Consider the following 230,686-nt stretch of genomic DNA (forward strand, 5'->3'; position numbering starts at 1 on the left):
AGCAGTCTGTGCTTTCGCGTTTGGCGCCACGGCTTTGCTGCCCGCCGACCTCTCGCCGATTGGTTCGGTTTATGCCGGGGGCAATGGTGGCGGTGGCGGTGGCGGTGGCGGTGGCGGTAATGGTGGTGGCGGCGGCAGCGGTGGTGGTCACGGCGGAGGCAGCGGCAGTGGCGGCAATGGTGGTGGTCACGGCGGCAGCGGCAGTGGCGGCAACAGTGGCAGTGGCGGCGGTGGCAACAGTGGCCACAGCGGCAGTGACCACGGCTCGGGCCACTCCGGCAACACGGCGTCATCCGGTCGCAGCGGCACGCATTCTGAACCCGGCGACGACCACGGTGTGCATCGGTCCGGAGAGGTCGGCGATGACCACGGTGTACATCGCTCTGGTGAAATCGGTGACGACCATGGCGTACATCGTGCCGGCGAAATCGGTGATGACCGAGGCCTGCATGCCGCGGGCGAACCCGGTGATGATCGCGGTGTTCACGTCGGCGGCGAGCCTGGCGATGACAAGCGCGCCAACTGACCCGAACTGAAAGCACCGCAATCCCTGTGGGAGCTGGCTTGCCAGCGATGAGGCCTGGTCAGTTAAAGCATTACTAACTGACCCACCGCTATCGCGGGCAAGCCCGACTCCCACAGGGCTCATCGGCGCCCACCAGTTCACCGCAAAACCTAGAGAGCGACATGATTCTGATCCAGCCGCTCCCGCAAAAACTCGATCAACGCCTGCACCGGCCGCGATGCCTGACGATGCTGCGGATACACCGCCGACAGCGTCAGCGGTTCCGGCCGAAACTCGTCCAGCACCGGCACCAGCCGCCCATCCTTCAGCGCCGCGCCGACAATGAACGTCGGCAGATAGGTAATCCCCATCCCCGCCACCGCCGCATCCCGCAGCAATTCACCGTTGTTGACGCGCATCCGCCCGGTGACATTCACCAGCAGCGGCTTGCCCTGCCCCGCGTTGAATCGCCACTGCACCGAACGCCCATGGCCGTAAGGCAGGCAGTCGTGGCCGAGCAAGTCTTCCGGTTTGGCCGGCGCACCGCGCTCGGCCAGATAAGCAGGACTGGCGCAGTACACCCGTTCGATTGACGCGATGCGTCGGGCGATCAGGGTCGAGTCCTCCAATACGCCAATGCGCAGCGCCAGGTCGTAACCCTCGCCCAGCAGATCCACCGGCCGGTCGCTCAGGTCCACTTCCACCGTGACCTCGCGATAACGCTGCAGAAACGGCGGCAGCAAGCAGCCCAGATGCGCCAGCGCGAACGACAGCGGCGCACTCACGCGAATCGCCCCGCGCGGCTCGGCAGTCTGCCCGGCGATGCCCTGCTCCACCGATTCCACTTCGCCGAGCAAACGCAGCGCCGACTCGTAATAGCTCTGGCCCAGCGGCGTCACGTCCAGGCGCCGGGTTGAACGGTTGAGCAATCGCACGCCGAGGCGCTCCTCCAGTTGCATCAACCGACGGCTGACGAACTGCTTGGACAGGCCCAACTGATCGGCCGCCGCCGTGAAGCTGCCGGAGTCCATCACCTGGCAAAAAATACGCATGTCTTCGAACGGGTTCATTGTCACTCTCTGGTTGACAGTTAAACGCTTTATAACCGCTTTTTCACTTTCCGGCACCTCATTAATCTGTGCTCACGGTGTTGCTGAGGCCTGAAGCCCAGCGCCACAGCAGCCCGATCCCAAGGCATAAAAACTCAAACGACTTAAAAAGGATTTGCACATGAACATCAAGAAAACCCTCGCCGCTTCCCTCCTCGCCCTGTCCATCGGCAACGCATTCGCCGCCGAAAGCACTGGGGTCGAACACAACACTCAGGCCTTCCTCGACGCCCTCGCCGCCGGCGGTGGAAAACCCCTTGAGCAACTGAGCCCGAAAGACGCCCGTGCGGTGCTGACCGGTGCCCAGGCTTCGGTGAAGGTTGATCTGTCCGGCGTTGAAGTCAGCGACAAGGCGATCAAGGTCGACGGCCAGACGATCAATCTGAAAGTGGTGCGTCCGGCCAAGATCAAGGGCGAGCTGCCGGTGTTCATGTTCTTCCACGGTGGCGGCTGGGTGCTGGGTGACTTCCCGACGCACCAACGCCTGATTCGTGATCTGGTGGTGGGTTCTGGCGCGGTCGCGGTGTACGTCGACTACACGCCGTCGCCGGAAGCGCAGTACCCGACCGCGATCAATCAGGCCTACGCCGCGACCAAATGGGTGGCCGAGCACGGCAAGGACATCGGGGTCGACGGCAAGCGCCTGGCGGTGGCCGGTAACAGCGTCGGTGGCAACATGGCAGCGGTTGTGGCGTTGATGGCCAAGGAACAGAAAACCCCGGCCCTGCGCTTCCAGTTGCTGATGTGGCCGGTGACCAACGCCGGGTTCGATAACGGCTCGTACCAGCAATTCGCCGAGGGCCATTTCCTGACCAAGGGCATGATGCAGTGGTTCTGGGACAACTACACCACCAACCCGGCCGAGCGTGCGCAGATCCATGCCTCGCCGCTCAACGCCAGCGCCGAACAGCTCAAGGGCCTGCCCGCCGCGCTGGTGCAGACCGCCGAGTTCGACGTGCTGCGTGACGAAGGCGAAGGCTACGCCCGCCACCTCGACGCGGCCGGTGTGCCGGTGACCTCGGTGCGCTACAACGGGATGATTCACGACTTCGGCCTGCTCAACCCGCTGAATGGAATCCCTGAGGTGAAGGCCGCCGTGCGCCAGGCCGCAGCGGAACTCAAGACCCATCTGAACTGAGTGCAACCCCTCGCCACACCTTCGGGTGTGGCGTTTTCTTTTGTGCCCGCCGGAGTTCACCTCATGAGCCTTTTTTCTGCCCACCTGCTGTCCTGGAGCGCCCTGCTGCTGGTGCTCGACACCCTGCTCTGGCATCTCGTGCCGTTCAAGCATCGCGCGCAACGGGTCGCTGTGCGACTGGTGCTGTTTCTGGGCTTCAACGCACTGGCCATCAACGCCGGTGTCAGCCCGTTGCAGGCGCCGTTGTTCGCCGATGACCCGGTGGCGCAACTCGGGGCGACGGCACTGGGGATTCTCTGGTGGCTGTACGCCGCGCGGGTGCTGACCGAAGTCATCGGCCTGATCCTGATGCGCCGCATCGGTCACAGCGGCCGGTTGTTGCAGGACGTGATCGGGGCGCTGGTGTTTCTGGCGGCCATCGTCGCGGCGGCCGGTTATGTGCTGGATCTGCCGGTCAAAGGCCTGCTCGCGACTTCCGGCGTGGTGGCGATCGTCATCGGTCTGGCGCTGCAAAGCACCTTGGCCGACGTATTTTCCGGCATCGTGCTTAACACCACCAAGCCGTATCAGGTGGATGATCTGGTGGTCATCGACGGCGTCGAAGGCAAGGTGCTCGACATCAACTGGCGTGCCACGCACCTGCTGTCCAGCACCGGCACTCTGGCCGTGGTGCCGAACTCGGTGGCGGCCAAGGCCAAGATCGTCAACCTCAGCCGCCCGAACAACCTGCACGGCGTGTCGATCAGCATCAAGGTGCCGAACCACATTCGCCCGCGCCGGGTGCTCGACGCCCTCGAGCGCACGCTGCAAGGCAGCAGCAGTCTGTTGCTGACGCCCGCGCCGAAAGCGGTGCTGAAAGAGGCCGGCGACGAAATGTCGGAATACGTGGCCAGCGGGTTCATCGCCGAACTGGGCAAGAAAAGCGAGGTGCGCAATCAACTGTTCGACCTCGCCCACCGCCATCTCGAAGCGGCTGGCATTTCGCGGCACCCGGACGGCGTGATCGAACCTTCGACCCGCGCCCGCGCCTTGCTCGATGAAGTGAAAATCTTCCGCTCGCTGAGCCATGAGGAACGCGATCGCCTCGCCGAATCGATGGTCGCGCAGCAGTACAGCGCCGGGCAGGTAGTGCTCAATCTGGAGGAAGTCCCGGACAGCCTGTTCGTGATCGCCACCGGCGTGGTCAGCGCCAGCGTACCGGACGGCAACGGCTTCACCGAGGCCGGGCGCATGGGGCCGAGTGAGGTCATGGGCGAACAGAGCATCCTCGCGGATACGCCTTCGCAGGCGACGTTCACGGCGCTGACGTCGTCGATCATTTATCGCCTCGACAAGAACCTGACCCGCCAGTGCATGGAACAGCGCAGTGAAGTGGGTCGGGCGTTGAACAAGTTGCAGGCAGTGCGGCAGCAGAACAGTCGGCTGGCGTTGATGGCCAAGCCTGTGCCGGTTCGCAAAGGTGGATTTTTGGGATGGTTGCAGACGCGATAATTCACCGGGCTTTCAATCTTCTTTAACTTCAAAATCCAACCCCCTCATCGGAACGCCGCCCGCCCAGCCCTCTCCCCCAGGGGGGCGAGGGGGAAAGGGAGCCGATCTCGGTGCTTTTCAAAACCTGAGTTCGACTCGATTTTTCAGGTCGATGTACCTCGAAAGAACAACTCGGTCAGCTCCCTCTCCCTCCGGGAGAGGGCTGGGGTGAGGGCTCGTTTTCGAAGTGAAAATACACACTCACCAACACCGCAAAAAAAATGCCCGCTCTTCAGCGGGCATTTTGTTCAGCCAATTACTGGGCCGTGAACTTGGTATAGCTGTTGATCAGGTTGCGGTAGTTAGGCAGACGCTGCGACAGCAGATTCGCCAGGCCTTCCATATCGTTGCGCCAGTCGACTTGCAGCTCGCAGGCCACAGCAAACCAGTTCAACAGGTGCGCGCCGGCAGCCGACATCCGCGCCCAGGCAGCCTGCTGCACGGTGGTGTTGAAAGTGCCGGAAGCGTCAGTCACCACGAACACTTCAAAACCTTCAGCGATGGCCGACAGGGTCGGGAACGCTACGCACACGTCAGTCACCACACCGGCGATGATCAGTTGCTTGCGGCCGGTGGCCTTGATGGCCTTGACGAAATCTTCGTTGTCCCAGGCGTTGATCTGGCCAGGGCGGGCAATGAACGGTGCGTCCGGGAATTGCTCTTTCAGCTCAGGCACGATCGGGCCGTTCGGGCCGGAATCGAAGCTGGTGGTGAGGATGGTCGGCAGGTTGAAGAACTTGGCGATGTCGCCCAGCGCCAGCACGTTGTTCTTGAACTCGTTCGGCGAGAAATCCTGTACCAGCGAGATCAGACCGGTCTGGTGGTCGACCAACAGTACAACGGCATCGTCTTTGTTCAGGCGGCTGTAAGGAACGTTGCTCATGTGAAACTCCTCGATGGATGGTTGTTGCGGGGAGCGCCGCTCACACAGAGCGGCGCTTTTCAAAAGGATCAGAACGCGAAGCAGGAGCAACCGAACGCGCCCCAGAAACCGGCGAAGTCGCTGACCGGCGCATTCGACATCCGCGCTTTTTCATGGCTGTGGGTATGCACCGCGCACGGGCCGCTGCACTGGTGCACCTGGGCCTGCAAGGGCGAATTCGGGCGCCAGTGGCCCGGGACTTTCACCACCGGCGACCAGTCCGGCAGCACCGGCAATGCACGTGGGCCTAGGTCTTCGAAGTCTCCGGCGGAATAAACGATTTTGCCGCCGACCACGGTCAGCACCGACTCGATCCACTTGATCGCTTCTTCCTCGACATGGAAGAAGTCCGCGCTCAGCGCTGCCAGGTCCGCCAGTTGCCCGACCTTGATCTGGCCCTTCTTGCCCTGCTCGGACGAGAACCAGGCGCTGCCATGGGTGAACAGCTCCAGCGCGGTGGTACGTGGCAAACCTTCTTCGTACAGCGCCAGACCGCCGACGGTGCGACCGCTGACCATCCAGTACAGCGAGGTCCACGGGTTGTAGCTGGACACCCGCGTGGCATCGGTGCCCGCGCCGACCGGCACGCCTTCGGCGAGCATGCGCTTGATCGGTGGCGTGGCTTCGGCGGCTTGCTTGCCGTAGCGGTCGACGAAGTATTCACCCTGGAACGCCATGCGATCCTGAATCGCGATGCCGCCGCCCAGCGCTTTCACCCGCTCGATGTTCTGCGGGGTGATGGTTTCGGCGTGGTCGAAGAACCACGGCAAACCGTTGAACGGAATGTCGCGGTTGACCTTCTCGAACACATCCAGCATGCGGCTGATCGATTCGTTGTAGGTGGCGTGCAGACGGAACGGCCAGCGCTGTTCGACCAGGTGACGCACCACCGGCTCCAGTTCCTGTTCCATGGTCTGCGGCAGGTCCGGGCGCGGTTCGAGGAAGTCTTCGAAATCCGCTGCCGAGAACACCAGCATCTCGCCGGCGCCGTTGTGACGCAGGAAGTCATCGCCCTGATGCAACTTGACGCTGCCGGTCCAGTTCTGGAAATCGGTCAGCTCTTCTTTGGGCTTCTGGGTGAACAGGTTGTAGGCGATGCGCACGGTCAACTGGTCGTCTTTGGCCAGTTGTTCGATCACCTGATAATCGTCCGGATAGTTCTGGAAACCGCCACCGGCATCGATGGCGCTGGTCAGGCCGAGGCGGTTGAGTTCGCGCATGAACTGGCGGGTCGAGTTGACCTGATATTCCAGCGGCAGCTTCGGCCCCTTGGCCAGCGTCGAGTACAGAATCATCGCGTTTGGCCGCGCCACCAGCATGCCGGTCGGGTTGCCGTTGGCATCGCGCACGATCTCGCCGCCAGGCGGGTTCGGCGTGTCGCGGGTGTAGCCGGCAACGCGCAACGCAGCGCGGTTGAGCAACGCACGGTCGTACAGGTGCAGGATGAATACCGGGGTGTCCGGTGCCGCCTGGTTGATCTCTTCGAGGGTCGGCATGCGTTTTTCGGCGAACTGGAATTCGTTCCAGCCACCGACCACGCGCACCCATTGCGGGGTCGGTGTGCGGTCGGCCTGATCCTTGAGCATGCGCAGCGCATCGGCCAGCGACGGTACACCTTCCCAGCGCAGTTCGAGGTTGTAGTTCAAGCCGCCACGGATCAGGTGCAAGTGCGAGTCGTTGAGGCCGGGAATCACGCAGCGGCCCTTGAGGTCGACCACTTGCGTACCGGCGCCGCGCAGGGCCATGGCTTGCGTATCGTTACCGACGACGACAAAGCGGCCGTCCTTGATCGCCACGGCACTGGCGAGGGGTTTTTCGCGGTCTACCGTATGAAATTGGCCATTGAACAGAATCAGATCGGCGTTCATCGCAGTTCCTTCGAGATAAGTGAGACGGAGCCCGGACCCACCGCTTCAGCGTGGCGAGTTGGCATTGGATTCGAGGTGTTTGTGTGACTGACCGGCTTCCAGCCACGGCGCGAACAGACGGGTCACCGGCGGCATGAACACGTAAACCACCGACACCACGATGGTCAGGGTGATCAGGAACGTGGCGACCACGTAGTTGGACAGAAAGGCATTGAGCTGCAGCAACGGCCCCCAGATCAGCGGCACCAGCAAGGTGTGCGGCAGGATCACCAGCAGCGTCACTACAGCCTGCTTCCAGCGTGGCGGCGGCGATCCGGCCTCGGCCGTCGGCGTGAACCAGAATTCGTTGGCTGCGTTGACTTCGGTCTGGTCGCCGTCGGCTAGCATCGGCGCCGCTTCATCGATCAGCTTCTGACGCTGCGGCGAATCGAGCCAGCGCTGCATCGCCTCGGTCGAGCAATAACGCAGCACGCAGGTGAACAGTGCGAGCCCGCCCTGCTGGCTGCGCATCACGTCCACGCCCAGATGCCCTTCTTCGCGCCCCGCCACGCTGACGATATTGCGCAGCCAGGCTTCGTAAGGCGCTTCAAAACCGGCCTTGACCCGGTGTTTGACGATCAGCGTCACGGTTTCTTCGGGTCCCGGTTTTTTCAGGGTCTGGGCATCAGGCATAACGGAGTACTCCGGGCAAACGAACATTGAGCGCCAGCCGTCCCGGCCCGGCGATCAGAACAGTGGTGAAGAGGATCAACAGCAACCAGCCGAATTGCCCTTCGGCCACACTCCATTGCGGATGCACGAGCAGCAACGCCACCAGCAGCACAAAGAGAATAGGCAAGCACGCCAGACGCGCCAGCACCCCGGCGACGATCAGCAGCGGGCAGAGGACTTCGGCGAAGATCGCCAGAATCAAAGTGAGGTGGGCACCGAGGTGGAACGGGTCTTCGATCAGTTGCAGTTGCGCGGTGAAGTCCAGCAGCTTGGGCAAGCCGTGGACGAACAGCAGAAACAACCCGCCGGTCACCCGCAGGAACAGCAGGCCGAGATCTTGCGCCTGGTCATTGCGTTGTACAGCGTTCATGGGCCCACCCTTGATCAATCATTGCAGGGAATAGTGCAATGATTGATCGGGGGGGAAATTGGATGGGTGTGCTCTCTTTGCTCTTGATCGCCCGCTCTATCGAATCGTGTACTGACGCAGGACAAAAGCCTGAGCCGTTGACGAATTCGCGACGGTGTCCAGATTGACCCTGAAACGCAGAGTCAACGTGCTGCCGGGGCGCAGATCCTTCAAGTAACTGAACAAAACAATGACGCTGTAACCGTTATTGAAGACCCAGCTCTGGTTGACGGTAACGTTGCCCGTCCACATCGCGAGATTATGGGGGGCACCGTTGATGTCTTCGCCCTCCAGATCCAGCCAGAGTGACTGCAATCTCGCAATATGCGGCCATACACCAAAGCGCAAGGTTGCGCCGCCCTGCACGCTGGCCAAGAACAGGTCCGACGTACCATTGGCCTCGAGAAAAACGGGAGGAATGAACCGGTCCGCCGGGATCATCCCCACATTCAGATGAATAGGCCCCAAAGGCACGGGCTGAGCCGTGCCGCGATCATATTCGGCGCTGACCGTGACCCGCTTGCCCAGGCTGAACGCCACGAGCGTAAGCGGCAAAGGGATTCTCCTGGGACGCGTGGGGCCGGCTGTGAGGGTATTGGTGGTGTGTGAGCCCGCCGCCGGAGTCCCCGGCGCAGCAGTCCAGCGGACTCTGATCCGGTCGTTGGGCTGCATGTCGTAATTCACGACAGCCGTCAGATTCATCTCTACCGCCAACGGATCAACATTGCCATTATCGGGCGCCTCGGCAATCGTCACCTCGAGGTTCTGAATGACGACCTTGATTCGCCTCGGACTGGACGTTCCCCCGCTGCCATCTGCCAAACGAACCGTGAACGAATGCAGGCCTCCGGTCAGTGCCTTTGCCAAATAGGTCCAGATACCGCCCACTGCGTTGACGGTGTCCAGAAAAGTTTGACCATCAAAGACGTCTATCGCGCCGAAACCACTACCGCTCAGGGTAACGCTGGTGTAGCGGGTGTCTGCGCCATCGGGGACTTCACCCTCGGCATCGGTGACCGACGATATGCCGGGCGTATTGGTTGCAACTGTATTGACGGTGTAGTTCCGATGGGCAAATGCCTGGGCCTCGGAAAGCTCCGGACTGTTTTGCAGCCCGGCCCAGAATCTCATCGTCAGCACGCTGCCATTTTGCAGACCTTGCAGCGGTGCAGCAGGGACTCTTTCCTCTTTATATCCCAGACTGAATCCATTACCGACGACATTCTCCGGTGCTTTCCAATACCAGGCCTCCCAGACACTGCCGTCGGGCTTCACACCTGTAAGCCGGAGCCAGAAGAACTGCTCGCGCCTGCTCAGCAGCCATGACCTGATACGCAATGTAACCTCAGCCAGTTCGCTCACATCCAGGTGAGTGCCCTCACCTTCGTCGCTTGCCTCCTTGATCACCGGCAGGGGCAGATCAAGTTGGTTGATGAGCGGTATGTAAAGCGGCAAAGTTTGTGATTCCACAGACGGTTCAGTGCCACGGTGAAGCGTGTAAAAGGCGCTGACAGTTAGCCCGAGATTAAATGCTATCAATGTGGTGTCAATGTGGGTCGTAAAAGGGCGTTTGAATCCGCCGATCGGGATTCGCGGCGACGTATAGGAACCGGGACCTGGAGTTCCTGCCACCTTGATCGTAATAAAGTCCCCTGGCAACCAAGGGAAGTCGATTGTTACCGTCAGGTTGTACCGGGCGGCCGCTGGCACCAGGAAACCCTTCGAACTTTCTTCAATTGCCAGTGGTGGCAGATCGTCACGGGTGAGCGCAGGAATCGGCGTGTCCATATTCACTTCCCTTGATAGCTGGCCGCTTCGGCATTGGCCCATCAAACACGGGAAGACGAGCACGCACCACTGTCAGAACTAACAGGTTGCGGGTTGATTCAGACGAACGGCACGCTTAAACCACCGGAATATCCAGCGTCACCGACATGAACTGACTGATCCGCGACCGCAGCCATTTCTCCGCCGGGTCGTTGTCATGCACCCCGCTCCACGCCATCGACAGTTGCGCCGCATCGATGGGAAACGGCGGATCTTCAGCCCGCAACGCACAGCCTTCGACCAACGCACACGCCGCGTAATCCGGCACGGTCGCGATCATCTCGGTGCCCGCCAGCAGCGCGCGCAAGCCACTGAATTGCGGAACGCCAAGCACCACCCGGCGGCTGCGACCGACCTTGGCCAGGTCCACGTCGATGTTGCCGCTCAGATCGCCGGAGAACGACACCATCGCATGGGGTCGCTCGCAGTATTCGTCGAGGGTCAGCGGGCCTGGCCGGTTGTCGCCGCGCAAGACCTTGCAGGGAATGTCGCGCAGTTTCTTGCGCTTGGCGTTGGCCGGCAGATCGGTGGTGTAACTCACGCCGACGGAGATTTCCCCGGAGGCCAGCAACGTCGGCATCAGCAGGTAGTTGGCGCGGCGCACCACGACCACGATCCCCGGCGCCTCTTCCTGCAACTGGCGCAATAGCGGCGGGAACAGGCCGAACTCCGCGTCATCCGACAGACCGATGCGGAACACGTCGCAACTGGTCGCCGGATCGAATTCCTTGGCCCGGCTGACCGCGCCGGAAATCACGTCCATCGCCGGTTGCAGTTCCCGAAGAATCGCCAGCGCCCGCGCCGTCGGTTCCATGCCCCGGCCATTGCGCAGCAACAACGGATCGTCGAACAGATCGCGCAAGCGGCCCAGCGCCGCGCTCACCGCCGGTTGGCCCATGAACAGTTTTTCGGCGACGCGGGTCAGGTTCTTTTCGAACATCAGTGCCTCGAAAATCACCAGCAGGTTCATGTCGACGCGGCGCAGATCGTTTCGGTTCATGGAGCACGTTTTCCTTGTTTGAGCCTGACGTGAAAGATGGGCACTTTACTCGATGAGCGGTACTTTGGCCGCGCGTTTGTAGGGACCGTATTCGACCGGCACCCACTGGAAGTGTTTGTCGACCGCGGTGATATGGCCGATGCCCGGGAACGGCAAGTGCGCAGCCGTGACCCAGGTCTTGCTGGCCGCCGCTGCACTGAACACAGCGTTACGACTCTTGATCGCCTGCTGACCGTTGACGTCGAAGCGGATCGACACCTCCGGATGATCGAACTGCACCGCCAGGTTGTGCACCAGGTCGCCCATGAACACGATGCTCTGGTTCTGCGAAGTGAAACGGTAGGTGGTGCTGCCCGGCGTGTGCCCGGCTTCCAGTGTCGCTTCGACCACACCCGGCAAAGGCGACTGGCCCTCTGCGAATGTCTTGAAGCGCCCGGCCGCCACGTAAGGCGCAGTGGAATCCTGGGCGATCTTGAAAAACTCCCGGGCACCAGCTGGCGCCTTGGCCTCGGCCTGCGGATCGAGCCAGTAATCGGCTTCGGCCTTGGCGGCGTAAACCGTGGCATTGGCAAAGATCGGCCGTTGCTGGCCGTCGACCAGTCCACAGACGTGATCCAGGTGCAGGTGCGTCAGCAGAATCGCGTCGACCTGCTCAGGCTTGTAACCCGCTGCCTGCATGTTCGCCGAGAGCTGGCCGGCAGTGGCGCCGATGCACTGGCCCGCGCCGGTATCCACCAGAATCAGTTGTTTGCCGGTGTTGACCAGGAACGCATTGAACGCGGTCTGCACGCCCGGCGTTTCAATCGAGCGACGGGCCAGCAGCGCGCGAATCTGGCTCTGGCTCATGCCCTGCAGCAGCTTCGGCGACAAATCGTTGTAGCCGTCGAACAGCGCCGTCACCTCGTAATCGCCCAGCGCCAGCCGGAAATAACCCGGCGCCTGCGTGCCAACCTGCGGTGCCTGCGCCATGGCGCTAGACATCACACCGACCAACGCCACGCCGATTGCGCCGTTGAACAAACCTTTCATATGCATCCTCTCGCCCGAGCCCGATTCTGCGGCCCCTTATGGCCCGCCCCCAATCGTCGCCATCCTGCCCGCTTCCCGTCATGGGGACTTGCAGCGGTGTGCTGAGTTGCAGCCGACGGTGGAATTAACAACGTTTAACTCGTCAGCCTTCGCCCCTCGTCAAACAATGAATCCCTCTGCGCAGCGTTGTTTTATTGACCTGAGGGAAAGCGCTGACCGTGCGTTCCCCACCGACACGGACCTTGGCCATGGCTCACTTACAGCAAACCGTCGCCCGCGCCCCTGCCAGCGAACCCCGCAAGACCAGCACCGGCGGCCTCAGCCCGCAGCGCGAGCGGCTGGTGAAACAACTGATCCTCGAACGCCTCGGCGACAGCCTTGAAGTCACCGAGCTGGCCAACGCCTGCTCACTGTCACGCAGCCATTTTTCCCGGGCGTTCAAGTGCAGCACCGGGTACTCGCCGCAAGACTGGATCCGCACCCAGCGCATTGCCCGGGCCAAGCTGTTGATCCAGCAGACGAACCACAGCCTCACGCAAATCAGCCTGGAATGCGGCTTCTGCGATCAAGCGCACTTCTGCCACATCTTCACCCGCAGCGAAGGCATCAATCCGTTTGCGTGGCGTTGTCAGGTCATGAAAAACCGCTGAGGCGGTTTCACTCCCCAGCCATCCGCTGAGCCAGTCGCGCCACCCGCTCGCCCAGATGCGCGGCGGTTTGTTGGTCTTCCAGAGGAGGTGCCTGTTCGGGCGGTTGCTCGACGCAGGATTGAGACATCGCGCCGAGGGAGCTGCCGAGGCGATTCAACTGGCCGTCGAACACACCTCCGCACGCACGCGCCGGCAGCAGATCGAGCCCGACCCAGATCATCGAATGCTGGGCCGCGAACACCGCCATTTGCAGCAAGGTATTGAGCTTGTCGCCGCACAGGCTGCCGGAATTGGTGAAGCCCGCCGCGAGTTTGTCGCGCCACGGCCGGGCGAGGTAGAACGAGGCCGTGGCCTCCATGAATTGCTTGAACGCCGCCGAGGCGCTGCCCATGTAGGTCGGTGCACCGAAGATGATGGCGTCGGCGCGGTGCAGGTCATCCCAGTGGGCCTCGACGTCTTCGACCGCCAGCAACAGGCAGGTGCTGCCCAAATGGCGTTCCACACCTTGGGCCACTGCCTGCGCAATGACGCGGGTGTGCCCGTAGCCACTGTGATAGACCACCACTACCTTGCTCATCGCAGCGTCCTCCGGACGTATGCATTCCATTGCCCCGGAGTTTTGGCTTTGAAGCGGGCGCGGACGAGTTAATCGTTGTTAATTTTTCCCGGCTGTCGGGTGAGCCGGCACAGGTTCCGGCCTTTAAATACAGTGGTGACGGCACTGGATGCCGAGCGATGCCGGGGCGCGTGCGTTGCGCGCACGTTGCACTGGCGACAAATCCTGAGGAATATGCCCGGATACTGCGGATTAGACGGCTTGCGTGACCCTCAAGTCGCTCCCCGCCCTGCCCGTCACGGATTCTTCACCGAGGCGGACCAGGATCATAAAAAACGTCGAAGGAGTGAGCGGTTGAGTCTTTCCCCGAATCAGGCCATCGGTTTCGGCCCCTATCGGATCCACCCCGGCCAGCGGTTGGTGCTTGAGGGCGACCAGCCTTTGCGCCTGGGCCGCCGCGCCATGGACATTCTGCTGATCCTGTTGGCCCACGCCGGCGAGGTGGTGAGCAAGCAGCAGCTGATCGCCGGGGTCTGGCCGGACAGCGTGGTGGAAGACATCAATTTGCGGGTACACATGGCCGCGCTGCGCAAGGCCCTCGGCGACGGTCAGGCCGGGCAACGCTACATCGTCACCGTGGCGCAGCGCGGTTACAGTTTCGTCGCGCCGGTCGTGCTGCAATCCATCGAACAACGCCCCGCCGCCGCCAACCTCGGCCGGCATAACCTGCCATTGCGGCGCACGCGGATGATCGGTCGCCAGTCGGTGGTCGACAGCCTGATGACGCAACTGCCGCGCCAGCGCTGCATCACCCTGGTCGGCCCCGGCGGCATCGGCAAGACCACCGTGGCCCTGCGCGTCGCCGAACAACTGATTGGCCGCTATCGTGACGGAATTCGTCTGCTGGATCTGACACCGCTCAACGATCCCGGCTCAATCTGCTCGCACCTCGCCGGCCTGCTGGATCTTTCGCTGCATGACAGCGAGCCGATGGCTTGCCTGATCAACAGCCTGCGCGAGCGGCAGATGCTGCTGGTGATCGATAACTGCGAGCACTTGATCGACGCCGTGGCATTGCTGAGTGAAAGCATTCTGCGTGGCGCGCCGCAGGTGCATATTCTGGCCACCAGCCGCGAAAGCCTGCGCGCCGAGGGCGAGTACGTTCAGCGTCTGGAATCCCTCGATTGCCCGCCGCCGATTGCAGTACTCGACCGCGATCAGGCGATGGGATTTTCTGCGCTGCAACTGTTCGTCGAACGGGCAATGGCGGCCCACGAACACTTTGAGCCGGACAATGCTGATCTGCCCTTGATCATCGACATCTGTCGACGGCTCGATGGCATCCCACTGGCGCTTGAACTGGCCGCCGCGCAGGTGGCGGGCCTCGGGCTGGACGGTTTGCTGAGTCAGCTTCAGGGGCGTTTGCCGACGGGCAATCAGACTCGCCTCGGCCGGCATGAAACCCTGCGCGCTACGCTGGACTGGAGTTTCAATCTGCTCAACGCCTGCGAACAGACCGGTCTGCGTCGACTGGGTGTGTTTCGTGGCGCATTCACGCTGGAATCGGCGGCGGCGGTTATCGTCGGTCAGCACATCGAGTCGAACGAAGTGTTTGCCTCGATCACGCAACTGGTCGCCAAGTCGCTGCTCAACGTCGAGGTCGGCGATGAAGAGGTGTTCTATCGCCTGCTCGACACTACCCGCCGCTATGCATTGGAAAAACTCGACCAGGCCGCCGAGCTCGGCGAAACCCGCGAACGCCATGCCGAACGCAGCCTGGCGCTGATGCATCAGGCCCAGGCCGATTGGGAAAATACGGCGACCGAAGTCTGGATCGAGCGCTACGCCCGTGGCCTCGAAGACCTGCGGGCGGCGCTTGAGTGGACGCTGAACGATGAAGGCTCGCGCGCGCTCGGCGTTCGACTGACGGCGACGTCGGCGCCGTTGTGGCAGGAGTTGTCCCTGCTCAAGGAGTACGGCGTGCATGTGCGTCGGGCACTCGCATTGCTGGCGTCATCCGACGCGCCCTGCCCGCGACTGGAAATCGCCTTGAAACTGGCCCTCGGCAGCGCCTGCTACCACACCTGGGGTGGCACACCGGAAACCATTGAAGCCTTTGCCAGCGCCCGCCTGTTGGCGCAACAGCACGACGACAAGGCCGGACAATTGCGCGCAGTGTCGGGACACATGGCGGTCAACCTCAGTTGCGGGCATTACCAGATGGCGCTCGATCAGAGCGAGCAATTCGAAAGCCTCGGTGTGCACGGCGATGCGCAGTTGTCCCTGAGTACCCATCGTTTGCGGGTACTCGCGCTGCATTACGCCGGCGATCAGCATCAGGCGCGAATCCACGCCGAACAGGTCATTCAGCGCATGGCCCACAGCGGCCACCTCAACCGCTTCACTCACGGTTTCGGCGTGCAATACGATCAGAGCGTCGCCTCGCTGACCGTGCTCGCCCGAGTGCTGTGGTTGCAAGGTTTTCCCGAGCAGGCCTGGCGCACGGCACGGCAGGCGCTGGACATCGCGGTACAGATCAACCACGGCACCTCGATTTGCTACACCCTGGCACTCGCCTCGTGCCTGATCGCCCATTACAACGGCGACGTACAAAACGCCCGCGCGCTGCTGCAACTGTTGCTCGAACAGGCGCAGAAGCATTCGGTGCTGCTGTTCTATACGTGGGCGCGGCACTACGCGCAAGTGATCGACGTCGACAAGGCCCCCGCCATCCCGCCCGCCGACAGCGGTCTGGTCAGGGAAATCATGGTCACGCTGGATCCGGTTTTCGTTGATGATGCGTTGCTCGAACGAGCACAAAGTGGCGCAGCCGGCTGGAGCACGGCAGAGATCTTGCGGGCCCGGGCCGAGCGATTGCTGGCGGCTGATTCGCCCTGCCATCACACGGTCGAAAGCGCCTTGCAGCAATCGCTCGAGATTGCACGGACGCAAGGCGCGCTGGCCTGGGAACTGCGCAGCGCGATGTCGCTGGCGCAGTTGTGGCAGCGTCAGTCGCGCTACCGTGAGGCACTCGAATTGCTGACACCGATCTACCAGCGCTTCACCGAAGGCTATGCCACCCCGGATTTGCGCAAAGTGCGTTTACTGCTCGACGAACTGCGCGGTCAGTCGGCCGCTTGAAGCTGGCCGGGTGCGACCCAGGTAGCGCGCGTGCCGACGCTCGACATCACTCAGTTCGCCGCCCTGCTCCAGCTGTTCGCGGGCGTAGCGGCGCGTGGTGTTGAACATTCGATAGCGCAGCGTCCCGCTGGACCGATCTGTGGTCAGCAACGACTTGGCCGCCAGCTGCTCGACCACTGCCACCAGTGTCGAGGGTGGCAATTGCGCGCAACTGATCACGCCGATGGCGGCATCCAGGGTGAATGCCATCTTGAACACCGACAAGCGTTGCAGCACGCGTTGTTCCTGCTCGCTCAAGCGCTGATAGCTCCAGTCCAGCGCAGCCTTCATCGACTGGTGGCGTGGCACGGCGGTGCGGCGACCGTGACTCAGAACTTGCAGGCCTTGATCCAGTTGGGTCTGAAGGCCGACCAGCGCCAGCGCATCGATCTGCGCCGCCGCGAGTTCGATCGCCAATGGCAGACCGTCGAGCCGCCGACAGATATCGCGCACCGTTTCCAGATCCTGCTCACGCAGACTGAAGCCGTGTTGACGCGCACGGGCACGACTGACAAACAGCTGCACCGCCGAATAGCCCATGACCTCGGCGACACTGTTGAGGGCCGAGGCTTTGGGAAGGGTCAGGGGCGGCAGCGGCTGGAGGACTTCCAGACCGAGACGCAACGGTTCGCGGCTGGTGGCCAGGATCGACAGACGAGGCGCGGCGTCGAGCAGTTTTTGCAGCAGGTGCCGACAGGCTTCGTGCAGATGCTCGCAGTTGTCCAGCACCAACAAGGCGTGGCGCGCGGCCAGGGTGGGGAAGTCGATATCGAGGGTTTTCAGCAGGTGATCGAGGAGCGAAGTGTCTTCGTCGGTCTGCGACAGATCCACCTGCCACACGCCGTCACGAAAATGCTGCAGCAGCAGTTCCGCTGCACGCAATGCCACGGTGCTCTTACCGACACCGGCAGGTCCCGTCACCGTCAGGAGCCGGGTCAACGGCAGTTGCCGGACCAGACCACCGACCAGTGAATCACGACCGGTGACCGGCGTCAGCCGTGCGGGCAAGTTGTGTTGGGGTGCTTGCAGGCTTTCGAACACCACTTGGGCGACGCTGTCGCCCTGCACCGGTGCCACGAAGCTGTACCCGCATTGCGGCACATTGACGATGTAGCGCTGACCGTTTTCACCATCACCGAGAGCCCGGCGCAACGCGGCGATGTGCACTCGCAGGTTGATCTCCTCGACCACCGACGTCGGCCACACCAGCGAAATCAGTTGCTCTTTACTGACCACCCGTCCGGCGCGCTCGACCAGCACTTGCAGAATGTCCAGCGCACGACCGCCCATGCGCAATTGCCGATCCCCTTCGAGGATCAGCCGTTGGCGCAAATGGAACGTGTATGGCCCGAAACGCAGGACCGACGCCGAGTTCAATTCGTTGAGGCTGTTCATGTCCGTTATCTTCGCAGGCCTCGATGACGGTACAACCACCACGCGGGGTCCAGCACGGACATCCGGATGCCCGTAACGGACAGAACCGCTCTAGCTGAACTGTTCGCGATATTGCGTCGGGGTCAGCCCAAGCTTTTCGCCGAACAGAAAACGCATGTGCCGCACGCTGCCGAAACCGCTTTTGTAGGCCACGGTTTTCAGCGGCAGATCGCTGGTTTCCAGCAGATTGCGCGCGCAATCGATGCGCGCACTTTGCAGGAATTCCATGGGTGTCATGTTGACCTCGCGGGCGAATACCCGAGCGAAGTGTCGTGCACTCATGTTCGCAAGACTTGCCATGCGCTCGACGGTGAAGGCTTCCTCAAGATGCTCCAGCACATGGTTCTGCACCCGGGTGATCGGCGTTTCCTGGGGGGCCACCGCGGCCATCAGCGGACTGAACTGCGCTTGCCCGCCCTGACGTTTCATCACCACTAGCAGCACTTTGGCCACGTCCTGGGCAATCTTTTTGCCATGATCGCGGGCGACCACCGCCAACGCCATATCGATCCCGGCCGTGACGCCCCCGGAGGTGATCAGGTTGCGATCCTCAATAAAAATCTGGTCGGTCGCGACGTTTGCCTTCGGAAAGCCCTTGATCAGGCGTTCGGTGTAATTCCAGTGGGTGGTCACACGATAGCCGTCGAGCAATCCGGCGTGACCCAGCACGAAGGCGCCGGTACAGATCGAGCCGTATTGCCCCGCACGTGTCACCGCGCCTTGCAGCCAGGCGAGCAACGGCGGGTGTTTTTCGTTGTAGGCGCCAGGGCCGCCCGGCACCAGCAGCAAGTCGTAGCGCTCATCGGCTTCGTCGATGTGCCGATCGGTGTGCACGAGCACGCCATTGGACGCACGCAACGGCCCGCGCTCGGTGCCCAGGGTGGTCAGGTGATAGTGGTCTTGCGGTTTCAGGTAGCGGTTGGCAACCGAAAAGACTTCCAGCGGCCCAGCCATGTCGAGCAGCAGAAAATCCGGAAACAGCACCATTGCCACGGTCTTCATGGGGGTATCACCAAAATCCATGTGGAATCATAAGTCTGCGCATTATGGCCAGATACGGTGGAAACGTTGGAAAAGAATGCGTGATCCAGTACTCACAACTGTCAACTCATACGGGACAGTATTTCAATTTTCATCTACTTATTGCATCGCGGGGTAACCAGTAACCTTCTCCTCACTCGGACGAATCCACGTCCTGAAAGGAGATTTCATCATGCTGACCCTTCGTAAAGCTTCCGACCGTGGTCTGGCCAATCATGGCTGGTTGAAGTCGTTCCACACCTTTTCTTTCGCCAGCTACCGTGACCCGCGTGAACAGGGTTTCTCCGACCTGCTGGTAATCAACGATGACCGCGTTGCCGCCGGCAAGGGCTTCGGCCAGCACCCGCACCGTGACATGGAGATTTTCTCCTATGTGCTCGAAGGTGCGCTGGAACACAAGGACACCCTCGGCACCGGTTCGGTAATCCGCCCCGGCGATGTGCAACTGATGAGCGCCGGCAGCGGCGTGGCCCACAGTGAGTTCAACCATTCGGCGACCAAGCCTGTGCACTTCCTGCAGATCTGGATCGTACCGGACGTCAGCGGCGCGAAACCGCGTTACCAGCAAGAGCACTTCAGCGAACAGAAAAAACGCGGTCGCCTGCAACTGATCATTTCGCCCGAAGGCAGCCACGGCTCGCTGAAAGTGCGCCAGGATGCACGGGTGTATGCCGGGCTGTTCGATGGCGAGGAAAGCGCCACCCTCAAGCTGCCTGCCAACCGCTATGCCTATGTGCACGTCGCTCGCGGTAGTGTTGAACTGAACGGCGTGCAGTTGAAGGAAGGCGACGGCGTGCGGGTTCGTGAAGAACAGGCACTGACCCTGAGCAATGGTCAGGATGCCGAAGTCCTGGTGTTTGACCTGCGCCCGCAGGAACTGCCGGAAATGCCATAAGCCCGTGGTTTTCATCGCTCGAAAAAACGGCCTTCGTTGAAGGCCGTTTTTCATTCTGCTGGCAAGCTCATCAGCACTGCCGGCGCAGGGTTTCCAGCCTCTTTCACCGATTGAATCATGGCCAGGGTGGTCTGCATCGTGACGAGCACGTTTGCCTGATTGGCGTAGTAAGAACCCGCGAGTATGGCAACCATTCCGAGAAAATGTACGGCCGTTGCCGCCCAGTAATTCGCCTTGATCGTCGAGACCTGCCTGACGGCTTCGTCAATTCGCTCCAGAGACCTGTCAATGCGAGCCGAGACGATCGCGTAACGCTGGTCGCGCTCCAGATGAGCCTTTTCTTGTTCCAGTCTGACCTTTTCGTAGACTTTCTCTCGCTCGACCCGGGCGGTCTCCCGCTCCTGTCGGGCCGTCTCCAAGACCTTTTCATGCCCCAGCCGAGCCTTCAAGCGCTCCTGCCGCAGGTTTTCGAGATTCTTCTCGTGCGCCAGCTGGATTCTTTCCTGAGCCTGCTCCCGCTCAAGGCGCACTTTCTCCTGGGCCTCTTCCCGCTCAAGGCGCGACTTTTCCTGAGACTTCTCCCACTCCCGCCGTGCTGCCTCCTGCTCTCGTTTCTGCTCCAGACGCGCCGCGTCTTGGGACCGCTCACGCTCCACCCGAGCCGCCTCCTGAGATCGCTCCCACTCGAACCGTGCCTCCTCCATAGAGCGTTTTTGCTCCAGCCGGCCCTGCTCCTGACTTTTTTCGAGCTCCAACCGTGCCTGATCCCGCTCAGCCTGTTGGGTCAGAAAGCCATCGATCTTGGCGGACATGGACTCGATCCGTGCATCGATTCTAGTCTCGATGACTTCGATCCTGGCGCTGAATTCGTCTCGCGTTATGTAGTTCATACACTCACTACTATCCGTTTGCCCGGCCATGTCGCTTGCTTGAAATTGGCTGAATTCCCTTGCAATCAATTCCGCACCTCTGACGTTTATCAACACTTCCCTGGATTGATCCCTCGGAGCGTTTCACCTGCTCACTCCGGGTGTGAGAAACGATAGGGCCCGGCCAAAAAACTCACAAGCCAGCGGATTCTGGCGCTGTTGTAGGCAAGATCGTCAGCTGATGTAGCCGTCCTACACGGCATCAAGGACTACTCATTCTCCAGTAGAAACGCTTCGACTATGTGTTCGATCACCGCCCTGACCCGCGCGGTATGGCGCAAATCCGCATGGGTCACCAGCCACACTTCATAAGGCAACGGCCGCGTACGCTCCGGCCACAGCCTGACCAGACCGTCGCGCTCGCCCATGTAGACCGGGATTTCTCCTACACCCAGACCGGCGGCAATCGAGCGGCGTACCAGCAGGCTGGAGCTCAGACCGGCGACGATCCGCCCGCGAGTCACGGGTTCAGTCACCAGGGTCAGGTCCTTGTTGCCTTGCAGATACGGCTGGTACACCACCAGATCATGGCCCTCGAACGTACTGCCCGGCGTCGGCACGCCATGGCTGTCGACGTAGGCCTGCGAGGCAAACAGCCCCACCGGCCAACGCGCGATGCGCCGGGCGATCAGGTCCGGATTGTCCGGGCGGGTGTTGCGCACGGCGATGTCCGCTTCACGCTTGGCCAGGCTGAGGATCTGCGTGGAGGCGTCCAGTTGCACGCGCACGTCCGGATGCCGTTCGTGCAACTGCGCAATGGCCGGGATCAGGAAATCGATGGCCAGCGAATCGGTGGTGCTGACCCGCACACTGCCGGTCAGGCGATCGTCCAGGCCTTGGATACGCCGTTCCAGCTCCAGCGCCGAATGCTCCATTTTTTCTACCGACTTGAGCGCCGCTTCGCCGACGGCCGTCAGTGCATAGCCCTCGGAGGTGCGCAGAAACAAGGTCGCGCCCAGCGACTTTTCCAGCGCCGTGATGCGTCGCCCTACTGTCGCCTGATCCACGCCCAGCACGCGCGCGGCACCGCGCAATGTCGACTCGCGACAGACCGCAAGAAACACCCGTGCATCATCCCAGTTCATATCGTTCTCCATTGATGCATAAACGCATCACTATCACGCAAAATCGCTGCATTAACGCAGCAACGATAGCCGATATGCTGGGCGCCATAAACCTTTCAAAGGATTGCCGTCATGCACACTTCAACTGCTTCGCCCGAACGTCCGGACACAAGTGTCTGGCTGGCGATCTTCGCCGGACTTTGCGCCAGCCTGGTCAGCATCGGTCTGGCGCGTTTCGCCTACACGCCGCTGATCCCTTCGCTGATTCAGGCGCAATGGTTTTCCGCCCATGATGTGGTCTATCTGGGTGCGGCCAACCTGGTCGGTTACCTGATCGGCGCCCTCCTTGGCCGACCGCTGGCACGCCGGCTCACCCAGAGAAATGCCTTGCGACTGATGATGCTGGCGGTGACCGTGGCGTTCTTTGCCTGTGCGTATCCCGTGTCGGTGAGCTGGTATTTCGGCTGGCGCCTGCTGTCCGGGATCGCGGGCGGCGCGATCATGGTGCTGGTGGCCGCGACCGTGCTGCCCCATGTACCGGCCGCGCGCAAGGGCCTGGCCAGCGGCGCGATTTTCCTCGGCATCGGTCTGGGCATCGCCGGATCGGGCACGATTGTTCCGCTGCTGTTGAGCCTTGGCCTGCAAGCGACGTGGCTGGGATTGGGCGTTTTGTCACTGGCACTGACGGCATTGAGCTGGTTCGGCTGGCCTTCGGAGCTGCCCCATGCAATCACCACCACCGCTGAAGTGGAACCGGTCGCTCCGACACCGCCTGCTGTTTATCTGTTGTTTGCCCAGTACGCATTCATGGCCGCCGGGCTGGTACCGGCCATGGTCTTCCTGGTGGATTACGTCGCCCGGGGGCTGGGCGCCGGGTCGCACGTCGGCGCTCTGATCTGGGTCATGTACGGTCTGGGCGCCATCGTCGGCCCGGTGAGTTATGGCTTCCTCGCCGATCATCTTGGCGCGCGCACCGGCATTCGTCTGGTGCTGGTGGTGCAGGCGATCACCCTGGGTTTGCTGGCGGTTTCGCATTCGTTCCTGGCGTTGGCGCTGCTGGCGGTGGTCCTTGGTTCATTTCCGCCGGGTATTGTGCCGCTGGCATTGGCCCGGGTGCATGAGCTGGTGCCGGATCATCATCGCCAACAGGTGGCGTGGAGCCGGGCCACGGTGTCGTTCGCCACGTTTCAGGCGCTGGCGGGCTTCGCCTATTCGGCGCTGTTCAACGCCACGGGCGGACAACATGCGCTGCTCTTCGTGATTGCCGGCGGTGCCATCGTGATCGCGCTGATACTTGAGCACGCCATGAAACTGCTGCCCTCCTCCGTCGAACAACGCTGCTGCGCCGAATGACGGGAATCATTGCGCCCTGACTGCGTTCCCATCTACTGATCACTTTTTCAAGAGGAATCGAAAATGACGTTGCCCAATGAAATGACCCGAATCGAAATCACCGAACCGGGCGGGCCCGAGGTTCTGCAATCCCGGCGCGTCCCGCTGCCGGTCGTCGCGGAAGGCGAAGTACTGATCCGCGTGCATGCCGCCGGCGTCAATCGTCCAGACGCCCTGCAACGCGCCGGCAAATACCCGATGAAGCCCGGCATGAACCCGATCCCGGGCCTTGAAGTGGCGGGTGAAGTCGTGGCGGTCGGCAATGGCGTCAGCACATTCGCGGTGGGTGACCGGGTGTGTGCGCTGACCAATGGCGGCGGTTACGCCGAATATTGCGCGGTTCCGGCGGGCCAGGTCTTGCCGATTCCCGATGGGCTGGACTGGATCCAGGCAGCGGCCATTCCGGAAACCTTTTTCACCGTATGGGCCAACCTGTTCGGCCTCGGCGGCGCCAGCCGTGGCCAGCGCGCCTTGATCCACGGCGGCACCAGCGGCATCGGCACCACCGCGTTGATGCTGTGCCGCGAGTTTGGCATCGAGGCCTTTGCCACCGCCGGAAGCGCCGATAAATGCGCAGCGATCCACAATCTGGGCGGCGAAGCGATCAACTACCGGGAACAGGATTTCGCCGCTGTCATCGCTGAAAAAACCGCCGGCCAGGGCGTCAATGTGATCCTCGACATCATGGGCGGCTCGTACCTCAACGGGAACATCAGCGCCTTGGGAATGGATGGGCGGTTGGTAATGATCGGATTCCTCGGTGGCGCGCGGGCCAATGACATCGATCTGCTGGCGATCCTCGGCAAACGTGCGGTGGTCACCGGTTCCCTGCTTCGCGCACGTACCTCGGCGGAAAAGGCCGCCATCGCCGATCAATTGCGCGAACACGTCTGGCCGGCGCTGGCCGCCGGACGCTGCCTGCCGATCATCGACAAGGTCTACCCGCTCGCCGACGCAGCCAAGGCCCATGCGCACATGGAAGCGGGCGACCACATCGGCAAGATCGTGCTGAAGATCGACTGAGTCGTTGCAGCATTTTGTAATCGTTGCGGGTGGGCGGCGGTCGAAAATGTCACGCGCGGGTCCAGGCTTCTGGTAAAAAGCGTTCTTTGTCCACGCAGTGGTGAAACGTTTAATGTTCCTGGCCTTCATGACCCGAGTTCGACGCCGCCGTCTGGCGTTCGCCTGCATGGCCGCCCTGATCGTCGGCGTGCCGGCGAGTTGTGCCGTGCTGGAACACACAGAGCGCAAGCTTCTGTTTCGCATCGAACCGGGCACCGCCGGCTGGTATCACGGTTTGCCCGGCAGCGTGCAGGAACTCGACCTGCAACCGAAAAGCTTTAAGGCCGGGCAAAACATTCACGCCTGGTGGTGGCCGGCAGAGCGCGCCGATGCACCGGCCATTCTTTATTTGCATGGCGTACGCTGGAATCTGACAGGGCAACTGTTTCGTATCGAACAATTGCGCGCGGCAGGTTATTCGGTATTGGCCATCGACTATCGCGGTTTCGGCCAGAGCCACGGCGATCTGCCGTCGGAAAGCACGGTGTACGAAGATGCCAGGGTAGCCTGGGAACGCTTCCAGCTGTTGCAACCCGATCCGAACAAACGCCTGATCTACGGGCACTCGCTGGGCGGCGCGGTCGCCATCGATCTGGCTGCCGAACTCGGTCGCGATGCCGCCAGAAATCACACCCCACTGCCGGTGCGCGGGCTGGTCATCGAATCCACATTCACCTCGTTGGCAGATGTTGCGGCTGCCGTGGCCAACACCTCTCTTCCGGTGCGTTGGTTGCTGTCGCAGAAATTCGACTCCATCGACAAGATCGCCGAGATCCACATGCCCTTGCTGGTGGTGCACGGCTTGGCCGACGCCTTCGTGCCGTCGCGCTTCAGCGAGCAACTGTTCGCCGCCGCCCGGCAACCGAAACGCCTGCTGCTGGTGCCCGGCGCAACGCACAACAACAGCATGGCGCTGGGCGGACAGAACTATCGCAAGGCGATCGATGCGCTGATGCAAACCCGACCTGCCGCCCGAGTGGCGGGCGCTGCGGTACAGAAGAACCCGCGCGATTCCTGACGCCCCTTCCCCGCAGACCATCGGTCACCCCGAAAGGAAACTCTTGCAGCATCGGTTGGCAATCCGGCGTTCTAACGCTTTGCTGGATGGAGTCAATCCATGACGCTGCTTCGGCACACCCGGCCGCGCTGCGTTCCACTGCCTATTCGGGAGCACCCCCATGAAAATCAACCCGTACCTGATCTTCAACGGCGACTGCCGCGAAGCCTTCACGTTTTACGAGCAATGCCTGCAAGGCAAACTCGAAGCGATGATGACCTTCGGCGAAACGCCAGCCGCAGAACATGTACCGAAAGAGCACCACAACCTGATCATCCACACCTGCCTGAAAGTCGGGGATCAGATGCTCATGGCTTCGGACACCACACCCGACCGCCCCACCCAAGGCATGAGCGGTTGCTCGATTTCCCTGAATGTCGACAGCATTGCCGAGGCCGAACGGGTGTTCAATGCCCTGGCCAAGGATGGTCGCGTCGACATGCCGCTGGAAGCCACCTTCTGGGCCGCGCGTTTCGGCATGCTGGTAGATCGTTTTGGCGTGTCGTGGATGGTCAATTGCGAAAGTGACAAGTGACGCTGTCATTGCACCGGACATGAACAAGCCCGACCTATTCAGGTCGGGCTTTTGCGTTCAACGCTGTGCAAGCTCATGCCGAACGCACTGTTCGTAGTAGGTCTGCTTGACGGCCGCCGGCTTCAGCCGCGACGCGCTGTCGTAGGTCTGCTCAGTGATGCCCATGGCGGTCATGCGCATCCACGGTTGCTGGAACTTGCGCGCCTGCAGGCGCTTGCGCGCGCCATACAGGGAAATCCCTGACAGCTTCGACTGTTGCGCACCGGCGGCGATGTCCGAACCCCAGGTACACGCAAAACGATGGCTCTTGCTCAGTTCCCTGGCCTGGGCCTCCACCGCGAGCAGAGCGAGGGAAAGCGTTGCTACAGTGATGACAATCGTCCGCATATAGCCCACCTAACCTTTTGAAAAAAGGCGAGTTTGCCGGGACTTGAAACATTCGGGGGCCAGCAATTTGCCGCCTTTTTTTCAGCCAAGCTCGGCCGAAGGATGGCCATAAAGATGCGCAGCTCCACCGCCACCCGTCTCCCACCTCTCCCGCCCGTCAGCCGCCCGGCACTTCGCTTCGCCTCTGATTTTCCAAGATACATCCACCCGACGCGGAAGCCCGACGATGAACAGAACCATTGCAGCCCTCATGCTTGGAAGTCTTTTATCCGCCACCGCACCGCTGGCGATGGCGGGAAGCAGCGTCCCCCCTACCGGCATTCCCGGAGTCAATCAGGGAGGCACCGAATCCAAAGAAGACAAGGCCGACAAAAAGGGTGAAGAAGCCTCGGGGTCGAACTCCGGTGCAGAGTCCCACGAGACAGAGAAGGATGCGCAAACATCCAGTGGCTCAAAGGATGGGATGGAAGAAAAGAAACCCTGAACCACTCAGCCAGTTTTCGCAGGCATAAAAAAGCCGATCTCTCCGATCGGCTTTTGTATATGACGCTGATCCCGCCTTGGCAGGCCAGGACGATTAATTTCAGCGCTTGAGCTTGCGCTTGTTGCGGTACTGGTCGATCACCACCGCGACCACGATGATTAGTCCTTTGATGATGTCCTGTATGTAAGCATCGACCCCGACAAACGTGAACCCGCTTGCCATCACCCCAAGGATCAAAGCGCCAATTACCGTGCCGGTGATGCGCCCCACTCCACCCGCCAGACTGGTACCACCGATAACTGCCGCGGCAATCGCGTCCAGCTCATAGGACATGCCCATCCCGGCCTGCCCGGTAGCGGCGCGGGCCGAAGCCACTACGCCGGCCAGCCCCGCCAGCAGTCCGGCGATGCTGTAGACGATGACCAGATGGCGTTTGACGTTGATGCCTGAGGTGCGCGCCGCCTGCATGTTGCCGCCGATGGCGTAGGTGTATTTGCCGTACTTGGTGTAGCGCAGCGCGATGTGGAAGATCGCCGCCACCACCAGAAAAATGATCACCGGCATCGCGCCGTGGCCGATGGCCGTGTAGGAGTCCGAGAGCATGCTCACTGGCTGGCCTTCGGTGTAGTAACGCGCCAGGCCACGGGCCGAAACCATCATGCCCAGTGTGGCAATGAACGGCGGAATCCCGGTGATGGCGATGATGCTGCCGTTGATCGCCCCCGCCAGCAGCCCGACACCGAGCCCGGCAATCACCGGAATCCAGACCGGCAAATCGGTCAGTGACGGGAACACCGCCCGGGCGAAATCCGAGGTCTGCGCCAGACTGGCCGCGATCATCGCCGACAACGCGAGCACCGAGCCCGACGACAGGTCGATACCGGTGGTGATGATCACCTGGGTCACGCCAATCGCCAGCAGGCCGATGATCGACACTTGCAGGATCATCAACACCAGCCGCTGGGAGTTCATCAGGAAGCTCTGGTCGCGCACGATCCAGCCGAACAGTTCGAACACCAGGCCGATGCCGATCAGCACCAGGAAAATGCTCAGCTCCGTCGGAAAGCGCCGGCGACTCTTGACCGGTGCCGTGGCCGGTTTGTTTTCCAGTATCGCGTTCATAACCACTCACCTTTCTATCGCATCATCGACGGCGGCCTCGGCCACCAGCGGTATCCATTAATGAACCGAGGACAGGCCCGAGGCCAGTTGCATCACCCGCTCCTGAGTCGCCTCGCTGCGGTCGAGGGTGCCCATCAGGTCGCCCTCGTGCATGACCATCACCCGGTCACTCATGCCGAGCACTTCCGGCAGTTCCGAAGAAATCATGATCACCGCCATGCCTTCGCTGGCGAGGTAGGCGATGAGCCGGTAAATCTCGGCCTTGGCACCTACATCGATGCCACGGGTCGGCTCGTCGAGAATCAGGATGCGCGGATTGGTCATCAGCCAGCGGGCCAGCAAGGCCTTCTGCTGATTGCCACCCGACAGTGTGTCGATGCATTGCTCCAGCGACGGGGTTTTCACCCGCAGCTTCTTGCACATGTCTTCGCACAAGGCGCGCAAGGCTTTTTGCTGGATGAACCCGTGGCCGGCGTAGTGCGGCAGGACGGCCATTTCCATGTTTTCCAGCACCGAGAGGCACGGGAACAGACCGCTGAGTTTGCGATCCTCGGTCAACAGCGCGAAGCCCTTCTCGATCGCCATGTGCGGATCGCTGATGCGCACCACTTCGCCATCGAGACGGATCTCGCCACCGTCGCTGGGCGTGATGCCGAAGATCGCTTCGGCCACGTTGGTCCGGCCGGAGCCCATCAAACCGGCGATGCCGAGGATTTCCCCGGCATGCAGGTCGAAGGAGACGCCCTTGAAAATGCCATCAAGCTTGAGGTCGCGCACCGACAGCAACAGATCGCCGATCGGCTTTTCGCGCACCGGAAACAACTGGCTCAATTCGCGACCGACCATCATCGAAATCAGGCTGTCGCTGTCCATGGAATCGGCCCGCTGCAGGCCGATGTAGGCGCCGTCGCGGAACACCGCCACTTCATCGGCAATCGCGAACACTTCGTTCATTTTGTGGGTGATGTAGATGATGCCTTTGCCCTGGTTTTTCAGGTCGGCAATGATCGAGAACAGATGGGCGACTTCCTTGTCAGTGATGGCCGATGTCGGTTCGTCCATGATCAGGATGTCGGAGTCGTAGGACACGGCTTTGGCGATCTCGACCATCTGCCTTTCGGCGATACTCAGGTTGCCGACCAGCTCTTCGGGATCAAGGTTGATCCGCAGGCGCTCCAGCAGTTTCGCCGTGCAGCGGTGCATTTCCCGATGGTCGATCATGTGAAAGCCGTTGAGCTGCTCGCGACCGATCCAGATGTTTTCGGCGATGCTCATGTGCGGCATCAGGTTGAGTTCCTGGTGGATCATCGCGATCCCGGCCTGAAGCGCTGCCAGTGGCGTTTCGAACACCACCGGTTTGCCCCGCAGGCGCAGCTCGCCGGCGTCTGGCTGGTAGATGCCGGCGATGATTTTCATCAGGGTGGATTTGCCCGCGCCATTCTCGCCCATGAGCGCCAGCACGGAACCGGGGCGTACCCGCAGTTGCACATCGGACAACGCCACCACACCGGGGAAACCCTTGCTGACGTTGAGGATCTCCAGCAGGTACGGCTCTTCGACAGGTATTGCAGTGGGCGGGCTCCCCGTCAAAGGGGTGCTCGAAGCAGTCGCTGAAGCGAACATGATCAGGTACTCCATCAGCAAGGTCGCGATCGCCACCTTGCGGGCTTATTGTTGTTATTGAACGGACGGACTATTTGAACTGGTCAACGTTTTGCGGCGTGATCAGGCGGAATGGCACCCAGACCGCCGGCTCGACCGGCTCATTCTTCGCCATTCTCACCGCGGTATCGATGGAGCCGTCGGCCTGACCCTTGGCGTCCTGGAACACGGAAGCGGCCAGCGAACCCTTCTTCACGGCGTTCAAGCCGTCCGGCGTACCGTCGACTCCCGCAATCAGCACGCTGCCTTTGGCGACGCCGGCCTGTTGCAGGGCCATGGCGGCACCGATGGCCATTTCGTCATTGTTGGAGACCACCGCGTCGAACTTGCGGCCCTGGGTCAGCCAGTCGTTGACCAGGGTCATGCCCTTGTCCCGTAGCCATACGCCGCTCTGCTCCTGCTCGACCTTGATGTCCGGGTATTTGGCCAGCACCTCTTTAACGCCCTTGGTGCGGTTGGTGGTGGAGTTGTTCGCCAGGTCCCCCAGCAGAATCACGATATCGCCCTTGCCGCCCATCTTGTCGGCCAGGTACTGCATCTGCATCTCGCCGGCCTCCAGGTCGTTGGAAGCAACGGTTACCACGCCTTTGGGCAGGTTCAGGTCATCGGGGCGGCGGTTGACGTAGACCAGCGGAATGCCGGCCTTCACTGCCGCTTCAGTAATCTTTTTGGTGGCGGCGGTATCCACCGGATTGACCACGATGGCGTCGACTTTCTGGCTGATGAAGCTCTCGACCTGGCTCAGTTGCTTGACCACATCGCTGCGGGCGTCTTCGAACTGCAGCTTGACGCCGTCGGGATAGGACTTGGCTTTCTTGTCCATGGATTCGCGCAGGTAGGTCAGCCAGGTGTCATCGAACTGGGACATGCTGACGCCGATCTTCATATCGGCCAGCGCAGCGCCGCTGGCGAACATCAGGGACAAGGCCAGTGAGGCAAAACGGGTCTTGGTCTTCATGAAAAGTCTTTCTCCACATTCTTGTTGGTTTTATGGATGAGGCATGACGATTTCAGTAAGCGGACAAGCAGTCGAAGCGTTGGAACGTATCCCGAGACAGTGAATCTGGAATCGACTTTATTGGAAAATATTTTCCATATCAACCTGTTTTAGAATTTTATTATGATTTTATTCCATGGCTTGCAAACTCACTCAGTTCCACTACCTGACGACGTTTGAAACTCAGGCGCGCAGCGTCTAGCACGCGGGTTGTCGCCAGTGCATCACGGGCGTCCACGGGCAGTGGGCCACCGTTTTGCAACGCGATTTGTAGCTGCAAATAGAACTGACTCCAGCAGCCGCGCTCAGACGGAACCCGCTCACGCTCGTCTCCGTGTTCGAACCAGCCCCAACGGCGGTGCTCTTCGACGCCCCAGCGCTCGCCTTCGGTTTTCGGCGAGAGCCCGGCCAGTGCCTGGGCCTCTTGCCCGTCCAGACCCTCGACGCTGTAACAGCCCAGCGTGCCGCTCACCCGAAAGCGCGGGCCAGGGCTGTTTTGCAGGCAACTGCCACCCAGATGCGAGGTCACGCCGTTGACGTGGGTCAGGGACATGAAGAAGCCGTGATCGAAGGCCTGGTCTTTTTCCAGGTAGTCCAGTTCGGCGTAGACCCGTGTCACCGGACCGAACAGCAACAGCGCCTGATCGACCAGATGACTGCCAAGGTCGCGCAGGAAACCACCGCCGCTGCCGTTGTGAACCGACGACGGCGAGTAACGCTCGATCCGCGACTCGAACCGGCTGACCTGGCCCAACGCGCCGGATTCGATGAGTTTGCGCACGGTTAAAAAGTCCGAATCCCAGCGCCGGTTCTGATAGACGCTGAGCGGTACATTTTGGCGCTCGGCCATGGTGATCAGGGTTTGCGCCTGCTGCCAGTCGGCGGCGAACGGCTTGTCGCTGACCACCGCCACGCCGTGTTCGATGCCGTCGAGCACCAGTGCCGGCCGGCCCTTGAGGGGCGTCGATACCACCAGCACATCAATCCCGGCTTCCACCAACTGGCCGATGCTGTCGAAGGCCGGCACACCCGGATGCTCCGCCGCCAGCAACTGTCGGCGCTCCGCTGAACGGGTGACCACGCCGACGAACGTCGCCGCCGGCAGACTGCTGATCAGCGGAGCATGAAAAAACCGGCCGCCATGGCCGTAACCGACAAGTCCGATGCGCATACAAGTATTTCCCTGAATAAAACGCGGACCCTGTGGGAGCGGGCTTGCCCGCGATGGCGGCGGCACATTCCACATTGATGTGCCCTGACAGACCGCAATCGCGAGCAAGCTCGGTCCCACAGGGATTTGCGTCAGCTGTAGAAATGGGGACGGTCCGGCAGTGCAACGTTGACGATCGCGCCGCTGTTCTGCGCTTCGATGCACGCGTCGGCAGCAACAGCGGCGGCGAAGCCATCCCACGCCGACGGTCCACCCACCTGCCCCGCCCGCACGCCATCGATGAACGCCTGCAACTCGACGTCATAGGCCGCGATGAAGCGATCCTTCCAGTCCATCAGAATCGCGTTGGACAGCTTGGCACCGCTGCGCAATTGAACCTGGGACGGCTCCGGCAATTTGGCGATGCCGGTCTCCCCCACCACTTCGCACTGGATGTCGTAGCCGTACTGGCAATTGACGAAAACTTCCACGTCGATGCGTGTGCCCTTGGCGGTTTCCAGCAGCACGATCTGCGGATCTTTCAAATGCGCGAGGGCTTTGCTGCTCTTGCGCGGGAACACCACCTGCACCGAGACGTAATCGTCATCGAGCAACCAGCGCAGTACGTCCAGCTCATGGATCAACGTGTCGGTGATCGCCATGTCGGTCTTGTAGTTTTCACCCACGCTCGGGTTGCGGTGCGCGCAATGCAGCATCAACGGTTCGCCGATCTGGCCGCTGTCGATCACCGACTTCAACGCGCGATAACCTTCATCGTACGGACGCATGAAACCGACCTGCACCAGCCGTTTGCCGTGGGCGACTTCGGCCTCGACGATCTTGCGGCAGCCTTCGGCGGTGACCGCCAGTGGTTTCTCGCAGAACACCGGTTTGCCCGCCGCAATCGCGGCCAGCACGAACTCTTCGTGGCTCGGGCCCCAGGAGGTGACGAGGATCGCCTCGACGTCCGGCGCCTGGATCAGCGCATGGCCGTCGGGATAAACCTCGGCGGTCAGCTTCAGGTCAGCGACGACCTTGGCCGCCTGCTGCAGATTGATGTCGGTGACCGCCACGACCTGGCTGTTGAGCAAGGTCTGGCTGCAACGACGGATGTGGTCCTGGCCGATGGCCCCGGTGCCGATGACGCCTAGCCGCAACGCTTGGGAAAGCAATGACATGAAAGGATTCCTTGTGGTTGTTCGATTCAGGGCAATCAGTACTGACGGGCCTTGGCCAGTCGTTCGTTCAGGGTTTTGGCTACCGCGTCGGTGCGGGCGCTGGTGGAGACTTGCGCCACGCCGACCCGCCACCACGACAGATAACCGTGAATCATGGTCTTGGGCAGAACCTTGATGTCGATCAGGGTCGAGACCGTCTGCAAGCGCGCATCGGCCAGCGCCGCCTGCAGTTCTTCAACGGTATTCACCTTGTAGGTCTTGCAGCCGTAGGCCGCCGCGCTCATGGCGAAATCCACCGGCACGAGAGCACCGTCGAGCTTGCCGCTCTGCGGGTTGCGGTAACGGAACTCGGTGGCAAAGCTGTCCATGCCGTTGCCCATCTGCAGGTTGTTGATGCAACCGAAGGTCATGTTGTCGAACAGCACCACGTTGATCTTGCGCCGCTCCTGGATCGAGGTGGCGAGCTCCGAGTGCAGCATCATGTAGGAGCCGTCGCCCACCAGCGCATAAACCTCGCGCTCAGGCTCGGCGAGCTTCACGCCCAGCGCCGCGTTCACCTCATAGCCCATGCACGAATATCCGTATTCGACGTGATAGGTGTTAACGCCCTTGCTGCGCCAGCTGCGCTGCAAGTCACCGGGCAGGCTGCCGGCGGCGGCGACGATCACTGCGTCATCAGCGAGGGTTTCATTGAGCACGCCTAGCACGCGGCTCTGGGTCAGGCAGGAACCGGTCAGCTCGATGAATTCGCGCAACACCGCCGGATCGAGGTGGTCGTTGATTTCCGGGATGAAATCCCGCGCCTGATAGTCAATCTGATGCAGGCGATCCACTTCCTCATCCAGTTGCGCCCGGGCCTGACGGGGTTGATCGCCCCAAGCGGAACGGTAGTCGCCCAGCGCTTCGGCCAGCGTCGACAACCCCGTCCGGGCATCCGCCAACAGTTGCACACCGTCGAGTTTCAGCGCGTCGCACGGGCTGATATTGAGGTTGAGAAATTGCACGTCAGGGTGCTGGAACAAGGATTTCGACGCGGTGGTGAAATCGCTGTAGCGGGTGCCGACCCCGATGATCAGATCCGCTTCCCTGGCCAGCAGGTTTGCCGCCAGGCAACCGGTTTCGCCAATGCCACCGACGTTCAGCGGATGGTTGGACACCAGCGCGCTCTTGCCGGCCTGGGTTTCGGCGAAAGGAATATCGAAGCGCTCGGTAAACGCCTGCAACGCCGCGTTGGCGCCCGAGTATTTGACGCCGCCACCACAAATGATCAGCGGTTTGCGCTTGCCTTTGAACAGTGCCACGGCATCGCCGAGCATCGCTTCTGTGGCCGGACGACGCTCGATGCGGTGCACGCGTTTTTGCAGGAAGTAATCGGGATAGTCGTACGCCTCGGCCTGCACGTCCTGCGGCAAGGCCAGGGTCACGGCGCCCGTTTCGGCGGGGTCGGTGAGCACGCGCATGGCGTGGATCGCTGCGGTCATCAATTGTTCGGGACGGTTGATGCGATCCCAGTATTTGCTCACGGCCTTGAACGCATCGTTGGTGCTGATGCTCAGGTCGTGGAACTGCTCGATCTGTTGCAACACCGGGTCCGGTTGACGGCAGGCATAGACATCACCCGGCAACAGCAGCAAGGGAATCCGGTTGGCAGTCGCGGTCGCGGCAGCGGTCAGCATGTTCGCCGCGCCCGGCCCCACGGACGAGGTGCAGGCGTAGATCTTGCGCCGCAGATGCTGCTTGGCGAAACCGATTGCCGCATGGGCCATGCCTTGTTCGTTGCGGCCCTGATGGACGATCAGGTCACCGCTGTCCTGCTCCAGTGCCTGCCCCAGACCCAGCACGTTGCCGTGGCCGAAAATGGTAAAGATCCCGGCGACGAACTTGCTCTGAACGCCATCGACCTCGATGTACTGGTTGTCGAGGAATTTCACCAGGGCCTGGGCCATGGTCAGTTTTGTTGTGGTCATAACCGCACCTTTCAAATTCAGATCCGATCCCTGCGAGGGGCACTTTCAACCCAGGGATTTGCTCAGGTGTTCCATGCTCGCGCCGATCGCCGTCTGGATATCCGCCAGGCCATGGACGCTGTCTGCAAACGGTTCAAACGACAGGTAGCCGCTGTAGCCGCCAGCAAGCAGGCTGTTGATTTGTGCCGCGTTACCGAGAATGTCGTCCGCGCCCACCAGCACCCGGTGACCATCGCCAAGGGTCGCCAGCGGCGCCTCGGTTTCCTCGACACCGGAGATGTGCACCAGCCCGGTCAGCTCAGGGAAAAACTCCTGCTCACCGGCCAAATGGTGATGAAAGGTGTCGTGAACCAGACGGAACACATCCAGCCCGCCGACTGACTTGATCGCCTCCACCGCCGTGCGTTTGCGGCGCAGCGAGCAGGCTTTGAAACCCAGCGGCTCGATGTATCCCAGCAGGCCGTGATCGCGCAGGATCGGCGCCAGCTCACTCAACGCGGTGCGCAGGCCCGACGCTCGTTCGGCGACGCTGCGCGGATCGGCGCGGTCGTTCAACGGGCACATCACCAGCCCCCGCGCACCGCAATCGCGGGCATAGGCCGCCAGTTTCAAGGCCTGCGCGCGGCGCTCGTCATTCCACACGTCAAACGGATACAACGCGTTGATCGACAGCACGCTGATGCCATGTGCCGTGCACAACTCACGCACGTGTCCGGGCGCGGTGCCGTCCTCGATCTCGATGCCTTTGAGGTCGTTGCGGATCTCGATGGCGTCGGCCTTGAGGGTCACCGCCAATTCGATGAACGCCGGCAGGGACAAGCGAGGAGCGACCATTCGGTTCAGGGCAAAACGCAGTGGAGTACTCATTCTTGTTGTTCTCCGCGCAGATGAATTATTTGGCCGTCGGCATGCTGAATTCAGGGCCCTTGGCAATGCTGTCGGGCCAGCGCTGCATCACGCTTTTGTAGCGACTGTAGAAACGAATGCCTTCTTCTCCGTAGGCGTGGTGATCGCCGAACAGCGAGCGCTTCCAGCCACCGAACGAATGCCAGGCCATGGGCACCGGAATCGGCACGTTGATGCCGACCATTCCGACCTTGATGCTGCGGGCGAAGGCGCGGGCGATCCCGCCATCGCTGGTGAAACACGACACGCCATTGCCGAATTCGTGGGCGTTGATCAGCGCCACGGCACTGGCGAAATCCGGCACGCGCACGACGCCCAGCACCGGGCCGAAGATTTCCTGCTGATAAATGCTCATGTCGGTGGTGACGTGATCGAACAGCGTCGCGCCGACGAAAAAGCCCGCCTCGGCGCCCGGCACCTTGAAGTGGCGGCCGTCGACAATCAGCTGCGCACCCTGAGCCACGCCCTGATCGATAAAACCCTCCACCCTGGCCTTGTGTTCGGCGGTGACCAGCGGGCCCATGTCGTTGTCGCCTTGCAGACCGTTGCCGACTTTCAACTGATCGATCCGCGGCAGCAGTTTGGCGATCAGTTGATCGCCGACTTCGCCGACCGCGACCGCAATCGAAATCGCCATGCAGCGCTCACCGGCCGATCCGTAAGCGGCGCCGATCAAGGCATCCGCGGCTTGATCCAGATCCGCGTCGGGCATGACGATCATGTGATTCTTCGCGCCGCCCAGCGCCTGCACCCGCTTGCCGCGCGCGGTGGCCTGCTGGTGGATGTACTCGGCAATCGGCGTCGATCCGACAAACGAAATCGCCTCGATGTCCGGGTGCTGCAGCAAGGCGTCGACCGCCGTCTTGTCGCCCTGAACCACATTGAACACGCCGTCCGGCAGACCGGCTTCGGTCAACAGGCGAGCCATCAGCAAACTGGCGGACGGATCGCGCTCGGACGGTTTGAGGATGAAGCAGTTGCCGGTGACCAGCGCCAGCGGAATCATCCACAGCGGCACCATCACCGGGAAGTTGAACGGCGTGACCCCGGCGCAGACGCCGAGTGGCTGACGCAGGTTCCAGTTGTCGATGCCGCCGCCGATGTTGTCGCTGAACTCGGTCTTCAACAGACTCGGCGCACCGCAGGCGTACTCGACGATTTCAATGCCTCGGGTGACTTCGCCCCTGGCGTCGGAAAACACCTTGCCGTGTTCGCGGCTGATGATTTCGGCCAGTTCGTCGTGATGACGATCGAGCAACTCCTTGAACTTGAACATCACCCGCGAACGACGCAGGGACGATTGCTCGGACCAGGCCGGGAATGCCTTGAGCGCCGAAGCGACAGCAGCGTCCACGGTCTTCTGACTGGCCAGCCCGACTCGCGCCTGAACGGCACCGGTGGCCGGATTGAAGACATCGCTGAATCGTTCGCTACCGCTGTCCTGCACCTGACCATCGATGTAGTGGCCTATGACCGGGGCGTCGCCCATTGTTCTTGTTCTCCGTGCGAAAGTTGGAATTCAGAGATCCAGCAGCCAGCTGTGCTGAGGGTCGTTATGGAACTGCCAGACGCGTTTCGGTCCGGCCATCACGTTCAGGTAGTAGGACTCGTAGCCATACGGCACGCTGACCGGGTGATAGCCCTTGGGCACGACCACGAGGTCGCTGTTTTCCACGGCCATGGCCTGATCGATGCTGCGGTCGTCGGTGTAGACCCGCTGGAACACGAAGCCCTGGGGCGGGTTGATCTGGTGGTAATAGGTTTCTTCGAGAAAGCTCTGGTGCGGCAGGTCGTCGGTGTCGTGCTTGTGCGGCGGATAGCTCGACGAGTGTCCCGACGGCGTGCGCACTTCCACCACCAGCAGCGAATGGGCCGGCTCGCTGTCCGGCAGGATGTCGCAGACATAGCGAGTATTGGCGCCCTTGCCGCGCACGCTGCGCTTCATGGTTTCAGGCCTGATCAGGCGCGGGCCGAGGCCCGTGGTGGTCGAACCGGGAGCGGCGCAAACCGCCACTTGCGCATCACTCAATGCCACCACCTGCGCCTGACTGCCGAGTGGCAGGTACGCGGCGAACGGGGATTTGTCTTCGAACACCGACTGGCGATCACCGAGGTTGTCCCAGTTGAAGGCGCCCTGCCCCGGCGCTTCGCCGTGGATGCCGACCCGGCCGCTGAGCAGCACCAGGCACAGCTCCTTGTCGCCCGCTGCGACAGGCAAGGTTTCACCCAGGCTCAAGCGATACGCGGCGAAACCGACGTATTGCAGCTCACCTTCAGCCAGCTCGACCATGGTCCGGCCACGGGCATTGCTTTTGACCAGCAGGCTCATCGTGCAGTCCTCGCGTCGAGCAACGCACGCAAGGTGTCGAAGCCTTTTTTCGCGTAGACATAACTCGGCGCCACTGCCGGATCCTGCTCGGCCTCGACCACCAGCCAACCGTGGTAATCGGCCGCCAGCAGCACGTCCAGCAACTCGGCGAAGTCGATGTCACCATCCCCTGGCACGGTGAAGGTGCCGTTGATGATGCAGTCGGGGAAGCTCCACAGGTTGTTGCGCGCCAGTTGTACCACCGGTTTGCGCACGTCCTTGAAATGCACGTGGCAGATGCGCGACAGGTGTTTGCGCAGCACCTGCAAGGGTTCACCACCGCCCATGTAGCAATGGCCCGAATCGAACAGCAGCCCGACTTCATTACCGGTCAACGCCATCAGGGTGTCGATGTCCGACGGCGATTCGACGTAGGCACCCATATGGTGGTGATACGCCAGACGCACGCCCTGGGACAGGGTGAAGCGCGCCAGCTCGGTCAGCTTGTCGGCGTATTGTTGCCACGCCTGTTCGGTGTGAAAACGCGGGCGCTCGACCAGCGGAATTCGCTGGCCCTGAATGGAGTCGGCGACTTCACCGTAAACCAGCACGTTCGCGCCGTTCTTCGCCAGCAGCTCGACATGGCTGGCAATCGCGTCGATTTCCTCGGCCACCGAACGCCGCGCCAGACGACTGGAATACCAGCCGGACACCAGCGCCAGGTCATACGGACGCAGCACGTCGCCAACACCTTTGGCGTCCTTGGGAAACTTGCCGTTGAGTTCGAAGCCTTCATAACCGATGGCCTTGCCTTCGCTGAGGGCGGTGCTCAGCGGCGTTTCACCGCCGAGGGACGGCAGGTCGTCGTTGCTCCAGGAAATCGGGTTGATGCCAATTCGGATAGCGGGCATGGCTGCACCTTTTATTGTTATTTCTAGAATGTTCAACCGCGGCTCAGGCCCGGGCCGTACGCCAGGCATCGATCAGCTCGACGAAGGTGCCCTGTACCTGACGGATCAGCGTCTCGTCGTCGATTTCGCCGGCCAGCCAGGCGCGGCTCGGTTCCTGGAAAATCGTCCGGCCCACGGCGAACCCGCGGCAGGTCTGGCTCTGACTGGCCTGCTGGAAGCCTTCGGCCAATGCGGATGCCGGGGCATTCAGGCCCAGCAGCACCACGCCTCGGCAATAGGGATCGCGCGCCTGGATCAGTTCGTCGAGCTGTTGCCATTCCTTGGCGCTTTGCGCTTCGATCTTCCACCACGCCGGGTAAATGCCGAGGTTGTAGAGACGTTTGAGCGCGCGATACAACACGTCGGGATGCGGTGAGGGGTGATCCTTGGGCGGGATGATTTCCAGCAGCAGTTCGTGACCGCTGACTTGCGATGCCTGATACAACGCCTTGATTTGCGCTTCCTGCTCCAGCCGCAGCATCGGTTCGTCATCCGGGTGGAATTGCACCAGGCATTTGATGATTTGTTCCTGCGGCCAGGCGATCAGGTTGCTGCCGATCGAGCGCCCGTGCTCGAAGGCCAACGGCCGCGAGCCCTGCACCTCGACAGGCCGCGCCACCCACCAGCCTCGACCGGTGGCGGCGTTCAGCGAGTCCTGACCGAAACGCTGATCCGCCAGCAGCCCGACATCGGCTTCGATGCTCTGCTCGCGCAAATCGTTTTCGACCCGCTCCACGGCCTTGATAAACAGTTGCTTGAGTTCGCCGATGGCGCCGAGGTCGCGTCCGCCCTTCTGGGCCAGTTCCACCAGTTGTCCGCGATGGTCGAAGGCAAAGATGAACAGTTGCTTCCACTGCTTGCGCGGCACACTGACCTGATGCAGGCGTTGCAGGGTGACGTCCTGATCCGGCCGGGTAATCGGTACCGGGCTGCTGAACAGGTAATCGAGTTCGGCACGGGTCGGCATCGCCGGCGCGCAGGCATGGCGCGACACCACCAGACCACCGCAGGCGTTGGCCAACTGGCAGCAACGCTCGTCGCTGGCATCCTCCAGCCAACCGCTGAGGAAACCCGACATGAACGCATCGCCGGCGCCCAGTACGTTCAGCACCTCGACCCGCACGCCGGGATAAATCGCGCCGTCTTCAAGACGTTGTGGAATCTCCCCGTGGATCACCGTGCAACCTTGCGGACCGAGCTTGACCACCAAGGTCGCTGCGCTCAAGCGCCGGACATTGCGCAGGGCGGTGAGCAAATCCTCGGAACCGCCGGCCAGCAGAAACTCTTCTTCCGTCCCGACCACAAGGTCGAAGCGCGGGAGGATTTGTTGCACATGTTGAGTGACGTTCTGATCGGCAACGAAACGGGTTTCGCCGTCCGCCTTGCCGGCGAGTCCCCACAGGACCGGGCGGTAGTCGATGTCCAGCACCCGTTTGACGTTGTGCTTTTCGGCGTAGTCCAGCGCCTGGGTGCTCGCCTTGTAGACGCCATCGGTGGAGAAATGAGTGCCGGTGATCAGTAAGGCTTTGCTGGAGGCGATAAAGGCTTCGCTGATGTCTTCGGCCCGCAGCGCCATGTCGGCGCAATTCTCACGGTAGAAGACCAGGGGAAAGGTTTCCCGATCCTTGAGACCCAGCAGCACCATGGCGGTCAGTCGCTCCGGATCGACCTTGATGCCGCTGACATCGCAGCCTTCACGGGCCAGCGACTCGATCAGGAAACGCCCCATATGATCGTCGCCGGTCCGGCTCAGCATCGCCGACCTGAGCCCCAGCCGGGCGGTGCCGAACGCGATGTTGGCGGACGAGCCGCCGAGGTATTTGGCGAAGCTGCTCACATCCTCCAGCCGTGCCCCGACTTGCTGCGCATAGAGGTCGACGCCGAGGCGTCCGAGGCAAATCAGATCCAATTGACGTCCACTGGCAAAACGAGTCTGGCCCATGCTGGCTCCTGTTATTTTTATCAGCCTGTGCCCAACGCGGTGACCGCGCCGGACACTCTTGGTGGATGCAGACTAAAACGAGCCGGATCGAACAATCAATAAATATTCCAATTATTTTTCACGTGGAATATTTTTTCCAATAAGCTTCAGTGCGGGCGCTCCAGACGCAGTGCATCGTTTCAGCAGGCATCCCGCTGGCGCAAGCCCAAGATTTTGTCCGGGCCGAGCCTGTAGACTGCGCACAGCCAAACTATTGTCAGGGGACGAGACGTAACCGTCCCTATAAGAACAAGCCAAAAGGATTATTTATGTCCAGCACCGATCAGCCGGCTACCGCCGAGAGCACGCCCGAGAGCGATCTTGCCAGCCCCCCGATCAATGCCGAGCGTCTGCTGCAGCTCATCACCACTGAATACGAAAGCCTTCCGCGCCAGCTCAAACGCATCGCCAGTTACATGAGCCAGCAAAGCGACCGGATCATGGTCGACCGCATCAGCGACATCGCCCGCGAGTGCGAAGTGCACCCGTCGGCCATCGTGCGGTTTTCCCAGCGTTTCGGTTTCAGCGGATTCAGTGAAATGCAGGCGCTGTTCCGCGAGGCGTATACCCACAAAGCCACGCCGGTACAGAACTACCAGCAGCGCATTCGCAGCATGATCGCCAACAAGTCGCAGAAAGCCAGCGGCGGCGACCTGGCCCGCGAGTGCATCGACGCCACCCTTTCGGGCATCGAACGCCTGGGCCAGGAACTGGATGACCAAGCCTTTGAAAAGGCCGTGGATCTTGTGGTCAATGCCGACAATATCTACGTGGTCGGGGTACGCCGCTCGTTCGCCGTGGCCGACTATCTGGTCTACAACCTGCAACACACCAACAAGCGCATTCACCTGGTCTCGGGCCTCGGCGGCAGCTATCGCGAGCAGATGCGCAGCGTGCGCGCCAATGACCTGGTGATCGCCATCAGCTTTACGCCGTATGGTAAGGAAACCCAGCACTGCCTGCGCATCGCCCAGCACCATCAGGCGAAAACCCTGATCATCACTGACAGCAATCTCTCGCCCCTGGCCAAGCGCGCCAATACCCTGCTGCTGGTCAATGAAGGTAGCTCGTTTGCGTTCCGATCCTTGAGTGCGACTTTGTGCCTTTGCCAGGCGCTGTTTATCGCCGTGGCCTATCGACTGGAGTTGAAGGTGGACGAGATTCACGAGCAGGTCGGGTTCGAGGACTGATCGGAGCACCGTCATCTCAACGAATATGGCAGTTCAAAATATTTATTCCATTATTTGAACGCAAGGAATATTTATTCTATAAACAGGATCTCTGAAAACAAAAACTCAAAGGATCCTGTCATGCGTGAACTCGGAATCGGCCTGATCGGCACGGGCTTCATGGGGCGCGCCCACGCCCTGGCCTTTCGCAACGTCAGCGGGGCATTCGAACTGCCCTTCACCCTTCGCCTGGCCGCCCTGGCTGACGCCGATCCCGCACGCGCACAAGCCTGCGCAACCGCCTGGGGCTTCGATCAAGCCCATGGCGACTGGCAGCGATTGATCGACGACCCCAAGGTCAACCTGATCGCCATCACCACTCCCAATCACCTGCACTACCCGATGGCCATGGCCGCCCTCGCCGCCGGTAAGCCGGTTTACTGCGAAAAGCCGCTGGCGGTGAATCTTGAGCAAGCTCATGCCATGCGCGTGGCGGCGAAGCATGCCGGCGTCGTCACCCGGGTCGGCTACAACTATCAGCACAACCCGATCATCGGCCTGGCGAGAGAGCTGATCCTGAGTGGCGAACTCGGCAAGATCATCAGCTTTCAAGGTGAATTCAGCGAAGATTTCATGGCCGATCCGGCCTCCCCCTGGTCGTGGCGCTGCGAACCGGAACATGCTGGTGGAGCATTGGCGGATCTGGGCAGCCACCTGCTCGCCATGGCGCGCTACCTGCTGGGCGATGTCGAAGCGGTGTGCGCCGACTCCCAGACAGTCCATGGCCAACGCCCGACCACAACCGGCAGCCAGGAACGACGTCGCATTGCGGTCGACGATCAAGCCCATGCCTTGCTGCGTTTCGCCAGTGGCGCGCGGGGTACCTTCAGCAGCAGCTGGCTCAAGCATGGCTACAAGAATCATCTGAGCTTCGAAATCAGCGGCACCCGAGGCACCCTGGCGTTTGATCAGGAGCGCTTGAACGAGATACGCCTGTGTCGCGCCGGCGAAGGTGGCTTCCAGCGTTTACTCGCCGGACCGGACTTGCCCGGCTACGCCGCGTTCAGCCCGGCGCCGGGGCATCAGCTGGGCTACAACGAGCTGAAGACACTGGAAGTGCATGAGCTGATCATGGCGTTGGCCGGGAGCGGGCAGACCGGGACTGATTTTGAAGAAGCATTTGAAGTTGAGAGGCTGGCGACGGCGATTCGGGTCGCGGCTGAGGAACGACGCTGGGTGTCTGTCAGTGAAATCACTGGGTAGTTTTGTGCGGGCACAAAAAAGCCGATCTAGGTGATCGGCTTGAGTGTCGGACTTTGATGAGGAAGTAAACTGGATCCCCTGTAAAAGTCCCTGCGCATGAAAAAGCCCAACTCGCTAAAGTTGGGCTAAGTCATTGAATTATATGGTCGGGACGGAGTGATTCGAACACTCGACCCCTAGCACCCCATGCTAGTGCGCTACCGGACTGCGCTACGCCCCGACTAGGTTTGAAACTCGTTCTCCATCTCGAAGAACGCTCAAGAATATATCGCAAGCTTTTGAAAACTGGAAGTATTTAAAAGCACGAAATTATTTCTTGAGAACCACCAGAACATCTTCGAGCTCGGCGATCATCTGGCGGATCATTTGCTTGTATTGGGTGGTGTCGTCTTTGGCTTCATCGCCGGACAGACGCAGTCGCGCGCCGCCGATGGTAAACCCCTGATCGTAAAGGAGCGCGCGGATCTGCCGGATCATCAGCACGTCCTGGCGCTGATAATACCGGCGGTTTCCGCGGCGTTTGACGGGGTTGAGCTGAGGAAACTCCTGCTCCCAGTAGCGCAGCACGTGCGGTTTTACCGCACACAGCTCGCTGACTTCACCGATGGTGAAGTAGCGTTTGCCCGGGATGACGGGGAGTTCGTCGTTATGACTTGGTTCCAGCATAAGCCTCAACTCGGGCCTTCAACTTCTGCCCTGGACGAAAGGTGACCACACGGCGAGCCGTGATCGGGATTTCTTCCCCCGTTTTCGGGTTGCGGCCAGGCCGCTGGCGTTTGTCCCGAAGGTCGAAATTGCCGAAACCCGACAATTTGACCTGCTCGTTGTCTTCAAGAGCGTGCCTGATTTCCTCGAAAAACAGTTCAACCAATTCCTTGGCTTCCCGCTTGTTCAGGCCCAGCTCTTCATACAGACGTTCCGCCATCTCAGCTTTCGTCAAAGCCCCCATACGTCACTTCCTTAACGTGGCGTTCAACCTTTGTTCGAGCGAGGTGAGGATATTTTGCGTCGTCGAATTCACCTCATCGTCATTAAGAGTGCGCGATGGATGCTGCCAGGTCAAGCCGACTGCGAGGCTTTTTCTATCAGGATCAATGCCTTTACCCTGATACACGTCAAATAGCCTGAGGTCTGTCAGCCATTCGCCTGCATTTTCACGGATTACGTCCAGTACAGCCGAGGCTGCAACGTCTTTGTGCGCAATCAGTGCCAGGTCACGACGCACTTCAGGAAAGCGCGACAACTCGTGGAATTTCGGCATTTTACCCAGAGCGACTTCAGCCAGAACCAGCTCGAAGACAAAGACCGGACGGTCGAGACCCAGGGACTTCGACAGTTCAGGGTGAATCGCGCCGATAAAGCCGACTTCACGCCCTTCCCGCTCGATGCGTGCGGTCTGGCCCGGATGCAGCGCAGGGTGTTTGCCCGGTGCAAAAGTGAACTGATCCAGCGCACCGGCAAAGCCCAGCACTGCTTCTACGTCAGCCTTGACGTCGAAGAAGTCCACGGTATCGCGACCTTGCGCCCAGCCTTCCGGCAGACGGCTGCCGCATACCACACCGGCGATCATCGACTCTTGCTTCAGACCTTCCAGCTGACCGACAAAGCGCAGACCGCTCTCGAACAGACGAACACGATCCTGCTGGCGGTTGAGGTTGTGCTGCAACGCCTTGACCAGACCCGGCCACAGCGACGAACGCATGGCGGCCATGTCATTGGAGATCGGGTTCGCCAACAGCAGCGGCTCCACGCCCGGGTTGAACAGCTCGAACTGCTTCGGATCGATGAAGCTGTAGGTGATCGCTTCCTGGTAGCCACGGGCGACCAGCAGACGACGCAGCTCCGGCAGATCGCTGCGCGCTTCGGCCTTGGCCTGTGGCGCCAGACGAGCTTGCGGGTAACGAACCGGCAGGCGGTTGTAACCGTACAGACGTGCCAGCTCTTCGATCAGATCGACTTCCAGGCTGATGTCGAAGCGATGGCTTGGCACTTCTACGCGCCACTGCCCTGCTCCGTCGGCGGAAACCTTCAGACCCAAAGCATTGAGCAGACGCTCGACTTCGGCCGAATCCATTTCCATGCCCAGCATCTGGGTGATGCGCTGAGCCCGCAGGGTGATCGGCGCGATCGACGGCAAGTGCTGCTCGCTGACGGTCTCGATGATCGGGCCGGCTTCGCCACCGGTGATTTCCAGCAGCAGGCCGGTGGCGCGCTCCATGGCTTCACGGGCCAGTTGCCAGTCCACACCGCGCTCATAGCGGTGCGAAGCGTCAGTGTGCAGACCATACGAACGAGCCTTGCCCGCGACAGCGATCTGGTCGAAGAACGCACTTTCAAGGAACACGTCGCGAGTGGTCGCGGAAACGCCACTGTGCTCGCCACCCATCACGCCGGCAATCGCCAGAGCGCGAGTGTGGTCGGCGATCACCAGCGTATCGCTGCGCAGGCTGACTTCCTGACCGTCGAGCAGAACGAGCTTCTCGCCCTCTTCCGCCATGCGCACACGGATGCCGCCATTGATTTCGGCGAGATCGAAGGCGTGCAGAGGCTGGCCCAGCTCGAGCATCACGTAGTTAGTGATGTCGACGGCGGCGTCGATGCTGCGGACTTCGGCGCGACGCAGACGCTCAACCATCCACAGCGGCGTCGGCCTGGACAGGTCAACGTTACGGATGACACGGCCCAGGTAACGCGGGCAGGCCGCAGGTGCCAAAACTTCTACCGAGCGCACTTCGTCGTGCACCGCCGGAACGGTCATCACCACCGGGCGAGTGACCGGAGCGTCGTACAGCGCGCCGACTTCACGGGCCAGACCGGCCAGGGACAGGCAGTCGCCACGGTTCGGAGTCAGATCGACTTCGATGCTGGCGTCTTCCAGGTCCAGATAAACACGGAAATCTTCGCCCACCGGCGCATCGGCTGGCAGCTCCATCAGACCGTCATTGCCTTCACCGACCTGCAGCTCGGATTGCGAGCACAGCATGCCGTTGGACTCGACACCGCGCAGCTTGGCCTTCTTGATCTTGAAGTCGCCCGGCAGCTCGGCACCGATCATCGCGAACGGAATCTTCAGGCCTGGACGCACGTTTGGCGCACCGCACACGACCTGGAAAGTTTCCGCGCCATTGCTGACCTGGCACACGCGCAATTTGTCGGCATCGGGGTGCTGCTCGGTGCTCAGCACCTCACCCACCACCACGCCACTGAAAACACCGGCGGCCGGCGTAACGCTATCGACCTCAAGACCGGCCATCGACAGACGGGCAACCAGCGCGTCGCGATCTACCTGCGGGCTGACCCAGCCACGCAGCCATTGTTCACTGAATTTCATCCTGCTCTCCTAAGAATTCGTTACGACTAGCGAAATTGCGCGAGGAACCGCAAGTCGTTGTCGAAGAACAGACGCAAGTCGTTCACGCCGTAACGCAGCATGGCCAGACGCTCAACGCCCATGCCGAAGGCAAAGCCCGAGAACTCTTCCGGATCGATCCCGGACATGCGCAACACGTTCGGGTGAACCATGCCGCAGCCCATCACTTCCAGCCAGCCAGTCTGTTTGCAAACGCGGCAGCCTTTACCGCTGCACATCACGCATTCCATGTCGACTTCGGCGGAAGGCTCGGTGAACGGGAAGTACGAAGGACGGAAACGCACCGCCAGCTCTTTCTCGAAGAACACCCGCAAGAACTCTTCGATCGTGCCTTTGAGGTCGGCGAAGTTGATATCGCGATCGACCAGCAGGCCTTCGACCTGGTGGAACATCGGCGAATGGGTGATATCGGAGTCGCTGCGGTACACACGGCCTGGGCAGACAATGCGGATCGGCGGCTTTTTCGATTCCATGGTGCGGACCTGTACCGGCGAGGTATGGGTGCGCAGCAACATGTTGGCGTTGAAATAGAAGGTGTCATGCATCGACCGGGCCGGGTGGTGGCCTGGGATGTTGAGCGCCTCGAAGTTGTGATAGTCGTCTTCAACCTCAGGGCCTTCGGCAATGCCGTAGCCGATATGGGTGAAGAACTGTTCGATACGTTCCAGAGTCCGGGTTACCGGATGCAGACCACCGGAGGTCTGACCGCGGCCCGGCAGGGTCACGTCAATCGATTCGGCAGACAGTTTGGCAGCCAGTTCGGCTTCTTCAAACAGAGCCATGCGCGCATTGAGAACGCCTGTAACACGTTCCTTGGCAACGTTGATCAGGGCGCCGACCTGCGGACGCTCTTCTGCCGGCAAATTCCCCAGGGTCTTCATCACCTGAGTCAATTCACCCTTTTTGCCAAGGTATTGAACCCGGATTTGCTCCAGGGCATTGATATCTTCAGCGCTTTGCACAGCCTCTAGTGCTTGAGAGACCAGCGCATCCAGGTTTTCCATGTACAGACTCCAGATACAAAATAGGGGAAGAGCTTGAAGGCTCTTCCCCTATTTATGACGTTTAACACCTGGCCCCACAGAGGTGTGGCCAGGTGACTGTCGGGGGTACTTAAGCCAAGGTGGCTTTAGCTTTCTCGACAATCGCAGCAAACGCCGCTTTTTCGTTCACTGCCAGATCAGCCAGAACCTTACGGTCGATCTCGATGGACGCTTTTTTCAGGCCAGCGATGAAACGGCTGTAGGACAGACCGTTAACACGAGCACCAGCGTTGATACGAGCGATCCACAGAGCGCGGAACTGACGTTTTTTCTGACGACGGTCACGGTAGGCGTATTGGCCTGCCTTGATTACCGCTTGCTTGGCAACACGGAATACGCGGGAGCGTGCGCCGTAGTAGCCTTTAGCAAGTTTCAGAATTTTTTTGTGACGTTTACGGGCAATGACGCCACGCTTTACACGAGCCATGAGTTACTTCCTCTATTCTTGATCCAAAAATTAACGAAGGCGCAGCATGCGCTCGACTTTTGCCACGTCAGACGGATGCAGCAAGCTGCTACCGCGCAGTTGACGCTTACGCTTGGTCGACATTTTGGTCAGGATGTGGCTCTTGAAAGCGTGCTTGTGCTTGATACCGTTAGCAGTTTTCAGAAACCGCTTAGCAGCACCACTTTTGGTTTTCATCTTTGGCATGTTCGGATACTCCGCATTCAGTTGATAAACATAATCAGAAGGCCTGCCGTGCCCTGTTGATTACTTCTTCTTTTTCGGGGCGATGACCATGATCAGCTGGCGTCCTTCCATCTTAGGATGCTGTTCGACCGAACCGTACTCGAGCAGGTCTTGTTCAACCCGCTTGAGGAGTTCCATCCCCAGCTCCTGGTGGGCCATCTCACGGCCGCGGAATCGCAAGGATACCTTGGCCCTGTCCCCGTCACTCAGGAAACGTACCAGGTTGCGCAGTTTTACCTGGTAATCCCCTTCCTCCGTCCCTGGACGAAACTTGATTTCTTTTACCTGAATCTGCTTCTGGTTCTTCTTCGCCGCAGCAATCTGCTTCTTCTTTTCGAAGATCGATTTGCCGTAGTCCATCACCCGGCAAACCGGCGGGACTGCGTCGGCAGAGATTTCTACCAGATCAAGCTTTGCTTCTTCAGCAATACGAAGCGCTTCATCAATCGAGACGATGCCAATCTGCTCGCCATCAGCGCCAATTAACCGAACCTCGCGTGCCGAGATATTCTCGTTGATCGGGGCTTTCGGTGCAGCTCGTTTATCTTGTCTCATTTCACGCTTAATAATAATTACTCCGAATCTGGGCGACCACGCCGGGAAACCGCTTGCGCGAGAAACTCAGCGAACTGGGCGACGGGCATCGAGCCCAGGTCAGCACCTTCACGAGTACGCACAGCGACAGTCTGCATCTCGACTTCCTTATCCCCAATAACCAAGAGATATGGAACCTTGAGCAAAGTATGCTCGCGGATTTTAAAGCCGATCTTTTCATTTCTCAAGTCGGACTTGGCACGAAACCCGCTTTCGTTGAGAGTTTTTTCGACCTGAGCGACGAAATCTGCCTGTTTATCAGTGATATTCATGATCACTGCCTGGGTTGGCGCCAGCCACGCAGGGAATGCACCTTCGTAGTGCTCGATCAGAATGCCGACGAAACGCTCGAACGAACCGAGGATCGCACGGTGCAACATCACCGGATGCTTGCGGCTGTTGTCTTCGGAGACGTATTCGGCTCCCAGACGCACCGGCAGGTTGAAATCGAGCTGCAAGGTACCACACTGCCACACGCGACCGAGGCAATCTTTCAGCGAGAATTCAATCTTCGGACCGTAGAAAGCGCCCTCACCCGGCTGCAGATCGTACGGCAGACCAGCGCTATCAAGCGCTGCAGCCAGGGCCGCTTCGGCGCGATCCCACAGCTCGTCGGAACCGACGCGTTTTTCCGGACGAGTGGACAGCTTCATCTCGATGTCTTTAAAGCCGAAGTCGGCATAAACATCCATGGTCAGCTTGATGAACGCTGCGGATTCAGCCTGCATCTGTTCTTCGGTGCAGAAGATGTGGGCGTCGTCCTGAGTGAACGCACGCACACGCATGATGCCGTGCAGCGCACCCGACGGCTCGTTGCGATGGCAGGCACCGAACTCGGCCAAGCGCATCGGCAGCTCGCGGTAGCTCTTCAGACCCTGGTTGAACACCTGCACGTGGCAAGGGCAGTTCATCGGCTTGATGGCGTAGTCGCGGCTTTCCGACTCGGTGGTGAACATGTTGTCGGCGTAGTTGGCCCAGTGCCCGGATTTCTCCCACAGGCTGCGGTCAACGACTTGCGGCGTCTTGATCTCGAGATAGCCGTTGTCGCGCTGCACTTTGCGCATGTACTGCTCGAGAACCTGGTAAAGCGTCCAGCCATTCGGGTGCCAGAACACCATGCCCGGCGCTTCTTCCTGGGTGTGGAACAGGCCCAGGCGCTTGCCGATCTTGCGGTGATCGCGCTTTTCAGCTTCTTCGATACGCTGGATGTAAGCAGCCAGTTGCTTCTTGTCAGCCCACGCGGTGCCGTAAACGCGCTGCAATTGCTCGTTCTTGGCATCACCGCGCCAGTAGGCGCCGGACAGCTTGGTCAGCTTGAAGGATTTCAGGAAGCGAGTGTTCGGCACGTGCGGACCGCGGCACATGTCGACGTATTCTTCGTGATAGTACAGGCCCATGGCCTGCTCGTTCGGCATGTCCTCGACCAGACGCAGCTTGTAATCTTCGCCACGAGCCTTGAACACTTCGATCACTTCGGCACGCGGAGTGACTTTCTTGATGACGTCGTATTCAGTGTCGATCAGCTGTTGCATGCGCTGTTCGATGGCCGCCATGTCGTCCGGCGTAAAAGGACGCTCGAAGGCGATGTCGTAATAGAAGCCTTCATCAATGACCGGACCGATGACCATTTTGGCCGTCGGGTACAACTGCTTGACCGCGTGGCCAACCAGGTGGGCGCAAGAGTGGCGAATGATCTCCAGCCCCTCTTCATCCTTTGGCGTGATGATTTGCAGCGTTGCGTCGCTGTCGATGATGTCGCTGGCGTCAACCAGCTTGCCGTTCACCTTGCCGGCCAGGGTGGCCTTGGCCAGGCCTGCACCGATGGATGCGGCGACCTCGGCTACGGAAACCGGGTGATCGAATGAACGTTGACTGCCGTCGGGAAGAGTAATAGTTGGCATGGCGCCTCCTCTCCTAGTGGTGACCCCTACCAAAGGTCACGTGGGTTGGGATGAGCCAGTACAAGATCCGATCCAGGCCATTCAATGACGAACGCCTGCCTTACAGCGGCAGGAGCCTTGCGGCCAACCGGAAAACCGAACCAGAGTGACTGGGATTCAAATCAGAAAATTCGTACGCTGCCGCTGCCAGGACTGAAGGTCATCCGGAGCTTGCGAACGCCCGAGCCAGGCATGCTAGCACAGATGAACGGTCACCGATGCACTCTGGTTTTACCGGGAGGCAAATCGTCCGTTTTATGCCAGAGTGCTGAACTTGATCGGCCTTAGGCCCCTCAGATAACAAGACATTGACCCACAAGGAGCATCCTCGCATGCGTCTTAACACCCTGCTTGCTGCAGTCGCCCCCCTCGTTTTGCTGCTGCCGTTGAGCGCCCATGCCGACTGGCCGAAGGGCGAGCGTGAGAAATACATGGCTCAGTGCACCCAGGCGGCCACTCCGCAAATCGGTGCCGCTGCCGCAAAGTCCCACTGCGCGTGCGGTGCCGATGCGATCAAGTCCTACCCGGCCAGCGACATTCAGGCACTGATGGACAACAAGGCCAGCCAGGAACTGCAGCAGAAAGCCCTGGGGCAAATTGCCAAATGCAAGGCCAATACACCGGCGAAAAAATGATGAAACAGGCCTTTTCACTGCCCCCAGCACCGCTGAAAAGCATCTGATTCAGGCCTTTTCGTACGATTTATGCAGGTTTTACAGGTTTTTTTATTGTCTTTATTTTTCGCCAGAAGCCTTTTAAACCGGGGCCTCCAGCCGAAACAGGCAGTAAAGAAAACACGACTGATTGGCAAACAGCACGTCCGGGGGGCTACCAAAGCGAACATTTCGACTATGATATCCCAGTGTGCCCAGTTGGCCTGAGCAGCACAGTACTACTGAAAATATATGTTTCTTGGAGATACACCATGTCTAATCGCCAAACCGGCACCGTTAAATGGTTCAACGATGAAAAAGGCTTCGGCTTCATCACTCCTCAAGGTGGCGGTGACGACCTGTTCGTACACTTCAAAGCTATCGAATCCGACGGTTTCAAAAGCCTGAAAGAAGGCCAGACCGTTTCCTTCGTGGCTGAGAAAGGCCAAAAGGGTATGCAAGCTGCACAAGTTCGCCCAGAGTAATTTCCCGGCGCACTAAAAAAACCCCGTCCATGTGACGGGGTTTTTTATGGGTGAAACAAACGCCCGAAAGGCTCAGCCGCAGTTGACGCGGGTGACTACCAGGTTCTGATCGGTATTCAGGTTGAGGCGATCGGAGCGGTACTCCAAAGTGATCATGTCATTCGGCTTGAGGAATCGGGCGTTCTGCGCACCGGCTTTCTTGCGCGCTTGCTCCAATAGTTCCGGCGAAGCTTTCTTGCCGAGAGCGAACTCCGCAGCCGATGCTTCACAACGACCATGTCCGGCCTCAGTCGCCACGGGATCCTTCTGCGACTCGCTGGAGGTCGTAGAGCAACCAGCCAACAGAGCAACGGCCATCAGTGCACCCAGTGACGCGAACTTCCAAGGCATTGAAGCCTCCTTATTTCAATTTTGAGCAGAGATCGTGCGACCGCCAATACGGCGTTTGGTTTCACGGTGAGTGCTATCACCCCGCCCCACAATCGGAAAAACACTGAGTGTGCCTGAGCAACGTCTGAAGCTTCACCCCGTAAAACGTCACTGAATATTAATGACGCTCAGTAGACATCTATGTAATCGAAGGGAGGATTTGGCCAGTTGTCCTTGAGCGCGTTGAAGATCTGCATGGCCCAGACTTCGTCGTTGGCCGCGACATTTCCCACGTATCCCGAGCCTTTTGCCCAAGTCTCCAGACGAAACAGCAGGCCATCGATGTCCTGGCCGCCAGTGACACCCGAAGAGATATAGGCAATGCCACCCTTGGTCACGCGCAGTTGAGTGTGTTCGTCATCACTGGCTGACGCCAGCATCCGGCGGACAGCATCAAGGGTCAGGCCGTCGGGGCTATTCAAATCGATCTGCACAGCGCAATCCTTGTTTTTTTGCGGAAACGACCAAGTGTCGCATAGCCCTGCGCTCATGCCTAAGTCGCAGTGCCAAACGCTCGGCAAAGTGGTTAACTCAAAACTCCGATCCCGCGACCGAGCCTTGCCATGACCACCGTAAGCATTACCGCCGACATCAAGGCCGCCTGGCCGCAAGGGCACAGTTCTTACAGTCCGGGCAGTCCGGAGGAATTGGCATTGATCAGCATTGACTTGCTGGTGAAGACGCTGGGAACGCAAGGCGCGCAGTCGTTCATCGCCCAGCTGTTCGAAAAGTATCCCGATGACTTCAAAGGCACATCGGACACCGAGAGGGAGTAAAAGCCCGCAAGCTGGCACCTGCGGGCGTATCGCTTACTTCAGACGTTTCAGACGCTCGGTCAGCAGATCGAAGAAGCCTTGGGCGTCGCCGTTCTCCACCCAGAAGGCGTTCTTCGGCGCCTTGAGGCCGTCATACCAGTCGACAATAGTCTGGCCGAAGGTCGGGCCTTCACGGCTGTCGACCACCACATTCACCGACCGGCCAGTGAACAGCTCAGGCTTGAGCAGATAAGCCACGACGGTGGCGTCATGCACAGGACCACCCGGAATGCCGTAGTGCTCCATATCGCCTTTGATGTACTCGTTGAGGATGTCGCCGACAATCTTGCTCGCATTGTTGTTCAGCGCCGCGATCTGCTTCAGGCGCGCATCGCTGGTCAGGATCTTGTGGGTCACATCCAGTGGCAGGTAAGTCAGTTTCACCCCGCTTTTAAGCACCACTTCCGCTGCTTGCGGGTCGGCGTACAGGTTGAACTCGGCCACCGGCGTGATGTTGCCGCCATTGAAGTGGGCGCCACCCATGATCACCACTTCCTTGATCCCCTGAACAATCTCCGGCTCCTGGATCAGCGCCAGGGCCAGGTTGGTCTGCGGGCCGAGCATCGCGATGGTGATGCTGTGCGGCTTGGCTTTTTTCAGGGTGTCGATCAGGTAGTTGACCGCATTGCCTTCGGCCAGGCCCTTTTTCGGCTCGTGCACGGTGACACCCGACAGGCCTTCCTTGCCATGGATGTTTTCGGCGTAGATCGGAGTGCGCATCAGCGGCTTCGGCGCGCCGGCGTACACCGGAATCTCTTCCCGCCCTGCCCACTCACGGGCCAACCGGGCATTGCGCGAAGTCTTGTCCAGACGCACGTTGCCGGCCACGGTGGTGAACGCGCGAATGTTCAGCTCCTCCGGTGAGGCCATGGCTAACAACAGGGCGACCACGTCATCGGCGCCCGGATCGGTGTCGATGATCAGGTCGATCTTTTCCGCCGCCTGGGCGCCGGTCGCGGTTATCACGGACAAAAGCAGCAGACTCCGAATCAATTGATGCATTTTTTGAGCATAGCGGTGCATGGCGCATTCCTTGTGCAGATGAAATCAAAAGGGGCGAACCCTGTTTAGAACGTAACTCCAGACACCAGCACGATGTTGCAGTACGGCTGGCATTCGCCCGTACGAACGATCGCTCGTGCCTGTCGGCTGAGTACTTTGAATTGCTCGTGACTGAGCAGGTCACGCCGCCCCAGCGAGCCTTCGTCATTCAGCTCGTCCAGCGTGGACAGCGCGGTCGGTTGCTTGTCGAAAATCTCCTTGGCCAGCGCGTGGCTTTCCACCTGCATCTCGCTGAGTACGACTTTCAGGGTGCTGACGAAATCCGGCACGCCATGCGTCAACGCCAGGTCGATCAGTTCGACACCCGGCGGCACTGGCAGGCCGGCATCGCCGATCACGACCATGTCGCCGTGGCCGAGGGAAGCAATCAGCCGCGACAGGGCGACATTGAGCAAAGGAGTCTTTTTCATGCGGGTTTGAATGCCTGTACGTCGGAGGTGGTGGGAATGGACGGCTGGGCACCTGCCCGGGTAACCGACAGGGCCGCAGCGACCTGCCCGAAACGAATGGCCTCGTCCTCGGTTTTGCCGGCCGCCAGTGCCGCCGAAAATCCGCCGACAAACGTATCCCCGGCGGCGGTGGTATCGACAGCCTTCACTTTGGGTGCAGGAAAATGCTGGTAACCCGTGCCGTTGGCGAACAATGAGCCTTGAGCCCCCAGCGTGATGATGACCTTGCCGGCGCCCAGTGACATCAGGTGCGCCGCAGCTTTTTCAGCGGTCGCCAGCGAGTCCACCGGCAAACCGCTGAGGGCGGCAGCCTCGCTCTCGTTGGGAATCAGATAATCGATGGCGGCAAACCAGTCTGCCGGCAGCGGTCGACTGGCCGGCGCAGGGTTGAGGATGACCGTCTTGCCCAGTTCACGTCCACGTTTCAGCGCATGGCCTACCGTGGCGTCGGGGATTTCTAATTGGCAGATGATCACGTCGGCCGCTTGCAGCACGGCGTCGAACCGGTCGATGACCGCCGGGGTCATCGAACCATTGGCGCCGGCCACGATGACAATCGCGTTCTGACTGTTGTCATCGACCACGATCAGCGCCACGCCACTGGAATCCTCCACCACGCTGACCGCCTGACAATCGATCTGCTCGGCCAGCAACGCGTCGCGCAATTGCACGCCATAGTCATCGTTGCCGACACAGCCGACCATCGACACCTGCGCACCCAGCCGTGCAGCGGCTACCGCCTGATTGGCGCCCTTGCCGCCGGACACAGTCGCGAAAGAATGGCCGATCAGCGTCTCACCGCCCAGGGGCAAGCGCGGCGCCCGAGTGACCAGGTCCATGTTCAGGCTGCCTATTACCACTACATTTGCGGACATACATCATTACTCATCAATTCGGTTTCAGCGGTATTCGGTGAACACCCCGGACAGCGGTGCAGTCGATTCGCGCAGGACAATACTCGGGGTCACGATCCGCTGATCCGTCGCCAGAGCCGGGGTGGCAATTCTTCGCAACAAGACTTCCGCGGCCATCTCGCCCAATTGCAGGATCGACTGGCCCACGGTCGTCAGCGCTGGATACACGTAACGACTCATCTGGATATCGTCGAAGCCGATCACCGACAGCTCGGCGGGCACGCGCACGTTACGTTCTGCCGCCGCTCGCAACACGCCAATGCCGATCATGTCGTTACCGGCAAAAATCGCGCTCGGCGGGTTGTGCTCAAGCAGAACCGAAGCCGCGTTGTAACCGCCGGTGCTGGTGAAGTCGCTTTCCAGCATGCGCGACGGGGCCACTTCAACACCCGCCTCTTTCAGCGCTCGAGCAAAACCGGCCTGACGCATTTGCGCGACGCTGGTACTCGTCGGACCACCGATCGTGGCGATATCGCGATGACCGAGCTCAAGCAAATGCCGCGTCGCGAGGTACGCGCCATATTCGTGATCGATGCGCACCAGGTCGGCGTCCACGCCTTCGAGTCCACGGTCGACGATCACCATCGGCGTCTTTACGCCCGCCAGTCCTTGCGCCAGACCACTGTCGCCACCTGCCGAGGCGACGATCAATCCGTCGATGCGCTTTTCCAGCAGGACCCGCAGGTAGCTGCGCTGCTTGTCCGGGTTGTCGTCGGAGTTGCAGAGAATCACGCAGTAGCCGTTACGCTCGCAGTAATCCTCGATCCCGCGCGCCAGTTCGGCGAAGTACGGGTTGAGGCTGTTGGGCACCAGCAAGCCAATAGTGGCGGTGGTTTTCGCTTTCAGCGAACGGGCCACGGCGCTCGGCACATAGTCGAGACTCTTGATGGCCGCCTCGACCTTGAGCCGCACCTCTTCGCTCACCGGTCGGGTCTTGTTTACTACGTGGGACACAGTCGTGTAGGAAATTCCTGCAAGTGCTGCCACATCCTTGATCGTTGCCATTTATCAGCCCCGTCGGCTTGCGCGTTGACTGCGATAGGTGTCGAGCACCACGGCGATCACGATCACCGCACCGGTGATGATGCGCTTGGTCGGTTCGGTCGCGCCAATCTGCGCCAGGCCGGCCGCCAGCACGGAGATGATCAACACGCCGAAAAAGGTGCTGATCACCGAACCACGTCCGCCCATCAGGCTGGTGCCGCCGATCACCACGGCAGCGATCACTTGCAGCTCAAGGCCGGAACCAGCGTTCGGGTCGGCCGCTTCCAGCCGGGAAATCTGGAACAGCGCCGCAATGCCGGCGAGCAGCCCCATCAGGCTGAACACCAGAATTTTGTAGGGCTTGGGATTGATCCCCGCCAGACGCACCGCTTCTTCGTTGGTACCGATGCCGATCAGGTAGCGACCGAACACGGTACGGGTCAGAACGGCCTGGGCAACGAAAATGACCAGCAAGGCAATGATGAACGACGGCGAAATGCCGAAGGCAATCGGGTTCGACAGCCAGGCGAAGGAATCACCGATGTAGGCCGTGCGCGAACCGGTCATCTGATAGGCCAGGCCACGGGCCATCTCCAGCACACCGAGCGACACGATGAACGACGGAATTCGCCACGCCACGGTAATCGAGCCGGTCACCGTGCCGGCCAACGCCGCAACGGCCATACCCAACAAGGCGGCCGGCAATACGCTCCAGCCCCAGCCAAGAATCGCCACGCTGACAGTGGAGGCCGCGAGTGCCAGTACCGAGCCTACCGACAGGTCGATCCCGCCGATGATCAGGACGAACGTCATGCCCACCGCCAGAACCATCAGGTCGGGAATCTGGTTGGCCAGGGTGCTGAAGGTGTTATACGACAGGAAATGGCTGCTCATGACCGAGAACAGCGCAATCATTGCCAGCAACGCGCCGGCCAGGCCCAGGTAAGTGCCGAGGCCGTAGAAATTGCCACTGGATTTGCCGGCGGAAGATGCAGTTTTCATGGGAGATCCCTAGGCGCTGCTTCGTTGAGCAACGCATCACGTTTCTGGTAGCCGGCGAACGCGGCGGCAAGCAAGTCATCCTGGGTCCAGCTGTCGCGCTCGAACGTGTCGATCAGGCGCCCTGCCGACAACACACCGATGCGGTCGCAGATCAGCATCAGCTCGCGCAAATCGCTGGACACCACGACCAGCGCTTTGCCCTGCCGAGTCAGTTCGCCGAGCAAGGCATAAATATCGAACTTGGCGCCGACATCGATACCACGAGTCGGCTCGTCGAACAGCAGCACCGAACAGTCGCGCTCGAGCCAGCGACCGATCACCACCTTTTGCTGGTTGCCGCCGGACAGCTCGGACACCAGCTGCGTCGGGCTGGAACTGCGGATGCGCATGGCGTCGATCTGCCGTTGCGCGAGCTTAGTTTCATCGCCGTTGTTGACGAACCCGCCGCTGGAAATTTCCGGCATGTTGCCCAAGGCAATGTTGGCGCTGATCGACTGACTCAGCAGCAGGCCTTCGCCCTTGCGATCCTCGGTGATCAAGGCGATACCGTTGCGCACTGCATCGACTGGCGAGCGAATGCTCACCGTTTTTGCCGGCGAACCGAGTGCCACCGTGCCGCTGTCCGCGACATCGGCGCCGAAGATCAGCCGCAAAAGCTCGGTGCGCCCTGCTCCGATCAGCCCCGAAATGCCGAAAATCTCACCGGCGCGAACCTCAAAGGACACGTCACGCACCTTGTCGGAGCGGGTCAGACCTTTGACCGTCAGGGCCGGCGCGCCGATGTTGCGAGCCCCCAGATCGATATGCTCGCCCAGCTCCCGACCAACCATCAGGGTGACCAGTTGCTCGCTGTTGTAATTGGCCATTGGCTCGACACAGACCAGGTTGCCGTCGCGCAACACGGCAATGCGCTGTGCTACCCGGGCCAGCTCTTCGAGGCGATGCGAGATGTAGATGATCGAGACGCCGCGCGCCTGCAACCGGGTGATCTGCTCGAAAAGCATTTCAACTTCGCGAGCGGTGAGCATTGCGGTCGGTTCGTCGAGGATCAGCACATGGCAATCGCCGATCAGGTTGCGAGCGATCTCGACCATTTGCTGGTGACCGATGCCCAATTCGCCGACCAGTGTGTCCGGGTCGATGGCATCGAGGCCGACTTGAGCCATGGCTTCGATGGCGGCCTTGCGCAGCTGCTTGCGACTGATCCAGCCACCGTTACTTGGCAGGTTGTCGAGGAACAGGTTCTCCGCCACCGAAAGCGTCGGCAGCAGATTGAGCTCTTGCATGACCATGCGCACACCCAGCTCTTCAGCCTGCGTGCGACTGCCGGGGCGATAGTCCTTGCCCTGGAACTGCATCTGGCCGGTGGTAGGTGTGACCAGCCCGCCGATGATCTTCGACAGGGTGCTTTTGCCGGCACCGTTCTCACCGGTCAGCGCCAGCACTTCACCGCGCATCAACGTCAGGTCGATGCCGGTCAGAACCGGTTGCGCATAGGTCTTGCCGATACCGCTGACCGAGAGGACAGCGTTCGGAGCGGAAACTGACATAAAAATCTCCATGCGCTCGCCCGGACGGACGAGCGCCGTTGTGTCGCCAGAGGACTTATTTGGTGACCAGCTCGACTGGTGTCTCAATCACACCATTCGCACCACTGTCGACTTTCTCGCCCTTGATGATTTTCAGCGCAGTCTCGATGCCAAATACCGCTTGCTTCGCGGCGTACTGGTCGGCAGTCGCCAGAACGCGGCCGTCCTTCAGCATGGGCTTGATGGCATTGATGTTGTCGTAACCGACAACCTGCACCTGACCGGCCTTGCCGGCAGCGCGCACGGCGGAAACGGCACCCACGGCCATGCTGTCGTTACCGGCCAGCAGCGCCTTGACGTCCGGGTACTCGCTGAGAATCGAAGCGGCCACCTTGTTGCCCTTGTCGATTTCCCAATCGCCGGACTGCAGGGAAACAACCTTGATCTGCGCAGCCTCCATCGCATCCTTGAAGCCAGCGGTACGCTGCTGGGCGTTGGTCGTCGTGGAGACGCCTTCAATGATGCCGACTTCGTCACCGGCCTTCAGTTGCTTGGCCAGGTACTCGCCCACCAGACGCGCGCCTTTGCGGTTGTCCGGGCCTACGAACGGAACGCTGATGTTCTTGCTTTTGATCACAGCCGGATCGAGCTGGTTGTCGATGTTGATCACAGTGATACCGGCATCGACGGCTTTCTTGATCACCGGCACCATCGCCTTGGAATCAGACGGTGCGATGACCAGCGCGTTGACCTTTGCCAGAATCATCTGCTCGACGATGCGCGTCTGCCCCGCCGTGTCGGTTTCGTCCTTGATGCCGTTGGAGATCAGGTCGAAATCGGCGGAGTGTTCTTTCTGGTAGGCCTTGGCGCCGTCTTCCATGGTCAGGAAGAATTCGTTGGCCAGGGATTTCATGACCAGGGCGACTTTGGGTTTTTCAGGGGATTCGGCGAAAGCCGAAGAGACAGGCAGTGCGGCGGATGCGGCAGCCAGCATGGCGACAGCAAGAAGACGTCCAGCGAATGGCAGCTTCATGGGTTCACTCCGATCTTATGATTATTGTGAGCAACGCTTGCGCTGGCGTAAGCTCGCTGCACCCCACGACAATTCAATCCATCGCGAAGGCCGCGCAAACGTTTGCGTAGACCGAACTATGCGAATCACGCCGACATTTGTCAACAATCAGAAATCGGTATCTCATCGCAGGGCGAATCCACGGATTCGCCCTTGAGTGTTCAAGCCGTAGTGTTGACCACATTACCGGCAGAAGAACCCTTCGACATTTCCTTGACCAGTGCAGCCGAGACTTCCAGCAGGGCACCGCTGGTTTGAGCGATCTGCCCCTGGATGGACATCACCGCTTGCGACTTGGCTTCGGGGGTTGGATAACTCGCAGCCTGCGCGGCGGCCAGTTGTTGCTGCTGCTCCTGAAGCTGCTTCTGCAGTTCCTGCATCCGTTTGAGCAGCGTCTTGATAGTGATGCTCAGATTGTCACCGCCTTGAGCCTCGCTCGCGCTTGCTTCCTGGGCAGGACCACCGGTTCTGACCTGATTGGTTTCAACCTTCTCGGTACCCAGTGCCTCGGCTGACGCATCGGCTTCAGCTTCACTCATTGCATTGATCGTCGCAGCAGTTTTACCGCCGATCGTGACCGAACCGGGATTTGAAAAACCGATAGTCAATGACATTTGAACTCCTGAAAAATTGAATCCCTGTCAAGGCGCATCGGCCAGCGCGCCGTTTTCTTTAGCAGAGATCTGGAAAGCAGCCAGTTCAGTCTGAGGACGAGGCTCGTAGTCCTTTTCGGTGAGCCGAACGAGAAAACATCCCGCGTTCGGAAACCCGGATGAGCTAGGCAAGCTCACAACCACTCTTCAAATAAATCTTGATTCAAATCATAAGGTTAAACATTTCTCTCAAGCACAGTACGACTGGTACAGATCCTGCTCCCTCCCTGCACCCCTGGCATTCAGATCGGCCCGGGGCGCATCTAGATGAACCTGCATCAGCACCGTCTCACTACTAGAGAGAAAAATAATGACATCTGCTTTGAAGAGTTTCGTTCCGGGCGCTTTGGCCCTCCTCCTGCTCCTGCCAACTGCCCTCCAGGCAAAAGAAGCTGAAACCCAGGCCAAGCTGGCCAATGTAGTGGTCTTGGCCACCGGCGGCACCATTGCCGGCGCGGGCGCCAGCGCTGCCAACAGCGCGACTTATCAGGCCGCGAAAGTGGGCATCGAACAATTGATCGCCGGCATTCCCGAACTGAGCACGCTGGCCAATGTGCGTGGCGAACAGGTCATGCAAATCGCCTCGGAAAGCATCACCAACGAAAACCTCCTGCAACTGGGACGTCGCGTTTCCGAACTGGCCGACAGCAAAGACGTCGATGGCATCGTCATCACCCACGGCACCGATACCCTGGAAGAGACCGCGTACTTCCTGAACCTGGTGGAAAAAACCGACAAGCCGATCATCGTCGTCGGCTCCATGCGCCCGGGCACCGCCATGTCGGCGGACGGCATGCTAAACCTGTACAACGCCGTGGCCGTCGCCAGCAGCAAAGAAGCGCGCGGCAAAGGCGTACTGGTGACCCTGAACGATGAAATCCAGTCAGGTCGCGATGTCAGTAAGATGATCAACATCAAAACCGAAGCGTTCAAAAGCGCCTGGGGTCCGCTCGGCATGGTGGTAGAAGGCAAATCCTACTGGTTCCGCCTGCCAGCCAAGCGCCACACCATGGATTCGGAATTCGACATCAAAAACATCAAGAGCCTTCCTGATGTAGAAATCGCCTATTCCTACGGCAATGTCAGCGACACAGCCTACAAGGCCCTCGCCCAGTCCGGCGCCAAGGCGATCATCCATGCCGGTACCGGCAACGGCTCGGTTTCCTCGCGCGTGGTTCCGACCCTGCAGGCGCTGCGCAAGGACGGCGTGCAGATCATTCGCTCGTCTCACGTCAATGCCGGTGGTTTCGTCCTGCGCAACGCCGAACAGCCTGACGACAAATACGACTGGGTGGTTGCTCACGACCTGAACCCACAGAAAGCCCGCATCCTGGCCATGGTCGCGCTGACCAAGACCAACGACAGCAAAGAGCTGCAACGGATGTTCTGGGAATACTGATTCATCCTCGCCTGATCCTTTCCTGATCGGGCACTGACTTCACCCTTCGTCAACTTGACGGAGGGTGAAGCTTGCGCCTCCTCCAAAGATAAATTTCACCTGAGTGACATCAAACCCGGAAAACCGCTGTCAGAGGATTTTCTTGAATTTTAAGCAGTTGCGAAAATGCCTACAGTTAAATACTGTATGCACGTACAGCTTAATAAGGATAACCTCGTGGCCACTTCCCCTGATGCTCCTGACGCTTACGAACGCATGGGCATGCGCGTTCAAAAAATCATCAATTCCCCCACCGCACAAAAAGCCAAAGCCGCACTGATCTTCCGCCTTCCGGACGAGCCGGTGGATGACTGGGAGCGCTTGCTGGAAGAGATCGACGAGAACGACAACGTCACCCTCGCCTACCGCGACGATGGCGGTGTACAGATTTTCTGGGTTGTGCCGAAGGAAGATTGATTCAATGATTCTGCGTTTTGCTGCTGTGCTGTTGCTGTTCATTTCCCTGGGTGCGCAAGCTGGCGCGCCGCGTACGTTCACCGAAGCCAAGAAGGTCGCCTGGAAGCTGTACGCACCACAATCCACCGAGTTCTATTGCGGGTGCAAATACACCGGCAACAAGGTCGATCTTGCCGCCTGCGGCTACGTCCCGCGCAAGAACGCCAAGCGAGCGTCCCGTATTGAATGGGAGCACATCGTTCCCGCGTGGCAGTTCGGTCATCAGCGTCAATGCTGGCAGGAAGGCGGCCGCAAGAATTGCACCCGCTACGACCCGAGCTATCAGAAAGCCGAAGCCGACCTGCACAACCTGGTGCCGAGCATCGGCGAGGTGAATGGCGACCGCAGCAATTTCAGCTACGGCTGGCTGCCGGTCGAAAAAGGTCAGTACGGCTCCTGCCTGACTCAGGTCGACTTCAAGGCGAAGAAGGTCATGCCCCGCCCTTCGATCCGCGGCATGATCGCCCGCACCTACTTTTACATGAGCAAACAATACGGCTTGCGCTTGTCGAAGCAGGATCGACAACTGTACGAAGCCTGGGACAAGACTTACCCGGTGCAAGACTGGGAGCGCCAGCGTAATCAGAGCGTGGCGTGTGTGATGGGGCGCGGCAACGAATTTGTCGGCCCGGTGAACCTGAAAGCCTGCGGTTGATTGTCTGATCAAAAGAAAAGGCCTTGAGCGATAAACTCAAGGCCTTTTTTGTGCTCAACCGCCGGATTTGTTGTGACGCCAGTAGCCCATCAGATTGAGTGACTCGCGCGGAATGCCGCGCTCCTTGATGAGGTATTTGCGCAGGCTCATGACCGCAGCGGATTCTCCGGCGATCCAACCATAGAAACACTCGCTGGCCGTATCGGCGATCTCCCACAGAATCTCTTCTTCGATGTCGACATCCGCCAGCTCGACCGCTTGCCCAACCGGCGATGCATCGACAGGCAACGTCGCCTGCTGCACGGCTTCCACCATCAACGTGCCGGCAGTTGCGTGATCGCGGATCAGCCATTGCACCGAAAGTCCGGGCCAGTCAGGAACCGCCAACATATCCTCACGACTGTCGACTTCAAAAAACGCCTGGGCCTGCGGCGGTTCAGTAAGTGTCGCCAGTTCTTCCAGGATCCCCATGGCGGCCGGCAACGCTGTGGCGTCGGCGACCAACAGAAGTTGCTTGAGCGTTTGCGGTGGCTTCCATTCAAATCCCCCCGCCTCTTGTGCCGAGAATCGGCTGTCGGGCGCCAGAATCTGCATCGACTCGCCAGGTTGCGCTCGCAACGCCCAACGGGAGGCCGGGCCGGTTTCGCCGTGCAGGACGAAATCGATATCGACTTCACCCGACTCGGCACGCAAATGACGGATGGTGTAAGTGCGCATCGCCGGGCGACGATCAACCAGCATCGAGCGGAAACGGGCGTACCACCCTTCGCCCTGAGAAAGCTTGGCGGGTGAACCGTCGGCTGCCGGGAAAAACAGCTTCACTCGCTGATCCGGCGCCCAGGTCGCCATCTCGGTGACCGTGGGGCTTGCGAGCGTGATCCGCATGAGATGCGGGCTCAATTGCTGCTTGTGACGCAAAACGACGTCGAACAACTTGTAAGGATTGGCGGAGGCCATGCGGAGCTCCTTCTGGGTATCTTCAGTGACTCCTTGAAAAACGAATCACGGGGGACACCCTTTAGTCAGCTCCGTCGAAAGGCCCCTTATTGCGTCGCCGTGCGCTCGATCACCAGCGTTTCGATGTTCTGCTTCTTCGCCTTGATCAATGCGGCGTTCACATCTGCCTGGCGCGCCTCGGCGTCAGCCTTCGAATTGAAAGGGCCGAGCAGGATCCGGGTCTTGCCGCTGGCGTCCTTGATGACACTGGCCACAAAGCCATGCTCTATCAGCCAGCCGCTGAGGTCGCTGACGGCTTGAGGAGTTTCACCGCGCACCTCCAGATCCCACTGAGGGCCCACCGCAGCTGGCGCCGTTACCACCACCGGTTTCGGCTTTTGCGCATCCACACTCTTGCCTTCGCCACATCCTGCCAATGCCAGTGCCGCGACTACCCAGACCAATTTGCGCACAACACTTCCCTCTGAATTCTCAAAGCGGCGATCTTAACATTCGAGAATACTTTCCGAGCCCCGCAAATTGCGGCATAAAACTACGAGATTGATGCCGACGGCCCCTGTATAGTTACGCGCTGGGAATTAATGCCGCTGCTGCGCGTCAGAAAGAGGCACCCAAACTGTAAGACTTCGCACTAATCTATACGTACCACCGACCTCTGCACTGTCTGAATCAGGTGCCCTACAAAGCAATCAAGGAGAAGACCATGCTGATACTCACCCGCAAAGTCGGTGAAAGCATAAACATTGGTGATGACATCACGATCACCATTCTCGGCGTCAGCGGCCAGCAAGTTCGAATCGGCATCAATGCTCCGAAGAACGTTGCAGTGCACCGGGAAGAGATCTACCAGCGCATCCAGGCTGGCCTGACCGCACCGGACAAGCCACAAACGCCCTGAGCCCTACGCAGTCAGTAGCCAGTTCGTTTGCCTGCGCGCAATGACTGGCTAAAGATTCAAGCGCCGTATTGCCATCCCCCACCTCCCTGGTGACGGCGCGTGCCACGCCACTTCCTGCCTCAACCCTTCTCGCAACCGATACTAACCGTCATTCAACGAGCTGGCTGTCGGACATTTCCGAATAGCGGCTGGGAATCTCGCCCGACTAGCCGAATGTAACGCCACGCGCCATTCCGGTGGCCGCCACGACCATCAATACCAACAGAAGCGCTTCGGCATGACTGATCCGCGCGAACATCTTTGCACGCCCCGTGTCAGGGACAGCGCCGCGCGCCTTGGACACGCGCCATTTGATCAGGGTGATCATCGGCATGAGCTCCAGAAGCAGAATCAGCACGAACAGCGTCATCTTCAGATGAAACAGTGGCTGATGCAGGTAATAGTCGGTTCCCTTCTCATAACCTGCGAAGGCGCGCATGCCGCCGGTGATGAGCAACACCAACGCCGAAAGCCCCCCAAAGATTGTCGGCTAGCAACACTCGCCCGACATCACCGGAGCCGGACGCCAAACGACTGAAGGCCGTCCCACGCGTCAACACCGCCCAGAAGCCCATGGCAAAAGCCAGTAAATGAATCGCTGCAAGAAACCAATGAACCAGCATCGATGAACTCCTGTCCGGCAGAGCTGAAATCAGCCTGACAGTAGTAGTCGAAAAAATATGGACTTGCCTGTCACCGCTCCCGGAAAACAGGAACGGGCGAGACGAGAGGCTGGGCAGAGGTGCGGGAAAGGCAAATCGCGGGCAAAAAAAATCCCAAGCAGCTGATGGAAGCTTGGGATTTAAAAATGCATAAACCGTGGTGGTGAACGCGGGGCGGATATTACTGATTTTTCCAGTATGTAACAACGTATTTTTGATAACCGGATGGTTAATAAAATCCGTAACCCCTTAAATATCCACACTATTTAAAAGGTCGCTCGCGACGGTCGGCGACGAATGGATCAAAATCAATCACGATCAATACGCGCTTGGCTCAAGAATTTTACAAAAATGAGCTCGGGATCCCCCGGATCCAGATTCTCTACCATTCCGCTGTGCTGATATTCAAGATTTGTAAGCAGCTGTCGCATCGGCGAGTTGGACGTATTGGTCGACGTGAAGATCTTTTCTGCACAAGCATGCTGCTCCAGACCGCTCACGATCTGCCGCCCCACGCCGGAACGCCTGTTCGCACTGGAGACGATCACGAGAGGTATGAACCACTCTCCAAGAAAGCTTCGATCCAGACATCCGTAGCCGACGGGAGCGCCAGGATCGTCCGCCTCGCAGACAACCCAGCACTCCTGCGCCCGTACAGCCCTCGCGATGTACTCGCGACGGCAGCTATCTTTTTCAGCGACAGGATCAATCTTCAACAGGCTTTCGATATCGCCTGGACCGGCGCGCCTGAATTGGCGACTCATGAATACACCTCTGCAAATGTGCCGGAGTGTAGCTGCGGTCGACCAAACCGAAATTTTGCAAAGGTTCTGAAATCGCAGACAACAAAAAAGGGCCCACCTTTCGGTGAGCCCTTCCAGACCGCCCAGCAGAGCGGATTTTGTTTGGTAGGCGCGATTGGACTCGAACCAACGACCCCCACCATGTCAAGGTCTGCTAGGAGCAAGCTCCAAGCCCTGCTGCTCTTGGATTTCTCAGAACGCCCATTCACATCATGAGGCGTCAAAAATGGCTAATTTCCGCTTACTTCCGTCCGGCAACTGGAATGTTCAGGTACGGGTTAAAGGTAAAGCCGCCCAATCGAAAACCTTCAGCACTAAGTCAGAAGCAGAGTCATGGGCGAAACAGATCGAAGCTGTGACGATGAATCGCAAGCATCACACTATATATACGCTGGGCATGACCTACTGCGAAACCATGCTCAAGGGGAAAGGCAGCTACAACCATGCACTGAAAATTGTTGAGCATCTAGGAAAGCACTTCACACAGCCCATTCATGAAATCACGCCGCAAATGATCAATGACTTCAAGATCATGCGATTGAAGACGGTGAAGCCATCCACTTGCAGGACGCAGCTTGCGTTCATGTCTAGGTTCTACAGGTTTGCCAAGCGGGGCTTGCTGATCGACATCCACAACCCTGTCAGTGACATCGCCCTTCCAAAGCCTGACCGTTCTTCTGACAAGGTGATCCGCGCAAGCGAGCTTGAGCGACTGCTCGCGAAGCTCTCACCAACCATGAAGCTCATTGTTGAACTGGCATACGAGACCGCCATGCGACGATCCGAAATCCTGAAGCTGACGAAAGACTGCCTGCACCTCAATGAGCGTATTGCCGACGTGATCGACGGGAAGAACGGAACGAGGTCTGTCCCCCTCACCCATCGCGCTGTTGAAATTCTTCAGCTCGCCGAACTCTGGGCCACCGTAAAACGCCATCCATATGGTTTGATCTTCACTGTAACACCCCACGCCGTCTCTCAGGCTGTGCGTCTGGCACGTGTAAAGGCTGGACTTGAGAGCAGCGTCAGGTTGCATCAGCTCAGGCACACCAGAATCACCAATGTGGCGAAGAAAGGATTCAACAATGCCCAGATCATGATCGTCTCAGGACACAGAGATACGCGCTCCGTAGCGCGCTACTCCCATCTGAATGTCAGGGATGTACTACATCTGATTGACTGACCTTCCCAGTGTGGCGCTGCCTTGCTCTATAAGAGGCAGCTCCAAAAATCAAACGACCGCTTGAAATAATAAAAAGCAAATATCGTGCCATCTATTGACTTTTACAGGAAATATGGTATACTTAGCATAGAAAAGACAATATTTTTCCGCTTCCCTTCACTCCCCGCAACATCCTCAATCTCCCAGAATCACCTACACCGCACCTGTGTTGCCATAGAGTTCGGTGATGTCGTGTAGGCCAAGGCTTTGAGCTGCCTTAGACGTCGTTATCAGGACGATGGCTGTTTCCTGTAGAGGGCGATTCCTCCGCCCTCGAACCACATTCGTACTAAATGAAAACTTTTGGGAATGCTCCTTCATCCCCTTTTAGGCTGAGTCCTTGAAACGCTCAGCCTTTCTTTTGCGTTTCATCTGGTTCCGTTTCACTCACCGTTAATTCAACAAACAACTTCGCCCATAGGAGATTCCATGGCACGTACCGTTATGCGTGCATGTCGCAACCCGGCCTGCACTAAAGGGGAGTTCCCCAGTTCCACCGCAAGAGCGGCTTACTGTTCATCAGCTTGCCGATTGATCCACCACAGACAACAAAAGAAAGAACAACAATCCCAAACCCAAGAGGAAACCGCAATGGCTACACCGTCTCAATTGTTCCAGCCAGATGCAGCGCATCTAAAGCGTCTACAAGACTTCGAGGTAGGGCAATACAAAACCCGTACCCAATGTAATATCCAAGGCCGAGAACAACTCGGCATTATGGAAGACTTTGAAGTGCAAGGATTGCAACAAGCACTCGACCTGTATGCCGAATTGACTACCGTGCAAGGCTATCAAGCGACCGGAGAAATTGCTCATCTGCCCAAGCTGATCGCAGGGCCAACAGTAGATTGGGTAGTTCTCTCGCTTCGTAAGCCAAAATCACAAGTCGAACAAGAGATTGCTCAAATCGAGGCCCGCGTTGAGCAGGAATATTTGCAGCGCTTGGCAGATGACAAGGCGGCATGTGTGGCTAAAGAAGTTGAATCGCTATTGGCTGGCGAGAAACGCAGAAAGCAACAGGCCGAGTTAGATGCTAAGGCAGCACAGGAAGCCGAGGAATATGCTCGCGTTGAAGCCGAAGTGTTGGCAGCTCTTGGAGGTAAACAATGACCAATAAAATTGATCCGAGCACTCTATCGGGTACGGAGCTTTTGCTCAGACTTAAATATGCGAAAGATACCCTCGCTACAAGCTCGCCAGAGGCTCTGCAAGACGCTGCATTAGATGGGGCGCTACCAGTGTATAAAGATGTGATTAAAGCCTTTCAAAACGAAGCAGAGAGCGATGCAGAGATTCTGTTACTACAAGAGCGTGCTCGTAAGTTAGTGGAATCCGTTAAACAAGCCCATAAGAACAAAGGAAAGCAATGACAGAAAATGCTACACCGAAACAAGAGCTGAAAAAATCTCCGCAACACCACAGCATCACCCACATGACAAGTCCTAAGATTCGCCTCTTCGCCTGTGCAATGGGTCAATGGCTTCGTAAATGTCACGGATTCGACATCGATTACTCTTACCGTTGGGTTAAAACTCAGGATGGATCTATCTACTTCGCCTTGTCAGGTTCTCGCAGTGTGCAAACTGTCTTCGCCGATTATCTAGAGAATAATCGAGGCGATTACTACAGCAGTGCGACCGTAACTCAATACGGAAACAACTCAGTTGCATTCAATCGTGCATTCGACAAGCTTTTGGAGCTGAAACGTGGTGTCGGTGCTTACGGTGAAACGAAATGAGTTCACATCAAGATGTAATCGCTCAACTGATCGGCGTCCTAAAGTTCAACGTTGATCCAAGTGGCTTGCAGCGCTTCACTGCGATGATGCGAACTGCCGAACGTCAAATGACCCAACTTGGGAAACAGGCGGACGCACTTCAGAAGAAGCTCGGCACCAAAATGGGCATCAAGGTCGATAGCGCCGGACAAGAAAAGCTAGCCAAGACCGTAAGAGCCAACCTCGACAGAGAGTTGAAGCTTGAAAACGCTGTGCAGCGTACACGCCGCGCCACGTTCACCGCTGAGCTGGCAGGGCAGAAACTCATCAACCTTCGCCAGAAAGAAGGGGCTGCGATCCAGTCCCAGGCTCTCCGCGACAAGATCGCTCAGGCCGTTCTAGATGCCAAGTCAGCCAAGGCCGAAGGCGAGCGTCTGAAGGTGTCGGGTGCAGCACTCAAACAGGCTCAATCCATTGAGCAGCACAAGGCCCGCCAAGCTCGCTGGGAGGCATTGCTAACCCAGCAGCAACAGAAGACCGCCATCTTGCAACAGAAGCAATTCCAAGCAATGACGGCCACCCAGAGAGCCGAGTTTGCATTGCAGCAGGCGAGAATCCGAGGCCATAGGGCAGCAGAGAAATTCGCTGCGTCACAAAAGGCTGCAAAGCTTCGTGCTCAGCGTCTCGATGTAAGCCATGCCCAGAAAGCCGAGCGCTTCCAATGGGCGCAAACAAGACAGGCAGCGTGGGCCGCTAAGCAGGCTGAACCTAAGCCATCTACGGGCTTCATGGGGCTTGGAACAGGTGCGTTGGCCCTAGGTGGTGTCACCGCTGGCCTTGCTGCAATCGTTGGCGCTGTGAGCGCTCTTGGTGACCGTCTCGCTGCAACACAGGCCCGAGTGTCAGAGAGTCAGCAGTTCTCGAACATCTTGGAGCAGGCAGCAGGTAGAAACCCTGCGAACAAGGATTTCGCAAAGTCCGAATTCCTTCGAATCAGCCAGAAGTACGGCACCGCCGTAGACAATGATTCAGCCAAGGACTACCGCACCTACTTGCTCGCTCAGATGGCCCGAGGCAAATCACTCAGTGCCGCTACTGCCGACTTTGAAACAACGATGTCAGCATACAGAGGGGCGGGTTTGACACGTGACGAGCAGCGTCGAACTTCCCTGCAATATCAACAAGTTAGGTCGAAGACGGTCGCTGATCGCGAAGATCTGAATACGTTCAGCGAAGCCGCACCATTGCTCGTTGAGCCAATCCGCCGTGCTTGGGCAGAGAGAAATAAGCACGCACTAGATGCAAATCTGGAGAAGGATTTCAGAGCATCCACCAAGACAGGAAATCTGAAGGCTATCGACTTTGAAAATGGGTTCAAGCTCTTCGTGAAGGAAAACGCCGCTGCGATTGAGCGTCAGAACGGGAGTATCGAGGCAAACGCCACTCGGTTGGCTTCTCAGAAATTCCTGCAACAACAGGGACTTGACCAGAACCCCGAGTTAATCGGTGCAATCAATGATCGCATCAAGAGCGAGATGGAGTTGACCGAGGCAATGAGGCCCCTTAAGGAAGCAGCAGTACAGGCTGATATCGCTCTTAACAAAATGGCGGCTTCATTCTTTCGGTTTACTTTCGGCAAAGACGAAACGCCAGAACAAGCCGCGAAGAAGGTTGATTTGTTTTCCCCAGAGCAACCAGCTATCGATGTTAGTGCATTGAGTTCACCCCAGCCGTCTACCGGGTCGAAACCTAAAGATCCGATCAGTGTTTTGTATCGCTGGCTTACTAACACTCCTGATTACGATGAGGGGCCAGCTAGCAAAGTTAAGACGCTGGAAATGAATACGCTAGGCATGCAATTTTCGAAGCTGGACATGTCCAAGTTTGGGATTGGCCCTCCTGACGAAACAGGGCAAATGAAACAGTTCAGAATGCCTCCTGCATATACAGCAGAAGACATCATAGAAGGTGCAAAAGAGCAGCAGCGTTTGAAGGAGCCAGTCCAACCAAATTGGCTTGGCCCCGGTGATTTGAATGGCGAAGTAATCAATAAACCGTCAGGCAGCGTGGATAATTCAACTCACAATGATGTGAAAGTGGAGTTGAACATTGATGCTCGCGGTATGGATGCCGACGAAGTGAAGAAGATTTCGGCTGAGAGCTTCCATGATGAATTCGATAAGGTATTGCGTACAGTTCGTGCTGACCAGACGGAAATAGAATGATGAAATCCATTATTCAAACCATAATCTTCGCCTGTGTCTTACAGATCTTGGCGGGCGGTGTGTTCACCACTTACATGTTGGATCGTGCAAGTGTTCTATCCCGTGACTACACCGATAATGCATTGCGACTGCAATACAATCAGTTGCAACTCCAGTTCTCGGATGAACGCAGTTCAATGAAGGAATACGTGGAGAAAATCGTTGCTCTCCGTATCGACCAATCACAAGGCGCCAAACAATGAAACAACTCTACACAAGTGCAACGGGGGGCGGCGAAAACCGCTCACTACTTCTCCCGCCTTCTACGGCGCCCTGTAATGCGCTATATGGCGCTTAACAAATATGGGGCGCCACTCTGGGTGGCCTCTTTGGATAGCGATCCCCATAACGCACTAAAGGAAGCCTGAACTATGCTTTGGGAGCTAGCCCAACTACCTGCACCAAAAACAACTTGACAAAATAGGGTAAAGAGGCGTATAAATACGCTCTTTCCAGCAGTCCGCACCGAACGTTCTCGACACACCCCAGAGTGATGTCAGGCGTCGGTTTTCTGCTGTCTGGAATTTGACCCTATCCAATCTTAACGAGGCATTTGCCTATGACATGAACTGAACACAGGAGATACACAAATGAGTAATCAAACACCGCTTTCGCAACAATGTCATACCAGAAACATCAATGGATTCCGAGTCGATCAAGAAACTGGTGAAATCTACGGCGAATACATCGTTAACCAGTACACAGCAGCAACGGATGCGCTGAAGCCAGAGCTTGGTAAATGCCGAAGCGTTGATGATCTACACGCCTTTCTCAAGCACGTAGACCTCCGCACACTACCTCCCTTTTCCAAGTTTCCACTTGTTGATGCACAAGATCACGCTCATGGCCAATGGAAAAGAACCGGGGTAGATTGTCGCATCACCCTTCCGATGATGAACACGCTTTACACTCTTCATGGACTTGTGAGGTACGCTAACATCATCATTATGGCCAAGGTGGACTTGGCGAAAGCACTGGGTGTCGCCGAATCCAACTTGACCAAGAAACTTGCTCCTCTGGTCAAAGCGAAGCTTTTAAAGACATATACCTCCCGCGATGGCATTCGAAAGGGTGAAACCAAATTGCTCGTAAACCCTCGCCTAATTTTCCGTGGCTTCGACACTGTCCGCGAAGTATACGTAGAGAGATGGTACTTGGATGAGGCCAGAGAAAGTTGCCTGCTCCATGATCTAGACTCTCTTGCAGCTGCTGCGTAAAAATCTTTAAAAAATTACGCAAAAAACGGGCTGTAAGCCTTTGTATTGAAGGGATGGTCAAAAGTCCTCTTATATATAAAAAATTTGCCTAGTGCGGAGCACTACGGTGATAACTCGTGACGGACAAAAGTCGCATCGTCCCGATTCAGGATCAGCCCACCGTCCAATACACCAATATCAACACACATCAAAGCTCTTCGCTTTTGATCTGCTACACCGAAGGTGACGTGCAATGACTATCAGCGTCGGCTGATGGCTTATTACTGAATGCATCCGCATTCGCTTATGCACCGAAGCAAAAGGCAAGATCAAAGGCAAGAGCCGGATTTTTGTTTATTTGTATTTGTGTCGAAGTACACCCGAAGGGTAGTCGGCGGTCACGCCGTAGCTGAATCTACGTGAAAGCTAAACGCTTTCGGTGCGACCACCAACACAGATCAGTCTTCGACGCTATCGATTGCGAAGTTGATGAAGGCTGAGCAACAGATAAGCATAAACCTAGCATCTGCTTTAGTTAGCTGGGACTCGTTGTCCATTAGAGAATGACGGATACCATCGGCATCATTGGTGTAACCGTAAAGTGCGGAAAAGGCTGTCTTTAGACTTGGGTGGAGGTTGTGCTTCTTTTCTAGCACCCTGAGCGCTTGACCTAGAGTAGCCTTGTCGTCACCAACAAGTTTCTTCGCAAGAGACTCAACAGAACTAATGCTTTCCTTGATTGAATTTCGATAGTCAGGATTCTGTCTGTCGGTGAGAAATCCTAGAGAAGTAGAAAGGTGAGCTTTAACGCCTCCATACTTATCTGAATTGAGAATCGCTTGTTCAATCTCATTGATTTCTTCTGACGAGGTGATAGGGGTAATTTGCTCGGCAACAAATCGATATGCAGAATTTTCCCGCTCAAATATATCGTTACAAGCTTCGAGAAATTTCTTTTTATTTGTGTCTGGGCCGTTTTGTACTACGAACTCTATAAAATCATAGACAGCATTCCATTGCGCCTTGAAAAAGGTCACTCTGATTCTTTGAAGAAAATATTCCCAGTATTCATCAATGGTATCAATTGGCTGTTTGTAGTGAAACATGTAAATGGATATTGCAAGCTGGTGGAGATTTGACCCTCTCACAAAGTCTTCCCTTCCAACAGTCCGGCGAGGAGGACTCCTATAAAGATTCCAGTAGAATGCTATCAGCGCATTCCACAATGAATTTCTCAGATCAATATCCATTGACTCCGATTGAATGACCTTGGTGCTAGGCGTTATCCCCATCCGTTTCGAAAAGCTCATTGCAACCTCGACACTGTATTTTCAGGCGATACTACATCACTACTTATGAACACTGGTAACCTCCTCAATATCTCAAAATAACTAGGGAAAATCCGCACTAAAACCCTGCATAAATTAAGCTCTATCAGGGCGTATTGTTTGATGGTTAATGACTATGAGCCAGCATTTCCGGGGTTCTCCGCTTTCCAGAGATAAGCTCAATCCGGTGAGAACGCTTCAATCCGAGGTTTCTACGCCAAAACGGCAGTTTTGAGCCGGAATCACCATTTTCTGCAAAATCACACTTCCTCCTAGGCCTCCTTGCACAAAGACCTTCATCGACTAGCTTTGATGGTGTCGCTAACGTGGCGATAGGCTATCAAGGAGTTGGATATGGTCAACAAACGTGGTCGAGACTCTGGGAACGGGCAGTTCATCCCTATTGATAAGGCCAAGAAAAATCCGGGAACATCGACGGTGGAAACAATCCCGCCGCCGAAGAAGCCGACCAAACCTAAGAAGTAGAAAGAGTTACGGTGAGGGTGTCGCTAGGCTCCCTCACACCACCCCTCAAGGACGACACCCCATGACCTCCCAGAATCAGGCTGTGGCAACGGCCGACGCGTTAACCCTGCTGCTCCACCAGCAACACGGCATTGCTGCTGCTGTTGAAGAACTCGCCAAATGGGTTGCGAGCCAAGGGGGCGGCATTGCTGCCGAAAACGCATTATCTGCGCTTGCTGATTTGGATTTGCACGGTCAGGCGCTGATCAATGCGATCAACGATGTTCGCCGGTTGTAGGTAGGAGATCGAATAGCTAATTTACAAATCTAGGATCACCGACCAAGAAACGTAGACCCACCTATCCAAGAAATGTAAACTGGCCCTACACACAAATGGAGGGCTGGACGATGAAGAGCATAAAGATAGTTTCCTACTTGCGAGTATCGACATCGGGCCAAGGTGATAGTGGTCTGGGTCTTGAAGCTCAGCGCCAGTACATCCAACAGGCTGCTCTCCAGAATGGCTGGACAATCATCGGTGAGTTCATCGATACAGTGTCCGGTAGCATCGCCATTGAAGACCGCCCGGAAGGCGCCAAGGCCATTCAGATGTGTAAGGCTTCATCAGCTCAACTGTGTGCGGCGAAGCTCGACCGTATCAGCCGTTCGGTTGCCCACATCAGCGCCTTGATGGAGCGGGTAGAGTTCAAGGTTGCCACCATGCCCAGTGCTGACGCCTTCCAATTGCACATCTACGCAGCTCTGGCAGAGCAGGAAAGGAAGTTCATCGGCCAGCGTACAAGGGAGGCCCTAGCATCGCTCAAGGCTCGTGCTGAGTCTGGTGATGTAGTGTCGATTCAGAAGATAGCCAACCGCACACAGGCCCTCACACATGGCCGCACACAGGCCAACCGTGCCAAAGCTGCAAAGGCAGTAGCTGATCGCGTATCCGCGTTCGATACGGCTATCAGTGCCGAGATTGAAGCGTGTCTGTACAGGGGCTTACGCACTTTGGTAAGGGTCGCTGAATGCTTGAACAAGAAGGGTGTAACCACTGCCAAGGGTGGCGAGTGGTCTGCCACTCAAGTGAGCCGTGTCATGAGCCGTCTTGGCCTGACGTTCGAGGTCGCAAACATCTGAGGGTGCATATCCTTATTTTGCGATTTTAGCGACTTGGAGTGGTGCCCGAGCTGTCCTGCTTAACACTCCGGGCGAACCTCTGGAAATCACGCAAGCCTTATTTTCTGGCGACGAATTCCGTGCTATCAACTGAGTAGTAGAAATTTTTCGGCGAAAAATGGCCGGGTTAGAAAATCTCAGGGGAAGCTAGTGATACGCCGTCTTGACTCGAAGCAACTCAGCTATCTTTTTCAGTGCCTCATGGTTCTTGCGAACCGCTAAAGCACTGGGAGGATTGGGCGCGAAATTGACGCCGGGTCGCTTATCCATCGTCTCGTGGCCTATTCCGTTCAGCTCTCTCGCTGCATCCACCACATTGCGCCTCGATGGTAGCCGGAACAAAAGAGCCGCAGCCCGATAACAGACAATAACTTCAGCCTTCGACACCAGTTCGGCAGCATGGTCGTAAATCTTTGCGGATAGCTCCGCATCTTCCATACCATTTGTAATCTTCGCTTGATGCCGAAGCAGCGTGTGAGCGGTAAAGCCAATGGCAGCCCTGAGCTGCTGCACTGGTTCGATAATCAATTTCAGCACGGTCTGACTGATGATGAAAATTGCTATCCCGGCGAAGATGGTGAACACGGGGGTGAACCATTGAAATGCGATACTTGACGGCATGATGCATGCCTCCATAATTTGTTTATGTTGCAAATAGCCTAGAGGAATACTTACTCACAAAGACCTATGCAAATTCGCCGCCATGCGTGCAGACAACTTCTTGAATAAATATATTTTGTCAAAGTACAACAAAAGCATTTCCTGCACCAAAAAATAAACGAAAAAAAACCAAGGCAGTCCAAAAAACAATAGAAATCCTAAATTTATATCCCCCACCACAACCAGCATAAGCAGCACCAGAAGAAAAAAAGTATAAACCTCGTTAATCGCTTTTTTGAACTGGAGCCCCCCCTCCGCCTCTACAGCATTTTTTCTAGCAAGATCCAAACAAGACACCAATTCACGTTCCGATACGCCATCAACCTTGGCATCAATCTTAACCATTAGACGTTCAGTTCGTTTTATTTCCCTCCCTACTACAAAGAGTGCTGTCTTATTGGCTATGAGAGGCGCAATGTAAAACGCTAATAAGACGAAGAAGAAAAACTGATAAAAGGGCAACCCCGAAAGTGAAGCGATAAACCCCGCCCCAGCATCACCCGCGCCGCCACTCCAGAAATCCAATTCAAAAAACTTAAGCACCGCACCAGAAACCACAGCCCACGCTAGCGCAAAGGAGCCTCCGCGCCATTTCGTAAAATAGCGTGAAGCTTGCTCGTATACTGAATCGAATAACTTCTCGATAATCATGACGGATCTGCAAAGTCGACAAAAACAATATCACCACGAACAGGATCGAAGGAGCCTAGCAAGGAAACTGGAGACGCCCATATAACAATATCTCGATTACTCAAATTATGTGGATGAATACGAAGAGCGTCATCATAATCATCTACGAGCAGCTTGCTTTCCTGCCCAGTAGTCCGACTTAAGAATTTTGCCGCAAACTGAAAACGCCCACTAGCTCGCTGCCTCTCTAACCCGGTAATACGACCTACATACATTGCTGGCTCTGCCAGTCGCTGCGTGCCAACAATACGTCCAAATCGCGAAGCTCGCTGCTGATCAAACTCAAAATCATGAAATCCGTCATCAGCGTTTACGCCCACACTTATGATTGCCCCGGGAGTCGTGCGAGCAACGGAAAGAGCTTGACTCATATCTTTCAAGACTGCAGCTTGTGCATAAGCCACTTTTCGGTCGCCCTCGGCAGCAATTAGCTCTTCTTGAGTAACAGTCTCAACATTATCAAGCTGCACATTCAGTTTTCTATTTTCAAGATCGGCGGCCAATGCATTACTAGGTATGATCGTTTCGAACGTAGACTGCTCATACGGCTGGGACATAAAATCAGCGTACAACTTCGGAACACCAGCAAGCAGATCACTAATAAAAGGGATTCTGAGTGAACCAGCCTCTAAATGATCAATATATAGATCAGCCAACCCATGAAGATCTGCTGGTAAAGAAGTAAACTTACGTATTTCACCGAGCTGGCTGAAGTATACAGTCTTATCAATGGCACGCTGGAAATGCGGAATTGTATAAGACAATGTACGCAACGACACACTGTTTTGCGGAGCGAGGGTACCATCAAAGGTTAAAATAATCTGACTGCGAGGTGCCACTGCCATTTCTCTATTCCATTAGGGAGCATTAGACGTGAGAAATGATCATAACAGCGCAAAAGCATTCCCGCGATCCTGCTCTGATCACGAGCCATCCTGCCCACCCAAGATACGCGAGCACACCTAGCCCGAAAGCTCCCATACCGGCGTTCACATTGCCCAGTGTGAACGAACCCGATATTTTGTGAACGTTCTGCAAGAATTCAAGACAACAAAAAAGGGCCCACCTTTCGGTGAGCCCTTCTAGACCGCCCAGCAGAGCGGATTTTGTTTGGTAGGCGCGATTGGACTCGAACCAACGACCCCCACCATGTCAAGGTGGTGCTCTAACCAACTGAGCTACGTGCCTGCTGTGAGGCGGCATTCTACGGAATTCCGAAGGGGTGTCAACACCTTTTTTTCACCTAACCCTATGAATATGCAAAATATTTAATTTCGACCCGCCGCAAGAAGATTTCCCGGTGGCTGGCGGAGGTTTTTCAACTGGGGTAGGATCGCTGCAGTCGTAAAATATATTAAACAGAGGCTGCAGGATGGCAAACACCCCTTACCCAGAGTCTTATTACGCTGCGTCGGCCAACGCCGTGCCACCACGCCCTGCCCTGCAGGATGACGTGGAGACGGATGTCTGTGTGATCGGCGCTGGTTATACGGGACTTTCCTCGGCCCTGTTCCTGCTGGAGAACGGGTTTCGCGTGACCGTGCTGGAAGCCGCCAGGGTCGGCTTCGGCGCTTCGGGGCGCAATGGCGGACAAATCGTCAACAGCTACAGCCGTGACATCGATGTGATCGAACGCAGCGTCGGCCCGAAACAGGCACAACTGCTCGGGCAGATGGCGTTCGAGGGCGGCCGGATCATTCGTGAACGCGTCAGCAAGTACAACATCCAGTGCGACCTGAAAGACGGTGGCGTATTCGCCGCCCTCACCGCCAAGCAAATGGGCCACCTCGAATCGCAGAAGCGCCTGTGGGAACGCTTCGGCCATACCCGACTGGAACTGCTCGATCAGCGCCGCATCCGTGAAGTGGTCGCCTGCGATCAATACGTCGGCGGCATGCTCGACATGAGCGGTGGCCATATCCACCCGCTTAACCTGGCATTGGGCGAAGCTGCTGCCGTGGAATCCCTGGGTGGCACCATCTATGAACAGTCGCCGGCCGTGCGCATCGAACGCGGCGCCAATCCGGTTGTGCACACGCCGCAGGGCAAGGTCAGATCCAAATTCATCATCGTTGCCGGCAACGCCTACCTCGGCAATCTGGTGCCGGAACTGGCGGCCAAATCGATGCCGTGCGGCACTCAGGTCATCACCACCGAGCCATTGGGCGATGAGCTGGCGAAATCCCTTCTGCCGCAGGACTACTGCGTCGAAGACTGCAACTACCTGCTCGACTACTACCGCCTCACCGGCGACAAACGTCTGATCTTCGGCGGCGGTGTGGTGTATGGCGCGCGGGATCCGGCAAACATCGAGGCGATCATCCGCCCGAAAATGCTCAAGGCCTTCCCGCAACTCAAGGACGTGAAGATCGACTACGCCTGGACCGGAAACTTCCTGCTGACCCTGTCGCGTCTGCCTCAGGTTGGGCGCCTGGGCGATAACATCTATTACTCCCAGGGCTGCAGCGGCCACGGCGTGACCTACACGCATCTGGCCGGCAAGGTATTGTCCGAGGCGCTGCGCGGGCAAGCCGAGCGCTTCGATGCGTTTGCCGACTTGCCGCACTACCCGTTCCCCGGCGGGCAACTGCTGCGCACACCGTTTGCCGCGCTGGGCGCGTGGTACTACGGACTGCGCGACAAGCTCGGTTTCTGACGAGCCAAAAAAAGGGCCGCTGAATAGCGGCCCTTTTTACATTCAGCTCAAATCACAACTGATCCCGCGCAATCCCGCTGCGAATCCGCAGGATATCCGCGAGCACCGCCAAAGCGATTTCCGACGGCGTCTTGCTGCCCAGGTTAAGACCGATCGGCGCATGAATCCGCGCCAGCTCGCTCTCCCCCAGACCGCCAATCCGGCGCAATCGCTCGAAGCGCTTCTGCGACGTCTGCTGCGAACCCATTACGCCAATGTAGAACGCTTCGGTACGCACCGCTTCCATCATCGCCAGATCGTCGATACGCGGATCGTGGGTCAACGCCACCACCGCCGTATCACGGTGACAACCACCATCGGCGATAAACACCGATGGCAATTGCCGGCGGATCTCCACGCCATTGAGCACCACGCCTTCCAGCACCTCATCACGCGGGTCGCAGAGAATCACTTCGAAGCCAAGACCCACCGCGAACTCCGCACACGCCTGCGCCACGCTGGAATACCCCGCCAGCAACAAACGCTGAGCGGCGCCGATGCGGATCCGCACCCGGTCGATTTCACGCTCGATCCGCGCACCTTGTTCGCGATCGGCAAACAGGCTACGCGCGCCTGTGGCCAGATCGACCTCGCGAATCAACCGGCGCTGCCCCAGCAACGCCGATTCGAGTTCACGCAGGTGCGCCTGCACATCGCAGCTCGCGTCAAATTTCTCTACCAGCACATCGAGAATGCCGCCGCACGGCAGGCTGACCCGCGAACGTGGATCGTCACCTTCGCCATAACGGACGACATTGATCGCATCGAGAAACGCACCTTCGGCGACGCGCTCGAGAAAGTCTTCCTCGACGCAACCACCGGACAGCGACCCGATCCACTGCCCGCCATCGTTCACCGCCAGCAGTGAACCCGGCGCGCGCGGCGCCGAACCGTAGGTGGTCAGCACGGTGCAGAGCCAGATGCGCTGCCCCGCCGTCGACCACTCCAGCGCCTGACGCACAACCTGCAGATCGAGATGCTGCATGATCAGTGCGCCTTGTGCTCGATGGACGGGGCGTCAGCCTGAAGCTTCTGCACATCGCTGACCGCCAGCTCGGCCGACTGACCACCCCAACCCTGACGCAGGTAGTTCAGCAGATCGGTCAGTTGCTCAGCACTCAGCTTGTCGGCGAAACCCGGCATCGGCTGCATGTGTTCGAATCCGGCGAATTTTTGCTCGCCGATACCATCCTCGATCACTCGCAACAGGTTGCGCGGGTCTTCCAGACGCAGCGTGGTGTTGCCGCGCATGGCCACCGCGATGTGCGGCTTACCCTCGCCACCGGCCGCGTGACAGCCGGCGCAGACGTTCAAGTATTCCTGACGACCGCGTTGAGCGCTGGCACTGAGTTTTTCCAACGGCACGTCGGTCAGCTCTTTCGCCGCCGGAGGCTTGTCGCCCAGCAGGAACGTCGCCATCGCCGCCAGATCCGGATCATTCAGGCCCTGAGTGCTGTTGTGGAACACCGGGAACATCTCGTTGAACATCGTGCCCTGGGCGCTCATGCCGTGCTTGAGGAACGTGCTCAGGTCCTGATGGTTCCAGCCGCGGGCCGCCAGATCAGTGGCCAGCAGGCTCGGTGCCAGATAGCCGTTGAGGATGCCGCCGGTCAGGCGCTTGTCCAGTTGCATCGCGCCCGGCAGGCCGCGTGGCGTATGGCATTCGCCGCAATGGCCGAGCACTTCGACCATGTACTGGCCGCGTTTCCAGGCGTCGCTTTTGCCTTCGGCAGATTCGAGCTTCAAGGCTTTGCCGTACATCATGTTCCAGCCGATCAAGCCCGGACGCACGTTGAACGGAAAGCTCAGACTCGTCACCGGCGCTGCACGCTCGATTGGCTCGATGGTTTTCAGATACGCGTGAATCGCATCCGAATCCGCACGCGGCATCAAGTGATACGAGGTGTACGGCATCGCCGGATATAGGTTCGCGCCGTCACGGCGCTTGCCTTCAGTCAGCGCAGCGAAAAACTCGTCGTCGTTGTACAAACCGATACCGTGCTCTTTGCTCGGGGTGATGTTGGTGCCGTAGATCGTGCCGAACGGCGACACGATCGGCAGGCCGCCGGCAAACGGCGCGCCGCCGGGCGCCGTGTGGCACGCCATGCAGTCGGCCGCGCGGGCGAGGTATTCGCCGCGCTTGACCTGATCATCCGCATGCGCCGCCAACACAGGCGCAGCCAGCCCGACCGCCAGGGTCAGGCGGGTCAGTAATTGCTTCATGCTTAACCCTCCTTGACCAGGCCGAGATCGGTCAGCACGTTGCGGGTGGCGTTGTAGTAACGCACGTACCCGGTGCAACGGCAGACGTGATGACCGAGGCTGTCCTCGATGACTTGTTCCAGTTTGCTTTTGACGATCGGCTGGCGTTGCAGCTTTTCCACCAGCACGGTCGCGGCGTTGACGAAGCCCGGCGCGCAGTAGCTGCACTGGAAGGCGAATTCATCGACGAAGCGCTGCTGGATCGGGTTCAGCTCGGTAACCTGGCCTTGCTCGTCACGCTTGGCGTGGCCTTCGATGGTGCGGACTTTTTTGCCCTCGAAGTAATGCGCGCCAGTGATGCAGGTGCGCACTTCTTCGCTGGTGCCGTCCGGGTTGTCGACGATCACCACACAGGCGTGGCAGATGCCCTGGCCGCAGCCCAGGCGCGAACCGGTGAGGTTTTTGTATTCGTGCAGGTAATCGATCATCGGCAGGTCATCAGGGATGTCCACCGGGCCGACGGATTGACCGTTGAGGGTCAGTTGAAGCGGACGGTTAGCCATTGAGGGCCTCCTTGATGCGCGCAGCAGTGATTGGCAGATCGCGAACACGTTTACCGATGGCGTGGGCCACGGCGTTACCGATGGCACCGACCACCGGGATCATCACCACTTCGGCGATGCCTTTGGACGGGTCGCTTGGCGACAGCGGCGGCAGGATTTCCGACGTCTGTTTCCAAACAGCCACGTGGCGCGCCATCGGCAGGCGATAACGGTTGAAGTTCCAGTCACCCTCCCCCGGCCCGCCTTCGTACAGCGGCATCTCTTCCATCAAGGCGTGACCGATGCCCATGGCGATTCCGCCTTCGAGCTGGCCACGAACCAGTTCTTCGACCAGCACCCGGCCGCATTCCAGCCACGAGTGATGGTTGAGCACTTCGACTTCTGCCGAACCTTTGTTGACCTTCAACTCGACCAGCGTTGCGACTGGGCTGTAGTAGGTCACGGCGGCGTTGTTCAACTGAACCACCGGGTAGGCGATGTTCTGCCGATCCAGCAGGTGGAAACCTGCGCTGGTCATCTGCGCTTTCTTCGCCTTAGGAGCGCCGTCGCCGTACTTCACCGCCAGACCATCGAGCGGCAGACGCTCGCGCACGCCGTCGATGCTGTATTCGGCTTCGGCCCAGCTCCAGCGGTTAAAACCGTGAACCGTGGCGCCGGTGACCAGACCGCGCTCGTGAGCACGCTTGGCCAGCTCTTCGAAGGTCAGCGGCTGCATGCCGTTGGCGGTCAGCTTGCCGTCGACCCAATGCGCATCTTCGCGACGCACCACGTAAGGGTTGGCCTGGCCGCCGTAAGGGCCCTGACGCCAGATCTCCAGCGCCGCCGGCCACAGACCGTGGTTGAACAACACGCGCGCCGCTTCACGGGTGGCGTGGCTGAAGTAGTAGGCGGAGTTGGTCGCGGACGAAGCCGATGCCAGCTTGCCGACCCAGCGCGGATTGCGCAGGAAGTTGTCCTGCTCGGCCTGACTCATGATGTAAGGGTTGCCGGCGGTGACCAACTGCATTTCATCCCACTCGGTTTCACCGGTCTTCACATCGTGAGCCGCGCTGCCGAGGAAATCAGCCACCACCAACGCTTGCGAGGTGGACATGCCGGTGCCGATCTCGATGCCGATGTGACGCAGGGAAATGCGCCCGTCAGCGGTGAACTCGATGCTGGCCATCGGCGCTTCGGAACCGGTGCCGAAGTCTTTCTGGCAAATGGCGAAACCTACGCCGTACCAGTTGTCCGGGTCTGCCGCTTCGCGCTGCTTTTTGATCGCGTCGCGGTTTTTCCAGACTTCGTGCAGCGAAGCCTTGTCGAGAATCTCGTGCAGGCGCAACGCACCGGCCGGGATCGCGCCCTGAGTGTTTTTCATTCCCGAGCGCAGCGCGTTCTTGCGGCGCAGATCAATGGCATCGACACCAAGGCGATCGGCGATTTCGTCGACCATCATTTCGGTGGAGGCCATGCTCTGCAGCGTGCCGTAGCCGCGCATCGAACCCGCTTCAACGGCGCGGGAATGGTAAGCGGTGACCTGCAGGTCGTTCTGCGGCATGTAGTAGATCGACTGTGCCGCAGTAGCGCCAACGGCGGCCACCGACGGGCTGTAGTTGATCCGGCCACCACCGTCGACACTCATCTCGGCACGGAAAATCTTGAAGCTGTGATCGGTCTTGTCCACTGCCAATTGGTAGCGGATGTCGAACGGGTGACGCTTGATGCCGCTCTGGAACTGCTCGTAGCGGTCGTTGGCCAGGCGAATCGGCACACCTGCGCCGTACAACGCCGCCAGGGCCGCGTAGTAGACGAAAATATTGTGGTCTTTGGAGCCGTAACCGACGGTGTAGCCCGGGTGCATGTTCAGGTTCGCCAGGCCGAAACGCGACGGCCCGATCATCTTCGCGGTCTCGGTGGCGGTTTCCAGCGGACATTGGGTAGCGACGACGAAATGCAGGGTCTTGGTCGCCGAGTCGTACCAGCCGTTGCCGTTGTCCGGCTCCATCGCGGCCGGTTCGATCGACGGGGTTTTGTAGCGTTCGTCGAACACCAGCCAGTTGTCCGGCGGGGTGTCGATCTCTTTTTTCATGCGATCGGCGTAGAACAGGCCGCGCTCGGTCAGGTTGCCGTGCAGGTTCGGCTGGGAATTCCACACCGGACGACGGTTTTTCAGCATCGGGAACAGGATCGAGTCCTTGAGGCTGGCGAACTCGTCTTCGTCCGCCGACGTCGGGCCACCGACGCGCACGTAGCGAAAACTGCCATAGGGATCGCCTTCGTAGAACGGTACTTGCGCACCGTAACGAATCGCTTTGTCATTGAATTTGAGTTTGTTCTTGGCCTGGCGGAAACGCTCGAAGTCGTTCCAGATCAGGATCGCAACCGGGTGGCCGATGAACATCGGCACTTTGCCTTCCGGCAGCAGCGGATCCGGTGCGTGCTCTTCAGGGAACACGATGCCGTCCTTGTCCAGGTCGGCGGCGGTAACGATACGATCAGGCTGCAGATCGGCGCCGAGCCACGACAGGTCGTAACCGTCGTAGATGCGGTCGGCCTTGATGGTTTTCAGCAACATGGCGTGGCCTTGCTGCTGGGGCCAGCCCGGCATGTCCTTGGAACGGATGTCGCGGGCAAACACTTTGCTGCCGCAGACCTTGGACAAGGCATCGTTACGCTGGCGCGCCTTGCCGTTGTTGCCGAGCCACTGCTCGGACGGCACGGTCACGCTGTTTTCCATCAAGGCAGCCAGCGCCTGACTGCTGAGCGGTGTGAACGTAACGCTCACACCCGCCACCAGCCCGCCCTGAAGGAACGAGCGCCGGGATATTTCACGGTTGGACATGGATCATCCTCTGGGCGGTTATGGATCCGCCCTTCTGGTTATCTACTGGGAATCTCGAGTCTTGCAGAAGCCCTTTTTGGCTAAACAAAGGGCGTGATGACAGTGCAAAGCTGACCGAAAGGTTAACTTTAAAGGTTTCTGCGCTCGCAGCAAACAACCAGTTACAAAAATTTGACCAAAGAATCAAAAATCAATGCGGCATCGCATCGCAGCGACCCATGGACGCAGGCGCAGATTGCGCGACAGCATCGAACGAGCCACGGCTTGCGTTCGTCGCCGGCTACAAAGGAGGAATTGGGGAAAGGTCAAATTTCAGACACAAAAAACCCCGGTCTTTCGACCAGGGTCTTTGCTATCGATGCCGAATCAACCCGAGGTTGCTTTCGGTGTTTCAAGGCGTTCAGTGGTCCTTGAAACAGATATGGCGCAGCGGACGGGACTCGAACCCGCGACCCCCGGCGTGACAGGCCGGTATTCTAACCGACTGAACTACCGCTGCGTATCGCTTTGAGCTGACGCTCAAGTAACTCGTTTGACTGAAAGCTTCGGTGCTTTTCAATCGCGAACCAGACAGTGTCTGACTCGTTAAATATGGCGCAGCGGACGGGACTCGAACCCGCGACCCCCGGCGTGACAGGCCGGTATTCTAACCGACTGAACTACCGCTGCGCGTCGGTGCAGGCACTTTCAGCCTACGCGCTTGCTTACGCAAGTATCTCGGGAGTGGTGGGTGATGACGGGATCGAACCGCCGACATTCTGCTTGTAAGGCAGACGCTCTCCCAGCTGAGCTAATCACCCGTTTGCATCTCCGAGGCCGCGAAATTTACGCAGGTAGCGAACCTAAGTCAATAGCAGGATTGAAGTTTTTCTAAAAAAGACGAAATTGCTTCATTCCTTATAAATCATCTTCTTGGTCATGCCGCCATCGACCACGAATTCCTGCCCCGTCACAAACCCTGCATTCTTCGACAGCAACCACGCCACCATCGCCGCCACATCCTCGACCGTCCCTACCCTGCCCGCCGGATGCTGGGCATGATCGGTATCGGTCAACGGCTCCGCGCGTCGGGCGGAAGGGTCCCGCGCATCGATCCATCCAGGACTGACCGCGTTGACGCGAATCTCCGGCCCGAGACTGATCGCCAGTGCGTGAGTCAGCGCCAGCAAACCGCCCTTGCTCGCCGCATAGGCCTCCGTATCAGGCTCCGACTGCGCCGCTCGGGTCGAGGCCAGATTGACGATCGCCCCGTTGTGCGCACGCAGATATGGCGCACAGTGCTTTGCCAGCAACATCGGCCCACCGAGGTTCACCGCCAACACCCGATTCCAGTAAGCCAGATCGAGACTTTCCAGCGTGATGTTGTGGGGGTCCGCCACGGCAGCATTGCACACCAACGCATCCAGACGACCAAACTGCCCCAGCACCTCAGCGACACCCAACGCCACCTGGCTTTCGTCCGCGACGTCCATGGCGATGAACCAGGCGTTCTCACCCAACACCTTCGCCACTTTCGAACCCCGTGTACGATCCAGGTCCGTCAACACCACCTGCCAGCCTTCGCTGATCAGCCACGCGGCGATGCCCAGACCGATACCGCGCGCGGCACCCGTGACCAATGCAACGCGGCCATGGGTGCCGATCTTTGGCGTAGACAACTCGATCACAACGCCGCCAGACCGCGCGACAGGTCGGCTTGCAGGTCAGCGACATCTTCCAGACCGACCGCGATACGGATCAGGCTGTCACGAATGCCGGCTGCCTCACGCTCCTGCGGCGCCAGACGGCCGTGGGACGTGGTGCTCGGGTGGGTGATGGTGGTTTTGCTGTCACCCAGGTTGGCCGTGATCGAAATCAAACGGGTCGCATCGATGAAGCGCCAGGCGCCCTCTTTGCCGCCCTTGACCTCAAAGCTCACCACCGCACCAAAACCCTTCTGCTGACGCTGGGCCAGCTCGTGCTGCGGATGGCTCTTGAGTCCGGCGTAATGCACCTTCTCGATACCTTCCTGCTGCTCCAGCCATTCGGCCAATTGCTGGGCGTTGGCGCAGTGCGCCTTCATCCGCAGGTTCAGGGTTTCCAGACCTTTGAGGAAGATCCAGGCATTGAACGGGCTCAGGGTCGGCCCAGCGGTACGCAGGAAACCGACGATTTCTTTCATCTGCTCGCTGCGACCGGCAACCACGCCGCCCATGCAACGGCCCTGGCCATCGATGAACTTGGTGGCCGAGTGCACAACGATGTCTGCGCCCAACTTCAGCGGCTGCTGCAAGGCAGGCGTGCAGAAGCAGTTGTCGACCACCAGCATCGCACCCTTGGCGTGCGCGATTTCCGACAGCGCGGTGATATCCACCAGCTCAGCCAACGGATTGGACGGCGACTCGACGAACAGCAATTTGGTGTTGGACTTGATCGCTGCGTCCCAGGCCGACAGATCGGCCAGCGGCACGTAATCAACTTCCACGCCGAAGCGCTTGAAGTACTTTTCGAACAGGCTGATGGTCGAACCGAACACGCTGCGCGACACCAGCACATGGTCGCCGGCGCTGCACAGGCTCATCACCACCGCCATGATCGCAGCCATGCCCGTGGCGGTAGCAACCGCTTGCTCGGCGCTTTCCAGCGCGGCAATACGCTCTTCGAACGCGCGAACGGTCGGGTTGGTGTAACGCGAGTAAACGTTGCCCGGCACTTCCCCGGCAAACCGTGCGGCCGCATCGGCGGCGGTACGGAACACGTAGCTGGAAGTGAAGAACATCGGATCACCGTGCTCGCCTTCCGGCGTACGGTGCTGACCGGCACGTACGGCCAGGGTATCGAACGCTACGCCTTCGAGGTCGCTGTCCAGCCGACCGGCATCCCATTCCTGACTCATGCTGTCACTCCTTGCCCTGTTCTCGATAAATAAAAGTCTTTTGCCAGATACAAAACCGGCCCCTAAGGGCCGGTTGAAACTCAGTTGTTGTACAGATCGATGATCGCACTGACCGCCTGGGTCTTGACCTTCGAGGCATCGTTGCGTGCCTGTTCGATCTTGTTCAGGTAAGCCTCGTCGACGTCGCCGGTGACGTACTTGCCGTCAAACACTGCGCAATCGAAGTTTTCGATCTTGATCTTGCCGCCGCCGACCGCTTCGATCAAGTCAGGCAGGTCCTGATAGATCAGCCAGTCGGCGCCGATCAGATCAGCGACATCCTGAGTCGAACGGTTGTGGGCGATCAGCTCGTGAGCGCTCGGCATGTCGATGCCGTACACGTTCGGGAAGCGTACAGCCGGAGCGGCCGAGCAGAAGTAGACGTTTTTCGCGCCGGCTTCGCGGGCCATCTGGATGATCTGCTTGCAGGTGGTGCCGCGAACGATCGAGTCGTCCACCAGCATCACGTTCTTGCCGCGAAATTCCAGCTCGATGGCGTTGAGCTTCTGACGTACCGATTTCTTGCGCGCGGCCTGGCCGGGCATGATGAAGGTACGGCCGATGTAACGGTTCTTGACGAAGCCTTCGCGGAATTTCACACCCAGGTGGTTGGCCAGCTCCAGTGCCGCAGTGCGGCTGGTGTCCGGAATCGGGATGACCACGTCGATGTCGTGCTCTGGACGCTCGCGCAGGATCTTCTCGGCCAGCTTTTCACCCATGCGCAGACGGGCCTTGTAGACCGAAACACCGTCGATGATCGAATCCGGACGCGCCAGGTAGACGTGTTCGAAGATGCACGGAGTCAGGGACGGGTTGGTCGCGCACTGACGGGTGTGCAGCTTGCCGTCTTCTGTGATGTAGACCGCTTCGCCCGGCGCCAGGTCGCGAATCAGGGTGAAGCCGAGCACGTCCAGCGAAACACTTTCGGACGCGATCATGTACTCGACGCCTTCGTCGGTGTGACGCTGGCCGAACACGATCGGACGGATGCCGTGCGGGTCACGGAAGCCGACGATACCGTAACCGGTCACCATCGCCACGACAGCGTAGCCGCCGACACAACGGTTGTGCACGTCGGTCACGGCGGCAAACACGTCTTCTTCAGTCGGTTGCAGCTTGCCGCGCTGGGCCAGCTCGTGAGCAAACACGTTCAGCAGCACTTCCGAGTCGGAACTGGTGTTGACGTGACGCAGATCGGATTCGTAGATCTCTTTGGCCAACTGCTCAACGTTGGTCAGGTTGCCGTTGTGCGCCAGGGTGATGCCGTACGGCGAGTTGACGTAGAACGGCTGAGCCTCGGCCGACGTCGAGCTGCCGGCAGTCGGGTAACGGACGTGACCGATACCCATGTGGCCGACCAGACGCTGCATGTGACGCTGCTGGAACACGTCACGCACCAGGCCATTGTCCTTGCGCAAGAACAACCGGCCATCATGGCTGGTCACGATACCGGCAGCGTCCTGGCCGCGGTGCTGGAGCACGGTTAGCGCGTCATACAGCGCCTGATTGACGTTCGACTTACCGACGATACCGACGATGCCACACATGCGACGCAACCCCTACTTAATGGATCTGAACTGAACAACACTCACTGAGGCGTTTTGGCCGACGGCAAGAGTTGCTCCTTGAACGGAATATCAGCGGGTACGCTGATTCCGCTGGCAAGCCACTGACTGCTCCACCCGAGAATCAGGTTCTTGGACCAGTCGGCGACCAATAGAAACTTTGGCACGAGCTGTGACTCTTTCCACCACCCGTCCTGCTGTACCGGCCCCAGGCTCAACAGCCCGACCGCCACGACCACCAGCAACACGCCACGCGCAGCGCCGAAGGCCATGCCGAGGAATCGATCGGTCCCGGACAACCCGGTGACGCGAACCAACTCGCCGATAAGATAATTGATCATTGCGCCCACGATCAGTGTGGCGACAAACATGATGGCACAGCCCGTGATCACACGAGCCGACGGTGTTTGAATGTATCCGGCGAGGTACTCGGACAGTGAGCCACCAAACATCCAGGCAACGGCTCCTGCGATGATCCAGGTCACCAGCGACAATGCTTCTTTGACGAAGCCGCGGCTCAAACTGATCAAAGCGGAGATGGCGATGATTGCAACGATCGCCCAGTCAACCCAGGTAAATGGCACAGTGCAGCCTACAGACGGATAAGGCGGCGCATTTTAGCAGAGCGCATGGCTGTCGGTAAGCTGCGATTTTCAGTGCATTTCTATCGAAGTGATAGATATCAGCCGCGTTCGGGCTGGAAGCGCACCACAAACCCCTTGAGGTTCTGCTGGCGGCTCAACAGATCGCGCAGACGATCGGCTTCGGCACGCTCGATCAGCGGGCCGACGAACACCCGGTTCTTGCCATCGGCGGAACGGATGTAAGCGTTATAGCCCTGGCTGCGCAGGGTTTTCTGCAGGCTTTCGGCGCTGGCGCGGCTCGACAGACTGGCCAGTTGCACCGACCAGCTCACCGACAGGCCATTGGCATCGACGCGGCTTTGAGTGGTATCCGGTTTGGCAGACAGCGCAGCGATCGGCTGGGCCGGGGCTGTGGTTGGCTTGACCACAGGAGCGGGAGCGGGAGCCGGTGCAACCGGTTTGGCTACCGGCGCCGGAGCCGGAGCCGGAGCTGGCGCGGCGGAAGCAATCGGCGCCGCTGGCGCCGCTTGCTCGGCGACCTCGTCATCGCTCGGCACTGGCTCTTGCGGCAGAACCTGCGGCTCGGGCACGGCCACGGTTTCCATCTGGATCTGCGCCACGGCAGGCGCTTGCGGTGCGGCCGGCGCATCGACGGTCACCTGACGCTGCTCATCCTGACGGGAAAACAGCATCGGCAGGAAAATCACCGCCAGCGCCACCAGCACCAGGGCACCGACCATGCGCTGTTTGTACGCTTTATCCAGCAAAGCCATTTGCCGCTTCCTCCGTGGAGCGCCGAGACAGCCATTCGAGGGCCTCGGCGACACAATAAAATGATCCGAACAGCAAGATCTCGTCGTCGCTGGTGGCCACTGCACACTGCCCTTCCAGCGCAGCCGCCACACTGTCATAAGACGTGACCGATGCGCCAAGGTTCTGCAGTGCAACATTCAATTCAGCCACCGGCCGCGCACGCGGCGAATCCAGCGGCGCCACCGCCCAATGCTGGACGCTGGCATTCAGTTCACCGATGACACCGTCCAGATCCTTGTCCGCCAACAGGCCGAACACCGCCAGACGCTTGCCGACCGGTGGACGAGCAGCCAGACGCCGCGCCAGGTACTCCGCCGCATGCGGGTTATGGCCAACGTCCAGCAGCAGGTTCAAGCGCTTGCCGTTCCATTCGAACGAACGACGATCCAGGCGACCGACCACGCGAGTCGCCTGCAATGCCGCAACAATCTGTTTGGCATCCCATGGCAAGCCGAGCAGCAGATAAGCCTGCAACGCCAGCGCGGCGTTCTCCATCGGCAGATCGAGCAGCGGTAAATCGCGCAGCTCGACGACCTGACCGTCAGCATCGGTACCGCGCCACTGCCAGAATTGATCCGTGATACCCAGATCGAAATCGCGCCCGCGCAGGAAGAACGGGCAAGCAAGCTCACGCGCCTTGTCCAGCAGGGGTTGTGGAGGATTCAGATCGCCGCACAGCGCAGGCTTGCCCTGACGGAAAATCCCGGCCTTCTCGAAGGCCACGGATTCGCGGGTATTGCCCAGGTAATCGGCATGGTCGACACCGATGCTGGTGACCAGCGCGATATCGGCATCGACCACGTTGACCGTATCCAGACGCCCGCCCAGCCCGACTTCCAGCACCACCGCGTCGAGCCCGGCCTGTTGAAACAGCCAGAACGCCGCCAGAGTGCCCATTTCGAAGTAAGTCAGGGAAGTCTCGCCGCGCCCCGCTTCGACCGCCGCGAAGGCTTCGCACAGCTGCGCGTCAGTGGCTTCGACGCCATTGAGCTGCACCCGCTCGTTGTAACGCAGCAGGTGCGGAGAATTGTAGACACCGACGTTCAGGCCCTGCGCCCGCAGCAATGAAGCCACGAAAGCGCAGGTCGAACCCTTGCCGTTGGTGCCGGTGACCGTAATCACCCGTGGCGCCGGCTGGCCCAGTCCCATGCGGGACGCTACCTGTTGCGAACGCTCCAGCCCCATGTCGATGGCCGATGGATGCAACTGTTCAAGGTAGGCGAGCCACTCGCCAAGGGTGCGCTCGGTCATACGTTGGCAGGCACCGGCGGAACGACGATCGGCTCGATCGGCGCAGCAACGAATTTAGGCGTCGGCTTGCCGGTCAGTTGCGCCAGCAGGTTGCCCAGACGCGGACGCAATTCGCGACGGTCGATGATCAGGTCGATGGCGCCGTGCTCCAGCAGGAACTCGCTGCGCTGGAAGCCTTCCGGCAGTTTTTCGCGCACGGTCTGCTCGATCACGCGTGGACCGGCGAAGCCGATCAGGGCTTTAGGCTCGCCGACGATCACGTCGCCCAGCATCGCCAGACTGGCGGAAACGCCGCCGTAGACCGGGTCGGTCAGCACGGAGATGAACGGAATGCCTTCTTCACGCAGACGCGCCAGCACGGCCGAGGTCTTGGCCATCTGCATCAGCGAGATCAGGGCTTCCTGCATCCGCGCGCCACCGGAGGCGGAGAAGCAGACCATCGGGCAACGGTTTTCCAGCGCGTAGTTGGCGGCGCGTACGAAGCGCTCACCGACGATGGCGCCCATGGAACCGCCCATGAAGCTGAATTCGAACGCCGAAACCACAACCGGCATGCCCAGCAGAGTGCCGCTCATGGAAACCAGTGCGTCTTTCTCGCCGGTCTGCTTCTGGGCGGCGACCAGACGGTCCTTGTACTTCTTGCCGTCGCGGAATTTCAGACGGTCAACCGGCTCCAGATCGGCGCCCAGTTCAGCACGGCCTTCGGCGTCCAGGAAGATGTCGATGCGCGCACGTGCGCCGATGCGCATGTGGTGGTTGCACTTAGGGCAAACGTCCAGGGTCTTTTCCAGCTCCGGACGATACAGCACAGCCTCGCAGGACGGGCATTTGTGCCACAGACCTTCAGGGACCGAGCTCTTCTTGACCTCGGAACGCATGATCGAAGGGATCAGCTTGTCTACCAACCAGTTGCTCATGCTTTCTTTCTCCAGTACCGGCGGCCCGAACGCTCTGGTTCGCGGCCCCGCGTATGCCCTTCAGCTAAATTCATGTGTGGCGATGATCGTCCGGACTGCCGGGTCAGCGGAACTGACCTGCGTACACCCCGAAAAGACCCTCAGCCTCTTTTCTACAGAGCTGTGGACGGCGGCAGTCTGCCAGCCGTCACATCAGCGTACGGCGTTGATGAATGCACGAATCCTTGCGTGATCCTTGATGCCCTTGCTCGCCTCTACCCCGCCGCTGACATCCACGGCATACGGCCGCACCCGGGCGATCGCATCGGCGACGTTTTCCGGCGTCAGGCCGCCGGCCAGAATCAAAGGCTTGCTCAAACCCTGCGGAATCAGTGACCAGTCGAACGCCTCGCCGGTTCCGCCGGGCACGCCTTCGACATAAGTGTCGAGCAGCACGCCGCTGGCGCTCGGGTAGGCATCGCAGGCAGCGGCAATGTCATCGCCCGCCTTGACCCGCAAAGCCTTGATGTACGGCCGGTGCCAGCCTTCACACTCGGCGGCGGTTTCGTCGCCGTGGAACTGCAGCAGATCCAGCGGCACGGCATCGAGGATTTCCCCGAGTTCGCAGCGGCTGGCATTGACGAACAACCCGACCGTGGTCACGAACGGCGGCAAGGCGGCGATGATCGCCCGCGCCTGCTGCACGGTCACGGCCCGGGGACTTTTAGCGTAGAACACAAAACCGATGGCATCGGCCCCGGCCTCGACGGCTGCCAACGCATCTTCCATGCGGGTAATCCCGCAAATCTTGCTGCGAACGGCTGACATGTCGATAAAAACCCCAAGGCAAATCCGAGAAAGTCCCGGATGGTAACAAATGCGTTCGAGGGCGTCAGCCGTCAAGTTCCGAGAAACCCGTAAGGAAATGTGGCCCGATGAAACGCTCGGGCAACGGGAACTCGTCGTGGTACTCGACCTGTACCAGATACAGGCCGAACGGATGCGCCGTGACCCCGCCGGAACGCCGCTCGCGGCTCTCCAGCACTTCTTTCATCCACTCCACGGGCCGCTCGCCGGCGCCAATAGTCATCAGCACCCCGGCAATGTTGCGCACCATGTGGTGCAGGAACGCATTGGCGCGGATGTCCAGAACGATCATTTTGCCGTGACGGGTCACGCGCAGATGATGCATCTTTTTGATCGGCGACTTGGCCTGGCACTGGCCGGCACGGAACGCGCTGAAATCATGGGTACCGATCAGGTACTGCGCGGCTTCGGCCATGCGCTCGACGTCCAGCGGACGGTGATTCCAGGTGATTTCTTCGTTGAGATGCGCCGGGCGGATCTGATCGTTGTAGATCACGTAGCGATAGCGCCGGGCAATCGCCTTGAATCGCGCATGGAAATGCGCCGGCATGACCTTCGCCCAACTGACGCTGATGTCGTGGGGCAGATTGATGTTGGCGCCCATGACCCAGGCTTTCAGCGAACGGTCGACCTGGGTATCGAAATGCACCACTTGCCCGCAGGCATGCACACCGGCGTCGGTGCGCCCGGCACATTGCAGCGAGATCGGCGAGTCGGCGACCTTCGACAGGGCTTTTTCCAGGGTTTCCTGCACGGTGAGCACACCGGTGGACTGGCGCTGCCAGCCGCTGTAGCGCGAGCCCTTGTATTCAACGCCCAGCGCGACGCGGAAAAAGCCTTCGGGTGCCATTTCGGCGGCCGGGTTATCTATGTTTGCCAAGTCGGGACAGCCTGCTGATCTACAAAGGCGGGCATTATAAGGCGACGGGACGGGGAAACCAGACCCAAACAAAAACGGCAGCCTCATGGGCTGCCGCTTTGTTTACCGCTGAATGCCGACTCAGGCCAGATGCGAAAGCATTTCGCTCGCTTCGCTCTTCTGTTTGTCGTTGCCCTCGCTGATGACTTCATTGAGGATATCGCGCGCGCCGTCGTTGTCGCCCATGTCGATGTAGGCCTGAGCCAGATCGAGCTTGGTCGCGGCTTCGTCGGTACCGGACAGGAAGTCGAAGTCATCCTCACCTAGATCGTCGCCCAACGCGGCATCAGCTTCGGTGAAGCTTGGCTCATTGATGCTGCTCGACAGACGATCCAGCTCGGCGTTGACGTCGTCCAGTTCGGCGGCGAACGCATCCGGCTCGGCAGGCGCCGCGTCCATTTCGTCAGCCAGTGACAGGTCGAAATCGGCTGGCAGCTCCAGATCGTCCTGCGGCACGTCGGCCACGGTTGGGGTGTCGACCAGCGGCAGATCCTTTACGCCCTCGTCCAGATCCAGCAGGAAATCATCGTCTGCCAGCTCGACCGGCGCAGGCGCAGGATCGGCACCGAGGTCCAGATCCAGGTCGAAGTCCGACAGGTCGTCGAGGTTTTCCTTGATATCGGTCTGCTGCTGCAGCACCGATTCGAAGCTCAGATCGTCGTCAGTCGGGAATGCGTCGAGTTCGACCGGCGCTTCCGGCTCGACAGCCGCCCCAGGTTCAACCGGCGTGATGTTGTCGAGATCGTCGAGGCTCAGATCGAAAGCGCTGTCCAGTTCGGCATCTGCCGCAGCAGGCGCTTCAGGCTCGTCGAGCAACAGCTCCTTGACGTAATCCTCGTCCAGCTCGGCAGCCATGGCCGCAGCCGCCAGACCGCTGGCCGCGACGACCGCCATGGCCGGGAAGCGGCTTTTCAGCTCTTCGACCTTGGCGAAGTTGTCGCCATTGGCAACCAGTTGGCGCTCCTGACCGACGAAGGCATCGCGATCACCTTGGCGACCGTAAACTTCCATCAATTTCAGACGCAGATCGCTGCGCTGCGGCTCCAGACTCACGCCCTCCTCCAGCAGCGCGGCCGCTTGATTCAGGCGACCGCCGTCGATGTGCGACTGCGCCTTGTCCAGCACGTCGTCGGAACGCTCGGCGGCAGGTGCCACCAACGGCGCGGCGATCGGCTCGGCCATCACGACTGGAGCAACTACAGCAGCAGCGGCTGGGGCTGGGGCTGGGTTCAGCTTGACGCTGGCGGCTGGCACTTCCAGACCTTCGAAGCTGCTTTCCGGCAGATCGAGGTCCTGGGAAAACGATTGCTCCTCCAGCGCACGGGCCATGCGCAGGTGTTTTTCGGCTTCCTGCTGCGCCTTGCGGCGGCGGGCCAGCAGCAACAGCAGGAGCAGCAGAACCACCGCACCGCCACCGACCAGACCCAGCAGGATCGGATTGGTCAGCAGTTCGTTGAAGGTTTTCTCGTCATTGGCGGCGGGCGTGGTTTCAACCACAGGCTCGACAACCGGCTCGACCGGTGCCGGAGCAGCAGCCTCAGGCGCAGGTGCGGCCGGAGCAGCCTCTGCCGGAGTAGCCGGCGGCGTGGCCGCCAGCTCCGCGGTGATCGCCGGCACCACTGGCGCAGTGGCGGCGGTCGCGGGAGCAGCGCCCGAGCCTTCGGCCTGCATTTTCGCCAGTTGATTGTTCTTCAGCTCGATCAGGCGTTGCAGCTTGTCCAGCTGGCTTTGCAGATCGGCCATGCGGCTTTTCAGTTCTTCGTTGTCACGACGGGTGGTGTCGAGACTTTCCTGGGTCACCGCCAGTTTGTTGCTCAGGGCCTTGGCGTCGCCGGCCGGACCCTTGCCACGCACCTTGGCGCTTTCGGCGGACACCAGGCTCAGGTTGTCCTTGGCGTTTTGCGCAGCACCGGTATTGGCGCGACCACGATTGGTCGCATCGAGCTGCTGCTGACCGGTGCCCGGTTTGGCCACATAACGACGGCCCTGACGCCAGGCTTCGTTCTGCGCAGCCACTTCAGCAATCGCTTTGGACTGAGGCAGCGCGGTGCTTTGCACCTGATCCGGCAGACGCAGCACCTGTCCGGTTTTCAGGCGGTTGATGTTGCCGCCGATGAACGCGTCCGGGTTCAAGGCCTGGATCGCCAGCATGGTCTGCTGCACCGAACCACCGGTGCGCGCCTTGGCGGCGATTTCCCACAGGGTGTCGCGTGGCGTGGTGGTGTGGGTCGAATGCGTGGCGCCGGTGGTCGGTGCGGTGATGGTTTGTGCCGGCGCTGGTTGAGCGGCGGCATCAGCGGTCTGCGGCGAGAACTTCGACGGATCCAGCAGCACGCTGTAATCACGTAGCAGACGGCCGTTCGGCCACATCACCTGCACGAGGAATTTCACCATCGGTTCCGACAGCGGCTTGCTCGACGTTACGCGCAGCACGCTTTTGCCGCTGGCGTTGAGCACCGGGGTGAAGGTCAGATCATTGAGGAAGGCCTGGCGATCGACGCCGGCCTTGGCGAAATCTTCCGGCGAGGCCAGGCTCGGCACCACTTCGGCAGCGGTCAGATCCTTGACATCGAGCAGCTCGATTTCCGCCACCAGCGGCTGGTTCAGGGTCGACTTCAGGGTCAGCTCCCCGAGCCCGAGGGCATGCGCCATACCGGAGGACAGCGCCGAGGCGGCCGCTATTGCTAACACCAGTTTGCGAACTTGAACCATAGCCTCTTCCTTTGTTTGAACGTTCCTCGGCCAGCGAGAAGATGTTGATTGTCGCTGCCGTAAGGCATTGCGCGCGACGACGACAGCATGCCGCGCGCGATCATTTCTTTGATGCCCCGGAAAGTCCCGGAGGGTGACACGTCATCGAGTGCTCCGGCCAAGCATAGCGCTCGCCTAGAATCAGTCGACAAATTGTTGCCAAGTATCTTTTACAGCAGGTCTTTTATCAACAACTCGGCGACCTGCACGGCGTTGAGGGCCGCACCTTTGCGTACGTTATCTGACGTCAGCCACAGATTAAGTTCCGACGGCTCGTCGACACCGGCACGCACCCGCCCGACATAGACCACGTCCTGCCCGACCGCGTCACCGACGGCGGTCGGATAATCGCCGGCCTCGACCAGCTCGATGCCCTCGGCCTCTTCAAGCGCGGCGTTGACCTTTTCCAGGTCGACCGCGGCCGCTGACTGCAAGGTCACGCTAAAGCTATCGCCAAAAAACACCGGGGCTTGAACGCAAGTTGCGGAAATCTTTAATAAAGGCTTGGCCAGCACCTGACGCAGCTCGCGCACCAGACGTTTTTCCAGCAACGTATGGCCTTGCGCGTCGGGCGTGCCGACCTGAGCCAGCAGGTTGAAAGCCATCTGCCGATCGAAGAATGTCGGCTCCAGCGGACGCATGTTCAACAACTCGGCGGTCTGGCGCGCCAGCTCGGTCACGGCTTCGCGGCCCTGGGCGGAAACCGCCAGATTGGCGGTGACATGCACGTATTGCAGCTCGATCAGATCGAGCAGCGGCGCCAGCACCACGGCCAATGTGGTGGCCGACGGGCTCGGACTGCTGACCTGGAACGGTACTTTCAAACTGGCCAGCACAGCGGCATTGGCTTCCGGCACCACTTGCGGCGCCTGATCCGCCGGCAAGGCGCCGGACAAGTCGACCAGCGAGCAACCCGCCGCGTGAGCGCGGGCGGCGTAGCTCAGAGTAATGGCCGGACCGGCGGCGAAGAACGCCAGCTTGACCTTGCTGAAATCGAACTCGTCGACTTCACGCACGCGCACGTTCTTGTTGCGAAACAGCACCGAGCTGCCGGCGGATTCGCTGCTGGCCAGCAGGTGCAACGTGCCCACCGGGAAGTCGCGCTCTTCGAGAATCTGCACGAGGGTTTCGCCGACAGTACCGGTGGCGCCGATCACGGCAATATCAAGGGTCTGGGTCATGTTGCTACCTCTGGCGAAACGGGGGGAGCGGCACTTTACCGGGTGGCCGCCACGCAGGCAAAAAAAACCCGCGCCTCTTGCGAGGCGCGGGTTCTCTCATTGCATCAAGCGATCAACGCTCAAGCAGGATCCGCAGCATGCGACGCAGCGGTTCGGCCGCGCCCCACAGCAGTTGGTCGCCGACGGTGAAAGCACCGACGAACTGCGAACCCATGTTCAGCTTGCGCAGACGACCAACCGGTACGTTCAGGGTGCCGGTGACTTTCGTCGGGCTCAGCTCCTGCATGCTGATATCGCGGTTGTTCGGCACCAGTTTGACCCAAGGGTTGTGCTGGCTGATCAGCCCTTCGATGTCGGCGATCGGCACGTCTTTGTTCAGCTTGATGGTCAGCGCCTGGCTGTGGCAACGCATGGCGCCGATGCGCACGCAGATGCCGTCGACCGGGATCGGGCTCTTGAAGCGACCGAGGATCTTGTTGGTCTCGGCCTGGGCCTTCCACTCTTCGCGGCTCTGGCCGTTCGGCAGTTCCTTGTCGATCCACGGGATCAGGCTGCCGGCCAGCGGTACGCCGAAGTTTTCGGTCGGGTACGCGTCGCTGCGCATGGCTTCGGCCACACGACGGTCGATGTCGAGGATCGCACTGGCAGGATCGGCCAGTTGATCGGCGACAGCGGCGTGGGTCGCGCCCATCTGCTTGATCAGTTCACGCATGTTCTGCGCGCCGGCACCGGAGGCCGCCTGATAGGTCATGGCACTCATCCACTCGACCAGACCGGCCTCGAACAGACCGCCCAGGCCCATCAGCATCAGGCTGACGGTGCAGTTGCCGCCGATGTAGTTCTTGGTGCCCGCGTCGAGCTGCTGGTCGATGACCTTGCGGTTGACCGGATCGAGGATGATGACGGCGTCGTCGTTCATCCGCAGGCTCGAGGCCGCGTCGATCCAGTAACCCTGCCAGCCGGCTTCGCGCAGCTTCGGGAATACTTCGCTGGTGTAGTCGCCGCCCTGGCAGGTCAGGATCACGTCGAGGGTCTTCAGCTCTTCAATGCTGTAAGCGTCCTTGAGCGGAGCAATGTCCTTGCCCACGGACGGGCCTTGGCCACCGACATTGGAAGTGGTGAAAAACACCGGCTCGATAAGATCGAAATCCTGCTCTTCCAGCATCCGCTGCATGAGCACGGAACCGACCATGCCGCGCCAACCGATCAGACCTACACGTTTCATCGCAACTACACCTTCTTGAAAAGTGGGCCGCTGCTTTGTATTGAATTTCGCAGCGGGCCCGAGAGATTACAGATTCCGCAGCGCGGCGACTACTGCGTCACCCATTTCCTGCGTACCGACTTTAGTGCAACCGGTCGAAAAGATGTCGCCGGTGCGCAGACCCTGATCCAGCACCACGCTGACCGCTTTCTCGATGGCATCCGCCGCTTCGTGCAGATTGAAGCTGTAACGCAGCATCATCGATACCGACAGAATGGTCGCCAGCGGGTTGGCGATGCCTTTGCCCGCGATGTCCGGCGCCGAACCGTGGCAAGGCTCGTACATGCCCTTGTTGTTGGCATCCAGCGAGGCCGACGGCAGCATGCCGATGGAGCCGGTGAGCATCGACGCTTCGTCGGACAGGATGTCGCCGAACATGTTGTCGGTGACGATCACGTCGAACTGCTTCGGTGCACGCACCAGTTGCATCGCGGCGTTGTCGACATACATGTGGCTCAGCTCAACGTCCGGGTAATCCTTGGCGACCTGCTCGACCACTTCACGCCACAGTTGGCTGGACGCCAGTACGTTGGCCTTGTCCACCGAGCACAGTTTCTTGCCACGCACGCGGGCCATGTCGAAACCGACACGGGCGATACGGCGGATTTCGCTTTCGCTGTACGGCAGCGTGTCGTAAGACTGGCGCTCGCCGTTTTCCAGAGTACGGGTACCGCGCGGCGCGCCGAAGTAGATGCCGCCGGTCAGCTCACGGACGATCAGGATGTCCAGGCCGGCAACGATTTCCGGCTTCAGGCTCGAAGCGTCGGCCAGTTGCGGGTACAGGATCGCCGGACGCAGGTTGCCGAACAGGCCCAGTTGCGCGCGGATTTTCAGCAGGCCGCGTTCAGGGCGGATGTCACGTTCGATGGTGTCCCATTTCGGGCCACCCACGGCGCCCAGCAAAACGGCATCGGCAGCGCGAGCGCGGTCGAGGGTTTCGTCGGCCAGCGGCACGCCGTGCTTGTCGATGGCGGCACCACCGATCACGTCATGGCTCAGCTCGAAGCCCAGGCTGTACTTGTCGTTGGCCAGCTCCAGCACCTTGACCGCTTCGGCCATGATTTCCGGACCAATACCGTCGCCTGGGAGAATCAGAATCTGCTTGCTCATGCTTTCCTCGTGTCTTCAGTCGGTGCGCCATCGACGGGCGCGCCCGGAAAAATACTTATCGTTTCAGGATTACTTTTCAGCCCAGAGCACCAGTACATCTGTACTGAACGAACCATCGGCCTCAATCTCAAAATATTCGCGCACTTCGTTGCCCATCGATTGCTGCAACTGGCGGATCGCGGCGCGCATCACTTCGGGTGTGCGCATGCGCTCGACCCAGCTGTTGTACTCCAGACGCAGGCGCTGACGCGTGGTGCTGCGGGTGTGCAGACCAGCCTCGCTGACCTGGCGCAACCACTCACCGGCCGAATAATCGCGCACATGACTGGTATCGCGCAGCACTTCGACGCTCTGCAAATAGGTGTCGAACAGCGGACTGCCCGGCGACAGTACATCGATGAACGCCGCCACGCCGCCCGGTTTCAGCACCCGGCGCACTTCGCGCAAGGCCACGCCGAGATCGCTCCAATGGTGCGCCGAATAACGGCTGAACACGAAGTCGAACTCGCCATCGGCGAACGGCAGGCGCTCGGCGGCGCCGTTGACCGTGGACACGTTGCTCAAGCCGCGATCAACGGCAGCGGCGGCGACCACGTCGAGCATCTGCTGCGACAGGTCGTACGCCACCACTTCTTTCACCAACGGGGCGACGTGAAAACTCACGTGCCCGGCGCCGCAACCCAGGTCCAGCACCCGAGCCTCGCCCTGCCCCGTCAGTTCAGCCTGCAGCAGCGCAAATTCAGTGCCTTGAGCGTGAACGGCGCTGCTCAGGTAGGCGGCGGCCTGTTCACCGAATTGCTTTTGTACAACCTGACTGTGGGCGGTGCTGGTCATGGGTACGTCCTTTTCTGGGTTTCAACCTTTCAGATTCACGCGTCGCGGAACAACCACGGCTGGCTCGCGCGATGCTTGGCTTCAAACGCGGCAATCGCATCGCCGTCCTGCAGGGTCAGGCCGATGTCGTCCAGGCCGTTGAGCAGGCAGTGTTTGCGGAAGGCGTCGATCTCGAAGCGGTAGACCTTGCCGTTCGGGCTGGTGACGGTCTGCTCGTGCAGATCGATCTGCAACTGATAGCCCGGCGCGGCTTCGACCTGCTTGAACAGCTCGTCGACTTCGGCGTCGCTCAGGATGATCGGCAGCAAGCCGTTCTTGAAGCTGTTGTTGAAGAAGATGTCGGCATAGCTCGGCGCGATGATGCTGCGGAAACCGTACTCTTCCAGCGCCCACGGCGCGTGTTCACGGCTGGAGCCGCAACCGAAGTTCTCGCGGGCCAGCAACACGCTGGCGCCTTGATAACGCTCGGCGTTGAGCACGAATTCCTTGTTCAGTGGACGTTTGGAGTTGTCCTGATACGGCTGACCCACATCGAGGTAACGCCACTCGTCGAACAGGTTCGGGCCGAAACCGGTGCGCTTGATCGACTTCAGAAACTGTTTCGGAATGATCTGGTCGGTGTCGACGTTGGCACGATCCAGAGGCGCGACGAGACCAGTGTGCTGGGTAAAAGCTTTCATGCTGCGCTCCTTTAGATCAATTCACGAACGTCGATGAAACGACCGTTCACCGCCGCCGCAGCGGCCATGGCCGGGCTGACGAGGTGGGTACGGCCACCGGCGCCCTGACGGCCTTCGAAGTTACGGTTGGAGGTCGAGGCGCAATGTTCGCCGGACTCCAAACGGTCCGGGTTCATCGCCAGACACATCGAGCAACCCGGCTCGCGCCATTCGAAACCGGCTTCGAGGAAGATCTTGTCCAGACCTTCGGCCTCGGCCTGCGCCTTTACCAGACCCGAGCCCGGCACGACGATGGCCTGCTTGATGGTCGACGCAACCTTGCGGCCCTTGGCAATCACCGCCGCAGCGCGCAAGTCTTCGATCCGCGAGTTGGTGCAGGAACCGATGAATACGCGGTCGAGCTGAATGTCGGTGATCGCCTGATTGGCGGTCAAACCCATGTATTTCAAGGCGCGGACGATCGAGTCGCGCTTGACCAGATCCATCTCTTTAGCCGGGTCCGGCACGTTCTGATCAACGGCCAACACCATTTCCGGCGAAGTGCCCCAGCTGACCTGCGGCTTGATCTGCGTGGCGTCGAGCTCGACCACGGTGTCGAAATGCGCGTCGGCGTCGGACACCAGGTCTTTCCAGGATTCGACCGCCAGATCCCACTCGGCACCTTTCGGTGCGAAAGGACGACCCTTGACGTAATCCACGGTCTTCTGGTCCGCCGCTACCAGGCCCACGCGGGCGCCGGCTTCGATGGACATGTTGCAGATGGTCATGCGGCCTTCGATGGACAGGTCGCGGATCGCGCTGCCGGCGAATTCGATGGCATGGCCGTTACCGCCGGCGGTGCCGATCTTGCCGATCACCGCGAGGACGATGTCCTTGGCGGTCACGCCGAACGGCAACTGGCCTTCGACGCGCACCAGCATGTTCTTCATTTTCTTGGCGACCAGGCACTGAGTGGCGAGCACGTGCTCGACCTCGGAGGTGCCGATCCCGTGAGCCAAGGCGCCGAACGCGCCGTGGGTCGAGGTGTGCGAGTCGCCGCAGACCACGGTCATGCCCGGCAAGGTCGCGCCCTGCTCCGGGCTGATCACGTGAACGATGCCCTGGCGCACGTCGTTCATCTTGAATTCGACGATGCCGTATTCATCGCAGTTGTCGTCGAGGGTCTGAACCTGCAAACGCGAGACCTGGTCGGCAATGGCTTCGATGCCGCCCTTGCGCTCCGGGGTGGTCGGTACGTTGTGGTCCGGGGTGGCGATGTTGGCATCGATGCGCCACGGCTTGCGCCCGGCCAGACGCAGGCCTTCGAAGGCTTGCGGCGAGGTCACTTCGTGGATGATGTGACGATCGATATAGATCAGCGCCGAGCCATCGTCGCGCTGCTTGACCAAATGCGAATCCCAGAGCTTGTCGTAGAGCGTTTTGCCGGCCATCAGACGGTTCCTCATCAGCTTGTTTCTATGCCCTGGGCTTATCAATAACCCTTTGGCTTGTGAGGCCGATCCTATGGGGTTAGATTAAATAACTCAAATTCATATTTTTTATGCTTTGGATAACCAACTGGAATACGAACATGGACCTGGCCAACCTCAATGCTTTTATCGCGATTGCCGAGACCGGAAGCTTCTCCGGCGCCGGTGAACGGCTGCACCTGACACAACCGGCGATCAGCAAACGCATCGCCGGGCTGGAGCAGCAATTGAATGTGCGGCTGTTCGACCGGCTCGGTCGTGAAGTGGGCCTGACCGAGGCCGGCCGGGCCCTGCTGCCAAGGGCTTATCAGATTCTCAACGTACTGGACGACACGCGCCGTGCTCTGACCAACCTGACCGGAGAAGTTACGGGTCGCCTGACTTTGGCCACCAGTCACCACATCGGCCTGCACCGCTTGCCACCGCTGTTGAGGGAATACACTCGCCGCTACCCACAGGTGGCGCTGGATATTCAGTTCCTCGATTCGGAAGTGGCCTACGAAGAAATCCTCCACGGCCGCGCAGAGCTGGCGGTCATCACCCTGGCGCCGGAGCCACATACGCTGGTCAAGGCCACGCCAGTCTGGGATGACCCGCTGGATTTCGTGGTCGCCCCGGAGCATTCATTGATCAGCAACGGCGCCGTCACATTGGCGGACATTGCCGGCCATCCGGCGGTTTTCCCCGGCGGCAACACCTTTACCCACCATATTGTCCAACGGCTGTTCGAGGCTCAGGGGCTGACGCCGAACATCGCCATGAGCACCAACTACCTGGAAACCATCAAGATGATGGTGTCGATCGGCCTGGCCTGGAGCGTTTTGCCGCGCACGATGCTCGATGAACAGGTGACGCGCATACCTTTACCGGGCATACAGCTCAGTCGCCAGCTAGGCTATATCCTGCACACTGAAAGGACGCTGTCGAATGCTGCACGGGCGTTTATGGCCCTGCTGGACGCTCAAATCGATCTGCCAGGGACTCTCGGCTAACTTGTGCTACTCCTATAGAGCTGCCGTCCCTGTGCCTAACGCCCAAATCAGCTCAAGGCCCCTTAACAATGCCGAAATCTGTTGACCGTATTCCGCCGATGCCGCGTATTCAGGCCATTGATCCACGGCGATCCGAGCAGAGCTGGGAGAGCGCGCCGCAATTGCTCGCGGCGCTCAACGGTGCCCGCCTCGGCGCCTGGTACTGGGACATCGAGCGCGGGCAGATCAGTTGGTCGCGCGGCACTCAGGCCTTGTTCGGCTTCGATCCGCGGCAACCGCTGCCCGAAGACCTGGAATACCTTGACCTGCTGCCGCCGGAAGACCGGGCGAAAACCATCCGCGCCTTCCACGCGGTGATTGCCGGTGCGCCGCTGGAACAGGCGATGCACCACCGCATCCGCTGGCCCGACGGCAGCCTGCACTGGCTGGAGATCAACGGAAGCCTGTTGCCGGACAAACACGGTCGCCCCCGAATGATCGGGGTGATCCGCGAAATCACCCACCAGCGGCAACGGGAACAGGCGCTCAGCAGTTCGGAGAAACGTTTTGCGACACTGTTTCACCTGTGCCCGAACATGGTACTGCTGACCCGTCAGGAAGACGGCCTGATCAGCGAGGCCAACCAGTATTTCGAAAGCCTGTTCGGCTGGCCGGTGCAGAGCGCCATCGGTCGCACCACCCTGGAACTGGGCCTGTGGGTGCATCCCGAGCAACGGGCCGAGCTGGTCAAGAAGACCAAGGCCAAGGGCGAACTGATCAGCATGGAGGTGCAGTTTCGCGCCAGCAACGGCCAGATCCACGACGGCATCCTTAGCGCGCAAAAGGTCGAACTCGAAGGCCAGCCGTACCTGCTCAGTACCTTCCTCGACACCACTGAACGCAAAGCCGCCGAACATGCCCTGAAAGACAGCCAGGAACGCCTCGACCTGGCGCTGGATTCGGCGCAGCTCGGCACCTGGGACTGGCACATTCCCAGCGGCATGCTCTATGGCTCGGCCCGCGCTGCGCAATTACACGGTCTGGAGCCAAAACCGTTCCATGAGTCGTTCGAAGAGTTCTTCGAGGGCGTCCCCGGCGAAGAGCGCGACAGCATGCGCGACGCCTATCGCAGCCTGCGCGAAGGCCCGGCCGGCAATTACCAGCTGACTTACCGCGTACAACTGCCCGACGGCAGCTCGCGTTATCTGGAAAGCCGCGCCCGCCTCTATCGCGACGACAACGGCGTACCGTTGCGGATGGCCGGCACCCTGCTGGACATCACCGATCAGGTTGAACGCGAGCAACGGCTGGTGGCTTCGGAAGAGAAATTCGCCACGCTGTTCCAGGTCAGTCCCGACCCGATCTGCGTCACGCGTCAGGAAACCGGGGAATTCATCGAGATCAACTCCAGTTTCTCCCAAACCTTCGGCTGGAGCGCCAGCGATGTGATCGGCCACACCGCCGAAGAAATCGGCCTGTGGGACGCCTCGGCGAAAAGCCTGCAACGCATCGAACGGGTGATCCGCGAACAGGGCCTGAGCAATGTTGCGATCATCGTCCAGCACAAGGACGGCCAGTCGCTGACCTGCGTGATTTCCAGCCGTCAGATCAGCGTCGGCAACCAGCCGTGCATCGTTACCACGCTGCGCGACATCACCCAGCAACAGCGCTCGGAAGCGGCGCTCAAGGCCAGCGAAGAGAAATTCGCCAAGGCGTTCCACTCCAGCCCCGACGCCATCACCATCACCGAGCGCGACACCGGACGTTATCTTGAGGTCAACGACGGTTTCTGCCGCCTCACCGGCTACCGCGCCGACGAAGTGGTGGGCAAAACCGTGTATCAGGTCGGTATCTGGGCCGAGGAAAAACAACGCTCGGCACTGCTCGCCGAGCTGCAGATCAAGGGCCGCGTGCACCATCAGGAAATGCTCGGGCGCAACAAGCGCGGCGAGATCCTGACGGTGGAAGTCTCGGTCGAACCGATCACTCTCAACGAAACCGCCTGCCTGCTGCTCACCGCCCGGGACGTCAGCCTGCTGAAGAACGCCGAGGCGCAGATTCGCCACCTGGCCTATCACGATCCGCTGACCAACCTGCCCAACCGCGCACTGCTGATGGATCGCCTGAGCCAGCAGATCGCCCTGCTCAAGCGCCACAACCTGCGCGGGGCGCTGCTGTTTCTCGATCTGGATCACTTCAAGCACATTAATGACTCGCTGGGGCACCCGGTCGGCGACACGGTGCTGAAAATCATCACCGCGCGGCTTGAAGCCAGCGTGCGCATGGAAGACACAGTGGCGCGGCTCGGTGGCGATGAATTCGTGGTGTTGCTCAGTGGGTTGGAAGGCACGCGCAACGAAGTCAGCGCCCAGGTACGCGAGCTGGCCGACACCATTCGCGAACTGCTGTCAGAGCCGATGTTCCTCGACGGCCAGCGCCTGCAAGTGACGCCGAGCATCGGCGTGGCGCTGATTCCCGATCACGGCTCGACACCGACCGACCTGCTCAAACGCGCCGATATTGCGCTGTACCGGGCCAAGGATTCGGGGCGCAACACCACGCAGATGTACCACAACACCATGCAAAAGGCGGCCAGCGAACGGCTGCGCATGGAGACCGACCTGCGCCTGGCGCTGTCCCGGGGCGAGTTCGACGTGCACTACCAACCGCAAATCGACGCCCGGGACAACCGCATCATCGGCGCCGAAGCCCTGGTGCGCTGGAATCACCCGGAACTCGGCGCGCAATCGCCCACCGAATTCATCAAGGTGCTGGAGGACAGCGGGCTGATTCTGGAAGTCGGCACCTGGATCCTCGATGAGGCGTGCGAAGCCTTCAAGCAATTGATCGCCGAAAAACTGATCGACCCTCTGGCCTTCAGCCTGTGCGTGAACATCAGCCCCCGGCAGTTCCGCCAGAACGACTTCGTCGAGCGCATCGAGCGCAGCATGAGCAGCCACGGCCTGCCCTGCTCCTTGCTGAAACTGGAAATCACCGAAGGCATCGTCATTCAGAATCTGGAAGACACCATCAGCAAAATGCGTCGACTGAAAAAACTCGGCGTGAGTTTCGCTATGGACGATTTCGGCACCGGCTATTCATCGCTGACCTACCTGAAACGATTGCCGGTGGACACGCTGAAGATCGATCAGTCGTTCATCCGCGACGCCACCACCGACCCCAACGACGCCGAAATCATCCGCGCCATCGTCGCCATGGCCCGCAGCCTGGAACTGGAAGTGATTGCTGAAGGCGTGGAAACCCCGGAACAGCTGGCCTTCCTGCAAGGGTTGGGCTGCCATTTGTATCAGGGTTATCTGCACAGCCGGCCGTTGCCGCTGGAAGGGTTGAAGGGATTGCTGAAATGACCCGACACCTGCGATTGCTTGTCGCAAGTATTGACCCAGGCCGGTAATTGCCAGGGTTGGCGGCAACCTGTAGGGTCGCGTTTTTTCGCGCTGTTTCGAGATCGATCATGCAGGATGCAACCCTCCCCCGCCCGGCCCTGCTGGGCATTGACCTTGGCACCACCAACAGTTTGATCGCCGTCTGGCTGGACGGTCAGGCCCGATTGATCCCCAACGCCCTCGGCGAGGTACTGACCCCTTCGGTGGTCAGTCTCGATGAAGACGAGACCATTCTGGTCGGCAAAGCCGCACGCGCACGCCTGACGACCCACCCGGAACGCACGGCCGCCGCGTTCAAGCGATTCATGGGCAGCGACCGGCAGATCGAACTCGGCACCAAAACCTTCAGCCCCGAAGAGTTATCGGCACTGGTGCTGGGCTCACTCAAGCAGGACGCCGAAGCCTTTCTCGGTCATCCGGTTTCTGAAGCAGTGATTTCCGTACCGGCGTATTTCAGTGACGAGCAACGCAAACGCACCCTGTTCGCCGCCGAACTGGCGGGCCTGAAGGTCTCCCGACTGATCAACGAGCCAACCGCCGCTGCAATGGCGTATGGCCTGCACGAGCAAAAATTCGAACGCACGCTGATCTTCGATCTGGGCGGCGGGACGTTCGATGTCACGGTGCTGGAATATGCGTTGCCGCTGATTGAAGTGCATGCGTCCACCGGTGACAACTTTTTGGGTGGTGAGGACTTTACCGCTGCACTGCTGAATGCCTGTCTGAAAAGCTGGCAACTGACCCCGTCGATGATTGATCCGCAAGGCATGGCCAGCCTGGGCGATGCCCTGGAACAACTCAAATGCAAACTCGGCGAAGGACCTCAATCGCTGAACTGGCGCCATGCCGACGAACTGTACGAATGGTCGCTGGATGAAGCCGCTGCCGTGAAGATCTGGGAACCGTTGCTGGCACGATTGCGCGCGCCGATCGAACAGGCCCTGCGCGATGCGCGCCTGAAACCACGGGATCTCGACAGTCTGGTGCTGGTCGGTGGGGCAACGCGGATGCCTGCGGTACAACAGTTGGTCGCCACACTGTTCGGACGCCTGCCCTACCGACATCTTGATCCCGACACCCTCGTTGCACTGGGTGCGGCCACGCAAGCGGCCTGCAAGGCGCGCGATGGTGCGATCGAAGAACTGATTCTGACCGATGTCTGCCCGTATACGCTGGGCATCGCAACCATGCGTGGCAAAGGCATCGACGGCGCCTTTTCACCGATCATCGAACGCAACACCATCATCCCGACGTCACGGGTCGAGCGCTACCACACAACCCATCCCCGGCAGGAGCTGCTGCGCATTGCCGTTTATCAGGGTGAGCGGCCGTGGGTACGTGACAACATCCTCATTGACGCTTTCGATGTCACCTTGACGCCCACCGATAACATTCAGGAGTTGGACGTACGCTTCAGTTACGACATCAACGGTTTACTCGAGGTCGACGTCACGCTGCTCCAGACCGGCGAACGCCACAGCCACAGCATCGACCGCAGTCCCACCGGGCTGAATGAACAAGCACGCAGAGACAGCCATAACCGTCTGTCGACGCTGAAGGTCCATCCACGCGACGCATTGCCCAACCGCACACTGCTGGCCCGTCTGGAGCGGGCATGGATGCAAAGTCTGGGCACGCAGCGCGAACACATTGCCGAGTGGCTGCACAACTTCACCACGGTACTCGGCGGACAGCAGCCGGCCGAGATCGCCAGCCACCGCTCAGAGCTCAACAAGGCGCTGGATCAACTGCGCCTCTAACCGTTAAGTAGCCGCAGAGCAGCCTGCAGACCACCGGACAGCATCTCGCCACCGCCGCTGTCCGGTGGCACCCCGTACCGGTTGGGCAACTTGTCACCGGGAAAGCCGAACAGCAGCAGCGGCAGAAACGGCAAGACCGGCAACAAGGCCATGAATATCAGCAATGTGGGCAGGCCTCGTCCCATATCATGCAAACGGCGCAGAGTGGCACCGAATAACAGCAGAACACCCAGTAACAGGATCAGAATGCCAAAGAATGTGGTACCGCTGATCAATCCTGCCACCGGCGTAATCACCACCCCCCCCAGGACCTGGGCGATAAAAGCCTTGCGCCCCAGCCGCGACCCCAGGCGCCAGATCGCCCCTGCTGGCACCGGCTGAATATCACTTTTGGCCAACATCAAACGCTCCGACCAGGACAGCAAGGCACACAGCGCCAGGCGCAAGCCGATACTGTTCTTCACGTCATCCTTGCCCTGCTGCAATTGGCGCAGCACTCGCGTTTTCGGCACTCCGGCAGCGCCATAGCGAACCATGGCCTTGAGCGAATCGAGGGCTTCGTATGCCAACAGTTTGTCGACCCCAAAATCCGTCAACACCTTGCGCGGCGGCCACACCGGCTCGCCCTTGATCAAGCCGTCACGAAACCCTTCGAACCAGTCATCCTCGCAACTGACTGCCGCGATGGACTGCAGCAAGGCACGATGCTGCTCGGCGCTCAGGCTCGGGTCGTGATAGAGCACGCCCCAGAACATCAACAGCCCCAACAGATCGTCGCCACACGCAGCGCGGTCGCTCTCGATGCAGGTGTAAAGCAGGGTATTGGCAGGCAATCGGGCGCTGTCGAGTGCCTGCTGCACGCTGAACAATTGCTGCACCAACAAGCCGTGCACCGGATCATTGCCTTGCAGCCAGCCCAGTAAACCGTCGCAATTGCCTTGCTCGCGTTGCAACCGCCGCAACAGTGGCTGCAGTCGACTCAAAGGATGAGCCGGACTGAACGGCAGACGCTCCAGGCACTGCCCATCGATCATTGGCAGCCAGCGCTCCGGCTGATCCAGCAACGCCAGCAAAAACACGGTTTGAGCGTGCCACTCCCAGGCAGCCTCGCCCAGCCCCACCGGCGGCAACCCTATCCCGCGACGGCTCAACTGAAGGAGCAGATCGAGCTCGGACAAGTCACAGTCGTCTTTGACGGCGCCCAATTTGAACGCTTCTGCGATGCGCTCCAGGGCGGTGTCACTGTAGGGCCGCAAGCGACGCAGCCACAGACGACAGACCTTGTGCAGCTCGCCTGTTGTCAGTGCCTGCGGCAATTGCTGCGATATTGAATCCGCTTCGCTGAATACGCTCATAGCCTGCGCAATCGGCGCATTCTCCAACCAGCGCAGATGTTGTCCGGCCTGAACTTTGAACCCGCTCAACACCAGGCATTCAAGCGCATCGACCGGGAGCGGCTGATCCAGAATCCGCTGCAGCAAGACCGCATCACCGCGATGCAGCGCCCAGGCATGCCGGTACAGTTGCAGCAGCCTGCTGTCGGCATTCTCACCCAGCAGTTGGGCAAGCAACGGGAGTTCATCGCCTGTCATGCGCCAATCGACAAAACTTTGCGCCAGGCTATCGAGCTTCAACCGTCCAACACCCAACCAACGGTTCAGCGTCTCGGGGCGTTGTGACGGACTGCCGTATACCTGCGCGTCATCCCCGAGATCCGCAGGCCACTCGGAGAAATCGCCCAGACAATCGAACGCCTGAATCAGCAGAGGCAGAAAAGTCGGTTGCCGCTTGGCGCACAATTCCAGCAGACGACTTTCGGCCATAGGATGGCGGAACTCGTTCCACAGTCGGATCCAGCAAGGCAATGCCTGATCGTCCCGCCCCAGCAGACTGCTCTGACACGCCAACAGGTAAAGCCAGTCCACGTCATCAGGTGCCTCCAGCTGCTTTTCGACGCAGCACTGCAAAAATGTCGATGCACCGATGCCCGCCTGAGTGAACTGCACCAGCAAACGCTTGATGAACGCAGCATCATCCGGCAACGGCAGACAGGTGTGCTGACCGGCGAAGTCGGCAAACTCATGGAGTGGACGCTTGGCGAAAATGAAGTCAAGGCTGCGTGCGTACCAGAGTGTTTCGGTCTGCGCAGCCTCTGACCAAGCGCTCATCAGATCGGTATCGAACGGGTCAGGCGTTTCAATTCGTTGCAGAAAGGCTTCAACCCGCTGTGCGTCTTCGAATTCCAGATCCAGCAACTGCTGATCCCAGGCCATTCGCCTGGCCAACAAATTCGCGCAGCGGTAAGACAGCGGACCGGCGTCGGCCAGCCGGTGGTAGAGCCCCCAACTGAGTTCATCAAGCTGTTCCAGCGACAGCTCATCAAGCGCCCGGACAAATGCCTGCCATGCCCCGACATTGAACCGCCGCGCGGGATCGTCAAGTAATTCGCAGAAATCCACGAACGCCTGCGGGACCTCGACAACCTCCTGCCCTGACTCTTCAGTTTCTTCCTCGGGCGCTTCTTCCTCGCCTTCCCGCGCCAGACGCAACGCGTTTTCGTAGGCCATACGCAGCGCCTGAAAACCTTCCGGATCGGTTTCCGGATGATGCGACGGCAAACGTGCGCGGTAGGCATCACGAATCCGGGTTTCGTCGGAGGTGGGCTCGATGCCCAGGCGAATCCAGCAACTCATGACCAGTCGAACTCCTTGAGCGATGCCGGACGGGGTAACGAATCAATTTCCATGTGCCAGGGCAGGTCGGCGAGAAAGTGCGGGATGTTCTGGGCGAGGCCGCGGGTGATCCGCAGGTTATGAGCACTGTCCCCCTGCCGCTCCAACTCCCAGGCTAACTCGTCGTCGCTTGTGTTCAGGCAGCACCAAAAGCTGCGACCCACAACAAAGCCATTGAAGTAGGACATCCAGTTACCGTAGTGAAACTGCGCCCTGACGGCCAAACGACTGTGCAACCAGTTGCTTTCGGCCAGATCAATCCACTGATTGCGCACTGCGCAACGCAAGAGAAACCCCATCCGCCCGTAATCCCAGGACAAGATCCCTCCTGGACCACAACCGCCAAAAGTGCGACTGGCAAACTCATGCAGAACACGCTCGCGAGGGCTCAGCTCTTCGAGCAGGCGTTGCCATTCATTCGGCAGACAACGTTGCCACGCCGAATAGGCGCCACTCAGGTGCTTGGCATGTCCGTCGTCCGTCATCCATTGAAGCATGTCGAACAATTGTCGCCGGTCATCGATTCCCCAGCTGCCTTTCAGATCGATATAGCGGTCGTCGCAGAAGGCAGGGTCGTCATACCCGGCGCCGGTATTGAGCGCTGCCATTGGCGCAGAAAGGGCGCACAGCCAGCGCTGTTGAATATCGTCCATGAAAAAAGGCTCCAGGCCGACCGCTAAGGATGGGGTCGGCTAAACTGCGGCGGATTGTAGAGAAACCGCCGCTGGCGGCAAAGTCGAACAGCCATTTTCCTGCGCCCACAAAAAAGGCCCCGACGTATCGGGGCCTTCATTCAGCGGCTTATCGCCCGTTCAGACGATTTGTTTCTGCAAGTGACTCAGTGTTGCAGAGCCGGCTGCGCTCCGTTGATCGGGATGCGCTTGGCTTTCGCCTCTTCCGGGATCACGCGCAACAGGTCGATGCTCAACAGACCGTTGCTCAGGCCGGCGGCCTTGATCTCGATGTGATCGGCCAGACGGAAGGACAACTTGAATGCACGCTGGGCAATGCCCTGGTGCAGGAACGTGACGCCTTCGTTGGCATCACGCTTGCCGCCACTGATGGTCAGCACGCCTTTCTCGACTTGCAGTTCCAGGTCTTCTTCCTGGAAACCGGCCGCCGCCACGACGATGCGGTATTGATCGTCACCGTGTTTTTCCACGTTGTAAGGCGGATAGGTGCTGCCTGGCTCGTTGCGCAGAGCGGTTTCGAACAGGTCGTTGAAACGGTCGAAACCCACCGAAGAACGGAACAGTGGAGCGAGGGAAAATGCAGTACTCATGATTCAAATCTCCTGAAAACAATCAGCAAGTTTTTTTGTCTCCGCGACCCGAATTCGGCATCGCGTAACCCTTAGATAGGGACCTGCGTTTTGTTTTCAAGAGATCGTTTGAAGATTTTTTTCAGGCGGCTTCGGCGACCGGCAAACCCAGCAAACGCGAGACCTGATCCGGCTCGGTCTCCCGGCGCAGCACGGTAAAAAGCTCAACGGCTTCGGGATAATTGCGGGTCAACATGGCCAACCACTGCTTCAAACGGCCCGGCGATTGGCGCGCGGTCATTTGTGCTTTGGCTTGCAGCCAGAAGTCCTGGATCAGCGGCATCAGTTCGGTCCAGGTCATCTCGACGACGTCCTCGCCGGCACGGGCGGCGGCGATCTGCCTGGCCAGATCCGGACGCGACACCAGACCACGACCGAGCATGATGTCTTCGACGCCGCTGATTTCCCGGCAGCGGCGCCAGTCTTCGACGCTCCAGATGTCGCCATTGGCAAACACCGGCACCTTGACCACGTCCTGCACGCGCGGGATCCATTCCCAATGCGCTGGCGGCTTGTAGCCGTCGACCTTGGTCCGGGCGTGAACCACGATGTGCTCGGCACCGCCCTCGGCCAGCGCCGTGGCGCAGACCAGCGAGCCGTCCGGACTGTCGAAACCCAGGCGCATCTTGGCGGTAACCGGAATGTGTGCAGGAACGGCGCGACGCACGTGCTCGACGATCCGGTTGAGCAGTTCCGGCTCCTTGAGCAGCACCGCACCGCCACGGGATTTGTTGACCGTTTTTGCCGGACAACCGAAGTTCAGGTCGATCACTTCAGAACCGAGCTCGCAGGCCAGCGCCGCGTTTTCTGCCAGGCACACCGGATCGGAACCCAGCAATTGCACGCGCAGCGGCACGCCGGAAGCGGTGCGCGCACCGTTGAGCAGTTCAGGGCCGAACTTGTGGAAATAGGCCGGGGTCAGCAACTGATCGTTGACCCGAATGAACTCGGTCACGCACCAGTCAATACCGCCGACACGGGTCAGGACATCGCGCAGGATGTCGTCGACCAACCCTTCCATCGGCGCCAGAGCAATTTGCATGGGAAACACACACTCAAGGAAAAACGTGCGGCAGTTTACTGGGTTTCGCGGGTTAAACCCATGTCCGCTGTCCGGATGGCCGGGCCGTAGCCGTCGATGAACTCGGCGGGCATGCGCTTGGGCCTGCCGGTGGACAGCTCGATGCAAACGAAGGTGGTCTGGGCGCGCAGCAGCGTGGTGTTGTCGCTGGGGCGAATCAACTGGAAGTGACGGGTCATTTTCAGGCGCTGATCCCAATCGACGATCCAGGTCGCCAGTTGCAGCTCGTCGCCTTCATAGGCGGCGGCCAGGTAATCGATTTCGTGGCGCACAACGGCCATCGCCCGATCCAGACGCCGGTACTCGACCAGATCCAGACCCAGACGCTGCGAGTGGCGCCAGGCGCAGCGCTCGAGCCAGGTCACGTAGACCGCGTTGTTGGCGTGGCCCAGCCCGTCGATGTCCTCGGCGCCCACTTGCAGATCAATGGTAAACGGCGTTGCCCGATCCCAGCCCATGCCCTACTCCCGGTCAAATGATTCAACCGGGGCAGTGTAACGGATGACTAGGCCGATTGCCGCGCCTGAAGGCTGCGCCCGGCCAGCAGTGATAACACGCCATCAATCACCCGAGGGTCGGCCAGTACGCGCTGATGGCCGCCGGCTTCCAGACGCAGCAAGCGACTGTCGAACCAGGATTCGTGGATCAGTTGGGATTCCTTGACCGAAACGAAAGTGTCGTCTTCGGCATGCACGATCAGGCCCGGTATATCCAGTTGATAGTGGGCGACATCGAGGGTGGCGGCGCGCATGCCGACGTCCTGTTCAACCTCGCGAATGAACGCGGAACGAGCTCTGGGTGGCATGCCGACGTAGCGGGCAAATCCGCGCAAAACACCAAGAATTCGCGCCGGAGCGGCAATGCTCACCAAGGTCTCGGTACGCAACCCCAGTTGCACAGCGAGCATGGCACTGGCACCGCCCATGGAGTGGCCGATGACCGCTTGCAACGGCGGCAATTCGGCCGCGGCTTCAAGCATCGCTCGAGCGAACAGCACCACGTTGGCTTCGCGCCCCGGCGAGCGACCGTGGGCCGGACCATCCAGCGCGACAACCGTGTAGCCCGCGTCGACCAGCGCCGTGATCAACGCGGCAAACTGGGTGGGTCGCCCTTCCCAGCCGTGCATCAGCAGGACCGTCGGGCCTTGTCCCCAGCGCAGAGCCGAGAGACCGAAACGCAAGGTAATGCGCTCGGATTTGGCCAGCAGCGGCAATTCCCAGTCCCGCGGTGCATTCGCGCGCGGCGTCATGAACGCCAGCCGCATTTTGCTCGCCACCAGTTTCGGTGCGAACCAGCCCAAGGTGCCATTAACGCCGCGAACCCACTTCAACGTGCTCATCGCTCTCTCCTCGGGCTTGTAGCCTTCAGGTCAACGCACCGCCGACTTGGCAGCACGCAGCAATCGATCGGATAAATCCCCAGGGCCCAACGCCCTTGAGAGCGCCAGACCACCTACCATCAAGGCCACGTCGGCCAACGCTTTATCGATGTCTTCAGGGCTTGAAGCCAACTGCGCAATCATCAGTTCCAGGTGCTCGTTCAGCGCTATGCGGAATTCTTCCGGCAGCCGCCCAAGCTCGCCGATGGAGGCCGGAATCGGGCAGGCCGAATCGCTGGAATCGCGATGCTTGCGCGACAGGTAGAACGCCGCCACCAGGGCGCGGCGCTCTTCACCGGTCAGCTCGCTGTCCATGTCGGCAATGAGGTCGCGACGGCGACCGAGCAATTGCTTGAACGCCTCAAGCATCATTGCGTCCTTACTTTCGAAGTGGGCGTAGAAGCCACCGACGGTCAGGCCGGCTGCACCCATCACTTCGCCCACGCTCGGTTCAGCCGGGCCGCGCTGGATCAGTGCAGCGCTGGCGGCCTTGAGAATGCGTTCGCGGGTTTGAGCTTTCTTGTCGTTCATCGTCGCCTCCGAATATTACGATAGCAATATTATTCTCATAATAATATTCCGCAAGTCACAAGCGTGACCGCTGGTCTGAAGCACAGTGTTAAGGAAAAAGAGGATTTGGCCAAACGCCAGACAAACAAAAGGGCCATTCAATAATTGAATGACCCTTATAAAATCCCGCAGAGCGGGTAATCGTGGCGTCCCCTAGGGGACTCGAACCCCTGTTACCGCCGTGAAAGGGCGGTGTCCTAGGCCACTAGACGAAGGGGACACAAACCTTCTATACAACTGATCAGCGCTGAGTACTGATCGATTCAAGGCCGGTGTGGCCAGACCTTGAACTGTAAATTGGTGGAGCTAAGCGGGATCGAACCGCTGACCTCCTGCATGCCATGCAGGCGCTCTCCCAGCTGAGCTATAGCCCCGGATTTTTCGCCTCTCGGCGGAGCGACATCTTGCAACATCGCTTCTGTAAAACTGGCGTCCCCTAGGGGACTCGAACCCCTGTTACCGCCGTGAAAGGGCGGTGTCCTAGGCCACTAGACGAAGGGGACGCAAACCCTTCTATACAACTGATCAACGCTGAGTGTTGATCGCTTCGAAGCCGGTGTGGCCAGGCTTCGAAGTGTAAATTGGTGGAGCTAGACGGGATCGAACCGTCGACCTCTTGCATGCCATGCAAGCGCTCTCCCAGCTGAGCTATAGCCCCTCATCGTTGATGTCATCGCTGAGGACGGGGCGAATCTTAAGGGCGTATCGAAAGGCTGTCAAACTTATTTTTGAAAAAAATCAAAATTTTTTGTCGGCATTACAATCACTTACCGCCCTCCCCCCGTAAATTCGGGGGAAAACACCGAAGGACAGGATCAAAAGATCCTGGCCTTCGGCGCGTCCTGCAGAGTCAAACGCAATCAGGCGATGGCGCCCAACAGCTTTTCCCACTCTTTGTTTTCTTTCTTCGACACGCCGCCCAGCAGGTCAATCGCCTGGCGCAGACGGAAACGGGTCAGGTCCGGCCCGAGGATTTCCATCGCATCGAGCACCGACACCGAACTCGCCTGCCCGGTGATCGCGGCAAACATCAGCGGCATTGCATCACGCAGCTTCAGCTCGAGGGATTCGACCACCGCCTGAATCGTCGCGGTGATGCTGTCTTTCTCCCACTGACGCAGGCTCTCAAGCTTCCACAGGATCAACTGCATCAGTTGACGAACCTGATCGCCCGACAGCTTTTTCGATTCGAACAGCTTGGCATCCGGATTCACGCCACCGGCAAAGAAGAACCCGGCCAGCGGTGCAACCTGGCTGAAGGTTTCGACACGGCCCTGAACGTGCGGCGCGATCTTCATCATGTATTCGGAATTGAACGCCCACTTCTGAACGCGAGCGGCGAACTCTTCCACCGGCAGATCACGCAGCCACTGGCCGTTGAGCCACGACAGTTTCTCGATGTCGAAAATCGGCCCGCCCAGCGACACGCGCTTGAGGTCAAAGTTGTCGACCATTTCCTGCAGCGAGAACTTCTCGCGCTCGTCCGGCATCGACCAGCCCATGCGGCCCAGATAGTTGAGCATCGCCTCAGGCATGAAACCCATGCGCTCGTAGAACGTCACCGAAGTCGGGTTTTTGCGTTTGGACAGTTTGCTCTTGTCAGGGTTGCGCAGCAGCGGCATGTAGCACAGCTCCGGTTGTTCCCAGCCGAAGTACTCGTAGAGCAGGATCAGTTTAGGCGCCGACGGCAGCCATTCTTCACCGCGCAGCACGTGGGTTATACCCATCAGGTGATCGTCAACCACGTTGGCCAGGAAGTACGTCGGCAGACCGTCGGTCTTCATCAGCACTTGCATGTCCATGCGATCCCACGGGATCTCGACGTCGCCACGCAGCATGTCCGGAACCACGCAGACGCCTTCGCTCGGCACCTTCATGCGGATCACGTGCGGCTCGCCGGCAGCCAGGCGACGGGCGACTTCTTCCTTGGACAGCAACAGCGCACGGCCGTCGTAACGCGGGGTTTCGCCGCGTGCCATTTGCTCGGCGCGCATCTGGTCCAGCTCTTCGGCGGTGCAGAAGCACGGGAAGGCGTGGCCCATGTCGACCAGTTGCTGGCAATACTTCTGGTAGATATCGCCGCGCTCGCTCTGACGGTACGGGCCGTGCGGGCCGCCAACGTCCGGGCCTTCGCTCCAGTCGATGCCCAGCCAGCGCAGGGCGTCGAAGATCTGCTGTTCGGACTCGCGGGTCGAACGCAACTGATCGGTGTCTTCGATCCGCAGGATGAACTCACCGCCGTGCTGCTTGGCAAAGCAGTAGTTGAACAGTGCGATGTAAGCGGTACCTACGTGGGGATCCCCGGTAGGCGATGGCGCGATGCGAGTGCGGACGGTGGTCATGGCATGTCTCGAAAAGAATGAAAAGCAAAGAACGATCAAGCGGCGAATGGTAACAGGCGACACCCGCCCCGCTCCAGCGGGCAGGGCATTTAAGCCAAGGTTGCGTCTGGAACGCCCGTTGGCCGTGGTGAATGGCCGAATATCAACAGACAGCATTTACCGTTCATCGGCTGTATGCCAGATTCGCCTGCTGATAACTTTCCTTACAATTCCTCGACTACAGTTTGCCCATGCCTGCCCAACTCAAGCGTCGCCTGTTCATTTTCCTGTTGCTGGTCCTGTTGATTGCCGGGGGCTTTTTCGCTCATTGGTTTTTCAAGGGACGCTTTTATGAAAGCACCGACAACGCCTATGTCCAGGGTGAAATCACCCGCGTGTCGAGCCAGTTGAGCGCACGCATCGACGAAGTCCTGGTGCAGGACAATCAACACGTGGAAAAAGGCCAGTTGCTGATCCGTCTCGAAGGCGATGACTTCCGCCTCGCCGTCGATCGCGCCAACGCCGCCCTCGCCACCCGCGAGGCCGAACGCCTGCAAGCTCAGAGCAAACTGACCCAGCAAGCCAGCCTGATCGCCGCCAGCGACGCGCAAGTAGCCACGACCCAGGCGACGCTCGGCCGTTCGCAGGTGGATTTGTCGCGGGCAGAAACCCTGCGCAAACCCGGCTACGTTTCCGAGGAGCGGGTCACCACCCTCTCCGCCGACGCCCACATCGCTCGCTCGCAAGTGGCCAAGGCCCAGGCCGATGCCCAGAGCCAGCGCCAGCAGGTCAACGCACTGACCGCCGAAATCAAACGCCTCGACGCGCAGATCGCCAACGCCCGCGCCGACCTCGCCCAGGCCGAACTGAACCTGACCCGCAGCGAAATCCACGCGCCGATCAGCGGCCTGATCGGCCAGCGTGCCGCGCGCAATGGTCAAGTGGTACAGGCCGGCGCGTATCTTTTGTCGATCGTTCCGGACGAGGACATCTGGGTGCAGGCCAACTTCAAGGAAACCCAGATCGGCCACATGCAGCCGGGTCAGAAGGCCGAACTGCTCTTCGACGCCTATGGCGATACGCCGATTGAGGCCCGGGTCGACAGCCTGTTCGCCGCCTCCGGCGCACAGTTCAGCCTGTTGCCGCCGGACAACGCCACCGGCAACTTCACCAAGGTCGTGCAGCGGATTCCGGTCAAGCTGACCTTCAAGGCCGATAACCCGCTGCACGGCAAGATCCGTCCGGGCATGTCCGTCACCGCCACCGTGAACATCAAAGACGCCCCTGACAATGGCCGGTGATTCACTGATCCGCCCGGTCGGCGAACCGACCCGGCGGGACTGGATCGCGGTGATGAGCGTGATGCTCGGCGCCTTCATGGCGGTGCTCGACATCCAGATCACCAACTCCTCGCTCAAGGACATTCAGGGCGCCCTGTCGGCGACGCTGGAAGAAGGCTCGTGGATCTCGACGTCTTATCTGGTGGCGGAAATCATCATGATTCCGCTGACCGCCTGGCTGGTGCAGTTGTTGTCGGCCCGTCGGCTGGCGGTGTGGGTGTCGCTGGGATTTCTGATTTCGTCGCTGTTGTGCTCGATGGCCTGGAGCCTGGAGAGCATGATCGTGTTTCGCGCCATGCAGGGTTTCACCGGCGGCGCGCTGATCCCGCTGGCGTTCACCCTGACCCTGATCAAACTCCCCGAACATCACCGCGCCAAAGGCATGGCGATGTTTGCCATGACCGCCACCTTCGCCCCGTCCATCGGCCCGACCCTCGGCGGCTGGCTCACGGAAAACTGGGGCTGGGAGTACATCTTCTATATCAACATCCCGCCGGGGCTGATCATGATCGCCGGGCTGATGTATGGACTGGAGAAGAAAGAAGCGCATTGGGAACTGCTGAAAAGTACTGACTACACCGGCATTCTCACGCTGGGCATCGGCCTCGGTTGCCTGCAGGTTTTTCTTGAGGAAGGCCATCGCAAGGACTGGCTGGAATCGAGCCTGATCGTGACGCTGGGCAGCATCGCCCTGCTGAGTTTGATCACCTTTGTGATCGTGCAGATTTCCAAGCCCAATCCGCTGATCAACCTCGGCATTCTGCGCAATCGCAATTTTGGGCTGTCGAGTATTTCCAGCCTGGGCATGGGCGTCGGGCTGTACGGTTCGATCTATCTGCTGCCGCTGTATCTGGCGCAGATCCAGAACTACAACGCCTTGCAGATCGGCGAAGTGATCATGTGGATGGGCGTGCCGCAGCTGTTTCTGATTCCACTGGTGCCGAAGCTGATGAAGTTCGTCTCGCCGAAATGGCTGTGTACGATCGGTTTCGGCCTGTTCGGGCTGGCGAGTTTTTCATCCGGGGTGCTCAACCCTGATTTCGCCGGGCCGCAGTTCAACCAGATCCAGATTATCCGCGCCTTGGGTCAGCCGCTGATCATGGTGACCATTTCGCTGATCGCCACGGCGTACATCCTGCCGCAGGACGCGGGTTCGGCGTCGAGCCTGTTCAACATTTTGCGCAACCTCGGCGGCGCCATCGGCATCGCCCTGCTCGCAACGCTGCTGGACGCGCGCACCAAGACCTACTTCGATTACCTGCGCGAAGCGGTGGTGCCGACCAATCCGCAGGTGGCCGAACGCCTGGCGTCGATGACTGATCGGTTCGGCAGTGACACGGCGGCGTTGGGCAAGTTGAGCGAGATCGTGCATCAGCAGGCGCTGATCATGGCCTACAACGATGCGTTTCATTTTGTCGGGATTGCGCTGGGGATCAGCATGCTGGCGATTTTGCTGACCAAGAAACTGCCCGCCGGACTGAAGGCCGGCGAGGCACATTAACCTTGAGCGGACGCAGAGCGTCCAGGGCTGCATTCCCACGCAGAGCGTGGGAACGATCAGTCAGACAGCCAACAGCCGCTCACGCAGCTTGGCAATTTCGTCGCGCATCTGCGCTGCCGCTTCGAATTCCAGGTCGCGGGCCAGCTGGTACATCTTCTCTTCCAGTTGGCGAATGCGTTTGGTGATCTCGCTCGGCGAGCGCAATTCGGCTTCGTACTTGGCGTTCTCTTCGGCGGCCTTGGCCATGCCCTTGCGCTTCTTGCTGCGCGAACCGGGCACGGTGGCGCCTTCCATGATGTCGGCGACGTCCTTGAACACGCCCTTCGGCGTGATGCCGTTGGCCAGGTTGAAGGCGATCTGCTTGTCGCGACGACGCTCGGTTTCACCAATAGCCCTCTCCATCGAACCAGTAATGCGGTCCGCGTAGAGAATCGCCCGGCCATTGAGGTTCCGCGCCGCGCGGCCGATGGTCTGGATCAGCGAACGCTCGGAACGCAGGAAACCCTCCTTGTCCGCGTCGAGAATCGCCACCAGCGATACTTCCGGCATGTCCAGACCTTCACGCAGCAGGTTGATCCCCACCAACACATCGAACGTGCCCAAACGCAGGTCGCGGATGATTTCGACTCGCTCGACGGTGTCGATGTCCGAGTGCAGATAACGCACGCGCACGCCGTGATCGGCCAGGTAATCGGTCAAGTCTTCGGCCATGCGTTTGGTCAGCGTGGTGACCAGCACCCGCTCCTCCACCGCCACGCGCTTGGTGATTTCCGACAATAGATCGTCGACCTGGGTCAGCGCCGGGCGCACTTCAACCTGCGGGTCGACCAGACCGGTCGGGCGCACAACCTGTTCGATCACCCGTCCGGCGTGCTCGGCTTCGTAGTTGCCGGGCGTGGCCGAGACGAAAATCGTCTGCGGGCTCACTCCTTCCCACTCGTCGAAGCGCATCGGCCGGTTGTCCAGTGCCGATGGCAGGCGGAAGCCGTATTCAACCAGGGTTTCCTTACGCGAACGGTCGCCCTTATACATCGCGCCGACTTGCGGCACGCTGACGTGGGATTCGTCGATCACCAGCAAGGCGTCGGCCGGCAGGTAATCGTAGAGCGTCGGCGGCGCAGCGCCGGCCGGACGACCCGAGAGGTAGCGCGAGTAGTTTTCGATGCCGTTGCAGTAGCCGAGTTCGAGGATCATCTCCAGGTCGAACCGGGTGCGCTGCTCAAGACGCTGGGCTTCCACCAGTTTGTTGTTGTTGCGCAGGTATTCCAGGCGCTCCTGCAACTCGACCTTGATCCCCTCAATGGCGTCGAGCAGGGTTTCCCGGGGCGTCACGTAGTGGCTCTTCGGATAGAAGGTGAAGCGCGGCAGCTTGCGGATGACTTCGCCGGTCAGCGGGTCGAACGCGGAAATGCTCTCCACCTCGTCATCGAACAACTCGATGCGGATCGCTTCCAGGTCGGATTCCGCCGGGTAGATGTCGATCACATCGCCGCGCACCCGGAAGGTCGCACGGGCGAAATCCATGTCGTTTCGGGTGTATTGCAGGTCGGCCAGGCGCCGCACCAGCGCACGCTGGTCGAGCTTGTCGCCGCGATCCACGTGCAGGACCATTTTCAAATAGGTTTCCGGGCTGCCCAGACCGTAGATGCACGACACCGTGGTGACGATGATCGCGTCCTTGCGCTCGAGCAATGCCTTGGTCGCTGACAGACGCATCTGCTCGATGTGGTCGTTGATCGACGCATCCTTCTCGATGAAGGTGTCGGACGACGGCACATAGGCTTCGGGCTGGTAGTAGTCGTAATAGGAAACGAAGTACTCGACAGCGTTGTTCGGGAAGAACGACTTGAACTCGCCGTACAACTGCGCGGCCAGGGTCTTGTTCGGCGCCAGCACCAGCGTCGGACGCTGCACCTGGGCGATCACGTTGGCGATGCTGAAGGTCTTGCCCGACCCGGTCACCCCGAGTAGCGTCTGGTGCGACAGCCCGGCTTCGATGCCTTCGACCATCAGGCGAATGGCTTCGGGTTGATCGCCGGCGGGGTCGAAACGGGTGACGAGCTGGAATTCAGACATAAACACCTCTGGAATCGCGATGCGGCGGGCAACCGCAGCACCACGAGAAAGACCGCAAACGACCGATGTCGCGCAAGGAAAAACGAAGATTGTGCTGAATGTGGAGCCGATTGCCTCGCCTTTCAAGGCAAACGTCCTACATCCGGTAAAGTCTCCGACAGATCCATTCGACTAACGGTCGAAAAATAATCGGAAAAACTTACCTTAAAAGCCGAATCGCCTGTCGCCATTGATCGATGATGGCCTCTATACTAGCTCCCCGTTTGTGCACCGCTCTAGTGCATTCGGCTGGAGCGCCACACGTCCCTCCACTCTCCAATAGAGCTGCCGTAAAAATGAGCCTGTTCTCCGCTGTCGAAATGGCACCCCGCGATCCAATCCTGGGCCTCAACGAAGCATTCAACGCCGATACCCGGACCAATAAGGTCAACCTCGGGGTAGGTGTGTACTGCAACGAAGAGGGGCGAATTCCACTCCTGCGCGCCGTCATCGAAGCCGAAACCATTCGCGCCGCTCAGCACGCCTCGCGCGGCTACCTGCCAATCGACGGCATCGCGGCCTACGACCAGGCCGTGCAAAAGCTGCTGTTCGGCAATGATTCGCCACTGCTTGCAGCTGGCCGCGTTGTCACCACTCAGGCCGTCGGCGGGACCGGCGCACTGAAAATCGGTGCCGACTTCCTCAAGCAATTGCTGCCGAATGCCGTTGTAGCGATCAGCGACCCGAGCTGGGAAAACCACCGCGCCCTGTTCGAAACCGCCGGTTTCCCGGTGCAGAACTACCGCTACTACGACGCCGCCACCCACGACGTGAACCGTGCCGGCCTGCTGGAAGACCTCAACGCCCTGCCGAACGGCTCGATCGTCGTGCTGCACGCCTGCTGCCACAACCCGACCGGCGTCGACCTGAGCCCGGCGGACTGGAACAATGTGCTGGAAGCGGTCAAGGCCAAAGGTCACGTGCCGTTCCTCGACATGGCTTACCAGGGTTTCGGTGACGGCATCGCCGAAGACGCCGCTGCCGTGCGTCTGTTCGCTGAATCGGGCCTGACCTTCTTCGTATCGAGCTCGTTCTCCAAGTCGTTCTCGCTGTATGGCGAGCGTGTCGGTGCACTGTCGATCATCAGCGAATCGAAAGAAGAAAGCGCCCGCGTCCTGTCGCAAGTCAAACGCGTGATCCGCACCAACTACTCCAACCCGCCGACCCACGGTGCAAGCATCGTCGCCGCCGTGCTGAACAGCCCGGAACTGCGCGCTCAGTGGGAAGCCGAACTGGCTGAAATGCGCCTGCGCATTCGCGGTATGCGCGAGCAGATGGTTGCTCTGCTGGCCAAGAAAGCCCCGCAGCGTGACTTCAGCTTCGTCGGTCGTCAGCGCGGCATGTTCTCCTACTCCGGCCTGACCACCGAACAGGTTCACCGCCTGCGCAACGAGTTCGGCATCTACGCCCTGGACACCGGCCGCATTTGCGTCGCTGCGCTGAACCAGAGCAACATCGAAGCCGTGACAGACGCCATCGTTCAGGTCATCTGACCCGACGCGGCACTAAAAACGGGAAGCTTTCGGGCTTCCCGTTTTTTATTTGTCTAAAGAAAAACCGATACACCCTCTAGACTGCACCCAAACGATATTTCAGAGAGACGACATGAAAAACGATGACCTGCGCGCCGACCGCGACGATCTGGATGACTTCATCCCCCGCGCCCCGGCCAAACGCGGCAACAACCTGGTGCTGCAAGTCGCGGCCGGGGTGTTTCTCGGCGGGCTGGCGCTGTGGCTGGTGCAACTGGGCGCAACGATGCTGTACGCCAAACTGATGCTCGGCACCTTCACGTTCGGCGGTTAAGCCAGTTCCGCTGCACGCTGAGTCGCCGCATCGTCATAAACGACGTAGAGCGATTCGGCGATCTGGCTCTTGATGGCCTTGGTGCTTTCCAGACCGAGGACAAAACCTTCGGCTTTGCCGCCTGCACGGTTCAGCTCTTCAGCCGTGGCGGCCTGAGTGATCGCGTCGAAAAGCTTTTCGGCGTGTGGACCAACGCCTTTGGGCAGGCTGATTTGTGCGGTGCTCATGCGAACACCTCGACAGGACGATGGGTGAGGATGGGGCTATTCATGGCGCGTACCTTTTCGGCGAATGGCCGGCAGCGTGTGACCACTTCCGGGCGGCCATGGTAGACCTCTGCTACGGTTCTGGTAACCGCCAATCGCCGATAAACCGCCGCCCGTCCTGACCTTTCCAACAAATTTACATCTCGCGCTTGACTAGTCTTTTTAAATCAGTAACATACGCACCAATTCCGCAATAGCTCAGTTGGTAGAGCAAGTGACTGTTAATCACTGGGTCCCTGGTTCGAGTCCAGGTTGTGGAGCCAAATACAGAGCCCCTGAATCGAAAGATTCAGGGGCTTTTTTGTGGGCATTGAAAAAGTCAGCGCCATAAAAAGGGCCGATCAGTTTCGCAACTGATCGGCCCTTTTCATTCAACTACAACGGTCAGACGTGCTCGCTGCTCTTGGCATGTACCTTCGGCACGCCGTGACCGTGATCCGCATCCGGATCGATCACCGGCACTTCATTGCCGTCGCAGTCATGCAGTTTGCCGTCGCTGAAGTAGTCGCCTTCACGCAACGCTGCCAGATCGCGATAACGCAGGGTCCGCTCTTCTGCCGCCGCAAACACCGACTGCTGATCCGAGTTACCCGCCGTGAAGTGGTTGAATGCCAGGTTCAGCAGGATCGCCATGATTGCCGACGAGCTGATGCCCGAATGGAAAATGGTCGCGAACCAGCTCGGGAAGTGATCATAGAAGTTCGGTGCGGCAATCGGGATCATGCCGAAGCCGATCGAGGTGGCGACGATGATCAGGTTGACGTTGTTGCGGTAATCGACCTTGGACAGCGTGCGGATACCGCTCGCCGCCACGGTGCCGAACAGCACGATACCGGCACCACCGAGTACCGAGGTCGGCACCGCTGCGATGACCCGGCCCATGAACGGCAGCAGGCCGAGAATCACCAGGAAGATACCGCCGGTCGCCACCACATAGCGGCTCTTGATCCCGGTCACCGCCACCAGCCCGACGTTCTGGGCGAAGGCGCTTTGGGTGAACGAGCCGAAGATCGGTGCAAACATGCTCGACAGCATGTCCGCCCGCAGGCCGTTGCCCAGGCGTTTGGAGTCGACCTTGGTGCCGATGATTTCACCGACCGCCAGAATGTCCGCCGAGGTTTCCACCAGGGTCACCATGACCACGATGCACATCGACAGGATCGCGGCGAAGTGGAAGGTCGGCATGCCGAAATGGAACGGCGTCGGGAAGCCGAACATCGGGCCCTGGGTGACGTTGGAGAAATCCGCCATGCCGAGGAACACCGCCAGCACCGTGCCGATCACCATGGCCAACAGGATCGACAGACGCGAGATGGTGGAACTGCCGACCTTGCTCAGCAGCAACACCAGCACCAGCGTGACCGCCGCCAGACCGATGTTCTGCATGCTGCCGAAGTCAGGCGCGTGGCTGTTACCGCCCATGGCCCAGCGTGCGGCCACCGGCATCAGCGTCAGGCCGATGGTAGTGATCACGATGCCGGTAACAAGCGGAGGAAAGAACTTGGTGATTCGCGAAAAAACCGGCGTGATCAGCAAGCCGATCAGCGACGCCGCAATCACCGCGCCAAGCACCGACTGGAAGCCGCCCTCCCCGCCACTGCTGACAATCGCCACCATGGTGGCAACGCCGGAGAACGACACGCCCTGCACCAGCGGCAACTGACAGCCGAAAAACGGTAAACCCAGGGTTTGCAGCAACGTGGCCAGCCCCCCCGCAAACAATGAAGCAGCAATCAACAGACCGATGTCCGCCGGCGAAAGCCCGGCGGCCTGACCGATGATCAGTGGCACCGCGACGATACCGCCATACATGGTCAGAACGTGTTGCAGGCCGTAAGCCATATTCGCGCCGACCCCGAGATTCTCGTCCTCGGGCCGTTGGTGTGAAACATGGGGCGTTTTCATGGTGGGGGAGTTCCCTGGTTTTTGTTATGCGCACACTGTATGCAAGAGTCAGGACAAATGTCCATAGACTTGTATACAACTTATCAGTCACATAATGGTTAGCTAGCCACCCAACCTTCTAACCCGCTGCTTTCATCCCACAAATTCGGCAACACATCCCCAATCGAGTCCACGCTTTATCCGTCCAAGCTGAAGTGTTCATGGCGACCGACGGCGCGGTCGCGTTCTTTTTATACATATAAAGTATGCATAATGAAGTCATTCAAGATTCAGTTCGATAAAAGCAAGAATACTGCCAACGCATTCGAGCCCAGCGAGCGATGGCAACTTTGTGCAGAGGTGATCAATGAAAGATGAATACAATTTCAGCGACGGTAAACGCGGCGCCATTGCTCCCACCAAGGGTAAAACGCGCATCACCATCATGCTCGATGACGCGGTGATCGAAGCCGCGCGCGAGGTCGCTGAAAGCGAGGGGTTTGGCTATCAGACGGTCATCAACAACACCCTGCGCCACGCATTGCTTAACAGCCGTGGCGCTACCGAGGAACTCGAACATTCCAGCGGGCCATTCAAGCAAGGCATCACCGCCACCGACCTCAAGAGCCTTGAGAAAAAACTGTCGGCGGCCGTGAACGAGATCCGGCGGGTGCTGGAACCGGACGTCAAACCGTAGCGTTCAAACTGGCTGAATCAAGCGCGCCAGAGCCTCTCGTGCACCGGGCTGGTGCGGCAAGTGCAGGCCGAACTCCCGTTCCAGCAATTCGATCAGTTCATCGACATCCGTCACTTCACGCCGCTCGCTCTCGGCGCCCATGCGATGGATCGCGAAACTGCCGTTGTTCAGTGTGCGCCGCCAGCCGTCGCCGGTACGCGCAACCATCAGGCGCTGAGCAAATGGCGAGTCCGGGTGGGTCGAGACGTACCAGTTGCCGAGGGTGTAATCGATGTCTTCCTGGCGTTGCAGGTCGAACAGATACATCGGCCGCCATTCGCCAGCAACCTTGGCTCGCAGCATGTAACCATCCGCCTGCACTTCGATGCGATACGGTTCGTGCGGCGTGGATTGCTCGGCGTCGGTATCGAGCACCAGCGGCGCGGTCGGCACCATGCCGCCGAAGCCGACGTCGGTGATGTAGCGCACGTCGTCAATGGTCACCAGGCTCAGGCGGTGGGTGCGCGCCGTCCAGCTGCCCTCGGGCTGATTCATGACCACTCGCCCGCTGATCCCCCGCGCATCGAACCCCAGCTCCAACAGCAACGCCAGAAACAGATTGTTCAGCTCGTAGCAGTAACCGCCCCGGGCGTCATTCAAAACTTTTCGCTCGATGGACGGCAGATCGATCAGGACGGGCTCGCCACTGAGCGTCGACAGGTTTTCGAATGGAAAGGCGCCGGTATGGCGCAGTTGCAACAGACGCAGGGTTTCAAGGGTCGGTGCCGGGGGCGCATCGAATCCCAGGCGTTGCAGGTACTGTTTCAGATTCGTCAGGCGTGGCTCGCTCATTGCTGGGTCCTTTTGCATAGAGGCGCGGATCGTTCCGCCGATGGTCGCCATGTATACGGGATCCGGGCATCGAATCGACAATTGAATTAACCAATCACCTGCTAGCGCCTTTTACGCGAATCGATGCGAATCCACGTCGGCGCGTGGTCGCTGGCATGCGGTTCGTTGCGCACCCAGGCATCCACACCGGCCTCGTGCAGATAAGGGCTCAGCTTTGGATTGAGCAGCAGATGGTCGATCCGCAGCCCGGAGTTCTTCTGCCAGTGCTGACGGAAATAATCCCAGAAGGTATACAGCCGATCTTCGGGATACAGATGCCGCAAAGAGTCCGTCCAACCCTGATCCAGCAGGCGCTGATAGCACTCGCGGCTCTCCGGTTGCAACAACGCATCCTTGAGCCACGAACGGGTGTTGTAGATATCCAGATCGGTAGGCACCACGTTGTAATCGCCGGCCAGTACCACCGGATGATCGCTGCTTTGCAAATCCCGGGCGTATTTGATCAGGCGTTCGAACCAGGCCAGTTTGTAGTCGAACTTCGGCCCCGGTTGCGGGTTGCCATTGGGCAGGTACAGGCACCCCACCAGCACTCCATGCACCGCCGCTTCGAGGTAGCGGCTGTGTTTATCGTCGGGATCGCCGGGCAGGCCGCGCCGGCTCTCCAGCGGTTGCGCATCGCGGGCAAGAATCGCCACGCCGTTCCATGACGCCTGTCCGTGCCAGATGGCGCCATAACCGGCGGCCTCCAGATCGGCGGCAGGAAACGCGCTGTCCACCAGTTTCAGCTCCTGCAAGCAGGCGATGTCCGGCTGCTCGCGCCTGAGCCATTCCAGCAGGTTCGGCAGTCGGGCCCGCAGGCCGTTGACGTTGAACGTGGCAATGCGCATTTTTTTCATCGTCCGGATTCCTGCCATTGACCGATAAAAACTGTGACATCCACCCACCGCGACGGTTGCGTCGGATCCTTCCCGTACGGCGTAATAACCCCTCGCCCGATCGCCGAGAATCCCCACATGCAAACCACGCTGCAAGGTCAGGGCATCATCCTGCGCCCGCTTCAATACACCGACGCCGATGCCCTGCTCCGCGCTGCCGCCGACGGTGAACTGTGGAATCTCACGGTCACCGTGGTGCCGTCAGCCTCTACCGTCGACGCTTACCTGAAGAAAGCCCTCGACGGCCGTGAGGCTGGGACGGTCATGCCGTTCGTCATCGTGCTGAAGGAAACCGGCGAAGTGATCGGCTCGACCCGGTTCTGGAAGATCGACCCGCTCAACCGCAAGCTGGAGATCGGCAGCAGCTGGATCTCGGCACGCTTTCAGAAGACCTTCGTCAACACCGAGGCCAAGTACCTGATGCTGCGCCACGCCTTCGAGGTGCTCGATTGCGTGCGCGTGCAGTTCACCACCGACGAAAACAACCAGAAATCGCGTAACGCGATCCTGCGGCTCGGCGCGCAACAGGAAGGCATCGTCCGCCACGAACGCATCATGCCGGACGGCCGCAAGCGCAACTCGGTGCGCTTCAGCATCATCGATGACGAATGGCCGCAAGTACGCCTGAACCTGGAACGCAAACTGGCGGACTACGGACTGCGCTGACGGTCAGACGCGATTGCGCAGCCATTGCAGGAAGCCTTTCTTCGGCGCCGCTACCGGCGTTTCTTCGGTCAGGGATTGCGCCTTGTGCAGACGGAAATCGAGCAACGCCTGCATCGCGTCGTTGATGTCGTGACGGGCGTCCAGGCACGGCTTGAGATAAGACTTCTCGATGCGGTACAGCGCGCAGAAGGTCTTGGCGGAGAAGTCGGCCGGCAATGATGTATCGGACAGAATCCCCGCCTCGCCGATCACTTCGCCCGGGCCCATCCGCCCAGACTCGAACGGTGTGCCGTGGCGTTTGAGCGTCACCGAGACCACGCCGGATTCGATGATGAACAGGTGATCGCTGACCTCGCCGCCCGCGAGGATCATCTCGCCGGCACGGAAAGTCTGCAGGGTCATGTTCTGGCTGAAGGTTTCTTTCTCCTCCTGACGCAGGGTGGAGAAAATCGGCGAGCTGTCGAGCAACGCCCGTGGCCTTGAGAGATTGCTCGGCACGCCAGGCTCATCGCTCGACAGCAGATTGACCCCGGACGCTTGCAGGTGTCGGTACGCCAGGTCGAACAGCTGATTGCGCACCACACGTTTTTCACTCATCGAGGCGACAAACCCGCTGATTTCATATTCGGTGCCGGCACTGCTGGAGTTCTTCAGCGCAACGCTCGGCGCGGGGCTCTCCAGCAATTGGCGGCAACCCTGCATCGCCCGCTCCAGGGCATCAATCACCGAGCTGGGCCGAGCATGGGGACTGACCTGCACGCTGACGGCAACCCCGAACATATTGCTCGGCCGGCTGAAGTTGATGATCTTGGCCTTGGCCGCCAGCGAGTTGGGAATCACCGCCATGCTGCCCTGACTGGTTTGCAGCCGCGTGGCGCGCCAGTCGATGTCGGTGACCCGGCCTTCGGTGCCGTCGATGGAGATCCAGTCATCCAGTTGATAAGGCTTGGTGGTGTTGAGCACGATCCCGGAAAACACGTCACTCAAGGTGCTCTGCAACGCCAGACCGACGATGATCGCCAGCGCCCCGGAGGTTGCCAGCACGCCTTTGACCGGCAGGTCCAGCACGTAGGCAAGCGCCGCGATGATTGCGATCAGGAAAATCACCGCACCGAGCAGATCCTGCAACAACCGCCCGGTGTGCCCGACCCGCTGCATCATCACCGCGCCGATCAACACCGTCAGGGTCCGCGCGCCGAACAGCCACCAGCCAATCTGCAACCCGGTCGCCGCCAGGTGCAACGGCACGTTGTCGGCCCACGGCGCCGGCTCCATCGGATTGAGCCCTTCGTTGAACAGCAAAATGCTGAACAGGGCAAAAATCAGCACCCGCACCAACAGTTTCCACGAACTGCCGTGGGAGCTGATCAGACGCCACAGACCGAGATCGATCAGGATCAGGATCAAGGCGCAAAACAACGGATGATCGGTGAGCAGAGACAGCATCAAACAACTCCGACAGGGGCCAGTCGCGAGAAGATCGCACAGATTGGGCTCAGTGTAGGAGTAATTGATTTGGCGGGATGAGCGCCACCGAACGCGCTCGAAAAAAACCGGCAGGCGCACGTGGCACCTGCCGGGATTTTCAGCCGTGCATCTGGCCGAAACGGCCGGACTGGAAGTCGGCGAAAGCCTGATGGATTTCCTGCTCGGTGTTCATCACGAACGGGCCGTGGCCGACGATCGGCTCGTCGATCGGCTCGCCGCTAAGCAGCAGCACCACTGCGTCCTGGCTGGCTTCGAGGGTGATGCGATCGCCATCACGCTCGAACAGCGCCAACTGACCTTCACGCATCGACTCCCCACCGTTGATCTGTACCGAACCCTTTAACACCACCAGTGCGGTGTTGCGGCCTTCGTGCAGATCGAGCGAGAGCAACTTGCCGGTGTTCAGCCGCAGATCCCACACATCGATAGGCGTGAACGTGCGGGATGGGCCCTTGTGACCGTCGAACTCACCGGCGATCAGACGCAGGCTGCCGGCGCCATCCTTGAGCGCGATATTCGGAATCTCACTGTCCAGAATGGTCTGGTAACCCGGCGCGGCCATTTTGTCCTTGGCCGGCAGATTCACCCACAGCTGCACCATTTCCAGGTTGCCGCCGGTTCGAGCGAAGTTTTCCGAATGGAATTCCTCATGCAGGATTCCGGAAGCCGCCGTCATCCATTGCACATCGCCCGGGCCGATGGTGCCGCCACTGCCGGTGGAGTCGCGGTGCTGCACTTCGCCTTCGTAAACGATGGTCACGGTTTCGAAGCCACGGTGCGGATGCTGGCCCACGCCACGGCGTTCGGTGGTCGGGGTGAATTGCGCGGGGCCGGCGTGGTCCAGCAGCAGGAACGGGCTGACGTGCTTGCCCAGGTTGTCGTAGGAAAACAGGGTACGCACCGGAAACCCATCGCCGACCCAGTGGCCGCGAGGGCTGGTGTAGATACCGATAAGGTTTTTCATGGTGGACTCCGTCATCAGGTTGATCATGGAGCGATCATAAATTCGCCACGTATTTAGTACTAGTCAGCCAAAACCGTCCTCATCGTTCTATTGGTGGAACGATACCGATTGCGGTGATTCGTGACTTTCAGTCAACAGTACTTTGCCCCGACAGCGGTTTTTTCCGAGGAATCAGACGCGGATACTCCTGCCCATTCCCACTGCAACCCTGGAGTCCTGCATGTCTCTTCCCGCTTTCGGTCTTGGTACGTTTCGCCTGCAAGGTCAGGTGGTCATCGATTCGGTGAGCACTGCCCTTGAGCTCGGTTACCGGGTCATCGACACCGCTCAGATCTACGAAAACGAAGCCGACGTTGGCGAGGCCATCGCTGCCAGCGGCATCGCCCGCCAAGAGCTGTTCATCACCAGCAAGATCTGGATCGCCAACTTCGCCAAGGATCGTCTGATCGAAAGCCTCAAGGAGAGCCTGCAAAAGCTGCAGACCGATTACCTCGACCTGACGCTGATCCACTGGCCATCGCCGGAAGATCAAGTGCCGGTCGAAGAGTTCATGGGCGCGCTGATGGAAGCCAAACGCCTGGGCCTGACCCGACAGATCGGCGTGTCCAACTTCACCATCGACCTGATGAAACAGGCGATTGCTGCGGTCGGCGCGGAAAATATCGCTACCAATCAGATCGAATTGCACCCGTACCTGCAAAACCGCAAGGTCGTGGAATTCGCCCAGAGTCAGGGCATCCAGATCACGTCGTACATGACCCTGGCCTATGGCGAAGTGTTGAAGGATCCGCTGATCGTGCAGATCGCCGAGCGTCTGCAAGCCACCCCGGCGCAGGTCACCCTGGCGTGGGCGATGCAATCGGGTTACGCGGTGATTCCGTCGTCGACCAAGCGCGCCAACCTGCAAGGCAACCTCGGCGCCACGGCGCTGATCCTGAGCGACGCCGACATGGCGCGGATCGCCACACTGGATCGCGGCCATCGCCTGACCAGCCCCAAAGGCATCGCGCCGCAGTGGGATTGACCGATCAGGCCTGAAGCTGCTGCGCGAGGTCGTGCATGGCCACGCGCAGCAATTCGATGGCGGTCGTCAATGCCGCTTCGGGCTCATCGTCACGGCAAGCCTGTTCGAGCACCCGACACGCCGAAACCACGCGTTCGGCACCGATCATGTGCGCCCCGCCTGTGACGTGATGCGCCAGATCACGTAAATCTGCGCGATCACTTTTACGGCCCGAATCATCCAGACGCTTCAGGTCGATGCGCAGACTATTCAGTACTTCCTCACGCAATTGCCCGATCAGCGGGTTGTCCGCACCCGCCAGTTGCAACAGCGCACTCAGATCGAATTCGGCCACTGCCGGATCGTCTACGCTCTCGACTGGCGCTCCCCCGGATGCGGCGGCCATCAGCGCCTGGCTCAATTCACGCAGCAGCACCGGCTTGAACAGGCAATCGTCCATCCCGGCCGCCCGGCATCGCTGCTTCTCTTCCATCTGCGCATTGGCGGTAAATCCGAGGATCAGACAAGGCGCCCTGCCCGTCGCGGCCTCTTCCTGACGCACCGCTCGCGTCAGCTCGTAACCGTTGAGCCCCGGCATGTTGCAGTCGGTGATCAGTGCATCGAAGGCGTGCCCGCGCCAAAGCGCCAGCCCCTCCTCACCGCCACCGGCGTCAACGGCACGGTGCCCGAGTTCACTCAACTGCCGGCACAACAACAGGCGATTCACCGGATGGTCATCCACCACCAGCACGTTCAGCGAGTTAACCATCGTCGCCGCTGGCGCCGGTGCGGCCTCTTGCACAAGCGCCGCCAGCACCGGCAGTTCCATTCGCAGCATGACCTGAGTGCCCCTTCCCGGTTCGCTGGTCATCCACAAATCACCGCCCATCATCCGGCACAGGTTGCGGCTGATCACCAGCCCCAGACCAGAACCTCCATGCGCCACAGACTGATGATCGCCGACCTGCACAAACGGGCGGAACAACCGCTGCTGATCCTCGGCGCTGATCCCTCGGCCACTGTCTTCGATGATCACGCCCGCTTCAATCAGCCCGTCCTGTTCGCCGAACACGCGCAGGCGCAGGCTCACCTCGCCGTCCTCGGTGAACTTGATTGCATTGCTCAGCAGGTTCGACAGCACTTGTTTGAACCGCAGGGGATCGAGCATCACCACGACGTTGCTGCGCTCATCCATTTCTACATGCCACAACAATTGTTTCTGCCGGGCCAGGCCTTCGAAAATCCGACACACCGACGCCACCACTTCATGCAGATTGACGCGCTCGGGGGCCAGCGACAGATGCCCGGACTCGATGCGTGCGATGTCGAGGATATCGCCGATCAATGCCAGCAGTTGCTGCCCGGCGCTGGACGCCACCTCGATCGCCTGGCGATCGGTCACGCCTTCATCGGCACGCTTGAGGGCCAGTTCGAGCATGCCGATCAGGGCGTTCATCGGTGTGCGGATTTCATGGCTCATGGTCGCCAGAAACGTGCTCTTGGCGCGATTGGCTTCATCGGCCGCGTCCTTGGCCTCCTGCAATTGCCGTAGCCATTGCTGGCGCTGGCGGATCTGCCGACGCTGAAAGCCGATCCAGCCCAACGCCAACAGCAACAGCCCCGCCGCCACTGCAAACCCGCGCAGTATTTGCGTTTGATGACGCTGCCAATAGCTGTCTTGCAGCACCACGTTACGACTCCAACGCGCGACCAGACCGTCGATTTCCTGGGGTGCGATGCTCAGCAGTGCCTTGTTCAGAATCGATTGCAGCTGCGGGGCCTCAAGCGACGTCGCCATGGCAACCCGCGCCGGCAAATCACCCAGCGTGGAGACAATCCGCAAACGATCGCGGTACTGGTGATCGATCTGGTAGCGCGCCACCAGCAACGAACTCAATGTCGCGTCAGCCTTGCCGTCGAGCAGCGCCTGCGTGCCGTCGGCCGGACTTGGCAACTCGATCAGGCGGATCTGCGGCACGTTCTCCAGCAGATAATCGTGCAACGGACTACGGCGATAAAGCGCCAGACGTTTACCCGCCATGTCGTCCAGACTGCGCGGAGCCTGCGCCTTCGAGTCGGTAATGAGCACAAAGGGGCTGTTCACGTACGACCGAGTGAACAGCATTGCAGTTTCGCGCTCGCGGCTCGGTGTCATCACCGGCAACAGGTCCAGCTCACCGCTTTTGAGCTGCTCGACCTGATGATCCAGAGTTTGACCGCGCACCACCTCGAAGGTCAGGCCGCTGCGCTGACTGATCAGGTTGAGCAATTGAGCGGCCAGACCACTGAAACGGCCATCGGCGTCAAAGTATGTCAGCGGGGCAAAATCATCGACAGCGCCGACCCGTATCACCGGATGCTGATCCAGCCATTGTTGCTCGCTGTCGCTCAGGCTCACCCGCAACTGCGCCGCCATGTCGGCGCGACCGGCGCTCCAGCGCAGCTCCATGGCCAGGCGCTGCTCCATGGGAATGGCCAGCAGGGCCTTGTCGACCAGACGTTTCAAACGCGGGTTGCTGCGGGCCAGGGCAAAGCCGAAAGGGTTGGCATCAAGGCCCGAAGGCCCGGCCAGTTGCAAGTCGTTGTGAAAATGGGTGTTGATCAGGTAACTGGCGCTGATGAAGTCGCCCAGGTACAGATCATCCCGACCGAACGCGACAGCGCCGAGGGCATCGAGAATCGATCGATAACGCTGCAGGGAAGCTTGCGGGTAAGCCTCTTCGATGGTCGAGGCTGGCAGGTAGTCGTCCACCATGGCAATGCGCTTGCCAGCCAGATCGCCAGGCAACGGATTGTCGATCCGAGTGACCCACATCGGCTGATCTTCAGCGTAGGCACGGGACAGCATCAGGCGAGGATTAGCGTCTTCAAACTTGTTCGACGTGCCCAGAAGGTGCACTTTACCAGCCACGAGCGCAGCCATGGCGCTTGCGCGGTCGGGATAGCACCAGACTTCGACGCCGATGTTCAAAATCTGTGCAATCGCGTCGGCGTAATCGGCCGTAAGACCTTCCAGTTCATGGCGTTTGCGGGTCAACTCAAACGGCGGGTAATCCGGCCAGGAGGCGCCGATGCGCAATACCGGGTTGGCGCTCAGCCACTGTTTATCCTGCTCATCAAGGCGGACCTGCACGCCTTCCAGACGGGTGCGGGAGACTATTTCCAGCCTTTGCGCGCTAGTCGCCGCCTGCGCTGTGCCCGCAAGCAGCATCAGCAGCAGGACGCATCGCAAAAGGCTCATCATGGGGATCCTCTCAGAGCAAATGGTTGCGAATGGCAAACTCTCGCAGTACCACCGACGACTTGATCCCGAGCTTGAGCATCAAGCGGGTCTTGTAGGTGCTGATGGTTTTGTGACTTCGGTTCATATCCTCGGCAATCTGCTTGTTCGATATACCTCGCGCCAGCTCTATCAGGATTTGCAACTCGCGATCGGACAGCGACGCGATCAGCTTGCCTTCATCACTGTGCAACTCAGTCTGCCCTGCGGTGACGTTCGGCAAGTCCAGGAAATAGCTATAGCCCGCGCGGACAGCCTTGATCGCACTCTGCAGCTGCTGCAATTCGGCGGATTTGGTGACGAAGGCCATCGCACCGGCTCGCCGGCAACGCATCAGAAATTGATCGGGATTGGCAGTGGAAAAAACCACGACTTTACAGGACAGTCCGACTTTCTTTAGGTGCTCCAGCGTTTCCAGGCCACCCGGGCCTGGTAAGTTCAGATCGAGCACCATGAGATCCGGCTCGTATAAACGGACCAACGACACCACCTCACTACTGTCCGAGGTGACATAAACCGGCTTGTAGCCGAGCGACTCCAGAACCAGGCGAACGGCACTGACCACAACGGGATGATCATCGACGATCAATGCTGAACCCATGAACACTCCCGGGGCGAATACATCACATGACGCCACCGATCTTGCATGAACGGGACTATTGGTAGCTGCGCCACAACTGTTACACGCTGTGCACGTTGCTTCACCTGTCAGATCTGACAGTTGTGCGCCAGACCGATCTGTGATCGAACACGCGAAGAGCGCCCAAGCGATGCCTCGACTGAGGTCATCAACTGCTCGATGGCTCGGATGGATGGCAACGGCGCAGGACTGGTGATGATCTTTGCCCCGAATTGCCGGGGAACACCTGAAGAATCCGCCGGCTCACCATAGACCAGCGCCCGCCGGATTTGCGGATGGTCAAACAGGAAACCGCGAAGATCCGCGATCCCGACCGCCAGTTCGGCGTTGATCACCAGGACATCGAACGGCTGACAGCCGTAGTCGACCAGCGTCAGCAGTTCGGCAAGGTTTTGCACCGGTGCAATACGGTAGTAATCGAGGCCGTTGAACATTCGTTCGATCTTCATCCGCTGAAAATGCTGCAAGTCGGCGATCAGGATACGCAGGGTTTTGTCGGTCAACGTGGAGGTCCGGGTAGTCGCTTCAAGTGGCGGCAAGACTACCCAAGCGCCGAGGCGCACTCTGTAGGACTTTTCCGAAAAACACCGTCATTCATCCGCATTGAACGCTTTATTCCGTAGTGCTCGGACTCCAGAAAGCCTGCACCACCAGGCTTGAAGTGGAAATCCGCTTCACCAGTGCATCCAGCTCATCGCCGTCCACCGAAGTGGTCGCCAGCGTCGCTTCGATCTCGATTTCATCGGCCCCGAAGGCGTGCACATCGACGTCACTGGCCGGGTAGTTGCTGCGTTCGAGCTCGGCTTCAAGCAAGGCGAACACGGCCGTTTGCTGCGAACGCCGGGCGATGACGTAGACGATGTTGGTGACTTCCGCCGAGACCACATCGAGCGGCTGACGGTTGATGTTGTTGACGATCGGCCGCAGCAAGGTATTGGCGGCGAGCACGAACAAGGTGCCCAGCACCGCTTCGGCCAGCAGGTCGGCACCAGCGCAGGCGCCGACGGCCGCCGAGGTCCAGAGCGTGGCGGCGGTGTTGAGGCCGCGCACGTTGCCCTCTTCGCGCATGATCACCCCGGCACCGAGAAAGCCGATGCCGGAGACCACATACGCGACCACCCGGACCGCGCCTTCGGCACCGGCGAGACGGTTGGCCATGTCGACGAAAATCGCCGCGCCGACCGCCACCAGCACATTGGTGCGCAAGCCCGCCGTGCGTTGCCGGTACTGGCGCTCGAAGCCGATCAGGCCGCCGAGGATGAACGCCGCGCTGAGGCTGACCAAAGTGTCGAGCAATGAGGTGAGGTTGAGATTGTTGATCGCTTGCATGTCGAACTCCTTGAAACCGCCCCCCTTGCTCCCACAAGGGGGGAATCTTGCCTGTTACTGCCAGCCGAAGCGGCGGATGTAGAAGCCTTTGACGGCCTGGGTCAGTGCCATGTACGCCAGCAGGATCACCGGCAGGAACACGAAGTACATCGACGGCAGCGCCTGCAATTTGAAGTAGTGCGCCAGCGGCCCCATCGGCAGGAAGATGCCCACGGCCATGATGATTCCGGTCATCACCAGCAACGGCATGGCCGCGCGGCTTTGCAGGAACGGAATCTTCGGCGTGCGGATCATGTGCACGATCAGCGTCTGGGTCAGCAGCCCCACCACGAACCAGCCGGACTGGAACAGGGTCTGGTGATCCGGGGTGTTGGCATCGAACACGTACCACATCAAGGCGAACGTTGTGATGTCGAAGATCGAACTGATCGGACCGAAGAACAGCATGAAGCGCCCGACATCGCCCGGCTGCCAGCGTTGTGGCTGTTTCAGCATCTCGTCGTCGACGTTGTCGAACGGGATCGCAATCTGCGAAATGTCATACAGCAGGTTCTGCACCAGCAGGTGCATCGGCAGCATAGGCAGGAACGGAATGAACGCGCTGGCCACCAGCACCGAGAACACGTTGCCGAAGTTCGAGCTGGCGGTCATCTTGATGTACTTGAGCATGTTGGCGAAGGTCCGGCGCCCTTCCAGCACGCCCTCCTCCAGCACCATCAGGCTCTTCTCCAGCAGGATGATGTCGGCCGCTTCCTTGGCGATGTCCACTGCGCTGTCCACGGAAATCCCGATATCTGCGGTGCGCAGCGCCGGGGCGTCGTTGATGCCGTCGCCCATGAACCCGACCACGTGACCATTACCCTTGAGGATGCGCACGATGCGCTCCTTGTGCGAAGGCGTCAGCTTGGCGAACACGTTAGTGGTTTCCACCGCCACGGCCAGTTCAGCGTCGCTCATGCGCTCGATGTCGTTGCCCATCAGCAGGCCTTGCTGGGCCAGGCCGACTTCGCGGCAGATCTTGGCGGTCACCAGCTCGTTGTCGCCGGTCAGCACTTTCACCGCCACGCCGTGTTCGGCTAGGGCCTTGAGTGCCGGGGCGGTGCTTTCCTTCGGTGGATCGAGAAACGCCACGTAACCGATCAGCGTCAGTTCCTGCTCGTCGCCCAGGCTGTAAGTGTCACGCCCCTCCGGCATCGACCGTGCTGCCACTGCTACCACGCGCAAGCCTTCAGCGTTGAATGCTGCGGTGACCTGACGGATTTTCGCCAGCAATTCATCGCTCAAGGCTTCGTCGACTTCACCGTGACGCACCCGGCTGCACACCGACAGAACCTCCTCCACCGCGCCCTTGCAGATCAGTTGATGCGGCTGGCCGCGCCCTTCCACCACCACCGACATGCGCCGGCGGTTGAAGTCGAACGGGATCTCGTCGACCTTGCGAAACGCCGTGCCAACCTTCAGCTCACGGTGGATTTCCACATGTTCCAGCACCGCCACGTCGAGCAGGTTTTTCAGGCCGGTCTGGTAATAGCTGTTGAGGTAGGCCATTTCCAGCACGTCATCGGAGTCTTCGCCCCAGACGTCGACATTGCGCGCCAGGAAGATCTTGTCCTGGGTCAGGGTGCCGGTCTTGTCGGTGCACAGCACGTCCATGGCGCCGAAGTTCTGGATTGCATCCAGTCGTTTGACGATGACTTTCTTGCGCGACAGGAACACCGCGCCTTTGGCCAGCGTCGAGGTGACGATCATCGGCAGCATTTCCGGGGTCAGGCCCACGGCAATCGACAGCGCGAATAGCAGCGCTTCGGTCCAGTCGCCCTTGGTGAAACCGTTGATGAACAACACCAGCGGCGCCATGACAAACATGAAACGGATCAATAGCCAGCTGACTTTGTTCACGCCTTGCTGGAACGAAGTAACCGCGCGATCAGTCGCCCCGACCCGCTGTGCCAGCGCACCGAAATAGGTGCTGTTGCCGGTGGTGAGAATCACCGCCACCGCCGTCCCTGACACCACGTTGGTGCCCATGAACAGGATGTTGTCGAGTTCCAGCGGATTGCGCGTGTCGCGATCGGCCTGACGCGGGAATTTTTCCACCGGCATCGATTCGCCGGTCATCGCCGCCTGGCTGACGAACAGATCCTTGGCGCTGAGCACCCGGCAATCGGCAGGAATCATGTCGCCGGCCGAGAGCACGATCAGATCGCCGGGCACCAGTTGCTTGATCGGCAGTTCAGCACGCGGCGCATCCCGGCGCAGCACGGTGGCGGTGTTGCTGACCATCGCCTTGAGCGCGTCGGCGGCCTGGTTGGATTTGCTTTCCTGCCAGAAGCGCAGCAGCGTCGACAGCACCACCATCGAGAAAATCACGATGGCGGCCTTGAGGTCTTCGGTCAGCCACGAGATCACCGCCAACAGGGTCAGCAGCAGGTTGAACGGGTTTTTGTAGCAGTGCCACAGATGGGTCCACCATGGCAGCGGTTGCTCGTGTTCGACTTCGTTGAGGCCATGCTGCGCGCGCAGCACATCGACTTCGAAATCGGTCAGACCGTCGGTGTGGGTGCAGAGGTTCGACAGCAGCACGCCGCTGTCGCAATGGGCGGCGTCCACCAGTGTATTGGCGAGAGTCGGCGGCACTTCACGGCTGACCGTGGTGTCGTTGAGGGTTTCCAGCAAAGCCAGGCGACGGAAGTGCCGGGCGATGTGGCGGGTCCGCAGGAAGCCTGCGAAAAATTCCTTGAGCGTAAGTTTCATGGCTGTTGCCCCTATGGTCAGCCGGGAAACCGTCGAGCAGGTACGTCCTCGTCTCGGGCACCGGAAAACCGGCACGGCAAGACGTGGCGCGCCGGTCAGAAAAGACAGGCGTGTCGATAGGGCTGCAATGACGACGATGAAGTCGACTTCACAGGCTTTTCAGTGTCGATGAGAAGGACGTCGGGACATGACCGGGACCGGTCATGATCGGGATGCCGCTGCTCGCTGTTCGGCGAGACAACGGCACAAAGGAATGCGCGTTATCTTGCCGAGAATCCGCCGGTTACAAGGACCGGCCGACAACTGTCACTCGAACAAGTACCCACTGTGGGTCTCCGCTATTGATGAAAACGCGCGAAGCTTACGCCCCGATGTCTGGAGAGTAAACCCGCAAAAGGAAGTGTGTCGGGGAATGTGGCGGGTGTTCAGGAAGGGTTCAGGATTGCCCCCGAGATCGCCGAAATCGTTCCCACGCTCTGCGTGGGAATGCAGCCGGGGACGCTCTGCGCCCCATTGGAACGCGGAGCGTCCCTTGAGGCATTCCCACGCAGAGCGTGGGAACGATCAGTGTGGAGGCTGAAAGGATACTTAGCTGGCAGTCGCCAGCAACAAGTCCATCACCGAACGGCTGTGCCCGCGGTTCTTGCCATGCTCATACAGCGAGCCGGCAATCTCGTCCGCGCGGATCGGCAGGATCGACAGCAGCGTATCGCTCAGACCGTGGCTGGCCTGGCAGAAGCCCTGCATGTACAGACCGGCCTTGCAGCGCTCATCGGTGATCAGCCGGTAATTGCGGTCGACCTCGAAATCGCCCAGGTATTCCTCCAGCGGCGCCAGCAGTTTGCGATGCATCTGACGCTCGTAACCGGTGGCCAGAACGACCGCGTCGTAGGCACGCACGGTGACTTCGCCGGTGGCGTTGTTGCGCACGGTCAGTTCGATACCGCGCTCGGTGGCGGTGGCTTTCTCGACCGTGGTCAGAGTGCGGAACGCATGGCGCGCAACACCGGAAACCTTCTGGCGATAGAAGATGCCGTAGATGCGCTCGATCAGGTCGATGTCGACCACCGAGTAGTTGGTGTTGTGGTACTCGTTGACCAGACGCTCACGCTCGCTGCTCTTCTGCTGGAAGATCAGGTCGGTGAATTCCGGCGAGAACACTTCGTTGACGAACGGGCTGTCGTCCGCCGGTTTCAGGGCCGAGCCGCGCAGGATCATGTCGACCTGTACCGACGGGAACGAATCGTTCAAGTCGATGAAGGCTTCCGCCGCGCTCTGGCCGCCACCGATGATCGCGATGCTCATCGGCTGGTTGTTGTTGCACGGCTGCTTGGCCATCTCGGCCAGGTATTGCGAGTGATGGAACACCCGACCGTCGCCCTTCAGTGCCTTGAACGCCTCGGGAATGCGCGGCGTACCACCGGCGCTGACCACCACCGAACGCGCGGTGCGCACGAATTGCTGGCCTTCGGTATCACGGGAAATCACCCGCAGCGCTTCGACCTGATGGTTGTGCAGCACCGGCTCGATGGTCAGCACTTCTTCACCGTAGCGGCTCTGCTCGGTGAACTGCGCGGCGACCCAGCGCAGGTAGTCGTTGTACTCCATGCGGCAGGGGTAGAAGGTGCCGAGGTTGATGAAGTCCACCAGACGGCCGTGGTGCTTGAGGTAGTTGACGAACGAGTACGGGCTGGTCGGATTGCGCAGGGTCACCAGATCCTTGAGGAAGGAAATCTGCAACTCGCTCTGGGTCGACAGGGTGTTGCCGTGCCAGCTGTAGTTGGGTTGTTTGTCGAGAAACAGAACATCCAGTTCCCCCTGGGTCGGGCCGCGCTCCTGCAGAGCGATGGCCAGCGCCAGGTTCGAAGGGCCGAAACCGACGCCGATCAGGTCGTGAACGATGGGCGATGCAATTGCCTGTGTCATTTCCAGTGTCCTCTGGACGAAAAGCCTGAGTGACCTGACCGGCCTTGAGCAGGACAGCAGATCGTCTGTTGAGTAGGAACGAGGACAGTGAAATAAAATTTAACGACGACGGCTCAATGGGCGTCCCATTGTTTGATGCGCAGGCGGCAATGCTTCATGGCGTTGACGATGTGCTTTTCCACCAGAGCCTTGGAAATCCCTAGGTGTTCGGCAATCTCGGGGTGCGACAGACCTTCGATCTTGCGCAGCAGAAAACTTTCGCGGCACAGCGGCGAAAGTTCTGCCAGGGCACGCTGAAGCATCTCCAGGCGCTGACTGTGGTCGAAGGTACTGTGAGGGGACGGAGTGAAATAGCGTTCTTCGCTGTCGAGCACATCCAGTGATTCAACCTGACGCAGGGCATTGCGCCGATGGTCGTCGATTACCAGATTGAGCGCGGTGCGGTAGAGGAAAGCCCGGGGTTGCTCGATCGGCGTGTCGCTGGAGCGCTCCAGCACCCGCACATAAGCGTCATGCACCACATCTTCGGCGACCTGGCGGTTGCCGAGCTTGGCGTTCAGGAAACACACCAATTCGCGATAGTAGTTTTCCAACATGACTCCCGGCCGCGTGGGGTGCGGTTTCTGTCCTTGAGCCCGATCCTGACCGCCCAGTGGGCAGTAGCAAGATAGTGGCAACTTGAGGGGCGTAATTTATAGTAATTCTCATATAGATTTAAAGTAGTGATTCTCTTCACCAGACAAATAGTCCTGCCGGGCAACCTGTAACTTCGTGTGTGAGCACTTAAATTCCCTTGCGCATTCATCGTTTACAGGACAGCTCCCCGTGTCTGTCGTGCCTTGCGACAGCGTTCAGCGACCCACCGAACCTGTTCACCTGCTGAACGACGGGCCGAATTCCACTGGCCGGAACCCTGCATGAAACGTCCCCGCCCCGCCCGACGCGCCCTGTTCGTTGCCCTTTGCCTGATCCCTGTCATCGCTGTTGCTGCATGGCAGGTGTTGCCGCCGGGCCGCGAGACCCTCGCCACCGTTCAAGTGACACGCGGCGATATCGAAAACAGCGTGACTGCACTCGGCACCCTGCAACCGAGGCGCTATGTGGATGTCGGTGCCCAGGCGTCCGGGCAGATCCAGAAAATTCATGTCGAGGCCGGCGATGTGGTCAAGGAAGGCCAGTTGCTGGTGGAAATCGACCCGTCCACGCAAAAGGCCAAGCTCGACGCAGGCCGGTTCTCCATCGAGAACCTCAAGGCGCAGTTGCAGGAGCAACGCGCCCAGCATGAGCTGGCGCAGCAAAAGTACCAGCGCCAGCAAAAACTCGCCGCCGGCGGCGCCACCCGCGAGGAAGACGTCCAGACCGCCCGGGCCGAAGTGCGCGCCACGCAGGCGCGCATTGACATGTTCCAGGCGCAGATCCGCCAGGCGCAAGCCAGTCTGCGCAGCGACGAAGCCGAGCTCGGCTACACGCGCATCTATGCGCCGATGTCCGGCACGGTGGTGGCGGTAGGCGCCCGGGAGGGCCAGACGCTCAACGCGCAACAGCAGACCCCGCTGATTCTGCGGATCGCGCGGCTCTCCCCGATGACCGTGTGGGCCGAAGTCTCCGAGGCCGACATCGGTCACGTCAAACCGGGCATGACCGCTTACTTCACCACCCTCAGCGGCGGCAGCCGTCGCTGGAGCAGTACCGTACGGCAGATTCTGCCGGTGCCGCCGCGCCCGCTCGAACAGAGCCAGGGCGCCAGCCCCACCAGCGGTCGCAGTGGCAGCGAACGAGTGGTGCTTTACACGGTATTGCTGGATGTCGATAACGCCGATAACACCCTGATGACCGACATGACCGCCCAGGTGTTCTTTGTTTCGCAGCAGGCACAGAACACCCTGACCGTGCCCACCGCCGCCCTGCAACACAGCGCTCGCGCGGACTGGCAACTGGCGCAGGTGGTCGCTGCCAATGGCGACGTCCAGTCCCGGGAAGTGCGCACCGGCATCCGCGACCGCTTGCGCACGCAGATCCTCGAAGGACTTGTCGAAGGCGATCATGTCCTGAGCAGCCCGGCCACTGGCAACGGAGGCTGAATGCAAACGCCCCTGATTGACCTGCGGCAGATCCGCAAAGCCTACGGCGGCGGCGACAGTCCGCGGGTGGAAGTGCTGCGCGGCATAGATCTGTCGATTCATGCCGGCGAATTCGTGGCGATCGTCGGCGCGTCCGGTTCCGGCAAATCGACACTGATGAACCTCCTCGGCTGCCTCGACCGACCGACCAGCGGCGAATACCTGTTTGCCGGTGAAGAGGTCGCGCGGCTGGACACCGACGCTCTGGCCTGGCTGCGACGCGAGGCGTTCGGCTTCGTGTTTCAGGGCTATCACCTGATTCCGTCAGGCTCGGCCCAGGAAAACGTCGAAATGCCGGCCATCTATGCAGGCACACCGGCCGCCGAACGCCACGCCCGGGCCCACGCGTTGCTGACTCGCCTGGGCCTTGCCGGGCGCACCGCCAACCGCCCGCACCAACTCTCCGGCGGACAGCAGCAGCGGGTATCGATTGCCCGTGCGCTGATGAATGGCGGTCATATCATTCTCGCCGACGAACCCACCGGTGCACTCGACAGCCACAGCGGCGCCGAAGTCATGACCCTGCTCGATGAACTGGCGGATCAGGGCCATGTGGTGATTCTCATCACCCACGACCGCGAAGTTGCGCAACGCGCCAAGCGCATCATTGAGATCCGCGACGGCCTGATCATCAGCGACACCGCCGATCCGTCATCGCCCCCCTCGCCCGCCGTCGGTTCCGGCGCATTGCAGGCCGTGGATCTGCGCGAGCGTCTGAACACCGGCAGCACCCAGACCGGCGCCTGGAAAGGCGAATTGGTAGACGCCGTGCAAGCGGCGTGGCGAGTGATGTGGGTCAACCGATTCCGCACCGCGCTGACCCTGCTGGGCATCGTCATCGGCGTCGCGTCCGTGGTGGTGATGCTGGCGGTGGGCGAAGGCAGCAAGCGCCAGGTAATGGCGCAAATGGGCGCCTTCGGCTCCAACATCATTTACCTCAGCGGCGCCGCCCCAAACCCGCGCACGCCACCGGGCATCATCACCCTCGATGACGTTGCCGAACTGGCCGCCCTGCCCCAGGTGGAGCGCATCATGCCGGTCAACGGCTCGACCGCCGGCGTGCGCTTCGGCAATGCCGACCACACCAGTTACGTGGGCGGCAATGACACCAATTTCCCGACCATTTTCAATTGGCCGGTGGTCCAGGGCAGCTACTTCACGCAAGCCGACGAGGACAGCGCCGCTGCCGTGGCGGTGATCGGCACCAAGGTTCGCGACAAACTGCTCAAGGATGTCGCCGATCCCGTCGGTCAATACATCCTGATCGAAAACGTACCGTTCCAGGTGCTCGGAGTCCTCGCTGAAAAAGGCTCCAGCTCCGGCGACTCGGACAGTGACAACCGGATCGCCGTGCCCTACTCCGCCGCCAGCATGCGCCTGTTCGGCAGCCGCAATCCCGAGTATGTGGTCATCGCCGCGCGGGACGCCCGCAAGGTCAAAGAGGCTGAGCAAGCCATCGAGCAATCGATGCTGCGCCGGCACAACGGCAAAAAGGATTTCGAGCTGACCAACAACGCCGCCATGATTCAGGCCGAGGCGCGAACCCAGGGCACGCTGTCGCTGATGCTCGGCGCGATCGCCGCCATTTCCCTGCTGGTGGGCGGCATCGGCGTGATGAACATCATGCTCATGACCGTGCGCGAGCGCACCCGGGAAATCGGCATCCGCATGGCCACCGGCGCCCGCCAGCGCGACATCCTGCGCCAGTTCCTGACCGAGGCAGTGATGCTCTCGGTGGTCGGCGGCGTTGCCGGGATCAGCCTGGCGATGCTGGTCGGTGGTGTGCTGCAACTCAGCGGCGTCGCCATGGCGTTCCAGTGGATCGCGGTGTTCGGCGCCTTCGGTTGCGCGCTGGCCACCGGCGTCATCTTCGGTTTCATGCCTGCCCGCAAGGCCGCCCGGCTCGATCCGGTCAAGGCCCTCACCAGTGAATGATCGACCTATGAAAGCCCACCTGACACTTCTCGCCGCCAGTGTTTTGCTGGCGGCGTGCGGCAGCCCCGCGCCACGCCCCGACAGCGGCCTGCAACCACCGCCCGCCTGGCAATCGCCCGAACATCCCGGCGCCAGCCAAAGCGATCGACAATGGTGGACGCATTTCGGCAGCACTGAACTCGATCATCTGATCGAACAGGCCCGACTGGGCAGCCATGACCTGGCCGCCGCCGTCGCCCGAGTGAGGCAGGCGCAGGCCAGCGCGACAATCGCCGGTGCGCCGCTGCTGCCCGAGGTCAAGGCCGGGCTGAATGCCAATCGCCAGAAACTCCTGCACGGCAAAGGCTACAGCCAGCTCGACGTGAACCCCGACAACCGCTCGCTGGATTACTACGACGCCGAGTTGAGCGCCAGTTACGAAATCGATTTCTGGGGCGGCAAACGCGCCGCCCGGGACAGCGCGGTGTTCGGCTTGCAGGCCAGCGAGTTCGATCGCTCGACGGTGGAACTGACCCTGCAAAGTGCCGTCGCCAACAGCTACACCCAGGCCCTGGCGCTGCGCGAACAGGCGCGGATCGCCGAACTCAATCTGACCAATGCGCAAAGCGTTCTGCATCTGGTGCAGACCCGCTACGACGCCGGCAGCGCCACCTCGCTGGAACTGGCCCAGCAGAAAAGCCTGGTCGCCGAACAACAGCGCAAACTGCCGCTGGTACAACAACAGGCCCGCGAGGCACTGATCACCCTGGCCGCGCTGCTCGGCCGACCGGTGCAGGAGTTGCCGACACCCCGACAGGCATTCGCCCAACTGCAATGGCCGGACATCGCCAGCGGCGTGCCCAGCGACCTGCTGCAACGGCGCCCGGACATCGCCAGCGCCGAGGCCAGACTGGCCGCCGCCCAGGCCGATGTGACCGTCGCCCGCGCCGCCATGCTGCCCAAGGTCACGCTGACCGCCAGCCTCGGCACCGGCGCGGACCTCGCATCGGATCTGCTGCGCACGACCTTCTACAACCTGTCGTCAGGTCTGGTGGCACCGATCTTCAACAATGGCCGCCTGCGTGCCGAACGCGACAAGGCCACGGCGCGCCAGGAAGAATTGCTGGAGACCTATCGCGGCGCAATCATCAATGGTTTCGCGGACGTGGAAAAAGCCCTGACGAGCATTCGCGGCCTCGATGAACAGCGTCAATGGCAAGGCGAGGAACTGCGCCAGGCACAGACCGCGTTCGATATCGCCCAGAGCCGCTATCAGGCCGGCGCCGAGGATCTGCTGACGGTGTTGCAGACTCAACGCACGCTGTATGCCGCCCAGGACATGAACGTGCAGCTGCGGCTGTCACGCCTGCAGGCCAGCATTGCGCTGTACAAGGCGCTGGGCGGGGGTTGGCAAGTCATCTGAACAGCGCCTTGTTCAAGGCAAAAAAAATCGCAGCCCGACGCTGCGATTTTTTTGCCTTCAGAGCTGCCGCCCCTTGACCTTCAGGTGCCTGGCGTACCACGGCCGCTGCGGCACTTTGCGGAACAGGTCGGCCATGTTGTCTTCATCGCCGAACGTGATGCGCAATGCCAGCTTCATGGTTTCCGGGTCCATCTCCACCGAGCGTCCTGCCTGAAGGCCGGGAACGGTGCTGCAACCATGGGTGTCGGGGCCGAGCCACGGATCATCGACCTCGACCCAGCGCCCCGGTGCAAACCATTGGACGCCATTGACTTGCAGGCGGCTCACTTCACCTGGATGAAAGCGTTCGTGAGCGCGATACCAGTCTTCGATGCGGTCGTCGATCCAGCCATGGAAACGCCAGAACACCGGGTTCACATGGGAGGAAAACGGATCGCCGAGAAAATCGTTTTCCGGGGCATACCAGCGCGCCGCGAAGTCAGCCTGATCCCGGGCCATCGGCACCGGAATATCGTTGGACGGATCACGGGCCACCGATGCCCAGCGCATGTGCAGCCAGTCGTGCAGGCCCAGCTCGACTTCCGAGCCGAACTGGCCGAGCGTCAGCTTCGAGAGATAGCGCGGATCGGTGTACTGCGATTCCCAGACCTGGAAGTTGCTGTGGTAGGTCTCGGCCGTCTTGATGTCGCTGACCCACTGTGTGTATTCGTCATCGCCTTCCGTCAGCCAGGTCGGCGGCAAGGCATCGCCGTCGTGGTTGTCGAAGTAGCGGGCGAACCCCAGACGATCACGCTCGAGCTCCGGTTGCGGCGCGGGGAATTTCAACCAGGACGGCAAGTCCTGCATTGAGCGGGCGGTGCCCAGCATATGCCGGTGCATGAAGAAAAAGTCGATGCCCGAGCCGTTGCGATCCTTGCGCGGACCGCGCGCATCACGCTCCTTGTAACGCGGGCCGGGTTGCCAGCCGATGCCGCGCAACGCATCGCGTTTTTTCTCGGACAGTTTGTGCCACTTGTCCCGCGAGGCATGCCAGAGCTGGTGAAACAGGCGATGCTCAGGCGATACCAGCCACGCCAGCAAGGTCGGGTTCAGACCGGTTCGCTCACGCGCCTCGGGGAAACGGCGTTTGATGGCGATGAAACGGTTATCGAGCTCCGGCAGACCCAGCGGCCGATCCAGGCGCAGCACCTGCCCGGTGAACGTGCCGCTGCCGGCATTGCCGAAGGCCGCCCAGACTTCGTCCAGTTTGACATCGAGCTCGTAGACCGCCGGCGCCTGTGGCTGGTCCGTGCGCATCAGACGCCAGTACAACTGCGCGCCATTACCCGAGACCAGATCGCCAATGACGTCATAGCGGGGCAAACCGTCGCCCCGCAACCGCGCGCCGGTGTCGAGACAGCCGCGCAAGCCGCGCCCGCGCTGGGCAATATCGAGAAACAATTCCAGGCCTTCACGGGGCAGGCCGTCGAGTCCGGCATCGGCGCCCGTGAAACGGATGTCCCAGACACCGCGCAGGTTGTCGGCCAACTGCTGGCCGGCAGTGTCCGCCAGATCCACCGTGGCCTCGCCCGGCGTGATCGGCTCCTCCTCGCGGGTCAGCTCACGATGTGCATAAAAAGCGGCAGGCAGCGCAGCGCCCGTGAGTGCCATGCCCGCCATGAACCAGCGTCGAGAGATCGTCATTGCCCTACCTGTGTCAGCCATGAAGCAGGCTTTATCCAAGCTAGAACGTTTGCTGGTGCGACAAATTTATCGCCTGCCCGAAAAGATCTCCGAACGCCCGGACCGCGTTCGCGCGTTCTTTTGCCGCCTCGCTAAATTCTTTGCCTCCCCAGTCGTTCCTCCCAGATAGCAAAGGCCCCTGCGCCTGTACCTCGACGGCGAACCTGAATGAGATGGCAATGACAAAACCGCGTTCGAAAAAGGCTCTATACATCGGCCTGCCGCTGGCCTTGGCGATCAGCGCCGGCGCAGGCTTTCTGGTCTGGGATTACTGGTTCAGGGACAATCCCGGCTACCCGGTCAAGGTGATGAAACAGGCCACCGAACTGCAGGAGCGGATCCTGTCGTTCGACAGCCACATCACCGTGCCCTTGAGTTTCGGCGCCCATGGCAATGAAGCCGACAAGGACGGCTCCGGGCAGTTCGACCTGATCAAGGCCAACCGTGGACGGCTGTCCGGCGCGGCGCTGACGGTGTTCGGCTGGCCGGAGATGTGGAACGGCCCGAACGCGCCGCACCGGCCTACCGACGGTTTCGTCGAAGAGGCCCGCAATCAACAGGAAGTGCGCTACAAGATCATCTCGGGCCTGGTGCGCGACTTCCCCAATCAGGTCGGCATCGCCTATACCCCTGACGATTTCCGCCGCCTGCACGGCGAAGGCAAGTTTGCGATTTTCATCAGCATGCTCAACGCCTACCCGCTGGGTAACGACCTGAGCAAACTGGACCTGTGGGCCGGTCGTGGCATGCGCATGTTCGGCTTCAGCTATATCGGCAACAACAGCTGGGCAGACTCCTCGCGCCCGTTGCCGTTTTTCAATGATTCCCCGGATGCGCTGGACGGCCTCTCGGACATCGGCAAACAGGCCGTGCACCGCCTCAATGACCTGGGCGTGATCATCGACGTCTCGCAGATGTCGACCAAGGGCCTGGAGCAGGTTGCGCAACTGAGCCGTACACCGCTGGTGGCTTCGCACTCCGCGCCGAGAGCGGCGGTGGACATTCCGCGTAACCTAAGCGACAAGGAACTGCAGCTGATCAAGAACAGCGGCGGCGTGGTGCAGGTGGTCGGTTTCTCGCAGTACCTCAAACCGCTGACCCAGGGCACCCAGGACAAACTCAACGCCCTGCGCGCCCGCTTCGATCTGCCGCCTCTGCCGAACCTGGCCATGGCGCTGATGCCGGGCGACCCGATCATCACCGCCTGGTCGGAACAGAAACTCGGTCAGTACGCCAGCGGCCTGTACGGAATTCTCGAAGAAGAACCGAAAGCCACTCTCAAGGACTTCGGCGACGCCATCGACTACACCGTGCGCAAGATCGGCATCGACCACGTCGGCATCTCTTCGGACTTCAATGACGGCGGCGGAATCAAGGGCTGGGAAAACGTCGGCGAGATCCGCAACGTCACCGCCGAACTGATCCAGCGCGGTTACTCCGAAGCCGACATCGCCAAGCTGTGGGGCGGCAACTTCCTGCGGGTCTGGGATCAGGTGCAGAAAGCCGCCAAACCTGCCCTGATCTCCCGTCAGGACACGACCCGACCATGACTGACCGCCGCACTTTTCTGAAGCAGGCCGGCGTACTGGCCGCCGCCCTGCCTCTGGGCGTCAGCCTGGCTGAGCCGGCCCGCGCCGCCGCTTCGCCGCAGGACAAATGGTTGGCCTTGCGCGGGATGTTCGAACAGGATCCGGACGCGATCCACTTCGCCAACTTCCTGGTGACATCGCACCCAAGGCCAGTGCGCGAGGCTATCGCTCGCCATCGTGAGGACATCGACCGCAATCCGGGCCTGGCGATGGACTGGGATCTGGGCGTCACCGAACAGCGCGAAGAGAACGTGCGGGTCTGGGCCGGCCAGTACTTGCAGGCCAGGCCGAGCCAGATCGCCCTCACCGGCAGCACCACCGAAGGTCTGGCGATGATCTACGGCAGTGTGCACGTACGCCCGGACCAGGAAATCCTGACCACGGTTCACGAGCATTACTCCACCCGCAACATACTCGACTTCCGCACCGCCCGCGACGGCACCCGGGTGCGCAAGCTCACGCTGTTCGAGAACCCGCAAAGCGTTTCGACGGATCAGGTGCTCGACACCATCAATCGCAACATCCGCCCCGAAACCCGCGTTCTCGGCATGACCTGGGTGCACTCGGGCAGCGGTGTGAAACTGCCGATTGGCGATATCGCCCGCCTCGTCGACGAACACAACCGAAACCGCGACGACAAGGACCGGATCATTTACGTGGTCGACGGCGTGCACGGTTTTGGTGTCGAAGACCTGAGCTTCCCGCAGATGAACTGCGATTTCTTCATCGCCGGCACGCACAAATGGATGTTCGGCCCGCGCGGCACCGGCATCGTCTGCAGTCGCAGCGACGAGGTGAAATACGTCAGCCCCAGCGTGCCGACCTTCTCCGAAGCCACGACCTTCGCCAAGACCATGACGCCCGGCGGCTATCACGCCTTCGAACATCGCTGGGCGGTGGACGAGGCGTTCAAGCTTCACCTGCAACTGGGCAAGGCCGACGTGCAGGCGCGCATCCATCAGCTCAACAGCTATTTGAAGCAGCGCTTGCTGGAACAGCCGAATGTCGAACTGGTGACCCCGGTCGATCCGGAGTTCTCTGCCGGTTTCAGCTTCTTCCGGGTCAAGGGCCGTGACAGCGATGACATCGCCGCCCGCCTGATGAAACACCGCGTGGTCTGTGATGCCGTCAGCCGCGACGTCGGCCCGGTGATCCGGACCGCGCCCGGTCTGCTCAACACTGAAGCCGAAGTGGACCGTTTCCTCGATTTGCTGGGCAAGACGCTGCGCGCCTGACCCCTGCGCCCCGGTTTCCTTTAAACAGAGACGACTCATGAAAAAGCCTCACGCCTCAATCACCTTCAAGGCATTGCCCGCCCTGGCCCTGACCGCCCTGTGCGCGGGCCTTCTGCCGGGCGCCGCCGTGGCAGCCACCCCGCCGGCCCCCGGCAAAGTGTTCAAGGACTGCAAGGACTGTCCGGAAATGGTGGTGTTGCCAACCGGCAGTTACACCATGGGCACACCGGACGACGAAGTCGGCCGCGAGCCCGACGAAGGCCCGCGCCACGAAGTGACCTTCACCCGACCGTTCGCCATCAGCCGCTTTCAGGTGCTGGTCGGCGAGTGGGATGCGTATGTCCGCGAGACCGGCGCCAAGCCCTATGACTTCGATGATCGCCCGGGCCGCCGCTGCACCGCCGGCAAGCCCGAGTTCAAACAGACCAAACGCGACCCGGCCGTCTGCATGAACGTGGCCGAAGCCCAGGGCTACATCGACTGGCTGTCGAAAAAGACCGGCCACCGCTATCGCCTGCCGAGCGAGTCGATCCGCGAATACGCGGCCCGTGGCGGCAGCACCGGTTCGTTCCCCTTCCCGTTCGACGAAGGCAGCGACTACCAGATTTCCAAACACGCCAACACCTACGGCGCCGCCGACGGTTACAACTTCACGTCCCCGGCCGGCACCTTCCCGGCCAACGCCTTTGGCGTGTACGACGCCCACGGCAACGTCTACGAATGGACGGCCGACTGTTATCACAAGGATTACTCCGGCGTACCCAACGACGGCCGCCCATGGGTACAGGAAAACTGCGAACGCCAGGTCATGCGCGGCAACGACTGGGGCGAAGCACCGGTGTTTTCCCGTTCCGGCAACCGCAACAGCAGCTGGCCGACCAGCAAGGGCGACTGGCTGGGCTTTCGCGTAGTGCGCGACCTCTGAACCCGACTGTCAGCGACCGCAGCCCGTCTGCGGTCGTTTAAAGAAACCCCGTGACCATTCGTTTTCCTTACATACCGGCACTCCCTCCGCACCGAAGCAGGAATCCTCCATGACCAAGCCAACGCGTGGGGCGATCAACGAATTGTTCGCCCTGCTCAAGCCCTTCCGCCTGATTGTCTGCGTGTCCATCGTGCTCGGCATGATCGGCGGCCTGAGCGTCACCGTGCTGCTGGCGACCATCAACAACGCCTTGCACTCGGCCGACGGACTGACCCGCACCGTGGTCATGATTTTCGCCGGGCTGTGCGCCCTGGCCTTGCTGACCACGATCCTGTCCGACATCGGCACCAACTACGTCGGCCAACACATCATTGCCCGCCTGCGCAAAGAGCTGGGGGAGAAAGTGCTGTCGGCACCGATCGACCAGATCGAACGCTATCGCAGCCACCGCCTGATTCCGGTGCTGACCCACGACGTGGACACCATCAGCGACTTCGCTTTCGCGTTTGCACCGCTGGCCATTTCCATGACCGTGACCCTGGGTTGCCTCGGCTACCTGGCGATGCTGTCCTGGCCGATGTTCCTGATGATGCTGGTGGCAATCGCCATTGGCACCACCATCCAGGCGATTGCCCGGGCCAAGGGCATGCGCGGGTTTTACGCTGCGCGCGACTCCGAAGACGAACTGCAAAAGCACTACAACGCGATCGCCGAAGGTGCCAAGGAGTTGCGCATCCATCGCCCGCGCCGCCAGCGCATGTTTGTGTCGGGTATCCAGAAGACCGCCGAAAAGATCTGCGACACCCAGATCAAATCCATCAACACGTTCGTGATCGCCAAGTCCTTCGGATCGATGCTGTTCTTCGTGGTGATCGGCATGGCCCTGGCCCTGCAATCGTTTTGGCCGAGCGGTGACAAGGCCGTGATGAGCGGCTTCGTGCTGGTGCTGCTGTACATGAAGGGCCCGCTGGAACATCTGGTCAGCACACTGCCGATCATCAGCCGCGCGCAGATTGCCTTCCGCCGGATTGCCGAACTGAGCGAGCAGTTCTCCTCGCCCGAGCCGCACCTGCTGCTGGAAGACCAGGGCAAGAAGCCCGGTGCCGTCAACCGTCTGGAATTGAACAATGTGCGTTATGCCTTTCCGCCGGTTGCAGGCAGCGAACCGTTCCGCCTCGGACCGGTCAACCTGCGCATCGAGCAAGGCGACATCGTGTTTATCGTCGGTGAAAACGGCTGCGGCAAAACCACCCTGATCAAATTGCTGCTGGGCCTGTATGCGCCGACCGAAGGCGAAATCCGGGTCAACGGCCAGCCAATCACCGCGTTGAACCGTGACGACTACCGCCAGAACTTCACCACGATCTTTGCCGACTACTACCTGTTCGACGACCTGATCCAGGGTGACCGCGAAGTGCCGCAGGACGCTACCCGCTACCTCGAACGCCTGGAGATCGCGCACAAGGTCAGCGTACGCGATGGCGCCTTCACCACCACCGATCTGTCCACCGGCCAGCGCAAGCGTCTGGCACTGGTCAACGCCTGGCTCGAAGAGCGCCCGGTGCTGGTGTTCGACGAATGGGCCGCCGATCAGGACCCGACATTCCGGCGGATTTTCTACACCGAACTCCTGCCCGACCTGAAACGGCTGGGCAAGACCATCATCGTGATCTCCCACGATGACCGTTACTTCGACGTTGCCGATCAACTGGTGCGCATGGAGGCCGGAAAGGTCAAAAGCGAACTGCAAACCGCTTGATCGACGAAGCCGCGGCCAGACCGGAAAAATATTTTCCGGTTTACCGCGGCTTTCTCGTCTTAATGAGATGAATAAGAACCATTAACAACTATACCTGCCAAGGTCTTAACCTCATGTCCGCATCCCGCTTCATGCTTCGCCCACTGACCCGAGCCCTGCTCATGCACGGTGCTACCCGCTCCCGTCTGGCCACCACCGGCCTGGGACTGGCAATGACGCTGGCCGTCGCCCCGTATGTCCAGGCCCAGGAATGGAACCTGAACATCCCGGCGCAACCTTTGGCCCAGGCCCTGCAATCGCTCGGTCAGCAGACCAGCCTGCAAATCATCTACAGCCCGGAAAGCCTGCAAGGCCTGCGCTCCACCGCCCTCAACGGCCGGTACGCGGACGACAGCGCCATCGCGGCCATCCTCAAGGGCACCGGCATCCGTCATCAGCGTGAGGGCAATACCGTGACCCTGCTGGCCCCCGCCACCGGCAGCGCGATGGAACTGGCACCGACCAACATCGACGGGCAACGACTGACGGCCACTACCGAAGGCAGCAACTCCTACACCACCGGTGGCGTGACCATCGGCAAGGGCGTGCACTCGCTGAAGGAAACCCCGCAGTCGGTCACGGTCATGACCCGCAAGATGCTGGACGACCAGAACCTCAACACCATCGAACAAGTGATGGAAAAGACTCCGGGCATCACCGTTTACGACTCGCCCATGGGCGGCAAGTATTTCTACTCGCGCGGTTTTCGCATGACCGGCCAGTACCAGTACGACGGCGTGCCGCTGGACATCGGCAGCAGCTACGTACAGGCAGACAGCTTCAACAGCGACATGGCCATTTATGACCGCGTCGAAGTGCTGCGCGGTGCTGCCGGCATGATGAAAGGCGCAGGCGGTACGGCCGGTGGCGTCAACTTCGTGCGCAAGCGCGGCCAGGACACCCCGCACACCCAACTGTCGCTGTCGGCAGGCTCGTGGGACAACTATCGCGGTCAGGTCGACACCGGCGGCCCGCTGAACGACGCCGGCACCCTCCGTGGCCGCGCCGTGGTCACCCAGCAGACCCGTCAGTACTTCTATGACGTGGCCAGCCGCAAGGACCAGATCTACTACGGTGCCCTGGACTTCGACCTCAGCCCCGACACCACCCTGGGCCTGGGCATGGCCTATGAAGACGTCGACGCCACGCCTTGCTGGGGCGGTCTGCCGCGCTATGCCGATGGCTCCGACCTGCACCTCAAGCGCTCCACCTGCCTGAACACCTCGTGGAACAACCAGCGCAGCAAACGCGCCACCTACTTCGGCGACGTGAAACACCAGTTCAACGACGACTGGTCCCTGAAAGTGGCCGGGGTCTTCTCGCGCAACACCCAGGACATGGAATACGCGTTCCCGAGCGGCGCGGTGCCGGTAGGCGCCACCAGCTCCAACACGCTGATGCTGGGGAGCATCTACGACTACGAGCAGACCGACTACGGCTTCGATGCCTACGTGGACGGCAAATTCGACGCGTTCGGCCAGCAGCACGAACTCACCGTCGGCGCCAACGCCAGCCGTTCCCACAAGGATGACTTCTACGCCGTGGCGGCCTTGCCACAGCGCCAGAACGTACTGAACCCGAACCATCACCTGCCCCAGCCTGACGAAAGCTACTACCTGGCCAATGCCTCCCGGGGCGGTCCGGTAGATATGCACATCAAGCAATACGGTGTTTACTCCACCGCCCGCCTGAAGCTGGCAGATCCACTGACCTTCGTGCTGGGCAGCCGTGTCAGCTGGTACAAGTCCGACACCGACTCCGTGCAGTACTTCCGCGGCGAAGGCACCCCGGTCAACACCAAGTCCACCGAAACCGGACAGGTCACCCCGTTTGCCGGGCTGTTGTTCGATCTCAACGACAACCTGACCGCGTACGCCAGCTACACCGATATCTTCACCCCGCAAGGCGGCTACAAGACCATCGACGGCGGCACCCTCAAACCCCTGATCGGCCAGAGCTACGAGCTGGGGATCAAGGGCGAGTGGTTCGACGGTCGCCTGAACAGCTCCTTCAACCTGTTCCGCACCATTCAGAAAGATGCGGCCCAGGATGACCCGCGCTGTGAAGACAGTTCCTGCTCGCTGAACTCCGGCAAGGTCCGCGCCCAGGGCTTCGAAGCGGAAGTCAGCGGTGAAGTGATCGATCGCCTGCAACTGCTGGCCGGCTACACCTACACCCAGACCAAAGTGCTGGAAGATGCCGACGCCACTCAGGACGGCGTGGTCTACAACTCCTACGTACCACGTCACCTGCTGCGCGTCTGGGGTGATTACAGCCTGAGCGGCCCTCTGGATCGCGTCACCATCGGTGCCGGCGTCAACGCCCAGAGCGGCAACTACCGCACCTCGCCACTGGGCGGTGACAACATCACCCAGTCGGGTTACGCGGTCTGGAACGGTCGCATCGGCTACCGCATCGATGACACCTGGTCCGTCGCCCTCAATGGCAACAACCTGTTCGACAAACGCTACTACGCCACTGTGGGCACCGAAGGTTTCGGTAACTTCTATGGCGACCCGCGCAATTTCGTGATGTCGGTCAAAGCTGACTTCTGATTACAGCGACCATGAAAAAACCCCGCATTGCGGGGTTTTTTCTGGTCTGCGAATTTGTCTGGGGTTCAGCTCAACGCGCGATGCAGCGCCCGGCTCAGGGTTTCGTGTACCTGCAGGACATCGGGCATCACCGACGCCAGCCTGAGCAAGTCGTGGGTCAGCCCCGGGCAGTGCTCGAGCTCGACGCTCACACCGTGCTCACGCAACTTGTCGACATACGCCTGGCCCTCATCGAGCAGCGGATCGAACCCGGCCAGCACGACAATGGCCGGGGCGACGCCACGCAGATCTTCGGCCAGCAACGGCGAGAAACGCCAGTCCAGATAATCTTCCGGGGTGCGCGCGTAATGCCCATAAAACCAGTCCAGTGTCTCGTCTTCCAGCAGATAGCCTTCGCTGAACAGGGCCCGCGAATCATGGGCACGGGAGGCGTCGGTGACTGGATAGCACAACAACTGAACCTTGGGTGCGATGGCCACGGTGTGCGGCTGAACCACCGCTTGCACCGCCAGTACGGTGGCCAGCGTGGCCCCGGCGCTGTCACCGCCGAAGGCGACCCGGCCCGAGTCCAGGCCCAACGAAGCCGCGTGTTCGGCCAGCCACGACAAGGCGTCCTCACCGTCTTCCAGTGCCGTCGGGAAACGGTGCTCCGGCGCCAGTCGATAGCCCACGGAGAGCACCGCGCATGGCGTGCGCCGGCAGAACTCGCGACACACGCCGTCATGGGAATCGAGGCTTCCGACCACAAACCCGCCACCGTGGAAATACACCAGCACCGGCATTGGCGCTGACACACCGTGCGGGCGATAAAGTCGCAGTGCCAGCGGCGCACCGTCCCGGGCGGTCGCGCTGATGGCCTGCACGTCCAGGTCTTCGGGCGCCATCCAGCGCAACTGCGCAGTGGTCTGTTCGAAGGTGTCCCGGGCCTGGGCCGGAGTCATTTGGTGCAGCGCCGGCAGACCGGCATCCTGGCTGTCTTGAGCCAGGTCGAGAAAGGCTTCCAGATCAGGGTGTAACGACATCGCGAAGATCCTTGTATCAGCAAAAAAGGGGCGCGCCTCGGCAACGCCCCCCAAAATTGATCCAGCGTGCAGCGATCAGCCCACACGCGCCATGCAATGCTCGATCAGCGCTTCAAGTTCACGCTGGTAATCCTGCATCAGTGCGTCCATGGTGCCGACGCGATAACGCTGGCTGCTGTAGATGCAACGCAACGCCAACTGGCCGTCATACACCTGGCCGACAATTTCCAGCCAGTTGCCCAGGTTCGCCTTCAGGCTGTAGTTGTCGCCGGTTTCTTCCAGCGCCGGCACCAGCAGAGCCTGCTCGTCGAAACTCTGGTCGAACTGCCCCAGGTAGTTGAACGTCACCCGCGCCTGCGGCAGATCCGCCAGTTGCCGGGACACCTCGGCGCCCGCCAGATGACGAAGCACGCCATACCCGATGCCCTTCTGCGGCACCGCCGCCAGCTGCGCCTGTACGTCGATGATCGAACGTCCGATATCGTCGCTGTCCGGACGCAACCGCACCGGGAACATGCTGGTGAACCAGCCAAGGCTTCGGCTCAGGTCGATGGATTCGAACAGATCCTCGCGGCCGTGCCCTTCCAGCAGAATCAGCGCCGATGGCTGACCGCTCCAGCGGCACAGTGCCCGACCGAGTGCCGACAGCAGCAGGTCGTTGATTTGCGTGCGATAGACCGCCGGCGCCTGCTTGAGCAATTGTTCGGTGTGCTCGCGGGACAACTTGAGCCGCGCCTGCGCCTGCTGGCGCACCTGATTCTTGCCACGGTAGTTGTCGCACGGCAGATCGACGCCCGGTTGATCGAGCTGCTCCAGCCAGTACGCCAGCTCCTGTTCGGCAATCGCCGGGGCCTGTGCCTGCAAGGCCTCGGCAAACGAACGATAGCTGCTGGTACGAATCGGCAGTTGCGGCGCCAGCCCTTGCACACACGCTTCATAAGCGGTTTTCAGGTCATCGAGCAGGATCCGCCAGGACACGGTGTCGACCACCAGGTGATGAATCACCACCAGCAGTCGCGCCTGACCGTCCGGCAGGGCGACATGCATCACCCGCCAGACCGGCCCGTCGTCCAGCTTGAGGCTGCGCTGGGCAAGGTTGGCCAGCGCTTCGACCTGTTCGCTGTTCTCGGCTTCACGGCGCCAGAGCACCGCCTCGCCCTGTTCGTTGGCGGTGCAGTAGCGTTGCAGCCAGCGCCCGCTCTCCCGAGTGAAGCGCAGGCGCAGCGAGTCATGGTGTTGCTCGATCCAGCCCAGGGCCTGCTCGAGCGCATCCAGATCCAGTGGCTGGCGCGCACTCAACAGCAGTGACTGGTTGTAGTGATGGGCTTCGGACATGCCCTCGGCGAAGAACCACTCCTGAATCGGCAACAGATTGAACAACCCCTCGCCCGCCACCTGCGTGACGTCCACCAGTGGCTGTCCGGCGCCTTCCTTCGTCACGTTCTGTTCGACGATGCCAGCGATGGTCTGATAGCGCATCAGATCGCGCAGCTTCAGATCCATCTGCAACGTCGGGTGGTTCCTGACCCGGGAAATGACCTGCAGGCTGAGAATCGAGTCGCCGCCCAGTTCGAAGAAGTTATCCGTGATGCCCACCTGCTCGACTTGCAGCACCTGGGCCCAGATCTCGGCCAGCAGTGTTTCCTGCTCGTTGCGCGGGGCGACATATTCCTCGCTCTTGAAGTCCGGCTCCGGCAGCGCCTTGCGGTCGAGTTTGCCGTTGGGCGTGACCGGGAAAGCACTCAGGCAGACAATCTGCGCCGGCACCATGTACTCCGGCAGCGAGGCGCGCAGCCCGGCCTTGAGTTCATCGCCCACGTCTTCGCCCGTCGGCGTCACCACATAACCGATCAGTTGCTTGCCGGACGCATTGTCCCGGGCGATCACCAGCGCATCGGTCACACCCTCCAGTTGGCGCAGGCTGGCCTCGACTTCACCCAGCTCGATGCGGAAACCGCGTACCTTGACCTGATGGTCGATGCGCCCGACGTAATCGACCACGCCGTCCTGACGCAAACGCACCAGGTCGCCGCTGCGATACAGGCGCTCGCCGACCGCGAACGGATTGGGTACGAAGCGCTCGCAGGTCAGATCCGCACGGCCGTGGTAACCACGGGCAACCCCGTAACCGCCGATGTACAGCTCACCGGCAAAACCTGGCGGCAGCGGATTCAGATCCTCGTCCAGCACGTACAGCGAACGTGCGCCGACGGCACGACCGATCGGAGCATAGGCCGCTTCACAATGCTGGCTGACCGGCACCTTCCAGAGCATCGGCGTGACCACGGTTTCCGTCGGGCCATAACCGTTGGTGAAGTACTCGGGGCGCAGGGCCGCCTTCACCTGTTCGAAGGTCTGGTCCGGCACGGCATCGCCGCCGAAGCAGTAGATGCGCACCGGTGGCGGCGCGATGCCGCTGGCCGCCGCGTACTCGGCCAACTGCTTGAGGTAGGCCGGCGGGAAGCAGGCGATGGTGACACCATACTCATGCAGGGCAGCGTAGGTCTGCTCCGGCGTCCACAGGCAACCGTCGCGAATCACCAGACGGCCACCGCTGTAGAGCGTGCTCAACCAGCGTTCATGGGCACCGTCGAAGGCGAACGACATGAAGTGCAGCTCGCAGCTGCTGGCGTCCATTTCATACAGCTCGGCGATGGCCTGACAGTGCATGCTCAACGGCCCTTGCGTGACCGCAACGCCCTTCGGCCGACCGGTGGAACCGGAGGTATAGACCAGATACGCCAGCCCTTGCTCCTGCACACGGGAAACCGGCGCGTGATCGGGGTAGCGGGACTCGTCGAGATGATCGATTTCCAGACGCAGCAGCCCTTCAGGCGCCGGCAAGGTGGCGCGCAGGCTGCTCTGGGTCAGCAACAGGGCCATGCCCGAATCCTCGATCATGTACGCCAGTCGCTCAGGCGGATAATCGATGTCCAGCGGCACGTACGCCGCACCGCTCTTGAGCACGGCGAGGAAGCTGACGACCATTTCCAGCGAGCGCGGCAGCGCCACGCCGATCACCACTTCCGGGCCCGCACCGTGTTCGGTCAGGCAGTGGGCCAGACGATTGGCCCGCTGTTCGAGTTCGGCATAGCTCAGGCTCAATCCGGCGCACTGCAGGGCGATAGCCTCTGGCTGCTGCTGCGCATGCCGGCTGATCAGTTGCGGCAACAGCACCGGTTCGTGGCTGGAGACCGGTTCGGCGCTCCAGGCCTGGATCGCCTGCCACTGCTCGTTCGACAGGCGCTGCAGATTGCCCAGTCGCTCGTAAGGCGCACGCATCATCGCTTCGAGGGTGTTTTCCAGCGTCAGGCGAATGCCTTCCACGGCCTCGGCGCTGAAGTGGCTGCGCAGGTACAGGTACTCGATCGACAGCTCGTCACCCAGCATTACCGCGAGGTCCATCGGTACGTTGGTCACGCCGTGGCCGATGGATTTGCCGAAGGTCAGGTCGGTGTCGTTTTCTTCTTGCAGGCGATCATCGATCGGGAAGTTCTCGAACACGATGATGCTGTCGAACAGTGCCTGGCCACCGAGGTTGGACCAGCGCTGCACATCGGCCAGCGGCGCCTGGGAATAGTCACGAATGTCCAGGTTGTAGGCCTGCACTTCGCCCAGCCAGTCCGCCAGGCGCTGATCGGCCTGCGGCGTCTGGATGATCGGCAAGGTGTTGATGAACAGACCCAGCATGTTGCCGACATTCGCCAGCCCTTCGGGACGCCCCGAAACGGTGGCACCGAACGTGACCGTGCGCTGCCCGGTGTAGCGCTGCAACAGCAGCAGCCAGGCACCCTGAATCAACGTGTTGGGGGTGATGCGCAGGTCGCGACAGAACTGCAGCAGGCGTGCGGTTTGCGCCTGATCCCAGTTCGAGTAGATCGCATCGTGGCCGCAGACATCGGCCGAATGGCGCGGATGGATCGCCTGGCTCAACGCCGTCGGCTCGTTGACCGCCGCCAGACGCGCTTTCCAGAACAGCTCCTGCGCGTCCTGATCCTGTGCCTGCAACCAGGCGATGAAGTCGCGGTAACGACCGTTCTCACCGCTGACCTTGCCCTTGGAGTAGTACTGCAAGACTTCGCCGAACAGGCGCGAGCTGCTCCAGCCGTCCATCAAAATGTGGTGGCTGGTCCAGATCATCTGATAACGGTCATCGCTCAGGCGCAACAGCGTCACCCGCTGCAGACGTGCCTGGGACAAGTCGAAGCCGAGGGCACGATCATCGCTGGCGAACCCGGCGATCAACTCATCGCTGACCTCACGTTCGCGCCAGTCGAGCACCTGCATTTGCAGCGGGGCCTGGCGATGGACCACTTGCAACGGCTTGGCCAGCCCGTCCTGCCAGTGGAAACTGGTCCGCAGGATCGCCTGGCGATCAATGACAAATTCCCATGCGCTCCGGAAGCGCTCCACATCCAGACCCTGGATCGGCAAGCTGACCTGGTTGACGTACAGGCTGCTGCCATTGTCCGAGAGCGTGTGGAACAGCATGCCCTCCTGCATCGGCGACAGCGGATAAACGTCCTCGATCAGATCCGCCGGCACCGGCAACGCATCGAGCTGCGCCTGCTCCAGACGCGCCAGCGGGTAGTTTTCCGGCGTGCCGTCGGCCTGCTGCGCGGACTCCACCGACGCCACCGACGCCAGTTTCTGCACGGTCTGTTGCTGGAACAGATCCTTGGGGGTAAAGCGAATGCCCTGCTGACGCGCACGGCTGACCAGCTGGATGGAGATGATCGAATCACCGCCCAGGCTGAAGAAGTTATCGGTCACACCGACCCGGTCAATCTTCAGGATGTCCTGCCAGACCACGACCAGCTGTTGCTCAAGCTCCGTTGACGGGGCGACATAGTCCCGGGCCGACTGATTGACGTCCGGTGCCGGCAAGGCTTTGCGGTCCAGCTTGCCGTTGGGGGTCAGCGGCAGCGCCTCGAGGTACAGCCACTGCGCAGGCAGCATGTAATCCGGCAGGTGCGCCTTGAGGGCGGATTGCAGCGATTCGCTCAGCTCATCCTGCTCCTGAAGGCTGAGGCCGGATTGGGCCGGCACCACATACGCCACCAGTTGTTGACCGCTGAGGCCGTCCACCGCCAGCACCACGCCTTCGTGCACGCGGTCATGGGCCAGCAGGCGCGCTTCGATTTCACCCAGTTCGATGCGGAAACCGCGCACCTTGACCTGATGGTCGATGCGGCCCACGTATTCGATCCGACCGTCGTCACCCAGGCGCGTCAGGTCGCCGGTGCGGTACATCCGTTCGCCGCTGGTCGAGGCCGGGTTCGGCACAAAACGCTCGGCGGTCAGGCCCGGACGGAACAGGTAACCGCGGGTGATGCCGTCACCGGCCAGATACAGCTCGGCCGCCACCCCGATCGGCGACGCTTGCAGTTGCCCGTCCAGCAGGTACGCGGTGGTGTTGACCAGCGGCCGGCCGATGTTCGCCTGGCCGCCGGCTTCGCGGCGGGTCCAGGTCGAATAGGTGGTGTCTTCCGACGGCCCGTACAGGTCATAGACGTGCTCGACCGACGTCTCGCGGTACAGGCTGTCGACCACACTTTGCTTGAGCGGCTCGCCGGCCAGATTGATGATCCGCACGCCATTCGGAATATGCCCGGCACGGTGCAAGGCAGCGATGGCCGACGGCACGGTGTTGATCAGACGCACCTGATCGCGCTCCGGCAGGTCCGGCAGTTCCAGGGCATTGCGCGCCATGACGATCGAACCGCCACGCGCGAGGGTGACGAAAATCTCCCACACCGACAGGTCGAAGCAGACCGACGTCGAGGCGAGCACGCCTTGCAGGTCAGCCTCGCTGTAGACGTCGGCGGACCAGTGGATCAGTGCCTGGACGTTACGATGGGCAATCGCTACGCCTTTGGGTTTGCCGGTGGAGCCAGAGGTGTAAATGACGTAGGCCAGGTTCGCCGAATCGCCACGCACGTCGAGGTTATCGGCAGCCGCATCGGCAAAGGCATCGCCGCCCGCCTCCACCAGCACCACCTGTGCATCGGTCTGCGGCAGTTGCGCCAGCAACGATTGTTGCGTCAGCAGGACCTTCGCCTGACTGTCTTCCAGCATGTACGCCACGCGGTCGGCCGGGTAGTCCGGGTCCAGCGGCACGTAGGTGCCACCGGCCTTGAGCACCGCCATCAAGGCAATCACCAGTTCCGCCGAGCGCGGCATCGCCACGCCCACCCGAACCTCGGCGCCGACACCCAGCGACACCAGATAACGCGCCAGTTGGTTGGCCCGGCGATTGAGTTCGGCGTAACTCAGGGCCACACCGCCATGGCTCAGGGCCACAGCGTGCGGACGGGCCTGGACCTGCGCCTCGAAGCTTTGATGAATCAGACGCTCGGCCGGATACCCGGCGTGGTTGTCGTTCCATTGCGCCAGCGTGTTGTGCTCGGCACCCGACAGCAGCCCGACTTCACCCAACAGGCGTTGCGGCGACTCAAGGAACTGTTGCAACACCACTTCCAGGTGCGTGGCCAACCCGACTACGCCGCGCTCGGAAAACTGCTCGGTCAGGTAGTTGAAGTCCAGGCTCAGAACCTCGCCGGCACCGGCGATCAGGGTCAGGCCGTAGTTGGTCTGCTCGCGGTGTTCCAGACCACCGAAGCGCAGGCCGCCCGGATTGGCCTCCAGCGTCTCCGACACCGGGTAGTTTTCAAACACCAGCAAGGTGTCGAACAACGCTTCGCCGTTGAGTTCGGCCAGACGCTGGATGTCTTGCAGCGGCGTCTGTTCGAAGTCGCGCAACTGCAGGTTCTTGTCCTGCACGCTGCGCACCCAGTCGCGCACGCTGACGCCCGGTTGCGGGCTGGCGATCACCGGCAAGGTGTTGATGAACAGCCCCAGTTGCTGCTCGATGCCCGGCAAATCCACCGGACGCCCGGACACCGTGGCGCCGAACGCGACCGTGGGCTGGCCGGTGTAGCGTTGCAGAATCAACAGCCATGCTGCCTGCACCAGACTGTTCAGAGTGACCTGCTGCTGGCGCGAGAAACTGTTCAGGCGACGCGTGAACGCTGCATCGAACGTCAGGCGATGCACGCCCTTGCCCGCCCCCGGCTGCACCTTGCCCGGGCACGCCGAGGCCAGACGGGTCGGCTCGTGCAGCTCCGCCAGTTGCCCGCGCCAGAAAGCCTGCGCGGCCTGTTTGTCCTGGCCTTGCAGCCAGGCCAGGAAGTCCCGGTAACGGCCCTGCGCACCCGGCACCGGATGGCCGGCGTAATCCTGCAGCACCTCACCGAACATCCGCGAGTTGCTCCAGCCATCCATCAGGATGTGGTGGCAGGTAAAGATCAGACGATGGCGATCATCGGCCGTGCGCAACAGGCACAGACGCAGCAGCGGCGGGTTCTGCAAATCGAAACCGCGCTCCAGATCAGCCCGTGCCCGCGCTTCCATGGCCACGGCCAGGTCCGGCTCGTGGCGCATGTCCACTTCCGGCATTTCCAGGGTCAGCTGGCGATGAATGACTTGCAGTGGCGTGTCGAGACCGTCGCGACCCCAGATGAAACCGGCGCGCAGCACTTCATGGCGATCCACCACTCGCTGCCAGGCCTGCTGGAAGCGCGCGACGTCCAGACCTTCGATGTCCAGCAGCATCTGATAGACATAAGCGCTGGCATCGGCGTCATAGAGACTGTGGAACAGAATGCCCTGCTGCATCGGCGCCAGCGGATAGATGTCTTCGATCCGCTGGGCAACGATCGGCAGGTTGTCCAGATGGGTCTGGGACAACCCGGCCAGCGGCACGTCGGACGGTGTCAGACCACCGCTCGCGTGATTAAGGCAATGGTCGATCAACTCGGCCAGCGCGCCTTCATAGGCACGTGCCAGCGCATGGATGGTCGCGTCTTCGAACACATCGCCGCTGTAGGTCCAGGTCAGGCTCAACTGCCCCTGATAGACCCGGCCATCGATGGTCAGCGTGTTGGCCATCGGCGCGCGCTCGTCCTGCCCGGCGCCCTTGTCTTCGGTGGCCGGCACCCACAACGCGCCTTCATCGAAGTTGTTGTCGAACTGGCCGAGGTAGTTGAACGTCACCTTCGGCTGCGCCGCGCCGCTCAGGGCAGCCTGTGCCTCGGCGCTGCCCAGATATCGCAACAGGCCGTAGCCAATGCCTTTGTTGGGGATCGCCCGCAGCTGTTCCTTGATGCCCTTGATCGAGGTTTCGAAACCGGCGCCGGGGGTAAGACGCACCGGGAACATGCTGGTGAACCAGCCCACCGTGCGGCTCAGGTCGACATCGTCGAACAGGTCTTCACGACCATGACCCTCGAGCTGCACCAGCGCGCTCTCGGCACCGGTCCATTCGCACAGCACCTTGGCCAGCGCAGTCAGCAACAGGTCGTTGACCTGGGTGCGGTAGACCGCCGGGGCCTGTTGCAGCAACTGCCGGGTGCGCTCGGCATCCAGACGCGTATCGACGCTACGCTCGAAACGGTTGCTCAACTGACCTCGCGGGTTGTCCAGCGGCAGCTCGATGCCCGCGCCGCTCAACTGCCCGCGCCAGTAATCCAGCTCGGCTTCCAGCACGGCACTGCGCGCATGCCCTTGCAGGCGCGCGCCCCAGTCCTTGAACGCGGTGGTCTTGGCCGGCAGGCGCACAACCTGCCCCGCCGTCAGCTGTTGATAAACGGTTTGCAGGTCTTCCAGCACGATCCGCCAGGACACCCCGTCGACCACCAGGTGATGGATCACCAGCAACAGGCGCTGGCTGGCGTCCGGCAAGTCCACCAGCACCGCGCGGATCAGCGGGCCGTTGTCCAGATCGAGGCTGCGTTGCAGTTCCTGGCACAGCGTCGGCAAGGCCGCGCTGTCCTGCAAGGTCACGGTGCGCAGCAGCTCCAGATTGTGTTCGACCGGCGCGTGGGTCTGTTGCCAGCCACCCTCGAGGTCGCGGTAACGCAGACGCAAGGCGTCATGGTGCCGTTGCAGGTGCTGCAACGCCTGCTCCAGTGCAGTCGCCGCCAGCGGTGCGGTCGGGGTCAGCAGGATCGACTGGTTCCAGTGATGACGCGCCGGGATATCGCTGTGGAAAAAATACTGCTGGATCGGCGTCAGCACCGCCTCGCCGAGCACATCGCCCTGGGTCGCGAGTACCACGTCGCTCTGCTGCGCGACCGTGGCCAGGCGTTGCACCGTCTGATGCTGGAAGATGTCCTTGGGCGTGAAACGGATGCCCGCCTGACGGGCGCGGCTGACCACCTGAATCGAAATGATCGAGTCGCCGCCCAGCTCGAAGAAATTGTCGTTGAGGCCGACACGCTCGACCTTCAACACGTCCTGCCAGATGGCGGCCAGTTGCTGTTCCAGCTCACTGCGCGGCGCGGCATACGCTTCCTGCACCTGAGCGACCTGCGGCTGCGGCAGTTGCTTGCGATCGAGTTTGCCGTTGGCGGTCAACGGCAGGCGTTCGAGGAATGCCCAGCTGACCGGCACCATGTAGTCCGGCAAGGCTTCGCGCAGTTGCGCCTTGATCGAGTCGCGCAGCGTCGCCTCGGTATCGGCTTGCAGTGCCTCGTTCGGCACGATCCAGGTCGCCAGTTGCTGACCGCTCGGGCCTTCGACCGCCAGCACCACTGCCTCGCGCACCGCCGGGTGCTTGAGCAGCCGGGTTTCGATTTCCCCCAGCTCGATACGGAAACCGCGGATCTTCACTTGATGGTCGATACGACCGATGTACTCGATCACCCCGTCGCCGCGCAGGCGCGCCAGGTCGCCGGTGCGATACAGGCGCTCGCCGGCCTGCGGGTTGAACGGGTCGGGCACAAAACGCGTAGCGCTCATGCCCGGTTGATTCAGGTAACCCCGGGCCAGACCGGCACCGGCGATGTACAGCTCGCCGATGCAACCTTGCGGCACCAGGTTCAGCGCGCTGTCGAGCAGGTACCACGACAGGTCGACGATCGGCTCGCCGATCGGGCTGCTGTGACTTTGCTCAAGGTCGGCCATCGACAATGGACGGTACGTCACGTGCACGGTGGTTTCAGTGATGCCATACATGTTCACCAGCATCGGTGCACGGTCGCCGAAACGCTCGAACCATGGCCGCAGGTTCTGCACTTCCAGGGCTTCGCCACCGAACACCACGTAACGCAGCGAATGGTCGCGCGAGGATTCACTGGCCAGTTGCATCAGCGGCTTGAACGCCGATGGCGTCTGGTTCAGCACCGTGACGTGTTCATCGCACAGCAGGGTGTAGAAATCTTCCGGGGAACGGGTGACGTCGTGGGGTACGACCACCAGTTTTCCGCCGTACAGCAGCGCGCCGAAAATTTCCCAGACCGAGAAGTCGAACGCGTAGGAATGGAACAGGGTCCAGCTGTCGTCCGGGCCGAAACCGAACCAGTGGTCGGTGGCGCTGAACAGGCGGATGACGTTGCTGTGCGGCAGCAATGCACCTTTGGGTTTGCCGGTCGAACCGGAGGTGTAGATGACGTACGCCAGGTTATCCGGCGTGGTCAGGCACACCGGGTTTTCGCTGTTGCCCGGCTCCAGTGTCTGGCTCAGGTCCAGGCAGGTGAGGCCCGGCGGAATCGGCAGCTGTGCCTGCAAGTGACCCTGGGTCAGCAGCAGACCGATGCCACTGTCCTCGATCATGTAACTCAGGCGGTCTTGCGGGTAGCCCGGATCCAGCGGCACGTAGGCACCGCCGGCTTTCAGCACGGCGACGATGGCGACGATCATGTCCAGCGAACGCTCGACCGCCACACCGACCCGCACATCCGGGCCGACGCCGTTCGCGATCAACCGGTGCGCCCACTGATTGGCCCGGCGATTGAGCTCGGCGTAGGTCAGCCGTTGCCCGGCAAAGGTCACGGCGACCGCCTCGGGATGAAGTTCCGCCTGGGCTTCGATGGCCTGATGAATGCACTGCTCGACCGGGTGCTCGACCCGTGTCGGATTCCATTGGCTCAGCAGTTGTTGCTGACGGGCGTCATCGAGCATCGGCAACTGCCCGATGCTGCGCGACGGGTCGGCGACGATCGCCTGCAACAGCGCGGTCCAGTGCTGCGCCAGACGCTCGATGGTCGTCGCGTCGAACAGGTCGGTGGCGTACTTGAGCACCGCTTCGATGCCGTGGGCCTGTTCGGTGGTGTTCAGCGTCAGGTCGAACTGGGCGGTCTGGCTCTGCCATTCCAGCGGCTCGATGCTCAGGCCGTTGAGGCGCGTCTCGACACTGCTGCGGCGTTCCGCCTGATGGTTGAACATGACCTGAAACAGCGGACTGTGGCTCAGGCTGCGACCCGGTTCCAGGGCTTCCACCAGTTGCTCGAAAGGCAAGTCCTGATGGGCCTGGGCTTCCTGCGCGGTCTGTTTGACCTGACGCAGCAAATCGACAAACGAGGTCTGGCTGTCAACGTCGGCCTTGAGCACCTGCGTGTTGACGAAGAAACCGATCAGACGCTCGATTTCCACCCGGCCACGGTTGGCCACCGGCACGCCGACACGGATGTCCGACTGCCCGCTGTAGCGGTGCAACAGCGCTTGGAAAGACGCCAGCAGCAAGACGAACAGCGTGACGTTTTCCTGCCGCGCAAAGGCTTTCAGGCCCTGGCTCAGCTGCGCATCGAGAATCAGGTTGTGGCTGGCACCGGCAAAGCTCTGATCGACACTGCGCGCGCGGTCGAGCGGCAGTTCCAGCACCGGTTGTTCGCCGCCAAGTTTTTCCTGCCAGTAGGCCAGTTGCCGCGCCTGCTCGCCGGCCTCCATCCACTGGCGCTGCCACAAGGCGTAGTCGGCGTATTGAATCGGCAGGGGCGGCAGACCGGCATCGTGACCGAGGCTGAAACCGGCATAGAGCTGCACCAGCTCTTCGATCATCACTTGCAGCGACCAGCCGTCGGAGACGATGTGGTGCAGGGTCAGCACCAGCACATGGTCGTTCGGGTTGACCTGCAACAGGGCCGCGCGCAGCAGCGGGCCTTGCTGCAGATCGAAAGTCTTCTGGCTCTGAGTCTGGACGAACGCCTGGATCGAAGCATCCGGGTCGCTCGCCAGCTCAGGGCTCAACGGGTAGGTTTCCAGTGCAAACGGTCCTGGCGGCAGGATCGTTTGCAGCGGTTGCTCGGTTTCCTGGGAGAACACCGTGCGCAAGGTTTCGTGTCGTTCAATCAGCGCCTGAAGGCTGCGCTCCAGCGCCGACTCATCCAGCGGACCCTGCAAACGCAGGGCCGTCGGAATGTTGTAGGCCGCGCTGTGCGGCGCCCACTGCCAGAGAAACCACTGGCGCTGCTGGGCGTAGGACAGCAGCAGCGGCTCTTCGGCCGTGCGCTTGAAAACCGGAGCAATGTCAAAGAGGTTGACGCCTTTCTGCTTGAGCAGAACCGCCAGAGCCTTTCTTTGCTTAGCCGAAAGTTGTCCTACCGACTCGATTAACTCTTGCACGCGTTTTTCCCTCTCAAGAAATCAGTTTTTCCAGATCATCGAGGGATAGACGTTTGAGGGCCTCCAGGGATTTAGCCAATTCATCCTGAACGGGCGACATTTCGACGCGCAGCGCCTCGATCCGGTTGCAGAACGCTTTCAGCGTATCGGCTTCGAACAGCTCCTTGAGCGGCACCTTGTCGCCCAGCCGCTCCTTGATCCGGGTCACCACCAGCGTCGCCAGCAACGAATGGCCGCCGAGCTGGAAGAAGTTGTCCGCCAGGCCCACGCGCTCGACTTCCAGCACTTCCTGCCAAACCGTCGCCACCTCCCATTGCAAGTCGGTCTGCGGCGCTTCGTACTGCTGCTGCGTCGGGCTCTCGCCCAATGCCATCAACGCCTTGCGGTCGAGCTTGCCGTTCGGGGTCAGCGGCACCGCCTCGATCACATGCAGATGCCCCGGCACCATGTGCGCCGGCAAACGACTGGCCAATGCGGCGCGCAGGCGCTCGGTCAGCGCCGCCGGGTCGGTCGCCGGTTGCGCCGCCACGACGTAGCCGTGCAGGTGCTTGCCCGCCGCGCCGTCCTGCGCCAGCACCACCGCTTCGCGCACCTCGTCCTGCTCCAGCAGGCGCGCTTCGACCTCGCTCAGCTCGATACGGAAACCACGGATCTTCACCTGATGGTCGGCGCGGCCCAGGTACTCGATGTTGTCATCCGCGCCCTGGCGCACCAGATCCCCCGTGCGGTAAAGCCGCTCGCCGTTGCCGGCATACGGGTTGGGCACGAAGCGTTCGGCAGTCAGCCCCGGACGCATCAGATAGCCCCGGGTCACGCCGGCGCCGCCCAGGTACAACTCGGCCGCCACACCGGCCGGCAAGCCATTGAGTTGCGTGTCGAGCAGGTACGCCACGGTGTTGTCCAGCGGCCGGCCGATGTTGGCCTGACCGTGCGCGGTGCGCAGGGTGAATGTCGAATACGTGGTGTCTTCCGACGGACCGTACAGGTCGTAGACCTGCCTGACCGATGGGGTCGCGTACAGCGTGTCTACCAGGCTCTGTTTCAGCGGCTCGCCGGCCAGATTGATGGTCGCGACCGACGATGGAATCTGCCCGGCCCGTTGCAGCGCGGCAATCGCCGACGGCACCGTGTTGATCAGCGTGACCCGCTCTCGGGCCGGCAACTCCGCCAGGGCCAGCGCGTTGTCCGCCAGCACCATGCAGCCACCGCTGGCCAGGGTGACAAAGATCTCCCAGACCGACAGGTCGAAGCAGATCGAAGTCGACGCCAGCACACCGCGCAGTTGCTCCTCGCGGTACACCCCTTGCGACCACTGGATCAGCGCAGTGAGGTTGGCGTGACTGATGGCCACACCCTTGGGCTTGCCGGTGGAACCCGAGGTGTAAATGACGTAAGCCAGGTTTTGCCCGCTGATCCCGGCCACCGGCGCAGTGGTCGGATACCCGGCCAGCGATTGCTCGCCCTCCTCCACCAGCACCACCTGAGCGCTCAACGCGTCAGGCAGCATCGCCTGCGCTGCCGGCTCGGTCAGCAATACCGCGGCGCGGCTGTCGTCGAGCATGTGCAGCAGACGTTCCTGCGGGTAATCCGGGTCCAGCGGCACATAGGCGCCACCGGCCTTGAGAATTGCCAACAGCGCGACCAGCATGTCCGGGGTACGGCGCATGCACACACCGACCCGCACCTCCGGCCCCACGCCCAGCGCTTGCAGTTTGTGCGCCAGACGATTGGCCCGCAGGTCGAGGTGGCGATAGTCGATCTGCTGTTCGGCGTAGATCACCGCCGCTGCATCCGGTCGCAGTGCAACGCGGGACTCGATGAACTCGAGCACCGTGCGCGAATCGGTCGCCGTGACGCCGGCCTTGCCCCAGTCGATCGCTTGCTTGCGCTGCGGCTCGTCGAGCAATTGCAAGGTGCCCAACGGTTGCTTGGCGTTGCCGAGGAACTGGCTCAACAGACTTTCGAGCTGACGACTCAGGCCGACGATCGTCGCAGCACCGAACAAGGCCTGATCGTAACTGACGCCCAGGCTCAGCTCGCGACCGGTGACCGCCACCAGCGTCAGCGGGTAGTTGGTCTGCTCCTGACGGCGGATCGCCGAGAACACCAGACCGGTATCCGGCCCCTGTTGCAGGGCTTCGGCCATCGGGTAGTTCTCGAACACCAGAATGCTGTCGAACAGCGCTCCCGCACCGAGTCCGGCCCAGCGCTGAATCTCGTAGAGCGGCGTGTGCTCATGCTCGCGCAGCGCCAGGTTGAGGCCCTGCACGTGTTGCAACCAGCGCTCGACCGGCATCTCGGCGGACGGCGCCGCCACGACCGGCAAGGTGTTGATGAACAGGCCGATCTGCTGCTCAACGCCGGGCAGATCGGTCGGACGTCCGGCCACCGTAGCGCCGAAGGCCACGCTGTCCTGACCGGTGTAACGCTGCAACAGCACCAGCCACGCCGCTTGCACCAGGGTGTTGAGGGTGACTTTCTGCTCCCGGGCGAAACGGTTCAGGTCCGCCGTCAGCTGTTCGCTGAACACGTGCTGGTGATCGGCATAACCGCTGACGCCGGACGGCTGCGTCGGCACGGCACTGGCCAGACGCGTCGGCTCTTCGAGCTCGGCCAGCGCGTGCTTCCAGAACTCCCGGCTCGCCGGCTGATCGCGCTGACCCAGCCATTCGATGTAGTCGCGATAACGTCCCTGGGCAGCAACCGGAGTCAGGCCCGCATAACGCTGCAGCACTTCACCGAACAACTGCGAGGTACTCCAGCCATCCATCAGGATGTGATGGCAGGTGTAGATCAGGTGATGCGTCGAATCATCGGTACGCACCAGCGAAACCCGCAACAGCGGCGCGCCCGTCAGCTCGAAACCGTTGGCCAGATCATCGCCGGCCAGTTGTTCCAGCGCAGTGTCGAGGTCGGTTCGACCCCGCCAGTCCTGCACGCTCCACGGCATTTGCACGCTCTGGCGAACCACTTGCACCGCTGCAGCGGCGTCGCTCGGCCAGACAAACGCGGTACGCAGAATGTCGTGGGCGTCGAGGGTCTGCTGCCAGGCCTGACGGAAACGCTCGGCCTCCAGATGTTGCACGTCGACCCGCAGCTGGTTGGTGTAAGCCGGGCTGTCGGGGTCGTTGAGGCTGTGGAACAGAATGCCTTGCTGCATCGGCGACAGCGGGTACAGATCGGTGATCTCCCGGGCCGGAATCGGCAGTGCCGAAAGTTGCGCCTGCGTCAGGCTCACCAGACTGAAATCGGACGGCGTGACGCCGGCCTCGCCGCTGTCGCAGCAGTGCTCGATCAGCCGTTCCAGCTCCAGGCGATAAGCCTCGGCCAGTGCCTGCACCGTGTCGGTACGGTACATGCCCGAACCGAATGTCCAGGTCAGTTCCAGCTCGCCGCCATACACCTGACCGTCAATGCTCAACCAGTTGCCCAACGGTGCCGTGGCGTCCTGATTGGCCTCGGTGCTTTCGCCGGACGGCACGAACAGGGCGCCCTCGGCGGCACTGAAGTCGCCGTCGAACTGGCCCAGATAGTTGAAGGTCACCCGTGGCGGGGCCAGCGAACGCAGCTCGGCGGCACCGGTCAGGTAGCGCAGCACGCCGTAACCGATGCCTTTGCCCGGCACGGCGCGCAGTTGCTCCTTGATCGCGCACAACGATTCGCCCGGCCCTGCCTGCGGTGTCAGACGCACCGGGAACAGGCTGCTGAACCAGCCCACCGTACGACTCAGATCGAGTTCCTCGAACAGGTCTTCGCGACCATGGCCTTCAAGCTGGATCAGCACCGACGGCTGTCGGCTCCAGTCACACAACACCCGCGCCAGCGCCGTGAGCAGCAGATCGTTGATCTGCGTGCGATACGCGGCCGGAGCAACCTTGAGCAACTTGTGGGTCAGTGCCTGGCTCAGGCGCGAACTGACGCGTTGCGCCTGCTCCTGAGTCTGCACGTCTTGTGCAAAGTCCCGTGGCAACTCCACGTCGCCCGCGCTCAGGGTCGTCAGCCAATACTCGCGCTCGCGGCCCAGTGTTTCGCTATGGGCATAACGGTGCAGACGCTCGGCCCAGCTCTGCAGCGAACTGCTCTTGCCCGGCAACACCAGCGGCGTGCCCGATGCCAGTGCGGCGTAACCGAGCTGCAAGTCTTCCAGCAGGACGCGCCAGGACACGCCATCGACCACCAGGTGATGGATCACCAGCAACAGGCGCTGTTCACCGTCCGGCAGATTCGCCAGCACCGCCCGCAGCAGTCGCCCCTGTTGCAGATCCAGACTGCGCTGGGCCAGATCCGCCAGCGCCGTCAGTTGATCCAGGCTGTCCAGATCACGCACCCACAACAGCTCCGGGTCGCGTTGCGTCTGGAACGTTGCCTGCCACACATCGCCCGACGCCTGGAAGTTCAACGCCAGTGCATCATGCTGCTCGATCAGTGCCGCCAGTGCGGCTTGCAGATGACTGGCATCAAGCGGCGCCTGCGGTTGCAGCATCACCGACTGGTTCCAGTGCTCTCGCCGGGCAATCGGTGTTTCGAAAAAGCGCGCCTGAATCGGCAGCAAAGCCAGCTGCCCGCCGACCTTCTGCGGCGCTGCCGCCACGGGTTTGGCTTCGATCAGTTTGGCCACCGCCGCCAACTGGCCCACGGTCTGCTTTTCGAACAATTGCTTGGGGCTGAGCTTGATGCCCTGGCGCTTGGCCCGGGCAATGATTTGCAGGCTGAGGATCGAGTCCCCGCCCAGTTCGAAGAAATTGTCGGTGCTGCCCACACGCTCGAGCTTGAGCACATCGGCCCAGATCGCCGCGAGTTTTTCCTCGATCTCGCCCACCGGCGCGACGAAGCGCTGCGTCACCACACCTGGCACCGGCAAGGCGCGCTTGTCCAGTTTGCCGTTGGCGGTCAGCGGCAATTGCTCCAGCAGGACAATCTGCGCCGGCACCATGTAATCCGGCAAACGGGCTTGCAGTTGCTCGCGCAGGTCTTCGGCTTTCAGCGCTGCACCCGTCGCTGGCACGCACCAGGCCACCAGTTGCAGCCGTGTCGGGTCGTCATCCAGCGCCAGTGCCAGCACCGCCGCTTCGCTGACACCGTCCAGGCCGAGCAGCACCCGGGCGACTTCCGCCGGCTCAACCCGATACCCGCGCACCTTGACCTGATCGTCCGCGCGCCCGATGAACTCCACCGCCTGCTGGCGATTGCGACGCACCCGGTCGCCACTGCGATAGACCCGCGCACCGGCCGGCCCGAACGGATCGGGAACGAAGCGCTCGGCCGTCAGCCCCGGCTGCCCCAGGTAACCGAGGGCAACACTGTCGCCGCCGATGTACAGCTCGCCCGCAACCTGATCGGCCACGCTGTTGAGTACATCGTCAAGCACATACACATGGGCCCCGGCCAATGGCGTGCCGACCGGCACACTGCGAGGCCCCGGTTCCAGCGAACCGACTTCGTGGGCCAGTACACCGACGGTGGTTTCGCTCGGGCCGTAGTGGTTGATGACCCGGCAACCCGGCTTGAGCTGACGCACACGCTCCACCAGCGCCGGCGAACACGCTTCGCCGCCGACAATCAGCGCCTGCTCCGGCAGCACATCGGCTGCACGCGACGCCTGCAACAAGGCCGCCAGATGTCCCGGAACGATTTTCAGCATGCCCACCCGGTGCCCGGCCATGTACTCGGCGAAGCGATCCGGATCGAAGCCCAGCTCTTCCGGCAATACATGCAGCAACCGGCCCGAGCACAGCGCGCCGAACAGCACGGTGAAACCCAGGTCCGCCGCGATGGTGGAGACCAGCGCCATGCTGGTGTCCGGCGCCGGATCGAGACGCTCCAGCACACCGCGCACGTAACTGGCCAACGCACCGTGGCTGACCAGCACGCCCTTGGGTTGTCCAGTGGAACCGGAGGTGTGAATCACATAGGCCGGCGACTGCGCCGACAACTCACAGGCCGGGGCCGTCGCCGGCTGCTGTTGCCATTGCTGCGCATCGAATGCCAGCCCCTGACAACCGGCGACCGCCAGTTCCGAAACCCGCGAATCCCCCTCGGCACACAGCACTGCCCGAGCCTTGGCAGCGCCGAGCATCTGCTGCAAGCGCGCCATCGGGGCCTTGACGTCCAGCGGCATGTACACCGCGCCAGCCTTGAAGATCGCCAGCACGCACGTCAGCCAGTCGAGCGAGCGCTCCATCAGCACCGCCACCGGTTGACCGGCAACCGCGCCTTGGGCCAGCAGATGATGCGCGAGGCGATTGGCAGCCTGATCCAGCGCCTCAAAGCTCAAGCCGCCGTTCAGATCCCGCGCAGCCAGCACTTGCGGCTGGCGCGCGACTTCGCGCTCCCAGTGCTGCAACACCGATAGTGCCGGTTCAAGCGGTGCCGCGAGCGCGCTCGGCAATGCCGTCGCCACGGTGTGCAGTGGCGCCTGTGGCGCTTTCAGCAGCGCACCGAACAGACCGAGCAAGGCCGGGACAAAACCTTCGACGGTTGCGTGTCGATAGAGGTCGCTGGCGTAGGTCATCTGCCCGTGGATCAACGTGCCGTCGTCGGTGATGTCCAGCGCCAGATCGAAGTGCGTGCCGTCCTTGTCCAGCGGATACTCCGCCACGGTCAGGCCCGGCAGCGCCATCGAGCGCTGCTTCTGCATGCCGACGTTCTGGTTGAACTTGGCCTGGAACAACGGGTTGTGCCCCAACGTGCGTTCGGCGACCAGTTCGTCCACCAGTTGCTCGAACGGCAGCTCCTGATGGGCCTGGGCGCCAAATGAAGCCTCGCGCACCCGCGCCAGCAGATCCTCGAAACTGCCCCGCTCATCCACCTCGCAGCGCAGCACCTGGGTATTGACGAAGAAGCCGATCAGCCCTTCGACCTCGGCGCGACTGCGGTTGGCGTTGGGCACGCCGACGCGGATGTCACGCTCTCCGGCCTGACGCGAGAGGAACAGCGAGAACCCTGCGAGCACCAGCATGAACAGACTGATGCCTTGAGCACGGGCGAACCCGTTGAGCTGACGTGACAGATCCGCGCCAAAATCGAAGCTCAAAGTCTGGCCTTCAAAACTCTGGGTCAGCGGCCGGGCGAAGTCCGGGGCGACCTCCAGCAGCGGATGTTCCTCACCCAGTTGCTGACGCCAGTAATCGAGTTGACGCTCGCCCTCGCCGGCTTCCAGCCAGCGCCGCTGCCAGATGGCGTAGTCGGCGTATTGCAAGGCCAGCGCCGGCAACTGCGGTTCGCGCTGCAGGCTGAACGCCTGATAGCACTGCACGAATTCCTTGACCATCACGTCCATCGACCAGCCGTCGGAGACGATGTGGTGCATGCTCACCACCAGCACGAACTCATCGTCCGCCAGGCAAAACAGACTGGCGCGCAGCAACGGGCCGTGACGCAGATCGAACGGCTGCGCCGTCACCTTCTGGCCGTGCTCGGCCAGCGCCTGCTCGCGTTCTTGCGCGGCAACACCGGTCAAGTCGATGCGTTCCAGCGCAACGCCCTGCGGGTCGAGGATCACTTGATGCGGCTGGTCGCCGTCGGTGCGGAACACCGTGCGCAGCACTTCATGGCGCGCCAGCAGGTGATCGAACGAGCGGGTCAGCGCCGCTTCGTCCAGCCGTCCTTTCAGGCGCAGGCCGGCGGCCATGTTGTACGCGGCGCTCTGCGGCTCGAGCTGCCAGAGAAACAGCAAACGCTGCTGGGCGAACGACAGCGGAATCTGCGCGCAGTCGTGCCGGCTGACCGGCAGCGGCAGCAGGCTGAAATCCTTGCCCTCCTCGCGCAGTTTGGCCAGAAACAGCCGACGCTGCTCAAGCGGCAAGCCGACGAACCTTTTAGCGATACGCTCCGCCATGGTGCCGCTCATATTTCTTCTCCTTCCAATTCATTCATGAACAGGTCCATGTCGGACCAGTCGTTATCCGCTGCACCGTCGGCCAACTGCGCCACTGCCTGGGCCAGTTCACCGAGCAGCGGCTTTTCGAACAGGTTGCGCAGCGGCAACACCACGTTCAGCTGTTTCTTGATCCGGCCGATCACTTGCGCCGCCAGCAGCGAATGGCCGCCCAGCTCAAAGAAGTGATCGTCCAGACCGACGCGCGGCACTTGCAGCACATCCGCCCAGATCTGCGCCAGGGCTTGTTCGATGTCCGATTGCGGGGCGCGGTAATCGACCTGCAATTGGTCCATGTCCGGCGCCGGCAAGGCCTTGCGATCGAGCTTGCCGCTCGGCGTCAGCGGCAACTCCGCCAACAGCAGCAGATGGCCCGGCACCATGTAGTCCGGCAGCCTGGCCTGCAGCGAAGCCCTGACCTGCTGACGGAACGCCGACTGACCGGCGACCCCGTCGAGCACGTCCTGATCGGCCACCAGATACGCCACCAGTTGCAGGCTGCCATTCAGCGACAAGGCCAGCACCACGGCCTCGCGGATGCCCGGGCATTGCTGCAGGCGCGATTCGATTTCACCCAGCTCGATACGGAAACCGCGGATCTTCACTTGATGGTCCACGCGACCGACGTATTCCACCGCGCCATCGGCGCGTAAACGTGCGCGGTCGCCGGTGCGGTACAGGCGCTCGCCACTGGCAAACGGGTCGGCAATGAAACGCTCGGCGCTCAGGGTCGGTTGTCGGTGGTAGCCGCGCGCCAGGCCCGGACCACCGATGTACAACTCGCCCACCGCGCCTTGCGGCAGCAGGTTCAAATCATCGTCCAGCACGTACAGGCGACGTGCGGCCAGACCGTGACCAATCGGAATGCCGCGCCACGACACGGCGTCAGCGGTCAGCGCCGAGCAGTCGTGGATCGTCGACACCACGGTGGCCTCGGTCGGCCCGTAGGTATTGAGCAGGCGCACATGACCCAACCCGGCCTGCTGCCACAGGCGCAGACCGTCCACCGCCATCGCCTCGCCGCCCACGTGAATCTGGCGCAGCGCACCGAAATGCGCTGGAGGATTGGCGGCATATTCCTGCACCAGCCAGTACCAGTACGCCGCCGGCAAGTCGGCCAGGGTGATGCCGTGTTCGAGGATCACCTGATGCAATGTCGCGCTGTCCCACAGACGCGCGTCGCGCAGCACGACGCTCGCGCCGTGACAGAGCGGCGGGAAAAACTGCTCGACGAACCCGTCGAAGCTGCTGGTCGCGAACTGCAAGACCCGGTCGCCTTCGCGCAGGTCGCTGTAGTCGATGGCGCGCTCGATGAACTCGCTCAGCGCAGCATGACTGATCGCCACGCCCTTGGGCCGACCGGTCGAGCCGGAGGTATAGATCACGTAGGCGAGGTTTTGCGGCTCGACCGTCACCGGCAGATTGTCGCTGGCGCCATCGTCGGGCAGCGTGTCCAGGCACAGGCTTTGCACACCGTCGAGAGCCGGCAGAACGGCCAGCGTCTGCCTGTCGGTCAGCAACAGGTTCAGTCCGCTGTCGTCGAGCACATGGCGCAGGCGCTCGCCCGGCGTCTGCGGATCCAGCGGCACATAGGCGCCGCCGGCCTTGAGCACGGCCAGCAAGGCGACGGCCAGTTCCAGCGAACGCCCCAGTGCCACGCCGACCAGCACGTCCGGGCCGACACCCCGGGCGCGCAGTTGATGGGCCAGGCGATTGCTGCGCCGGTTCAGTTCGGCATAGCTGATCGAGGGTGACGGCTCGCTCGCCAGAATCACCGCCGGTGCCTCGGGCGTACGCGCCACTTGCGCTTCGAACAGGGTCTGAAAGCTGTCCAGTCGCGGGCTCTCCTCAGTGGCCTGGATCAAGCCCTGCTGCTCGGCGACGTCCAGCATCGAAAGGTTGCCGATCAACTGCTGCGGGTCACGGCAGACCGACACCAGCACATTGCGCCAGTGCCCGGCCAGCGCGGCGATGGTGGACTCGTCGAAAATATCGGTGGCGTAGGTGAACGCGGCGAACAGTTGCTCGCCCTCTTCACGGGTGTCGAGCATCAGATCGCTGGTGGCCGCATGCTCCCGGCCGCTGCCGGTCAGCTGTTCCTCAGTCAGGTAACCAACCCGCAAACCGGACGCCAGCTGCGCCTGCTGCAAATCGGTCACCAGCGGCTGGTGGTTGAACATCACCTGAAACAGTGGGTTATGGCTCTGACTGCGGGCCGGTTGCAGGGCTTCGATCAAGGCATCGAACGGCAGATCCTGATGGGACTGCGCGCCGGCCGCAGACTGGCGCAGGCTCTGTAACAGATCGGCGAAACGGCTGTTGGCGGTGACCACGCTGCGCAGGATCTGCGTATTGACGAAGAAGCCGATCAAGCCTTCGGTTTCGCTGCGGGTACGGTTGGCGATCAGGCCGCCGACGCGAATGTCGGTCTGGCCGCTGTAGCGATGCAGCAAGGTCTTGAACGCCGCCAGCAGAACCACGAACAGGGTCACGCCCTGACGTTGGGCGAGGTTTTTCAGATCCTGGCGCAGGCTGGCGTCGATGACCGTTTCCAGACGCGCGCCGCGGTGACTGGCCTGCGCCGGGTAAGCGCGGTCAGTCGGCAGTTCAAGCACCGGATGTTCATCGCCCAGCTGCGCGCGCCAGTAGTCGAGCTGCCTCTCGCGTTCGCCCGCCTCCAGCCAGCTGCGTTGCCACAGCGCATAGTCGCGGTAATGCACGGTGATCGCCGGCAATTGTGGCTCGCGCCCGGCCACCAGCGCATCGTAGGTGCGCATGAATTCATCGATGAGAATGTTCATCGACCAGCCGTCGGCAATGATGTGGTGCAGCGTCAGCAACAGCACGTGTTCCTGCGCGTCCAGCCGCAGCAGACGCAGGCTCAGCAACGGCCCGCTTTCCAGATCGAAGGCTTGCGTGGCCTCCGCCATCATGTGCTGACGGGCCAGCGGCCAGCGCTGATCCTCGGGCAACGCGCTCAGGTCAGTGAGGGTCAGCTTGACGGGCTGCGGTTCGGCGACTTTCTGGAAAGCTTGTTCGCCCTCCTGACCGAACGTGGTGCGCAGGCACTCATGCCGCGCCGCCAGCAGACTGAACGCCTGCTCCAGCGCCTCGGGCTGCAACTCACCGCTCAGGCGCACGGCCATTGGCAGGTTGTAGGCGGCGCTTTGCGGATCCATCTGCCAGAGAAACCACATCCGCTGCTGGGCATAGGACAAGCCGTCACGCTCGGCGGCCCCGATGCAGGCGGTCATGGGCAGCTGCGCAAAATTGATCCCTTCACGGGCCATGCCGGCGAGGAACAAACGACGTTTGTCCTGAGGCAATTCGATAAAGCGGCGGGCTAGTTTCTGTGCGTCTGCGGCATTCATGCATTGGGTCCTTGCTGATCGGCGGCGTGACCAGGAGGCCCGGTCGTATCAACAAGAACGAATGACAAACGCCATGATTTAGCGGGGCCGGACATTCCCCGGCCGACGGTCGCCGGGACTGGCGCACAAACGCCGAAGCCGGCTCTCGACCGGCTTCGACAACCACCCGCTCACCTGCTGCGACGGGTCAGAGTGCGTCCTGGGAGTGACCTTCGGCCATGGCCACGATCACCTTGCGCGGGCCTTCGAACGGCGAGCGGGCATGGGCCGACAACATGTTGTCGAGCATCAGCACATCCCCCTCCTGCCACGGGAAGCTGATGGCGCATTCGTCGAGCACCGCACGTATCTGGCTCAACACTTCATCCTCGATGGGCGAACCGTCACCGTAGTAGACGTTACGCGGCAGGTCCTCTTCATCGACGATGTCCAGCAGGCTCTCGCGCACCTCCGGTTGCAGGTTGGAGATGTGGAACAGGTGCGCCTGATTGAACCAGACCATGTCCCCGGTGACCGGATGCCGGGCCACTGCCTGGCAGGTCTGGCGGGTACGCAGTTCGCCGTCGTCCTTCCATTCGCAGACAATGCCGTGGGCCTGGCAGTAGGCCTCGACCTCGGCCTGGTCTTCGGTGTTGAACACATCTTCCCAGGCCACATCCAGGCCGTTGCCGAAGTTGCGCACATACATCAGACCCTTGCTGACGAAGCGCTCGCGGATCGCCACCGGAATCCGGCGATACACTTCGCGACTGTCGGCAATCGGCGTTTCGCCACCGGACCTGGCCGCGATCATGCTGTAGAACCAGATCTTCATCGGCCAGTCCCGGGAGTAGGCCTGCTCGTTATGCAGCGGAATACTCTGGTGCGCCGGGTATTCGGTGGAGGTGTACACCCCCTGGGTCACGTTGGTCCGTGGCGTGGAGCCGAACTCATAGTTCAGCAGCGGATGGCCGAAGCTCGCCGCAAACTCGCGAAAGCGCTCCGCGCCCTCCAGCCGGAATCCACGAAACAGCAAACCGCCGTCTTGCAGCAGATGCTTATCGACCAGCTCTTTCAATTCGTCGAACACCGCCAGCAAGTCGGTATCGGCGTCGCTCGCCTCCACCAGCAGCGGCAGGCGACCGCGATGCGGCAACAACGGACGGACGGAAAATCCCTCAGCAACAGCCATGACTGGCCTCCTCAAAACACTCGATTGGTGAACCGCGCTTTACAGCGCCGGTGCCGCCGACAGCGCATGGCGCCGGTGATGGGCTTCCAGGTGATTCTTGAGCGTGCGGATGACCCGGGCTTCATGCTCATGAATGAAGAAGTGCCCACCGGTCATCATGTCCACCGAGAAACTGCCCAGCGTCTCTTTGCTCCAGCCGATCAACTGTTCGGTGGTCGCCCGGTCTTCCTTGCCGCCCAGCACATGCACCGGGCAATTGAGCAGTGGCCGCTCGATCGGCGTGAAGCGTCCGCACATCATGAAATCGGCGCGCAGGACCGGCAGCGTCAGGCTCATCAACTCCTGATTGGCCAGTACTTCTTCGCTGGTGCCCTGAAAGGTGCGCAGCTGTTCGATCAGCTCTTCGTCGCTGCGCGGCTCGGAAAAACCACGATCGTAACCGCTGCGCATGCTCGGGGCGGCGGTGCCGGAGGCGAACAGCGCCACCGGCTCGGGGGCTCCAAGATCGCGAAAGGCGTGGGCCAGCTCGCACGCGAGCAGCGCGCCCAGGCTATGCCCGAACAGCGCATAGGGCGCTTGCAGCGAAGGTTTATGCTCGCGCGCCAGTTGCCGGGCCAGGGCCCGCATGTCGATTTGCAGGGGTTCGTCGTAGCGCGCGCCGCGTCCGGGCAACTCCACCGGTTGCAGTTGCATCCACGACGGCAGCTGGCGCCGCCAGCGGCTGTAGACCATGGCGCTGGCGCCCGAATAGGGCAGGCACAGCAGTGTCAGCTTTGTCACCGCGTTTACCTCAATGGGTTATCTGTAAAAGAGAACGGATGAGGCACGACGGGAATTAGTCCGGGTGACGATCACTTCAAATGACGGAAACTCTGCACCGCCGAGCCCAGCACCACCGCCCCGGCGGCAATCGCCAGCCAGAAGCCGCTGCGCGCACCGAATGCGTCCACCAGCGCGCCGGAACCGGCAGCGCCGATGGCCACGCCGATGCTCAGACCGGTCACCAGCCAGGTCAGGCCTTCGGTGAGTTTGGCCGGCGGCACGATGCGCTCGATCAGCGCCATCGCCACGATCAGGGTCGGGGAGAAGAACAGGCCGGCGATGAACACCGCGACGGCCAACCCGAAGATGTTGGTCGCCAGCAGCAACGGCAGCGTGGTCACCGCTGTCGCCAGACCGCCGTAGAGAAACAGCCGCGGCAACGGCAGCTTCGAGCGCATCGCACCGAAGGCGATACCGGCCAGACAGGAACCGATGGCGTACACCGACAACACGATGCTCGCCGCCGCCGGCTGGCCCTGCTGCTGGGCGAACGCGACGCTGACCACATCCACCACGCCGACAATCACGCCCATGGCGAGCATCAATGCCAGCAGCCATTGCACGTCGGTCGAGCGAATGATCGAGCCTTTATGCTCTGATTCGTGCGGATGCACCGGCGGCTCGGTGCTGCGCTGGGCGACGAATGCCGTGACGCCGATGGCCAGCATCAACAGTGCCGCCAGCGGTCCGGCCTCGGGAAACACACCGACGCACAAGCCTACCGACAGCGGCGGGCCGACGATAAAGCAGACTTCGTCGAGCACCGACTCCAGCGCATAAGCGGTCTGCAACTGCGGCTGGCCGCGATAGATTTCGGTCCAGCGCGCCCGCGCCATCGCCGACATGCTCGGCATGCAACCGGCCAGTGCGGCGCAGACAAACAGTGTCCAGGTCGGCGCCTGCAAGCGGGTGCACAGCAGCAACATCAGCAGCGCGCCCCCGCCGATCAGCGCCGCCACCGGCAGCACCCGCCCCTGACCAAAGCGGTCCACCAGTCGTGACACCTGCGGCGCGCAAAACGCCGTGGCCAACGCAAACGTCGCCGCCACCCCACCCGCCAACGCATAGCCGCCGGTCAATTGCGAAAGCATGGTGATCACGCCGATGCCGGTCATGGAAATCGGCATGCGCGCGATCATCGCGGCAATCACAAAAGCCCGGGCGCCGGGGGCGTTGAACAGTTCGCGGTAAGGGTTTGCCATCGGATGCAGCCTCATCAGGGGCGGCCAAGTTGCCACAAAGCCTGACGGCCGGGGAAGCGCGCAATTGTTGGTGGAATGTGAAGTCCCCAACGCACGCAGGGCCAATCGCTGCCGCATAAACCTGTCGATGATTTCATTTACGCGGATGAACTCTCGCCGCCGCCCATCAGTCAGCTAAATAAGCTCTCAACCCAAGGCGCGACCCTGCATGCAGATTTCCCTCGCCCGCCAAGTGGCACTGGTCACCGGCGCCAGTTCCGGCATCGGCCACGGCGCCGCCAAAGCCCTGGCCGCTGCCGGTGCTGCCGTGGTCATTAACTACAACCGTCAGGCCGAACCCGCCGAAGCACTGGCCCGGCAGATCGTCGCCGACGGTGGACAGGCCATCGCCATCGGCGCCGATGTCTCGAAGGAAGAAGACGTTGAGCGACTGTTCCAGCAAACCCTCGACGCCTTCGGAACACTAGACATTCTGGTGGCCAATTCCGGCCTGCAAAAAGACGCGGCGGCTGTGGATATGTCGCTGGCCGACTGGAACGCAGTGATCGGCGTCAACCTCACCGGCCAGTTCCTCTGCGCCCGCGCCGCGCTGCGGATCTTCAATCGCCAGGGCGTGCGCGAAGGCGTGTCGCGGGCCGCCGGCAAGATCATCCATATGAGCTCGGTGCACCAGCGCATTCCCTGGGCCGGGCACGTTAACTACGCAGCGTCCAAGGGCGGCGTCGATCAGTTGATGCAGACCCTGGCCCAGGAAGTCAGCCACCAGCGCATCCGCATCAACGGCATCGCGCCGGGGGCGATTCGCACGGCCATCAACAAGGACGCCACCGAAGGCGATGCGGGCCAAGCCCTGCTCAAACTCATCCCTTACGGGCGCATCGGCGATGTCGAGGACGTGGCCAACGCGGTGGTATTTCTCGCCTCCGATGCCTCCGACTACATCGTCGGCACCACCCTGTTCATCGACGGCGGCATGAGCCTCTATCCGGAGTTCCGTGGCAATGGCTGAGCATCAATCCGAACGACAAAGCCCCATCGACGCCCACGGCATCATTGGCGACATGCGCAGCGCCGCGCTGGTCAATGACAAGGGCAGCGTGGATTTTTTCTGCTGGCCGGAGTTCGACAGTCCGTCGATCTTCTGTTCGCTGCTCGATACCCCCGACGCGGGGATTTTCCAGTTGGCTCCGGATCTGCCCGATGCCCGACGCGAGCAGATTTACCTGCCGGACACCAACGTCCTGCAAACCCGCTGGCTCAGCGATCACGCCGTGGTGGAAATCACCGACCTGCTGCCGATTGGCGACAACGACGATGCCTTGCCGCTGTTGATGCGCCGAGTGCGGGTGGTCAGCGGGCAGGCGACGTTTCATCTGCGCTGCGCGGTGCGGCATGACTACGCCCGCGCTGAGACCCGCGCCGTCATCGATAAACAGGATGTGCTGTTCAGCGCCAGCGGGCAGCCGACGCTGCGCCTGGCCTCGGATCAAACCCTGAACGTCGATAACAATGCGGCGGCTGCGCAATTCACCCTCAAACAGGATCAAACGGCGGCGTTCATGCTCGGCGCCAGCGACGATCCGCGCTTTGCCGAAGGCGCCGCGCAGCTGTGCATCGAACGCACGCTGAAGTTCTGGCGCGACTGGATCGGCCAGTCCAACTATCGCGGTCGCTGGCGGGAAATGGTCAACCGCTCGGCCCTCGCTCTGAAGTTGCTGACCTCACGCCAGCACGGCGCAATTCTCGCTGCCGCCACCTTCGGCCTGCCGGAAACACCCGGCGGCGAACGCAACTGGGACTACCGCTACACCTGGATCCGCGACGCCTCGTTCACCGTTTACGCTTTCATGCGCCTGGGCTTTGTCGACGAAGCCAATGCCTACATGCGCTGGCTGCGCGGGCGGGTCAGCGATTGCAGCGGCCAGTCGTCGATGAAGCTGAACATCCTCTATGCGATCGACGGCCGCCAGGAACTGCCGGAAACCGAACTCACGCATTTGTCCGGGCATGGCGGCGCGAAACCGGTACGGATCGGCAATGGCGCGTACGACCAGATTCAACTGGATATCTTCGGCGAACTGATGGACGCCGTTTATCTGGTCAACAAGTACGGCGACGCGATTTCCCACGAAGGCTGGCAACACGTGATGGAAGTGGTCGATCAGGTCTGTGAGACCTGGCAGACCAAGGATGTGGGCATCTGGGAAATGCGCGGTGAGCAACATCACTTCCTGCACTCGCGACTGATGTGCTGGGTGGCGCTGGACCGGGCGATCCGCCTGGCCTCGAAACGCTCGCTACCAGCGCCGTTCGCCCGCTGGGACCAGACCCGTCAGGCGATCCATGCCGACATCTGGGACAACTTCTGGAACGAAGAGCGCGGACATTTTGTGCAATACCAGGGCGGCACCGCGCTGGATGGCTCGATGCTGCTGATGCCGCTGGTGCGCTTCGTCAGCGCCAAGGATCCGAAATGGCTGGCGACGCTGGAAGCCATCGAGAAACATCTGGTGCGTGACGGCATGGTTTATCGCTATCGCAACGATGACGCGGGTATTGATGGCTTGTCCGGCACTGAAGGCGCTTTTGCCGCGTGCTCGTTCTGGTATGTGGAATGCCTGGCCCGCGCCGGGCAAGTTGAAAAGGCTCATCTGGAATTCGAGCAACTGCTGCGCTACGCCAATCCGCTGGGATTGTACGCGGAAGAGTTCGACAACCGAGGCCGGCATCTGGGCAACACGCCACAGGCATTGACGCATCTGGCGCTGATCAGCGCGGCGAGTTTTCTGGATCGCAAGTTGAGTGGGGAGAAGAATTACTGGCAGCCGTAGTCATCCTTCTTCGCCAGAGTCTGTAAGAAAGATCCCAACTCCAATCGCCGTTTGTAGGATGGCTACCTACGAACGGCAAACACCCCCGAGCCTTGCGGTTGAAGGGCTGGCCCACACAATCGATTCCTTTCGATACAACTTGTTGATGGCACGGCCTACAGAAACCTGCCAACCCCGTTAACGCTTGGCCCACAACTCACACTTACACCCCGAAATACCTTGTTGCCAGCTGTTACATCGCCCCCTACCATCCACCGCAACGGGCACAGCGGAGCTGTCCAATAAAAACCCGATTCAAGGAACCAGAATGAGCCAACGCATCCACCGCCAGATCGATACCCCACTGCGCACCGGCCTCAAGCGCGACGAACTGTGGGAAGCCGCCGACAAGGGCCTGATCAAATGCTGGGAAATCGGCCGCCAGCGCGCCGCCCGTTTCCCCGACCTCGCCCAACGCTGCAGTGCCGATGAACTGCCGGTACTGGGCTGGAAAGGCGGGGTCAGTCGCAGCCTGAAGAAGAATGAAAAATACGGATCGCTGAAATACCTTGCCCAGTGGCAGGGTCTGCGCGGGGAAGATCTGGATATTGACCTGGGTGCCGAGCGCGTCATGACCTGCTCGCGGACGAAAATGGTGGTGACGTTTACGCCGGATCGGAGCAAGTATTTCAATCAGGTGGCGGAAGCCGAGGTGTAAGGAGACTTTCCATGACCCGTGCCGAAATCCGATTCAGCCAAACTCCAAGCCTGACCATCGCCTATGAACATCACGGCCCGGAAAACGGCACGCCGGTCATCCTCCTCCACGGCTTCCCCTACTCCCCCCGCGCCTACGACGAAATCGCCCCGCCCCTCGCTGCCCTGGGCTACCGGGTGATCGTGCCGTACTTGCGCGGTTACGGCCCGACCCGTTTCAACAGCCCGGACACCCCGCGTTCCGGCCAGCAAGCGGCGCTGGCGCAGGATCTGCTGGAGCTGATGGATGCACTGGGGATCGAACAAGCGACATTGTGCGGTTACGACTGGGGCGGTCGGGCGGCGTGCATTGTGGCGGCGTTGTATCCCGAGCGCGTGCGCGGGTTGGTGACGGGCGATGGCTATAACCTGCAAGACATTCCGAATTCGATCCAGCCGCTGGATCCGCAGAGCGAGCATCGCTACTGGTATCAGTACTACTTCCATACGCCCCGTGGCGTTGAAGGGCTGACGCAAAACCGGCGGGCGCTGTGCGAGTTGCTCTGGCAGTTGTGGTCACCGACCTGGGCGCGGAATGCCGAGCGTTATCCGCTGAGCGCGCCGGCGTTCGATAACCCGGACTTCGTCGAGGTGGTGATTCACTCTTATCGCCATCGCTTCATGTATGCGCCGGGCGATCCGGCGCTGGAGTGGATGGAGCAGGCGCTGGAGAAACAACCGGCGATCGGCGTGCCGACGATTTCGCTGTGCGGTGCGGATGATGGCGTTGGCCCGGCGCCGGAAGACGATGAAGATGCCCACCACTTCACCGGGATTTACGAGCGGCGGGTGCTGGCGGGTGTCGGGCATAACATTCCCGAGGAAGCGCCGGGCGAAACGCTCAAGGCATTACTGGATCTGCTGCAGCGCTGACCGAAAACCGCTCCCGATAAGCCTGCGGCGTCACACCCATGGCCCGCAGGAAACTGCGTCTTAACGTCTCTTCACTGCCAAATCCACAATTGGCCGCGACCCGTTTGATCGGCAGTCCGGTATCGCTCAACAACCGGCGGGCGGTTTCGACGCGGATCAGTTCGATGGCGCGGGCCGGGGTCTGGCCGGTGTCGGCGCGGTAGTGGCGCACGAAGCTGCGCTCGCTCATGCCGGCCTGTTCGGCGAGGGTCGGGATGCCCAGGTCGCAAGTCAGGTGTTCGGCAATCCACGCGTGCAGATCATCGAAGCGGTTGCCCTGTTTTTGCAGTGACAGCGTCACGCTGAATTGCGACTGCCCGCCCGGGCGTTTGAGGAACACCACCAGTTGCCGGGCGACGTCCAGGGCCATGTCGCGGCCGAGGTCGTCTTCGACCATGGCCAGCGCCAGGTCGATGCCGGCGGTGACGCCCGCCGAGGTCCAGACCGGGCCGTCGTTGATGAAGATCGGATTGGGTTCGACCTGCAATTGGGGGTGCTGCTGCGCCAGTTGCTCGCAACGGGTCCAGTGGGTGACGACCCGGCGACCGTCGAGCCAGCCGCTGGCTGCCAGCAGAAAAGCGCCGGTGCAGACCGAAGCCACGCGCCGGCAGCCATTCGCATGCTCACGTACCCAGTTCACCAATTCGGCGTCTTCGGCAGCGGCGTAGACGCCCCAGCCGCCGGCGATGATCAGCGTATCGCTGGGCTGCGGCGGCAGCGGCTCGGCCAACATCGCCAACCCGGCGGACGAGTTCACCGCCCCGCCACCGCTGGCAATCACCGTTGGCGCGTACGGCGCAGGCAAACCCTGCTGGCGGGCGATGTCGTTGGCCGAGGCGAAGACCTGCAACGGCCCGGTGACATCGAGCAATTGCACATTGGCGAATGCGAGGACGTGGATGGTTTTCGGCATTTGGCGTAATTCGTGGGCTGATTGGCGTATGCGCCAAAACCTACGCGCCTACAGTGAAGCCGTCTACCCCCCTTTTCACGGAGAAGAACCATGGCGTTGCAGATCGGTTTTCTGTTGTTTCCCCAAGTGCAGCAACTCGACCTGACCGGCCCGTACGACGTGCTGGCCTCATTGCCGGACGTGCAGGTGCACCTGATCTGGAAGGATCTGGTGCCGGTCACCGCCAGCACCGGGCTGGTGCTGAAACCGACCACCACCTTCGAGGATTGCCCGGCTCTGGACGTGATCTGCGTACCCGGCGGCGCAGGCGTCGGGCCGTTGATGGAGGATGAGCAGACGCTGGCATTCATCAAATCGCAAGCGGCGCAGGCGCGTTACGTGACGTCGGTGTGCACCGGTTCGCTGGTGCTCGGCGCGGCGGGTCTGTTGCAAGGTAAACGGGCGACCACGCACTGGGCTTATCACGATCTGCTGCCGACACTGGGCGCGATTGCGGTGAAGGATCGGGTGGTGCGTGACGGCAATCTGTTTACTGGCGGCGGCATTACGGCCGGGATCGATTTTGCTCTGACCCTGGCGCAGGAACTGGTGGGTGTCGATACGGCGCAACTGGTGCAGTTGCAGCTGGAATATGCGCCGGCGCCGCCGTTTGATTCGGGCAGCCCGGACACGGCGCCGAGTGCTGTTGTCGATGAGGCGCGCAAACGTGCGGCGCCTTCGCTGAAGTTGCGCACGGAAATCACCGAGCGTGCGGCGGCAAAGCTCAACCTGCGCTGACATTTCAGCCACACCCAAGAACTTGTGGGAGCTGGCTTGCCAGCGATAGCGGTGAGTCAGTCAATGAAGATGTCGACTGTGCACACGCCATCGCTGGCAAGCCAGCTCCCACAGGTCTCAGTGTCAGCCACAGGTTTGCGTGTTGTCCCGGTTTCTCGCCACACCTTCACTTGTCCCCTCGCCCCCACCCGTGTAGAAAGCCTGTCCACAAATCGTGCACAAGGACTTTCCATGACAGCTCTGCCATGGCTCTATCTCGGGCTTCTCAGCCTTGGTTACGGATTGGCGCTGAGTTTCGGCCAGCTCGGCTGGCTGGCGCTGATCTCCATTGCACTGCTGGTTTTCGCCGGTTATGCCGTGCGCCAGCAAACCGTGCCGGTCGGGCGTTATCTCGGCCATGGCCTGTTTATCGTGTTGGCCCTGGCGCTGGCCCTGCACTGGCTGCCGGGTTTCTACAACGGCCGGGCCATCGAACCGCAGCGCTTCACCGACAACGCCGTGCCGTTCTCGATGTACCTGAATCTCGACAAACCGCTGATTGGCTTCTGGCTGCTGCTGGTCTGCCCGTGGATCGTCGCGCGTCGTTCGTTGCGCCTGACGGTTTACGCCACCGCGCTGGCACTGACGTTGAGTGTGATTCTGGCGCTCGGCGGTGCGGTGTTGCTGGGCATGATCACCTGGGCGCCGAAATGGCCGGATCAGGCGTGGCTGTGGGTGCTGAACAATCTGCTGCTGGTGACGCTGGTCGAAGAGGCGCTGTTTCGCGGCTATATCCAGGGCGGCCTGAGCCGACGTTTCAAACACCTGCCCTACGGCGAAAACCTCGCGCTGCTGCTGGCGTCCCTGCTGTTCGGCCTGGTGCATGTGGGCGCTGGCTGGCAATGGGTGTTGCTGGCGAGCCTGGCGGGTGTCGGCTATGGTCTGGCCTACCGTTTTGGCGGGCTCGGTGCGGCGATCGCCACGCATTTTGGCCTGAACCTGCTGCATTTCGGCCTGTTCACCTATCCGATGCTCGCGGGTTGAAGCAAGGGCCGTTTTGCGACGCCGTACTTATAAATGAAAAAAAATTTCAATAAATGGCCGACCCCGCCGACAACCTTTCAAAGCCTTGCGGATTGAAAAACCATGCGTAACAACCAGCCCATTACACAACGCGAACGGACTTTCCCGGCTCAGCAACGGTTGATTTCCACAACCGACGCCAAGGGCGTGATCACCTACTGCAACGACGCTTTCGTCGAAATCAGCGGGTTTTCGCGTGAGGAACTGATCCGTGCGCCGCACAACCTGGTTCGTCACCCTGACGTGCCGGCGGCGGTGTTTTCGCACATGTGGGGCACACTGAAACAAGGCTTGCCATGGATGGGCATTGTCAAGAATCGCTGCAAGACCGGTGATCACTACTGGGTGAACGCCTATGTAACGCCGGTGTTCGACGGCAATCAGGTGGTCGGTTACGAGTCGGTGCGGGTCAAACCCACCGCCGAACAGATCCGCCGTGCCGAAGCGCTCTACCAACGCATCAACCAGGGCAAGTCGGCGATTCCTTCGAGCGACAAGTGGCTGCCGATTGTGCAGGACTGGCTGCCGTTCATTCTGGTCAGCCAGTTGAGCTTCATGATCGGCGCCACCCTGAACTCGCAGTGGGGCTTCGCCCTCGCCGCCGGTCTGTCGGTGCCGCTGGGCCTGCTGGGCCTGCAATGGCAACAACGCGGGCTCAAGCGCCTGCTGCGTCTGGCCGAGCAGACCACCTCCGACCCGTTGATCGCGCAGATGTACACCGACAGCCGTGGCGCCCAGGCGCGTCTGGAAATGTCGATCCTCAGCCAGGAAGCGCGCCTGAAAACCTGCCTGACCCGTCTGCAGGACACCGCCGAGCACCTGACCGATCAGGCCAAACAGTCCGACGCCCTGGCGCACAACAGCTCCAGCGGTCTGGAACGTCAGCGCGTGGAAACCGAACAGGTCGCCACCGCCGTCAACCAGATGGCCGCCACCACGCAAGAAGTGGCGAGCCACGTCCAGCGCACCGCCGACGCCACTCAGGAAGCCAATCGTCTGACCGGCCGCGGCCGCGACATCGCCGGCGAAACCCGCGAAGCCATCCAGCGCCTGTCGGTCGTGGTCGGTGAAACCGGCCTGACCGTCACCCAACTGGCCAAGGACAGCGACGAAATCGGCGGCGTGGTCGACGTGATCAAAGGCATCGCCGATCAGACCAACCTGCTCGCCCTCAACGCTGCGATCGAAGCAGCGCGTGCTGGCGAAATGGGCCGTGGTTTTGCCGTAGTCGCCGACGAAGTCCGCCAACTGGCACAACGCACCAGCGAATCCACCGGCCAGATCCACGCCCTGATCGCCAAGCTGCAACAAACCGCTTCGAGCGCCGTACAAACCATGGAAGCCGGGCATCGCCAGGCGGAAGAAGGTGTAGCGCGGGTTCTGGAAGCGGACCAGGCCTTGGTCGGCATCAGCGAAGCGGTGGCCAACATCACCGACATGACCACCCAGATCGCCGCCGCGACCGAAGAGCAAAGTGCCGTGGCTGAAGAAATCAGCCGCAACATCAGCAACATCTCGGAACTGGCGGACCAGACCTCGGAACAGGCGCATAACTCGGCGCTGCTGAGTGAAGAGCTGACCAAGACTGCCAACACGCAATACTCGTTGGTGGAGCGGTTTAACCGCTGATTGGTCTGCAATACAAAAACCCGGATAGCGAGAGCTTCCGGGTTTTTTATTGCCTTGCTACTTACGCCTTCGGCACGAGGTTATCCAGCGCCTGATTCACCGCCAACTCGCCCAACATCACCACCTGCGCAATGCCCAACAGGGTTTTGCGGTTCGGCCCTTCCAGCAGGCCGGCAAAGCCACCGAGCATGACCGTGGCTGACGCGAGGGATTCGCAGGCGTTGGCCAGCAGGGATTCAGTGTCGGTTTGCGGGTTGACCATGAACATGTCGTTTGGGGTGTAGGGCGTGGCCATGATCCGGGCTGCCGGGGTCAGGTAATAGTCGAGGGCGCGTTCGGCGGCGTCGTGGAGTTTTCTTGAATCGGGAAATTCGTACGGGGACACCGGATCTTCTAACGGGGGAATGACGGTCTTGGACATCAGCTGGAACTCCGGAAAGAGTCGCTTGAGGATTTTTATAGACGGCTGCCTGGCAGTGAGGGGACAAGCCCCTCACCGAGGCCGCAACTACCGCGAGACGTGATGGTTATCCAGCACACGATTGACTAGCAGCTCACTCAGCATGATGACCTGCTGCAGAATCTGCATCGCCTTGCGCTGCGACGGATCGACGGTGTTGCCGAGGTCCCGGGCCATGTCACTGGCCGATGACAGCGTTTCGCACGCTTCGACCAGCAGCGTTTCGTCATCCATTGTTGGATTGACCAGATAGATCTTGCCGGGCTTGCGCGATGGTTTGGACGTCTTCTGCGCCCCAGGATCGAGGTAATGATTGATCGCCCGTTCGGTTGCCGTTTTTATGTTTTCGGCTTCCAGTGCGGCGTCGTAGGGGATTGAATCGGTTTCTGGCGGGTTTGGTGTGGCTTTGAACATAGATAGAACTCCAATTCGAAAAATAGGAGCCATCACCCTCGCTACCAAACGGCGGGTGGCGGCCATGCGCGGGTTGGTAGACCGGTCGAATTGGGAAACCCGGCGCTCACGAATGAGCCCCACGCATGCCCACCATACAAAGCTGCACCTCAGAAAAGAGACAGCATTGAAGGTGTCGCAATAACCACAACTCGAATCGGGCTACCAAACCCAGCCACTTTTCAGTGACAGGGAAACGATATAGCCCTCTCCAAGCTGCGTAAGCCGGCGGATTCTGGCGTACGCGTAGGCAACGACGCAAGGTGTTGTAGCCCTTATGGCGTAACGGTTCGTGTACTTTAAACGTGGTTACGCGATCGTGTTTATTCGCTGGAAATGCCGGGCTGTGGGAGCTTTGAGTTTTGGTGGCGTGCCAGTGAAACCTTCCCCTCACCCTAGCCCTCTCCACGAGGGAGAGGGGACTGACCGAGGTGTCTGGACGAGGTACGCCGACGTGAAATACCGAGGTGAACTCTGGCCTTAAAAAGCAAACATCCCGCTTCTAACCACTCAACACGATGAGCGTTAGCTCGAGTAAAGCTTTTGATCTTCGGGCCCCTTCGGCAGGCTGAGTGGAGGGATTCGTCCGGGGGTGGGAGCGCAGCGACCGTTTGGCGAAGCCAAACACATCGAGAGGAGGTGCAGCGAAGCAAACCGTAGGCGATGCCCCCCGGACGAATCCCGGAACGAAGGAACCCCGAGCCTCAGCGAGGGGCCGAACGCCGGGGCCTAGACCTTTTGGTTACTTTTGGGGCGTTTGCCAAAAGTGACCCGCCGTAAGGGCGGAACCCTAAGCAGCCATAACCGCAGCAACGGATATACACCCCCAACCAAACCTCAACGAAGAAACCCGGCAACCTTCTCCGCAGCCGAAGCCAAATGCTGCTCATGCGTAAACCCGGAAACCTTCAGCGGCTTCAAATCATGATCCCCCGCCGCCAGCCAAAACACTTCAATTTCCGGCGATAACGAATAACCTTCGACCGCTTCGCGATTCCCCAGCGCATCTCGCTCGCCCTGAACAATCAGCGTCCGAGTCTTCAACCCAGCCAGATGTTCGACCCGTGGTTTCTCAGGTTTCCCAACCGCATAAAACGGATACCCCAGACAAACCAACGCATCCGCGCCAAGCTCATCGGCAAGCAAACTCGCCATCCGCCCCCCCATCGACTTCCCGCCAACCGCCAAAACCCCAGCGACATGACGTCGCACTTCAGCGAAAACCTCACGCCAGCACTCCTGCAATTTCCCCGCAGGATTCGGCGGCCGCTTGACCCCATCAACCCGCCGCTGCGCCATATAAGGAAACTCAAACCGCAACACATTCACCCCAAGCCCGGCAAGGCGCCCAGCCATATTCGTCATCCACTCACTGTCCATCGGCGCCCCCGCCCCATGCGCGAGAATGAGCGTCGCCGAAGCCTCCCCAACAGCCGCATCCCAAAGCCACCCGTGATCCCGCAGGCACTGCGCCCATTGATCCCCGTCAATACTGGCCTTGTGCTGTTTGTCCATGCTTGCCTCGCTTTTAGTCTGCCTATAACTCCAGGCGAAGGACGCGCTGTCGGCGCTCACTTCGGCTGAACCGTGGATGGGGAACCATGAACACTTCTATCAGTACCGCCTACAACTACAAGGTGGTCCGCCAATTCGCCATTATGACGGTGGTGTGGGGCATCGTCGGCATGGGGCTCGGGGTTTTTCTCGCGGCTCAATTGGTCTGGCCCGAACTCAACTTCAACCTGCCGTGGACCAGCTTCGGACGCCTGCGCCCGCTGCACACCAACGCGGTGATCTTCGCGTTCGGCGGCTGTGCCTTGTTCGCCAGTTCGTTCTACTCGGTGCAGCGCACCTGCCAGACCCAGCTGTTTGCGCCGAAAGTCGCCGCGTTCTGCTTCTGGGGCTGGCAACTGGTGATCCTGCTGGCAGCCATCAGCCTGCCACTGGGTTACACCAGCTCCAAGGAATATGCCGAGCTGGAATGGCCGATCGACATCCTGATCACCATCGTCTGGGTCGCCTACGCCATCGTGTTCTTCGGCACGATCATGCAGCGCAAGACCAAACACATTTATGTGGGCAACTGGTTCTTCGGCGCGTTCATCATCACCGTGGCGATCCTGCACATCGTCAACAACCTTGAGTTGCCGGTGAGTTTCACCAAGTCCTACTCGGTGTACGCCGGTGCGACCGACGCGATGGTGCAATGGTGGTACGGCCACAACGCCGTAGGCTTTTTCCTCACCGCCGGTTTCCTCGGGATGATGTACTACTTCGTGCCGAAACAGGCCGAACGTCCGGTGTATTCGTATCGCCTGTCGATCGTGCACTTCTGGGCGCTGATCACCCTGTACATCTGGGCCGGCCCGCACCACTTGCACTACACCGCGCTGCCGGATTGGGCGCAGTCGCTGGGCATGGTGATGTCGCTGGTACTGCTGGCGCCAAGCTGGGGCGGCATGATCAACGGCATGATGACCCTCTCGGGCGCCTGGCATAAGTTGCGCAGCGACCCGATCCTGCGCTTCCTGGTGGTGTCGCTGGCGTTCTACGGCATGTCGACCTTCGAAGGTCCGATGATGGCGATCAAGACTGTCAACGCCCTCTCCCACTACACCGACTGGACCATCGGCCACGTACACGCCGGCGCGCTCGGCTGGGTGGCGATGATTTCCATCGGCGCGCTGTACCACATGATCCCGAAAATCTTCGGCAAAGAGCAGATGCATAGTATCGGCCTGATCAATGCGCACTTCTGGCTCGCGACCATCGGCACCGTGCTCTACATCGCCTCGATGTGGGTCAACGGCATCGCCCAGGGCCTGATGTGGCGTGCAGTGAACGAGGACGGCACGCTGACCTACTCCTTCGTCGAAACCCTGGTGGCCAGCCACCCAGGCTTCGTCGTGCGGCTGATTGGCGGGGCGATCTTCCTCAGCGGCATGTTCCTGATGGCTTACAACACCTGGCGCACCGTGCGGGCCTCGCAGCCTGCTGACGTCGTTGCTGCCGCGCAGATGGCCTGAGGAGTCCGCCATGAAACACGAAACGATTGAAAAGAACGTCGGCCTGCTGATGCTGCTGATGGTGTTCGCCGTGAGCATCGGCGGCCTGACCCAGATCGTCCCGCTGTTCTTCCAGGACGTGACCAACAAACCGGTGGAAGGCATGAAGCCCTACACCGCGCTGCAACTGGAAGGCCGCGACATCTACATCCGCGAAGGCTGCGTCGGTTGCCACTCGCAGATGATCCGTCCATTCCGCGCTGAAACCGAACGTTACGGGCACTACTCGGTGGCCGGTGAAAGCGTGTGGGATCACCCGTTCCTGTGGGGTTCCAAGCGTACCGGTCCGGACCTGGCCCGGGTTGGCGCGCGCTACTCGGATGACTGGCACCGCGCGCACTTGTACAACCCGCGCAACGTTGTACCGGAATCGAAAATGCCGGCCTACCCATGGCTGGTCACCCAACCGGTCGACAGCAGCCACACCGAAACCAAGCTCAAGACCATGCGCACCCTCGGCGTGCCCTACACCGACGACGACATCAGCGGCGCGGTGGCCAGCCTCAAGGGCAAGACCGAAATGGACGCCCTCGTCTCCTACCTGCAAGTGCTCGGCACTGCGATCAAGAGCAAGAGGTGATCGAGATGGCCTTTGAAATGAGCGCGGGGCTGATTCGCGGCCTCGGCACGGTCGTGGTGTTCGTGGCCTTCGTCGGCCTGACCCTGTGGGTGTTCAACCGCAAGCGCACGCCGGAATTCGCCGAAGCGCGCCTGCTGCCGTTTGCCGACGAGCCGCAACCCGACACTACCCAAGTTAATGAAACAAGGAGTACCCGGCCATGACCACCTTCTGGAGTACGTGGATCTGCGTACTGACCATCGGCAGCCTGATCGGCCTGACCTGGCTGCTGGTCGGCACCCGTCGGGGCGAAACCAAGGGCAGCGTCGACCAGACCATGGGCCACAGCTTCGACGGCATCGAGGAGTACGACAACCCGCTGCCGCAGTGGTGGTTCATGCTGTTCGCCGGCACGCTGGTGTTTTCCGTGGGTTATCTGATCCTTTATCCGGGCCTGGGCAACTGGAAAGGCATCCTGCCCGGCTACGAGGACGGCTGGACCGGCGTCCACGAATGGGAAAAGGAAATGAGCAAGGCTGACGCCAAATTCGGGCCGATCTTCGCCAAATTCGCCGCGATGCCGGTGGAAGAAGTGGCGAAGGATCCGCAGGCGCTGAAAATGGGTGGCCGTCTGTTCGCCTCCAATTGCTCGGTGTGCCACGGCTCGGACGCCAAGGGTGCGTTCGGTTTCCCTAACCTCGCCGACAAGGACTGGCGTTGGGGCGGCAGTGCGGAAACCATCAAGACCACCATCATGGGTGGCCGGATGGCGGCGATGCCGGCGTGGGGTGACGTGCTGGGCGAGACTGGCGTGAAAAACGTCGCCGCCTATGTGCGTCATGAACTGGCGGGGCTGCCACTGCCGGCGGACAACAAGGCTGATCTCCAAGCGGGTCAGCAGGCGTTCAGCACAACCTGCACCGCCTGTCACGGGGCAAACGGCCAGGGCACCGAAGCCATGGGCGCGCCGAACCTGACGCACCCGGCCGGTTTCATCTACGGCACCAGCCTGACCCAGCTCGAGCAGACCATTCGCCATGGCCGTCAAGGCCACATGCCCGCTCAGAACGAGCTGCTGGGTAACGATAAAGTGCAACTGCTCGCCGCTTACGTATACAGTCTGTCAAAAAATACTGAGCAGTTGAGCGACAAGCTTCAAGCTGAAAGCTCCAAGTAAAATCACAAGCAATGTATACAATCCTGCAGGCGACATGATTCGTCTTGTCGCTTGCAGCTTGCAGCTTGCAGCTGCTTCCTTTTGTCGCACCCCTTCACCCCCTCTCCTTTCGGTTACCCGGATTCGGGTCTACGCTTGCTCGATGCGGACTGGCCCGTGCCGGTTCCAGGTCGACCCCGAGCGAGGCGTTGAACGAATCAGCTGACTGACATGGCCGCAAAGGCCGGTAGATACCGGCTGTCGTGCCAATTACCGTCCGTCACCCGAACCGAGCGTTCGAACACACCCCGTTACATCCGACCGGGACCCCTCGCTTTTTTCGTCCGCTGCGACATTTTGCCCGAGGGCAATTTTGTCCTTACGCGGCGCATGGAAAGGCCGCAGAATCAGCGTTGGAAAGCATTGACCCAGGTCATGGCGCGTTGCATTGACCCCCTGCTTTCTACATACTTGCGGCCGATTTTAATCCTAATAAAACACCCAAACCGTGGAACCTTAGAATGAGCACAGCAATCAGTCCGACTGCTTATAACTATAAGGTAGTCCGCCAGTTCGCCATCATGACGGTGGTCTGGGGGATCCTTGGCATGGGGCTCGGTGTCTTCATCGCCTCGCAACTGGTCTGGCCGGAGTTGAATTTCGGTCTGCCGTGGACGAGCTTTGGACGCCTGCGCCCGTTGCACACAAACCTGGTGATTTTCGCCTTCGGTGGTTGTGCACTGTTTGCCACTTCCTACTATGTCGTGCAGCGAACCTGCCAGACGCGACTGATTTCCGACAGCCTCGCGGCCTTCACCTTCTGGGGATGGCAAGCGGTGATCGTCGGCGCGATCATTACCTTGCCGCTGGGTTACACCACCACCAAGGAATACGCGGAACTGGAATGGCCGATCGCCATTCTTCTGGCCATTGTCTGGATTTCCTACGGGCTGGTGTTCTTCGGCACCATCACCAAGCGCAAGACCAAGCACATCTATGTCGGTAACTGGTTCTACGGTGCGTTCATCGTGGTGACCGCGATGCTACACATCGTCAACCACATGTCGCTGCCGGTCAGCCTGTTCAAGTCCTACTCGGCTTACTCGGGCGCCACCGACGCGATGATCCAGTGGTGGTACGGCCACAACGCCGTGGGCTTCTTCCTGACCACCGGCTTCCTGGGGATGATGTACTACTTCGTGCCGAAACAGGCCGAACGTCCGATCTACTCTTATCGTCTGTCGATCGTGCACTTCTGGGCGCTGATCACCCTGTACATCTGGGCCGGCCCGCACCACCTGCACTACACCGCACTGCCGGACTGGGCACAGTCGCTGGGCATGGCGATGTCGATCATCCTGCTGGCACCGAGCTGGGGCGGCATGATCAACGGCATGATGACCCTGTCGGGCGCCTGGCATAAGCTGCGCACCGACCCGATCCTGCGCTTCCTCGTGGTATCGCTGGCGTTCTACGGCATGTCGACCTTCGAAGGTCCGATGATGGCGATCAAGACCGTCAACTCGCTGTCGCACTACACCGACTGGACCATCGGCCACGTACACGCCGGCGCTCTCGGCTGGGTAGCGATGATCTCGATCGGCGCGATCTACCACATGATCCCGAAACTGTTCGGCCGCGCGCAGATGCACAGCACCGGTCTGATCAATGCGCACTTCTGGCTCGCGACCATCGGTACCGTGCTGTACATCGCTTCGATGTGGGTCAACGGCATCACTCAGGGCCTGATGTGGCGTGCAATCAACGACGACGGCACCCTCACCTATTCGTTCGTCGAAGCGCTGCAGGCCAGCCACCCTGGCTTCATCGTCCGAGCTCTGGGCGGTGCGTTCTTCGCCAGCGGCATGCTGTTGATGGCTTACAACGTATGGCGCACCGTTCGCGCCTCGAACCCGGCTGAAGCCGAAGCCGCCGCCAAGATCGCCGTAGTTGGAGCTCACTGATGAAGCATGAAGCTGTCGAGAAGAATATTGGCCTGCTGGCCTTCTTCATGGTCATCGCCGTCAGCGTCGGTGGCCTGACCCAAATCGTTCCGCTGTTCTTCCAGGATGTCACCAACAAGCCGGTCGAAGGCATGAAGCCGCGCACCGCCCTTGAACTGGAAGGCCGCGACGTTTACATCGCCAACGGCTGTGTCGGCTGCCACTCGCAGATGATCCGTCCGTTCCGTGCCGAAACCGAACGCTACGGCCACTACTCGGTCGCCGGTGAAAGCGTCTGGGATCACCCGTTCCTGTGGGGTTCCAAACGTACCGGCCCAGACCTGGCCCGTGTCGGCGGTCGTTACTCCGATGACTGGCAGCGTGCGCACTTGTACAACCCGCGCAACGTCGTGCCTGAGTCGAAAATGCCGGCTTACCCGTTCCTCGTGGAAAACAAGCTCGACGGCAAAGACACGGCCAAGAAAATGGAAGTGTTGCGCACGCTCGGCGTCCCTTACACCGACGAAGACATCGCCGGTGCAAGAGATGCCGTGAAGGGTAAAACCGAAATGGACGCGCTGGTGGCCTATCTGCAAGGCCTGGGCACCATCATCAAAAGCAAACGGTGATTCTGATGGATATCGGGATGATTCGAGGCCTGGGCACCGTTGTCGTGATGGTTGCCTTCATCGGCCTGGCGTTGTGGGTGTTCAGCCCCAAGCGCAAGTCGGAGTTTGAAGACGCGACCTTGCTGCCCTTCGCGGATGATCCCGAAGCCATCAAGCACGTCGAGCAAGCTTCTAGGAGTAACAAAGAATGACTACATTCTGGAGTCTGTACGTCACAGTCCTCAGTCTCGGTACGATCTTTTCCCTGACCTGGCTGTTGCTGTCGACCCGCAAGGGCCAGCGCAGCGAGCAGACCGACGAGACCGTGGGCCACTCCTTCGACGGGATCGAGGAGTACGACAACCCGCTGCCGAAATGGTGGTTCATGCTGTTCGTGGGCACCATCGTGTTCGCTCTGGGTTATCTGGTGCTGTACCCGGGCCTGGGCAACTGGAAAGGCCTGCTGCCGGGTTACAACTACCTCGATACCGAGAAGCAGACCGCGTTCGCCAACGGCCAGACCGGCTGGACCGGCGTTCACGAGTGGGAAAAGGAAATGGCTCGCTCGGACGCCAAGTTCGGTCCGATCTTCGCCAAGTTCGCTGCAATGCCGATCGAAGAAGTCGCGAAGGATCCGCAAGCCCTGAAGATGGGTGGCCGCCTGTTCGCCTCCAACTGCTCGGTCTGCCACGGTTCCGACGCCAAGGGCGCTTATGGTTTCCCGAACCTGACCGACGCCGACTGGCGCTGGGGCGGTGAGCCGGAAACCATCAAGACCACCATCATGGGCGGTCGTCACGCGGTGATGCCGGCCTGGGCAGAAGTGATCGGCGAGCAAGGCGTGGCCGATGTAGCCGCATTCGTGCTGACCAACCTGGATGGCCGCAAGCTGCCGGAAGGCACCAAGGCAGATCCGGCCAACGGCCAGAAACTGTTCGCCGCCAACTGCGTGGCGTGCCACGGCCCGGCGGGTAAAGGTACGCCAGCGATGGGTGCACCTGACCTGACCCACCCGGCCGCGTTCATCTACGGTTCGAGCTTCGCGCAACTGCAGCAGACCATCCGTTACGGCCGTCAGGGCCAGATGCCTGCCCAGGAACAACTGCAAGGCAACGACAAGGTTCACCTGCTGGCGGCGTACGTTTACAGCCTGTCCCACGGTGAAAAACCAGCGGAAGCCGAGGCCCAGTAAGGCCAACGCTTGAAGCAAAAAACGGCCCCGCCCATGAGAATTGGCGGGGCCGTTTTGTTTCACCTCAGTGCTGATTCAAAGAATGTTGCCTCCACCGAGACTGTCCAGGCCTGAGGGCTTGCGCTGCTTGCCAGCGTCATCAGGCCGGTTGCTGTTCGGGCCACCCGGCTGCTTCGTGCCCTCTCCATCTTCAGCCGACTCAATCGTTCCCAAAGCCGCTTGCAGGTACGCGACGGCCAGGGAAGCCCCCGGAATGGCGCTATTGAGAATGACGTCCAATGCATCGATTTCTTTCTGAGTAATGCCGAGTGCCTTGATCTTGCTTTTGTTCATACGTTTCATCCTTGAAAAGTGTCAGCTGTCCCGGGCAACGCCAATAAAAGCGATGCCCAGGCAATGATTTACGGGCGACTGGCCCAGATGGATTTCACCGGAACCGTGTGCACGAATCGCGGCTTTTGCCACTCATTGTTCTCGACCAGGTTGACGTGCATTTGCTTGCCATCCTCGGTGAAGCTCGCCGTCAGGTAGGTCTGTTGGGAAGTCCCGCCGCTGAGAAAAACCGGGACGTTACCCCACCATTTTCTGGAGCCTCCCCGCGTGTGGTAGTGGCCGGCAAAAATGGCCGTGACCTCATACTTTTCGATCATGTCCTGAAAACGCTGCCACTGCTGCGCATCGCCCTCCCAGTCATCGGGCTTGTGCATATTGATGATGATTGCGTAACCCTGAGCCCGCGCAACCCTCAAGTCTTTCTCAAGCCAATCCAGGGACTGGCTGATTTTCATGTCGTGCAACGGATGTTTGAGTTGAACTTCGTAAGTAGGCTCATTGTTCAACTGAACAAGGTGCACCTGACCGATATTCTTCGAGTAGGCAAGACTGCCATCATACTGTTTGCCAAATCCGCCACCCGTCACACGCACATCAAAGTCATCGACCTTGCCAGCATGATGTTCATGGTATTCGACGACGCTGTTTACGGCGCAGCGATTACCCAGACAATCATCGACGTTATTCTGATAGTCATGATTCCCCAATCCATATAAATAATCACTGCCAAAGTATTTTTTCAGCGCGGACTTCATGTATGAAATCTGATAAGGATGACCGAAAGCCGTGATCGCCGTTGATCATCAATGGCACTTCAGCCTGACCACCCATTTTGCTGCGAAACTCCACAATGCTCGCAAACTGGCTATCCACGAGCCATTTGGCGCGCTTTTCAAAATCCTCATCCGACTCTGCCTGGCCACTATCCGTTCTGTCCGTCCATGGGTACTGAGGGTCCGATGCGAAAACCATATGCCGCGGCATCATTTCACTGGACAGCGCGAACGGTGCAAACAATACACACAGACACGCCACCAGCCTTGTTACTTCCTTGATAAACATACAACTCAATCCTTGCTCATATAAATAATAGATAAACTCAGCTGCGAACAGCCGCAGACGCAAACTATTCGAGAACGATGTTTATTTCAAATGCCCGACAAGCAGCAATTGATTTTATATATTTCAAGCCCGAGCAAAACACTTCATGCAACAACTAATACCCACAACACACAACCCAACTTAACTATTCAATCGATTCTATAAAAAGTTAAACCTTCCAGCGCTTTTCAGCTTGAGACTTGCAATAACTCCGCCGGATGCCCTTGAAGCAAACGGCATCCTGAGCCAAGGCTGCCCCCCAGGCGTGTTGGACGATTCGACTCGCCACCCGGAAAAAACCGTCCATACTCAACAAGTCAATTGATCTGCATCACGCTTTGTTACATTCGCTACACCATCCATGATTTTTCCCCAACGCGACCAAAGGTCGCACCCGTTCGTCGGTATGACAGGCGTATCATTGGGCCACTGCAACACCCCTTTTTGACCCCGGCCGGCACGTATCGACCGAGGCATTTTTCCACTGCCGTGGGATGCAATGATGAGCAACCAGATTCCGGTACACGACGTCACGCCCCCCAACAAGAACGCGAACAACAGCGTCGACCTTTACGCCTCTCGAGAAAAAATCTACACCCGTGCTTTCACCGGTCTGTTCCGCAATCTGCGGATGATGGGCGGCGCCGCGCTGTTCCTGCTGTATTTCGGTACGGTGTGGCTGAACTGGGGCGGCCATCAGGCCGTGTGGTGGAACTTGCCGGAACGCAAGTTCTTCATTTTCGGCGCCACGTTCTGGCCGCAGGATTTCATTCTGCTTTCCGGGCTGCTGATCATTGCCGCGTTCGGCCTGTTCTTCATCACCGTGTATGCCGGCCGGGTCTGGTGCGGGTACACCTGTCCGCAAAGCGTGTGGACGTGGATTTTCATGTGGTGCGAAAAGGTCACCGAAGGCGACCGCAACCAGCGCATCAAGCTCGACAAGGCGCCGATGAGCGCCAACAAGTTCCTGCGCAAATTCGCCAAGCACGCGCTGTGGTTGCTGATCGGTTTCGTCACCGGCATGACCTTCGTCGGCTACTTCTCGCCGATCCGCGAACTGGTCTTCGAGTTCTTCACCGGGCAAGCCGATGGCTGGTCGTATTTCTGGGTCGGTTTCTTCACCCTCGCCACCTATGGCAACGCCGGCTGGCTGCGCGAGCAGGTGTGCATCTACATGTGTCCGTATGCGCGCTTCCAGAGCGTGATGTTCGACAAGGACACCCTGATCGTTTCCTACGACCCGCGTCGCGGTGAAAGCCGTGGTCCGCGCAAGAAAGGCGTCGACTACAAGGCCCAAGGCCTGGGCGACTGCATCGACTGCACAATGTGCGTTCAGGTCTGCCCGACCGGCATCGACATCCGCGACGGCCTGCAGATCGAGTGCATCGGCTGCGCCGCGTGCATCGACGCCTGCGACAGCATCATGGACAAGATGGATTACCCGCGCGGGCTGATCAGCTACACCACCGAGCACAACTTGTCCGGGCAGAAAACCCATAAACTGCGGCCGCGCCTGATCGGTTATGCCGTGGTGCTGCTGGCGATGATCAGCCTGTTGGTGACGGCCTTTTTCATGCGTTCGCTGGTGGGTTTCGACGTCAGCAAGGACCGCGTGCTGTACCGTGAAAACGCTGAAGGCCGGATCGAAAACGTCTACAGCCTGAAAATCATGAACAAGGATCAGCGCGACCACACCTACGTGCTGGAAGCCGCCGGTTTGCCGGATCTGCGCCTGCAAGGCAAGCGCGAGATCAAGGTGCCGGCCGGGGAAATCTTCAGCATGCCGGTCGAGCTGTCGAGCGCGCCTGAACAATTGCCATCGAGCACCAACGAGGTGAAATTCATCCTCAAGGATGCCGATGACGACAGCGTCCACGTAGAAGCCAAGAGCCGGTTCATCGGCCCACAAAATCGTTGAGAGAACTGAACATGCCCGCAGCAAACGCCGCAAGTCCCTGGTACAAGCACCTTTGGCCATGGATCATCATCGGGATTCTGGCCTGTTCGGTGACCCTGACGCTGTCCATGGTGACCATCGCGGTGAACAACCCGGACAACCTGGTCAACGACAACTACTACGAGGCCGGCAAAGGCATCAACCGTTCGCTGGATCGTGAGCTGCTGGCCCAGACCCTGAAGATGCGCGCTGCCGTGCACCTGGATGACGTGACCGGCGAAGTCGACCTGCGCCTGAGCGGCGACAGCCAGCCGAAAACCCTGGAACTGAACCTGATCTCGCCGACCCAGCCGGAGAAGGATCGCAAGATCGTCCTGGCGCGCAGCGAGACTGAAACAGGTCGTTACATCGGCCAGTTGAGCGACAAGATCGAAGGCCGGCGTTTTGTGGAGTTGCTGGGTACTGAGGACGATCACGTGTGGCGGATGTTCGAAGAAGAGCTGGTCAGCCATGACAAGGATTTGTTGCTGGGTGATGAGCCGCTGCAGGGTGCAGAAGACCTGAAGAATTAAGCAGCCTGCAAGTGCCCCCTCACCCTGGCCCTCTCCCCCTGGAGAGGGAACTGTTCTCGGACGCTTGCACGCGCCATGTATGCCAGTGACGATGTCGCTGACTGAACCCATTAATCCGGCCACCACCGATCGGCCCCCTCTCCCTCCGGGAGAGGGCTGGGGTGAGGGCAAGCGGACCACTCGATTCCAAGGGTTTATTCCCTCGACAATGCCATGACCACTCCACTCCCCTGCTACCACTGCGCCCTGCCCGTCCCGGCCGGCAGCCGCTTCACCGCCGTCGTGCTCGGGGAGTCCCGCGAGTTCTGCTGCCCCGGCTGTCAGGCCGTGGCCGAAGCCATCGTCTCCGGCGGCCTGGAAAGCTATTACCAGCACCGCAGCGAAGCTTCGGCCAACCCCGAAGCGCTGCCGGTGCAACTGGTCGATGAACTTGAGCTATACGACCGCGCCGACGTGCAGCAACCTTTCGTGCGCCACGAAGGCGAACTGGCCGAAACCACGCTGCTGATGGAAGGCATCAGTTGCGCCGCGTGCGGCTGGCTGATCGAGAAACACCTGCGCACCCTGCCCGCCGTGGCCGAGGCGCGGCTCAATCTGTCTAACCATCGCCTGCATGTGCGCTGGGCTGACGCTCAGCTGCCACTGAGCCAGATCCTCGGCGAGCTGCGCCACATCGGCTACGCCGCACACCCGTATCATGCCGACCGCGCCAGCGAACAACTGGCCAGCGAAAACCGCCTTGCCCTGCGCCAACTCGGGGTCGCCGGGCTGCTGTGGTTTCAGGCGATGATGGCAACCATGGCGACCTGGCCGGAATTCAACATCGACCTCAGCCCGGAGCTGCATACGATTCTGCGCTGGGTCGCGCTGTTCCTCACCACGCCGATCGTGTTCTACAGCTGCGCGCCATTTTTCAAAGGGGCCATGCGCGACCTGCGCACCCGTCACCTGACCATGGACGTCTCGGTATCACTGGCGATCGGCGCGGCTTATGTCGCCGGGATCTGGACTTCGATCACCGGGGTCGGCGAGCTGTACTTCGACGCGGTAGGCATGTTCGCGCTGTTCCTGCTCGCCGGGCGCTACCTAGAACGTCGCGCCCGCGAGCGCACCGCTGCTGCCACCGCACAACTGGTCAATCTGTTGCCCGCTTCGTGCCTGCGCCTCGACGACGCCGGCCAGAGCGAACGCATATTGCTCAGCGAACTGCGTCTCGGTGATCGGGTGCAGGTGCAACCGGGCTCTGTGCTGCCGGCGGACGGCAAGATCCTCGATGGTCAATCGAGCATCGACGAATCGGTGCTGACCGGCGAATACCTGCCGCAACCGCGCGCCAAGGGCGACGCCGTCACCGCCGGCACGCTGAACGTGGAAGGCGCGCTGACCGTCGAGGTGCAGGCGCTCGGCCAGGACACGCGACTGTCGGCCATTGTTCGCCTGCTGGATCGCGCCCAGGCGGAAAAACCACGGCTGGCGGAAATCGCCGACCGCGCAGCGCAATGGTTCCTGTTGTTGTCGTTGATCGCAGCCGCCGCCATCGGCCTGCTGTGGTGGGAGCTGGATTCGTCGCGAGCGTTCTGGATCGTCCTCGCGATGCTGGTTGCAACCTGCCCGTGCGCGCTGTCGCTGGCGACGCCGACCGCCCTCACCGCCGCCACCGGCACCCTGCATAAACTCGGCCTGCTGCTGACGCGCGGTCATGTGCTGGAAGGCCTGAACCAGATCGACACGGTGATTTTCGACAAGACCGGCACCCTCACCGAAGGCCGATTGGTGCTGCGTTCGATCCGCCCGCTTGGCGCCCTCGACAGCGATCAATGCCTGAGCCTCGCCGCGGCTCTGGAGAACCGTTCCGAACACCCGATCGCCCGCGCCTTCGGTCGCGCGCCGCTGGCTGCCGAAGATGTCCACAGCACGCCGGGCCTGGGGCTGGAAGGGTTGGTTGGCGAACAGCGTTTGCGCATCGGTCAGGCGGATTTTGTCTGTGACCTCAGCGGCACGCCGGTGCCATCGATGCCGAAGAAGCCGGGGCAATGGCTGCTGCTCGGTGACCTCCAGGGACCGCTGGCCTGGTTCGCCCTCGACGACCGTCTGCGCGACGACGCTCCGGCCCTGCTCGCCGCCTGTAAGGCGCGCGGCTGGCGCACACTGCTGCTGTCGGGCGACAGTTCGCCGATGGTCGCCAGCGTCGCTGCCGAACTGGGTATCGACGAGGCCCGGGGCGGTCTGCGTCCGGACGACAAGCTGCAAGTGCTGCAACAACTGCACAGGGACGGCCGCAAGGTGTTGATGCTTGGCGACGGGGTCAACGACGTGCCGGTGCTGGCCGCTGCGGACATCAGCGTGGCCATGGGCTCGGCCACCGATCTGGCGAAAACCAGCGCCGACGCAGTGCTGCTGTCCAACCGGCTCGACGCTTTGGTGCAGGCCTTCACGCTGGCCCGCCGTACCCGTCGGGTGATCATCGAGAACCTGTTGTGGGCCACGCTGTACAATGGCCTCATGTTGCCGTTCGCCGCCCTCGGCTGGATCACTCCGGTGTGGGCCGCCGTCGGCATGTCGATCAGTTCGCTGACCGTGGTGCTCAACGCCCTGCGCCTGACTCGCCTGCCGAGCGCGCCGACCGTCAACGCCACGTCAGAAACCCGCCCGCTGCCGGCCTGAGCCGCGCGGGCATGGAGTACAGATGCCAGCTCTCTACGTGATGATTCCGGCCGCGCTGCTGATCGTGGCCATCGCCGTCTACATCTTCTTCTGGGCGGTGGACAGCGGCCAGTACGACGACCTCGACGGCCCGGCCCACAGCATCCTGTTCGACGACCAAGACCCGAACCACACCGCCGCCGTGGACGAAGCCAACCCGGCCAAACCGGACGACAAGGCGCCACCCCATGCTTGAACTGGCGCCACTGCTGGTGTCTGCGTTGATTCTCGGCCTGCTCGGCGGCGGGCATTGCCTGGGCATGTGCGGCGGCCTGATGGGCGCGCTGACCCTGGCGATTCCCAAGGAGCAACACAGCCGACGCTTTCGATTGCTGCTGGCTTATAACCTCGGGCGAATTCTCAGCTATGCCACGGCCGGGTTGCTGATCGGGCTGGCAGGATGGGCGGTGGCCAACAGTCCAGCCGCGCTGTTCATGCGCGTACTCGCGGGGTTGCTGCTGATCGCCATGGGTCTGTATCTGGCAGGCTGGTGGAGCGGCCTGACCCGCATTGAGAGCCTCGGTCGCGGACTGTGGCGCTACATTCAACCGGTGGCCAACCGCTTGCTGCCGGTGTCGAGCCTGCCTCGCGCTTTGCTGCTCGGCGCGCTGTGGGGCTGGCTGCCGTGCGGGCTGGTTTACAGCACGCTGTTGTGGTCGGCCAGCCAGGGCAATGCACTCGACAGCGCGTTGCTGATGCTCGCCTTCGGGCTCGGCACCTGGCCGGTGTTGCTGGCGACCGGCCTCGCCGCCGAACGAGTGACCGCGCTGTTGCGCAAACGCAGCGTGCGTATGGCCGGCGGTCTGCTGGTGATCCTGTTCGGCATCTGGACCCTGCCGGGGCCGCACCAGCACTGGCTGATGGGCCACTGATCCCGTTGATGCAAATCAAGACGCCTTTTTGTGCCCTCCCCTAGACTCGGCACACTGCCAGCCTATCCGGGGGAATGCCCGCATGCTCGACGCCATTCGTTGGGACACCGATTTGATCCGCCGCTACGACCTGGCGGGGCCGCGCTACACCTCGTACCCGACGGCCGTGCAATTTCACAGCCAGGTCGGCACCTTCGACCTGTTTCACGCCCTGCGCGACAGCCGCAAGGCCCTGCGCCCGCTGTCGCTGTACGTGCACGTGCCGTTCTGCGCGAACATCTGCTACTACTGCGCCTGCAACAAGGTCATCACCAAGGATCGCGGCCGTGCACTGCCGTATCTGCAACGGCTCGAGCAGGAAATCCAGCTGATTGCCTGCCACCTCGACCCGGCGCAGAAAGTCGAACAACTGCATTTCGGCGGCGGCACGCCGACCTTTCTCAGCCACGATGAATTGCGGCAACTGATGGCGCACCTGCGCAAGCATTTCAATCTGCTGGACGATGATTCCGGTGATTACGGCATCGAGATCGATCCACGCGAAGCCGACTGGTCGACCATGGGCCTGCTGCGGGAACAGGGCTTCAACCGGGTCAGCATCGGCCTGCAGGATCTCGACCCGGCGGTGCAACGGGCGGTCAATCGCCTGCAAAGCCTTGAAGAAACCCGCGCGGTGATCGATGCGGCGCGCACCCTGCAATTTCGCTCGATCAACATCGACCTGATCTACGGTTTGCCCAAGCAGACTCCGGACAACTTCGCCCGCACCGTCGAGGAAGTCATCAGCTTGCAACCGGACCGGCTCTCGGTGTTCAACTACGCGCACCTACCGGAACGCTTCATGCCGCAGCGGCGGATCAACGGCAACGAACTGCCGAGCCCGGCGCAGAAACTGGAAATGCTCCAGCGCACCATCGAACAACTGACCGCCGCCGGCTACCGCTACATCGGCATGGACCACTTCGCCCTGCCCGACGATGAACTGGCGATTGCTCAGGAAGAGTCGACCCTGCAACGCAATTTCCAGGGCTACACCACCCACGGCCATTGCGACTTGATCGGCCTGGGCGTGTCGGCCATCAGCCAGATCGGCGACCTGTACTGCCAGAACAGCAGCGACCTCAATCACTACCAGAACACCCTCGCCGGCGCGCAACTGGCCACCAGCCGAGGCCTGGTGTGCAACGCCGACGACCGCTTGCGCCGCGCGGTGATTCAGCAACTGATCTGCAATTTCAGCCTGGATTTCGCCGAGATCGAGCGCAGCTTCAACATCGATTTTCAGGGCTACTTCGGCGCGCTCTGGCCGCAACTGCAAGGCATGGCGCAGGACGGGCTGATCGAACTGGATCGCGAGCGCATCACCGTGCTGCCGGCCGGGCGCCTGCTGGTGCGTTCGGTGTGCATGGTGTTCGACGCGTATCTGGAACAGCAGAACCGCCAGCGTTTTTCGCGGGTGATTTAGCTCTTCATCAACAGCGAGTTGGTTTTCAGGTTCTGGTCAGCGGTCAGGCCCGATTGGTCGATGACCTTGGCCAGGGACAGATTGGCGGTGATCAGACCGTTGTTGAGGGCGGAGATGGCGCCTTTGAGGGCAGCGATCTTGGCGAACCGCTCTTCGTTGGAAAGGGTCTTGTTGGCCATCAGCGCGTTGATCTGGGCGTTCTTTTCGGCGATCTGCTGGCGAAACTTGCGAATCATCTTCAGTAATTGCTGGACGTTTTCAGGCAAACCGCTTTCTTCGATATCGCGGTTTTTTCCGCCGGAGCCGGCGGATTTTGCAATGGCGGCACCGGACAGCGACACTTTGACGCCCTCGACCAAGGTCGGGCTTCCCAACGATGCCGCGTCTGTGCCGGACTCATCGTCAACGGAGGTTTCAGCACTTTCCAGCAACGACGCAACGCCACTGTTACCGGGGGTCAGCGTACCAATAGCAGTCATCGAAGCGGTTCCTTGCATGCCGTCAGATACCTGTTTATCGGCCGTCATCCCTGCGGCTTTATGCCGTGGAGGCAATCTCGCCACAGGCTGGCCTGAATGTCCTCCGCTGGGTTACCCTTACGCCTTATGTGTGTTTTCCCACAAGGATTTAAGAAATGTCCGAGCCAGTTAAACTGCGCGCTCACAACCAGGCTAATTGCAAGGATTGCAGCCTGGCCCCTCTCTGCCTGCCACTTTCGCTGAATCTGGAAGACATGGATGCGCTGGACGAAATCGTTAAACGTGGCCGCCCGTTGAAAAAGGGTGAGTTCCTGTTCCGCCAGGGCGACACCTTCGATTCCGTTTATGCAGTACGCTCCGGCGCCCTCAAGACCTTCAGCCTGAGCGACACCGGCGAAGAGCAACTGACCGGCTTCCACCTGCCGAGCGAACTGGTCGGGCTGTCCGGCATGGACACCGAGAAACACCCGGTTTCCGCCCAGGCGCTGGAAACCACTTCGGTCTGCGAGATTCCGTTCGAACGCCTCGACGAGCTGGCCCTGCAATTGCCGCAGCTGCGCCGCCAGTTGATGCGCGTGATGAGCCGCGAAATCCGCGACGATCAGCAAATGATGTTGCTGCTGTCGAAGAAAACCGCCGACGAGCGCATCGCCACCTTCCTGGTCAACCTGTCGGCACGTTTCCGCGCGCGCGGGTTCTCGGCCAACCAGTTCCGCCTGAGCATGTCGCGCAATGAAATCGGCAACTACCTTGGGCTGGCGGTGGAAACCGTGTCCCGGGTCTTCACCCGCTTCCAGCAGAACGAACTGATCGCCGCCGAAGGCAAGGAAATCCATATCCTCGACCCGATCCAGCTCTGCGCCCTGGCCGGCGGCTCGCTCGAAGTCTGATCTCGACCCGCGGCCGAGCGAATCGTTTCAGCCGCGGGTATACTGCGCCGTTTGCAGCCCTGCCAGGACACCTCGACGATGGTCTTCGACTCCTTCGATATCAAATCCCTGATCCGCCCCGTGATCGACTTCCCGAAACCGGGCGTGATCTTTCGCGACATCACCCCGCTGTTCCAGTCGCCCAAGGCCCTGCGCCTGGTGATGGACAGCTTCGCCCACCGCTATGTGGAAGCCGACTTCACCCACATCGGCGCGATGGATGCGCGCGGTTTCCTGATCGGTTCGGTGCTGGCCTATCAACTGAACAAGCCGCTGGTGCTGTTCCGCAAGCAAGGCAAACTGCCGGCGGACGTGCTGGCTGAAGGGTACGCGACCGAATACGGCGAGGCGTTCCTGGAAGTGCACGCCGACAGCCTGTGCGAAGGCGATTCGGTGGTGATGTTCGATGACCTGATCGCCACCGGTGGCACGCTGATCGCAGCGGCCAACCTGATCCGCCGCATGGGCGCCCGCGTTCATGAAGCGGCGGCGATCATCGATCTGCCGGAACTGGGTGGTTCGCAGCGTCTTGAGGACATGGGGATTCCGACGTTCTGCCTGACGCAGTTTGCGTTGACTGATAAATAATCAGCCCCGCGCCTCGATCGTTCCCACGCTCCGCGTGGGAACGATCGAACACCGAAGATTACAGTCCCATCTGCTTGCTGATGATCTCGTTCATCACTTCCCGCGTCCCGCCGCCAATCGACAAGATGCGGTTATCCCGGTACAGCCGCTCCACCAGGCTTTCGCGCATATAACCCAACCCGCCAAGAATCTGCACCGCCTCGTTGGTGATGCGGTCCGAAGTGTCCGTGGCAAAGTTCTTGGCCATGGAAATCTCCTTGATCACGCTCTGCCCCGCCGCCATCTTCGCCGCCTGCCGGTAGGTGAACTCCCGCGAGACTTCCAGCGCCGTGGCCATTTCCGCGAGGCGATGCTTGATCACCTGGAACTTGCCGATGGGTTTGCCGAACGCTTGTCGCTCCTTCGCCCACTTCAGGCTTTCTTCCAGCGCCAGTTGCGCGGTCATGTTGGCCATCAACGCAAGGGCCAGACGCTCGGATTGGAAGTTGCCCATGATGCAGGCAAAGCCCATGTTCTCCGCGCCGATCAGATTTCCCACAGGCACCCGGCAATCGTCGAAGAACAATTCAGCCGTGTCTGACGCCCACCAGCCCATTTTCTTCAGTTGCCGGCCGACGGTGAAACCCGGTGTGCCCTTCTCGATCAGCAGCAGGCTGATGCCGCCAAAACCGGGCGCACCGGTGCGCACCGCGACGGTGTAGTAGTCGGCGCGCACGCCACTGGTGATAAAGGTTTTGCTGCCGCTGACCCGGTAATGATCACCGTCGCGTACGGCGCGGGTCTGCAGGTTGGCGACGTCAGAACCGCCGCCCGGTTCGGTGACGGCCAAAGCACTGATTTTCTCGCCGCTGAGCACTTGGGGGACGACCCGGTCACGGACTTCAGGCCGGGCCCATTTGACGATCGGCGGCAATCCGATGTCGAGCGAACCGAGCCCGGCTACCAGCCCGCCGGAGCCGCAGCGCATCAGTTCTTCGCTGGCGGCGATCTTGGCGAACAGATCACCTTCATGACTGCCGCCGAGCGCTTCGGGGTAACCGATGCCGAGGATGCCGGCCGCACCGGCCTTGAGGTACAGCTCACGAGGGAAGCTTTCGGCTTCTTCCCACGCATCAATGTCCGGCAGGATCTCACGCTCGACGAAACGTTTGACGCTGTCGCGGATCATTTGGTGGCTGGGGTCGAAGTATTCCTGGAAGGCGGGCATCGGCGAACTCCATGGAAGGGTTCGCCGAACTTAACCGAGCGCTTGCTTGGTTTTCAACAGGATTGTGTGGCTCAGAGGGAAATCGGCTTGCGCCCGGCAAACGAGTGCGCCAGCGTGCCGCCGTCCACCAGTTCCAGTTCGCCACCCAACGGTACGCCGTGGGCGATGCGCGAGGCGATCAGGCCTTTGTTCTGCAGCAACTGGGCGATGTAGTGGGCGGTTGCTTCGCCTTCTACCGTCGGGTTGGTGGCGAGGATGACTTCGGTGAAGGTGCCCGCCTCTTCGATCCGCGCCATCAATTGCGGAATGCCGATGGCCTCCGGGCCGAGCCCGTCCAACGGGGACAGGTGCCCCTTGAGCACGAAATAGCGACCGCGAAATCCGGTCTGCTCGACCGCGTAAACGTCCATCGGCCCTTCCACCACGCACAGCAGCGTGTCGTCGCGGCGGGTGTCGGCACATTGCGGGCACAGATCGTCTTCGGTCAGCGTGCGGCACTGGCGGCAGTGTCCGACCCCTTCCATGGCCTGGCTCAAGGCCTGGGCCAGACGCGTACCGCCGCTGCGGTCACGTTCGAGCAACTGCAACGCCATACGCTGAGCAGTTTTCTGACCCACGCCCGGCAAAGTTCGCAGGGCGTCGATCAGTTGGCGAATCAAAGGGCTGAAGCTCATGGGGAAAAAGTCCGACAAAACAACGAGACGCGGTTTATACCCGCGCCTCCGGCCAGCGTCAAATCCTCAGTCCTGGGCGACCTTCACCACCAGTTTGCCGAAGTTGCGCCCCTCCAGCAGACCGATAAACGCTTGCGGCGCCTGCTCCAGGCCATCGACCACGTCTTCGCGGAATTTGACCTTGCCGTCACGCACCCAAGGCACCATGGCGCTGATGAATTCAGGCTGACGGTCGCCGTAGTCGTCGAACACGATGAAACCCTGAATACGTGCGCGTTTGGTCAGCAAGGTGCGTTGCAAGGCGGGCAAACGATCCGGGCCTTTCGGCGCTTCCGAGGCGTTGTAGCCGGCGATCAGGCCGCACAGCGGGATTCGAGCCTTGGGATTGAGCAGCGGGACGACCGCATCGAAGACATGGCCGCCGACATTTTCATAATAGATGTCGATGCCATTGGGGCAGGCCTTGGCCAGTTGCTCGGCGAAGTCCGGTGCCTTGTGATCGATACAGGCGTCGAAGCCCAGTTCCTCGACCACGTATTTGCACTTCTCGGCACCACCGGCCACGCCGACGGCGCGCAGGCCTTTGATCTTGGCAACCTGGCCGACCACCGAACCCACTGCGCCGGAGGCGGCGGCGACCACCAGGGTCTCCCCTTCTTTCGGCTGGCCAATGTCCATCAGTCCCATGTACGCGGTCATGCCAGGCATGCCCAGTACCCCGAGCGCCATCGACGGGCTCGGCAGCCCGGACGGGATCGGGATGATGTTGCGGCCATCGCTGATGCTGTGGCTTTGCCAGCCAGTGGCACCGACGACCAGATCGCCGGGATGGAATTTCGGATGACGCGACTGTTCGACCCGGCTGACAGCGCCGCCGGTCATCACCTCGCCGATTTGTACCGGCGCCGCGTAGGACGGCGCGTCACTCATGCGCCCGCGCATGTAGGGATCGAGCGACAGGTACAGGGTCTTGAGCAACACCTGGCCGTCTTCAAGGTCCGGCAGCGCCTCGCGCTCCAGACGGAAGTTCTCGGGCGTTGGCGCGCCCACCGGCCGCGAAGCCAGCACGAAGCGTTGATTGAGGGTCAGAGGGTCGGACATGTCAGCGTCTCCTGTGAATGGTGAATTCGGCGGTATAGGGAGCAGACCTTGGTGGGCATGGTGCGTTCCGCTTGATAATCGTTGTCCGTTCGAGGTCTCGATCTGCCCACGCGGGAATAGCTTAACGGACGCTCCGTGTACGGCGTTGGATTTGGGACGCGGAGCGTCCCCGGCTGCATTCCCACGCAGACGGTTCGACGCCTCGACGTGGGAACGATCGGGCGGAAACAAAAATGCCAGGCGCGATGCCTGGCATTTTTTGTAGCTCATCCAACCCGCAAAGGCGAATCAGAACGGCAGTTTCATACCGGCCGGCAGGTTCATGCCAGCGGTCATGCTGCCCATCTTGGCCTGGCTGTTGGCTTCGATCTGACGCACGGCGGCGTTGACGGCTGCAGCCACCAGATCCTCGACCACTTCGCGGTCATCTTCGTCCAGGCCCGGCAGTACGCTCGGGTCGATGCTGACTTTTTTCACGTCATGACGACCGGTCATCACCACGGTGACCAGATCGCCACCGGCTTTGCCGGTGACTTCGGCGTTGGCCAGTTCTTCCTGCATCTTGGCCATTTTTTCCTGCATCTGCTGCGCCTGCTTCATCAGGCCGGCCATGCCACCTTTCATCATGGGAATCACCTCAAAAGTACTTGGATCAAAACAGCGCCCGGCCAGACAGGCCGGACGCCCTCAGTTATTAGCCCTGACTGACCAGGGCGTCGACAGGTTCAATAGTATCGTGTCGCACGACCGCACCGAACTGCTGGACCATCTGCTGGATGAACGGATCGCCGTGGATCGATTCTTCTGCCTCGCGCTGACGGTTGGCACGACGCCGGGATGCGGCCTGGGCCGGGGTTTCCTGCTCGGGCTTGATCAGCTCTATGGTCAGGGTCAGCGTGCGCCCGTGGAACTGATTCAGCGCATCGTTGAGACGACGTTGCTGGGTGGCGTTGAACAAGGCGCTGTGGGCCGGGTCCAGGTGCATCAGCCAGTTGTCACCATCGACCGCGATCAGCGTGCAGTTGGCGGCGATGCTGCCGGTCATGCCGGAGATCGGCAGTTGCGGGAACAGCTCCAGCCATTGCAGGGCCAGACCGGTGGCCGGCGCGGCGGCAGGTTCCGGCTCGGGCTCCGGGGCCGGTTCTGCGGCGTGTTCGCTGGCCAGATCGTCGAGGTAACTGTAGGCCGAATCCATGTCCGGCTCGATGTAGTCCTCGTCGAGCGGCGGCTCGTCGTCCATGTCCATGCCCGGCGTGGCGGCATCGACCTCGGCTACTGACGGCTCGGGGATCGGCGCGGCGGCCCACTCCGGGGCGTCCGGCACGACGCTGTCCGGGGTCGGCAGCGGCATCGGCGGCAAATCCGGTTGTTCGGCGGTGGTTTCCAGCACCGGCTCGACCGCTGGCTGCTGCACAGGCGCCGGTTCTACCGGGTCGTTCCACGGCAGGTCGACGACTTCTTCAACGGCGACCGGCTCGGGCTCTGGCTCAGGAACGGTTTCAGGCGCAATCACCGGGGCAACCGGTGCAGGCTCGGGAGCCGGCGCAGGTGCAACCACCGGCGCTGGCGCGGGCGCAACAGCCGCAGCAACTACCGGCGCAGGTTTCGGCGCGGCAGCCACTGAGTTTGCGGAATCAACTGTGGCCTGGCTGATCCCCACTGGCTTTAGCGGTTGCCTCGGGGCGTCCGCCGTGTCTGCCGGCCGGAAGGCCAGCATCCGCAGCAGCACCATTTCGAAACCGCCTCGCGGGTCCGGCGCCAGCGGCAAGTCGCGGCGACCGATCAGGCCCATCTGGTAATAGAACTGCACGTCTTCGGCCGGCAAGGCCTGGGCCAGTGCCAGCACCCGGTCACGGTCGCCGTGACCGTTGTCGACACCTTCCGGCAAGGCCTGGGCGATGGCGATGCGGTGCAGCACGTTGAGAATTTCCGAGAGCACGCCGTTCCAGTCCGGCCCCTGTTCGGCCAGATGGCGCACGGCCTCTAGCAATGCCTTGGCGTCGCCTTCGATCAGCGCATGCAGCACGTCGTAGACCTGACCGTGATCCAGCGTACCGAGCATCGCCCGCACGTCGGCGGCCAATACCTTGCCTTCACCGAAGGCGATGGCCTGATCGGTCAGGCTCATGGCGTCACGCATCGAACCGTCGGCCGCGCGGCCGAGCAGCCACAAGGCGTCGTCTTCAAACGGGACGTTTTCGGCGCCCAGAACGTGGGTCAGATGCTCGACCACCCGCTCCGGGGTCATGTTCTTCAGGGAGAACTGCAGGCATCGCGACAAAATCGTTGCCGGAAGTTTCTGCGGGTCGGTAGTCGCCAGGATGAACTTGACGTAGGGCGGCGGCTCTTCGAGGGTTTTCAGCAGCGCATTGAAGGAATGGCTGGAGAGCATGTGCACTTCGTCGATCAGGTAGACCTTGAAGCGCCCGCGGCTTGGTGCGTACTGCACGTTGTCGAGCAGCTCGCGGGTGTCCTCGACCTTGGTCCGGCTCGCGGCGTCGATCTCGATCAGGTCAACAAAACGGCCTTCGTCGATCTCGCGGCACACCGAACACTCGCCACAAGGGCTTGAAGTGATACCTGTTTCACAGTTCAGGCATTTGGCGATGATCCGCGCAATCGTGGTCTTGCCGACGCCCCGCGTACCCGTGAAGAGGTAGGCGTGGTGCAGCCGCTGGCTGTCCAAGGCATTGATCAGAGCCTTGAGCACATGGGTCTGGCCGACCATTTCGCGGAACGAGCGCGGACGCCATTTACGTGCAAGAACCTGATAACTCATCGAAAACCGTCGCGGCAAAGGAAGCAGAAGCGGCTAATGCTAGCGGAGCAAGGCCAAAATTGCATCCGGTGTGCTCGTCTATTCTGGCTAAGCTGCATGAGCGAGGGCTTTTGTCGGCTCGGGATCGGGAATTACCGGAGCGTTTATGCGGTGGGCCGTGGGGGCATTACTGGGATTGAGCCTGAGCGCGATGGCGTCGCAACCGCCGCTGCGCTTCGTGGTTGCCGACAGCTGGGCGATGCCGATGGTGCAGATCGAACGCGGCCGCCCGACCCAGGGCATCCTCTACGACATGATGCTCAGCCTGGCGACCCAGATCGGCGTGCCAGCACAATTTCACGTCCTGCCCCGCGCCCGGGTGCAGAACGCCATGGAACACGGCGAAGTCGACGTGCGCTGCTATGCCGCACAATCCTGGCTGCCGAACCTGTCTGGCGATTACATCTGGAGCCTCCCGCTGTTCTTCCAGCGCGACCTGCTGATCAGCCGTCAGGACCAACCACCCAGCGCCGATCCGGCCCACCTGCCCCGCCAGTCGATCGGCACCGTGCTCGGCTACAGCTACCCCACGCTACAACCGATATTCGACGCCGATCGACTCTGGCGCGAAGACGCGCGCAATCAGGAGCAGGTGCTCGACAAACTGTTGGCCGGGCGCTACCGCTACGCCGTGAGCAATCAATGGACCCTGGACTGGTTCAACCAGCGCCTGCTGCCGGGGCAGCAACTGCAAGCGGTGGCGGTGTTGCAGGAGCAGAAGGTCGGCTGCTATGTGCGCAACGACCCGAATGTGCCGGTGCAGCGGATATTGAGGGCGTTGCTGCGGATGAAAATGTCGGGGGAGATTGATGACATTATCCGGTTGTATACCGGTGGTTCGGGCGGCGAGCCGTAAGCCAGACCCTCAATGCCCCGCCGTATCACGAAACCGCTGGTACTCGTGATACTCCACCCACTCGACCACATCGTACGGCACGTATAGCTTCAGCCTGGCCCGGGAGATGGCGATGTACACGGCGCAGATCCGTTGATCGAACGCGTAGGCATCCTTGAATTTCTCGTTGGTCAGCAGCCCCGGCGTCAGCAGCACCTTGTCGAACTCCATGCCTCCCGCCTCTTCCGCGAGCATCAGCAGGCAGCCGTTGCCGGCGTTATCGATCATTCGGTTCAGGCGCGTCAGGTCGGCAATCATGAAGCCGTTTTCCAGCTTGTCCTTGACCCGCAGAAACGACTCGTCGAACTGATTGGCGTCGCACACGGCCTGCCAGTCAGGCAGGTCGCTGAAGTACGGATGCACGCCGTTTTCGCTGAATTCGGAACGGTAGAAGTCAGGTTTGAACAGTTCGATGGCGGTGGCCATGAAATGCTTGAGTTCATCCTGGGTGCGCTTGTCCGGGAATCTGAACTTGCAGTTGGAGTCGTGCAGGTGGATAGCCCAGATCATGCTGTCCCACGGCGATGCCGTCAGCACTACGCAACCCTCGGACGGTACGAAACCTTCCGGGTACTCCTTGATAACAACATCGGCGTCACTGGCGCCTTCGAACGGAATCTTGCCCTTCTGCGAGTGCCGGGCGATCAGCGGATTGACCAGCCGTTCGACGTTGCGACCCGAGCGCACGGAATAGCTGATATCGCTTTGGCGAACCTCACGGTGCCGTTTGACCGGCACACCGCTGGCCTGCTGGTACTCGTCGCCGAGGGTGACCAGCACCTGACGACCGCGCTCGATGATCTGCAACAGCGATCCGGGAATGTCCTGGCTCTCATCAATCAACACGTGCGTGTAGCGCGCCGGCACCACGCAGCCGGCGATGCAGGCGCGCTTGATCATCAGCAGCGCTTCGAACCCGGTCTGGCTGCCCCACGCTGGATTGAGCTCGAGGTAGCCCCACACCCGGCTCGAATACTCCAGCAACACCTGAGCGTCGACGCTGGAGAGTGGCTGGTTGAAATGCGGCAGATGCTTCGCCGAAAACGTGTGATCGCGGAAGCGGCAGTAGCGCTCGATCACTTTGAGGCAGAGCTCAAGGGTCGCCGGCCCGTCGTGGTGGCGGAAACCGAAGATATTCAGTTCCTGCGCCAGCGCCTGACGGGTCGGGATTCGCCCTCCCTCCGCCTGAGGCCTGCGCCCGAGCATCAGCGACTGCGCAAACGCCAGGAAGGTCTTGCCGGCCTTCTTCTCGCTCGGCCCCAGCATGCGCTGACGAAGGACTTCGAGCTTGGCCGGGGTGCGCGCCAGCAACAGGGTCTTTTCCGGGCGCAGATGCTCCAGCAAAGCGACCAGCAGATGGCTTTTGCCGATACCCGCGTAACCTTGAACGTGCAGGTCTTCGTCCAGATTGGCGCGGAAGGTTCTGACCAGTTTGTCCTGCGCCGGGCTTAACCAGCGCTCGCGGTAACGGGGCGTCACTATCGGCTGGGTGAACGGGTCATGGCTGCGATGGCGCCGCACCTTGTATTCGAAGTCCCACTGGCCGTCGGGCAACAAGTAGTCGCGTGCGGATACTTCTTCGGCCAACAGAAAACGCAGGTTCAGAGGATTCAGGACCTTCAGGCCGAAATACAGTTTGCGCGGATCGAACAGTCGCTGCGCTTCCGACAGCAGGCCCGCGGTCGTTGCCTGACGAGTATCCACAGCCCACGCCAACAGCTTGGCCAGAATTTTCTCTGCCGCCACGGCGCCGAGATCCTGCTCTTTCGTCTGCACCAGATTCTGGATGACCAGCACCGCCGCCAACTCCGGATCGGTCAGGCTTTCGAGGGTTTTGGCCCCACCTGCCTGCAACAGGTTCGCGCAGGTTTCATCCGTGACGGGCAAGAACACAGGGCTGGATAGATCGGAATGTTCCGGGAGCATAAAACCTCGCGGCCAGGGCGCGGACCTTGCAAGGTCAATCCTGGCCAGACTCTTCATTTATTTCGGTGGCTGCGAGTATGCGCGATTGCAGGGGAAATGATTACCCCGTGTCGGCGCACTCGGGAGCAGGAGGTTTGGGTACGAGCCGCCAAATCGCAGGCATAAAAAAACCGCAGTGGGCGAAACCCATGCAGTTCAGTCGACGCGTTCGATGTTCGTTAAGGTGGTAACCCTACCAGCCACACCCCGGCACACAATGTTCCCGCTGTGGCTGCTGCCTTCCGGCTCTGACCAGGTTCACGGGTAATCGTTGCGGGGGGACCGATAGGGTCACCATAACGACGCTCGCCTGTCGGCGAGCCGCGCCATTGTACCTATCTGAGACGAAGTTACAACCGCTGGTTGAAGATTAAAAATATGAAGGGCTTCAAGCACTTGCTATTGCGCTTGCAGCACCTCGTCCGCGCGGCCGCCCTCTTGCTGGATCACCAGATGAATGAAGTGCAGCTTGGCGATCGCCGCCGGCGGCAGGACGAACGGATAGAAATCCGGCTGGCCCATGCTGCGCGACAGTTCGTTGAGCATCCCCGCCAGTTCGATCCACGCGTTGACGAACGACAGGAACGCCGCGCCGCCAGGATGCTCGGGGTCGTACAGCGTGCTCGACGGAAACGGCTGGTAGTCGAGGTCCATCTCCCGGGCACTCATGCCGAAGCCCAGCGCCGTATCCACCGCGTCCATCATGTGCAGGTAATGCGCCCAGGTTTCCGCCCAGTCTTCCCACGGGTGCATGGTGGCGTAGGCGCTGACGTAATGCTGCGGCCAGTCCGCCGGCGCGCCCTGTTGATAATGCCGCTCCAGCGCCTCGGCATAACTGGCGCGTTCATCGCCGAACAGGTTGCGGAATGAACCGAGCCACGGACCGTTGTCGATCAGGCGATCCCAGTAGTAGTGCCCGACCTCATGACGAAAGTGCCCAAGCAGCGTGCGATAGGGTTCGTGCATCTGCGCCCGAACCTGCTCGCGGTGGGCGTCGTCGGCTTCTGCGATATCGAGGGTGATCAGGCCGTTGGCGTGACCGGTCATCGGCGCGTTGCCTTGCAGATCAACGCCGATGAAATCGAAGGCCAGGCCGGTGGCTTCGTCGACGGTTTTCGGGACGACCGGCAGGCCAAGGCTGATCAGTTGCGCCACCAGTCGCCGCTTGGCGATTTCCACTTTGCGCCAGCGTTCGGGGTTTTCCGGGACGGACAGATCGGGGATGGTGCGGTTCAGAGCACAGGCCGCGCACAGGGTGTCGTGATCATTGGCGGGCAGCAGCCAGTTACAGGCTGCCGGTGTATCAAGGTTGGCGCAGCGCCGGAACAGCCCGGCCTCGGGATCGACGTCCAGCGTCCAAGTGCCCTCTTGCGGCCCCGGTTGCAGCGAGGTCAGGCGACTGTGTTCCGGTTGATAACCCAGCGCCGCGTTGCAGGCCAGGCACTGACTGTTGCGAAAGAACAGCGACTGGCCGCAGCGGCACGGCCAGATTTTGCTGTTGCGCGAGGATTCGCCCATGAACGGCGCGACGATGCGGGAACTGAGCTGCTCGAAAAAGCGGTACATGGCGATCTCTCCCTTGGGCTTGCCAAGACTAGATCATTCCCGCCCAAAGATCGTTCCCACGCTCTGCGTGGGAACGATCACCTGTCGATCAGTCAGGCGCTGATACCGTGCCCTTTCAGGAACGCGATAAACGCCTCCTCATCCATCACTTTCACGCCCAGTTCGTTGGCCTTGGTCAATTTCGACCCGGCGCCCGGCCCGGCGACCACGCAATGGGTCTTGGCCGACACGGAGCCGGCGACCTTGGCGCCGAGGCTTTCCAGGTGTTCCTTGGCGACGTCGCGGCTCATCAGCTCGACCTTGCCGGTCAGCACCCAGGTTTCCCCAGAAAGTGGCAGACCTTCGACGACTTTCTTTTCGCTCTGCCAGTGCATGCCGAAATCGCGCAGTTGCTTCTCGGCGTCTTCAGCCAGTTGACGATGCTCGGGCAAGGCAAAGAACTCGCGAACCGAGTTCGCCTGCTTCTCCGGCAATGCCTGGCGCATGTCCAGCCAGTCAGCGTTCATCACCCCTTCCAGCGTTTCGAACTTGTCCGCCAGCTTCTGCGCCCCGCCCGGCCCGACCGAAGGAATGTGCAGCTTGTCGAGGAAGCCGCCCAGCGTGGTGCTCGCGGCAAACTCGGCGCCCAGCTCGCCCTGATCCTGAATCTGCAAACCGTGGCCCAGCAGCTCGGTGATCACCTGCTGGTTGTGCGCATCTTCGAAGAAGCTGTGAATCTCGTGCGCCACTTCCAGGCCGATGTCCGGCAAGTACGTCAGCACCTGCGGCAAGGCTTGCTGAACACGCTCCAGCGACCCCAGCGAACGCGCCAGCACCTTGGCCGTCTCTTCGCCGACATCCGGAATGCCCAGCGCATAGATGAAGCGCGCCAGACCCGGCTTCTTGCTGTCTTCAATCGCAGCCAGCAACTTGTTGCTCGAAACCTCGGCAAAGCCCTCGAGGTCGACGATTTCTTCGAACTTCAGCGCGTAGAGATCGGCCGGCGAACTGACCAGACCTTCGTCCACCAGTTGCTCGACGCTCTTGTCGCCAAGGCCTTCGATGTCCATCGCGCGACGGGAGACGAAGTGAATGATCGCCTGCTTGAGCTGCGCACCACAGGCCAGTCGGCCGACGCAGCGATACACCGCACCTTCGCTGATGGTTTCCTTGCCCTTGCTGCGTTTGACCAGTTGCGTGCGTTCGACATGGGAGCCACAAACCGGGCAGCTCTCGGGAATCTGCACCGGCCGCGCATCTTCGGGACGACGCTCGGTCACCACCTGCACCACTTGCGGTATCACGTCACCGGCGCGGCGAATGATCACTGTGTCGCCGATCATCAGACCCAACCGGGCGACTTCATCCATGTTGTGCAGCGTGGCGTTGGCCACGGTGACGCCGGCGACCTTGACCGGTTTCAACCGCGCCACAGGGGTGACGGCGCCGGTGCGGCCGACCTGGAATTCCACGTCGAGCAGTTCGGTGAGTTCTTCCATCGCCGGGAATTTGTGGGCGATGGCCCAGCGCGGTTCCCGGGCGCGGAAGCCCAGTTCGCGCTGGTCGGCAATGCTGTTGACCTTAAACACCACGCCGTCGATTTCATAGGCCAGCGAATTACGGCGCTCACCGATATCGCGGTAATAATCCAGGCATTCGCCGATGCCCTTGGCCAGTTTCAATTCGTGGCTGATCGGCATGCCCCAGGCTTGCAGTTGCTTGAGGTTGCCGATGTGGGTGTCGGAAATATCGTGGGACACCTGACCGATACCGTAGCAGCAGAATTCCAGCGGCCGGTTGGCGGTGATCTTCGAATCCAGCTGGCGCAGGCTGCCGGCGGCGGCGTTGCGCGGGTTGGCGAAAGTCTTGCCGCCGACTTCCAGTTGCGAGGCGTTGAGGCGCTCGAAACCGGCCTTGGACATGAACACTTCGCCACGCACTTCCAGGGTCGCCGGCCAGCCCGTGCCGTGCAGCTTCAGCGGGATGTTGCGCACGGTGCGCACGTTGACGCTGATGTCTTCGCCAGTGGTGCCGTCGCCGCGCGTGGCGCCGCGTACCAGCACGCCATCCT

Annotated in this window: 187 protein-coding genes, 10 tRNA genes, 1 other RNA gene and 2 pseudogenes (1 of these 200 cut by a window edge); 74 read left to right on the top strand and 126 right to left on the bottom strand. The window is 60.7% G+C overall.

Annotated features, from left to right (window positions below):
- Positions 1-526 (top strand): hypothetical protein (locus tag CAF74_RS29460; protein WP_256578404.1); only part of this gene is annotated, 526 nt, incomplete at its 5' end.
- A gap of 149 nt (positions 527-675) precedes the next feature.
- Here the strand turns inward: CAF74_RS29460 and CAF74_RS22195 are convergent.
- Positions 676-1,575 carry a LysR family transcriptional regulator gene (locus CAF74_RS22195; protein ID WP_085747767.1) on the bottom strand — a complete coding sequence of 300 codons (900 nt, stop codon included), beginning with the start codon at positions 1,573-1,575 and terminating at the stop codon, positions 676-678.
- 160 nt (positions 1,576-1,735) lie between these two features.
- Here CAF74_RS22195 and CAF74_RS22200 point away from each other — a divergent pair, with 160 nt between their 5' ends.
- Positions 1,736-2,752: an alpha/beta hydrolase gene (locus tag CAF74_RS22200; RefSeq protein ID WP_085747768.1), complete on the top strand. Its 1,017-nt coding sequence runs from the start codon at positions 1,736-1,738 to the stop codon at positions 2,750-2,752.
- Positions 2,753-2,815: 63 nt separating this feature from the next.
- Entirely contained in the window at positions 2,816-4,243 is a 1,428-nt protein-coding gene (locus CAF74_RS22205) for a mechanosensitive ion channel family protein (RefSeq protein WP_085747769.1), read from the top strand.
- Between the two features lie 295 nt (positions 4,244-4,538).
- Here CAF74_RS22205 and ycaC read toward each other — a convergent pair whose 3' ends face one another.
- From ycaC to CAF74_RS22240, 7 genes are all read right to left on the bottom strand, one after another.
- On the bottom strand, positions 4,539-5,165 hold the full coding sequence (gene ycaC / locus CAF74_RS22210; protein ID WP_039771508.1) for an isochorismate family cysteine hydrolase YcaC: 627 nt from the start codon (positions 5,163-5,165) through the stop codon (positions 4,539-4,541).
- 68 nt (positions 5,166-5,233) lie between these two features.
- Positions 5,234-7,072 (bottom strand): amidohydrolase, encoded by a 1,839-nt coding sequence (locus tag CAF74_RS22215; RefSeq protein ID WP_085747770.1) that lies wholly within the window; start codon positions 7,070-7,072, stop codon positions 5,234-5,236.
- A 45-nt stretch (positions 7,073-7,117) separates the two neighbouring features.
- Complete coding sequence (locus tag CAF74_RS22220) at positions 7,118-7,744, bottom strand: antibiotic biosynthesis monooxygenase (protein WP_085747771.1); 627 nt, start codon at positions 7,742-7,744, stop codon at positions 7,118-7,120.
- Positions 7,737-8,153 carry a DoxX family protein gene (locus CAF74_RS22225; protein ID WP_039771512.1) on the bottom strand — a complete coding sequence of 139 codons (417 nt, stop codon included), beginning with the start codon at positions 8,151-8,153 and terminating at the stop codon, positions 7,737-7,739. Before CAF74_RS22225 ends, CAF74_RS22220 begins: the two co-directional genes overlap by 8 nt.
- 96 nt (positions 8,154-8,249) lie before the next feature.
- On the bottom strand, positions 8,250-9,980 hold the full coding sequence (locus CAF74_RS22230) for a hypothetical protein (RefSeq protein WP_085747772.1): 1,731 nt from the start codon (positions 9,978-9,980) through the stop codon (positions 8,250-8,252).
- Between the two features lie 115 nt (positions 9,981-10,095).
- On the bottom strand, positions 10,096-11,019 hold the full coding sequence (locus CAF74_RS22235) for a LysR family transcriptional regulator (protein ID WP_007956084.1): 924 nt from the start codon (positions 11,017-11,019) through the stop codon (positions 10,096-10,098).
- A gap of 45 nt (positions 11,020-11,064) precedes the next feature.
- Positions 11,065-12,048, bottom strand: a complete 984-nt coding sequence (locus CAF74_RS22240) for an MBL fold metallo-hydrolase (protein WP_085747773.1) — start codon at positions 12,046-12,048, stop codon at positions 11,065-11,067.
- Positions 12,049-12,296: 248 nt separating this feature from the next.
- Between CAF74_RS22240 and CAF74_RS22245 the strand changes: the two genes are divergently transcribed.
- Positions 12,297-12,698, top strand: a complete 402-nt coding sequence (locus CAF74_RS22245; protein WP_085747774.1) for a helix-turn-helix domain-containing protein — start codon at positions 12,297-12,299, stop codon at positions 12,696-12,698.
- Positions 12,699-12,705: 7 nt separating this feature from the next.
- Here the strand turns inward: CAF74_RS22245 and CAF74_RS22250 are convergent, their stop codons facing one another.
- Entirely contained in the window at positions 12,706-13,275 is a 570-nt protein-coding gene (locus CAF74_RS22250) for a flavodoxin family protein (protein WP_085747775.1), read from the bottom strand.
- Positions 13,276-13,608: 333 nt separating this feature from the next.
- On the opposite strand from CAF74_RS22250, the gene CAF74_RS22255 reads away from it, so the two are divergent.
- Positions 13,609-16,395, top strand: a complete 2,787-nt coding sequence (locus CAF74_RS22255) for a winged helix-turn-helix domain-containing protein (protein ID WP_085747776.1) — start codon at positions 13,609-13,611, stop codon at positions 16,393-16,395.
- On the opposite strand, the gene CAF74_RS22260 is transcribed toward CAF74_RS22255, so the two are convergent.
- On the bottom strand, positions 16,357-17,829 hold the full coding sequence (locus tag CAF74_RS22260) for a winged helix-turn-helix domain-containing protein (protein ID WP_085747777.1): 1,473 nt from the start codon (positions 17,827-17,829) through the stop codon (positions 16,357-16,359). The genes CAF74_RS22255 and CAF74_RS22260 overlap by 39 nt on opposite strands.
- Positions 17,830-17,919: 90 nt before the next feature.
- On the bottom strand, positions 17,920-18,870 hold the full coding sequence (locus tag CAF74_RS22265; RefSeq protein ID WP_085747778.1) for a GlxA family transcriptional regulator: 951 nt from the start codon (positions 18,868-18,870) through the stop codon (positions 17,920-17,922).
- 211 nt (positions 18,871-19,081) lie between these two features.
- On the opposite strand from CAF74_RS22265, the gene CAF74_RS22270 reads away from it, so the two are divergent.
- Positions 19,082-19,804 (top strand): pirin family protein, encoded by a 723-nt coding sequence (locus CAF74_RS22270; protein WP_085689135.1) that lies wholly within the window; start codon positions 19,082-19,084, stop codon positions 19,802-19,804.
- Positions 19,805-19,854: 50 nt separating this feature from the next.
- Here the strand turns inward: CAF74_RS22270 and CAF74_RS22275 are convergent, their stop codons facing one another.
- Together CAF74_RS22275 and CAF74_RS22280 are read right to left on the bottom strand one after the other, a co-directional pair.
- On the bottom strand, positions 19,855-20,616 hold the full coding sequence (locus CAF74_RS22275; RefSeq protein WP_139832929.1) for a hypothetical protein: 762 nt from the start codon (positions 20,614-20,616) through the stop codon (positions 19,855-19,857).
- Between the two features lie 326 nt (positions 20,617-20,942).
- Positions 20,943-21,818, bottom strand: a complete 876-nt coding sequence (locus CAF74_RS22280) for a LysR family transcriptional regulator (protein ID WP_085747780.1) — start codon at positions 21,816-21,818, stop codon at positions 20,943-20,945.
- Positions 21,819-21,929: 111 nt separating this feature from the next.
- Here CAF74_RS22280 and CAF74_RS22285 point away from each other — a divergent pair, with 111 nt between their 5' ends.
- The 4 genes from CAF74_RS22285 to CAF74_RS22300 all read left to right on the top strand — a co-directional run bounded on the left by CAF74_RS22285 (position 21,930) and on the right by CAF74_RS22300 (position 25,843).
- Positions 21,930-23,150, top strand: coding sequence for a YbfB/YjiJ family MFS transporter (locus CAF74_RS22285; protein ID WP_085747781.1), 1,221 nt, complete (start codon positions 21,930-21,932; stop codon positions 23,148-23,150).
- Positions 23,151-23,213: 63 nt separating this feature from the next.
- On the top strand, positions 23,214-24,212 hold the full coding sequence (locus tag CAF74_RS22290; protein ID WP_085747782.1) for an NAD(P)H-quinone oxidoreductase: 999 nt from the start codon (positions 23,214-23,216) through the stop codon (positions 24,210-24,212).
- A 112-nt stretch (positions 24,213-24,324) separates the two neighbouring features.
- Complete coding sequence (locus CAF74_RS22295) at positions 24,325-25,269, top strand: alpha/beta hydrolase (RefSeq protein WP_085747783.1); 945 nt, start codon at positions 24,325-24,327, stop codon at positions 25,267-25,269.
- Positions 25,270-25,429: 160 nt separating this feature from the next.
- Positions 25,430-25,843, top strand: coding sequence for a VOC family protein (locus CAF74_RS22300; protein WP_085747784.1), 414 nt, complete (start codon positions 25,430-25,432; stop codon positions 25,841-25,843).
- A gap of 57 nt (positions 25,844-25,900) precedes the next feature.
- Here CAF74_RS22300 and CAF74_RS22305 read toward each other — a convergent pair whose 3' ends face one another.
- Positions 25,901-26,230 (bottom strand): hypothetical protein, encoded by a 330-nt coding sequence (locus CAF74_RS22305; protein WP_085747785.1) that lies wholly within the window; start codon positions 26,228-26,230, stop codon positions 25,901-25,903.
- 226 nt (positions 26,231-26,456) lie between these two features.
- On the opposite strand from CAF74_RS22305, the gene CAF74_RS22310 reads away from it, so the two are divergent.
- Positions 26,457-26,714: a hypothetical protein gene (locus tag CAF74_RS22310; protein WP_007956057.1), complete on the top strand. Its 258-nt coding sequence runs from the start codon at positions 26,457-26,459 to the stop codon at positions 26,712-26,714.
- A 99-nt stretch (positions 26,715-26,813) separates the two neighbouring features.
- Here the strand turns inward: CAF74_RS22310 and CAF74_RS22315 are convergent, their stop codons facing one another.
- From CAF74_RS22315 to iolC, 11 genes are all read right to left on the bottom strand, one after another.
- Entirely contained in the window at positions 26,814-27,836 is a 1,023-nt protein-coding gene (locus CAF74_RS22315; protein WP_085747786.1) for an ABC transporter permease, read from the bottom strand.
- A gap of 57 nt (positions 27,837-27,893) precedes the next feature.
- Positions 27,894-29,459 (bottom strand): sugar ABC transporter ATP-binding protein, encoded by a 1,566-nt coding sequence (locus CAF74_RS22320; RefSeq protein WP_085747922.1) that lies wholly within the window; start codon positions 29,457-29,459, stop codon positions 27,894-27,896.
- 70 nt (positions 29,460-29,529) lie between these two features.
- Complete coding sequence (locus CAF74_RS22325) at positions 29,530-30,456, bottom strand: sugar ABC transporter substrate-binding protein (RefSeq protein ID WP_007956051.1); 927 nt, start codon at positions 30,454-30,456, stop codon at positions 29,530-29,532.
- Positions 30,457-30,616: 160 nt separating this feature from the next.
- Positions 30,617-31,666: a Gfo/Idh/MocA family protein gene (locus CAF74_RS22330; RefSeq protein ID WP_085747787.1), complete on the bottom strand. Its 1,050-nt coding sequence runs from the start codon at positions 31,664-31,666 to the stop codon at positions 30,617-30,619.
- 131 nt (positions 31,667-31,797) lie between these two features.
- Positions 31,798-32,823 carry a Gfo/Idh/MocA family protein gene (locus CAF74_RS22335; protein WP_085747788.1) on the bottom strand — a complete coding sequence of 342 codons (1,026 nt, stop codon included), beginning with the start codon at positions 32,821-32,823 and terminating at the stop codon, positions 31,798-31,800.
- Between the two features lie 35 nt (positions 32,824-32,858).
- Complete coding sequence (gene iolD / locus CAF74_RS22340) at positions 32,859-34,790, bottom strand: 3D-(3,5/4)-trihydroxycyclohexane-1,2-dione acylhydrolase (decyclizing) (protein ID WP_085747789.1); 1,932 nt, start codon at positions 34,788-34,790, stop codon at positions 32,859-32,861.
- A gap of 45 nt (positions 34,791-34,835) precedes the next feature.
- Positions 34,836-35,657: a TIM barrel protein gene (locus CAF74_RS22345; protein ID WP_085747790.1), complete on the bottom strand. Its 822-nt coding sequence runs from the start codon at positions 35,655-35,657 to the stop codon at positions 34,836-34,838.
- Positions 35,658-35,682: 25 nt separating this feature from the next.
- Positions 35,683-37,185: a CoA-acylating methylmalonate-semialdehyde dehydrogenase gene (locus CAF74_RS22350; protein ID WP_085747791.1), complete on the bottom strand. Its 1,503-nt coding sequence runs from the start codon at positions 37,183-37,185 to the stop codon at positions 35,683-35,685.
- 30 nt (positions 37,186-37,215) lie between these two features.
- The gene (gene iolB, locus CAF74_RS22355) at positions 37,216-38,025 is read right to left on the bottom strand and encodes a 5-deoxy-glucuronate isomerase (protein ID WP_085747792.1); all 810 of its coding nucleotides are present in this window, start codon (positions 38,023-38,025) and stop codon (positions 37,216-37,218) included.
- On the bottom strand, positions 38,022-38,915 hold the full coding sequence (iolE, locus tag CAF74_RS22360; protein ID WP_085747793.1) for a myo-inosose-2 dehydratase: 894 nt from the start codon (positions 38,913-38,915) through the stop codon (positions 38,022-38,024). The genes iolB and iolE overlap by 4 nt, the downstream gene beginning before the upstream one ends.
- 43 nt (positions 38,916-38,958) lie before the next feature.
- Positions 38,959-40,896 (bottom strand): 5-dehydro-2-deoxygluconokinase, encoded by a 1,938-nt coding sequence (iolC, locus tag CAF74_RS22365; RefSeq protein WP_085747794.1) that lies wholly within the window; start codon positions 40,894-40,896, stop codon positions 38,959-38,961.
- A gap of 308 nt (positions 40,897-41,204) precedes the next feature.
- On the opposite strand from iolC, the gene CAF74_RS22370 reads away from it, so the two are divergent.
- Complete coding sequence (locus CAF74_RS22370; protein WP_085747795.1) at positions 41,205-42,125, top strand: MurR/RpiR family transcriptional regulator; 921 nt, start codon at positions 41,205-41,207, stop codon at positions 42,123-42,125.
- Positions 42,126-42,245: 120 nt separating this feature from the next.
- Positions 42,246-43,367: a Gfo/Idh/MocA family protein gene (locus CAF74_RS22375; protein WP_085747796.1), complete on the top strand. Its 1,122-nt coding sequence runs from the start codon at positions 42,246-42,248 to the stop codon at positions 43,365-43,367.
- Positions 43,368-43,510: 143 nt separating this feature from the next.
- Here the strand turns inward: CAF74_RS22375 and CAF74_RS22380 are convergent.
- The 9 genes from CAF74_RS22380 to thrS all read right to left on the bottom strand — a co-directional run bounded on the left by CAF74_RS22380 (position 43,511) and on the right by thrS (position 50,966).
- Positions 43,511-43,587 (bottom strand) — tRNA-Pro (locus tag CAF74_RS22380).
- 89 nt (positions 43,588-43,676) lie between these two features.
- Entirely contained in the window at positions 43,677-44,033 is a 357-nt protein-coding gene (locus CAF74_RS22385; protein ID WP_003179985.1) for a MerR family transcriptional regulator, read from the bottom strand.
- Positions 44,014-44,316 carry an integration host factor subunit alpha gene (ihfA, locus tag CAF74_RS22390; protein WP_002553164.1) on the bottom strand — a complete coding sequence of 101 codons (303 nt, stop codon included), beginning with the start codon at positions 44,314-44,316 and terminating at the stop codon, positions 44,014-44,016. The genes CAF74_RS22385 and ihfA overlap by 20 nt, the downstream gene beginning before the upstream one ends.
- Before the next feature lie 3 nt (positions 44,317-44,319).
- Entirely contained in the window at positions 44,320-46,698 is a 2,379-nt protein-coding gene (gene pheT, locus CAF74_RS22395) for a phenylalanine--tRNA ligase subunit beta (RefSeq protein ID WP_085747797.1), read from the bottom strand.
- A 26-nt stretch (positions 46,699-46,724) separates the two neighbouring features.
- Positions 46,725-47,741 (bottom strand): phenylalanine--tRNA ligase subunit alpha, encoded by a 1,017-nt coding sequence (gene pheS, locus CAF74_RS22400; RefSeq protein WP_011333387.1) that lies wholly within the window; start codon positions 47,739-47,741, stop codon positions 46,725-46,727.
- Positions 47,742-47,850: 109 nt separating this feature from the next.
- Positions 47,851-48,207 carry a 50S ribosomal protein L20 gene (gene rplT, locus CAF74_RS22405; protein ID WP_002553161.1) on the bottom strand — a complete coding sequence of 119 codons (357 nt, stop codon included), beginning with the start codon at positions 48,205-48,207 and terminating at the stop codon, positions 47,851-47,853.
- 30 nt (positions 48,208-48,237) lie between these two features.
- Positions 48,238-48,432, bottom strand: a complete 195-nt coding sequence (rpmI, locus tag CAF74_RS22410) for a 50S ribosomal protein L35 (RefSeq protein WP_002553160.1) — start codon at positions 48,430-48,432, stop codon at positions 48,238-48,240.
- Positions 48,433-48,492: 60 nt separating this feature from the next.
- Positions 48,493-49,044, bottom strand: coding sequence for a translation initiation factor IF-3 (gene infC / locus CAF74_RS22415; RefSeq protein ID WP_169432615.1), 552 nt, complete (start codon positions 49,042-49,044; stop codon positions 48,493-48,495).
- Positions 49,044-50,966: a threonine--tRNA ligase gene (gene thrS, locus CAF74_RS22420; RefSeq protein WP_085747798.1), complete on the bottom strand. Its 1,923-nt coding sequence runs from the start codon at positions 50,964-50,966 to the stop codon at positions 49,044-49,046. Before thrS ends, infC begins: the two co-directional genes overlap by 1 nt.
- Positions 50,967-51,337: 371 nt before the next feature.
- On the opposite strand from thrS, the gene CAF74_RS22425 reads away from it, so the two are divergent.
- Positions 51,338-51,640: a hypothetical protein gene (locus CAF74_RS22425; protein ID WP_085747799.1), complete on the top strand. Its 303-nt coding sequence runs from the start codon at positions 51,338-51,340 to the stop codon at positions 51,638-51,640.
- 290 nt (positions 51,641-51,930) lie between these two features.
- Positions 51,931-52,143, top strand: coding sequence for a cold-shock protein (locus tag CAF74_RS22430; RefSeq protein ID WP_003179963.1), 213 nt, complete (start codon positions 51,931-51,933; stop codon positions 52,141-52,143).
- A gap of 72 nt (positions 52,144-52,215) precedes the next feature.
- Here the strand turns inward: CAF74_RS22430 and CAF74_RS22435 are convergent, their stop codons facing one another.
- Positions 52,216-52,533 carry an I78 family peptidase inhibitor gene (locus CAF74_RS22435; RefSeq protein ID WP_085747800.1) on the bottom strand — a complete coding sequence of 106 codons (318 nt, stop codon included), beginning with the start codon at positions 52,531-52,533 and terminating at the stop codon, positions 52,216-52,218.
- A 167-nt stretch (positions 52,534-52,700) separates the two neighbouring features.
- Positions 52,701-53,006, bottom strand: coding sequence for a hypothetical protein (locus CAF74_RS22440; RefSeq protein WP_085747801.1), 306 nt, complete (start codon positions 53,004-53,006; stop codon positions 52,701-52,703).
- A gap of 129 nt (positions 53,007-53,135) precedes the next feature.
- Here CAF74_RS22440 and CAF74_RS22445 point away from each other — a divergent pair, with 129 nt between their 5' ends.
- On the top strand, positions 53,136-53,348 hold the full coding sequence (locus CAF74_RS22445; RefSeq protein ID WP_085747802.1) for a hypothetical protein: 213 nt from the start codon (positions 53,136-53,138) through the stop codon (positions 53,346-53,348).
- 33 nt (positions 53,349-53,381) lie between these two features.
- On the opposite strand, the gene CAF74_RS22450 is transcribed toward CAF74_RS22445, so the two are convergent.
- The 8 genes from CAF74_RS22450 to CAF74_RS22485 form a co-directional block, all read right to left on the bottom strand.
- Positions 53,382-54,410, bottom strand: a complete 1,029-nt coding sequence (locus CAF74_RS22450; protein WP_085747803.1) for a nucleoside hydrolase — start codon at positions 54,408-54,410, stop codon at positions 53,382-53,384.
- A 44-nt stretch (positions 54,411-54,454) separates the two neighbouring features.
- On the bottom strand, positions 54,455-54,859 hold the full coding sequence (gene rbsD / locus CAF74_RS22455) for a D-ribose pyranase (protein WP_007956017.1): 405 nt from the start codon (positions 54,857-54,859) through the stop codon (positions 54,455-54,457).
- Positions 54,856-55,773, bottom strand: a complete 918-nt coding sequence (rbsK, locus tag CAF74_RS22460) for a ribokinase (protein WP_085747804.1) — start codon at positions 55,771-55,773, stop codon at positions 54,856-54,858. Before rbsK ends, rbsD begins: the two co-directional genes overlap by 4 nt.
- Before the next feature lie 24 nt (positions 55,774-55,797).
- Positions 55,798-56,817, bottom strand: a complete 1,020-nt coding sequence (locus CAF74_RS22465) for a LacI family DNA-binding transcriptional regulator (RefSeq protein WP_085747805.1) — start codon at positions 56,815-56,817, stop codon at positions 55,798-55,800.
- Positions 56,818-56,820: 3 nt separating this feature from the next.
- A complete protein-coding gene (locus CAF74_RS22470; RefSeq protein WP_064594871.1) occupies positions 56,821-57,798 on the bottom strand; it encodes an ABC transporter permease in 978 nt (325 codons plus the stop codon).
- Entirely contained in the window at positions 57,795-59,348 is a 1,554-nt protein-coding gene (locus CAF74_RS22475) for a sugar ABC transporter ATP-binding protein (RefSeq protein WP_085747806.1), read from the bottom strand. The genes CAF74_RS22470 and CAF74_RS22475 overlap by 4 nt, the downstream gene beginning before the upstream one ends.
- A 55-nt stretch (positions 59,349-59,403) precedes the next feature.
- Positions 59,404-60,360 (bottom strand): sugar ABC transporter substrate-binding protein, encoded by a 957-nt coding sequence (locus tag CAF74_RS22480; RefSeq protein WP_007956008.1) that lies wholly within the window; start codon positions 60,358-60,360, stop codon positions 59,404-59,406.
- Between the two features lie 200 nt (positions 60,361-60,560).
- Positions 60,561-61,013 (bottom strand): hypothetical protein, encoded by a 453-nt coding sequence (locus tag CAF74_RS22485; RefSeq protein WP_085747807.1) that lies wholly within the window; start codon positions 61,011-61,013, stop codon positions 60,561-60,563.
- 349 nt (positions 61,014-61,362) lie between these two features.
- On the opposite strand from CAF74_RS22485, the gene CAF74_RS22490 reads away from it, so the two are divergent.
- The 3 genes from CAF74_RS22490 to CAF74_RS22500 all read left to right on the top strand — a co-directional run bounded on the left by CAF74_RS22490 (position 61,363) and on the right by CAF74_RS22500 (position 63,601).
- Entirely contained in the window at positions 61,363-62,451 is a 1,089-nt protein-coding gene (locus tag CAF74_RS22490) for an asparaginase (protein ID WP_007956004.1), read from the top strand.
- 186 nt (positions 62,452-62,637) lie between these two features.
- On the top strand, positions 62,638-62,907 hold the full coding sequence (locus tag CAF74_RS22495; RefSeq protein ID WP_371857356.1) for a DUF1654 domain-containing protein: 270 nt from the start codon (positions 62,638-62,640) through the stop codon (positions 62,905-62,907).
- 4 nt (positions 62,908-62,911) lie between these two features.
- Entirely contained in the window at positions 62,912-63,601 is a 690-nt protein-coding gene (locus CAF74_RS22500; protein WP_085612799.1) for an endonuclease, read from the top strand.
- Between the two features lie 54 nt (positions 63,602-63,655).
- Here CAF74_RS22500 and CAF74_RS22505 read toward each other — a convergent pair whose 3' ends face one another.
- Both CAF74_RS22505 and CAF74_RS22510 read right to left on the bottom strand, forming a co-directional pair.
- Entirely contained in the window at positions 63,656-64,558 is a 903-nt protein-coding gene (locus CAF74_RS22505) for a siderophore-interacting protein (RefSeq protein WP_085747808.1), read from the bottom strand.
- A gap of 86 nt (positions 64,559-64,644) precedes the next feature.
- Entirely contained in the window at positions 64,645-65,010 is a 366-nt protein-coding gene (locus CAF74_RS22510) for an SPOR domain-containing protein (protein ID WP_085747809.1), read from the bottom strand.
- 251 nt (positions 65,011-65,261) lie between these two features.
- On the opposite strand from CAF74_RS22510, the gene csrA reads away from it, so the two are divergent.
- Positions 65,262-65,456, top strand: a complete 195-nt coding sequence (csrA, locus tag CAF74_RS22515; RefSeq protein ID WP_003179932.1) for a carbon storage regulator CsrA — start codon at positions 65,262-65,264, stop codon at positions 65,454-65,456.
- Positions 65,457-65,661: 205 nt separating this feature from the next.
- On the opposite strand, the pseudogene CAF74_RS22520 reads toward csrA, so the two are convergent.
- Together CAF74_RS22520 and CAF74_RS22525 are read right to left on the bottom strand one after the other, a co-directional pair.
- A pseudogene (locus tag CAF74_RS22520) lies at positions 65,662-66,118 on the bottom strand (DUF2214 family protein).
- 347 nt (positions 66,119-66,465) lie between these two features.
- Positions 66,466-66,921, bottom strand: a complete 456-nt coding sequence (locus CAF74_RS22525; protein ID WP_085747810.1) for a GNAT family N-acetyltransferase — start codon at positions 66,919-66,921, stop codon at positions 66,466-66,468.
- A gap of 265 nt (positions 66,922-67,186) precedes the next feature.
- Here CAF74_RS22525 and CAF74_RS22530 point away from each other — a divergent pair, with 265 nt between their 5' ends.
- The 7 genes from CAF74_RS22530 to CAF74_RS22555 all read left to right on the top strand — a co-directional run bounded on the left by CAF74_RS22530 (position 67,187) and on the right by CAF74_RS22555 (position 73,380).
- The gene (locus CAF74_RS22530; protein WP_085747811.1) at positions 67,187-68,143 is read left to right on the top strand and encodes a site-specific integrase; all 957 of its coding nucleotides are present in this window, start codon (positions 67,187-67,189) and stop codon (positions 68,141-68,143) included.
- A gap of 468 nt (positions 68,144-68,611) precedes the next feature.
- On the top strand, positions 68,612-69,292 hold the full coding sequence (locus tag CAF74_RS22535) for a hypothetical protein (protein ID WP_139832930.1): 681 nt from the start codon (positions 68,612-68,614) through the stop codon (positions 69,290-69,292).
- On the top strand, positions 69,289-69,552 hold the full coding sequence (locus tag CAF74_RS22540) for a hypothetical protein (protein ID WP_085747813.1): 264 nt from the start codon (positions 69,289-69,291) through the stop codon (positions 69,550-69,552). Before CAF74_RS22535 ends, CAF74_RS22540 begins: the two co-directional genes overlap by 4 nt.
- Positions 69,549-69,920 (top strand): hypothetical protein, encoded by a 372-nt coding sequence (locus CAF74_RS29100; RefSeq protein ID WP_139832931.1) that lies wholly within the window; start codon positions 69,549-69,551, stop codon positions 69,918-69,920. Before CAF74_RS22540 ends, CAF74_RS29100 begins: the two co-directional genes overlap by 4 nt.
- Entirely contained in the window at positions 69,917-72,124 is a 2,208-nt protein-coding gene (locus CAF74_RS22545; RefSeq protein WP_085747814.1) for a hypothetical protein, read from the top strand. The genes CAF74_RS29100 and CAF74_RS22545 overlap by 4 nt, the downstream gene beginning before the upstream one ends.
- Positions 72,124-72,366: a hypothetical protein gene (locus CAF74_RS22550; RefSeq protein WP_139832932.1), complete on the top strand. Its 243-nt coding sequence runs from the start codon at positions 72,124-72,126 to the stop codon at positions 72,364-72,366. Before CAF74_RS22545 ends, CAF74_RS22550 begins: the two co-directional genes overlap by 1 nt.
- A gap of 387 nt (positions 72,367-72,753) precedes the next feature.
- Entirely contained in the window at positions 72,754-73,380 is a 627-nt protein-coding gene (locus tag CAF74_RS22555; RefSeq protein WP_085747816.1) for a hypothetical protein, read from the top strand.
- 437 nt (positions 73,381-73,817) lie between these two features.
- Here the strand turns inward: CAF74_RS22555 and CAF74_RS22560 are convergent, their stop codons facing one another.
- The gene (locus CAF74_RS22560) at positions 73,818-74,669 is read right to left on the bottom strand and encodes an AbiJ-NTD4 domain-containing protein (protein ID WP_085747817.1); all 852 of its coding nucleotides are present in this window, start codon (positions 74,667-74,669) and stop codon (positions 73,818-73,820) included.
- Between the two features lie 372 nt (positions 74,670-75,041).
- Between CAF74_RS22560 and CAF74_RS29465 the strand changes: the two genes are divergently transcribed.
- The 3 genes from CAF74_RS29465 (at position 75,042) to CAF74_RS22570 (ending at position 76,292) form a co-directional block, all read left to right on the top strand.
- Positions 75,042-75,173 (top strand): hypothetical protein, encoded by a 132-nt coding sequence (locus tag CAF74_RS29465; RefSeq protein WP_256578405.1) that lies wholly within the window; start codon positions 75,042-75,044, stop codon positions 75,171-75,173.
- 61 nt (positions 75,174-75,234) lie between these two features.
- Positions 75,235-75,450: a hypothetical protein gene (locus CAF74_RS22565; RefSeq protein WP_085747818.1), complete on the top strand. Its 216-nt coding sequence runs from the start codon at positions 75,235-75,237 to the stop codon at positions 75,448-75,450.
- A gap of 110 nt (positions 75,451-75,560) precedes the next feature.
- Positions 75,561-76,292: a recombinase family protein gene (locus CAF74_RS22570; RefSeq protein ID WP_371857354.1), complete on the top strand. Its 732-nt coding sequence runs from the start codon at positions 75,561-75,563 to the stop codon at positions 76,290-76,292.
- A 186-nt stretch (positions 76,293-76,478) separates the two neighbouring features.
- Here the strand turns inward: CAF74_RS22570 and CAF74_RS22575 are convergent, their stop codons facing one another.
- The 4 genes from CAF74_RS22575 to CAF74_RS22590 all read right to left on the bottom strand — a co-directional run bounded on the left by CAF74_RS22575 (position 76,479) and on the right by CAF74_RS22590 (position 78,869).
- Positions 76,479-76,952 (bottom strand): hypothetical protein, encoded by a 474-nt coding sequence (locus CAF74_RS22575; protein ID WP_085747819.1) that lies wholly within the window; start codon positions 76,950-76,952, stop codon positions 76,479-76,481.
- 54 nt (positions 76,953-77,006) lie between these two features.
- The gene (locus CAF74_RS22580) at positions 77,007-77,642 is read right to left on the bottom strand and encodes a hypothetical protein (RefSeq protein ID WP_085747820.1); all 636 of its coding nucleotides are present in this window, start codon (positions 77,640-77,642) and stop codon (positions 77,007-77,009) included.
- Complete coding sequence (locus CAF74_RS22585; protein WP_085747821.1) at positions 77,639-78,526, bottom strand: hypothetical protein; 888 nt, start codon at positions 78,524-78,526, stop codon at positions 77,639-77,641. Before CAF74_RS22585 ends, CAF74_RS22580 begins: the two co-directional genes overlap by 4 nt.
- A 266-nt stretch (positions 78,527-78,792) precedes the next feature.
- Positions 78,793-78,869 (bottom strand) — tRNA-Val (locus CAF74_RS22590).
- Positions 78,870-79,053: 184 nt separating this feature from the next.
- Between CAF74_RS22590 and CAF74_RS22595 the strand changes: the two genes are divergently transcribed.
- The gene (locus tag CAF74_RS22595; protein ID WP_085747822.1) at positions 79,054-80,337 is read left to right on the top strand and encodes an FAD-binding oxidoreductase; all 1,284 of its coding nucleotides are present in this window, start codon (positions 79,054-79,056) and stop codon (positions 80,335-80,337) included.
- Between the two features lie 52 nt (positions 80,338-80,389).
- On the opposite strand, the gene CAF74_RS22600 is transcribed toward CAF74_RS22595, so the two are convergent.
- The 23 genes from CAF74_RS22600 to leuC form a co-directional block, all read right to left on the bottom strand.
- Complete coding sequence (locus CAF74_RS22600; RefSeq protein WP_085747823.1) at positions 80,390-81,361, bottom strand: XdhC family protein; 972 nt, start codon at positions 81,359-81,361, stop codon at positions 80,390-80,392.
- Between the two features lie 2 nt (positions 81,362-81,363).
- The gene (locus CAF74_RS22605) at positions 81,364-82,599 is read right to left on the bottom strand and encodes a cytochrome c (RefSeq protein ID WP_085747824.1); all 1,236 of its coding nucleotides are present in this window, start codon (positions 82,597-82,599) and stop codon (positions 81,364-81,366) included.
- A 2-nt stretch (positions 82,600-82,601) separates the two neighbouring features.
- Positions 82,602-83,141: a (2Fe-2S)-binding protein gene (locus tag CAF74_RS22610; protein WP_007956473.1), complete on the bottom strand. Its 540-nt coding sequence runs from the start codon at positions 83,139-83,141 to the stop codon at positions 82,602-82,604.
- Positions 83,134-85,965 (bottom strand): xanthine dehydrogenase family protein molybdopterin-binding subunit, encoded by a 2,832-nt coding sequence (locus CAF74_RS22615; protein ID WP_085747825.1) that lies wholly within the window; start codon positions 85,963-85,965, stop codon positions 83,134-83,136. Before CAF74_RS22615 ends, CAF74_RS22610 begins: the two co-directional genes overlap by 8 nt.
- A 422-nt stretch (positions 85,966-86,387) precedes the next feature.
- Positions 86,388-86,464 (bottom strand) — tRNA-Asp (locus CAF74_RS22620).
- A gap of 93 nt (positions 86,465-86,557) precedes the next feature.
- Positions 86,558-86,634, bottom strand: a tRNA-Asp gene (locus tag CAF74_RS22625).
- Positions 86,635-86,689: 55 nt separating this feature from the next.
- Positions 86,690-86,765: transfer RNA gene (locus CAF74_RS22630), tRNA-Val, on the bottom strand.
- Between the two features lie 90 nt (positions 86,766-86,855).
- A complete protein-coding gene (locus CAF74_RS22635; RefSeq protein WP_085747826.1) occupies positions 86,856-87,632 on the bottom strand; it encodes an SDR family oxidoreductase in 777 nt (258 codons plus the stop codon).
- Positions 87,629-88,840, bottom strand: a complete 1,212-nt coding sequence (locus CAF74_RS22640; RefSeq protein ID WP_085747827.1) for an O-succinylhomoserine sulfhydrylase — start codon at positions 88,838-88,840, stop codon at positions 87,629-87,631. The genes CAF74_RS22635 and CAF74_RS22640 overlap by 4 nt, the downstream gene beginning before the upstream one ends.
- 80 nt (positions 88,841-88,920) lie before the next feature.
- On the bottom strand, positions 88,921-90,426 hold the full coding sequence (gene purF, locus CAF74_RS22645) for an amidophosphoribosyltransferase (RefSeq protein ID WP_007956466.1): 1,506 nt from the start codon (positions 90,424-90,426) through the stop codon (positions 88,921-88,923).
- A 41-nt stretch (positions 90,427-90,467) separates the two neighbouring features.
- Positions 90,468-91,028 (bottom strand): CvpA family protein, encoded by a 561-nt coding sequence (locus CAF74_RS22650; protein WP_007956464.1) that lies wholly within the window; start codon positions 91,026-91,028, stop codon positions 90,468-90,470.
- Positions 91,029-91,126: 98 nt separating this feature from the next.
- On the bottom strand, positions 91,127-91,801 hold the full coding sequence (locus tag CAF74_RS22655) for an SPOR domain-containing protein (RefSeq protein ID WP_085747828.1): 675 nt from the start codon (positions 91,799-91,801) through the stop codon (positions 91,127-91,129).
- Positions 91,785-93,092: a bifunctional tetrahydrofolate synthase/dihydrofolate synthase gene (folC, locus tag CAF74_RS22660; protein WP_085747829.1), complete on the bottom strand. Its 1,308-nt coding sequence runs from the start codon at positions 93,090-93,092 to the stop codon at positions 91,785-91,787. Before folC ends, CAF74_RS22655 begins: the two co-directional genes overlap by 17 nt.
- Complete coding sequence (accD, locus tag CAF74_RS22665; RefSeq protein ID WP_064378840.1) at positions 93,089-94,009, bottom strand: acetyl-CoA carboxylase, carboxyltransferase subunit beta; 921 nt, start codon at positions 94,007-94,009, stop codon at positions 93,089-93,091. The genes folC and accD overlap by 4 nt, the downstream gene beginning before the upstream one ends.
- 192 nt (positions 94,010-94,201) lie before the next feature.
- Positions 94,202-94,816 (bottom strand): phosphoribosylanthranilate isomerase, encoded by a 615-nt coding sequence (locus CAF74_RS22670; RefSeq protein ID WP_085747830.1) that lies wholly within the window; start codon positions 94,814-94,816, stop codon positions 94,202-94,204.
- Positions 94,817-94,880: 64 nt separating this feature from the next.
- Positions 94,881-95,705, bottom strand: coding sequence for a tRNA pseudouridine(38-40) synthase TruA (gene truA / locus CAF74_RS22675; protein WP_085607862.1), 825 nt, complete (start codon positions 95,703-95,705; stop codon positions 94,881-94,883).
- A gap of 150 nt (positions 95,706-95,855) precedes the next feature.
- Positions 95,856-98,486, bottom strand: a complete 2,631-nt coding sequence (locus CAF74_RS22680; protein ID WP_085747831.1) for a FimV/HubP family polar landmark protein — start codon at positions 98,484-98,486, stop codon at positions 95,856-95,858.
- Positions 98,487-98,695: 209 nt separating this feature from the next.
- Positions 98,696-99,706, bottom strand: a complete 1,011-nt coding sequence (locus CAF74_RS22685) for an aspartate-semialdehyde dehydrogenase (RefSeq protein ID WP_085747832.1) — start codon at positions 99,704-99,706, stop codon at positions 98,696-98,698.
- 112 nt (positions 99,707-99,818) lie between these two features.
- On the bottom strand, positions 99,819-100,931 hold the full coding sequence (gene asd / locus CAF74_RS22690) for an aspartate-semialdehyde dehydrogenase (RefSeq protein ID WP_003226428.1): 1,113 nt from the start codon (positions 100,929-100,931) through the stop codon (positions 99,819-99,821).
- Between the two features lie 66 nt (positions 100,932-100,997).
- Positions 100,998-102,080 carry a 3-isopropylmalate dehydrogenase gene (gene leuB / locus CAF74_RS22695; RefSeq protein ID WP_085655206.1) on the bottom strand — a complete coding sequence of 361 codons (1,083 nt, stop codon included), beginning with the start codon at positions 102,078-102,080 and terminating at the stop codon, positions 100,998-101,000.
- 69 nt (positions 102,081-102,149) lie between these two features.
- A complete protein-coding gene (locus CAF74_RS22700) occupies positions 102,150-102,914 on the bottom strand; it encodes a class I SAM-dependent methyltransferase (RefSeq protein ID WP_085747833.1) in 765 nt (254 codons plus the stop codon).
- 35 nt (positions 102,915-102,949) lie between these two features.
- Positions 102,950-103,594, bottom strand: coding sequence for a 3-isopropylmalate dehydratase small subunit (gene leuD / locus CAF74_RS22705; RefSeq protein WP_007956446.1), 645 nt, complete (start codon positions 103,592-103,594; stop codon positions 102,950-102,952).
- 11 nt (positions 103,595-103,605) lie between these two features.
- Positions 103,606-105,024, bottom strand: coding sequence for a 3-isopropylmalate dehydratase large subunit (leuC, locus tag CAF74_RS22710; RefSeq protein WP_011333350.1), 1,419 nt, complete (start codon positions 105,022-105,024; stop codon positions 103,606-103,608).
- A 140-nt stretch (positions 105,025-105,164) separates the two neighbouring features.
- Between leuC and CAF74_RS22715 the strand changes: the two genes are divergently transcribed.
- From CAF74_RS22715 to CAF74_RS22725, 3 genes are all read left to right on the top strand, one after another.
- Positions 105,165-106,055 carry a LysR family transcriptional regulator gene (locus CAF74_RS22715; protein WP_085747834.1) on the top strand — a complete coding sequence of 297 codons (891 nt, stop codon included), beginning with the start codon at positions 105,165-105,167 and terminating at the stop codon, positions 106,053-106,055.
- Positions 106,056-106,123: 68 nt separating this feature from the next.
- Positions 106,124-109,402: a bifunctional diguanylate cyclase/phosphodiesterase gene (locus tag CAF74_RS22720; protein ID WP_085747835.1), complete on the top strand. Its 3,279-nt coding sequence runs from the start codon at positions 106,124-106,126 to the stop codon at positions 109,400-109,402.
- 107 nt (positions 109,403-109,509) lie between these two features.
- Positions 109,510-111,201, top strand: coding sequence for a molecular chaperone HscC (locus CAF74_RS22725; RefSeq protein ID WP_085747836.1), 1,692 nt, complete (start codon positions 109,510-109,512; stop codon positions 111,199-111,201).
- Here the strand turns inward: CAF74_RS22725 and CAF74_RS22730 are convergent.
- From CAF74_RS22730 to gltX, 12 genes are all read right to left on the bottom strand, one after another.
- Positions 111,198-113,894: a J domain-containing protein gene (locus CAF74_RS22730; RefSeq protein ID WP_085747837.1), complete on the bottom strand. Its 2,697-nt coding sequence runs from the start codon at positions 113,892-113,894 to the stop codon at positions 111,198-111,200. The genes CAF74_RS22725 and CAF74_RS22730 overlap by 4 nt on opposite strands.
- A complete protein-coding gene (locus tag CAF74_RS22735; protein WP_085747838.1) occupies positions 113,891-114,586 on the bottom strand; it encodes a DUF1266 domain-containing protein in 696 nt (231 codons plus the stop codon). The genes CAF74_RS22730 and CAF74_RS22735 overlap by 4 nt, the downstream gene beginning before the upstream one ends.
- Before the next feature lie 185 nt (positions 114,587-114,771).
- Positions 114,772-115,215, bottom strand: coding sequence for an Hsp20 family protein (locus CAF74_RS22740; RefSeq protein ID WP_011333344.1), 444 nt, complete (start codon positions 115,213-115,215; stop codon positions 114,772-114,774).
- A 121-nt stretch (positions 115,216-115,336) separates the two neighbouring features.
- A complete protein-coding gene (locus CAF74_RS22745) occupies positions 115,337-116,296 on the bottom strand; it encodes a tRNA-dihydrouridine synthase (RefSeq protein ID WP_085747839.1) in 960 nt (319 codons plus the stop codon).
- Positions 116,297-116,331: 35 nt separating this feature from the next.
- Complete coding sequence (locus tag CAF74_RS22750) at positions 116,332-116,793, bottom strand: thioesterase family protein (RefSeq protein WP_085747840.1); 462 nt, start codon at positions 116,791-116,793, stop codon at positions 116,332-116,334.
- A gap of 47 nt (positions 116,794-116,840) precedes the next feature.
- Entirely contained in the window at positions 116,841-117,674 is an 834-nt protein-coding gene (locus CAF74_RS22755; RefSeq protein ID WP_085747841.1) for an alpha/beta fold hydrolase, read from the bottom strand.
- Positions 117,675-117,704: 30 nt separating this feature from the next.
- A complete protein-coding gene (locus tag CAF74_RS22760) occupies positions 117,705-118,244 on the bottom strand; it encodes a TetR/AcrR family transcriptional regulator (RefSeq protein WP_007956432.1) in 540 nt (179 codons plus the stop codon).
- A 183-nt stretch (positions 118,245-118,427) separates the two neighbouring features.
- Positions 118,428-118,503, bottom strand: a tRNA-Glu gene (locus CAF74_RS22765).
- Between the two features lie 78 nt (positions 118,504-118,581).
- A tRNA-Ala gene (locus tag CAF74_RS22770) sits at positions 118,582-118,657 on the bottom strand.
- 53 nt (positions 118,658-118,710) lie between these two features.
- Positions 118,711-118,786 (bottom strand) — tRNA-Glu (locus CAF74_RS22775).
- 79 nt (positions 118,787-118,865) lie between these two features.
- Positions 118,866-118,941, bottom strand: a tRNA-Ala gene (locus CAF74_RS22780).
- A gap of 202 nt (positions 118,942-119,143) precedes the next feature.
- Positions 119,144-120,625, bottom strand: a complete 1,482-nt coding sequence (gltX, locus tag CAF74_RS22785) for a glutamate--tRNA ligase (RefSeq protein ID WP_007956429.1) — start codon at positions 120,623-120,625, stop codon at positions 119,144-119,146.
- A gap of 230 nt (positions 120,626-120,855) precedes the next feature.
- On the opposite strand from gltX, the gene CAF74_RS22790 reads away from it, so the two are divergent.
- Both CAF74_RS22790 and CAF74_RS22795 read left to right on the top strand, forming a co-directional pair.
- Entirely contained in the window at positions 120,856-121,905 is a 1,050-nt protein-coding gene (locus CAF74_RS22790) for an HlyD family secretion protein (RefSeq protein ID WP_085607876.1), read from the top strand.
- Positions 121,906-121,954: 49 nt separating this feature from the next.
- Positions 121,955-123,445 (top strand): MDR family MFS transporter, encoded by a 1,491-nt coding sequence (locus CAF74_RS22795; protein ID WP_170844900.1) that lies wholly within the window; start codon positions 121,955-121,957, stop codon positions 123,443-123,445.
- Between the two features lie 60 nt (positions 123,446-123,505).
- On the opposite strand, the gene uvrB is transcribed toward CAF74_RS22795, so the two are convergent.
- The gene (uvrB, locus tag CAF74_RS22800) at positions 123,506-125,521 is read right to left on the bottom strand and encodes an excinuclease ABC subunit UvrB (RefSeq protein WP_011333338.1); all 2,016 of its coding nucleotides are present in this window, start codon (positions 125,519-125,521) and stop codon (positions 123,506-123,508) included.
- Between the two features lie 335 nt (positions 125,522-125,856).
- Between uvrB and CAF74_RS22805 the strand changes: the two genes are divergently transcribed.
- Together CAF74_RS22805 and CAF74_RS22810 are read left to right on the top strand one after the other, a co-directional pair.
- The gene (locus tag CAF74_RS22805; protein WP_085747842.1) at positions 125,857-127,053 is read left to right on the top strand and encodes an amino acid aminotransferase; all 1,197 of its coding nucleotides are present in this window, start codon (positions 125,857-125,859) and stop codon (positions 127,051-127,053) included.
- Between the two features lie 112 nt (positions 127,054-127,165).
- Positions 127,166-127,366: a hypothetical protein gene (locus CAF74_RS22810; protein WP_007956421.1), complete on the top strand. Its 201-nt coding sequence runs from the start codon at positions 127,166-127,168 to the stop codon at positions 127,364-127,366.
- Here the strand turns inward: CAF74_RS22810 and CAF74_RS22815 are convergent.
- Positions 127,363-127,593, bottom strand: coding sequence for a hypothetical protein (locus CAF74_RS22815; protein WP_011333336.1), 231 nt, complete (start codon positions 127,591-127,593; stop codon positions 127,363-127,365). The two genes, CAF74_RS22810 and CAF74_RS22815, sit on opposite strands and share 4 nt — an antisense overlap.
- A 226-nt stretch (positions 127,594-127,819) precedes the next feature.
- Between CAF74_RS22815 and CAF74_RS22820 the strand changes: the two genes are divergently transcribed.
- A tRNA-Asn gene (locus CAF74_RS22820) sits at positions 127,820-127,895 on the top strand.
- A 121-nt stretch (positions 127,896-128,016) separates the two neighbouring features.
- Here CAF74_RS22820 and CAF74_RS22825 read toward each other — a convergent pair.
- Entirely contained in the window at positions 128,017-129,537 is a 1,521-nt protein-coding gene (locus CAF74_RS22825) for a nucleobase:cation symporter-2 family protein (protein WP_085747843.1), read from the bottom strand.
- Between the two features lie 346 nt (positions 129,538-129,883).
- Between CAF74_RS22825 and CAF74_RS22830 the strand changes: the two genes are divergently transcribed.
- Positions 129,884-130,213 carry a BrnA antitoxin family protein gene (locus tag CAF74_RS22830; protein WP_085747844.1) on the top strand — a complete coding sequence of 110 codons (330 nt, stop codon included), beginning with the start codon at positions 129,884-129,886 and terminating at the stop codon, positions 130,211-130,213.
- A gap of 3 nt (positions 130,214-130,216) precedes the next feature.
- Here the strand turns inward: CAF74_RS22830 and CAF74_RS22835 are convergent, their stop codons facing one another.
- On the bottom strand, positions 130,217-131,044 hold the full coding sequence (locus tag CAF74_RS22835) for an arylamine N-acetyltransferase (RefSeq protein WP_085747845.1): 828 nt from the start codon (positions 131,042-131,044) through the stop codon (positions 130,217-130,219).
- A 101-nt stretch (positions 131,045-131,145) separates the two neighbouring features.
- Entirely contained in the window at positions 131,146-131,940 is a 795-nt protein-coding gene (locus CAF74_RS22840) for an exodeoxyribonuclease III (protein WP_085747846.1), read from the bottom strand.
- Positions 131,941-132,057: 117 nt separating this feature from the next.
- On the opposite strand from CAF74_RS22840, the gene CAF74_RS22845 reads away from it, so the two are divergent.
- A complete protein-coding gene (locus CAF74_RS22845; protein WP_085747847.1) occupies positions 132,058-132,645 on the top strand; it encodes a GNAT family N-acetyltransferase in 588 nt (195 codons plus the stop codon).
- 3 nt (positions 132,646-132,648) lie between these two features.
- Here CAF74_RS22845 and CAF74_RS22850 read toward each other — a convergent pair whose 3' ends face one another.
- Together CAF74_RS22850 and CAF74_RS22855 are read right to left on the bottom strand one after the other, a co-directional pair.
- Complete coding sequence (locus tag CAF74_RS22850; RefSeq protein WP_085747848.1) at positions 132,649-134,091, bottom strand: mechanosensitive ion channel family protein; 1,443 nt, start codon at positions 134,089-134,091, stop codon at positions 132,649-132,651.
- Positions 134,092-134,230: 139 nt separating this feature from the next.
- On the bottom strand, positions 134,231-135,097 hold the full coding sequence (locus CAF74_RS22855; RefSeq protein ID WP_085747924.1) for a pirin family protein: 867 nt from the start codon (positions 135,095-135,097) through the stop codon (positions 134,231-134,233).
- 220 nt (positions 135,098-135,317) lie between these two features.
- Here CAF74_RS22855 and dkgB point away from each other — a divergent pair, with 220 nt between their 5' ends.
- Positions 135,318-136,121, top strand: a complete 804-nt coding sequence (dkgB, locus tag CAF74_RS22860; protein WP_085747849.1) for a 2,5-didehydrogluconate reductase DkgB — start codon at positions 135,318-135,320, stop codon at positions 136,119-136,121.
- Between the two features lie 4 nt (positions 136,122-136,125).
- On the opposite strand, the gene CAF74_RS22865 is transcribed toward dkgB, so the two are convergent.
- The 7 genes from CAF74_RS22865 to CAF74_RS22895 form a co-directional block, all read right to left on the bottom strand.
- Positions 136,126-139,344: an ATP-binding protein gene (locus CAF74_RS22865; protein ID WP_085747850.1), complete on the bottom strand. Its 3,219-nt coding sequence runs from the start codon at positions 139,342-139,344 to the stop codon at positions 136,126-136,128.
- A 10-nt stretch (positions 139,345-139,354) separates the two neighbouring features.
- On the bottom strand, positions 139,355-139,981 hold the full coding sequence (locus CAF74_RS22870) for a response regulator transcription factor (protein WP_085747851.1): 627 nt from the start codon (positions 139,979-139,981) through the stop codon (positions 139,355-139,357).
- A 107-nt stretch (positions 139,982-140,088) separates the two neighbouring features.
- Entirely contained in the window at positions 140,089-140,523 is a 435-nt protein-coding gene (locus CAF74_RS22875; RefSeq protein WP_085747852.1) for a chemotaxis protein CheY, read from the bottom strand.
- A gap of 109 nt (positions 140,524-140,632) precedes the next feature.
- Complete coding sequence (locus CAF74_RS22880; RefSeq protein WP_085607898.1) at positions 140,633-141,349, bottom strand: MgtC/SapB family protein; 717 nt, start codon at positions 141,347-141,349, stop codon at positions 140,633-140,635.
- A gap of 54 nt (positions 141,350-141,403) precedes the next feature.
- Entirely contained in the window at positions 141,404-144,103 is a 2,700-nt protein-coding gene (gene mgtA, locus CAF74_RS22885; protein WP_085747853.1) for a magnesium-translocating P-type ATPase, read from the bottom strand.
- A 588-nt stretch (positions 144,104-144,691) separates the two neighbouring features.
- Positions 144,692-146,029: a lysine N(6)-hydroxylase/L-ornithine N(5)-oxygenase family protein gene (locus tag CAF74_RS22890; protein WP_085747854.1), complete on the bottom strand. Its 1,338-nt coding sequence runs from the start codon at positions 146,027-146,029 to the stop codon at positions 144,692-144,694.
- A gap of 113 nt (positions 146,030-146,142) precedes the next feature.
- A complete protein-coding gene (locus CAF74_RS22895; RefSeq protein ID WP_085747855.1) occupies positions 146,143-146,625 on the bottom strand; it encodes a sigma-70 family RNA polymerase sigma factor in 483 nt (160 codons plus the stop codon).
- 321 nt (positions 146,626-146,946) lie between these two features.
- Between CAF74_RS22895 and CAF74_RS22900 the strand changes: the two genes are divergently transcribed.
- Genes CAF74_RS22900 through CAF74_RS22910 form a run of 3 tightly spaced genes read left to right on the top strand, consistent with a single transcriptional unit; the run spans position 146,947 to position 151,486 of the window.
- Positions 146,947-148,110: an efflux RND transporter periplasmic adaptor subunit gene (locus CAF74_RS22900; RefSeq protein ID WP_085747856.1), complete on the top strand. Its 1,164-nt coding sequence runs from the start codon at positions 146,947-146,949 to the stop codon at positions 148,108-148,110.
- Positions 148,111-150,084 carry a MacB family efflux pump subunit gene (locus tag CAF74_RS22905; protein WP_085747857.1) on the top strand — a complete coding sequence of 658 codons (1,974 nt, stop codon included), beginning with the start codon at positions 148,111-148,113 and terminating at the stop codon, positions 150,082-150,084.
- 7 nt (positions 150,085-150,091) lie between these two features.
- Entirely contained in the window at positions 150,092-151,486 is a 1,395-nt protein-coding gene (locus CAF74_RS22910) for an efflux transporter outer membrane subunit (protein WP_085747858.1), read from the top strand.
- 57 nt (positions 151,487-151,543) lie between these two features.
- Here the strand turns inward: CAF74_RS22910 and CAF74_RS22915 are convergent, their stop codons facing one another.
- Entirely contained in the window at positions 151,544-153,169 is a 1,626-nt protein-coding gene (locus CAF74_RS22915) for a PvdJ/PvdD/PvdP-like protein (RefSeq protein WP_085747859.1), read from the bottom strand.
- A 218-nt stretch (positions 153,170-153,387) separates the two neighbouring features.
- Here CAF74_RS22915 and pvdM point away from each other — a divergent pair, with 218 nt between their 5' ends.
- From pvdM to CAF74_RS22940, 5 genes are all read left to right on the top strand, one after another.
- Positions 153,388-154,758: a pyoverdine-tailoring dipeptidase-like protein PvdM gene (gene pvdM / locus CAF74_RS22920; RefSeq protein ID WP_085747860.1), complete on the top strand. Its 1,371-nt coding sequence runs from the start codon at positions 153,388-153,390 to the stop codon at positions 154,756-154,758.
- Positions 154,755-156,032, top strand: a complete 1,278-nt coding sequence (locus CAF74_RS22925; RefSeq protein ID WP_085747861.1) for an aminotransferase class V-fold PLP-dependent enzyme — start codon at positions 154,755-154,757, stop codon at positions 156,030-156,032. The genes pvdM and CAF74_RS22925 overlap by 4 nt, the downstream gene beginning before the upstream one ends.
- A 37-nt stretch (positions 156,033-156,069) precedes the next feature.
- Entirely contained in the window at positions 156,070-156,957 is an 888-nt protein-coding gene (locus tag CAF74_RS22930; protein ID WP_085747862.1) for a formylglycine-generating enzyme family protein, read from the top strand.
- Between the two features lie 109 nt (positions 156,958-157,066).
- On the top strand, positions 157,067-158,716 hold the full coding sequence (locus CAF74_RS22935) for a cyclic peptide export ABC transporter (protein WP_085747863.1): 1,650 nt from the start codon (positions 157,067-157,069) through the stop codon (positions 158,714-158,716).
- Positions 158,717-158,829: 113 nt separating this feature from the next.
- On the top strand, positions 158,830-161,310 hold the full coding sequence (locus CAF74_RS22940; RefSeq protein ID WP_139832933.1) for a TonB-dependent receptor: 2,481 nt from the start codon (positions 158,830-158,832) through the stop codon (positions 161,308-161,310).
- 65 nt (positions 161,311-161,375) lie between these two features.
- On the opposite strand, the gene CAF74_RS22945 is transcribed toward CAF74_RS22940, so the two are convergent.
- From CAF74_RS22945 to CAF74_RS22975, 7 genes are all read right to left on the bottom strand, one after another.
- Positions 161,376-162,332 carry an alpha/beta hydrolase gene (locus CAF74_RS22945; protein ID WP_085747865.1) on the bottom strand — a complete coding sequence of 319 codons (957 nt, stop codon included), beginning with the start codon at positions 162,330-162,332 and terminating at the stop codon, positions 161,376-161,378.
- Positions 162,333-162,407: 75 nt separating this feature from the next.
- Positions 162,408-174,734 carry a non-ribosomal peptide synthetase gene (locus CAF74_RS22950; RefSeq protein ID WP_085747866.1) on the bottom strand — a complete coding sequence of 4,109 codons (12,327 nt, stop codon included), beginning with the start codon at positions 174,732-174,734 and terminating at the stop codon, positions 162,408-162,410.
- Between the two features lie 13 nt (positions 174,735-174,747).
- Positions 174,748-182,583 carry a non-ribosomal peptide synthetase gene (locus tag CAF74_RS22955; protein WP_085747867.1) on the bottom strand — a complete coding sequence of 2,612 codons (7,836 nt, stop codon included), beginning with the start codon at positions 182,581-182,583 and terminating at the stop codon, positions 174,748-174,750.
- Positions 182,580-185,981, bottom strand: coding sequence for a non-ribosomal peptide synthetase (locus CAF74_RS22960; RefSeq protein ID WP_085747868.1), 3,402 nt, complete (start codon positions 185,979-185,981; stop codon positions 182,580-182,582). The genes CAF74_RS22955 and CAF74_RS22960 overlap by 4 nt, the downstream gene beginning before the upstream one ends.
- A gap of 187 nt (positions 185,982-186,168) precedes the next feature.
- On the bottom strand, positions 186,169-187,152 hold the full coding sequence (locus CAF74_RS22965) for a TauD/TfdA family dioxygenase (protein WP_085747869.1): 984 nt from the start codon (positions 187,150-187,152) through the stop codon (positions 186,169-186,171).
- A 39-nt stretch (positions 187,153-187,191) separates the two neighbouring features.
- Positions 187,192-187,932 carry a thioesterase II family protein gene (locus CAF74_RS22970; protein ID WP_085747870.1) on the bottom strand — a complete coding sequence of 247 codons (741 nt, stop codon included), beginning with the start codon at positions 187,930-187,932 and terminating at the stop codon, positions 187,192-187,194.
- 71 nt (positions 187,933-188,003) lie between these two features.
- Positions 188,004-189,176 carry an MFS transporter gene (locus CAF74_RS22975; protein ID WP_085747871.1) on the bottom strand — a complete coding sequence of 391 codons (1,173 nt, stop codon included), beginning with the start codon at positions 189,174-189,176 and terminating at the stop codon, positions 188,004-188,006.
- Between the two features lie 208 nt (positions 189,177-189,384).
- Here CAF74_RS22975 and CAF74_RS22980 point away from each other — a divergent pair, with 208 nt between their 5' ends.
- The 4 genes from CAF74_RS22980 (at position 189,385) to CAF74_RS22995 (ending at position 193,615) form a co-directional block, all read left to right on the top strand.
- Positions 189,385-190,185: a glucose 1-dehydrogenase gene (locus tag CAF74_RS22980; protein WP_085667895.1), complete on the top strand. Its 801-nt coding sequence runs from the start codon at positions 189,385-189,387 to the stop codon at positions 190,183-190,185.
- On the top strand, positions 190,178-192,007 hold the full coding sequence (locus tag CAF74_RS22985) for a glycoside hydrolase family 15 protein (RefSeq protein ID WP_085747872.1): 1,830 nt from the start codon (positions 190,178-190,180) through the stop codon (positions 192,005-192,007). Before CAF74_RS22980 ends, CAF74_RS22985 begins: the two co-directional genes overlap by 8 nt.
- 307 nt (positions 192,008-192,314) lie before the next feature.
- Positions 192,315-192,704: a hypothetical protein gene (locus CAF74_RS22990; protein WP_085747873.1), complete on the top strand. Its 390-nt coding sequence runs from the start codon at positions 192,315-192,317 to the stop codon at positions 192,702-192,704.
- Between the two features lie 11 nt (positions 192,705-192,715).
- Positions 192,716-193,615: an alpha/beta fold hydrolase gene (locus CAF74_RS22995; RefSeq protein WP_085747874.1), complete on the top strand. Its 900-nt coding sequence runs from the start codon at positions 192,716-192,718 to the stop codon at positions 193,613-193,615.
- Here CAF74_RS22995 and CAF74_RS23000 read toward each other — a convergent pair.
- On the bottom strand, positions 193,584-194,567 hold the full coding sequence (locus tag CAF74_RS23000) for a GlxA family transcriptional regulator (RefSeq protein WP_085747875.1): 984 nt from the start codon (positions 194,565-194,567) through the stop codon (positions 193,584-193,586). The two genes, CAF74_RS22995 and CAF74_RS23000, sit on opposite strands and share 32 nt — an antisense overlap.
- Before the next feature lie 90 nt (positions 194,568-194,657).
- On the opposite strand from CAF74_RS23000, the gene inhA reads away from it, so the two are divergent.
- From inhA to CAF74_RS23015, 3 genes are all read left to right on the top strand, one after another.
- Positions 194,658-195,344 (top strand): isonitrile hydratase, encoded by a 687-nt coding sequence (gene inhA, locus CAF74_RS23005; protein ID WP_085747876.1) that lies wholly within the window; start codon positions 194,658-194,660, stop codon positions 195,342-195,344.
- Between the two features lie 231 nt (positions 195,345-195,575).
- Positions 195,576-196,367, top strand: a complete 792-nt coding sequence (locus CAF74_RS23010) for a CPBP family intramembrane glutamic endopeptidase (protein WP_085609004.1) — start codon at positions 195,576-195,578, stop codon at positions 196,365-196,367.
- A 102-nt stretch (positions 196,368-196,469) separates the two neighbouring features.
- Positions 196,470-198,035, top strand: coding sequence for a PAS domain-containing methyl-accepting chemotaxis protein (locus CAF74_RS23015; RefSeq protein WP_064594745.1), 1,566 nt, complete (start codon positions 196,470-196,472; stop codon positions 198,033-198,035).
- A gap of 61 nt (positions 198,036-198,096) precedes the next feature.
- On the opposite strand, the gene CAF74_RS23020 is transcribed toward CAF74_RS23015, so the two are convergent.
- From CAF74_RS23020 to CAF74_RS23030, 3 genes are all read right to left on the bottom strand, one after another.
- Positions 198,097-198,456 carry a DUF6124 family protein gene (locus CAF74_RS23020; RefSeq protein WP_085747877.1) on the bottom strand — a complete coding sequence of 120 codons (360 nt, stop codon included), beginning with the start codon at positions 198,454-198,456 and terminating at the stop codon, positions 198,097-198,099.
- An 87-nt stretch (positions 198,457-198,543) separates the two neighbouring features.
- Entirely contained in the window at positions 198,544-198,909 is a 366-nt protein-coding gene (locus tag CAF74_RS23025) for a DUF6124 family protein (protein ID WP_039767501.1), read from the bottom strand.
- Positions 198,910-199,785: 876 nt separating this feature from the next.
- Positions 199,786-200,463, bottom strand: coding sequence for an alpha/beta family hydrolase (locus tag CAF74_RS23030; protein ID WP_085747878.1), 678 nt, complete (start codon positions 200,461-200,463; stop codon positions 199,786-199,788).
- A gap of 86 nt (positions 200,464-200,549) precedes the next feature.
- Here CAF74_RS23030 and ccoN (CAF74_RS23035) point away from each other — a divergent pair, with 86 nt between their 5' ends.
- The 8 genes from ccoN (CAF74_RS23035) (at position 200,550) to ccoP (CAF74_RS23070) (ending at position 207,471) form a co-directional block, all read left to right on the top strand.
- Positions 200,550-201,974: a cytochrome-c oxidase, cbb3-type subunit I gene (gene ccoN, locus CAF74_RS23035; protein ID WP_085747879.1), complete on the top strand. Its 1,425-nt coding sequence runs from the start codon at positions 200,550-200,552 to the stop codon at positions 201,972-201,974.
- Between the two features lie 10 nt (positions 201,975-201,984).
- Positions 201,985-202,593 (top strand): cytochrome-c oxidase, cbb3-type subunit II, encoded by a 609-nt coding sequence (gene ccoO / locus CAF74_RS23040; protein WP_039770055.1) that lies wholly within the window; start codon positions 201,985-201,987, stop codon positions 202,591-202,593.
- A 5-nt stretch (positions 202,594-202,598) separates the two neighbouring features.
- A complete protein-coding gene (locus CAF74_RS23045; protein WP_011333290.1) occupies positions 202,599-202,796 on the top strand; it encodes a cbb3-type cytochrome c oxidase subunit 3 in 198 nt (65 codons plus the stop codon).
- Positions 202,793-203,749, top strand: coding sequence for a cytochrome-c oxidase, cbb3-type subunit III (gene ccoP / locus CAF74_RS23050; RefSeq protein ID WP_085747880.1), 957 nt, complete (start codon positions 202,793-202,795; stop codon positions 203,747-203,749). The genes CAF74_RS23045 and ccoP (CAF74_RS23050) overlap by 4 nt, the downstream gene beginning before the upstream one ends.
- Before the next feature lie 500 nt (positions 203,750-204,249).
- Positions 204,250-205,692 carry a cytochrome-c oxidase, cbb3-type subunit I gene (ccoN, locus tag CAF74_RS23055; RefSeq protein ID WP_039770049.1) on the top strand — a complete coding sequence of 481 codons (1,443 nt, stop codon included), beginning with the start codon at positions 204,250-204,252 and terminating at the stop codon, positions 205,690-205,692.
- Positions 205,692-206,300 (top strand): cytochrome-c oxidase, cbb3-type subunit II, encoded by a 609-nt coding sequence (ccoO, locus tag CAF74_RS23060; protein ID WP_011333287.1) that lies wholly within the window; start codon positions 205,692-205,694, stop codon positions 206,298-206,300. Before ccoN (CAF74_RS23055) ends, ccoO (CAF74_RS23060) begins: the two co-directional genes overlap by 1 nt.
- A gap of 5 nt (positions 206,301-206,305) precedes the next feature.
- A complete protein-coding gene (locus CAF74_RS23065) occupies positions 206,306-206,491 on the top strand; it encodes a CcoQ/FixQ family Cbb3-type cytochrome c oxidase assembly chaperone (protein ID WP_003175465.1) in 186 nt (61 codons plus the stop codon).
- Positions 206,488-207,471: a cytochrome-c oxidase, cbb3-type subunit III gene (gene ccoP, locus CAF74_RS23070; protein WP_039770046.1), complete on the top strand. Its 984-nt coding sequence runs from the start codon at positions 206,488-206,490 to the stop codon at positions 207,469-207,471. The genes CAF74_RS23065 and ccoP (CAF74_RS23070) overlap by 4 nt, the downstream gene beginning before the upstream one ends.
- A 75-nt stretch (positions 207,472-207,546) precedes the next feature.
- Here the strand turns inward: ccoP (CAF74_RS23070) and CAF74_RS23075 are convergent, their stop codons facing one another.
- Positions 207,547-207,804: a hypothetical protein gene (locus tag CAF74_RS23075; protein WP_085747881.1), complete on the bottom strand. Its 258-nt coding sequence runs from the start codon at positions 207,802-207,804 to the stop codon at positions 207,547-207,549.
- Positions 207,805-207,872: 68 nt separating this feature from the next.
- Positions 207,873-208,866 (bottom strand): annotated as a pseudogene (locus tag CAF74_RS23080) (metallophosphoesterase).
- 541 nt (positions 208,867-209,407) lie between these two features.
- Between CAF74_RS23080 and ccoG the strand changes: the two are divergent.
- From ccoG to hemN, 6 genes are all read left to right on the top strand, one after another.
- Entirely contained in the window at positions 209,408-210,823 is a 1,416-nt protein-coding gene (ccoG, locus tag CAF74_RS23085) for a cytochrome c oxidase accessory protein CcoG (protein ID WP_085747882.1), read from the top strand.
- An 11-nt stretch (positions 210,824-210,834) separates the two neighbouring features.
- Complete coding sequence (locus CAF74_RS23090; RefSeq protein ID WP_085747883.1) at positions 210,835-211,374, top strand: FixH family protein; 540 nt, start codon at positions 210,835-210,837, stop codon at positions 211,372-211,374.
- Positions 211,375-211,587: 213 nt separating this feature from the next.
- Positions 211,588-214,038 (top strand): heavy metal translocating P-type ATPase, encoded by a 2,451-nt coding sequence (locus CAF74_RS23095; protein WP_085747884.1) that lies wholly within the window; start codon positions 211,588-211,590, stop codon positions 214,036-214,038.
- Positions 214,039-214,060: 22 nt separating this feature from the next.
- Positions 214,061-214,273: a cbb3-type cytochrome oxidase assembly protein CcoS gene (gene ccoS, locus CAF74_RS23100; RefSeq protein WP_007951659.1), complete on the top strand. Its 213-nt coding sequence runs from the start codon at positions 214,061-214,063 to the stop codon at positions 214,271-214,273.
- Complete coding sequence (locus tag CAF74_RS23105; RefSeq protein ID WP_085747885.1) at positions 214,266-214,949, top strand: sulfite exporter TauE/SafE family protein; 684 nt, start codon at positions 214,266-214,268, stop codon at positions 214,947-214,949. The genes ccoS and CAF74_RS23105 overlap by 8 nt, the downstream gene beginning before the upstream one ends.
- Before the next feature lie 82 nt (positions 214,950-215,031).
- A complete protein-coding gene (gene hemN, locus CAF74_RS23110) occupies positions 215,032-216,414 on the top strand; it encodes an oxygen-independent coproporphyrinogen III oxidase (protein WP_085747886.1) in 1,383 nt (460 codons plus the stop codon).
- Here the strand turns inward: hemN and CAF74_RS23115 are convergent.
- Complete coding sequence (locus tag CAF74_RS23115) at positions 216,411-216,893, bottom strand: hypothetical protein (RefSeq protein WP_085747887.1); 483 nt, start codon at positions 216,891-216,893, stop codon at positions 216,411-216,413. The two genes, hemN and CAF74_RS23115, sit on opposite strands and share 4 nt — an antisense overlap.
- 155 nt (positions 216,894-217,048) lie before the next feature.
- Between CAF74_RS23115 and fnr the strand changes: the two genes are divergently transcribed.
- Positions 217,049-217,783 carry a fumarate/nitrate reduction transcriptional regulator Fnr gene (gene fnr, locus CAF74_RS23120; RefSeq protein ID WP_007951654.1) on the top strand — a complete coding sequence of 245 codons (735 nt, stop codon included), beginning with the start codon at positions 217,049-217,051 and terminating at the stop codon, positions 217,781-217,783.
- A gap of 78 nt (positions 217,784-217,861) precedes the next feature.
- Positions 217,862-218,410: an adenine phosphoribosyltransferase gene (locus CAF74_RS23125; RefSeq protein ID WP_003223345.1), complete on the top strand. Its 549-nt coding sequence runs from the start codon at positions 217,862-217,864 to the stop codon at positions 218,408-218,410.
- 58 nt (positions 218,411-218,468) lie between these two features.
- Here the strand turns inward: CAF74_RS23125 and CAF74_RS23130 are convergent, their stop codons facing one another.
- The 5 genes from CAF74_RS23130 to dnaX all read right to left on the bottom strand — a co-directional run bounded on the left by CAF74_RS23130 (position 218,469) and on the right by dnaX (position 224,171).
- The gene (locus CAF74_RS23130; protein WP_085747888.1) at positions 218,469-219,617 is read right to left on the bottom strand and encodes an acyl-CoA dehydrogenase family protein; all 1,149 of its coding nucleotides are present in this window, start codon (positions 219,615-219,617) and stop codon (positions 218,469-218,471) included.
- Positions 219,618-219,688: 71 nt separating this feature from the next.
- The gene (gene recR / locus CAF74_RS23135; protein ID WP_007951652.1) at positions 219,689-220,291 is read right to left on the bottom strand and encodes a recombination mediator RecR; all 603 of its coding nucleotides are present in this window, start codon (positions 220,289-220,291) and stop codon (positions 219,689-219,691) included.
- A 66-nt stretch (positions 220,292-220,357) separates the two neighbouring features.
- Complete coding sequence (locus tag CAF74_RS23140; RefSeq protein WP_085747889.1) at positions 220,358-221,392, bottom strand: NADP-dependent oxidoreductase; 1,035 nt, start codon at positions 221,390-221,392, stop codon at positions 220,358-220,360.
- A 288-nt stretch (positions 221,393-221,680) separates the two neighbouring features.
- Complete coding sequence (locus CAF74_RS23145) at positions 221,681-222,019, bottom strand: YbaB/EbfC family nucleoid-associated protein (RefSeq protein ID WP_007951650.1); 339 nt, start codon at positions 222,017-222,019, stop codon at positions 221,681-221,683.
- A gap of 67 nt (positions 222,020-222,086) precedes the next feature.
- Positions 222,087-224,171 (bottom strand): DNA polymerase III subunit gamma/tau, encoded by a 2,085-nt coding sequence (gene dnaX, locus CAF74_RS23150; RefSeq protein ID WP_085747890.1) that lies wholly within the window; start codon positions 224,169-224,171, stop codon positions 222,087-222,089.
- A 145-nt stretch (positions 224,172-224,316) separates the two neighbouring features.
- On the opposite strand from dnaX, the gene CAF74_RS23155 reads away from it, so the two are divergent.
- Entirely contained in the window at positions 224,317-225,066 is a 750-nt protein-coding gene (locus tag CAF74_RS23155; protein ID WP_085747891.1) for an ABC transporter substrate-binding protein, read from the top strand.
- A gap of 9 nt (positions 225,067-225,075) precedes the next feature.
- Here CAF74_RS23155 and CAF74_RS23160 read toward each other — a convergent pair whose 3' ends face one another.
- From CAF74_RS23160 to ligA, 4 genes are all read right to left on the bottom strand, one after another.
- The gene (locus CAF74_RS23160) at positions 225,076-227,031 is read right to left on the bottom strand and encodes a hypothetical protein (RefSeq protein ID WP_085747892.1); all 1,956 of its coding nucleotides are present in this window, start codon (positions 227,029-227,031) and stop codon (positions 225,076-225,078) included.
- 230 nt (positions 227,032-227,261) lie between these two features.
- An RNA gene (gene ffs / locus CAF74_RS23165) (signal recognition particle sRNA small type) lies at positions 227,262-227,358 on the bottom strand.
- A gap of 111 nt (positions 227,359-227,469) precedes the next feature.
- Positions 227,470-228,636, bottom strand: a complete 1,167-nt coding sequence (locus CAF74_RS23170; RefSeq protein ID WP_085747893.1) for a putative zinc-binding metallopeptidase — start codon at positions 228,634-228,636, stop codon at positions 227,470-227,472.
- A 92-nt stretch (positions 228,637-228,728) separates the two neighbouring features.
- Positions 228,729-230,686 carry the 3' portion of an NAD-dependent DNA ligase LigA gene (gene ligA, locus CAF74_RS23175; protein WP_085747894.1) on the bottom strand. 400 nt of this gene lie beyond the right edge of the window, so 1,958 of the gene's 2,358 nt are visible here — the last part of the coding sequence; the start codon falls outside the window, past its right edge; the stop codon is at positions 228,729-228,731.

The sequence above is a fragment of the Pseudomonas sp. R45(2017) genome (assembly GCF_002112305.1).
GTDB classification, from domain to species: Bacteria; Pseudomonadota; Gammaproteobacteria; order Pseudomonadales; family Pseudomonadaceae; genus Aquipseudomonas; species Aquipseudomonas paraglycinae.

What these genes read in the sequence shown, in the direction of transcription:
- CAF74_RS22195 (WP_085747767.1), bottom strand. Translation starts at nt 1,575, where the DNA reads ATGAACCCGTTCGAAGACATGCGTATTTTTTGCCAGGTGATGGACTCC.
- CAF74_RS22200 (WP_085747768.1), top strand. Translation starts at nt 1,736, where the DNA reads ATGAACATCAAGAAAACCCTCGCCGCTTCCCTCCTCGCCCTGTCCATC.
- CAF74_RS22205 (WP_085747769.1), top strand. Translation starts at nt 2,816, where the DNA reads ATGAGCCTTTTTTCTGCCCACCTGCTGTCCTGGAGCGCCCTGCTGCTG.
- ycaC (WP_039771508.1), bottom strand. Translation starts at nt 5,165, where the DNA reads ATGAGCAACGTTCCTTACAGCCGCCTGAACAAAGACGATGCCGTTGTA.
- CAF74_RS22215 (WP_085747770.1), bottom strand. Translation starts at nt 7,072, where the DNA reads ATGAACGCCGATCTGATTCTGTTCAATGGCCAATTTCATACGGTAGAC.
- CAF74_RS22220 (WP_085747771.1), bottom strand. Translation starts at nt 7,744, where the DNA reads ATGCCTGATGCCCAGACCCTGAAAAAACCGGGACCCGAAGAAACCGTG.
- CAF74_RS22225 (WP_039771512.1), bottom strand. Translation starts at nt 8,153, where the DNA reads ATGAACGCTGTACAACGCAATGACCAGGCGCAAGATCTCGGCCTGCTG.
- CAF74_RS22230 (WP_085747772.1), bottom strand. Translation starts at nt 9,980, where the DNA reads ATGGACACGCCGATTCCTGCGCTCACCCGTGACGATCTGCCACCACTG.
- CAF74_RS22235 (WP_007956084.1), bottom strand. Translation starts at nt 11,019, where the DNA reads ATGAACCGAAACGATCTGCGCCGCGTCGACATGAACCTGCTGGTGATT.
- CAF74_RS22240 (WP_085747773.1), bottom strand. Translation starts at nt 12,048, where the DNA reads ATGAAAGGTTTGTTCAACGGCGCAATCGGCGTGGCGTTGGTCGGTGTG.
- CAF74_RS22245 (WP_085747774.1), top strand. Translation starts at nt 12,297, where the DNA reads ATGGCTCACTTACAGCAAACCGTCGCCCGCGCCCCTGCCAGCGAACCC.
- CAF74_RS22250 (WP_085747775.1), bottom strand. Translation starts at nt 13,275, where the DNA reads ATGAGCAAGGTAGTGGTGGTCTATCACAGTGGCTACGGGCACACCCGC.
- CAF74_RS22260 (WP_085747777.1), bottom strand. Translation starts at nt 17,829, where the DNA reads ATGAACAGCCTCAACGAATTGAACTCGGCGTCGGTCCTGCGTTTCGGG.
- CAF74_RS22265 (WP_085747778.1), bottom strand. Translation starts at nt 18,870, where the DNA reads ATGAAGACCGTGGCAATGGTGCTGTTTCCGGATTTTCTGCTGCTCGAC.
- CAF74_RS22270 (WP_085689135.1), top strand. Translation starts at nt 19,082, where the DNA reads ATGCTGACCCTTCGTAAAGCTTCCGACCGTGGTCTGGCCAATCATGGC.
- CAF74_RS22275 (WP_139832929.1), bottom strand. Translation starts at nt 20,616, where the DNA reads ATGTCCGCCAAGATCGATGGCTTTCTGACCCAACAGGCTGAGCGGGAT.
- CAF74_RS22280 (WP_085747780.1), bottom strand. Translation starts at nt 21,818, where the DNA reads ATGAACTGGGATGATGCACGGGTGTTTCTTGCGGTCTGTCGCGAGTCG.
- CAF74_RS22285 (WP_085747781.1), top strand. Translation starts at nt 21,930, where the DNA reads ATGCACACTTCAACTGCTTCGCCCGAACGTCCGGACACAAGTGTCTGG.
- CAF74_RS22290 (WP_085747782.1), top strand. Translation starts at nt 23,214, where the DNA reads ATGACGTTGCCCAATGAAATGACCCGAATCGAAATCACCGAACCGGGC.
- CAF74_RS22295 (WP_085747783.1), top strand. Translation starts at nt 24,325, where the DNA reads ATGTTCCTGGCCTTCATGACCCGAGTTCGACGCCGCCGTCTGGCGTTC.
- CAF74_RS22300 (WP_085747784.1), top strand. Translation starts at nt 25,430, where the DNA reads ATGAAAATCAACCCGTACCTGATCTTCAACGGCGACTGCCGCGAAGCC.
- CAF74_RS22305 (WP_085747785.1), bottom strand. Translation starts at nt 26,230, where the DNA reads ATGCGGACGATTGTCATCACTGTAGCAACGCTTTCCCTCGCTCTGCTC.
- CAF74_RS22310 (WP_007956057.1), top strand. Translation starts at nt 26,457, where the DNA reads ATGAACAGAACCATTGCAGCCCTCATGCTTGGAAGTCTTTTATCCGCC.
- CAF74_RS22315 (WP_085747786.1), bottom strand. Translation starts at nt 27,836, where the DNA reads ATGAACGCGATACTGGAAAACAAACCGGCCACGGCACCGGTCAAGAGT.
- CAF74_RS22320 (WP_085747922.1), bottom strand. Translation starts at nt 29,459, where the DNA reads ATGTTCGCTTCAGCGACTGCTTCGAGCACCCCTTTGACGGGGAGCCCG.
- CAF74_RS22325 (WP_007956051.1), bottom strand. Translation starts at nt 30,456, where the DNA reads ATGAAGACCAAGACCCGTTTTGCCTCACTGGCCTTGTCCCTGATGTTC.
- CAF74_RS22330 (WP_085747787.1), bottom strand. Translation starts at nt 31,666, where the DNA reads ATGCGCATCGGACTTGTCGGTTACGGCCATGGCGGCCGGTTTTTTCAT.
- CAF74_RS22335 (WP_085747788.1), bottom strand. Translation starts at nt 32,823, where the DNA reads ATGTCATTGCTTTCCCAAGCGTTGCGGCTAGGCGTCATCGGCACCGGG.
- iolD (WP_085747789.1), bottom strand. Translation starts at nt 34,790, where the DNA reads ATGACCACAACAAAACTGACCATGGCCCAGGCCCTGGTGAAATTCCTC.
- CAF74_RS22345 (WP_085747790.1), bottom strand. Translation starts at nt 35,657, where the DNA reads ATGAGTACTCCACTGCGTTTTGCCCTGAACCGAATGGTCGCTCCTCGC.
- CAF74_RS22350 (WP_085747791.1), bottom strand. Translation starts at nt 37,185, where the DNA reads ATGGGCGACGCCCCGGTCATAGGCCACTACATCGATGGTCAGGTGCAG.
- iolB (WP_085747792.1), bottom strand. Translation starts at nt 38,025, where the DNA reads ATGAGCCTGCTGGTCAAAAGCAATGCCCGTGGCCGGACCATGGTCGAG.
- iolE (WP_085747793.1), bottom strand. Translation starts at nt 38,915, where the DNA reads ATGCCCGCTATCCGAATTGGCATCAACCCGATTTCCTGGAGCAACGAC.
- iolC (WP_085747794.1), bottom strand. Translation starts at nt 40,896, where the DNA reads ATGGGCCAGACTCGTTTTGCCAGTGGACGTCAATTGGATCTGATTTGC.
- CAF74_RS22370 (WP_085747795.1), top strand. Translation starts at nt 41,205, where the DNA reads ATGTCCAGCACCGATCAGCCGGCTACCGCCGAGAGCACGCCCGAGAGC.
- CAF74_RS22375 (WP_085747796.1), top strand. Translation starts at nt 42,246, where the DNA reads ATGCGTGAACTCGGAATCGGCCTGATCGGCACGGGCTTCATGGGGCGC.
- CAF74_RS22385 (WP_003179985.1), bottom strand. Translation starts at nt 44,033, where the DNA reads ATGCTGGAACCAAGTCATAACGACGAACTCCCCGTCATCCCGGGCAAA.
- ihfA (WP_002553164.1), bottom strand. Translation starts at nt 44,316, where the DNA reads ATGGGGGCTTTGACGAAAGCTGAGATGGCGGAACGTCTGTATGAAGAG.
- pheT (WP_085747797.1), bottom strand. Translation starts at nt 46,698, where the DNA reads ATGAAATTCAGTGAACAATGGCTGCGTGGCTGGGTCAGCCCGCAGGTA.
- pheS (WP_011333387.1), bottom strand. Translation starts at nt 47,741, where the DNA reads ATGGAAAACCTGGATGCGCTGGTCTCTCAAGCACTAGAGGCTGTGCAA.
- rplT (WP_002553161.1), bottom strand. Translation starts at nt 48,207, where the DNA reads ATGGCTCGTGTAAAGCGTGGCGTCATTGCCCGTAAACGTCACAAAAAA.
- rpmI (WP_002553160.1), bottom strand. Translation starts at nt 48,432, where the DNA reads ATGCCAAAGATGAAAACCAAAAGTGGTGCTGCTAAGCGGTTTCTGAAA.
- thrS (WP_085747798.1), bottom strand. Translation starts at nt 50,966, where the DNA reads ATGCCAACTATTACTCTTCCCGACGGCAGTCAACGTTCATTCGATCAC.
- CAF74_RS22425 (WP_085747799.1), top strand. Translation starts at nt 51,338, where the DNA reads ATGCGTCTTAACACCCTGCTTGCTGCAGTCGCCCCCCTCGTTTTGCTG.
- CAF74_RS22430 (WP_003179963.1), top strand. Translation starts at nt 51,931, where the DNA reads ATGTCTAATCGCCAAACCGGCACCGTTAAATGGTTCAACGATGAAAAA.
- CAF74_RS22435 (WP_085747800.1), bottom strand. Translation starts at nt 52,533, where the DNA reads ATGCCTTGGAAGTTCGCGTCACTGGGTGCACTGATGGCCGTTGCTCTG.
- CAF74_RS22445 (WP_085747802.1), top strand. Translation starts at nt 53,136, where the DNA reads ATGACCACCGTAAGCATTACCGCCGACATCAAGGCCGCCTGGCCGCAA.
- CAF74_RS22450 (WP_085747803.1), bottom strand. Translation starts at nt 54,410, where the DNA reads ATGCACCGCTATGCTCAAAAAATGCATCAATTGATTCGGAGTCTGCTG.
- rbsD (WP_007956017.1), bottom strand. Translation starts at nt 54,859, where the DNA reads ATGAAAAAGACTCCTTTGCTCAATGTCGCCCTGTCGCGGCTGATTGCT.
- rbsK (WP_085747804.1), bottom strand. Translation starts at nt 55,773, where the DNA reads ATGTCCGCAAATGTAGTGGTAATAGGCAGCCTGAACATGGACCTGGTC.
- CAF74_RS22465 (WP_085747805.1), bottom strand. Translation starts at nt 56,817, where the DNA reads ATGGCAACGATCAAGGATGTGGCAGCACTTGCAGGAATTTCCTACACG.
- CAF74_RS22470 (WP_064594871.1), bottom strand. Translation starts at nt 57,798, where the DNA reads ATGAAAACTGCATCTTCCGCCGGCAAATCCAGTGGCAATTTCTACGGC.
- CAF74_RS22475 (WP_085747806.1), bottom strand. Translation starts at nt 59,348, where the DNA reads ATGTCAGTTTCCGCTCCGAACGCTGTCCTCTCGGTCAGCGGTATCGGC.
- CAF74_RS22480 (WP_007956008.1), bottom strand. Translation starts at nt 60,360, where the DNA reads ATGAAGCTGCCATTCGCTGGACGTCTTCTTGCTGTCGCCATGCTGGCT.
- CAF74_RS22485 (WP_085747807.1), bottom strand. Translation starts at nt 61,013, where the DNA reads ATGTCATTGACTATCGGTTTTTCAAATCCCGGTTCGGTCACGATCGGC.
- CAF74_RS22490 (WP_007956004.1), top strand. Translation starts at nt 61,363, where the DNA reads ATGACATCTGCTTTGAAGAGTTTCGTTCCGGGCGCTTTGGCCCTCCTC.
- CAF74_RS22495 (WP_371857356.1), top strand. Translation starts at nt 62,638, where the DNA reads ATGCACGTACAGCTTAATAAGGATAACCTCGTGGCCACTTCCCCTGAT.
- CAF74_RS22500 (WP_085612799.1), top strand. Translation starts at nt 62,912, where the DNA reads ATGATTCTGCGTTTTGCTGCTGTGCTGTTGCTGTTCATTTCCCTGGGT.
- CAF74_RS22505 (WP_085747808.1), bottom strand. Translation starts at nt 64,558, where the DNA reads ATGGCCTCCGCCAATCCTTACAAGTTGTTCGACGTCGTTTTGCGTCAC.
- csrA (WP_003179932.1), top strand. Translation starts at nt 65,262, where the DNA reads ATGCTGATACTCACCCGCAAAGTCGGTGAAAGCATAAACATTGGTGAT.
- CAF74_RS22525 (WP_085747810.1), bottom strand. Translation starts at nt 66,921, where the DNA reads ATGAGTCGCCAATTCAGGCGCGCCGGTCCAGGCGATATCGAAAGCCTG.
- CAF74_RS22530 (WP_085747811.1), top strand. Translation starts at nt 67,187, where the DNA reads ATGGCTAATTTCCGCTTACTTCCGTCCGGCAACTGGAATGTTCAGGTA.
- CAF74_RS22535 (WP_139832930.1), top strand. Translation starts at nt 68,612, where the DNA reads ATGGCACGTACCGTTATGCGTGCATGTCGCAACCCGGCCTGCACTAAA.
- CAF74_RS22540 (WP_085747813.1), top strand. Translation starts at nt 69,289, where the DNA reads ATGACCAATAAAATTGATCCGAGCACTCTATCGGGTACGGAGCTTTTG.
- CAF74_RS29100 (WP_139832931.1), top strand. Translation starts at nt 69,549, where the DNA reads ATGACAGAAAATGCTACACCGAAACAAGAGCTGAAAAAATCTCCGCAA.
- CAF74_RS22545 (WP_085747814.1), top strand. Translation starts at nt 69,917, where the DNA reads ATGAGTTCACATCAAGATGTAATCGCTCAACTGATCGGCGTCCTAAAG.
- CAF74_RS22550 (WP_139832932.1), top strand. Translation starts at nt 72,124, where the DNA reads ATGAAATCCATTATTCAAACCATAATCTTCGCCTGTGTCTTACAGATC.
- CAF74_RS22555 (WP_085747816.1), top strand. Translation starts at nt 72,754, where the DNA reads ATGAGTAATCAAACACCGCTTTCGCAACAATGTCATACCAGAAACATC.
- CAF74_RS22560 (WP_085747817.1), bottom strand. Translation starts at nt 74,669, where the DNA reads ATGAGCTTTTCGAAACGGATGGGGATAACGCCTAGCACCAAGGTCATT.
- CAF74_RS29465 (WP_256578405.1), top strand. Translation starts at nt 75,042, where the DNA reads ATGGTCAACAAACGTGGTCGAGACTCTGGGAACGGGCAGTTCATCCCT.
- CAF74_RS22565 (WP_085747818.1), top strand. Translation starts at nt 75,235, where the DNA reads ATGACCTCCCAGAATCAGGCTGTGGCAACGGCCGACGCGTTAACCCTG.
- CAF74_RS22570 (WP_371857354.1), top strand. Translation starts at nt 75,561, where the DNA reads ATGAAGAGCATAAAGATAGTTTCCTACTTGCGAGTATCGACATCGGGC.
- CAF74_RS22575 (WP_085747819.1), bottom strand. Translation starts at nt 76,952, where the DNA reads ATGCCGTCAAGTATCGCATTTCAATGGTTCACCCCCGTGTTCACCATC.
- CAF74_RS22580 (WP_085747820.1), bottom strand. Translation starts at nt 77,642, where the DNA reads ATGATTATCGAGAAGTTATTCGATTCAGTATACGAGCAAGCTTCACGC.
- CAF74_RS22585 (WP_085747821.1), bottom strand. Translation starts at nt 78,526, where the DNA reads ATGGCAGTGGCACCTCGCAGTCAGATTATTTTAACCTTTGATGGTACC.
- CAF74_RS22595 (WP_085747822.1), top strand. Translation starts at nt 79,054, where the DNA reads ATGGCAAACACCCCTTACCCAGAGTCTTATTACGCTGCGTCGGCCAAC.
- CAF74_RS22600 (WP_085747823.1), bottom strand. Translation starts at nt 81,361, where the DNA reads ATGCAGCATCTCGATCTGCAGGTTGTGCGTCAGGCGCTGGAGTGGTCG.
- CAF74_RS22605 (WP_085747824.1), bottom strand. Translation starts at nt 82,599, where the DNA reads ATGAAGCAATTACTGACCCGCCTGACCCTGGCGGTCGGGCTGGCTGCG.
- CAF74_RS22610 (WP_007956473.1), bottom strand. Translation starts at nt 83,141, where the DNA reads ATGGCTAACCGTCCGCTTCAACTGACCCTCAACGGTCAATCCGTCGGC.
- CAF74_RS22615 (WP_085747825.1), bottom strand. Translation starts at nt 85,965, where the DNA reads ATGTCCAACCGTGAAATATCCCGGCGCTCGTTCCTTCAGGGCGGGCTG.
- CAF74_RS22640 (WP_085747827.1), bottom strand. Translation starts at nt 88,840, where the DNA reads ATGAGTCAGGAATGGGATGCCGGTCGGCTGGACAGCGACCTCGAAGGC.
- purF (WP_007956466.1), bottom strand. Translation starts at nt 90,426, where the DNA reads ATGTGTGGCATCGTCGGTATCGTCGGTAAGTCGAACGTCAATCAGGCG.
- CAF74_RS22655 (WP_085747828.1), bottom strand. Translation starts at nt 91,801, where the DNA reads ATGGCTTTGCTGGATAAAGCGTACAAACAGCGCATGGTCGGTGCCCTG.
- folC (WP_085747829.1), bottom strand. Translation starts at nt 93,092, where the DNA reads ATGACCGAGCGCACCCTTGGCGAGTGGCTCGCCTACCTTGAACAGTTG.
- accD (WP_064378840.1), bottom strand. Translation starts at nt 94,009, where the DNA reads ATGAGCAACTGGTTGGTAGACAAGCTGATCCCTTCGATCATGCGTTCC.
- CAF74_RS22670 (WP_085747830.1), bottom strand. Translation starts at nt 94,816, where the DNA reads ATGTCAGCCGTTCGCAGCAAGATTTGCGGGATTACCCGCATGGAAGAT.
- truA (WP_085607862.1), bottom strand. Translation starts at nt 95,705, where the DNA reads ATGGCACCCGAAGGCTTTTTCCGCGTCGCGCTGGGCGTTGAATACAAG.
- CAF74_RS22680 (WP_085747831.1), bottom strand. Translation starts at nt 98,486, where the DNA reads ATGGTTCAAGTTCGCAAACTGGTGTTAGCAATAGCGGCCGCCTCGGCG.
- CAF74_RS22685 (WP_085747832.1), bottom strand. Translation starts at nt 99,706, where the DNA reads ATGACCCAGACCCTTGATATTGCCGTGATCGGCGCCACCGGTACTGTC.
- asd (WP_003226428.1), bottom strand. Translation starts at nt 100,931, where the DNA reads ATGAAACGTGTAGGTCTGATCGGTTGGCGCGGCATGGTCGGTTCCGTG.
- leuB (WP_085655206.1), bottom strand. Translation starts at nt 102,080, where the DNA reads ATGAGCAAGCAGATTCTGATTCTCCCAGGCGACGGTATTGGTCCGGAA.
- CAF74_RS22700 (WP_085747833.1), bottom strand. Translation starts at nt 102,914, where the DNA reads ATGACCAGCACCGCCCACAGTCAGGTTGTACAAAAGCAATTCGGTGAA.
- leuD (WP_007956446.1), bottom strand. Translation starts at nt 103,594, where the DNA reads ATGAAAGCTTTTACCCAGCACACTGGTCTCGTCGCGCCTCTGGATCGT.
- leuC (WP_011333350.1), bottom strand. Translation starts at nt 105,024, where the DNA reads ATGGCCGGCAAAACGCTCTACGACAAGCTCTGGGATTCGCATTTGGTC.
- CAF74_RS22715 (WP_085747834.1), top strand. Translation starts at nt 105,165, where the DNA reads ATGGACCTGGCCAACCTCAATGCTTTTATCGCGATTGCCGAGACCGGA.
- CAF74_RS22720 (WP_085747835.1), top strand. Translation starts at nt 106,124, where the DNA reads ATGCCGAAATCTGTTGACCGTATTCCGCCGATGCCGCGTATTCAGGCC.
- CAF74_RS22725 (WP_085747836.1), top strand. Translation starts at nt 109,510, where the DNA reads ATGCAGGATGCAACCCTCCCCCGCCCGGCCCTGCTGGGCATTGACCTT.
- CAF74_RS22730 (WP_085747837.1), bottom strand. Translation starts at nt 113,894, where the DNA reads ATGAGTTGCTGGATTCGCCTGGGCATCGAGCCCACCTCCGACGAAACC.
- CAF74_RS22735 (WP_085747838.1), bottom strand. Translation starts at nt 114,586, where the DNA reads ATGGACGATATTCAACAGCGCTGGCTGTGCGCCCTTTCTGCGCCAATG.
- CAF74_RS22740 (WP_011333344.1), bottom strand. Translation starts at nt 115,215, where the DNA reads ATGAGTACTGCATTTTCCCTCGCTCCACTGTTCCGTTCTTCGGTGGGT.
- CAF74_RS22745 (WP_085747839.1), bottom strand. Translation starts at nt 116,296, where the DNA reads ATGCAAATTGCTCTGGCGCCGATGGAAGGGTTGGTCGACGACATCCTG.
- CAF74_RS22750 (WP_085747840.1), bottom strand. Translation starts at nt 116,793, where the DNA reads ATGGGCTGGGATCGGGCAACGCCGTTTACCATTGATCTGCAAGTGGGC.
- CAF74_RS22755 (WP_085747841.1), bottom strand. Translation starts at nt 117,674, where the DNA reads ATGAGCACGTTGAAGTGGGTTCGCGGCGTTAATGGCACCTTGGGCTGG.
- CAF74_RS22760 (WP_007956432.1), bottom strand. Translation starts at nt 118,244, where the DNA reads ATGAACGACAAGAAAGCTCAAACCCGCGAACGCATTCTCAAGGCCGCC.
- gltX (WP_007956429.1), bottom strand. Translation starts at nt 120,625, where the DNA reads ATGACCACCGTCCGCACTCGCATCGCGCCATCGCCTACCGGGGATCCC.
- CAF74_RS22790 (WP_085607876.1), top strand. Translation starts at nt 120,856, where the DNA reads ATGCCTGCCCAACTCAAGCGTCGCCTGTTCATTTTCCTGTTGCTGGTC.
- uvrB (WP_011333338.1), bottom strand. Translation starts at nt 125,521, where the DNA reads ATGTCTGAATTCCAGCTCGTCACCCGTTTCGACCCCGCCGGCGATCAA.
- CAF74_RS22805 (WP_085747842.1), top strand. Translation starts at nt 125,857, where the DNA reads ATGAGCCTGTTCTCCGCTGTCGAAATGGCACCCCGCGATCCAATCCTG.
- CAF74_RS22810 (WP_007956421.1), top strand. Translation starts at nt 127,166, where the DNA reads ATGAAAAACGATGACCTGCGCGCCGACCGCGACGATCTGGATGACTTC.
- CAF74_RS22815 (WP_011333336.1), bottom strand. Translation starts at nt 127,593, where the DNA reads ATGAGCACCGCACAAATCAGCCTGCCCAAAGGCGTTGGTCCACACGCC.
- CAF74_RS22825 (WP_085747843.1), bottom strand. Translation starts at nt 129,537, where the DNA reads ATGAAAACGCCCCATGTTTCACACCAACGGCCCGAGGACGAGAATCTC.
- CAF74_RS22830 (WP_085747844.1), top strand. Translation starts at nt 129,884, where the DNA reads ATGAAAGATGAATACAATTTCAGCGACGGTAAACGCGGCGCCATTGCT.
- CAF74_RS22835 (WP_085747845.1), bottom strand. Translation starts at nt 131,044, where the DNA reads ATGAGCGAGCCACGCCTGACGAATCTGAAACAGTACCTGCAACGCCTG.
- CAF74_RS22840 (WP_085747846.1), bottom strand. Translation starts at nt 131,940, where the DNA reads ATGAAAAAAATGCGCATTGCCACGTTCAACGTCAACGGCCTGCGGGCC.
- CAF74_RS22845 (WP_085747847.1), top strand. Translation starts at nt 132,058, where the DNA reads ATGCAAACCACGCTGCAAGGTCAGGGCATCATCCTGCGCCCGCTTCAA.
- CAF74_RS22850 (WP_085747848.1), bottom strand. Translation starts at nt 134,091, where the DNA reads ATGCTGTCTCTGCTCACCGATCATCCGTTGTTTTGCGCCTTGATCCTG.
- CAF74_RS22855 (WP_085747924.1), bottom strand. Translation starts at nt 135,097, where the DNA reads ATGAAAAACCTTATCGGTATCTACACCAGCCCTCGCGGCCACTGGGTC.
- dkgB (WP_085747849.1), top strand. Translation starts at nt 135,318, where the DNA reads ATGTCTCTTCCCGCTTTCGGTCTTGGTACGTTTCGCCTGCAAGGTCAG.
- CAF74_RS22865 (WP_085747850.1), bottom strand. Translation starts at nt 139,344, where the DNA reads ATGATGAGCCTTTTGCGATGCGTCCTGCTGCTGATGCTGCTTGCGGGC.
- CAF74_RS22870 (WP_085747851.1), bottom strand. Translation starts at nt 139,981, where the DNA reads ATGGGTTCAGCATTGATCGTCGATGATCATCCCGTTGTGGTCAGTGCC.
- CAF74_RS22880 (WP_085607898.1), bottom strand. Translation starts at nt 141,349, where the DNA reads ATGCAAGCGATCAACAATCTCAACCTCACCTCATTGCTCGACACTTTG.
- mgtA (WP_085747853.1), bottom strand. Translation starts at nt 144,103, where the DNA reads ATGAAACTTACGCTCAAGGAATTTTTCGCAGGCTTCCTGCGGACCCGC.
- CAF74_RS22890 (WP_085747854.1), bottom strand. Translation starts at nt 146,029, where the DNA reads ATGACACAGGCAATTGCATCGCCCATCGTTCACGACCTGATCGGCGTC.
- CAF74_RS22895 (WP_085747855.1), bottom strand. Translation starts at nt 146,625, where the DNA reads ATGTTGGAAAACTACTATCGCGAATTGGTGTGTTTCCTGAACGCCAAG.
- CAF74_RS22900 (WP_085747856.1), top strand. Translation starts at nt 146,947, where the DNA reads ATGAAACGTCCCCGCCCCGCCCGACGCGCCCTGTTCGTTGCCCTTTGC.
- CAF74_RS22905 (WP_085747857.1), top strand. Translation starts at nt 148,111, where the DNA reads ATGCAAACGCCCCTGATTGACCTGCGGCAGATCCGCAAAGCCTACGGC.
- CAF74_RS22910 (WP_085747858.1), top strand. Translation starts at nt 150,092, where the DNA reads ATGAAAGCCCACCTGACACTTCTCGCCGCCAGTGTTTTGCTGGCGGCG.
- CAF74_RS22915 (WP_085747859.1), bottom strand. Translation starts at nt 153,169, where the DNA reads ATGACGATCTCTCGACGCTGGTTCATGGCGGGCATGGCACTCACGGGC.
- pvdM (WP_085747860.1), top strand. Translation starts at nt 153,388, where the DNA reads ATGACAAAACCGCGTTCGAAAAAGGCTCTATACATCGGCCTGCCGCTG.
- CAF74_RS22925 (WP_085747861.1), top strand. Translation starts at nt 154,755, where the DNA reads ATGACTGACCGCCGCACTTTTCTGAAGCAGGCCGGCGTACTGGCCGCC.
- CAF74_RS22930 (WP_085747862.1), top strand. Translation starts at nt 156,070, where the DNA reads ATGAAAAAGCCTCACGCCTCAATCACCTTCAAGGCATTGCCCGCCCTG.
- CAF74_RS22935 (WP_085747863.1), top strand. Translation starts at nt 157,067, where the DNA reads ATGACCAAGCCAACGCGTGGGGCGATCAACGAATTGTTCGCCCTGCTC.
- CAF74_RS22940 (WP_139832933.1), top strand. Translation starts at nt 158,830, where the DNA reads ATGTCCGCATCCCGCTTCATGCTTCGCCCACTGACCCGAGCCCTGCTC.
- CAF74_RS22945 (WP_085747865.1), bottom strand. Translation starts at nt 162,332, where the DNA reads ATGTCGTTACACCCTGATCTGGAAGCCTTTCTCGACCTGGCTCAAGAC.
- CAF74_RS22955 (WP_085747867.1), bottom strand. Translation starts at nt 182,583, where the DNA reads ATGAGCGGCACCATGGCGGAGCGTATCGCTAAAAGGTTCGTCGGCTTG.
- CAF74_RS22960 (WP_085747868.1), bottom strand. Translation starts at nt 185,981, where the DNA reads ATGAATGCCGCAGACGCACAGAAACTAGCCCGCCGCTTTATCGAATTG.
- CAF74_RS22965 (WP_085747869.1), bottom strand. Translation starts at nt 187,152, where the DNA reads ATGGCTGTTGCTGAGGGATTTTCCGTCCGTCCGTTGTTGCCGCATCGC.
- CAF74_RS22975 (WP_085747871.1), bottom strand. Translation starts at nt 189,176, where the DNA reads ATGGCAAACCCTTACCGCGAACTGTTCAACGCCCCCGGCGCCCGGGCT.
- CAF74_RS22980 (WP_085667895.1), top strand. Translation starts at nt 189,385, where the DNA reads ATGCAGATTTCCCTCGCCCGCCAAGTGGCACTGGTCACCGGCGCCAGT.
- CAF74_RS22985 (WP_085747872.1), top strand. Translation starts at nt 190,178, where the DNA reads ATGGCTGAGCATCAATCCGAACGACAAAGCCCCATCGACGCCCACGGC.
- CAF74_RS22990 (WP_085747873.1), top strand. Translation starts at nt 192,315, where the DNA reads ATGAGCCAACGCATCCACCGCCAGATCGATACCCCACTGCGCACCGGC.
- CAF74_RS22995 (WP_085747874.1), top strand. Translation starts at nt 192,716, where the DNA reads ATGACCCGTGCCGAAATCCGATTCAGCCAAACTCCAAGCCTGACCATC.
- CAF74_RS23000 (WP_085747875.1), bottom strand. Translation starts at nt 194,567, where the DNA reads ATGCCGAAAACCATCCACGTCCTCGCATTCGCCAATGTGCAATTGCTC.
- inhA (WP_085747876.1), top strand. Translation starts at nt 194,658, where the DNA reads ATGGCGTTGCAGATCGGTTTTCTGTTGTTTCCCCAAGTGCAGCAACTC.
- CAF74_RS23010 (WP_085609004.1), top strand. Translation starts at nt 195,576, where the DNA reads ATGACAGCTCTGCCATGGCTCTATCTCGGGCTTCTCAGCCTTGGTTAC.
- CAF74_RS23015 (WP_064594745.1), top strand. Translation starts at nt 196,470, where the DNA reads ATGCGTAACAACCAGCCCATTACACAACGCGAACGGACTTTCCCGGCT.
- CAF74_RS23020 (WP_085747877.1), bottom strand. Translation starts at nt 198,456, where the DNA reads ATGTCCAAGACCGTCATTCCCCCGTTAGAAGATCCGGTGTCCCCGTAC.
- CAF74_RS23025 (WP_039767501.1), bottom strand. Translation starts at nt 198,909, where the DNA reads ATGTTCAAAGCCACACCAAACCCGCCAGAAACCGATTCAATCCCCTAC.
- CAF74_RS23030 (WP_085747878.1), bottom strand. Translation starts at nt 200,463, where the DNA reads ATGGACAAACAGCACAAGGCCAGTATTGACGGGGATCAATGGGCGCAG.
- ccoN (WP_085747879.1), top strand. Translation starts at nt 200,550, where the DNA reads ATGAACACTTCTATCAGTACCGCCTACAACTACAAGGTGGTCCGCCAA.
- ccoO (WP_039770055.1), top strand. Translation starts at nt 201,985, where the DNA reads ATGAAACACGAAACGATTGAAAAGAACGTCGGCCTGCTGATGCTGCTG.
- CAF74_RS23045 (WP_011333290.1), top strand. Translation starts at nt 202,599, where the DNA reads ATGGCCTTTGAAATGAGCGCGGGGCTGATTCGCGGCCTCGGCACGGTC.
- ccoP (WP_085747880.1), top strand. Translation starts at nt 202,793, where the DNA reads ATGACCACCTTCTGGAGTACGTGGATCTGCGTACTGACCATCGGCAGC.
- ccoN (WP_039770049.1), top strand. Translation starts at nt 204,250, where the DNA reads ATGAGCACAGCAATCAGTCCGACTGCTTATAACTATAAGGTAGTCCGC.
- ccoO (WP_011333287.1), top strand. Translation starts at nt 205,692, where the DNA reads ATGAAGCATGAAGCTGTCGAGAAGAATATTGGCCTGCTGGCCTTCTTC.
- CAF74_RS23065 (WP_003175465.1), top strand. Translation starts at nt 206,306, where the DNA reads ATGGATATCGGGATGATTCGAGGCCTGGGCACCGTTGTCGTGATGGTT.
- ccoP (WP_039770046.1), top strand. Translation starts at nt 206,488, where the DNA reads ATGACTACATTCTGGAGTCTGTACGTCACAGTCCTCAGTCTCGGTACG.
- CAF74_RS23075 (WP_085747881.1), bottom strand. Translation starts at nt 207,804, where the DNA reads ATGAACAAAAGCAAGATCAAGGCACTCGGCATTACTCAGAAAGAAATC.
- ccoG (WP_085747882.1), top strand. Translation starts at nt 209,408, where the DNA reads ATGAGCAACCAGATTCCGGTACACGACGTCACGCCCCCCAACAAGAAC.
- CAF74_RS23090 (WP_085747883.1), top strand. Translation starts at nt 210,835, where the DNA reads ATGCCCGCAGCAAACGCCGCAAGTCCCTGGTACAAGCACCTTTGGCCA.
- CAF74_RS23095 (WP_085747884.1), top strand. Translation starts at nt 211,588, where the DNA reads ATGACCACTCCACTCCCCTGCTACCACTGCGCCCTGCCCGTCCCGGCC.
- ccoS (WP_007951659.1), top strand. Translation starts at nt 214,061, where the DNA reads ATGCCAGCTCTCTACGTGATGATTCCGGCCGCGCTGCTGATCGTGGCC.
- CAF74_RS23105 (WP_085747885.1), top strand. Translation starts at nt 214,266, where the DNA reads ATGCTTGAACTGGCGCCACTGCTGGTGTCTGCGTTGATTCTCGGCCTG.
- hemN (WP_085747886.1), top strand. Translation starts at nt 215,032, where the DNA reads ATGCTCGACGCCATTCGTTGGGACACCGATTTGATCCGCCGCTACGAC.
- CAF74_RS23115 (WP_085747887.1), bottom strand. Translation starts at nt 216,893, where the DNA reads ATGACTGCTATTGGTACGCTGACCCCCGGTAACAGTGGCGTTGCGTCG.
- fnr (WP_007951654.1), top strand. Translation starts at nt 217,049, where the DNA reads ATGTCCGAGCCAGTTAAACTGCGCGCTCACAACCAGGCTAATTGCAAG.
- CAF74_RS23125 (WP_003223345.1), top strand. Translation starts at nt 217,862, where the DNA reads ATGGTCTTCGACTCCTTCGATATCAAATCCCTGATCCGCCCCGTGATC.
- CAF74_RS23130 (WP_085747888.1), bottom strand. Translation starts at nt 219,617, where the DNA reads ATGCCCGCCTTCCAGGAATACTTCGACCCCAGCCACCAAATGATCCGC.
- recR (WP_007951652.1), bottom strand. Translation starts at nt 220,291, where the DNA reads ATGAGCTTCAGCCCTTTGATTCGCCAACTGATCGACGCCCTGCGAACT.
- CAF74_RS23140 (WP_085747889.1), bottom strand. Translation starts at nt 221,392, where the DNA reads ATGTCCGACCCTCTGACCCTCAATCAACGCTTCGTGCTGGCTTCGCGG.
- CAF74_RS23145 (WP_007951650.1), bottom strand. Translation starts at nt 222,019, where the DNA reads ATGATGAAAGGTGGCATGGCCGGCCTGATGAAGCAGGCGCAGCAGATG.
- dnaX (WP_085747890.1), bottom strand. Translation starts at nt 224,171, where the DNA reads ATGAGTTATCAGGTTCTTGCACGTAAATGGCGTCCGCGCTCGTTCCGC.
- CAF74_RS23155 (WP_085747891.1), top strand. Translation starts at nt 224,317, where the DNA reads ATGCGGTGGGCCGTGGGGGCATTACTGGGATTGAGCCTGAGCGCGATG.
- CAF74_RS23160 (WP_085747892.1), bottom strand. Translation starts at nt 227,031, where the DNA reads ATGCTCCCGGAACATTCCGATCTATCCAGCCCTGTGTTCTTGCCCGTC.
- CAF74_RS23170 (WP_085747893.1), bottom strand. Translation starts at nt 228,636, where the DNA reads ATGTACCGCTTTTTCGAGCAGCTCAGTTCCCGCATCGTCGCGCCGTTC.